Genomic DNA, 230,686 nt, shown 5'->3' on the forward strand with positions numbered 1-230,686 from the left:
TGAGGGCCGCGACATCTGGTACCACGACCTGGTCGACGATCAGCCGGACACCCACTCCTACGAACTGCACGACGCCGAGGATCCGCTGTTCATTATTTACACCTCCGGCACGACCGGTAAGCCCAAGGGCCTGGTGCACACCATGGCAGGTTACCTGGTGCAGACCGCGTACACTCACGCGCTGCTGTACGATCTGCTGCCGGATTACGTGGACGAGAACGGCGTGCTGCGCCCCGACGAGCTGTCCGCGGTCAACGACCCGCAGAAGGTTGAGTCCACCGTTCACTGGTGCACCGCCGACCTCGCCTGGGTGACCGCGCACACCTACGAAATTTACGGTCCGCTGGTTAACGGTGTCTCCGAGGTGATTTACGAGGGTACCCCGAACACCCCGCACTACGGCCGCCACTTCGAGGTCATCGAACGCTACGGCGTGACCAACTACTACACCGCCCCGACCCTGATCCGCTCGCTCATGGGTGCATTCCCGAACGGCCCGGAGCCCGGCAAGTACGACTTCTCGACCGTGCGTCTGCTCGGTTCGGTGGGTGAATCCATTAACCCGGAGGCGTGGCGTTGGCTGCGTCAGCACGTGGGCGGCGGCACCGCTGCGTTCATCGACACCTGGTGGCAGTCGGAGACCGGTTCGACCGTGTGCTCCCCGCGCCCGCACGACCCGGCGTTCGCGCCCGAGGGCACCTACCCGGAGGGCACCCCGCACTGCACTCCCCTGCCCGGTTGCGCTACCCGCGCCGTTCCCGGCGTGTCCACCCGCGTGGTCGATGAGCACGGCAACCCGGTCGAACCCGGCAAGCAGGGCTTCATCGTGGTCGATAAGATTGGCCCATCCATGGCTCGTACCGTGTGGCAGAACCCGCAGCGATACCTGGATTCCTACTGGCGTCACTACGGCGAGCGCGGTTGGTTCCTGGCCGGTGACGGCGCGAAGGAAGACGAAGAGGGTAATGTGTACATCCTCGGCCGTATTGATGACGTGATCAACATTTCGGGTCACCGCCTGTCCACGATTGAGATTGAGTCGGCTCTGGTGACTCACCCGGCTGTGGTTGAGGCTGGCGTCTGCCCCGTGGAGGATGAGCTGACCGGTCACCAGGCGGTCGCCTACGTGACGCTCACCGATGAGGGTAAGGTCCTGACTGAGGATGAGTTGAAGGCAGCGCTGACCGCGCACGTGCGTGAGCACATTGGCCCGATTGCTAAGCCGAAGGATGTTGTGGCGGTTGCCGATATCCCGAAGACTCGTTCGGGTAAGATTACTCGCCGTCTGCTCGGTGAGCTGTACCAGGGCCGTTCTTTGGGCGATGTTTCTTCGCTGCAGAATGAGGAGGCGCTGGGCCACATCGCGCAGGTGCTGGTGGATACCGGCCGCGTGGTCGAGGCTGTCTAGGCTCCGTAGCTGGCCTGAAAGTTGCATAGAGTAAAGGTGCGGATACCGAATGATGATTCGGTATCCGCACCTTTTGTTATGCCGTTTTATTGAGCTGACAAGGCTCTTTGTTGGCGTTGCGCCGCCTAGTCAGCCTACTTAATCAGGCCCAGCGAACGAGCGTGTTCGGCGGTAATGCCGCTCGGTTCAATGTGCTCGGGGCCCTTGTCCTTCTCGGGGTGCTCGGTCGCCTGGAAGCGGATCATCTTCACATCGTTTGCCGCGCCCAGGTTCGTGATCATGCCGTCACCGTTGAGGTCCACGGACACCGGCTCGGTGTCGATCTTGCCGTTGCCGTTGAAGTCAATCGGCTGGTTGGCGGGCTTGCCCTTGTACAGGAAGCCAGCCGCGCGGGGACCGAAGCCGCGCGCCTCGTACAGCTTCGCCTCGTTGAGCATGCGGTATTCGGCGGTGGAGTAGCCGAAGTAGCGGCTACCGTCAGCCATGGGCACGCCGGTGAGGGTGTACTGGTAGTTCATGACGCTGTAGTAGTTGGGCTTGTAGTTGATCTCGTCCCAGCCGCCGTGGCTCAGGGCGAGGTTGTGGCCGAGCTCGTGCACGAACACTGCCACGCGGATGTCGCTGCTTGCCTTGCCCCAGAAGTGCGGGCCGACGGTGACCATAAAGTTACGACCGCCGAAGTTAGCGATACCGGAGGAGTAGCTGTTGTCGTAGTAGTCGCCCCAGATCATGTAGTGGAAGGTGCCTTCGCGGGCGGGGTTGAACTTACCTTCGGTCGCCTTGATGCGGTGGAGCGCCTTGAATTCGCTGTCGAGTTCCTGGTAGCTGATTTCGTTGCCGCCGCCGAGGTTGTACTTGGCGCTGCGGGCGTCACCGGCGTCCAGGTGGATGTTCACGCCGTGGGTACCGTCGGGGTTGCGCAGGGGCAGGTCAGCGTAAATCTTGGTGATGCGGTCCAGTTCATCTTCGCTGGGCAGCAGGCCTGCCATGTAGTCCATCTCTACGAAGATGTCCTTGTGCTTGGGGTCTGCGCCCATTGCGGGGAAGTCGACGTCGATTTTGCCGTCGCCGTCGGCGTCGTAGCCCTTCATTTCCCAGGTGTTGGGGATGCCGTCGCCGTCGATGTCGGGGCTGTAGGCGTTTGCTGCGGGGGCTGCAATAGTGCCCAGGCAGAGCACTGCGAGGGAGGCAAGCGTGACGCGTGCGTTCTTCATAAATGCCATGTTGCGTTCCTTAAGTGTGTGGTGACCGATGGTGTTTCTGTGGAGTTTTCCGAGGAGGACGTTCTCCTCGGTTTCCATGATGCTCCCGTTTCACTCGCTAGGTGAGCTGGGTGCCGTAATGTTCATACCTTGAGGTAAAAGTTGAGATAATTTTGAAGATGAGCTGAATTACATTAGAGTATCAGTAATTCATATCACATGCATCACCGCATTCTTCACAACAAGAGAGATCCCATGACTTCTTCCTCGAACACCACTAACGGTCTGAACCGCCGCGCCCTCATCAAGGGTGCTGTGTGGAGCACCCCCGTCATCGCAACCGCAGCGGCAGTACCCGCCTACGCGGCATCCACCGATGCGCAGGAAACCCCGACCCTGAGGTTCGGTGTCTTCACCCAGGCGTTCAACTCGAACCCCTCCAACGACTTTGATACCCGCTACGGTCTGGACTCCTACACCGTGCAGGTACCCAACATCACCGCAACCTCCACCACCCCGCTGAGCGCCGGCGGCGGCACTTTCACCCCCGGTGGTAGCGTCGGTGCAGGCCTGTACGGTGGTGCGGGTCTGTGGATTTCCGCGCCCATTAACTCCAAGGGCGAGTTCCAGGGCAGCACCTGGCTGTACCCTCTGGCGCACCTGCAGGTGACCTTCGAGTTCACCTTCCCCACCGCCGAGGACGTCACCGCCCCGCTGCTGTGGGACGTCGATAACGACGTTGAGATCCCGGCACTCGCTAAGAGCGAGGGCGGCGCGAAGACCAACAACCCCGCCGTGGCTGCGTTCAACGGCATCGCATACACCGCGAAGTTCTACGAGCCGACCATCGAGGACAACGTCTGGACCGGCGTACTGGACATCCGCACCTCTGACTACCTGGAAGCCACCGCGAAGGACGGCGTGAGCTACGCACAGGTGCTGGCTTCGCTGGTTCCGGTGTACTTCACCGAGGTGACCTCCAGCTACACCCTGACCACCACCGCTCAGATCACCAGCGGTAACGTCGCAATGCAACTGACCGAGGGTGGCGAGTACACCTTCCAGGACCTGGCTGGTACGCGCGCTTCGGCGACCATCACCCGCTAAGGTACTGAGCCGCTAAAGGCACAAACATAAACATTGAGGGGCCCGGCATCCGCTATGGATGCCGGGCCCCTCGCCGTGTTTAAGGCTTAGCCTACCGGTCACCGCAGGTAGCCGCTAGAGGCTAGTCCTTCGCCGGAACCATGCCCTTGGAACGAGCCAGGTCAGCAGTCATTTCATTGTGATCAATCTCAGCCGAGAGGTGCTTCTCGGAACGGTACACGCCACCCTGCGCCTCGGTTCCCTCAGCCTGCAGCTTCAGGGTCTCCATATCGTTCGGGGCGGTCAGTTCGGTCAGCTGACCATCACCGTTCAGGTCAACCGACACCGGCTCGTCATCAATCTTGCCGTTGCCGTTGAAGTCGATACCCTCCCAGGCGGGCTTACGGAAGTACAGCCAGCCGTAGGCGTTGCGACCAAAGCCGGCACGCTCGTCCAGCTTGTTCTCGTCCAGGGTCTTGTAGGCGCGGGTCGAGTAGCTGAACTTCAGCTCACCGCTGGCGCGGCGCACACCGTAAATCTGATACATGTAGTTCATGACGCTCAGGTAGTTCGGCTTGTCGTTCACGTCATCGGTGCCACCGTGGCCCAGGCCGAGGTTGTGGCCCAGCTCGTGGATGAAGGTGCCCACGCGCACGTCAGAGGTTGCAGACTTGCCCCAGAAGCGCGGGCCGACGGTCACGACGAAGCCGCGGCCGCCCACGTAGCCCAGGCCGGAGGAACCGTACTCGTCGTAGGCGTCACCCCAAATCATGTAGTGGAAGACGCTTTCACGGTTGGGGTCCATGTTCTTGGAGCGGATTTCGGCCCACTTGGTCATGGTGTTGTCGAGCTGTTCGTGCGCCACCTCGTTGCCGCCGCCGAGGTTGTACTTGGCGCTGCGGGCGCTACCGGCATCCAGGTGAATGTTAATGCCGGTGGTGCCGTTGGGGTTGCGCACGGGAAGCTGCGCGAAGGACTCGGTGATGCGGTCGAGCTCATCCTCGCTGGCGAGCAGGCCCGGCATGTAGTCCATCTCGACGAAGATGTCCTTCTTCAGCGGGTTAGCGCCCATGCCGGGGTAGTCCACGTCTACCTTGCCGTCGCCGTCAGCGTCGTAGCCCTTCATTTCCCAGGTGTTGGGGATGCCGTCGCCGTCAATATCGGGGTTGTATGCGTTGGCGGCAGGTGCGGCTACAGTACCGAGCACCAGCAGAGCCGCCGAAGCGAGCGCGGTACGCACTACGCGAGTTGAGGTTAGAAAGGACATGGGAGCTCTCTTCGTGTCTTGACCGCGCGTTAGGTTGCTCCATCTGACGTTGCGTGCAGTGCATCTCTGCTGAGTAGAAGTATCAAACGGTTGCCAAGCCACGCGGTGCGGTGGTCATGCGTGTCGCTGTCTCCGGTGTGCAGCCGGTGTGCCGCAAGTGAGCACGGCATTTAAATGACAGCGGGTCACTGCCGAACCCTCCGGTGGAGGCAAAGGAACCGTTCATGGTTCCCTTCTGTTCGACTGTGACCTGCTTCATCATACACAGGGTGCATATAGCTTGTCCCGGTATTTGCACCATATCTCAGGTTTAAGCACCGATATGACGCCCACCCGACCCGGTCTGCCGTCTAGTTGCTGGTCTCTACCTCAGCCTTCTGTGCGGCGGCCTTCGCCGCGGGGGCCTTCGTCTCCGAGGTCTTCTCCGAGGTCTTCGTGGAGGCGTAGAACAGGCACACGACCGCACCCACAGCCGAAGCGACCAGGGGCAGCATCATGGAATCCGCCATTGCCGCTGCGTAGGGTTCACGCAGAATTTGCGGAAGCATGCCGCCTCCAGCACCACCGTGAGAGCTACCGCCCGCTGCCGCCGCCGGACCCAACGCGGACAGGTGCGAGGTAATTGCAGAAGCCATAATCGTGGTGATCGCAGCCGAACCGAGTACCGATGCCATCTGGCGGGTCTCGTTGTACACGCCCGAACCGGCACCGGCACGCTCAGGCGGCAGGTTACGGGTCGCAGACACCGACAGCGGACCCCAAATGCAGGCGTTCGCCGCACCCAAAATAATCATCGGGCCAACCATCAGCCACAGGTTGCCGTCAGCAACCATCGTCGGGCGGAGCAGAGCAAAACCAATAACCATCAACGTAAAGCCAATCACCGCAATCCACTTGGGGTCATAGCGGTTCAGACGCGCACCCACCACCGGCGCCAACGCACCCGAGGACAGAGCCAGCGGCGCAGTCATCAGCGCCGCCTCGGTCGGGTTCAGGCCCTCCACCTGCTGCAGGTACAGGGTCAGCGGGAACGCCATGCTGATAGCGACCACACCCATAGCGGCGATAGCCACATTCGACACGGAGAAGTTACGGTCACTGAACAGGCTCAACGGAACCAGCGGCTCGCGGCGATTCACCGCCTGCCAACCAATGAACAGCGCCAGCACCATAATGCCGGCAATAATCAGACCCCACACGCTCACCGCAATACCGGTACCCATGAACGAATCAGTGATGGTGCCCCAATCGTAGGTGGCACCTTCCTGGATGCCGAAAACCAGCAGGAACAGACCAATCGCCGAAAGCACCACACCCAACCAGTCGAAGCTGTGCTTCTTCTGCTCGAACACTGGCACATTACGCCACGCCAGGAACAAACCAATCAGGCCGACCGGAATGTTGATGAAGAAAATCCAGCCCCAGCTGAGGGCATCCACCAGCACGCCACCCAGAATCGGTCCGACCAGCGCGGCAATACCAGCGGTCGCACCCCAAATGCTCATGGCGACACCGCGCGCATTCGGCGGGAACATCAGCGTAATCAGAGACATGGTCTGCGGGGTCATCAGCGATGCGCCCAGGCCCTGCACCACGCGAGCAGCGATGAGCGACTCAACATCCGCCGCCAGACCACACCACAGGGAAGCAAGCGTAAAAATACCCATACCGATCATGTACAGGTTCTTCTGACCGAAGCGGTCACCCATACGACCGGTAATGAGCAGCGGCACAGCGTACGCCAGCAGGTAGGCGCTCGTCACCCACATGCCCTCCGAGAGGGACGCCTCCAAATCCCGCAGCATGTGCGGCAGGGCGATGGTGACAATATTGCCGTCCACCAGGATCATGAAGAAGCCAACAACCAGGGACCAGAGAGCAGGCCAGGGCTTGTAGGGTGTCTTCGCCGGGTTACCGACAAGAGGCGCTTTTTTAGGGCGTGAACTCAATGATCCTCCATAGGATGGGTTGTATGCGGGTAGATGTCTGCGTGGTCAGCATTGCCGCTTAGTGAATGCCCCTAATGTTACTCCTTTTCAGAGCGTGGCTTCGGTTGCTCTACCCATATTCAACTCTCCACGGCACGTGCGCGCGGCAACCAAGCAACAGGCACCCCGCACCCTCTAGACTGAAGCTATAGAAACTGTCAGAGCGCCACCACCGGCACTCACCCCCACCAGACCACCCTCAACGAGATGACCCCGGGAGGACCCATGGGTTTCTTTGATTTCTTCACCGACCGCACCCCGGCAGAACCCGCCGAAATCCGCCTCGTCGCTCTCGTAAGCGGCAAAGTGCAGGGTGTCGGTTTCCGCTGGTGGTGCGCCGGAACCGCCAAGCCCATGGGCCTGACCGGCTACGCCGAAAACCTCGACGACGGGCGCGTAAAAGTCGTTGCAGAAGGTACCGCCGCCTCCTGCGCTCGCCTGGTGGATGTGCTACGCGGTGACGACACCGCCGGGCGCGTGGATGAGGTGCTCGTCGAATGGGAGGAGCCGAGCGGCTCGTTCCGCGGCTTCGGCATCAGGTAGTTGCTGCGGGTTCCCGCTCAACCCCGTGCACGTTACATCCAGAGCGCAGTTTAGTTAGCCCAGAGCGCCGCGAATTGCGCGCGGGTCATATCGGCACGGCGCACCCGATGCTGCACCGGGTGACCGTTCTCGTCGGGGCGGCCGGAGTTCGGGTCAATATCGTCATAGATGCCGGTGAAACCCGCTTTAACCGCCACTCGTTCGGATGCCTCGTTACCCGCCAGGGCGGTCCAGCGGACGGTCTCAAGACCCAGCCCGAGCGGGTCGAAAGCGTAGCCGAGGACGGCTTGCAACGCCTCGGTCATGTAACCCTTTCCGCGCGCCTTCGGGGCGGCGTAATAGCCCAGTTCGGCGCGAGTTCCAGGGCTTTCCGGGGTGCCGTCAGTCAGGCGCAATTCAATGGTCCCAGCAAACACGCCGGAGGCGTCAATCGCCCAGCGTTGAATCTGCCCGGCCGCAATCTGGCGGGCAGTGGTGAGCAGGTAGTCCTCGGCGTCGGCGCGCGTGTAGTTCAAGGGAATGCGGGTGAATCGGAGGATTTCTTCGTCGCGGCAGGATTCGACGATGTCGGGGATATCCGCCTCGCGCAGGTGGCGTAGGGTGAGGCGTTCGGTAATGAGTTCGGGCTGGTTAGGCTCTGCATATTCGCTGTGTTCTATGAAGCCACTGTGTTCGGGGGTCATGATTCGAGCTTAACCCCTGGGGTTTGTAGGTGAGGATTTGCGCATGGAGATTTACACGGGGAAATTGGCACGTTGAATAGCTTTTTGAACACCCCGGAATATTCGGTGATGCAAATCATAGTTAAACCTTCAGGTTTTAATTCAACACCGCTTGATTATTATGAATTATTCATAATAGAATGGTTACCAAGCCCGCCCAGTGGGCACAACTAGAACAAGCGCCGCGCAACGAATCCGCGCGGCACAAAGCAGAAAGAAGAACACCATGGCAGTTCTGACCATCGGCGACCAGTTCCCCGCATACGAGCTCACCGGCGTTGTCCCCGGTAAGCTGGCTGACATCGAAGCAACCAAGCCCGAAGACTACTTCACCACCGTCTCCTCCGAGGGTCTGGACGAAGACACCTGGCGCGTCGTCTTCTTCTGGCCGAAGGACTTCACCTTCGTCTGCCCCACCGAGATTGCAGCATTCGGCAAGCTCGCTGACGAGTTCGAGGCACGCGACTGCCAGGTTATCGGTGTTTCCGTTGACAACGAGTACACCCACTACGCATGGCGCCGCTCCCACGAAGAGCTCGTGGACCTGCCCATCGTCATGGCATCCGACCTCAAGCGTGAGCTGACCAGCGCACTGGGCATCCTGAACAAGGACGGCGTTGCAGACCGCGCAACCTTCATCATCGACCCCCACAACACCATCCAGTCGGTCTCCATTACCGCTGACTCCGTCGGCCGTAACACCGACGAGGTGCTCCGCCAGCTGGACGCACTGCAGTCCGACGAGCTGTGCGCATGCAACTGGAAGAAGGGTGCAGCAACCATCGACGCATTCAAGGAGATGAAGTAATCCATGAGCATCGATAACCTGCGTTCGGCTCTGCCTTCCTACGCGAAGGACATGAACCTCAACCTGTCCTCTCTGCCCCGCATCACCTCCCTGACCGAGCAGCAGCTCTGGGGCGCAATCCTCGCAACCGCAGCAGCAACCAAGGTTGACTCTGTTGTTGTTGAGATTGCTGCAGAGGCTAAGGAGCACCTGAGCGACACCGCTTACGAGGCTGCTCTGGGTGCTGCATCCATCATGGGCATGAACAACATCTTCTACCGCACCCGCGGCTTCCTGAACGGTGCATACGATGACCAGCGCGCAAACCTGCGCATGCAGATCATCGGCAAGAACGGTGGCATTGAGAAGCTGGACTTCGAGATGTACGCACTGGCAGTGTCCGCAGTCAACGGCTGCTCCCACTGCGTTGAGGCTCACGAGCACACCCTGCGTGAAGAGGGCGCAACCAAGGAGCAGGTCAACGACCTGATCCGCATTGCTGCAACCCTCGGTGGCGTAGCACAGGGTATTCAGCTGGCTGAGGCACTGGGCTAAACCCACTCAGCATTAGAGCACACACAGAAGCGGCGCATTCACCCCATCACGGGTCGGATGCGCCGCTTCCTTTATGCACAGATTATGCCCTGCAGTAGCTAAAAACGCGTTGGACGGCTTTCCTAGCTCCCTCGATTTGGCGCTATACAATGCCTGTATGCGGTACTGTATTTTGGACTCCACCAGCCCTCTTCCCAGCGTAGAAGAACTTACTGAGCTTTACGATTCTGTGGGCTGGAGTGCCTATACCAAAACACCCGAACGTCTCATCCCGATGCTGGAAGGCTCACGGTATCTCTACACAGCACGAGAGGTGACACCACAAGGAACGGGACGGCTCATCGGGCTAGTCCGCGCCGTCGGGGACGGACAATCTATCGCCTACATTCAGGACCTTCTGGTACATCCGCACGCCCAGCGTCAGGGCGTTGGCTCTGCGCTTCTAAAGCGTGTCATTGATGACTTTGACCGAGAAGACATTCGACAGCGACTCATTACTACCGACGTCGCTAGTGAACAGGCCGTTGCGCTCTACAAATGCTACGGTTACGCCCCCGTAGAGGCCGCAGGATGCATCACCCTTGCATGCTATCGATGAGGCAATATCTCATACGGCTCGACTCGTTCAAGTATGCGTTAGAGTTTGAAACAAAGCGGCGCATCCACCCCATCACGGGTCGGATGCGCCGCTTTGTTTTAGCTGCTTTTGTTTCAGCTGGTCGATGAGTCCGCTCGCAGGGCGGCGTCCCAGCCGTTCGCCAGGCGCGTCGCCGCGGCCACCAGAGCCGCCAAATCCTCGGCGTACACCGGGGTCGAGCGCACGCCCGCGCACCAGTCAATCGTGCCCAAACCCAGCCAGGGCTTACCGGGGAAGAACTCGCGCCGCAGCGCCACGCGGCGCTTACCCAGGACGCGACGACCCGGCACGTACCCACCGCGGCTGACGAACAGCGTCTCGCGGCCCTCGGACTCCACCAGCGCCTCCAGGGCCCTCAGCGCAGGAACCCAGCTTGGCTCCCCCACGCTCACCAGGTCAGCCAGTTCGGGATACTCGCTCTCGTGCTCCGCCACGCTCACGCCCAGGATATACTGGTAGCGCACCTGCCCGAGCTCCTGCGGTAGGCCGCGGTCAGCGGTCTGAATCGTACCGCACAGGTGCCGAACGACCGGCTCACCTTCGGCGTTCACGCCGGCCAGGGGCTCGCCGTCCCGGTAGATTGCGGGGCCGCCCAGGTAGAGCCCCGCCGCGCCGGTACCCGTGATGTTGGGGCGCACCGACCAGCCGGGAAGCGCCTCCTCCAGGCGGGGCACCACGCCCCGCAGGATTTCGAAAACTTCGTCACGCGATACCGTCACGGCGGCTCCTTTCACCTTACATTCCTTCTTGCACCATACACATGCGGCCCGGACCGAGTCCGGGCCACACGCCTCTAATATTCGTCTAGACCCAGCTTAGCGAGCGCTCCGCTTACGGGAGGGTAGCCACACCATGAGCGCCGACAGCGCCGCACCGGCAAACATCATGATCGCCATAGATTCCACCGCGTTCACAGGGCTCAACGCCAGCAACAGCGATGAAATAATACCGCTACCGTACTGGAAGGACCCAGCGCAAAAACAATCATGACAGAGCATTGGGGGTGGAGATTCACTCATTCTACGCCCATCTTTTAGCGCGCCCACAAGCTTCTCCGTTGCGTCTCAGAGCTCGTCATGAGCACCTTTCAACTAGGAGCAGAGGTGGCGGCGGGTCTACAATAAATCGGTGCCATTTCAGGTACGCGCACAGGCAGACAGAGCCGGATGCGGTGATAACGTCGTCACCCGACCCGCCCACCGTGCGCGCCTTCCCTATCGGCACCCACCCAGACATGCATCACGTACGCAGGAGAACGCCCATGCACGAGTTCTTTGACCCGGATCAGGTATTCCGCATCGTCGACATTGCCGCCGTTGTCGCTAACGGCCTGCTCGGCGGTGCCGTGGCGCGCGCCTTCCGGTTCGACATCGTGGGCTTCCTGCTACTCGCGGTCGCCTGCGGCATGGGCGGCGGCATGATCCGTGACATCCTGCTCAACTCGGGGCTGCCGGTGGCACTCACCGACGGCGGCTACTGGGTGGGCGCTATCGGCTCGTCAATTCTGGCGTACAGCCTCGATTTGAGTGCCCGCTGGGCGACCCGAACCATGCTGGTTATCGACTTTATTGGTATGGGATGTTGGGCTGCTACCGGCACCATTAAATCCATGAACTTGGGCCTGCACTGGCTGCCCGCTATCGCGCTGGGTGTGACCACCGCGGTCGGCGGCGGTGTTATCCGTGACATTATGGTCAACCGCATTCCGGCGATTTTTGGCGGCAACTCCCTGTACGCAACGGTCGCGTTTGTGGGTGCTTCTGAGACTGCCCTGGTAACCGGTTTGTTCCACCGCCCCAACCTGGCGATGGCGCTGTCGATTCTCCTGTGCCTGGTGTTTGGTCTGCTCTCCCACGCAAAGAATTGGCAGCTGCCGACCACTCCGGCTGAGCTTCGTGTGCCTCGCCCGCGCCTCTTCAATTTTGGTAAGCAGGAGGACCGCACCGTCGCTAATGAGGGTTGGGCACCCGGTGCTCCGCTCACTGAGCAGTTTGAGGTGATTACTACTGAGCAGCTGGAGGAGTACCGCCGCTCTAAGGGGCTTTCAGAGTAAAAACCAATATATGTTGAATATAGAATATGGGCTGGTTTCCGCTTGTCAGATGATTATCTGACCGGCAGAAACCAGCCCATATTTACTATGTGCAGTATACCTAAATCGTGTACTCGGTGCTGTCGTACACGGTCAAGAACTTACGGATACGCTCATCATTCGAGGCGAAGAAGCCGGTCGGCTCACCGTTATAACGCAGGGTACCGTTCTCCAGGAACACAATACGGTCCGCAACCTTCTTTGCAAACGCCATATTGTGCGTCACGATGACCAGGGAGCGACCCTCCTTCGCCAGCTGCATGAGCACGCGAATCACCTCCGCCTCCAGCTCAGGATCCAGCGCACTCGTCGGCTCATCAAAAAGCAGGTAGGCCGGTTCCAGCGCCAGGGCGCGGGCAATCGCCACACGCTGCTGCTGGCCACCAGAGAGAGCGTCCGGGTAGGAATCCACCTTGTCGGCAAGACCCACCTTCGCCAGCAGCTCGCGGGCACGCTCCTGCGCCTGCTGAGCGTTCAGGGTGCCGTTGAGAGTCGGGGCGAGCGCCACGTTCTTCAACGCCGTGTAGTTCGGGAACAGGTTGAACTGCTGGAACACCATCGCCGAGCGGGAGCGAATATCACGCACCTGCGCGTCGGTGAGCTTCTGGCTGTAATCCACCTGCGCGTCGTCAATGGTGAGCGTGCCGGACTGCGGGGTTTCCAGCAGGTTCAGGCAGCGCAACAGAGTGGACTTACCGCTACCGGAGGGGCCCAGAATCACCGTGGTCTCACCGTCAGGGATGTCCAGGCTAATGTTCTTGAGCACCTGCGTCTCACCGAAGCTCTTCGACAGGGAATCAACGCTAAGCATTGTTGCTCCTCACGTAACGGTTGCTGTACTTCTCCAGCGCCGACTGCGCGGCGGTCAGCAGAGTGAAAATCACCAGGTAAATGATGGCGACCTCGGAGTACATTGCCAGCGGCTCAAAGGTACGCGACGCAATCTGCTTACCGGTCTGGAACAGGTCAACCATCGAAATGACCGACACCAGCGAGGTGCCCTTAATCAGGTCAATAAAGTTGTTGCCCAGGTTCGGCAGAGCAATACGCACCGCCTGCGGAATGACCACGTGGCGCAGGGTCTGCATGCGGGTGAAATTCAGGGTTGCCGCCGCCTCAAACTGGCCACGCGGAATAGCCGCCACCGCGGAACGGAACGTTTCCGCCACGTACGCGCCCGTGTGCAGGCTCATCGTGATGATCGCGGCACTCCACACGTCCAGGGCGATACCGACCTTCGGCAGGCCGTAGAAGACGATGAACAGCTGAACCAGCAGCGGGGTGCCACGGAAAACCCAAATGTACACCCACGCCAGCCAGTTCACCGGCGCGAAGCGGCTCGTGCGCGCGCCAGCAGAGACAATGCCCACCAGCAGTGCCACCGCGAAAGAAATCAGCGACAGCGGAATAGTCACTGTCAGGGTCGAGCCCAGCAGCTGAGGTAGGGACTCAGCCCAAAGATTCAGGTAGCGTTCCATGAACGGAACTCAGCTCCTTTAGAAAGTATTAGTTCTTCGGTGAGAGGTCTTCGCCCACGTACTTCTCGTAAATCGCCTTGATGTCACCGTTCTGCAGGTGCTTCTTCAGCGACTCGTCGATAGCGTTACGCAGGGCGTCCTGGCCCTTAGCCATCAGGATGGAGGAGTTGCTGCCGGTGCCCAGGTCACCGGAGAGCAGGCGCAGGTTAGCGTCCGGGTGCTCCTTGAAGTACTCAGCGAAGGATACGGAGTCGTTCGCGGTCATCTCTGCACGACCCGAGAGGACCTGCTCGATAGCCTCATCAAAACCGGAAACAACCACGATCGAGGCGCCCTTCGCCTCCACCATCTTGCGGAAGTTCGAAGTCTCAGACTGCGCCGAAGAGTGGCCGGAAATCTCGCTCACGTTCTGCAGGGAAGAATCCTTCTTCACGGCAACCTTCGGCTCGGAGTACAGGTAGGGTACGGAGAAGTCGTACTTCTGCTTACGCTCGTCGGTTGCAGACACGTTGTTGATGACGATGTCGTAGCGGTCAGCGTCCACACCGGCAATCAGCGAATCCCAGGGGGTCTCAACAAATTCTGCGGTGACACCCAGGTCCTTAGCGACCAGGTCGGCGATTTCCTTCTCGAAACCGACCAGGGTGCCGTTCGAGTCGTGGAAGGAGAAGGGGCGGTAGGTGCCCTCCAGGCCCACACGGATCTTGCCGGCAGACTTGATAGCCTCCAGCTTGTTGGTGCTGGATGCGGTGCTGCTGCTGGACGAGCCGCACGCTGCGAGCAGTGCAGCCAGGCCGGTGAAGGCGGTGCCTGCGAGGACGGTGCGACGGTTAATCATTGCGGACATGTTGTTCTTCTTTCGTGTGCTGGTCGATGCTCTTCTAGTTGCGGGTTGTCACCCTGAGGTAACCCGGGGGCATCATGCGGTGTGCCCCTCTCTGCGGGTGCAACGCTGGCTATCCTACAGCTATTCCTGACGGGAAAGAATTCAACGTAACATTCCGTCATATTCTCTCATCGGTGCAGGATAAGCCACGGAGACATCAACCACGACGCAATTTCAGAAGTCCTGGCGGGTGAGCCCTTTCCGGGCCCCTTCCGAGCCTTTCACGAAAGCTTAGGAGGTGGGGCTCAAGTCCTCGCTCATATGCTTCTCGAAAATTGCTTTGAAGTCGCCGTTGCCCAGGTGCTTCTTGATGGAGGCGTCAATCGCATCCTTAAGCGCGGTCTGGTTCTTGGGCAGCAGAACGGCGACGTTGGTGCCGGGGCCGACCTCACCCTCCAGCAGGCGCAGGTTGGCGTCCGGGTGCTCCTTGAAGTACTCGGCGAAGGACACGGAGTCGTTGGCGGTCAGCTCGGCGCGGCCGGTGAGCACCTGCTCGATGGCCTCGTCGAAGCCGGTGACTTCGATGATGGTGGCGCCGCGTTCCTCCACGAGCTTGCGGTAGTTGCTGGTGGCGCTCTGGGCGGCGCTATGGCCGGAGATTTCGGAGGCGTTCTTTAGGCTCGAGTCCTTCTTCACGCCCACGCGGGCACGGGAGTGCGCGTAGGGCACGGAGAAATCGTACTTCTTCTTACGTTCCTCGGTGGGTGCCACGTTGTTGAGCACGATGTCGTAGCGGCCCGCGTCCACGCCGGCAATCAGCGAGTCCCAGGGGGTTTCGATGTACTCGGCGGTCACGCCCAGGTCCTTGGCGAGGGTCTCGGCGATGTCGTACTCAAAACCGGCGAGCTTACCGGAGGCGTCGTGGTAGGTGTAGGGGCGGTAGGTACCCTCCACGCCGATGCGGATTTTGCCTGCGGACTTGATGGACTCCAGCAGGTTGGAGGAGCTCTGTGCGGAGCCTGCGCTGGAGCCGTTACCGCCGGAGCAGGCGGCGAGCAGGCCGGTGGTTCCGGCGAGGGCCGCGCCCAGTAGCAGGGAGCGTCGGTTCAGCACGGCGGAGGTGTTGAGAACGGTCATTCTTGGTTCCTTAATCTACGTTGATGCGTGGTGTGAAAGTTGAAATCTGCGGTATGGACCGGCGACGTTCGCCATCGGTATGAACCGGCGGCACGAACCTAGCCGGCGAAGGCGGCCTTCAGACCAATCTCCAGGGCCGCGGTGAGGTCCTGGACATCCTCAATGCCGATTGCCAGGCGCACGAGGCGGTCATCCACGCCGAACTCATCGCGATGCTCCTGTGCGTAAGCCCCGTGCGTGGTGTGCGCGGGCAGGCTCACGAGCGATTCGATACCGCCCAGGCTCACGGCGTTAACGAAAATGGGCAGGGCGCGGGCGAAGGCCTGTGCATCCCCTCCCTCCGCAAGTAGCAGCGAGAATACGGAACCAATACCGCGGGCTTGGCGTGACTGAATCTCGGCCTGCTCCTCGGAAGAGCTACCGGGGTAGAAAATCTGCTCAACCTCGGGGCGGGCGGATAGAAAATCGATGAGCTCGCGGGCGTTCTGCTGCTGGCGTTCCAGGCGCAGAGCCAGGGTTTTCACATCCTGCAGCAGACGGTAGGAGTCAATCGGGGGCAGTAGGGCTCCGCTGACAAGCTGGCCGCGGTGCAGCTGAACCGCAAGATCGGAATCGTTCGTGGCGGCCACACCGGCGAGTAGATCCGCGTGACCGGCAAGGAACTTAGTGGCAGATTGCACGGTGATGTCCGCGCCAAGCTCCAGGGGACGCTGCAGGTAGGGGGTCATGAAGGTGTTGTCCACGATCAGCAGGGCTCCGTGGCGGTGCGCCAGCTCCGCAATAGCGGCAATGTCGGTGACCTGCAGGGTGGGGTTCGTGGGGGTCTCCAAGAAGACGGCCTTCACATCGGGGGTGAAGTCATCATCGGAGAGAACCGAAAAATCACTGATGAAGCGGGTCTTCACGGCGCGCTTGGGCAGCTCAGTCGTAGCAAAACGGTAGGTTCCGCCGTAGGAGGGCATGCCCAGCAGCAGGGTATCGCCCGCCTCCAGAACGCCGAGGGCTGCGGCGGTAGCGGCCATACCGGAAGGGTACGCGTAAGCGTGCGCGGCACCTTCGAGCGCGGCGAGGGTCGCCTGCAGGTCGTCACGTGTGGGGTTGGCGCCGCGCTGGTACATGTAGGTGGTGTCCTCACCGGCGGTACCGAAGGTGCTAGCCAGGTAAACCGGCGGCACGGAGGCATCGTAGCGGGCATCGTGCACAGCGTGAATTGTGCGGGTGGTAAAACCGGTCGGTTCGAGCTGGTTCTGCTGGCTCATGGTGGTTCTCTTCCGTTCGGGCTACCCCGAAGGGTGGCGTAGCTGGTATTCGTCGTGTATCCGAGATTTACCCTACCCGCATTTTTTATGCCGTTCTAACCCCGCGTCACGGGGGTTAATATGTTCACGCAACGTCATATAAAAATGCAGTGAGGGTGCACAAAATACCCGAATCAAAAACATTCTTTTACATTGAAAGAAATACGTTAATCCGGGTATTTTGAGTAATTATTATGGGTGACATTACACCGCGTATTTGGGGCACCTCGAATCACGCGATACGGTCGTGCGGTGCCTCATGTTCAGGGACTATGCCTGATGCGCCAGGGCTGCGGTCAGGCCGCGCTCCAAATCCTCGATAATGTCCTCAATCTCCTCGATGCCGATGGCCAGGCGGATGAGGTTGTCGCTCACGCCGTATTCGTCGCGGTGCGCCTGCGTGTAGGCGGCCTGCACCATGAGCGCGGGACGAACCACCAGCGACTCGATACCGCCCAGGCTCACCGCGTGGGTGAAAATCTTCAGGGCTTCGAGGAAGGCGGGCAGGTCTGCGCCGTCCACCAGCTCCATGGAGATGAGCGCGCCCAGGCCGTTCGCCTGGCGGGCGTGCACCTGCGCCTCATACTCGCTGTGCGAACCCGCGTAGAGCACGCGCTTCACGGCGGGGTGCGCCTCCAGGTAGTTGATGACCTCGATGGTGTTCTTCTGTTGCTGGGTCAGGCGCAGCTTGAGGGTCTTGACCTCCTGCAGCAGGCGGTAGGAGTCAGTGGGCGAAAGCATTGCGCCGGTAATCATCTGCAGGTGCCAGAGGCGCTCGGCGAGCGCGTCATCGTTGGTTGCGGCGACGCCTCCGAGTAGGTCGGCGTGGCCGCCCAGGTACTTGGTGGCGGACTGCACGCTGATGTCTGCGCCCAGGTCGAGGGGCTTCTGCAGTAGCGGAGTCATAAAGGTATTGTCGACAACCACGATTGCGCCGTTGCGGTGCGCGATTTCGGCGATGGCGGCGATGTCGCTCACGCGCAGCAGCGGGTTGGAGGGGCTTTCCAGGAAAACCATGGTCACATTATCTGCGAAGTCCTCGTCGGTGAGGGCCGTGAAGTCGCCGATGAAGCGGGTCTTGACGCCGCGGGCGGGCAGCTCAATGGTTGCGAAGCGGTAGGTGCCGCCGTAGGAGGGCATGCCCAGCAGCAGGGTTTCGCCTTCCTTGAGGATGCCGAGGGCGGCAGCGGTGGCGCCCATTCCAGAGGGGTAGGCGAAGGCGTGCTTGGCGCCTTCGAGGGTTGCGAGCGTGGTTTCGAGGGCCGCGCGGGTGGGGTTGCCGCCGCGCTGGTAGTCGTAGGGGCCTTCGGTGCCGTCACAGGGCTGGGCGTAGGTGGTGGTCGTGTAGATCGGAGGCAGGATGGAGCCGTACGGGTTGTCGCGGTCCGTGGTGTGAATTGCCTTCGTCGTGAATCCGGTCATGCTGTCCTCGGCTAAGGTTGGGCATTGAATGCGGGGATAAATACACTGCTAGCTTAGGGCTCTTTTGGGGTACTGACTAGTTTTTTCTTTTCTGTGACCGAGTGACTTTTTATGACCGAAAAACGGCGTTATATTTCGACATTTTAGACATATATTTCGTCATATTTCGCGTGAAAAGGCCCGGCGGTCGGTACGCGTGTGTGCTGTGTACCGGCCGCCGGGCTCCACACTAGGATACCGGTTCAGCACCCCAGAACATAGAGGTAAGGTTTACCTCAAAGCTAAACCGCCCTCCACAAGGGGCGATGCTGCGCCCTCAATCTCGCCCACAACGCACCGAATGCTCTGCTGGGCACTACATTAGGCGCTATATCGGGCATAAATAGAAGGAGGGGCGTACCCGGGAATCACCCCGGGTACGCCCCCCTCTCTTAGTCCCATAAGAACACCGGCACCATAATGTGAGACACCTGCAGAACTGTAGCCGTTTTTAGAAGATTTTCTGCGAACCTACGCCAACGCAGTAGCTCTCATTCTGCTCCACTAAAGCTTTTATCGCTTTCCATGCCTCCCTCTGACGACGGGTGTTTCCCTGCAAAAGAGCAACGTTAGCGAAGCTAACCAACATACCTTTCGGGTCCGCCTCGCGGAGATCCTTAGCAAAAATTTTAGGCTTTGCAGAAGTATCAGTCGTTGGCATCATCCAGAGGCGAGAACCATGAGCTACACGGTTTCTTAGAGTGGTCAGAGACTTAAGACGACCCTCAAAGTGCTTATGGTTCACCCCCATATACTCTGCGGTCTTTTTGTAGAGCAGCAACTTTTCAGCTTCCCCAGACTCAGCGGAGGTTTCTGAAGCATAACTTTGGACCACTGCGTGGGAGAGAAGTCCCAAAGAAAATGAATCAACAACAGCCCACAGGGGAAGCTCTTTCTGCATCATCTCTCGAAGCGCCTCAACATCTTCCCAGTCTTCCAAGCTTTCAGAGGGATTTTTAGAGGAACTTTTAGCGCAAGATTTCCACCACTCCTCAATACGCTCACGAACATACGGTTCACGGTATCGCAGGATATGCCGCATCATATCTTTAATGAGCGCATCTACTGGCCTGTCCTGATTCATGCAGATATATGCATCCGGGTTGAGATACTCATGAGGACCACGATAAGTGCAAAATACGTCCACCCATGCAGCTCGAATCGCCTGTTCGCTCTGCCTCATGTATCCGTACAAGAGAGAAGAGACCGCCACATCCATACGCACAATATCTAAAACATCTGAGATGTCTGGCTTCTTAGGCAGAAATCCCTCGTTCTTGTATTTGCTGTAATTACGAAAATATCCCAGAAGGTAGTGGAAATTAGAACATGCCAGCATGTCTCGGTCATCATCGCTCAGAGTCGTTCCCTGAGGAAAATACCCCTTGGCAATAAGGTATTTCCTCTGGTCTTCCAGTGAAGGCAGAAACACGCTTGATTCCTTGGGCAAAACCACTACTCTCCTTACTTCGGTTCGCCGTAGAACCGAACATAAAAAAGGACCCCCTCGAGATGCGCTTAGGTAAACCCAGAGGCGGAGGGGGGACTGTTACTACAACAATAACATTGGAGCTACGCGCTCTCAAGGAATCTGGGCGTTTTCCCTGATTACCTTATGCTTGCTTATCTCACTGTGCCAACATCATAGGCTGTGTCAGCATCAATAGAAGGAGGGGCACACCCGGGAATCACCCCGGGTACGCCCCCCTCTTTCAAACACTCACAAGTTCAAACGCTCACAAGCGCCTAATTTTTGTAATTACAAGCTACAGCGGCTTATACAGCACAGGCTGCTTACTTCGACAGCACCTGACGCTTCGAAGAAATCACGCCCGTATTGAAACCAGCCAGGTGCAGGCCACCGTGGAAACGCGCATGCTCAATCTTCACGCACTTATCCATCACCACGTTCAGGCCGGCAGCCTCACCAATCGCGGCTGCTTCCTCGTTCCAGGAGCCCAGCTGCATCCACACGGTCTTCGCGCCCAGATCCACAGCCTCCTGAACCACGCCCGGCAGGTCCTCATTACGGCGGAAAATCTCCACCAGATCCGGGACCTCCGGCAGGTCCTGCAGCGACGGGTACACCGGCTGACCCAGCACAAGCTTGCCCTTCGCAGCCAGAATCGGGTTCACAAAGTACAGCTTGTACGGCGACGCCGACTGCAGGTACGTCGCCACAAAGTACGAAGCACGCGAAATCTTATCACTCATACCCACAATCGCGATGGTGCGGGTGTTACGCAGAATGTTCAGACGCTCAGGGGCGGAAGGACCCACCCAGGTACGCTTCTCAGTCATTACTTTTCCTCCTGAGTGGTAGTAGGCAGGGAGCAGGATGCGCCAGCAGCAGCCTCAGCGGCGGCAGCGTCCTCGGCGGCAGCGTCCTCGGCGGCCTTAGCGGCGGCAACCGCCTCCTCAGCCTCCACAATCTTGTCTGCGCTGGACTCGCCCACACGCTCACCGGCGTGGTTCAGACCGGTCGCGTAGGTCAGCGCCTGGTCCAGGTCCCAAATAATGTCTTCAACGTCTTCCAGACCCACCGAAATACGGATCAGGTCCTCGCCAACACCACCAGCGGCCAGCTGCTCAGCGGTCAGCTGCTGGTGCGTGGTCGAACCCGGGTGCAGCACCAGGGTACGGGAGTCACCAATGTTCGCCAGGTGGCTTGCCAGCTGCAGCGCACCAATGAACTCGCCACCGACCAGGCGGCCGGACGCCTTCTCGGTGCCCTTGACACCGAAGGAGAACACGGAACCGACACCCAGCGGCAGCAGCTTCTTCGCGCGCTCGTGGTGCGGGTGGTCTTCCAGGCCAGCGTAGTTCACGTAGGCGATACGCTGATCCTCAACCAGCCAGGCGACAACCTGCTTAGCATTCGCCAGGTGCGCGTCCATGCGCTGCGGCAGGGTCTCAACACCCTGCAGCAGGTTGAACGCAGCCTGCGGGCTCAGCGACGGGCCGAAGTCACGCAGCTGCTCAGAACGCAGCTTGGTCAGGAAGCCGTACTCACCGAAGTTACCCCACCAGGACACACCGTTGTAGGAGGGAACCGGCTCGGTCATGGACGGGAAGTTGCCGTTACCCCAGTTGAAGCGACCGGACTCGACGACGATACCGCCGAGGGTGGTGCCGTGACCGCCCAGGAACTTGGTGACCGAGTGGATAACGATGTCCGCACCGTGTTCGAGGGGACGGATCAGGTAGGGGGTGGACAGGGTTGCGTCCACGACCAGGGGGATACCCGCCTCGTGTGCGACCTCTGCGAGGCCTTCCAGATCGGCAACCTCACCGGAGGGGTTCGCCACAATCTCGGTGTAAATCGCCTTGGTGTTCTCGGTCAGCGCCGCCTTGTAGTCGGCGGGATCGGTGCCGGGCACGAAGGTGGTCTCAATGCCGAAGCGGCGCAGGGACACGTCCAGCTGGGTGACGGTGCCGCCGTACAGCTGCGAAGAAGCAACAATGTGGTCGCCCTGCTGGCACAGAGCCGCGAAGGTGATGAATTCGGCAGCCATGCCGGAGGCGGTCGCTACCGCACCGATACCGCCTTCGAGGGAGGCGATGCGCTCCTCCAGCGCGGCGACGGTCGGGTTGGACAGGCGCGAGTAAATGTTGCCGTACTTCTGCAGGGAGAAGAGGTTCGCGGCGTCGTCAGCGTCTTTGAAGACGAAGGAGGTGGTCTGGTAGATGGGGACTGCGCGGGCACCGTGCTCAGCGTCGGGGGTGCCGCCCGCGTGTAGTGCGCGGGTGCGGAAGCCGAAAGTGTGTTCAGCCATTGGTTTGCTCCTGGTGTATCTGCCCGCCTGTGTGCGGGGAGTCGATAGTGGCTCGACTTTATACTGTGCCACCGGCGGCGGGGTGCACCAAGTGCGGGTACCTATATGTCGTTTATTGCGGATTATGACGGGGCATCATATCAGCCGTCATAGCAGAAGTTGTTATGACGGCTGATATGATGCACGGTCGAATAGACCGATAGAAATACCCGGTTTTAGCCTGCAAATCCGGGGTTTTTAAGATTCAAAGAATGATGAAGATACCGCATCATATCAACATCATCGCAGGATTATAACAACATCATGACAGAAATTGTTATGATGTTGTTATGACGTTGCTATGACGTTCACCAAGAAGTAGCCAACGGGAGCATGCATGGAAACCAACACCGCCGAACTCATCGAAAACCTACGCCGCAGTCAGGCTGAAAACGGACAGGTAGAAGTCAAAGCTGCAGCTGGCGGATTCCCCAAATCCGTTCTTGAAACCGTTAGCGCCTTCGCCAACGGCGACGGTGGCACCATTCTTCTCGGCCTCACCGACCCGGCAGAAGGTCTACAGTCGATTGAAGGTTTCAACGCGCAGGCAGTCCATGACGCATCCGTTGAGGCAATCCGTTCCAAGATCACGCCTCGACCCCCGGTAGACATTCACATTGAGGCGGTAGATATTGAGGCGGCAGAGGGCCAGCACCGTATCGTGCGCATCGATGTTCTCCCCGGCGACCCGACGCAGAAGCCCTACTACATCGAAGCACACGGCATGTATAACGGCTCCTACCAGCGTGTTGGAGAGGCCGATATTCGCCTGACTAAGTACGAGATTGACCGCCTCCTAGAGAACCGCAGTCAGCCCCGCTATGACGAGGAGCTGATTAGTGAGGCAAGCTTCAAAGACCTCTCCCCCACCCTTGTGAGCGCCTATGTCGCTCGCCTGCGCGAGGAGCAGCCTCGTGTTTTTGCGGCGCTTTCTGACCGTGAGGTTCTTCTGCAGGCACGCATTCTACGCATCGATTCTGAGGGCCGAGAAGTGCCCACTCTTGGAGCGCTTCTCGCCATGGGTTCATACCCGCAGGCATTCTTCCCGCAGCTGATGATGAGCGTTGTTGTTCTTCCCGGTGAAGAGCTTGGTGAGGTTACTGAGGACGGTCGACGTTTCCTCGACAATCACAGCTGTACCGGGCCTATCCCCTCCATGCTGGATGAAGCTATGGGCGTTCTGGTTCGCAATATGCGCAAAACGTCCACGATGGAGGGCCTCAACAGCAGCGGTATCGGGCGGGTTGAGCGCTACGAGTATCCACTGGAGGCTATCCGCGAGCTCCTGGTCAACGCTCTCATGCACCGCGACTACTCCCCTGGTGCGCGCGGCTCGCAGGTGCAGGTTGAGCTCTACACCAACCGCCTGGTGGTGCGTAGCCCGGGTGGTATTTACGGTGCTGTAACTATCCGAGATTTCGGTCAGCCCGGCGTTTCTTCAACCCGCAATAGCTACTTGGCAAGCATTCTGACTGACCTGCCCGACCCTGGGACAGGGCGGTTGATTGCAGAGAATAGGGCTTCCGGTATTCCCACGGTTCTGCGCGCGCTGAAGGATGCGGGTCTGCCCGCTCCCCAGTTTGCTGACCGTCTACTCTATGTGCAGGTCACTCTGATGCAGCCCCCGCAGGGTGTGTCTTCTAGGGAACAGAAGACCGCGCACGAGGATAAGACTCAGCAAGCAACCCATTCCGAAGGCAAACGTTCAGCCGACACCGCCGAACCGGCGGGGGCCGACGCGTCGCTTGACGGCCTCAGCGAACGCCAGGCCGGCATTGTGCGCGGCCTGCGTGCACAGGGCGAGGCGGTTTCCGCGGCGTTTATCCAGGAGCATTGGGGTCGGGGCGCTTCACGTACTTCCATTACGAATGACCTGCGCGATCTTATGGATGCGAAGCTGATTGTCCCGACGGCTCCGCCGCGTAGTAAGAACCGTAAGTATCGCGCTGTTTAGAAGTGCCCGAATAAAAGGTATATAAAAGGGGAGGGAAATAGAGCAGATATTCTCTATTCCCCTCCCCTGGTGTGCAGCTAGCCGAGTCAGTATCTAACCGAGGCGGCGTTGAAGGCAACCCCGGCTTAGCGGCAGGGCTTTAGCCGCAGGACCACTCAAAGACGACGTTGGTGAAGTCGCGGGCGGCAAGCGCCTCCGGGGTAATCAGCCAGTTCGCCGAACCGGCATCACCCCACATGATCTCAATCTCCTCGTCTTCGTTCTCCTCATTCTCCGATTCAGAGACGATAGTCAGCAGGTTCACCGTGTGGCCGCGCAGCTCCTTGAACTCTTCACGCGGGTCATTCTGCACGAAGAACGGGTATCCGCCCACATGGGAGTACTCTTCCTCCGACTCAAAAGGCTCCGTCAGCTCGTAGAGGGCTTCGCGGCGTGCCTGGTTCTTGTACGGGTTCTCGTGCGCTTCGGGCAATTTCTCGTCCGGGTAGATTTCATCCCACTTCGCACCAAAAACATCGTAGTAGTCGTAGCCGGAGGCGGTCACACCCTGCTCGCGCACCTCAAAGGTCATGCCGTATTCAATTTCGAGCGGGCCGCTCTCACAGTCGAAACCGCCAATGGGCCAGCCGCCCTCGTCCCAGTCCACGTTGGGGAACGGAGCATCCGGGTTCGGCTCACCCAGAGTCTCGTAGTAGATAACGCGGAAGTTCTTCTGCGAGGTTGGGTTCTCATAATCAAAACCCCACAAGCATTCTTCGTCGTTCGGGTCCATCCAGAACTGCAGCAGACCGGTGGCGGGGTAGAAATCGTTCTCGGGCAGCTCAGCGCAGTTAATCTGCGCAATCATGCCCAGCGGCTCACCCTTCTCGTTGGTCGGCGCAGACTCCCCGGCAGGCAGGTAGGGGCGGCCACCAAACTTGGAGGCAGTCTGCGGCAAAGGTTCGGCGGGAACGAAGGGCTTCAGCGCGATAGCCTTCTTGCGGGCGCCTTCCTGGTTGAGCAGGTCGATAACGTGCTTCGCCTGCTTCTCGATGTCCTTGAACGGCTTGTTGTCGAGCATCTTAGATTCTCCTCATTGATGATGTGAAAGTAGTACGGTGCCTAGCTGCAAGCCCACTCAAAGACGACCTGCGAGAAATCGCGGGCGGCAAGCGCCTCCGGGGTAATCAGCCAGTTCGCTGCACCGGCATCACCCCACATCACGTACACGCCCTCATCAGCGTCCTCGCCCCACTCCGACTCGATGGTCAGCAGGTTCACCGTGTGGTCGCGCAGCTCCTCGAACTCGTCGCGCGGGTCGTCCTGCACAAACGAAGGGTAGCCGCCGATATGCGAGTAATCCCTCTCCTCCGATTCGAAGGGCTCCAGCAGGTTGTAGGAGGCGTTATCGCGTGCGTTCGGTTCCTCGGGAAGCTTCTGGTCCGGGTACATTTCGTCCCAGGCGTCAGCGAACTGGTCGTAGATTTCGAAGCCGCCGTCCAGGAAGCCCTGCTCCCAGGTCTCGAAGGCGAGGGCGTACTCGGTGGTCGCCTCGGAAACGCCCTCGCCCTCGGGGCCCAGAGGCCAGCCGTAATCACCCCAGTCAACGGTCGGGAGGGGAGTCGAGAACGGCGCATCCGGATTCGGCTCACCCAGAGTCTCGTAGTAGACGACGCGGTGATTCTTCTGCGAGAGCGGGTTCTCGTAGTCGTAACCCCACATGCATTCTTCGTCGTTGGGGTTAATCCAGAACTGCAGCAGACCGGTCGCCGGGTAAATGTCATTCTCGGGCAGGTCAGCACAGTTAATCTGCGCGATCATGCCCAGCGGCTCACCCTTCTCGTTGGTCGGCGCAGACTCCCCGGCGGGCAGGTACGGACGGCCACCAAACTTGGAGGCGGTCTGCGGCAGCGGCGCCTCGGGGCGGGTCACTTTGAGGCGGATTGCTTGCTTGCGGGCGCCACGATCGTTGAGTGCGTCGATGACGCGGCGTACCTGCGCCAGGGTCTCTTCGGAGGGCTTATTCTTCGGCATTACGTGCTCGTTTCGTCGGTGAATTAATCGGTGTGGAAGGTTCGGTGTGTCAGGCGCGGGCAACGGTACCGCTGCGCCTTCTACCCCCATTAGACCCTATTTCGGGCGGGCGTGCACCGATTCCGGTCACGAGTGCATCCAGTGGGTAAAAAAGCAGGTACACAGCACGCAGAAAACAAGTGCGTGCGCACAGAAAGCCCCGCCTTCTCACCCTCATGCGCGGGCATGAGAGGCAAGAATGCGGGGCTTCCCAGTCATTCTCAGTGGAACTCAGTGGTTCTCAGCGATTCTCTACATGAGACAATGAAAGACCTAAAGCGCCTTCTCGATGGTCTCCAGAACACCAAGCGCGGCAGCCGGGCCAGCGTTCAGGAAGAACATGTCAGAATCCACGCTGTGCGCGTGCTTCTCGGTGACAGCCTTGAGGGTGCTCCACAGTGCCTCACCGGTCAGCTTGGACTCGTCGCCGCCCTGCACACCGTAGAACAGGTAGTCGCCGTCAGCCTGGTCAAGCTGCTCGGAGCTCAAGTCGATGGAGGTCTTCTCAACCTGCGCAGCTGCGGGACGTGCCAGGGACGCATCCGCGCAGATGGAGCCCACGAACGAGGACTTCGCGAAGATGCGGGTGCGGTCAGCGGAAGCGTACAGGAAGGAGAAGGTCTTCTCGCTACCAGCCTTCTGACCGACCGACTTCGCCTTGGAGGTGTACTCCTCCATGAGCTTCTCAGCCTTCTCGGTGGTGCCCAGCGCGGCGGCAATCAGCAGGAAGTCCTGCTTCCAGTTGATGCCGGTGCCCTCGGTGACCACGGTCGGCGCAATCTTGGCGAGGGACTCGTACAGCTCGTCCTTCTTGTTGGTGTTGTTGATGAGGATCAGGTCGGGCTTGAGGTTTGCGATGGCTTCAAGGTCCGGGTCGGTGCGCTTGCCGACCTTGGCGATCTTGGCGAGCTCGGCGGACTTATTGGAGAACTTGGTCTTCAGGTAGGCGGGGACCAGGTCGGCGTCACCGGCGGTTGCTGCGCCAACAGGCACGACGCCAAGGGAGAGCACGCCGTCGAGCTGACCGGTGGAGAGAATCACGACCTTGGAGGGGGCGGATTTGATGGTGGTTTCACCGCGGAAGTGCTTGACGGTGCGGGGGAATTCGCCGTCAACGGTGGTGGTGCCCATGCCGGAGGGCAGGGCGGAGGGTGCAACCTTCTTACCGGTCGCCGAAGCGGACGCGGAGGAGGAAGAGCCGGAAGTGTTGGAGGAGCCGCAAGCCGCCAGGGCGAGGGCGCCGAAGGAACCGAGTGCGAGTGCGCCGAAGGAGCGGCGGGTGATCTTGTTCGTCATATTTGCCATTTTATTAGGATAACCTCATATATGCATATGCGATACTTAATAATCATCTATTGATACGTTAAGCATCCTCCGCCCGCCCGGGAGCGCACCGCTCCCCCACCACCTCCAAGGCATATGACCCAACAGACCACCACTTCTTCCGGCCCCGCCGTCAGCGAAGCTTCCCTGGCGAAAATTCGTGCCCTCTCTGCTTCTTCGGACGCCCTATCTGGCGCCTCCTCGGGCGGTCAGGGAGGCAAGTCCATCTCGCGTCTGGCGGTTGCGCTCATTATTGGCGGCGTTCTGCTGGTGCTGCTTTGCGCCCTGTCGTTTGCGGTGGGTTCGCGCATGTTCCCCCTGGATCGCTCCATTGACGGTTTCCTCCACCCGGAGGCGAACACTATTGAGTCGAAGCTGATTTGGGCGAAGCGTGCCCCGCGTACCGCCGCGGCGTTGCTGGTGGGTGCCGCGTTGGCGGTGTCGGGTGTGCTCATGCAGGCGTTGAGCCGTAACCCGCTGGCTGAGCCGGGTCTGCTGGGTGTGAACTCGGGTGCTGCCGCCTCCGTAGTGGTGGGTGTGGGCGTTTTTGGGGTGTCCTCCCCGTTCGTTCAGCTGTGGCTGGCGCTACTGGGTTCAGGTCTGGCGGCGGCGCTGGTGTTCGTCATGGGTCTGGTGGATTCTAAGCCGAACCTGGATTCGACGGCGCGTCTGGTACTCACGGGTGTGGCGGTGAACGCCTGCCTGGGCACGATTACCGGCATTATCACGATGTTTAATTCGAGGGCTTTTGACTCGCACCGTTTCTGGGTGGTGGGTTCGCTCGAGAACCGCACCTTTGAGCAGGTGCTCTCGGCGCTGCCCTTTGTGGCGTTGGGTCTGGTGCTGTCGTTCATGCTGATTGGTCCCCTGCGCGCCCTGGCGCTCGGTGAGGATGCGGCAGCCGGCCTGGGCGTGCCGGTGACGCTGGTGCGTGGCGCGACGATTATTGCGATTATGGCGCTGTGTGGTGCGGCGACCGCAATTGCGGGTCCGATTGGTTTTGTGGGTCTGGTCGTGCCGCATGTGGTGCGTCTGCTGGTGGGTTCCGATATTGCGCGCGTGCTGCCGCTGTCGCTGGTGTACGGCCCGGTGTTGGTGCTTGCCTCCGATATTTTGGGTCGCGTTCTGGTCATGCCCAGTGAGCTTGAGGTGGGTATTGTGACCGCATTTATTGGTGCCCCGGTGCTGATGGTTCTGGTGCTGCGTTTGAGTGCCGGTGCGCGCGGTGCGAAGAAGAGCCGCATGGGTTCGAAGGCGCAGGCGCACGAGGAGGCGGGCCCGGCTCACGTGTCGGAGCACGGCGCGCATCGTGCTCACCGCCCTGTTCTGCGTGGTTCGGCTGGTTCGGCTGGTTCATCTGGCTCGGCTGGCGTATCTGGTTCGTAGGTCCCGGTTTCTGAGAGGTTTTATTGTGAGCGTTATGTCTCGTTCTGTAGCCGGTTCTGTGCGTATTCCGGGGCGTTACCGCACCCCTATTCCGCGTACCCTGATGGTGGTGGCGGTGCTTATGGTGGCGGCGGCCGCCTCCCTAGTGTTTGGTAGTTATCAGATGAGCCCTGATCAGGTGTTTCGCCTGATTTTTCAGGGTGAGGGCACGGAGATTGAGCGTCAGCTGGTGTTGAATCAGCGTCTGCCGCGTATGCTTGCCGCCGTGGTGGTGGGTGCAGCTTTGGGCTTGTCGGGCGCTATTTTTCAGTCGGTTTCGCGTAATGCTCTGGGTTCGCCGGATATTATCGGTTTCACGGTGGGTTCGGCGACCGGTGCCCTGTCGGTGGTGCTGATTGGGTCGTTGAGTTCTACCGGTGTTGGTATGGGCATGGGCGCTATTATTGGCGGTTTTGCGACGGCGGCTGTGGTGATGCTTCTGGCGGGTGCGCGCGGTGGCGCGACGATGGGTCAGAAGATGGTGCTGATTGGTATTGCGGTGAGTGCAATGCTCAGTTCGGTGAATGATTACCTGATTACGCGCGGTGATTTGGAGAAGGCGGAGGCGGCGAAGACCTGGCAGCACGGTTCACTGAATGCTCTGTCGTGGAACCAGATGTCGGTTCAGGCAGTGCTGCTGCTGGTGGCTATTCCGCTGGTTCTGTTGTTGACTCGCCGGCTGCGCACACTGGAGCTCGGTGACGATTTGGCGGCGGGTTTGGGTCTGCCGGTGAAGAGGACCGTGAACCTGCTGGTGGCAGCTGCCGTGCTTCTGGTGGCTGTGGCAATTTCTGTTGCGGGTCCGATTGGTTTCTTGGCTCTGGTTGCCCCGCAGATTGCGCGCCGCCTGTGGAATACTCCGGGTACGGCGATGTGGCATTCGGCGCTGTCGGGTTCGGTGATTTTGGTGCTGGCTGATTTTGTGTCGGCTCGTGCGTTGGCGCCATTCCAGATTCCGGTGGGCTTGGTGACGGGCGCGTTGGGTGGCGCGTACATGCTGTGGCTACTGTACCGTCAGCGCTAGTTGCGCCGCTTGATTCGGTATGAGTGACCGGGTGTTCCCCACTTGTGGGGGGCGCCCGGTTTTCTGTATTTCACGGGGTTTCGCGGGGTTTTACGGGTGGTTTCAGATTTTTTCAGAATTTTCCCAGTTTTACCCCGGGGTAGATTAAAAACTGCTTATCGTGTCAGGGGTCGCTCATAGAGTGTAGGTGTTGGAAGGGACGATCCTTCCGACCGGGCACGCCGTCTCCTGCGGTGTTGCCGCTAGGTTGATTCAGCATCTACGGAAGGAACGGTCATGGAAAACACCACTCACGAGAGCCAGTACGCAAACGCAGAGATTTCCTGCACCGCAGATGAGCAACTGTGCCGTGATGCAGAGTTCAACCTGCTGATGCAGGCGGGCACCATCGTTCGTATGGAGCGTTTCAACGTGGATGAGCTCCGCGGCGTTCTGGAGCAGCTGGTGGCTGACGGTTCGTGCTTCCGCACCGCGCCGGCATCCTCGACTATGGGCCGCGTGATGCGTCACCTGACTCAGGGCGCTTCCGGTTACGAGGCGAACCTGGCTGAGCTGCGTGCGGCGGCACAGAACGCTCTGCTCTTCGTGTTCCCCCTGGAGAAGGACCTGGAGATGTGCCTGCGCTTTGAGCGTGTGCAGGGTACCGGTCTGGCGTTGACTCGCCTGGGCGTGAGCCCGGTCAATGGTGACCTGTGGACTCAGCACTGGGCGATGCGCGCGCTGGAGTGCACCGGCGGCGTGTTTGCGGTGGAGTCCGCTCCGGGTGCCTGCAATTTTGAGCTGCGCCGCGAGATGTTCTACGCGATGCTGTCGCTAGTTGAGCTGTCGACTTTGGGTCTGTCGGCTGAGCCGGAGGACTTCTACATGTTTGCCGATTCGGAGGCTGTGTGTAAGAAGTTCAAGCGTGAGCGTCGTGATTGCCGCCGCGCAATGCGTGCCCAGTACGACCGTGCCGCATAAGGTATATCGTGTATGCCTTATGCGGCATACGCGCATATCAGAGCCATTTATTCTTCTTGAAGAACCAGTAGAGGAGCAGACAGGAACCCACCATGAGCAGCAGCGCGGCGGGGTAGCCGAACTCCCATTTGAGTTCGGGCATGACCTCAAAGTTCATGCCGTAGACGGAGCCAACGATGGTGGGCACCATGAGTAGCGCCGCGTAGGCAGAGATTTTCTTGGTGTCGTCGTTCTGCTGCTGACCGAGCAGGGTGTCGTGCACGCGCAGGGCGTTCTCTAGGGAGCTGCGAAGGTCCTCGAGGCGTTCTTTTGTGTGCACCACGTGGTCGAGCACGTTGCGGAATTGCCGGGCGAGCTCGACCGCTTCTTCGTTCTTTTCTTCGTCGGATGCGTCCGGGTAGGGTGAGGGGTCGAGCGCGCCGGTGCGTATGCCTTCGATGATGCGGCCGATCATGGATTCGAGGGGGCGGCAGGCACGCTGGAAGTCGATGACCTGGTTGAGCAGTTCGTAGATGCGCTGGGCGAGGGAGTTGGCCTCTTGCCGCTCGCTGGGAGAGAAGAGGATGTCTTCGATTTCGTCGTTGTCGTTTTCGAGTCCGTCGAGCACGGGCGCGTACCCGTCGACGGTGCTGTCGAGGATGCGGTGCAGCAGTCGGGCGGGGGATGCGTCGGGGGTGGCGTAGAGCAGGTTGAACTGGTCGTTGATGCGCTGGTTGCTGCGTTGTTCGTCGCGGACGAGTGCGAGGGTGTAGCGGGGGCCGGTGAAGAGGTGCAGTTCGCTCAGGCGCACTTCTTCTTCTTTGTCGAGGTAGATGGCGGGGCGGACGACGGTGAAGAGGGAGTCGCCGTATCGTTCTAGTTTGGCGCGCTGGTGGCCTCGTCCGGCGTCTTCGATAGCGAGTTCGTGCAGGTTGAAGGTTTCTTGTAGCCTGTGCAGTTCGTGGATGCCGGTGTTGGCGTATCCGAGGGCTACGGCAGTGTTGGGTTGCTGGTAGGCGTTGAGAGTTTCTTCTTCGGGTGCGCCTACGCGGATGCGGTCGCCGCTGGGGTAGATGGCTCCGGTAATGTAGGTCATCGTTGTACTCCTCTGAACGCTTTGGCGCCACGTGTGCGAGGCGCTCTTTCCAGCATACGGCACGCGCCCCGCCCGGTCACATGCACCGCGCGCACCCGGCATACAAAAAGCCCCCGGCGGGCACCTGTAAGGTACCCTCCGGGGGCTTTCACGTATCTAGCTATTGAGCTTAGTCTTCGTTGATGAGGTCGCGAACCACAATGGTCTGGTCGCGGTCCGGGCCCACACCAATCGCGGAGATACGGCAGCCGGAAATCTCTTCCAGCTTCAGCACGTACTTACGGGCGTTCTCAGGCAGCTCATCCAGGCTCTTCGCATCCGAAATGTTCTCGGTCCAGCCGTCGTAGTACTCGAAAATCGGCTTAGCGTGGTGGAACTCGGTCTGAGTCATCGGCATCTCGTCGTGGCGCACACCGTCAACGTCATAAGCCACGCAGACCGGAATCTTATCCAGGCCGGTCAGAACGTCCAGCTTGGTGATGAACAGGTCGGTGAAGCCGTTGATGCGCACAGCCTGACGCGCCAGCACGGCGTCGTACCAGCCGCAACGACGCGGACGGCCAGTGTTCACGCCGAACTCGCCGCCGGTGGTGCGCAGAAACTCGCCCATCTCATCGAACAGCTCGGTCGGGAAGGGGCCAGCACCCACGCGGGTGGTGTACGCCTTCTGAATACCAATCACGCGGGAGATGCGGGTCGGGCCCACACCCGAACCGACGCATGCGCCGCCGGAGGTCGGGTTGGAGGAGGTCACGAACGGGTAGGTGCCGTGGTCAACGTCCAGGAAGGTTGCCTGGCCGCCCTCCATCAGCAGGGTCTTACCCTCATCCAGTGCCTTGTTCAGCAGCTGGGTGGTGTCCACAATCATCGGCTTCAGACGCTCAGCATACGACATGAAGTACTCGACGATCTCGTCGACCTCAACATGGCGGCGGTTGTAGACCTTCACCAGCAGTTCGTTCTTCTGACGCAGCGCGCCTTCAACCTTCTGACGCAGGATCGACTCGTCCAGGATGTCCTGAACACGCACGCCGAGGCGGCCCACCTTATCCATGTAGGCGGGGCCGATACCGCGGCCGGTGGTGCCGATAGCGCGCTTGCCGAGGAAACGCTCGGTCACCTTGTCCATGGTCTGGTGGTAGGGTGCGACCAGGTGTGCGTTAGCGGAAATCTTCAGGCGGGAGGTGTCAGCGCCGCGGGCCTCAAGGCCGTCAATCTCAGCGAACAGAGCCTCAGGGTTAACAACCACGCCGTTACCAATCACGGGGACGGCGTTATCGCTCAGAATACCCGCGGGCAGCAGCTTCAGCTCAAACTTCTGGCCGTTCACCACCACGGTGTGACCGGCGTTGTTACCGCCGTTGGGCTTGACCACGTAGTCTACGCGGGGGCCGAGCAGGTCGGTTGCCTTACCCTTACCCTCATCGCCCCACTGGGCGCCCACAATCACGACAGCTGACATTTTTGTGCTCCTTGAAAGCCTTGAAGATACGCACCGGATTTCACGGCGCGGCGGCGACCTACCGCCTCATGATCCTGGTAGGCACACCTCTTCTAATGATACCGTGCCCGCCCCTTTAAGTCCCGTGTGACGAGTCAATAGGCGTGCCGGGTACGGCGCCGGTGAGCCTCACCGGGCACGGCGACGCCCCCATCCGATATTCGGACGGGGGCGCTACCGGTATGAGCTGATGAAGACTACTTGATGATCTCGATGAAGGTCATCGGGTAGGTGTACTGCTCACCGCGGTTTGCGGCCAGAGCAGCCAGGCTGTGGAAGATAACCATCAGGATAGCCACAACCAGCGGGACAACCCACAGGATGATGCCCAGGATGCCGAAGGTCAGAATAATCAGCAGCCAGGAAGCCATGCTGATGACCCACAGGGAGAAGTTGAAGTTGAACGCGCGGCGGGATGCTTCCTTAGTGAAACCGTAACCGGGCTTGTCCTTGTAGATGAACCACATGACCAGCGGCGCGAGAATACTTGCGGAGGCGAAGGACAGCAGAGACAGAATTGCAGAAGCCAGGTGCGCGAGCATCGCCATGTTCTGGTCGTCCTTGGAGGAGACTACGTAACCGTTGGGCTGCTGACCCGGCGCCTGCGAGTAGGAGGGTGCCTGCTGGGAGTACTGGTTGTACTGTTCAGGGTTCGGGTTCTGGGACATCGTTCTTTTCCTTAATCTATCGATGAGTGGATACAGCTAATTGTTGAGGTGCGGCTAATCATTGAGGCGCGACGGCAGGCTAACTTGCCGTTTTCGGCGGGTGCCCGCCTCGCTCTGCCAGGTCGCAGCGCTCGTGATGGTTTCACCCTATCAAGGCAAGGTAAATGGAATATTAACCCTCGCCGGATAACAGGCGAAGAAACCCGAATATGACAAGAAAAAGACGCCCTGCCCCTCCACACGGTGTTACGTGCGTGGAGGGGCATGGCGTTATACGGTGTGGATTGGCCGAGGTTAGTCCTGTTTCTCTACACCGGGTGAGCCAGGATGCGCGGCGGGCTTATGTAGCGCGGCAGGCTCGCGCTGCGCTGCAGGCTCATGCTGTGCTGCAGGCTCATGCTGTGCTGCAGACTCGCGTAGCTTTGCGCGTTCCTGCCTTTTCAGCGCCTCATACTCATCGAAAAAACCCTGTTTCTTCGTGTATCCGTTGATGCCCGTGTAGTCGTCCGGCAGACGGTTGTACACCAGGTAGTACCAGAATTCGGCATGTGTCGTCTTTGTTTTCTGGATGAGTTCCCTCAGCCGGTTCTTATGCTTCACCGCCTGAACAATACCTACAATCCACAGGATTGGCACCACAAAAAATGAGCCGAGACCGATAGTGATGAAGAAGAGCAGCATCGACATGCCGGCGCTACTATCGAACATACTCACCAAAGGAACCAGCACAAACGGGTTCAGTATCAGTAGGACAATAAGCACGGTCTTCCAGAAGGTGCGCTGACTTTCGATCTCTTCAATGTTGGAGCCAGCCAACGGATTATTGATGGGGACGTAGCCCACCGGTTGCAGCTCGGCTGCTCGTGAAGTGGGGTTCTCCTCAATCTTGACCGGGTTCAGGTGGGTAGCGCACGCCTGCATGGGCGCGGAGGATTCAAGCGAGCGGTCCAGCAGGCGCATTTCGATAAGTTCCGAGTCGGGGATGCCGAAGAAAGGCTCCGGGATGACCGGCAGAATAGCGCCCGGTTGCAGACCGAGCTGTTCCAGCCGAACGTACTCGCCGTAGGCGTGCGTTGCCTGATTCTGCATAGCCTGAGCCTGCTCTTGCTGAGGCTGTTCAGTGGAGGCGAGTGCTACCGGGTGGTTCGCCTCCTCGTCCTTGTGAGATCCGTGAGTATCTTCTGAGGTGTCTTCCGGCTCTTCGATATTGTCGGTGTCGCCGGTGTCCTCGGCGTCGTGAGAGTCTTCGGGTTCGTCTTCTGAGTCCTTCCGCGCGGAGTCGTAACGCTTAGGGGAACCCGGGTAGACGTATTCATAATCCGGGTCGGGGTGCTCTAGCTCTTCGTCATCGGATTCTTCATATGGCTCAGCGTCTTCCGTTGTCGACGGCTGCTGGTCCATGAGTAGCAGCATGTATTCCGGGACGGACTGCTCGGTGTCCCAGAGGGGCTGGTACGCCTCTTCCTTCTTTGCAGTTTCCCTCTTTGCGGCTTCATTCTTTGCGGTTTCTATCTTTTCAGTGGGGCGGTCTGTCATGGTCGTCTCCTTCGCTCACCAGACATACTCCTGGTGGCACCACCGTACCAGCGTGCGCTGGGCGCTCCCTTGAAACCTGCCGAATGAACTCTGAGAAAAACCCCCGGACAAGCACTAACACTGAAGTGTTAACACCGCCGGGGGTTCAGCGCTACCGGAGTCCAAGGACTCACAGGAAGTCGACTATGATCCTTCCTCCGAGTGTGGAGCAGGACTTGAGGTAGGACTCGGAGCGTTCGGCGGCGCAGGAGTGGGAGCCGCCACAGAGGACATCGAAGACGTTGCCCCCAGGATTTCCTGCATTTCCTCGGCGTTCTTGGGCAGACGGTCGTACACCAGATAGAACCAGAACGACCCAAGCGGCATAGCCTCCCACTTCAGTGCCCGGTACTTTCGGCTAACTCGGACTAGCGCAAAAAACAGTGCCCCACCCCACAAGAACATGGGAAGACCCATCGTCAGCAGAGAAAGCATCAAGAAGTAGTAGAAGACATACCCACCGATCTGAGGGTCCCCTGTAACGGTAGCCAACAGAAGATAAGTCAGGGGATTAAACACCACACCCACGAAGAAGAGGGCAATGAGCTCAGGCCAGGCCTTCTTCCACAGGTCTGATCCGCGCACCTTGCCCGCAAGTGGGGTTGCTGAGATATACCCGATAGGTCGCGGAGTACCGACTACTTTCTCATCCATCCAGGCAGGAAAAGCGGTCGGCACCTGCCGGTGTGCAGATGCGCCAGCATCCGTGCCCATGGGGGACATGCGGCGCATCGTAGGGCCCGGGCGACCGTACAGCGGTCGGTTCAGCACCGGGTGCCCTGTCGCCGACGGGAAAAAGTTTGCAGCCTGCGCAGAGGGTGCGGGAGCAGAAACCGACAGAGCGGGCGCTGCTGAATCGGGCACTGTCGGGGCGGGTGCAACCGTATCGGCAGGCGCGGATGCAGAACGAGCCTTCTGTATCGCCAAGACCTCCTTCACCGGCTCAGGAATCTCCCCGGTCGGCGCGGCAACCGGCGTCCCGTGAAGCAACAAAGCCGAGTAATCGGGGGCGGGCTGATCCGTATCCCACAGGGGCTGATACTCGCCATTACTCTTCTCGGACGGGTTCTGAGGGTTTTTCGGTGCTTCGCTATGCTCCGCCACGGCAACCTCCTCCAATGCTTGTCTGCTGTTACGTGTCTGTTGTGTTGCTAAAGTGTGTGTTCAGTACACGGGGGCTCATCTGCTTAAGCCTCGTCCGATTCGTTAAGCCGCACAAGGCTCAGAATCCACGCCATACACCAGATGATGCCGGGGATCCCCATGAGCCCTGCGCTCACCTGATTCACCGTCACAAAGAGAGCTGCGACGAGTGACCCAGCCCCGAACAGGCCCGCAATGGAGAGAATCGCCGCCGCAATATACGGATTCAGGACGGAAACGGCAAAGAACAAAAGCCGCGCATTCCCCTTCTGAGACGAAGTGGGCAGGGGGCCAGGGTCCATCACCGGTTGGTCGATGCCATCATCTTGCTGAGGCGAAGCGTCGCCCTCCTGGTTTGTTTCAGAGGGCGGGGCACACTCGTACACCAGCCGGAACGTGAGTTTCTCCTCGGCCTTACGCCTCCAGATGAGCTGCACCATCACACCTAAGAAATTGATGAGAGCCCACAGGGAGAAAATGAACAGTACCAGCGGAAGAATACCGATGCTTAGTATCAAAAATCCTAGGGATGCCACAAAAAGAGATTCCAGGGTTTCTTCGCCCAGAATAGGACCTGCCAGTATATAGGCGAAAGGATCCGCCACGATAGCCAACGCTAGGTACGCCAGCGCCTCCACCACGCGTCTGCCTGTGTCCGGCTTGCGGTCAGGAACCGGCACGGGGCTGTAGCCGACCAGCTCACCGCCGTGTTCCTCCGGCGATTCTCCATTGGGGAGAGTTCCCTGAACATCGTCCGTGTGGATGCACATCAGACCCGGATCGGGACGACCGTAAATAACCTGCGGTGCCACCTTCAAAACACGCTGACGAGGGGAAACGGGCTGATTATCGAGGGGCTGGTTCTTATCGTCGGTCATGATTCCTCCTCATCATCAGTGCCATACAGCAATGTCGCAGGCGAACTACCGTCGAGCGGGGTGCACTCATATACCAGTCGGAATTGAAAATCCTGCTGAATCTTGTGCTGTCGAACGAGTAGACGTATCGACTTGGCGGCTTCTTTAAGAGCTTTCAGAAACTTCACCAAGACGACACACAGGAAGCAGATTCCTGCAATATGCACAAGCAAAATCAGCGAAGGAAAATAAAAGAAGGGTATCAATAAGAAGATGAACATTTCTTCCATAGCCACGCTCCCTCCCCCGAAATTCAGCCTAATAAAACCCAGGCGGAACAATATCGGGCTCGCCAGCACGAAAAAGAGAGCTGCCCAGAGCACCACCCGCAGCAGCGGACCCAACACGTACCAGGTGAAGCCGCTCCAATCAGTGAAGAAGCTCTTCGGGTTGAAGGTTTCGCGGGGCTTCTCCATGGGGGCGTAGCCTACCACCTCGCCAATCTGCCAGGCGGATGAGCTGTACTCGGTGAGGATGCCCTCTACCTCTCCCCTATGGATGCATTCCAACCTCGGGCCGGGGTGGCCGTAAATAACCTGGGGCGACATCAGCAAAACAGATTCCTCAGTGGAAACGCGTCGCTTGACCATGGTTCGACCCTCCATATCCCAGCATTTTTGATAGATGTTCAATAGATAGTTTTACGGTAACAATCGAACCTGAAAAGAAGCTGAATCCGAGTGCAAATGAAAAGCGTGAAAAAGAAAAGGGCCGAACATGTCCACAATTTGATGCATGTAAAGGTAATAAACGCTTCACAAGCCATTTTGGGGTGTATCCTAGTTCACATCTAGTGTGTTCAAGTTCATCTAGAACCCACCAGAAAAAACACACCAGCCTCCCCCAACACTGTGGGAGCCAAGCAAAGGAGCACCGTGCAACACACCGCCTCCCCAAACCCCCGCGGCCGGTCGCACCGACGCCGAATCGGCAGCGGGCTACTCACCCTCAGCATGGCGCTGAGCCCCCTCGCAGCGCTGGGCACCACCGCCCACGCCGCAGAAGACCCCGACGCCGTCAAGCAGGTACTCAGCGAAAGCATGAAGAACGCCAGCGGCACCGTCACCGCCTTCGTCCGCTTCAAGGGTAAGGGCGCCTTTGAACAGACCCAGCCCGCAGGCGTACTCGCTGGCACGCAGGCACCCGTCAACCGGAGCTCGCAGGTGCAGGCCATCGCCTCCCAGGTGCAGAGCCAGGCACAGCAGGTCAGCAGCCAGTCCGGCGCACAGGTCCTCTACACCACCCACAACGCGGTACGCGGCGTGGCAGTGCGCGGTGACGCCGAGTCCATCAAGGCACTCGCCAACCGCTCCGACGTAGAGAAAATCTCACCCATCCTGCCCAAGTACCGCCAGAACGCGGGCGCCGCCATTGACGCAGGCTCCCTCGCCACCTGGACCGGCACCACCAACCCTGCCGGCGCGGGCGGATACACCGGCAAGGGCGTGAAGATCGCCGTCATCGACTCCGGTATCGACTACACCCACACCGACTTCGGCGGTAGCGGCAAGCTCGAAGACTACGAGAAGGCATCCAAGCTCACCGAGCTGCCCTCCGCAGACTCCGGCCTGATTAACCGCACCAAGGTTGCTGGCGGCTACGACCTCGTTGGTGATGCCTACGACGGCACCAACACCGCAACCCCCGACGGCAACCCGCTCGACTGCACCACCGGCGGCCACGGCACCCACGTGGCGGGCACCGCGGCAGGCTACGGCGTGAACGCCGACGGCAGCACCTTCACCGGCGACTACAGCAAGCTCACCGCAGAGCAGCTCAAGACTATGAAGATCGGCCCCGGTGTTGCCCCCGAGGCTGAAATCTACGCCTTCCGCGTCTTCGGTTGCAGCGGCAGCACCAACGTCGTTATCGAGGCGCTCGACCGCACCCTTGACCCCAACGGTGACGGCGACTTCTCCGACCGCGCGAACGTGGTCAACATGTCCCTCGGCGGCGAATTCTCCCCGCAGGACGACCCCGAAGCCTACGCCGTTGACGCGCTCACCCGCGCCGGCGTGCTCTCCGTGATCTCCGCGGGTAACGCCAACGACTACAGCCTGCGCGGCGACACCTACTCCAACTCGGGTCACCCTGCCACCGCATCCAGCGCAATCACCGTGGCTAACGCCTACGGCTCCACCCGCGCCGTCGATGCGGCAGAGCTGACCGACCCCACCACCGGCACCACCCGCAAGGTACGCGGCGACTACAGCGTCTCCTACCCCTGGGCACAGGCAGGTAGCAAGGAATTCACCGGTGAAGTCACCGCAATCTCCGAGAACAACCGCTACGCCTGCAACGCCCTCAGCGCTACTGAAGCGGCAGCTGTAAAGGGCAAGTGGGTGCTCATCGACTGGGCTGAAGCTAACGGTGACCTCACCTGCGGCTCCAAGGTGCGCTTCGACAACCTGGAGGCAGCAGGCGCCAAGGGCGTACTGCTTGCAGGCCATGACGAAGAGCCCGGCCTGGGTATTGCCGGTAACGACACCCTGCCCGGTTTCCGCCTGGCAGCATCCGCCGCTAAGGACCTGCGCGCACAAATCACCGCAGCAGAAGCGGCAGGCAAGCCCCTGACCGTGCGCCTCGGCAACGACCTGAAGTCCTCCCTGCGCGTGGACACCGACAAGCTGGATCAGCTGAACCCCATGAGTGCCCGCGGCTTCCACGGCAGCTACGGCTACACCAAGCCCGACATTGTGGCACCCGGCTCGTACATCACCTCCGCGGCGGTTGCGACCGGTAGCAACTCCGTGACCTTCAGCGGCACCTCCATGGCGGCACCCTACGTGACCGGCTCCGCCGCCCTGGTCATGCAGAGCCACCCGACCTACACCCCCGCACAGGTCAAGTCCGCCCTCATGAACACCGCCACCCACGATGTGCGCACCGAATCCGGTGCCGCATACGCGGTGGACCGCGTGGGCGCTGGACGAGTCGACACCCTCGCTGCCGTGCAGTCGAAGTCCCTCGTCTACAACGCCGACAAGAGCGGTACCGTGTCCCTGAGCTTCGGCGTGCTCGAGTACGCACCGGATGCTGGCGTTCAGACCCTCACCCGCGAGGTGACCGTCGAGAACACCGATTCCGTGGCGCATACCTACGCACTGTCCTACGCTGAAAGCACTAATATTCCCGGCGTGGAATATTCCTTCCCTTCCTCGGTCACCCTCGCACCCGGTGAGACGAAGAAGTTCGAACTGAGCGTGCGCATCGACCCGTCCAAGCTGGAGAAGACCCGCGACGCGGCAATGGACGCAACCCAGAACGCAACTGACTACTACACCGGCAACGAAACCGTTCCCGCACAGTACCGTCAGTACATTGCGAGCGCATCCGGCCGACTCGTCCTCACTGAAGACGGCACCAAGGCACTGCGCCTGCCCATCCACGTGGCACCCAAGCCCGTGAGCACCATGCACGCTGCCGAAGACACTGTCACCTTCACCCAGAAGCCCTCTAGCGACGAGGCACAGAAGGCAGACACCGGCTGGACCAAGTCCCAGATTTCGCTGCGCGGCACTGAGGTCAACCAGGGCGGCTACCGCTCCCTGCTTGGTGCTTTCGAGTACGGTGCGAGCGTGGACCGTGTAGCTCCCACCTCGCTGTCGCTGAACAGCAACGTTAAGGCTAACCTGCAGTACGTTGGTGCTTCCTCGGATGCGCCCGCGCTGAAGGCTGCCGGCGGCAACGCCGATGACGGCACCCTGCGCTTCGGTATCTCCACCTGGGCGAACTGGGATGTTGTCTCCTACGAGAACACCTTCACCGTAGAAATCGACACCGACGGCAACAACCGTGCCGACTACAAGCTGGTCACCGACCGCGCTAAGGGCCTGGACTACCCGCTGGTTCGCCTCTACGGCTACAAGAACGGCAACCTCGTTGAGCTCGCCTACTACCCGCTCAACGGCGCCTGGGGTGATGTGGACACCAACATGATGGACACCAACACCCTCATCATGGGTGCGCCCCTCAAGGACCTGGGCCTGACTAGCGCAAACAACCCGGACATCCAGTACCGAGTCAGCGCAACCACCCAGTACGAGTGGGGTAACGTCAGCGAAACCGGCTGGATTAAGTACCGCCCCTTCAGCCCCAAGCTGTGGTTCAGCGGCGACTCCTCCGCCGTGGCTGGCCTCCACCCGGATGCCTCCACTACCACCCTGATGGCGCACCGCTCCGCTGACGCGATCCCCGCACTCGGCGAATCCGGCGCACCCGCTAAGGCACTGCTGCTGCACCTGCACAACGGCACCGGCGACCTCTCCGGCACCAACGGCGCCAAGGGCAACCGCGCCGAGGTACTGAACATCAAGGAGCAGCAGAGCGAGTACATCACTCCGTCCCGCTTCACCGATGTGAAGAACACCGACCAGTTCTACACCGAGATTTCTTGGTTGGCTCAGCGCGGCATCACCACCGGCTACCCGGACGGCACCTACCGCCCGCTGGAGTCCGTGGAACGTGGCGCAATGGCGGCGTTCTTCTACCGCATGCAGGGTTCCCCGCAGTTCACCGCCCCCTCCACTCCGAGCTTCAAGGATGTGCCCACCACGCACCCCTTCTACAAGGAGATTGAGTGGATGAAGGCTCAGGGCATCACCACCGGCTACTCGGACGGCACGTTCCGCCCCTCCGCACCGGTGAACCGTGACGCCATGGCTGCGTTCTTCTACCGTGCGGCAGGTTCCCCGCGCGTGGATCTGCCCGCGACCAGCCACTTCAGTGACGTGTCTACCGATAACCAGTTCTACCGTGAAATCACGTGGCTGGCTTCGAAGGGCATCAGCACCGGCTGGCCGGACGGCACCTACCGCCCGGTAACCCCCATTGCCCGCGATGCGATGGCGGCGTTCATCTACCGCTACACCGAGAAGGTTGCTAACCAGACCGGCCGCTAGACGGTAGTGAACCGTTAGCGAACAGTTCGGGTCCCCTCCTGCCCCCTGCATGGGGTGGGAGGGGCGCCCGGAACCGGCAGGCTCCAGGGCTTAAAATCCCGGGACCTCTCAAGTTTTGGTGGCGGTTTCACCGGCGGACGCACTCACTCGTCGTCTGCCGGTGGGGCCGCCTCCGCACATCACCGATATACAACCACAGAGCACACAGCATTACCGAAAAACAGATAATCCGAAGGAGGATTCCATGACAACGCCTCATGCGCCACGCCGCAGAATGAAGGCTGTCGGTGCGACCGGTTTGAGTGCGGCTCTTGCCCTGACTCTCGGCGTTCCCGCCACTTTCTCTGCAGCTCACGCTCAGAGCCCCCAGCAGGTCGAAGGAAATACTGCGAGCGCATCCGGTAACGCTGCTTCGCGTATCAGCCCGGGTCTGCAGAAGGCTGAAGGCCAGATCACCGTGTACGTGCAGTTCAAGGGCAAGGGTGCGTATGAGCAGACCCAGTCCGCGGCTGTTCTGGCACGTAAGGAGGCGCCGGCGAACCGTCAGGCGCAGGTGCAGGCTATTGCAGCCCAGGTGCAGTCGCAGGCTCAGTCTGTGGCGGCTGCTTCTGGTTCGAAGCTGATGTACACCACGCATAATGCGATGCGTGGTGCGGCGATTACTGGTGACGCTGCGCAGATTCGCGCGTTGGCGGAGCGCCCGGATGTGGAGCGTATTTCGCCGATTATCGCGAAGGAGCGCATGAACTCCGGTAGCGAGATTGATACGAAGACTCTTGCTACGTGGACTCGTGAGAATACGGGGTACACGGGTAAGGGCGTGAAGATTGCGGTTGTTGACTCCGGTGTTGACTATACGCACGCTGATTTTGGTGGCCCGGGTACGGTGGATTCGTACCTGAAGGCTAAGGCGATGACGGAGCTTCCGTCCGCTGATTCGGGTCTGATTGATCGTAATAAGTTCATTGGCGGCATTGACCTGGTCGGTGATGACTACAATGCGTCGGTGGCTGAGAAGTCGACTCCGCAGCCGGATAATAACCCGCTGGATTGCCGCCCGGATGGTTTCGGTTCTGGCGGTCACGGCACGCACGTGGCGGGTACTGCCGCCGGTTATGGTGTGACGGCGAACGGTACGACTTACCGTGGCGATTACAAGAACCTGACGGAGGAGCAGCTGAAGGGCATGTCCATTGGCCCCGGTACTGCTCCTGAGGCTCAGATTTTGGCGATTCGCGTGTTCGGTTGCTACGGCAATTCGAGTGTTGTGATGAAGGCGCTTGATACCGTGATGGACCCGAATGGTGACGGTGATTTCTCTGACCGCGCCGACATTGTGAACCTGTCGCTCGGTGGCGAGTTCGCCCCGGCTGACGACCCTGAGTCGTACATGATTAATACGATGGCGCGCCAGGGTGTGTTCACTGTCGCCGCTGCCGGTAACGCCAATAACTACAACGGTGTGGGTGACACCTACTCTGATTCGGGTAGCCCCGCGAATGCGGCTGCCGCACTGTCGGTGGCGAACGCCTACGGTTCGACTCAGCCGATTGACCGTGTCCGCGTGACCACGAAGACTGGTTTGGAGTGGTTGCAGGGTGATTATTCGGTGAACTTCGATTATTCGAAGGCGACCGCTGATCAGCTGCGCGGCGAGGTTGTTGCCGCGCCGGAACGTAACCGTTACGCTTGCGAGGCGTTCACCGCTGAAGAGGCGAAGGCTCTGAAGGGTAAGTGGGTTTACTTCGACTGGGATAAGGACGATTTGTCGTTCCCGTGCGGTTCGAAGGTGCGTTTCGATAACGTTCAGGCTGCTGGCGGTGTTGGCGTGGTGATGGCCGGTAAGGCTGAGCGTTACACCATCGGCATTGGTGGTAATGCGACTATTCCGGGTCTGCGTCTGACTGCTTCTTCGACGAAGGACCTGGAGAAGGCTCTGGCTGCCGGTCCGGTGACCGTTGAGATGAACCTGGACTACAAGGCTTCGGGTCGTAGCTCCCACTCGCACGCTTTTGACCTGAATTCTTCGAGCGCTCGCGGTCAGCACGGTTCTGACGGCTTCATTAAGCCTGACCTTGCGGCGCCGGGTACTGAGATTGTCTCTGCCGCTGTGGGCATGGGTAATAAGGGTGTGTCCTTCACCGGCACCTCCATGGCAACCCCGCATGTTGCCGGTATTGCCGCCCTGGTGATGCAGGCGCATCAGGATTACAACCCGCAGATGATTAAGGCTGCGCTGATGAACGGCGCGTCCACCCCGATTAAGAATGAGCAGGGTGCGCAGTACGCGGTGGATCGTGTGGGTACGGGCATGGTGAATGCTCGCGCCGCCGTGGACGCGAAGGTTATCGCGTACGATGCGAAGACCCCCGAGCGTGTTTCGACCGCGTTTGGTGTGCTGGAGTACACCCCTGATTCGGGTATTCAGACTGTTCAGCGTGAAATCGTGCTGGACAACACCGATTCGCAGGCTCACACCTACACTCTGAACTACGAGGCAAGCACGACCATCCCGGGTGTGGAGTACTCCTACCCGCAGCAGGTGAGCGTGGGTGCCGGTGAGCGTAAGAACGTGACCGTGACCGTGCGTATTGACCCGTCCAAGCTGGAGAAGACCATGGACCCGGCGATGAGCGCCGACCAGGTTGCTCAGGACTGGACGAACGGTAAGACTCTGGCTGCTGGTAAGCGCCAGTACATTGCGAGCGCTTCGGGTCGCCTGATTTTCTCTGAGAATGGCCGCGAGGCAATCCGCCAGTCGATTCACGTGGCACCGAAGCCCGTCTCGAAGATGCGCGTTGATGCGTCCCGCATTGATTACAAGGGTATTGCCGATAAGGAGTCCACGGTGACTCTGCGCGGTACGACCCTGAACCAGGGCGGTTACCGTTCGCTGCTGGGTGCCTTTGAGCTGGGTGCGGTCAGTGACCGTATTCCGTCCGGTCAGCTGAAGCTGCCGTCGAACCAGGCTGTTGACCTGCAGTACGTGGGTGCCGCCTCGGACGCTCCGGCGTTGAAGGCTGCGGGCAAGAACCCGAACGATGGTTCTCTGTTCTTCGGTATTTCGACCTGGGGCACTTGGGACAGCATGCACTGGGGCCGTCAGGTACAGGTTCAGATTGATACGAACAACGACTCCGCCGCAGATTACGTTCTGGAAGTGACCCGCGAGAAGGGTCTGGACTACCCGCTGGTGAAGGTCTGGTCCATCTCCGGTAACGCATCCACCGTGGTGGCTCGCTACCCGCTGAACAACGCCTGGGGCGACACCGACATCAACATCATGGACACCAACACCATGATTCTGGGTGTGCCGCTGAAGGACCTGGGCCTGACCGCTGAGAAGGCCCAGACCATCAAGTACACGGTGCAGACCGACACCTGGTACAACGATGGCAACCCCTACGTGGACACCACCTCGGCTATCGAGTACTCCCCCTTCAACCCCGGTGTTTGGTTCACCGGTGAGGAGTCGGGCGTGCCCGGCCTGTTCGTGGACCGTGACGGCGGTCAGCTGACCGTTCACCGCAAGAACAACAACAAGGAGCGTCAGGCTCTGTTCCTGCACATGCACAACGCGACCGGTGACCTGAGCGGCCGTAAGACCGCTAACGGTGTTGCCGCTGGCGACCGTGCGCAGGTCGTGAAGGTGGCTCGTACCATCCATGATGCACGTTTCACCGACGTTCCGGCGGATAACCAGTTCTACCGTGAAATCACGTGGATTGCTGCCCGTCAGATTGACCGCGGCTACCAGGACGGCACCTTCCGCCCGCTGAACAACATGGACCGCGCAACCATGGCTGCGTACTTCTACCGTATGAGCGGCTCGCCGCAGTACACCGCACCGTCCACCCCGAGCTTCTCGGATGTTCCGCTCAACCACCCCTACTACAAGGAGATTGAGTGGATGAAGGCTCAGGGCATCACGACCGGCTGGCCCGATGGTACGTACCGCCCGGAAGGTTCGGTGAACCGTGACGCGATGGCGGCGTTCTTCTACCGTTACGCGGGTTCGCCCGAGTACACTGCCCCCGCGCAGGCTCGTTTCACGGACGTTCCGACCGACAAGCAGTTCTACCGCGAGATTTCGTGGCTGGCTGAGCAGGGCGTGACCACCGGTTGGCCCGATGGTTCGTTCCGTCCCGTGGAGCCGGTGCACCGCGACGCTATGGCGGCGTTCGTGTACCGCTACAGCACGGGTGTGCTGAAGGAAAGCCCTGAAATTTAGGGGCACAGAATCTAAAAAACCCTGAGATCTAGGGTTTGTAAGGTTCTACCGCTGTAGGTGCTACCTCAGCAGGTTCTACCGAGGGAGCCGTACCGTTGCAGTTGATCTGCGGCGGTGCGGCTCCCTTTTTTGTGGCCGGGTGCTTTCTATTAACGCGTAATGTTCCGTAATACGAGTCTGACTAGGTTATATAAAGAATCGTTGAGACAATGAATGAAGGTTTCTTCATGACCGGCATGAACCTTGACGTTCACGCCGCATGGACACGCCGCACGGACACACTGGAAACGCAGTGCAGACGCACCGTAGCACTCGCGGTACGGAACCCCCGGCGCACCGCTCTCCGAGCAGAACCCACGGCACTGAAATCCCGGTGAAGAAACCGCTAAGAAACACACCTTCAATAAAAGAATCAAGGAGCATTCAGTGGCAACCTTCCCTGAAGCTACCCCCGCGCGAGCAGCCCGGCACACACAGCCGGGCCGCCTCAAGCAGCTGGCACGCAGCTGCGGCGCACTCACCCTGGGGCTCACCCTCGGGCTGACCGCCCTGCCGTTCGGTACCGCCGCCTACGCGGCACCGGGCGTAGTACGCGGCGCAGACCGGGACGCACCCCACCATGACACCGGCACCGGCGAGAACACCAACGAAGTTCTCTCCCCCAGCCTGGACGGCGCCACCGGCGAACGCGCCGTGTTCGTCCGCTTTAAGGGTCAGGGCGCGTACGCCCAGACCCAGCCGGACGCGGTCCGCTCCCGCGCGCAGGCACCCGTCAACGCGCAGGCACAGGTGCAGGCGATTCGCGCCAGCGTGCAGCAGCAGGGCGCCTCCGCGGCGAAGGAATCCGGGGCGCAGGTCCTGTACACCACCCACAACACGATGCGCGGCGTGGCGCTCTACGGTAACGTCGAGCAGATTCGTGCGCTCGCAAACCGCGACGATGTGGAACGCATCAGCATCATTGAGGACATGGCACCGCAGAACAGCGGCACCCTCCTCGATACGGACACGCTCTCCGTGTGGGCAAAGAGCCCGGCGAACCCCGCCTCCACCGGTTACACCGGCAAAGGCGTGAAGATTGTCGTGCTCGATACCGGTATCGACTACACTCACGCCGATTTGGGTGGCCCCGGCACCCAGGAGGCCTTCGAGAAGGCGAAGGCATCCGACACGATTCCCGAGGGCAGCTACGATCCGAAGAAGTTCCTCGGCGGCTACGACCTGGTCGGTGACGACTACAACTCCGCTAAGAAGGAAACCTCCACCCCGCACCCGGACGCTAACCCGCTCGACTGCGGCGGCCACGGCAGCCACGTGGCGGGCACCGCGGCAGGCTACGGCGTGAACGCGGACGGTTCGACCTTCCACGGCGACTACTCCAAGCTCACCGAAGAGCAGCTTAAGGACATGAAAATTGGCCCCGGCTCCGCACCGGACGCCCAGCTGATTGGTCTGCGCATCTTCGGTTGTAAGGGCACCACCGCGTTCGTCCCCAAGGGCCTGGACCGCGTGCTCGACCCCAACGACGACGGCGACTTCTCGGACCGCGCCGACATCGCAAACCTGTCACTCGGCAACGAGTTCGGCGTGTTCGATGAGACCGTGAACTACGCGGTCGGCTCCCTCTACCGTGAGGGCATCCTCTCCGTGGTTGCAGCGGGTAACGCCAACAACTACAACGCCGTGGGCGACACCTACTCCAACTCGGGTGGCCCCGGCACCAGCGCCTACGGCCTGACCGTGGCGAACTCCATCGGCTCAACCCAGCTGGTGGACCGCGTGAAGATTCTCGCCCCCGCGAACGAGGCGGACACCTACGGCGACTACTCGGTGAACTTCGACTACTCGAAGGCGACCGAGGAGCAGCTGCGCGGCACGGTGGTGCGTGCCGCCTCCCGCAACCGCTACGGCTGTGAAGCATTCACCGAAGAGGAAGCCGCCGCCCTGAAGGGCAAGTGGGCTCTCATCGACTGGGCGGACGCTGACGGCTCCGCACCGTGCGGTTCGAAGGTGCGCTTCGACAACCTGCAGGCGGCGGGCGCAACCGGCGTGGTGCTCACCTCGAACACTGAGGTCGGTGACACCGCTATCGGCGGTAACTCCTCCATTCCGGGCGTGCGCCTGGCAAAGAGCCAGGTGGAACGCCTTTCCGCGCAGATTGATTCGGGTGAGCTGACCCTGCAGCTCGGCGAGAACCTGCGCGACTCGATTCGCGTGCCCAACGGCAAGCTGGATCAGGCGAACACCTCCACCGCGCGTGGTCTGCACGGTTCGCACGGCATCACCAAGCCGGACGTTGCGGCACCGGGCACGAATATTTCCTCCATCGAGGTTGGTAGCGGTACCGGTTCGAGCGTGAAGACCGGTACGTCCATGTCCACGCCCTTTGTTGCCGGTGTTGCGGCGCTGATTATGCAGGCGCACCCGGAGTACGGTCCGCGCATGCTTAAGACCGTCATCATGAACACCGCCGACCACCACATGCAGGACGCCTGGGGTAACCCCTACGCGGTGGACCGTGTGGGTACCGGCCGCATTAACACGCGTGCGGCGGTGGCTGACCGCGTCATGCTGTTCAACGCGGCACGCCCCGAACAGGTTTCTGACACTTTCGGCGTGCTCGAGTACACCCCGAACGCCGGCGTGCAGACCCTGCAGCACCGCGTGAGCGTCGAGAACACCGACTCGGTGGCGCACACCTACACCCTGAACTATGAGGGCAGCACGAGCATCCCGGGTGTGGAGTTCTCCTACCCGCAGTCCGTGTCTGTGGGCGCCGGTCAGAAGGCAACGTTCACCGTGACCGTGCGCATTGACCCGTCGAAGCTGGAAAAGACCCGCGACCCGTCCATGTACCCGAACCAGGATTCGGTGAACTACTCGACCGGTACGGTGACCATTTCGGGCGCCCGCCAGTACATTGCGAGCGCTTCGGGCCGCCTGATTCTGACCGATGCTGACTCCTCGGCTGCGGTGAAGACCCTGCGCATGCCCCTGCACGTGGCACCGAAGCCTGTCTCCGCGATGCGTGTGGCTGGCTCCGATATCGCCTTCGATGCGGAGGGTTCCGGCGCGACCGAGCAGCCCCTGACCCTGCAGGGTACCGCAGTGGATCAGGGCGGTTACCGCTCCCTGCTGGGTGCCTTTGAGCTGGGCGCTTCGAGCCCGCGCATCCCGACCGCGAAGCTGGGTGTGGGTTCGGATTCCCGCATGGACCTGCAGTACGTGGGTGCCGCCTCGAACGTGGCGGAGTTGAAGGCAGCCGGTGCGGACACCTCCGACGCGCGCCTGTCCTTCGGTATTTCCACCTGGGGTAACTGGCAGGAGGTGACCCCGCGCGGCACCTACTACGTGTTCGTTGATACCAATAAGGACGGCACGAGCGATTACCGTCTGCAGACGGTGCGTGAGAAGGGCCTGGACTACCCGCTGGTGAAGGTTTCTAAGCGCAGCAACGGCAAGTGGGTGGCGATCGAGAACGCTCTGTACCCGCTGAACGGCACCTGGGGTGATACGGACACCAACATCATGGATTCGAACACCCTGGTGATGACTGTTCCGCTGAGCGTTCTGGGTCTGGACCCGAACGCCGAGTCCACTGAGATTTCGTACTCGGTGACCACTTCTAGTGCGTTCTCCGCTACGACCGTGGTTGATACGACTGATTCGGTGGCGTTCAACTATGCGACGCCGAAGCTGTGGTTCAGCGGCGATTCGGCGGGCGTGCCGAACCTGTTCGTGGATGCGCCGGAGACTCAGCTGGTGGCGCACCGTAACGGCGACGCAAAGAACGTTTCTGCCCTGTTCCTGCACATGCACAACGCGACCGGCGACCTGTCCGGTACGAACGGTGCGGCGGGTGAGCGTGCGCAGGTTCTGCGTGTCTCGTCGAACTCTGAGGATACCGCCGCGAGCGCACACTTCAAGGATGTTCCGGCGGATTACCCGTTCGTGAATGACATTAACTGGCTGGCTCAGCGTCGTATTACGACCGGCTACCCGGACGGCACGTTCCGCCCGAATGGTTCGGTGGAGCGTGGTGCGATGGCGGCGTTCTTCTACCGTATGGCGGGTTCACCGCAGTTCACTGCACCGAGCACTCCGAGCTTTAAGGATGTGCCGCGTGATCACCCGTTCTATAAGGAGATTGAGTGGATGCGCGCCCGCGGTATTACGACCGGCTGGTCGGATGGTACGTTCCGCCCGAATGCTGCGGTGAACCGTGACGCTATGGCGGCGTTCTTCTACCGTTTTGCGGGTTCGCCGGCGTATTCGGCTCCTGCGGTGTCGCCGTTTAGCGACGTGTCGGCCGGTAGCCAGTTCTATCGTGAGATTTCGTGGCTGGCTGAGCAGCGTATTACGACGGGTTGGGCTGATGGTTCGTTCCGTCCGGTTCAGCCGATTGAGCGTGGCGCGATGGCGGCGTTCTTGCACCGCTATAACGTGCGTGTGCTGAATAACCGCTAGTCGGATGCGGATGTGAGGGCCGTGTCGGAGTGGAGTTTTCTGCCCCGGCACGGCCTTTTCTGTGGGCTGTTATGTCTGCGGCGTAGACTTAACTTATGCGTGAGTTACAGGTTCAGAACGGCGAGGATGAGACGCTGTCAGCTATCCAGGATGCCCTCAATCAGGAGGAGCTTCTGAACGCGGCGGCGGACTTCGTTGATCGCTATGAGAGCGTCTTTGAAAATCTAAGCCACTGATATTCCTTCGAAAGAAATACCCCGGTAAACACCACAAGTCCTTAAAACCCACATAAACCCAAGTAATTTTTATGAAAATATTTCATAAAAACCACAGAAAAGCACAAAATCAAACATATTTCAATGTAGTGCAATATGTGATATTTTCAACAGTATTTTTCCGGGATTAATCCACTCCAAATCTGCTAATCTATGAAACACAACACACCGTTAATTTTTCGATTTATTATTAGGAGGAAATTATGTCTAATATTTTTTCCAATCTTCGCTGGGGCATCTTGCCCTTGGTTACTGGATCTCCCGAGGCAATTCTGGCAGGTGTGGGCTATGCAGGTCTTCGATGCATTATGGGGCGTTGATACTCATGGCAAAAAATAAAGAAGCCCTCTACGACGAGCTTGTTGACATACAGAACAAGATTGATCACCACCCAATGATTTCTGGGCCTCACGCCGAAGCTAGTAGCCTTGTTGAAATCATGAAAGAACAGGGTTATTCACATGAAGAGATTGAAAAATCCCTCAAAGACCAAGGACTTCCAAGTATTGTCGATATTGGCAAAAATACTATTAGCGGGATGTTTAGCCTTTGGTGGCTTAACTATAAAAAGAATAATATAGAAGCATCAATTGAAAAAATTATCCGCAAGGAAGGTCGTCGAAAAAATTAATATACCTAAATTAATTTAATTCTATTAAGCATATAATTTATTTTTGATACCAGTTTCCGTTCTAGCTAAATACCCCCGGGGGATGCTGTACGCATCTGCCGGGGGTATTTGCTTGCCTCACCCTGCCCGAGGTGGGCTAGTTAGCGCGGGCGGGTCTGAACGCACCGTGTGGAACACTACCTCGCCTCCCTCGGCGGTTCACCGCACGGGCTATAAGGTGGAGCGTACACTTAAGTCATGCGTGAATTACAGGCACAGATCATCCGTGAAATGGGCGTCAAGCCCAACATGACCGAAGAGCAGGCACGCGAAGAAGTGGAGCGCCGCATCCAGTTCATCTGCGACTACCTGGAAGCCACCGGAAGCCGCGGCCTGGTACTGGGCATCAGCGGCGGCATCGACTCCACCCTGGCAGGTCGCCTCTGCCAGCTGGCGGTGGACCGCCTCAACGAGCGCGGCCGCACCACCGAGTTCGTGGCGGTGCGCCTGCCCTACCGTGTGCAGCACGACGAAGAGGACGCGCAGGAGGCGCTACGTTTCATCCAGCCCACCCGCTCCCTGACCTTCAACATTGCCGAAGCCGTGGACGGTTTCGACAGCGCCTACACTGCCGCGACCGGCAAGCAGATCAGCGACTTCAACAAGGGCAACGTGAAGGCGCGCGCCCGCATGATCGCCCAGTACGCGATTGCTGGCGACCCCGGCTACCTGGTGGTCGGCACCGACCACGCGGCGGAGTCCATTACCGGCTTCTTCACGAAGTTCGGTGATGGCGGCGCGGACCTGCTGCCGCTGTACGGCCTGAATAAGCGCCAGAACCAGCTGTTGCTGCGTGTTTTGGGTGCGTCTGAGCGTCTGTGGGCTAAGCCGCCGACTGCTGACCTGCTGGACGGCGTGCCCGGCCGTACCGATGAGGATGAGCTGGGTCTGACCTACCCGCAGATTGACGACTACCTGGAGGGTAAGGAAATCGACGAGGCGGCGGCGGAGAAGCTGGAGCAGATTTACCTGCGTAGCCGCCACAAGCGCACTACCCCGGTGACGATTTTTGATTCGTGGTGGAAAAACTAGGCGGAAGAACTAGCGCCTCCACTAGCGTAGAAACCAACGCAAAAGCCCCAGCTCCTTTGATGGAGCCGGGGCTTTTGCTATGTTTTTGCAGACCGAGGATTATGCCTTCTGTTCGGGCTGTGCAGCGGTAGCCTGGGCAGCCTGGGCATCAGATTCCTCAGAACCTTCAGCTTCTACCTCAGGCTCAGCCGGGGGTACCTTCGCACCGCCCGTGGCGAGGAACAGCACCAGACCCAACGCGCAGGCGAGCACCTGGGTGAAGGGGAACGCCCAGGTCAGGCCCTTAAAGCCGAACCACATGTTGCCGAAGTACACGGCGGGGAAGAACAGCAGCGCAATGCCGAGGGTCATCAGCATTGCCGGGCCGCCCTTACCGGCCGCCTGGAACCAGGACACAAACACGATGCTGACCGCGTTGAACACGGCGGCGAGCATGAGCGCGACCATGACCTCTTCACCGGTGGAGACCAGGCGCTCATCACCAACCACGGCGAGCAGTTCGCGGCGGAAAATCAGCACCGGAATGGTGATGGCCGCGGAGGTAATAACCGACAGGATCGTTGCGGTGCGCAGCGCCTGCTTCACGCGGGCGCCGTTGCGGGCACCGTACGCGTAGGCGTACAGCGGGATACCGCCCATGCACAGGCCCATACACAGCATTTCGGGCACCATGTTCAGGCGCATTGCCAGGCCAAACGCCGCCACGGTGTCATCACCGTAGGAGGCGGCGAGGTTGTTCAGCAGCAGGGCGGCGAAGATCAGGTTCAGGCTCTGAATGAGCTCAGCGGCACCGACCGCAACCACGGGCTTAATGATGGCGGGGTCGAGGGAGAAGTCGCGGATGTTCGCGGAGAAGTTCTCGCTCTGACGCATCAGGAACAGCAGGTAGTACAGCATGGACGCGCCGTTAGCCAGTAGCATCGCCCAGCCGGAACCGGCAATACCCATGCCCATGATGGCAATGAACAGCACGTCGAAGATGCAGGTGACGACGGTGCCGACAATAATGCCGTACATGGACTGCTTGGCGTAGCCCTCGGAACGGACCAGCTGTTCGAGGGTGAACATGCCAATGGCGAGGGGCGCTCCGAGGAACATGAGGTGCACGTAGATGCGGGTCGGCTCGTAGGAGCCGCCGGAGGCGCCCATGATGCCGGTAATCGGGTCGGCAAGGATGAAGCCGATAATGGCGGCGATAGTGCCTACACCGAGTGCCGAGTAGAGCGCGAAGGAGGTGACGCGGTGGATTTCGTGGGCGGGCTGGCCCTCACCGAGCTTGCGGGAGGCGAGGGTGGAGGCGCCCAGACCGAACAGGCCCGCGATTGCCATGATGACGCCGAAGACGGGCACGCCGTAGCCGGTGGCGGCGAGCTCTTCGACGCTGCCGTAGTGGCCGACGAAGTAGGAGTTCACCACGTTGTAGATGCTGGTGATGGCAAGGCCAAGCGCCATGGGCACGCCGAGGGAGAGGAGCGCCTTGAGGATGGGGGCGTCTTTGAGCAGGTAGATGTTCTGCGGGTCTTCGCTTGCGCCGTGCGGGCCGTGGGGTCCGTGTCCTGCGGCGGATGCAGTGTTGTTGGGTGCGCCGTTTTTGGGCGCGGTGTTTTCAGTCTGGTGGGACGTCATAGGTTCCTTGGTCTGCGTGGTCCGGTCACTTGTGTGCGTCAGATAGACGGCTGATGTCCGCGAGTGTGCGGGTGCCGGGGTGCCCGAAGTGTCTTGCTCGTTCCCTGCGCCGTTGAGGCTTCCGCGTGGGGGTGAGTGCGGGCGTAACTTTTATATTTTACCGATGTTCAGCGCGGGTGGGTAGATGCTCATCGTGAGCAAAACCTGTTGTTGCACGGGGTGCACAGACGCGGTGGCACCATAAAACAGCGAGGCGCCCCTCCCCCGCTGTTCGGGGTGGGACGCCTCGCCTCATACATATTGCGCATATCGCACGTAAGAGCGTGAACTATTCGAGCTCAATCGGGCCGAGCACGCGCATCACCTCAATGTCCAGGCGTTCCTGGATTTGGTGCAGTATGTTCGTGTCGATTCTGCCTTCGTCGCGCAGACGCTTGAGAACGTCGCGCTGAACTTCGAGCACGCCCAGGCGCAGTTCCTTTTCCTTTTCGTTCGCTTCGAGCACCTTCAGCACGTTCTCGGGGGTGTCCTCGCCGTGTATGTGCAGGGTGTGCAGGTTGCGGTACATACTCATGTGGAACATGTGCTCTTCCGCGATGCGGTCGATGACTTCCTGCGGGGCGTTGATGCGTCCACCGATTTCCTGGATGGAGTCGAAGGACTCAGCAATCATGGTGCGGATCGCTTCGTTCTTCTCTTCTTCTTCTCTGTTGTCGACCGGCAGGTTCGCCCAGCGAATCACGGCGGGCAGCAGCATGCCCTGCACGACCATGGAGCACAGCACCACACCGGACACCACGAAGATTACGAAGTCGCGGTATTCAACACTCGCCGGGATGGACAGCGCCACCGCCAGGGACACGCCGCCGCGCAGACCCGCCACAGTGGAGAGGACGCGGCCGCGGTGAGTGTCACGCATGGTGCGCTGCTTTTTACGGCGGTCCAGAAGATGAACCATGAAAATGTAGATTTGCAGGAATACGTAGCGGATGACTACGCAGGCAATCCAGACAACCAGCACAACGAGCAGGCCGTAGCTCCAGGTGGTGCCGTAGAGGTTAATGGCGACACCCATACGTTCCACGGCGGTGGGCAGCTGCACACCGACCATGACGAACAGCACGGCGTTCATGACGAAGGTGACGAACGCCCAGATGGGCAGACTGTAGGTGCGGTTCTGCGGGCGGATAGTTTCCGGGCTGTAGTAGGTGAGGAAGAACGCCGCAACCACGACAGCAACCACGCCGGAGCCCTTCATATCGGGGAAAGGCTCGATCTTCTCCGCAAGCAGGAATGCGATGAAGGGCACGGTCAGCACGAAGCAGCTGAACCACATCGGGTTGTCGATGTGGGCACGAATCTTGTTGGCTACCCAGCCGACCGCCAGACCGACCAGAATACCGATGAGGAAGGAGAAGAAGAACATGCCGCTGGAGTGGCCGAGGGACAGTCCCTGACCGGCGGCTACCTGCAGCGCGAGGGTCAACAGCACGAGGGTCGTGCCGTCGTTGATGAGCGCCTCAGCCTTGAGGGTGGTGATGGAGGACTTGGGCAGTTTACCGTTGAGGGTTGCGACAGCGACGGCGTCGGTGGGTGCGAGCGCCACACCGATGAGCAGTGCCGCACCCCAGGCGCTCACGCCGGTGAGCTCGTGCAGAATCCCGGCGACGCCGAAGGCGGTCACAATGACCAGCAGGGTTCCGGTGAGGATAATGCCGCCGATGCGGTTGCGCGCTTCACGCCATGAGGTGTTGCGGGCTTCCCAGAAGAGCATGACGGGCAGGAAGATTTCGAGGATGACGTGCGAGGGCAGGCCAATACTCTGAACTTCGTGCAGTTCGTGGGCGGGCATAATGCCGATAGCCAGGCCAATGAAAATCAGCACGATGGCGGGGGTGATCCGCGTTTTGTGTGCGATTGCGCTGCCTACGAGGACAGCGAGGGATAGTGCGATAACGACTTCGAGCATGCTGTTCCTTTGCTTGGGCGCAGGGGTACTACGCTCGGGTGCTGATATGAGTGCCCCGGCTCAGTTCCTGGTGCGCTACACGGTCTGTGAATGTGTTGATGTGCCCTGCGAGCTCTTGTTCGAGGTGGCGTTCACGCCGCTGGTGAGCGCCTACCCGCGGTGCCCGTGCGCAGGGTTCTACCGGGTTAAAGAATATACCTGCGGTTTTATCCCCTGCGCTCGCCGGCGGGTCTGCTCAGTCCACGAACTGCCCTACTCTGACCGCTTTTCATGACGTTTTGTGTCATTCTGACGTGAACTTCGGGTCGTACTGTGTCAGAGAACAGAAATTCCGCCTCCATGAGTGCGCGCGAACACTCAGAACGTGAGAAGATAAGGTCATGACTGATAACAACACCGTAACCGGCAGCCCGCTTGTTAAGCGCGGCCTTGCCGACATGCTCAAGGGCGGCGTCATCATGGACGTCGTCACCCCCGAACAGGCTAAGATCGCTGAAGATGCTGGCGCTGTTGCCGTCATGGCTCTCGAGCGCGTTCCCGCGGATATTCGTGCGCAGGGCGGCGTGGCTCGTATGTCTGACCCGGACATGATTGAGGGCATCATTGATGCCGTTTCGATCCCGGTCATGGCGAAGGCACGCATCGGCCACTTCGTTGAGGCTCAGATTCTGGAGACCCTGAAGGTCGACTACATTGACGAGTCCGAGGTTCTTTCCCCCGCTGACTACGTGAACCACATTGATAAGCACCAGTTCAAGGTTCCGTTCGTGTGTGGTGCTACCAACCTGGGTGAGGCGCTGCGCCGCATCACCGAGGGTGCCGCTATGATCCGCTCGAAGGGCGAGGCTGGTACCGGTGACGTCTCTGAGGCGACCAAGCACATCCGCACCATTAAGCGTCAGATTGCTGAGCTGCAGGGCCTGTACAACACCATGCCTGATGAGCTGTACGTGAAGGCTAAGGAACTGGCTGCACCGTACGAGCTGGTTCGTGAGGTTGCTCAGACCGGCAAGCTGCCCGTGGTCATGTTCACCGCTGGTGGTGTGGCTACCCCCGCTGACGCTGCAATGATGATGCAGCTCGGTGCTGACGGCGTGTTCGTTGGTTCCGGTATCTTCAAGTCGGGCGACCCGGTTGCTCGTGCGAAGGCTATTGTGAAGGCTACCGCTTTCTACAATGACCCGGAGAAGGTTGCTGAGGCTTCTCGCGGCCTGGGTGAGGCTATGGTCGGCATTAACGTTGCTGACATTCCGGCACCGCACCGCCTGGCGGAGCGCGGCTGGTAATTCGTGCGCGCACCCCGCATTCGGGGTGAGTGTTTGATGAGGAGGTGGGGTTCGCTGAGGCGGGTCCCACCCTCCTTGTGTTTGTTGTGTTTGTTGTTTTGTGAAGGGAGCGGTGATGGTTGAGAAGGTTCAGCCTACCGGTGTTTTGCCGGGTGAGGGTTTGACGGTTGGTGTTTTGGCGTTGCAGGGCGGCGTGCGTGAGCACGCATTGATGCTGGAGTCCCTGGGTGCGCAGGTGCGTTGGGTGCGTACCGGTGAGCAGCTTGAGGGCCTGGATGCGCTGGTTCTGCCCGGTGGTGAGTCGTCGACGATTGACCGTTTGACCCGTATTTTTGGTGTGCGTGAGCCGCTGATTGAGGCGATTTCTTCGGGTCTGCCGACTCTGGGTACGTGCGCTGGTCTGATTATGCTGTCGAAGCGTATTGATGATCCGGCGCCGGGTCAGCAGTCGCTGGGTGTTTTGGATGTTTCGGTGGGTCGTAACGCTTTTGGTTCGCAGGTTGATTCTGCGGAGGTGCGCCTGCCGTGGCTGACTCCTGCCGGTGATGAGGTGGTTATTGATACGGCGTTTATTCGTGCGCCGATTGTGACCGGCACCGGTGAGGGGGTGCAGGTGACGGCTCGTCATGAGGGGAAGATTGTGGGTGTGCGTTCGGGCAACCTGATCGGTATTTCTTTCCACCCGGAGGTTACGGGCGATACGACCGTGCATGAGGAGCTGCTGGCTCTGGCACGCGAGGTGAAGGGCGAGTAGCCCCTCCCCCCCCCCCCAAAAAAATAAGCCCGTTGAGGACCGTTTAAAGAGTTGTGGCGGTGACCGTTGTTCGGTCACCGCCACAACTATTTTTGAGGGAGCTTATGCGTGAGTGGGTTTATGGGCGGGCGCTACTGGGGGTTTGGGGCTGGGTCTTCCACTGCTGGTAGGCGCTCGTGGCGAGGAAACGTGCACGGTTTGCGTCGCTGCGCGTCTTGATGTCTGCGGGGGCTACCTCGTACCACTTTTCGTAGAGACGAATAATCATCTCGGGGTAGGCGGCTTCTTCCAGGTCTGCGCGGTGGGGGATGAATTCGTTGCGGTCCTTGATGTCTCGGTACTCGCTACCTGCGAAGGGGTCGGTGACTCCGGTGCTGGGGTGGGCGTTGTAGGCATCGATGTTTTGAACGTATTCGGGGAGGGTGCTGCGCCCTGCTTTGAGTGCTGCGTGGCATTTGCTGTCGATTTCGCTGGGCTCGATGATGTGGGCGCCGTCTGCGAGGATGTTCCGGTACTGGATGTACGCGGGGTATTGTTCATCGGTGCGCGGGACGGGCTTGGCGGCTTCTGCTGATGCGGCAGCTTCAGCAGAGTATGAGGAGCAGCTGACGCTTGGCGTGGTGCTTGCCGTTGCTGAGGCGCTCGCCGTGGAGGGCGAGGAGGTGCTGCTTGCCGCGGTGTTCGCACCACCGCAGGCGGCAAGGAGCAGGGGCAGGATTGAGAGAGCGGCACCGTATCGCAGTGCGCTATAGCGGGAGTTGGGGGTCCTAGAATTCAGGGCCATAATGTCACCTCATTGTGGGCTGGAGCATACCGAGTTGACCCTCACTATACGGGCAATTTTGATATATGGTCAAGAGAAAAATATGTTTATTTTTTAAAATCCAACATCTCGAAAGAAAATCAAAAAACAAGCATGTTTAACGTCTTGACCTGCGTAAACACGGAGACTATCGGGCTCTTGAGGTAGGTACAGCGCCAAGACACCAGCATCAGATATTGTTATTTGCCCGATCATCAGCAGAAGCCAACATGCCCAAAGGAGCACGATCAGAGTGCCCATCATGGAACCTCGAACTCCGTAAGAGCCTGCACCTCGACGGCCCAAAGCTTCTACAGGAGATAGTAGATAAGTCCCCTAACGTATTCCCAGAGCAGTACCGAGATGACGCACTGCGCAACGAATGCGGCTATAGCTGCGGCGGTTGGCACCCAATAGCTCCGCTTAGAACATGCAATAAAAACTGCTATAAAAATAACGCATGAGACAATATCGGGACCCAAGAGAATGAATGCCTGTAAATCATATGGCCACAATATTCCATGCATATATTCTGTAGGGACTTTACATGAACTTAAGATATTGCCTTTTAAAATTCCATAAGTCCCATACATTTTAAAAACTAAATATAGCGAGGCAATCCAAAAAATTCCTATACGAAGCTTGATACCCAACCATATACTAAAAATCTGCCACAAGCCAGCTAATACAACTCCCACCACAAAGAAGGGTATATAGTCGAAATAGCTACCTTGCCACCCATCACATGGCGAGACAAATCCATTGAACTCTGTATACAGGCTAGTTGGGAAAATATAGAAAAATTGCAATACAATGAGAAATAAGATATACAAAATTATTTTCTCATTTACGGCGAACATCTTATATGTAGAATTCATGATGCCATTTCCTTTCAGTAGCATAAAAAGCTAGTAGCGGAACACCGAACGCATAGCCTCAATGTTGTTTTTCTTATCCACTAAGCCCAAAAGCCAATACTGGGATGAGTAGGCGACCCGCAAAGCCTCCGCACTCTTACCCCATCTACCGCATATTTAAGCAGGTCAACACCTTAAGACTACTGGGTAGCATACCTTGCGTCTAGAGTGTTGGTTTTAAAAATGAGATGGTATTTTCCATTGACCGCATATCAAATATTGGGGTATGTTTAGACGCAATATATCGTTCCATCCCTCTTGTGAGGTGGTCCCATGACCCAGACCCCTGTTTTTCTTTCGTTCCGTTCTCTTTCGTTTCGTTCCGGCGGTCTACGACGCGGTGCCGCGTTGGCGATTCTTCCCTTGCTGCTTGCCTCCTGCGGTAGCTCCACCAGCACGGCATCAAACACTCCCGCACCCTCGAACACGACCGTGACTTCCTCCCCGTCAGCAACAAGTGCCACCGGGTCCGCCTCCTCTTCCGCGGCGAAGAAGAGCTCCACCCCCTGCCTTGAACCTGACGAAGCCGCGAAAGCTGAAACCCTCAAGCAGCAGGAAGCCATCAGCGCCGACCGCGGAACAGCGCTCCCCTCCTACGTCTCTGCGCGGCATGTTGTGCGCAACCAGGCGAACTTCCCCACCCGCGCCGAAGCTGAATCAGCGGGAGCCGAGTGCCTGGCACTGTACGAGAAGAACAAGACCGATCACGCCTACGCCGCGGCATGGGTGCGCGCTATCGATGACAATAACGTGGCAAGCGGAAAGGTAGCCTCCGGCCCGCGCGCTGACATCCAGAGCGCAGACCCCTACAAGGCAAGCAACTACGTCGATATTCGAGAGGGTAAGGAGTACTTCCCGACCCGACAGGAGCTGCTCGCGGCAAACTACCCTGAGAACTACATTGTTGCTTTTGAGTTGTGGGCACAGCAGGCACCCGCCGATGTGAAGCAGAAGAGCGACGCGAACCGTGCGGCCGCTCAGGATACTCGCTGGTCTGAGGTGGTAACCCTGCCCAGCCCCGACAACCCTGTCTAATCGAACCCCGTCTAATCTGAGTCTGTCTCATCTTAAAAATAGTTGTGGCGGTGACCGAACAACGGTCACCGCCACAACTGTTATAGGGTGCAGGTTAGGGTAGGAGCGCCAACCCAAACTCAATAATGATTAGCGCGACAGCACACGCGAAGAGTACCCCACGCGGCACATTGAACTTCTGCCAGAGATCATACAGCTGGCTGGGAATCAACCAAATAACGCACGCCCGAAAGGCAAGCGTCGTCAGGGGGCCACCCCACTGAATAATCATCAGGGCAAGAGCAAAACTCAGGCTGAGCATATCCAGGATGCGCCGGTGCTTTCGCACTTGCTCCCTCTCCTTCTGATAGCCAGGGTTGTTTAGCAACCTTGGTGGTGCTTTTTTCAGCTGACCCACAATGACCAAAACCACTAGCAGGAACACAGAAATATCGAAGAACATGGGAACCGCCTTTCAAATTGGGGTTCGCTCGCTACGCCGGTTACGAGCTGATGGCGCACCATTATTGGTGAAAATTTCTCAAAAACAAGTAATGTGCAACACGCATATTACGTATTGTGGGTTACTTTACAGCAAACATGAACCCTATTCAAGAGGTAAACACTCCCCCCCCCCCCGAAAAATTTTGAAAAATTTTTTAAAAGATATGGGCGCCGGGAACCTTAGGTTCCCGGCGCCCACTCCCCAGCTGCTCATACCTCAGCGGGGTTCAATTTAGAGGCGGAAGAAGCCTTCCACCGCGCGAGTCATGTACGCCATATCGTCCACATGGCACATCTCGCGCATCGAATGCATCGACAGCAAACCAATGCCCACATCCACCGTGCGCATACCCAGACGGGTCGCCGTAATCGGGCCAATCGTCGAACCACACGGCATATTGTTATTCGACACGAACTCCTGATACGGCACACCAGCCTTCGCGCACGCCGCCGCAAACACGCCAGCACCCACCGAATCCGTTGCGTAACGCTGGTTCGCGTTAATCTTCAGCAGCGGGCCACCACCGGGCAGCGGCTGCACGGTCGGGTCGTGGTGACCCTGATAGTTCGGGTGCACCAGGTGACCGGCATCAGCCGACAGGCAGAACGACGCCGCCACCGAACGGCGGTACTCCTCCGTGCTCTCACCGCGCGCAGCGGACAGGCGCACCAGAATATCCTCCAGGAACGGGCCAGCCGCACCACTACGCGACTCAGAGCCAAGCTCCTCGTGGTCGAAAGCCGCAAGCATCACAGTCTCGGTGGCGTGCTCGTCCGCGTTATCTGCAACGTAACGCTCCAGCGCGGTCAAACCAGCATGCACCGAAGACAGGTTATCCAGGCGACCGGAAGCGAACAGCTCCTGATCCGCACCAAAACGGCGCGGCGGCTGCGAATCAGCGAACAGCAGGTCGTAACCCACAATGCTCTGCGGGTCGACCGGCTCACCGTCAATCACGTGCTTCGCCATGTAGCCGAGCACGTCGTTCTCCGCCGGATCCACACCCCACACGGGGTACATGTTGAACTGCTTGTCCAGCACCAGTTCGTTGCGCTTGTGGTCCAGGTGCGGCGCCAGCTGCGGGATGCGCGCAATCGGGCCGGTGCACACCAGACGGTCCTTCAACTCCCCGCCCTCAAGGACGGTGAGGCGGCCCGCCACGCACAGTTCGCGGTCCAGGAAAGAGTTCAGCAGTGCACCGCCGTAGTTCTCAACAGCGATCTGGTGCCAGCCCTTCGTGGTGATGGAGGAGGAGGGCTTGACCTTCAGGGAGGGCGAGTCGGTGTGCGCACCCAGCACGCGGTAGCCGCTTGCCTTCTGCGCCTTCGCGCCGCCAGCCCAGGCGATAATCGCGCCATCGCGAACGACGAAGTGGCGGCCGGTTGCCACCTGCGGACCCCATGCTTCGGTCTCTACGAGCTCGGTAAAGCCTGCTGCTTGCAGGCGGCGCGCTACCGTGCGCGCGGCAAGGTACGAGACCGGCGAATCCGCCACGAATGCAGCGAGGTCTTCAATATTCTTTACAGCATCAACAGTCATGGTTTAACCCTACCTTTTCTTGGGTGTTGACGGGGTGACCCGGGCCGATAATCCACGCGGTGTGGAGTATGAGCCCTGGTGAGGCTCGCATGGAGCGGGACAGGCGGGTTGGGGTAGCCGAGCTAGCCCAGCCCACCGCACCCTTTAGTTATCAACCTTGATCGGTTGTGTTTCACGTGAAACCACGCCACGGCGAGCGCGTGCGTTGAAGATCAGGCAGGCGAGCACCACGTACAGGCCTTCCAGTGCGATACCCTGTAGCGCATCCACGGGGGTCACACCCTCGGAGGCGAAGGGATCCATGCCAGCCACCATGGACAGCAGCATCAGGATCACGTTATTTGCCACGTGCAGGCTGATGGAGGCTTCCAGGCCGCCGGTGTACCAGCAGAGGAAACCAGCATAAATACCCATCGCAAGAATCGTGCTCTGACCCCAGGGGTCGTAGGCGTGGGAGAGCATGAACAGCACTGCGGGTAGCACAATCGGCAACCAGGGGGTGCGGACCCAGCGGCCAAGCATCTGCATCATGAACCCGCGGTAGGCGAGCTCTTCGGCGTAGCACTGGACGGGCACGAGGAGCAGCATCATCGCCACATAAACCCAAAATTCAACCTGTGGAGGTTGAAAATAGCGGTATTCGGGCAGGCTCGCACCGCTCACCGCCAACGCTACGGCGTAGTAGATGCCGTAAACCGCAAAGCTCAAACCCAGATACGGAAGCAGCAGCGAGCGGCGCAGGCGGCCCGCCACCGAATGAATCAGACCCCAGGGCTTAGGGCCCACAACCAGGCGCGCAATAAAGAGCGAAGGCACAATGGCGATGAGGGAGAGGAAGGTCAGCGCGAACAGCGCCGGGTGTTCCATAATGACGGCGCGGTTCGTAGCTACATCCTGGAGGGAAACTCCCGAACCCCTAACTGCCATAAACAGGGCAACTGAAATCATCAGGTTGAGGCCAATAAATACGGCGACGCCGAGCAGACCTTCCAGCAGGGGTGAGAACCAGCGGGATTTCGGGTCGGCGTGGGAGAGACGGTGGTAGGCAAGACCGGCAGGCGCAGTCGCAGTCGCGGGGGTTCCGGCGACTACCTGCGGGGGTGCGGGGGGCGGTGTCGTGTTCATTCTTTAATCCTAGCCTCAGCCTTTACTCCTAGTCTCAGCGGGTTCGGTGGTGACCGGGCATGCGGAAACCTTCAAGTACTGATTGATACGGAATGTTTCAAAACCATTGAAAAAGCCGTGAATACGGTCAAAAACCCACCATTCACGGGGTTCATTTTCTGAACCTATGCCATAATTTGTAGCGATAATACGCTCATATACATAGTCGCTGATGACCGCTCTTCCGGGGTGTTTTTTCAGCACCAGAAAGGCTGCTTTCTTATGGCACTCGTCTTCAATCCGCCGCCCAACTGGCCCGCTCCTCCTGCCGGATGGGCCCCCACTCCTACGTGGCGTCCTGACCCCGCGTGGGGTCCCGTTCCTGAAGGTTGGCAGCTGTGGGTCGAAGAGCCCGAGCCTGAACCCATTCAGGTTGAAGAGGCCACTATTGAGCCGCTGATTCCCGAGGAGCCCGCTGCTGAGGTGGCTCCCGCTGAACAGGTTGCTGAGCAGGTTGTTGAGGCGCCCACGGCTGAATCTGTTGAGGCTGAGCAGCCCGCCGAGGTTGCGGCACCGCTGACCGTTGAGGACGTTGACCTGGAGCAGCTCGCCGCTGAGCTCGAAGGTGAGCAGATCGTCGAGGTCCCGGAGGTGGCAGCACCCCAGGCTGAGGCATCCCCCATTGAGGCATCCCACGCTGAGGCGCAGCAAGTAGAGGCACCCGCAGCTGAGTCCGCTGAGGAGTCCTCCGAGCCCAAGCCGATGCGTCACCTGACTCAGGTTCCGCTGACCGGCACCACTCTGCCCGAGCAGGTTCTCGCGTCCCAGTCTTCCGCAGAAGAGCCTGTAGTTGCTGAGCCCGCCGCTGAGGCTGTTGAAGCTCCCGTAGCGCCGGTTGTCGAGCCTGTTGTTTCTGAGCCTGTTGTTGCTGAGCAGGCTGCTTCCGAGCAGCACGTTGTTGAGGCTCCCGTTGCTGAGCCGGTAGTTTCCGAGCCCGCAGTTGCAGAGCCCGCTGTCGTTGAGCCCGCAGTTGAGCCCGTCGCCGAGGTTGCTCCCGAGGCACCGGCGGCTGCTGAACCGGTCGCTGAGGCTCCCGTTGCTGAAGCCCCCGTTGCTGAGGTTCCCGCCTCCACCGAAGGGGCTCCGCACACCATCGAGAGCTCCCCGCTCGTTGAGTTCCACACTCCGGAAACCGAGCGCACCGTCAACCTGTCCGAGCGTACCGTGAACCTCTCTGAACAGCCCGGTCAGAACGTGCAGGGCGGCCAGAACGCACAGTTCATTCCGGCGGGTCAGGCACCGAACGGCTTCCAGCCGAACCAGGCTGATGGTTTCCAGGGCCAGAACTTCCAGGGTGGCCAGTACCAGGGTCAGGGCTTCCAGAGCGACCAGAACGCGCAGGGCGGTCAGAACGTCCAGGGCGGTCAGTACCAGAACAACCCCTACCAGGGTCAGCCGTACAACGCTCAGCAGCCCTACGCGGGCCAGGTGTCCGATCAGGACCAGGCAACCGTGGCGCTGAGCAACCCCTACGTCACCGAGCCCGCAGATCAGGGCGAGGACGGCTCCGAGAAGAAGGGCCTGTTCTCGGGCACCAAGATTTGGGGTGTTATCGGTGGTGCGCTGGCTCTGCTGATTGTTCTCATCCTGGCGATTGTCATGCTGATTCCGCGTGGCGGCTCGACCCCCACCTCCGGTTCTTCCGAGTCTGCGAGCGCGGCGGCTACTTCCGCTGAGGCGTCCTCCGCGGCGGCAGCATCCTCTGAGGCTTCTTCCGCAGCACCCGCATCTGAGAGCGCGGCAGCGGCTTCGGCTTCTTCGGCAGCACCGGTCGCTGCTGCTGAAGCGAAGATGCCCGAGGGTGAGTTCAAGGAATACAAGAAGACCGTCACCGACAACAAGGACACCATCGAGATTGAGAAGATCAAGGGCGATGTGTCCGCAGGCCTGCTCTACTACGAGTTCAAGCCCGCAGACGGTGTGGTTAACGCCTTCATCTCCAGCCGTGATGAGAAGGGCAACAGCAGCGCAGGTGTGAGCGTTATCGACTCGACCCGCGACGGCAAGGAGCTCAAGGGCACCGCATGGATCGACGCGAGCGGCCACTCCACCCCCACCCGCAAGCTGGACCTGACCGGTAAGGGCGAATGGACCATCCGCGTCTACGATGCAGACTCCGCACCCAACTACAAGAAGGGTGAGAAGTTCCAGAGCACCATGAACCACTACGCTTTCACCTACGAAGGCACCGAGGCGACCATGGAGTTCCAGACCAGCGGCCCGACCACCCGCGGCTTCAGCGTTCTGAACGCGACTAAGAACGACCCGTTCTTCTCCTCGACCCTGTCGCCGGTGAAGAGCAGCATTCAGTGGGTTCAGAGCAACAAGAGCTACCTGCAGGTTCGTACCGACTCCAACGTTACCTGGAGCATCGGCACTAACTAGCGGCTTGGCTGACTAGGTCAGCAGGCCGAGCATAGAAGTATCCCCCGCATCCGAAGAGGTGCGGGGGATACTTTTATGCCGGAATATTTTTATGCCCGGAGACTATGCTCTGAGGCTGTCCGGCGGGCTTACGCCCCTGCTGGAGGCGCCCGCCGCCATGAATGAGCAGCCACCGCAAGCGGGTAGCAACCTTGAGCGAGCAACCGCCGTGAGCGGGGGGCTTCTTTAGCGGGAATACTTCGCCTCCGCCAGTTCGGCGCCTGCGGCACGTGCCGCACGTCCCACCAACTGACGATTCGCCAGGTACACGAAGAACGTCACCAAAATAAACAGGTACATCAACTGGTACGGCATGGTGCCCGCCATCAGGCCCAGGGAGCCTTCGGGCACCATCAGAATCTGATCCGAGCTGAAGTGCGGGGCGAACGCCAGCACAATCCAGAACGGCGAAATGTACATGCCCACCAGCGCCGCAGTCGCCAAAACAACAGCCAGCGTGAAAACAAAGGAGCTGACCCGCTGGTACATGAGCGGGAAGATCTCCATAACCACGGCGGCGAGCATCAGCGGGTACCAGGTGTTGTGGTGCGACCAGCTAATCGGCGAAATCTGCAGCATCATGAACGCGGTCAGCGCCAGCTGCGCCATGAGCGCGCGGGCACGAATCAGCGGAACCAGCAGAACCGCGGTGACCAGCACAATCAGCAGGGTCAACGCCACCTGCACCACGGACAGGGCGGTCGCCGTCAGGTGATGCTGCAGGCCCGCGTGGGTCAGCGTACCCATAATCGACACGTTATCGAAGTAGCTGAACCAACCCACACGCGAAGTATCACGCAACGCGTGGAACCAGAACGTCAGCGACTCCTCACGAATCACCAGGAAGCCGATACCCACGGTCGCGGCGAAGCTCGCACCCAGGGTCGCAATGCCCTTCCAGTCCTTACGCATGAGCAGCAGCAGACCGAACGCGAGCGGGGTCAGCTTAATACCCGCCGCAATACCCAGCAGCACACCGCGCGGAACGCGGGTTGCCGGGCGCATAAAATCGGCAAGAATCAGCGCCAAAATGATGGCATTAATCTGCCCAAAATGTGTGGTCAAACGCCACGGGCCGCACATCCAAATCAGCGCCGCAATCAGCGACACCATACCCCAATGACCCAGGTGCTTCTGCAACGGCAAACGCCACGAACGGCTCCGCGCGTAGGAGTACAGCAGGTACGCGCACCAGTAGCTGAGCGCGCAAATAATGGCGGTAATCAGCAGCATGCTCTGCGGTTCGGTGAGGAACGCGAGCGGGTAGAAGAGCAGCGCCGCAAACGGCGGGTACGTGAACGGCAGGCCGCGCGTGCTGAAGGTGTACAGCTGGTAGCCGTCCGGGCCATCCGCGAGGGAGACAGCACCCAGGCGGTACACGTAAATATCGTCAGCCGCCGCGTGCGTCACGTAGTCAAAGGCGTAGAGGGCAACCAGGATGAACAGCAGGTGCGCCCAGAGAGCGCCGCTACGCATGCCGGGGATGCGGTCAAAGAAGCCGCGACGCGCAGGTTGTGCGGGCTCTGCGGCGGTTTCCTTGGCGGGTTCTACAGTTTCCGCCGCGGGTTCAGTAGCGGGCTCTGCGGTGGGGGGCACGCTTTCTACAGCGCTCTCAACAGCCGGTTCCGCAACCGGTGCAGTAGTAGAGCCAGGCGAAGCCCACGGGATTATAGGCGCGGCCGCCTCGGTCTTCACCGCGTTCGTAGCGGAGTTCTTGTCAGTATTCTTCACAGGGGTCTTTTCTAGCTCCTTTTCGCGGCTCACGCGGTTGCCTCACGAGAAGCAGCGGCACGCACAGACGCGGCGCTCTCGGTCACCAGGGCGCGAGCACCCCACCAGCCCAGGGGCGCATCGCTACGCACGGAACCGTACTGCACGGGCTCAACCTTCGCGCCACGCACCGGCGCGCTCAGCGAGGCTACCGCCCAGAACATGACCGTAGCCCACAAGGCAAAGGAGGGAAAACCACCAATAGCTACGCCGGGCGCCCATAGGAATTCCAAGCCATTCATATCTAGCTGGGTGATACCGCCAATAATACGCGGCGAAATATACAGGCCTACCCCGGCTACCCACGCCAGCAGGCAGGCAATTTTTCTCGCCGCGGAGGGAAGATGCACCATAAAGGTGGGGAATGCATCCAGGATAAGGGCTGCCAGCAGTAGCGGCAGAAGAACATTGTGGTGCGACCAGCTAATCGGCGAAAGTGCCACCATAAGAGTGCCGGTCACGGCCACCTGTGCAAGGGTTTTGCCGCGGCGTTCAAGCTGGTAGAGCAACACGGCAACCAGGGCAATGCTGAGCGCGGCTAGGGCGTAGAAGCCGAGCTTGAGGGCTGTGCCCTTCAGACCGAAGTGCATGAGCCAACCCTGAATGGAAATATTATCCACAAAGTTAATGTCGCCCACGCGGGAGGAGTCAGAGATTGCTGAGAACCAGAATTGGGGAGCCTCATTCGGCAAAAGGATAAAACCGACCGCAATTGTGGCCAGGAAGGTGGCGCCCAGAGCCGCGATGCCCTTCCAGTCGCGGCGCACCAGCAGGATAAGGCCGAAGACCAGCGGAGTAAGCTTTAAGCCACCCGCAATACCGACGAGCACACCGCGCGGCACGCGGGTTGCCGGACGCACAAAATCGGCAAGAATCAGCGCCATAATGAGCGGATTAATCTGCATGAGGTGAAAAGTACGTCGCCACGGGCCGCACAGCATCACCACGATGGTCAAGGCAGCGATAGTTCCGGTACGGCCGAGGCGACCCTGCAGGGGTAACGCACGATCGGAAGTCTGGGCATAGTTATAGATAGTGGCCGAAAGCCACCAAGCGGCGGCCGTGGTTCCCAGCACCATAATGGCTTTGCCTACCTCAAGCGGCAGGAACGCAAAGGGCAGGAAGACGAGAGCCGCAAACGGTGGATAGGTAAAGGGGAGCTTCAACACCCCAATTTCAATAAATACTGGCGCGTATAGATCCTTGGTAAACCCTTCATTGTCGAAGATGGTCATGGCACCCATGCGGTAGATGGAAAAGTCCAGGCCGCCGAAGGGGGCAATAAGGATTTCAAAGAAGTAACCGCACACCACCATGAGGATGAGTGCCACAATAGCGATTTTTCCCCAGATGGGGGTGGTGGAGTCAGTCCTTGTCACGAGGTGCTTGTCCTTACCTTGGTGCCGGCGGATGCGCGCGTAGGGTGGGCGGGCATCTGATTTTGGAATCCTAATAGTTTATCGCGCCCATCTGTGAAGGGTGCATTGGGGAGAAGATTCACAGGGGGAGATTCGCAGGGTAAGAATCACTCGAGCGCGCAAGCACAACTATCACGATATGAGCCGCCTTCATATGCACGTAATGTCTTCAAAATTGGTACTACCGGGGCAATATAATGGGCTTGTTGGCACTCCGCCTATCCTAGCGCAGGGCCCACCCCAACGCAGGGGCAAGCGATGCCACCCCGCACACCGACGTCCACAAACAACCAGCAGTGAAAGCAGTGATCACGTGAGTGAACATCTCGGCACCCCACCCGAAGGCGAGAACACGAACGGCAAGCCCGCAAGCGTCTCCGGAGGCGGCTCCTCCGGACTGAGCATTGGCGCGCGTCCGGCTGATGCACCCGGCGCGAACCTCACCCCCGAAGAGGTTGCACGCCGCGCATCCGGTCGCGGTACGTGGCATCGTCGCGCCTCCAAGCCTGTCTCGCACTGGATGTTTGTGCTTATCGGCGTGCTTCTGCTGCATAAGTTCATTCCCAATAGCGGCTGGCTGCTGGTGCACATTGTCACCCTCGGCCTGATTACGAACTCGATTCTGATTTGGTCGCAGCACTTCACCGAAGCGCTCATGAAGATCAAAATCCCTGACGAACACCGCGGAACTCAGGTGCGCCGTATCTTCATCCTGAACGCCGGTATTCTCGTGCTCATGGTCGGCATGATCGGTCAGCTGAGCGTGCCCGGCCTCTACGCCGCCACGGTGGTTGGTGCGCTCATTGTGGGCACCATGGTCGCTTGGCATGCCCTGTACCTGCTCAAGCAGGTGCGTCAGGCTCTGCCGTCGCGGTTCGGTGTGACGATTCGCTTCTACATTATGGCGGCGCTCATGCTGCCCCTCGGTGCGGCGTTTGGCGCGATGATTGCCTACCCGAACCTGAAGGGCACCCTACATTCGCAGTTCCTGCTCGCGCACGAGGTCGTGAACGTGCTCGGCTTCGTCGGTATTACCGTGGTGGGTACGCTGGTGACCTTCTGGCCGACCATGCTGCGCACGAAGATGGTTGATAAGGCGCTCACCCACAGTCTGCGCGCCCTGTACCTGATGTGTGGCGGCTTGGTGTTAACCCTTGTCGGCGCAATATTTGGGATGCGTCCGCTCGCTGCCGCCGGCCTGGTCGTCTACCTGCTCGCTCTGCTCATTGTCGCCTGGGTGATGGTGCGTACCCTGCGCACCAAGCGCCCGACCGAGTACCCGCCGATGAGCGTCGGTATGGGCTTCCTCTGGCTGATTGTTGGCGTGGCGACCACCGCCTACATGGTGGCAACCACCCCGTTCGCCGTCATGGATATTCGTGCGGTCACCCCCATCTTCGTGGTGGGCTTCCTGCTGCAGGTGCTGCTGGGTGCGATGAGCTACCTGCTGCCTCAGCTGATGGGTGGCGGCCCGGCGGTGGTGCGCGCCTCCAATAAGGAGTTCAGCCGTTTTGCTGCCGGTCGCGTGACCGCCGTGAACCTGGCGCTCATTATTTTCATGCTGCCCAGCTCCATGGTGGGTCAGTCCATTAAGATGGCGGTCGCTATTGTGGGCGCGCTGGCGTTGGCGGCGTTCATTCCGCTGATGGTGCGTGGCGTGAAGGTTTCGGTGAGCACCCGCAAGGCAATCTTCGAGGCGCGCGCCCGCGGCGAGAAGCCCGTCTTCGACCAGGAGGCGCTGACCCCCGCACCCATCCCGCACGCCAAGCAGAGCTTCCAGGCGGCACTCGCGGTTGCTATGGCATTCCTGCTGGGCTTCGCCGTGAACCCGTCCGCGTTGAACCTGCCGTCGGTTTCTTCGTCGGGTTCCGTGGCTGCGACCGGTCAGACCACCACCGTGCAGGTGAAGGCGACCAGCAACTACCGTTTCACCCCCGCCGAGGTGGAGGTGCCCGCCGGTAACCGCCTGGTCGTTGAAGTTACCAACGACGATCAGGGCATGACCCACGACCTGACCTTCGACAACGGCGCGACCACCGGCGTTATCAACCCCGGCGAAACGAAAACCGTTGATGCCGGCGTCATTACCGCCGACCAGGAAGGCTACTGCTCCGTGGCGGGTCACCGCTCCCTGGGCATGGTGTTCAAGGTGAAGGCGACCGGCGCCTCCGCAAACCAGGTGGCGCAGGGTGGCCACAACCACGGTTCTGCGGGCGGCCACAACCATGCTGCATCGGGTAGCACGCCGACCCTTATGACCGTTGCGAACAGCAGGATTGACATGTCCGCAGCGCCCGGCAGCGGCTACAAGTACCGCGACCCGAACATCCCGGCACCGAACACCGCCGAGCGGGTGAACGGCAAGACCGTCCGCAAGGTCACCCTGGAAGTTGAGGAAGTTGACCGCGAGGTGGCGCCCGGCGTGACCGTTCACATGTGGACGTTCAACGGGCAGAACATGGCACCGATTCTGCGTGGCAAGGTCGGCGACATTTTTGAAATTACACTCGTCAATAACGGCACGATGGGCCACTCGCTGGACTTCCACGCGGGCATGGTCTCCCCCGATAACACGATGAAGACCATCGCCCCCGGTGAGCGTCTCGTCTACCGTTTTGAGGCGAAGGCCGCCGGTATCTGGCTGTACCACTGCGGTACCGCCCCGCTGAGCCTGCACATGACCCAGGGTATGTACGGTGCGGTCATCATTGACCCTGCCGGCCTTGACCCGGTCGATCACGAGTACGTGATGGTTCAGGGCGAGGCGTACCTGCACGACACCGGAAAGACCGCCTCCGACGGCAACAAGCTGGCGGAGAACTCGCCGGAGCTGATCGCGGCGGGCACCCCCACGCTGACCATGTTCAACGGCCACGCAACCCAGTACAAGGCGAAGCCGCTGCAGGTGAAGAAGGGTGAGCGTATTCGTGTTTGGGTGATGGCTGCTGGCCCGAACCACGGCACGAGCTTCCACGTGGTCGGTTCGCAGTTCGATACGGTCTACAAGGAGGGCGGCTACCTGATGCGCCGCGGTGTGGATGCGTTCGGTAGCCGTGACGGCCACAGCCAGGCACTGGATCTGGCGCCTGCTCAGGGTGGCTTCGTGGAGATGCAGTTCCTGGAGTCTGGCACGTACACGTTCGTGAATCACTCCTTCTCGGAGATGGAGCGCGGTGCCGCCGGTAAGATCGTGGTGACTGATCGCTAATAGTAGCTGCCCGCTAAACACTCACGCTGGGCGCTTCTAGCGCCCCGTGAGATGTTGACCCCGCCCGGTGCATCCTGTGAATGAATGCGCCGGGCGGGGTCTTTCTACACCCAGCCGGAGCCCCGGCAAACTATGCTTTTAGCCTCATGGGCGAACTTTTCTTAGCCAGGAGCGGGCATGGTGCGCTAGTCTATAGGAATGGCAGATTGCACTTCGGGCGCCCCTTCCGAGCGTAATGCTACGAGCGCCTCCAACCACATTTCCGTTTCGGCGGATCAACAAGTTTCTCCTCGGCAGCGTAAGCCTTTTCCGGTACGCATTCTTGCCGGGGCTCTTGCACATTGGCAGATTATTGCCTCTGCGGTTCTTTTGGGTGGCGGTGTTGCCGGCCTGGCAGCCACCTATGACGACTATTGCGGCATGACGGAGCTTTCGTATGCTCCGGCGGCTCTCCGCTCCGATTTTGAGGAGGGCTCTAAGGTCGCGGGTTTCCGTCCCGGCGTGTTGGCGGCGCAGATTGAGACTGAGAGCCACTGGCGTGTGGGCGTTGTATCCCACCAGGGCGCTAAGGGTATTGCACAGTTCACCGATGATGCGTGGAGCGGCGGGCACTACAGCTTCGGCAACGGCGGTAATGTTCTGAACCCGCACGATGCGATTGCGGCGCAGGCACGCTACCTGGCTGAGTTGCGTACTCGTTTGGCAAAGTACGCTTCCAATGAGGATGAGCTGCAGGATGTGGTTCTCGCCGGTTATAACGCGGGTCCGGGTTCTGTGGAGAAGTACGGCGGTGTTCCCCCGTACGAGGAGACTCAGAATTATGTGAAGACGATTCGCGAGCTGGCGAATTCGAAGTACAAGCTGACTTGCTCCCCCGAGTACCAGTTCAAGCAGGCGAAGTTGAGCTTCGTGAATGGTGTGACTCCGGCGATGGCTGGCGTTCATGCGGATGGTACGGCACTGTCCCCGGAGGAGTCGGCATCGGCTGCCGCTGAGGCATCTGCTTCGGCTTCTGCGAGTGCTTCGGCTCGTGCGTCTGCGAGCGGTTCTGCGGGTTCTTCGGTGAAGCCTTCGGCGACGAGTTCCAGCCGCTAGATTCAGCTTTTTGGATAACCCACTAGGCTATATAGCCGCTAGAGAATATAGCCCTCTAGGGAATATTCCGTTTTATCTATAGTGGGCGGCTGATACCTGCCACCACTCCCCTACTATTCACTCTCATATTTACTCTTAACAGCGCGAGGCGCCGACCCCCATTCTCGGGGTTCGGCGCCTCGCGCTTTATACGACTGGAGCGTGCCTAGTTGAAGATGGCGCGCACGACCGAGTAACCGGAGACCGGGTACACGGCGTTCACGGTTGCGGGCTTCTCGCTCTCGTCCGCGATCTCGATCGACTCGGTGCCGCGCAGCAGCTCCTCAAGCAGGATGCGCAGCTCCAGGCGCGCCAGGGGCGCGCCGGGGCAGACGTGGATGCCGTCGCCGTACACGAGGTTGCGGGACTGGTCGCGGTGCGGGTTGTAGGTGAGGGCGTCTTCGAAGGCGTCCTCGTCGCGGTTGGCACTTGCCCAGTTGATGGTCACGCGGGAGCCAGCGGGCAGGGTGCGGCCGCCGAGTTCGGTGTCCTGCGTGGTGATGCGGCGGTTAGTGACGAGGGTGTCTTCGAGTCGCATGATTTCTTCGACGGCGAGGGCGATTTCGCTACGGTCGTCGAGTGCGTTGCCGTCGGCGAGGGAGGCACGCAGGCGGTCCTGCTCGGCGCGGTTGCGTGCCAGGAAGTTCACGAACACACCCACGGTTGCGGAGACGGTGGACAGCTCGCCCACGGTCCAGTTACGGATGAGGCTGACGATTTCTTCGTCGGTCATGGTGCGGGGCTCTTCGCCGGGCAGCTGCACGGTGTCGGTGAGCAGTTCGGCGGTGACATCCTTGGGGTTGCCTGCGGCGGCGTCCTCACGGCGTTCGTCGAGCAGCTGGCGGATGTAACCGTCGAATTCGAGGGCTACCTTGGCGATTTCTTCGCGGTCGCGGCGCAGGGTGGCGACGCGGTTCTTTTCGATCCATTCGGTGAGCGGCTGCTCGAGGCATGCGGGCCAGCCCATGAAGGCATTCTGCACGCGCATTGCGTATGCCTGGCCGAAGCCCTGCATAACGTCTACTTCTTCGCCACGGGGCAGTTCTGCGATGAGGGCCTTCACGGCATCGCGGATGACGGGTGCGAACTTTTCGAGGCGTTCGGGGGTGAAGTACTTGTCGTTGACGGCGCGGAAGGTGGTGTGTTCGGGTGCGTCCATGCCGTTGGGGACGGCGATGTGGCGGGTGGAGACGACGTTAGAGTAGATTTCGGGGTGGTCGAGTACGTGCTGTACGTCGGCGTTTTTGAAGACGGAGTAGCCCATGAATTCGTCGTGGGCGACGGGGCAGCGGCGGCGCATTGCGTCGTAGGCGGCTACCTGGTCTTTCTGCACTTCTTCGCTTCGGAGGTCCCAGTCGTTGTGTACGTTCTCAGTCATTGTTCACCCGTGTTCGTTATAGAAGTTGTGGCGTGCTGGGTGCGGGCGTCCGGACGATGCTTACGGGCAGGGTCGGGCGTGCATTTCAGCACGTGAAGCCATTAGTTATTATTTGACCGTATCACTTTAGGGGTGGTGGCGCAGGGTAGGGGTTCCTTGCTTCTCATTCAACGAACGACTTCGGGTGAGACGAGGAGCGGATCAGGGGCCGCACAAGGCGGGACGCACGAGGCGGGCAGCGCCTCCACTGGGGAGAGGCCGCCCGCCTCACTCTATGCAGCATTTCAGCGCGAGGGGCTAGTTTTTAAGGAATTTCTCTTCGTTTGTAATAACGAAGTATGAGGGGTATTCGCGCCCGTTCAGAAGAGCGTTGTAGTGCGGTATTTTCTGGGTTTTGATGAGTTCACCGGACTCAACGGAATAGGCTTGAATATAGGTTTCTCCTTGCAGCTCGTACATGGCGTAGAGGTTCTTCTCGGTCCAGTAATATGTAGAGACTTCCTTTACTCCTTCTGGGATTTTGAGGCTGAATCGTACAGTGTTGTGGGCGGTATCAATATTGGTTGAGATGATTCGCCCGTCGTGATGGACCCACCAGATGTCGTCCCCGTATGCGTGTATTGCATACGGTGCACCTGAAGGAACATTTTTTCCATGTACACGTTTGCTCGCTTCACCGGTAATTTGGCGTTCTGTATGCTCGCCTGTTTGCACATTAATTACTTCGAGCATGGATCCGTCAATATCTTTTAAATCTGCATATTGGTAGTCGGTAATGCTTTGCGGGTAAGTATCATGGATTTTCACAATTCTATTTCCTGCACACACAATGTAGGAACCTTCCATTGTGTTACTTTCGAGACTCTTCGAGAACATTTTTTCATTTGAAGGGTTCGGGTACACACGGGTAAGGTATGTGGGGTTCCTTGGGTGTAGGTATTGGTTATCTGTTCCTTCGTAATTGCTGATTTTGTCGTAGCCCCATATGCTGCCGTCGGCGCACTGAGCTGTGAAGAGTAAATTATTTTTAATTCTCTCTTCCCTCACCTCACCATCTTTTACAATTGTCACAAGGAATACGTAATCACCATTTCCATCCCCTCCGTAATTATCTATAGCTACAATAGTGCTATCGTCTGCAACGTACACATCTTCACTGTAATCATTTTTTGTTTTCTTTGGGTATGTGTGCAATTTATCGGAGAGAGTGAATAGTGAATTTGTATCTGTGAAATACAGGTTTTTATCTTTGTATACAATTGGCGAGTTTCGGACCCCAACATTTTTGATTCTTGACCATTTTTGGGTTTCTGAGTTGTAGAATGCTACGCCTCCTCCAGCATGCGGCAGGTATCTTGAGTCGCCTGCAATGGATATGGCGACGCTGCTTTCGTCGAGGGCTTTGCGTGGGTCGTTTGTTACTGGGATGGTCGCACTACAGCCTGACAGGAGGAGGGCGCCGATAAGTCCCAGACGCAGGCTTCCTGAAAGACGGGATGTAGTCATTGCTACCACCTCGTTTCGTAGTGATGCACCCAGTGTGACTTCTGGATGTCTGACGGGTACACACCGGGGCCACCGTTAGAGTCGAGGTCCACGTTAGGGTCCGTGCTCTTATAGGCAGCCCAAACTAGCTGCGAGCAGTTATAGGAATTGGCATGTAGGGCGTTCATGACACCCTCCTTTCAGCGGGTCACTTCGTGGCATCCCCGCTATCGGTCCTATGTCTTCATCGATACATAACACCGGAAACTGTCTAACTCAGCAGGCCATACATTAGATATTATTTCTGACCAGGTGAGTTTATAGTGTTCCGTACCTCATTCTATCGTTAAGAGGGTCCGCGATGCAGGAAAAACGCAAGGCGGGCGGCGCCTCCACCAGGGAGGGGCCGCCCGCCTCATGCATACCTAAAGAACCGCCGGGCTTAGCGCCCGCGTGCGGAGGGGTAGATGCTACCGTCCATCACACCGCGCTCCACCTGCTCCAGGCTCACGCCGCGAGTCTCCGGCAGGTTGCGGAACATCAGCAGCGCAATGACCACGTTCACCACGGCAAAGCCGATGAAGGAGCCTGTCAGACCGACCGCACCCAGAATCACGGGGAACGCCAACGACAGCACACCGTTCATCATCCAGCCGCTAAACGCCGAAATACCCATACCCGCCGCACGCACACGCAGCGGGAACAGCTCGCTCATAATCACCCACGTCGACACGTTCAGGCAGGTCTGCATCGCGCCCACAAAACAGACGATGAGCACCAGCAGAATCCAGGGGCGCGCCGCGTTATCGGCGGGTAGCAGCATGGATGCACCCGCAATCAGCACGTGGAAAAACGCGGTTGAACCATAGCCGGTAATGACCATGACGCGGCGCGGCACACGCTCCATCAGACGCAGCGACAGGATGGAGCCGAGCACCGCGATCGTACCCGGCGCAATGTTCGCGATGAGCGCCGCGGATTCGCTGAAACCGGCTTCCTTGAGCACCTTAATGCCGTAGTACATGATCGAGTTGATGCCGGTCAGCTGCTGGCCCGCGCCAACCAGAATACCGACGAGCAGGATGCGCACAAACCAGCCGCGCACGCCCGCACTTTCCTTAGCTGCCGCGTTGTTCTGGGAGGTTGCCGCCTCCGCCTGCAGGGTGCGCTCAATGTCGGCAATCTCAGCCTCGGCACGCTCGGTGGAGCGGATGCGCTTCATAACCTCCAGCGCCTGCTCACGCTTGCCGACGCGCAGCAGCCAGCGCGGCGATTCGGGCACACGCAGCATGCCGACGAACAGGCCGATGGCGGGCAGGGTGCAGATGGCGAACATCCAGCGCCACACGCCGTCGTGCTCACCCCATACGTTGCCGATGAGGGCGTTCACGATGAACGCGGCAAGCTGACCGCCCACAACCATGAGTTCGTTGCGGCCGGAGAGGGAGCCGCGAATTTCGTAGGGTGCGAGCTCTGCGAGGAATACGGGTACCACGGCGGAGGCGCCACCGACCGCCAGGCCGAGCAGGGTTCGTCCGGTGATGAGCACGGCGACGTTGGGTGCGAAGACGCAGGTCAGGGCGCCAATGAAGAAGATGGTGGACAGCCCAATGATGGTGGTTCGGCGGCCGTACCGGTCGGAGATACGACCGCAGGTGAGCGCGCCAATAGCCGCCGCGAAGGCGAGCGATCCGGTGACCCAGCCTTGGGCGGTGGAGTCCATGCCGAGTTCGCGGCTCATGGGTTCGAGCGCGCCGTTAATCACTCCGGTGTCGTAGCCGAAGAGCAGACCGCCGAAGGTGGCGATGAGTGCAATGATGCCGAGGTATTGGCTGTGCTTCCCGGTGCCCAGCGGGGGCAGGGTGGAGGCGGTGCTCTGTGCGCTCATGGTGTCCTTTGATGCCGAGGGGGTAGGTGAGATTACACCGACATTGGTGGTTCTTCAGCACTGTCAGTGGGCTAGGTGAGGTGCGTCAGGTTAGACGCACCTCACCTAATCCTAGCGAAAACATTCGGCGGGTGATATTTATTTCTCACCGCGGACATTTTTCAGCGTATTTTACAGCCGCCAGTTACGACCGGTTGAGTGCCCCTTTGAGAGGGAGCCCGAGTTTAGAACAGCGCGATCTTCTCGGGTGCCGGGAAGATGGCGTCCAGGGCGGCGAGGTCCTCAGCGTCGAAGCGCAGGCAGGCGGCCTGTGCGTTGGCGCGTACCTGTTCGGAGCTGGTCGCACCGGCAATGACGGAGGTGACCGGCGACTGCTGTGCGAGCCAGGAGAACGCCGCCTGCACCTCGGTGATGCCGCGTTCGGTGCAGAAGCTGTGGAAGGCTTCGAGCTGGTCCCAGTTGGCGGCGTCGAGCACGTTCTTCTTGGAGTGGGACAGGCGCGAACCGGCGGGAATATTGTCGCGGCGGTACTTGCCGGTCAGCAGGCCGTTAGCGAGCGGGAAGTACGGCAGCACACCCATGCCGAAGTGTCGTGCGGCGGGCAGGATTTCGAGTTCTGCGCGGCGGTCGAGCAGGTTGTAGTGGTTTTCTGCGGCGATGAACCGTTCGGTGCCGAGTTCGTGGGCGCAGTGTTCGGCGTGGGCGAGCTGCCAGCCGGAGAAGTTGGAGTGGCCCAGGTAGCGGACTTTGCCGTCGCGTACGAGCTGGTCGAGGGTGCTGAGAGTCTCTTCGATGGGGGTGTTCGGGTCGGGGCTGTGGTAGAAGTACAGGTCGATGTAGTCGGTGCCGAGGCGGCGGAGGGACCCTTCGACGGCGCGCATAATGTAGCGGCGGGATCCGCGGGCGTTGCGGTCGTTGCCGTTGAGGTCACCGACGGGCAGACCGAATTTGGTGACGATGGTCAGTTCGTCGCGGTCGAGGCCGAGCTGGGTGAGGGCGGTGCCGAACATGGTTTCTGAGAGGCCGGGTTCGGCGCCGTAGAGGTCGGCGATGTCGAAGAAGCTGATGCCGGCATCGACTGCGGCGGCGATGACTTCGTTGGTGCCTTCTTGGGTTCGGGTGGGGGTACCGGGGCGGCCGAGGTTGTTGCAACCGATGCCGATGCTGGGTACGACGAGGCCGGAGTTGCCGAGCCTGCGGTAGACGGGAGATTCAATGCGTTCCATGCTTTTAACTCTACGTTGTGTGGGTATGTTGCGAGGTTATTTCCCTTCCAGTTGGGAGGCGAAGAGCTTCCTGAAGCGTGATGTAGGGTCGGTCGTTAGGTCCCGGTAGGTTCCTTGCTCCACCACACACCCACCATCCAACACCACCACAGAATCAACACCACGCAACGTCCACGCACGATGAGACACCAACACCACCAAACGCCCCACAGCAGCCACCTTCAACCGAGCAAAAATCTCCTCCTCAGTCTCAGCATCCACAGCACTAGTCGGCTCATCCAAAACCCACACCGGCGCATCCCGAAGAACCACACGCGCCAACGCCAAACGCTGCCACTGACCACCCGAAAGACCAACACCACCAAACGACTCACCCAACTGAGCATCCAAACCCCCCTCAAGACCACGCACAAAATCATCAGCACAAGCCACCGACAAAGCCGACCACAAATCAGCATCACCAAGACGCTCAACCGCCTCCTGCGACAAACCCAGAAGAAGATTTTCACGCACAGTCAGTTCATAACGGCCGTAGTCTTGACTCACCACACCCACATTCGCCAGCAAATCATCAGGCGATATGTCCTGTACCGACTTACCTCCAATGAGGATGTCTCCGTTGGAGGGCTTCAGCATACCCATAAGTGCATTTACTAGGGTTGTCTTTCCTGATCCACTGGGCCCGACAATACCAATCATCTGCCCGGGACCAAAAGTGAGATTGATGTTTTTAAGAGCTAAAGAATCAGCTTTTGGATACTGGATAGCAAGATTCCTAATGGAAACGCTGGAGATTTCGGGGTAGATATCGGCAATCGGATTTTTCTGCCCGGGTTGTGCGCTAGAAATAAACTTTCGATATATATCAATGGCGTTTGACCCCGCTGCCATCGAGCTAAGGTCGCTTCCCATCGAGCCAAGCGAGACTATAGCCGAGGTAATACCTATAACAGCTCCAGCAAGAACACCGGGAGCCGGCGACGAGGTGGCTAGAAGAATAAGGGCTAAAGCTAGCAATGCAGCGCTTATAAAACCAACAATTGTATATATTCTGAGGATGTAACGAGCTAGGCCAATTTCCTCCTCACCAGATTTTTTCCGTTCTTGATTAGCGCGATGCGCAAAGAATGAACGAGCGTTAAGAATTGCAAGCTCACGAGCAGTAGTTATTTGTGCAATCTGGTTAGTGCTATGCCATGCGTTGTAGCTATATGAATATATTTTTTCCATTGCCTCAGCATTTTTACTCGAATAGAGATGTGACATCAAGGCAACAGGAATCATGCCTGCAAGCATGCAGAGTGAAGCATATACATTGATCTTTCCTACGGAATAACTAAGGGCTCCCGTCGAAAAAATGATGAATATCAGAGCACCCATAGTAGAAACTTGAGACCCTAGGCTCCCCCCTGTCACAGCATCATGAGCTGCCCTTGATGAGCGAGCATAATCACCACTCGCGATTTCCTGAGAAGAACAAGTCGCCAAACGAGAAGATACGTTCTGAATACCTGTACTTGACATTCGAGAATTTAGAATCATACGCAGAGAATCTGATGCTTGTCCCAGGGCAATGTATCCTGCCAGCACAAAACTAACCCCCAGGGCTAGTGGGAGCACCTCATCCTGGCTCTGGCCCAAATGCTCAACAAGCCTAGTGACAGCCTCCATCTGCAAAGCGGGGAATAGCGATAGGCACACAACAGACGCTAGATAGGAGACGGTCCATACGGGGTGATTTCTGAAAGCATAAACCACGGACCAAACAGTATTAGCCATAATCTTACGCATCTTTATAGTCCCTTTCAGTAGAAGTTTTGCGCCCTGCAGAATCTTCAGAGATCTGATTTTTGAAAATTTCCATAAACTTTCCCTCTGCCTTCAGCAGCTCCCGGTAGGTTCCTTGCTCCACCACACACCCACCATCCAACACCACCACAGAATCAACACCACGCAACGTCCACGCACGATGAGACACCAACACCACCAAACGCCCCACAGCAGCCACCTTCAACCGAGCAAAAATCTCCTCCTCAGTCTCAGCATCCACAGCACTAGTCGGCTCATCCAAAACCCACACCGGCGCATCCCGAAGAACCACACGCGCCAACGCCAAACGCTGCCACTGACCACCCGAAAGACCAACACCACCAAACGACTCACCCAACTGAGCATCCAAACCCCCCTCAAGACCACGCACAAAATCATCAGCACAAGCCACCGACAAAGCCGACCACAAATCAGCATCACCAAGACGCTCAACCGCCTCCTGCGACAAACCCAGAAGAAGATTTTCACGCACAGTCAGTTCATAACGGCCGTAGTCTTGACTCACCAAACCAACATTTGCCAACATGTTGTATTTACTCTCAGAAGAAGCACCTTTATACGTTATGCTCCCCTGGGCAATTGGTGTAATTCCAAGAATTGCATTTATTAGTGTTGTTTTTCCCGCGCCCGAGGCACCAACTACTGCAATCATTTGATTATTCATCAGCTCAAGATTAATATCTTTAAGCGCAAAAGACGACACGCCCTCATACTGAACGGATACATCTTTGCATATAATTTTTGAAATATTTTCATGGTTAGGGTTAGAAGTTTTTATCTCAGAAGCATGGTCGTAAGTATCAGAGTCGCACACCCTTCGGAATTGCTGAACAGATAATGCTCCATTAATAATCTGACCAAATGAATATCCCACCTCTTGGGTCGCGGCAACACAGGCAATGATTCCAATCAGCGATCCGGCCACATACGATATATCGGCTCCTGAACCCACAAGGAAGTACAGGGACGCAAAAAGTAAGACAGAGCAGAGTAGCCCTGCAACTATGGAGATGATTCCTCTAACACTTTCAAGGCTCAATTCCCTACCGGCTGCCCGGCGTCGCCAGGACACTACGCGTTGCGAGAAAAATCGGGAGGCTCTCATGAGGTGAAGTTCTTGGGCGCGACTTTGAGCCATCAGATTGTCTAGATAGTAGTTCTCTACCCGATAGTCCTCGTACATTAGGGTGTATATAGCGTAATCACGTTTAGCGAGGATTACCATTGCAATAGATAGGGGTAGTGAACACAGTGCCGCAAAAATTGCTGCCACAATGCTGACGTTTGCAATATTAAAACAGAGGAGGAAAACCATCGCAAAGGAACTCACCAGTGTCATAACTGACATGGTGTGAACCTGCAATTCCTGTTTCGATATTGCCTCTCTAGCAGCACGTATATCTTCCTGCGATTTTGTGCTACCTATATCAGACAACGAAAATGTAGATAACCTGGTATTTAACATGCAGTGAACCCGATAGTTCATCTTTGATTTGAGGATAAGCATGTTACTTATTACCCAGCGTTGAGCAATGATATTAATTCCGACGACAAGAGCAAGAGCAATAATATAAATCCATGCTGCGCCACCATTTGAACCGCTCAAGGCTGATACTGTATTACCGATCAGCAGGGACTGGCTCAAGGGAATGCAGGCGATGATGGCTAGCGATAGGGCAGTGCTCACCAGGGTCGCGGGACAGGTTTTCCAGGCTAGGCGGAAGGACCAGAGTATAGAGGAAAATAGATTTTTCATTCTCACCACGCTCACAAAGTCGTATTGAACTCATCTTTGAGCCCTGAAACTCCTCGATGAGCGGACATCGAAACACTACCGGTGCCTCATTAGTTATTAGTTACCCTACCTCTCACTGAAAGATAAAACACACATATTCGCGCGTGTCCAAGAATATTAAGCAGACATATCTGTGATAGTGCCGGACACCCAAGAGTCAACCGACACCTCTACCGGCAACACTCCCCCAGCCCCCTTCGTCACAGTCGGTCATATTAAGTTCATATTTCGCCCCAATGTCATGTCCAGAAATATTAGGACATCAACCGCCGCACATCTTGCACGCCCTCGGGGACGGTGGGTAGAGTGAAGGCGTTATCTATCAAGAGCGACCGAGAGATCTGGCTCGTAGACGTCGCAGCAACCTCGCCAGTATCCCCACCGTCACGGTGCAGGGTACGGACAAGGTGCTCCCGCCAGGACCGATAGAGAAGAATACCCTTCGGCACCCCACGATGAGCCGTACCAGCAAACCGGTACAGCGCATCCTGCAGAAGAATTCACGCGCCTGCCGGTGCGTATCTATCGGGTGAACACGAAGGATGGTTATGACGACAGTTCACCCGGCTCTTTCTTTTGAGCTGTTCCCTCCGCGCTCACACGCGAGCTGCGAGTCGCTACTGCACACGATTGCGGAGCTTGAGGGCACCAACCCCGACTACGTGTCGGTCACCTACTCCGGTGACGCGAAGCGCCGCCAGAAGACCCTGGCGCTGCTCGACCACCTGGTACACGAAACCTCCCTCACCCCGCTGGCTCACCTGATTTGTGCAGGCCATTCGGTGCACGAGCTGGAGCGTGCAGTCCGCCTGATTCTGGGCCTGGGCGTGCGCGGCTTCCTGGCTCTTCGCGGTGACATTCAGGAGGGTCAGGTTTCTGAACTTCCTTTCGCCCGCTACCTGGTGGAACTCATTCGCCGCGTTGAGCGTGAAGATTTCGCCCACCTGGCAGCTGGCAAGGTGTCTATTGGTGTGGCGGCATACCCGCAGAAGCACCCCGAGTCCGCATCCCTGCTGCAGGACATTGAGATTCTGCTGTCCAAGCAACGTGCCGGCGCGGACTTCGCGATCACTCAGGTGTTCTTTGAGGATGAACGCTACAGCGCCCTGGTCGATTCGGCACGCCTGGCAGGTGTGGACATCCCGATTATTCCGGGCATCATGCCGGTGACCTCGCTGAAGCGTCTGCGGAACCTCTGCCAGATGGCGGGCATGGCGGTCCCGACGGACCTCGCCTACGCCCTAGAGACCGCAACCAGTAGCGCTGAGCTTCACCGCATCGGTGTTGAGTACGCGTTGAACCAGTGCCGCACCGTGATGGATGCGGGCGCACCGGGTCTGCACTTCTTCACCTTCAACGAGCATGCGGCGGTTCTGGACGTTCTGGATCAGCTGGATTTGCCGCGGTACAGCAACCGTTTCTCTCAGCCGCTGAGCGAACTGGAATACGCCTAAACCCACCCATAACGCTCCTTATCGGATGCGTTTCCACTTTTCTCCCCCACAAATATTCCGGGAGTTACGACCCCCGTTTCACCGCCCACCGCTGGGTGGCGAAACACCGGAACTGACTCCCACATCTATCCCCAGTAAAGGAAAAATTACTATGTCGAACACCGCATTCCCCGCCGCAACCATTGTTGGTTACCCCCGCGTGGGCCGCTTCCGCGAACTGAAGAAGGCTCAGGAAGCTTTCTGGAAGGGCAAGGCAACCCTGCAGGAGCTGCAGGACACCGCCGCTGACGTGCAGCGCACCTACTTTGAGCGCGTGACCGCTGCGGGCCTGAAGGCTGATAACTACTCGATTCCTGCAACCTTCTCCTACTACGACCAGGTGCTCGACGTTGTTCGCCTGTTCACCCTGGTTCCCGAGCGTCTGGCTGAGGCTAAGGACGGCCGCGGCCTGCTGGATCTGCCCGGCTACTTCGCACTGGCGCGCGGTACCGAGACCCTGCCTCCGCTGGAGATGACTAAGTGGTTCGACACCAACTACCACTACCTGGTGCCCGAGATTGGTGCCGGCACCGAGATTAAGCTGAACCTTGAGGCTATTGACGAGCAGCTCGAGGTCGCAAAGCAGGCTGGCGTGAAGGTCCGCCCGCAGATTGTTGGCCCGCTGACCCTGCTGCTGGGCGCTAAGGCTGAGCAGGGTTCCGCTGAGGACTTCTCCCCCGTCGACCGTCTGGACGAGTTCGTTGCCGCATACGCTCAGGTCCTGGAGCAGCTGGCTGAGCGCGGTGTTGAGTGGGTTCAGCTGGATGAGCCGGGCCTGACCGTGGACCGTGCCGACAACGCGAAGGTCGCTGAGCTTGCTGAGCGCACCTACCGTGCCCTGGCTGCCGGCGAGAAGCGCCCGCAGATTCTGGTGACCAGCCCCTACGGTTCCCTGCGTGAGAACCTGCCGGCACTGCTGGGTACCGGTGTTGAGGCTCTGCACCTTGACCTGGTGCACGGCGTGTACTCGAAGGCTGAGCTGGAGTCCGTTTCTGCCGCTGGTGTGCACCTGGTTGCCGGTGTTGTGAACGGCCGCAACGTGTGGCGTGCCGATGTTCGTGCGGCTCTGAAGACTCTGGAGGCTCTGCCCGGCGCATCCGAGGGTGCCGTGTCGGTTTCCTCCTCGACCTCCCTGCAGCACGTGCCGCACGACCTGGCTCTGGAAGACCCGGCTGAGGTTCCCGTGGACGGCCTGGCATTCGCTGACCAGAAGGTCGCTGAGATTGCTCTGCTGGCTCGCGGCCTGGCTGAGGGTGAGGCCGCTGTTGAGCCCGAGCTGAAGGCTGCTGATGAGGCGCTGGCTCGCTTCGCCGCTGACCCGCGTAAGCACAACGACGAGATTCGTGCCCGCGCCGCAGCTGTGGCTCCCGAGGACTTCGACCGCCCGACCATTGATGTTCGCCGTGCGGCTCAGGCTGACCTGAACCTGCCGAAGCTGCCGACCACCACCATCGGTTCCTTCCCGCAGACCGCTGAGATTCGCCGCCACCGTGCGGAGGCTCGTGCGGGCAAGATTTCCGCTGAGGAGCTGAACGGTTTCCTGCGTGACGAGATCGCCTCGGTCATCAAGCTGCAGGAGGAGCTGGACCTGGACGTGCTGGTTCACGGTGAGGCTGAGCGTAACGACATGGTTCAGTACTTCGCTGAGAACTTCGACGGCTTCGCAACCACCCGCCACGGCTGGGTTCAGTCCTACGGTTCGCGTTGCACCCGCCCCTCGATCCTGTTCGGTGATGTGAAGCGTCACGGTGAGGGTCTGCGCGGTGAGGCGTTCACCGTTCCGTGGAGCTCCCACGCACAGTCGCTGAGCGAGAAGCCGGTCAAGGGCATGCTCACCGGCCCGGTGACGATTCTGGCGTGGTCCTTCGTGCGTGACGACCAGCCGCGCCGCGAGACCGCTAACCAGGTGGCTCTGGCTCTTGCCGACGAGATTGCCGACCTGGAAGAGGCAGGTATCCGCATCATTCAGGTGGACGAGCCGGCTCTGCGTGAGCTGCTGCCCCTGCGCCGCGATGAGCAGCCGCAGTACCTGGACTGGTCGGTGAACTCCTTCCGCCTGGCAACCAGCGGTGTTAAGGATTCCACTCAGATTCACACCCACCTGTGCTACTCGGAGTTCAACGAGATTATCGACTCGATTAACGCTCTGAACGCTGATGTGACCAGCATTGAGGCGGCTCGTTCGCACATGGAGCTGCTGGCTGACATTCCGGAGAGCTTCGTTTCCGGTCTGGGCCCGGGCGTGTGGGACATCCACTCCCCGCGTGTTCCTTCTCAGGAGGAGATTGAGTCCCTACTGAAGGCTGCGATTGGTTACGGCACCATTGCTGACCTGTGGGTGAACCCGGACTGTGGTCTGAAGACTCGTGATTACGAGGAGACCAAGCAGTCTCTGCGTCACCTGGTGGATGCCACCAAGGCGATCCGCGCGTCCCTCTAGGAGGCGCCTATTGGTTCCGCTGCCTGCTGCGGGTTGACCGGATGATGGTTTGCTCGCGGTAACCTGCGGCAGGTGGCGGCTGTTCGGCTTCGTGCCGGTATGCGTACCGACTGTATGCCGAGCTTTTGGGGATAGATAACGGGCCCGCCCGCACGGATTCTTCTGCACCGTGCGGGCGGGCTTCCCTGTGCAGTTTTTGGGTTGAGCAGGTGGGTGCCTGCGGGGTGTTTATGGAGAACCGATTTAGCGGTATTCAAGTGGTTCTCTTTTTGAACTTAGGGTATAAATAACTCTAAATTTAGTTGTGGTCTGACCAAAACATGCATTTGCTCAACAAAGAAAGTATTTATATTCGTTGCGCTATGCGGGGCAATGTTGTCCAGTAGATAGATGCGCATCACACGGATTACGCACTTCCCTGTAATTCCGGGGTAAAACAAGCATTTATAGAATAATCACTCTGAATATTCGTTCACCCCCGTGAACAATCCAATGAAAACATGCCCAGTAGATTAGCATTTTTATAAGACCCCACTTATAGAATGCCAAATATGACTACTACCACTTCATCAAAGAAGAAGAAGGGTTCTGTACCCCGCTGGCTCGCCATTCCGGCACCCAAGCCTCAGCTCAGCGAAGCAGAAGTTAATGCGAAGTACCCGCGCATGCGACTACAGGTCTTCATGGGTATTTTCATCGGTTACGCAACCTTCTACCTGATTCGTAACAACGTCCCACTGGTCACCCCGATTCTGACCAAGGAACTGGGCTTCAGCAACGCCGCAATCGGTGCACTGTCCACGGCGCTGCTGCTGGCTTACGGCTTCAGTAAGTTCTTCACCGCAATGATTTCTGACCGCTCCAACGCGCGTCTCTTCTTGCCGATTGGTCTGGTACTTTCGGGTGTTGCAAACATCCTGCTGGCAATGACCGGTTACATGGGTGAAGGCGCGGGTGCGACGGGCTACGCTGCCGCTATCGCCTCCATCATGGCGACCATCATGGTTTTCAACGGTATCTTCCAGGGCATGGGTTGGCCGCCCTCCGGTCGTGTGCTCGTGAACTGGTTCTCCACCAGCGAGCGCGGCACGAAGGTTTCCTGGTGGAACACCGCCCACAACGTTGGTGGTGCGCTGTCCGGTCTGCTGGTTGCGTGGGGCTTCTCCATGTTCGGCAAGACCTGGGAAGTTGCTTTCTGGTTCCCCGCTGTTATCAGCTTCGTGCTCGCATTTGTGGCGTGGCTGCTGATTCGTGATAACCCCGAGGCGGAGGGCCTGCCCACCGTTGACGTGTACCGCAACGACCCGCACAAGGTTGAGTCCACCGCTGAGGATCGTGCAGAGTCCACGTGGACCACCATCCGTAAGCACGTGCTGACCAACTCGACCATGGTGTACCTGGCTCTGGCGAACGTGTTCGTGTACACCCTGCGTTACGGCGTGCTGGTGTGGGCGCCGAAGTACCTGCACGATGTGCGTCATGCTTCCCTTGAGGGTGGTATTGCGGGCTTCTCGATTCTGGAGCTTGCCGGTATTGGCGGCACCGTCCTGTGCGGTTACGTTTCTGACCGCATGTTCAAGGGTCGCCGCTCCCCCGCGGGTATCCTGTTCCTGGTTGCGACCGTCGGCGCGATTCTGCTGTACTGGCTGCCCTCTTCGGATGCGCCGCTGTGGATTGCGTACGTTGCGTTGGCTCTGATTGGTGGCCTGATTTACGGCCCGGTCATGCTGATTGGCCTGCAGGCTATTGACCTGTCGCCTTCGCATGTTGCGGGTACCGCTGCGGGCTTCACCGGCCTGTTCGGTTACGCGCTGGGTGCAACTCTGGCTTCTGCCGGTATCGGCATTATTGTTGACCACTGGGGCTGGAGCACCGCGTTTGTCTTCATGATTGTGTGCTCGGGTCTGGCGGTTCTGTTCCTGTGGCTGGTCAACGGTGCTGAGAAGCGTCTGATGGCTGAGCGTGCAGAGAAGCTGGCGGCGAAGGCTCAGGCTTAAGCGAATAGTGCTTCTTTGTTCCTGAACTAGTGGTTCGGGGGTAGATGTGAACCCGCCTGTACGGTTGTGTGACCGTGCGGGCGGGTTTTCTGCATCCTGGAGGGGCTACCGCCTTCTCTGCCACCCAAATAGCCCGCTGAGGAGCACCCAAATGCCTCTGATGAGCACCTGTACCGGTGAGCCACCATCCGGCGCCGCGCCGGGCATCCTGTGGCTTGCGGGCGTAAGAACATAGAATGGAACCATGACTACTAACTCTGGAATCACTAAAGAATGGGTGGATGAAACCGTCAAGCCGGGCGACGATTTCTTCCGCCACGTCAACGGTAAGTGGCTTGCTACCCACGAAATCCCGGCGGACCGCCCCAAGGACGGCGGCCTGTACACCCTCCGCGATAACGCAGAGAAGCACGTGCGTGAGCTGGTGGAGAAGATTGCGAAGGAGCAGCCGGAGTCCCGTATTGGCGCGCTGTACAACTCCTTCATGGACGTTGAGAAGATTGAGGCGGACGGCCTGGAGCCGCTGCTGAAGGAAATCGCCCCGATCCTGAACTCGGCAACCCCCTCCCACCTGGCTGTGACCCTGGCGTTGCTGTCTCGTGCGGGTCTGCCGCAGCTGTTCGCCTGGTACACCAGCAATGACCCGAAGGATCCGAAGAATTACACGTTCTTCCTGTACCAGTCGGGTCTGGGTCTGCCGGATGAATCCTACTACCGTGAAGAGAAGCACGAGCAGGCGTGCGCGGCGTATGTTGAGCATATTGCCCGCATGTTTGAGCTGACCGGTCTGGCTGAGGGCTTTGGCCTGACCCCGGAGCAGGCGGCTCAGCTGGTGTTCACTCACGAGTCTGAGCTGGCTCGCCTGCACTGGAACGTTGTGGAGAACCGTGACGCTGAGGCGACCTACAACCCGTACCAGGCGACCGAGCTGGACGAGAAGTTCCCCGGCTTCCCGTTCTCCCAGTGGTTGCTGGCTCTCGGCGCCGACCCGGAGACCCTGGGTCAGGTTATTGTGGCTCAGCCGTCCTTCTTTGAGGGTGCGGCTAAGCTGTTCACCTCCATCCCGCTGATGAGCTGGAAGCTGTGGGCTGTGTGGACTGTTCTGCGTTCGCGTGCGCCGTTCATGTACGACGAGCTGGTTCAGGAGAGCTTCAACTTCTACGGCAAGACCCTCTCCGGTACTCAGCAGATTCGTGAGCGCTGGAAGCGCGGCGTGGGTGCTGTTGAGAAGGCTCTGGGTGAGGAGATTGGCCAGGAGTACGTGGCTGTGCACTTCCCTCCCTCGCACAAGGAGAAGATGCTGGTTCTGGTCGGCAACCTCCTGGAGGCCTACCGCGAGTCCATCGAGTCGCTGGACTGGATGACTGAGGCAACCCGCGAGAAGGCGCTGGAGAAGCTGTCGAAGTTCGTCACCAAGATCGGTTACCCCGATAAGTGGCGTGACTTCTCCGCACTGGAGCTGGTGCCCGGTGACCTGTTCGAGAACCTGCGCCGTACCGGTGCGTTTGATGCTGACTGGCTGATTGCCCGTAAGGGTCAGCCGGTGGATAAGTCGGAGTGGCTGATGACTCCGCAGACCGTGAACGCGTACTACATGCCGCCGGCGAATGAGATTGTATTCCCGGCAGCGATTCTGCAGCCGCCGTACTTCAACCCGGATGCTGACGATGCGGCGAACTACGGCAACATCGGCATGATTATTGGCCACGAGATTGGTCACGGTTTTGACGATCAGGGTTCCCGCTACGACGGTGACGGCAAGCTGGAGAGCTGGTGGACTGAGGAGGATTACGCGAAGTTCAAGGAGCGTACCGCAGCACTGGTGGAGCAGTACAACGCGTACGTTCCGGTGGGTCTGGACCCGAAGTTCCACGTGAACGGTGAGCTGACTCTGGGTGAGAACATTGGTGATTTGTCCGGCATGTCGATTGCGTTGAAGGCGTACCGCCTGGCGTTGAAGAAGCAGGGCATTGAGTCGCTGGATGACGCACCGGTGATTGACGGTATGACCGGTATTCAGCGTTTCTTCTTCTCGAATGCGCGCGGCTGGTGCACGAAGTCCCGCCCGCAGCATGCTGAGGTGATGATTTCGGTGGATCCGCATTCGCCGGATGAGTTCCGTGTGAACGGTGTGGTGCGCAATATTGATGAGTTCTATGAGGCATTTGATGTCTCTGAGGGCGATGCACTGTACCTGGCTCCGGAGGAGCGCGTGCGCATCTGGTAGCGCCCCGATAAGGGTATATGCTTTATCGCGTATATAAGTGAGGCGCCCGCCTCGTGGTTTCTAGCCACGCGGCGGGCGCCTTTTAGTTGTAGAAGCTACACGCTTCTAGACTGAAGCTTTTAGGACGCAGAAGCCGATGCCGAAGCTACTGCAGAAGCCGAGGACGAAGAGGACGAAGCACGCATACCCGTCAGCTTCCACGCGCCGTTCTCATACACGCCGTGCAGGGTGCGCTCCACCTCGTCCTTACGATCCGATTCAGAGGGAGCTTCCTGCACACGGTCCTTGCTTGCAATGAACTCACCGGGATCCATGGTCAGGCGGATACCCCAGTTGTAGGTGTCACCGTCACGTTCGGGCTGCGCGGAAAGCATGGTGATGGTGACGGACGCGTCGTGCATCCAGGCTTCACCCTTAATCAGCTTCTCGCCAAGAGTGCCACTTGCCGGCTCAATCATGCTCTTCAGCTCGGACTTGTCGAGCGCGCATTCACGCAGCGGTTCGGTCTTACCGGTGCGCATGTAGTATTCCATGGCTGCGCCGAAGAAGGCGATGGACTGGTACAGGCCCTCCACGCTGTTCTCGTTAGCGACAGCGGGCTTGACCGGTACGGGGGCGTTCTTGGAGGGTTCGGTGCGGGTTGCGGGCTGGTAGTCGGAAGGCTTAGAGGTGTAACCGTCCAGGACTGCAACGCCGGAGTAGTTGGTGCGTGCGGTCTTGGACGCAGTTGCGGAAGCAGATGCGCTACCAGATGCAGTTGCAGAGCCGCTGGCTGCCTGGGGCTGAGCGCCGCATGCTGCCAGGAGGGTCGCACCACCGGTTGCTGCGAGCAGGCCGAGGGCGGATCGGCGGGTTACGTTCTTCATGGGTTCTCTCTATCTGTGGTGTATTTTCCGCACCGCGGTGCGGGTGATGCCTGGGCATCTAACGGGAAGACGGCACTACACAGGATGTAGTGCCGTCTTCCAGTATATGTTTTTACAGCTGTATTTCTTTAGCCGCCGTAATAGTAGTAGTGGCTGTAGGAGCTGCCGTAGTAGTCGCTGATGACGATGCGGCCGCGGCGGCCGTAACGGTTGGAGTAGTAGCCGTTATAGGGGGTACGGCGCACGGTCGGGCGGTAGGTGGTTGCCTGCGCGGGGGTGAGCAGTGCACCGAGGGCAGTTGCTGCGCCTGCGCCTGCGGCGGCGAGTGCTGCGCGGCGGGTGAGGCGTGCGGGCTTCTTGGTGGCCATGATGTGCCTTTCAGGGTCGGTGTTTCTGTGAAGTGACATGGTGCGTGCACGGCATGCGGCTGTGCATTGACCATTTCTTATTGTAAACCTCAACGTTAATGTTTTTGCGCGCAGAGTGCACCTTCTAGTTGAGGGTTAGGGTGTGGGTGCTGGTCGGCGTTTTTTCGGCAGAAAAATTGCGGAAATATTGGTTGAGAAACACACCGGGCACGCGCTCAATACGGGCTGAATCGCGGGCTACATGTCTACTTCGGCGAGGCCAGTGATTTCCTTGTCCTTAATGTGCGGGATGGTGGAGCCCCAGTTCATCCACGCCTTAACCTGGGCGGCTTCTTCGGGGTTGTTCATGTCTGGCCAGCGGTCGTATTCCATCTTGAATCGGGTCATTGCGAGGAGGGGGTAGCCCTCATAGATGGGCCCGAAACGCGCAATGCGCTTACCCGATTTCGTGTCGAAGGAGACGGAGTCTGAAATTTCACTGTCGGAACTCTGCGTATACGTGACCTTATCGATCGCGTTGAGCGGGTAGAAGGTTTTATTGTCGTGCCCGTTGTCCTCTTCGAATCCTTCCGGCGAGATTTTAGTGTAAGAACCAGCGGTTTCGTTAAAGACATATAGAAGAAAACACGTGAAGAGGAAAGCTCCGACATCATATAGAAAATGGAATCCTATATCGCCCAGCAGATGCACCATAAACATCAGAGCAGGGGTCATGGGAAGCGCGACGGCAAGCACAATTATTTCGGAGCGGTCGCTTCGAGTAATGTAAATGTTTTTGGTGTACAGCTTCTTGTCTCGGCGTCGGTTGATTTCGTAGACAATGATGGACCGGACCATCTTGTACATCTGTAGGACATTTACTACGCCCCAGAGGGCAATCATGGTGTAGTTCATCATCATGGTGGTCAACTACCCTTTCTATCTATCGGTGACCTGCAGCTTTCCAGCAACGGTGCGGAGAGTGCAGGTTCGTTCTCAGAGTAGCCGAGGAAATCGGGTGGTTAGGCACGGATTCGGACAATCTGCGAAGTGGTTGCCGAGTCTTCATCTGACCCTTGCACACAGTTAACCTTCTGGTCAGATACCGTGCGATAGGCTAAGAATGTGCCCGTCACCACTGAGGCAGGCACGATTCACCAACCACCACACAAGGACGTACATACCATGGGCACAACCGAAGTAAGCCGCAAAGCACACAAGGCAACGAAAGCCTAGAAACCCAGCACAGAATAACAGCCCGCAGCCCAGAAAGAAGGTGAAGAGCAGTGAAAAAGAACTCCCCGAGGAAAAAGAACGTTTCAAAGAAAAGGAACGCCTCGAAGAACAAGAGTTACTCAGAGGCAAATTACATTACCGAAACTGGGGCTACGAAGAAGACCAATAAAAAGAGATACACCAAGAAAAAGAAGAATAAAGTCGACTTCAAAGAGTATCTTCGCAAAAAAGCAAAAGATGCATGGGGTGCACGCGACATCATCATATTCGTGGCAGTCATGCTAGGGTTCCTTGCGTCCTTACATTTCATGACCAACTACAACCCGGGCAATGAATCCGCTATCTGCACTGTCACCTCCGTCGAAATCATTGAGCATGAGGACCCCTACTGGACCTCCGGTGAATTCGAAACGGAAGAGTGCGGAATCATCACATCGAGCAAATCCCCTGATGGTATACCCATTCGCAAATACCTCCAGAACTTTGAGACGGGCAAGAAATACAGGGCGTACAAGTCCTTCGATACCCGTAACGATGAATTCGACTTCAGCGTCCTCCGCTTTGAAGAGATCAAAGAGTAACCCCACCCCCGCAGAAAGGATCCCACCGTGAGCTTTATCGGCGAATTTATTATCGACTTTATTGGAGAGGCCATCGCGTCCTCACCAACCCTGCAGCGAGTGCTCCTGTGGATTCTTTTCTCCATATCCATTCTTCTCATGTTTGTCCCCGTCGTGACGGGTGAATACGCGTGGAGCATCCTGGCTATCTCCATGATGCTGTTTTCCGTCGTGATGATTGACGGCACGTATGAGCACGGTGTGCACGATGCAAAGAACGGCGGTGCGTACCATTACTTTCTGCTGACGGTGGGCACGCTCTGCGTTGCCGCGATTGTTCTGCTCGCTGCTCTCTCCCTGGCGGGTGTCCCGCCGGTTGCTTTCACCCCGCAGGTGGACGGCATCAATTTTGCGCCCTGGTATGTGGCGGCGTCTGCGCTGGTTCTGCTGCTGTTCTTCTACAATGCCGCGCAGCCGAGCGACGAGATCCCTAACCTGCGCCGTATGGAGCGCATCAACCGGTATGTGCGTGCGGTGGTGCTGGGTGTGAGCGCCCTGATGGTGCTCTTCTGCCTGGTTATTCCGGTGGTTTCGTTCGCCGCTGCCGGTTATGAGCCTGTGGGTGTTTCGGTGGTGCTGTGCCTGGTGCCGGTTTTCCTGATTTTTGTGCGCCGCGCCCTGTTCAAGCTGTGGGCGTCGACCTTTGAGGAGGGTACTGCCGGGTATGGTGTGTTGCGTGGCTTCTGCGTCGCTCTGGTGGGTTTGGGCGGATGTTTGGCGGCGGTTCGTCTTGCCGCTGATGTTGTGCAGTACGGTAGCGGGTTGTCGCTGGTGTACGTGGTGCCGGTGATCGCCTCGTACCTGCTGGTGAAGAAGTACGTGACCGTGGGTATCGCAATCCCTGAGAAGGAAGAGGACGAAGAGGCAATCGGCACTGAAATCAGCGGAGGTAACTAGAGCCCATGCGCATTTTCCTGATTATTATCTGGGGCGTTATGGCCTTTATCTCGGTAACCGGGACGCTCTACATCATTATCAACTATGAGATTCAACGCTGGAAGGATATGGAGCGCCGCCGCCAAGGCGCGTACATCCGACGAGTTAATCAGGCAGAGGCTCTCCTAGCAATATTTACCCCTGGATTTCCGTGCCTCTATCTCTTTGCTTATCTTACAGACGAGGGGTCTCCAGGTGCCTTTTATGAATTCCTTGGGATATTTCTGTCAATCGGGTTCATGATGTATGCCTGGTATGTGCACGTTGCCTACGTGAAGATTTCCCCTGAAGGTGTTGAGCAGCGCATGTGGTCGGCACGTACGACCGTCTATCCCTTCAATGCTATTGACGGCATTGAATACTATGAGGCAACCTCTACAGACGACCAGGATCTTGTGTCTTTCTACAGTAAATCCGGAAAACTAATTGCCGCCTTCTGCCCGATTATTCACAAAAATTATCGTCTGATGGCGATTGTGCGGTTCAGGATTGAGAACGAGCGCTGGCCTGATATGGATAATCCGAGTGATATTGCTCGGGTGGATGCTCTAGATAGTGGCCCTGATACAGTCCCGTATTTCAGGGAAAAGGAGAAAGTCACCGGCCTCGCCGACGTCGACATGTAGCACCGCATAGAGAAAGCCCCTGGGCTGAGAGCTTATCTCTCAACCCAAGGGCTTTCTGCATGCCAGCGGCTACTCACCTGAGCGTCACCCGCCGGCGAATGGTCGCCCAGTCTTCACCCGAGCCTTGCACCGAGTTAACTTTTTAGCCACCTAACCCATAGACCATCAAAGTGCTCGACATTTCAACTTGTCAGAGCTTTCAAGCACATAGAGTATCCTTGGGAAGGGTACGCCACCTGCCGGTGGTGCGCTTCCGGATATTCACCAACCACATACGAAATGAGGACTTTCATGTCTGAAAACACCCCGCAGCCGGCTGCACCGCAGCAGCCGCAGTTCACCCAGCAGGCACCCGCCGCACAGCCTGCATACGGCGCACCCGTCGAGGCACCGAAAAAGAAGTGGGCGGCAGTAACCGCGCTAGTCCTGGGCATTATCTCCGCCCTGACCGGCATTTTTGTGATCGGTTCGTTCCTGACCATCCCGACCATCATTTTCGCTGTGATTGCGCTGGTCATGGTTAAGAACGGCACCGGCGCTGGTAAGGGCATGGCGATTACTGCTCTCGTGCTGGTTCTGGTGGCATATATTGCTACATTTGCTTTCTTCCAGATTCGTGCCGCGAACCTTGAAAAGTCTAACCGAGAGGCTCGTGAGGTCATTCAGAAGTGCGAGAACCACGAGCCCGGCTACTACATCATTGAGAAGGACGGTAAGCGTTACTGCAACGCTGGCGGCTGGGTCTACGAGATGGATAAGTAAACCGGCTTATTTGGTTCCATGATTAGCCGTCGCTGATGGAGGGGCGTTCGTTCACGCGGCAGTCGCCGCACCTGCGAGCGCCCCTCAACCGTATCTCCCGTGGGTGCTTCAGCATCTGGCGGCGAGTATGCCCCGGAACACCTGCAGCGCATCCTTGATGCGCACTCCACTACCATTACCAACTCCTACCCGATTGAAGGAGCGAATAGCTAAATGATGTCTCAAGAATCTGCTATTACCTTTTGGGGCGTATGCTCCATCATCACGACTATTTTCACGATTTTTACCCTTGCCGCTTACATCATCAATCGACGCCGCGACGAGAAGAAGAAGCGTGAAGGCATCTACATTAGTCGTCTGCGAGCGCTACTGGTGTACGTTATTGTCTTTATCCCGGGCTTCCCGATTATCCGCTATTTTTTGTCGCTCAATGGCCCCGAGACTAACCCCTATGCGGAGGGTATTTACATCTTCATGACTGCTTTCCTCTTGTTCTACCTGTGGCATGTCAACGCCACATACATGAAGATTTCTTCTGAGGGTATTAATATGCACACCCCCGTTCGCGGGTCGAGGATCTGCCCTATCGGCGCGATTGATAGCGTTGTTTATAGTGAGTCGAAGGATGAAGATACCCCAAGCCGGATGTGGTTCCTCTCTAAGTCGCGTGCACGTATTAACCCGTTGAACCCGAATTATGATGAGTACTATCTCTTGGTCATGACCCGATTCAGGATTAAGTATGGTCGCTGGCCTGACCTGGATAACCCGGCTGACGTAGACAAGGTGAACGAGCTGGATAACCGTTATGAAGTCATTCCGTACTTCATGAATAATCAAGAGATTTCGGGTCTTGCTGACGTCGATATGTAGCCCCCGGTTTGTGGGCTGAAAGCTCCCGGGGATGCGCGGCTCACCCCCACGCTGCCCCGGGGCTTTCGGGGCTTCTACGCCCCGCACAGTACCCTAAGAACTCGGTACCCTCAGAACGTAGGCGCCGCCGCCGCCTAGCCCAGACGGGCCGCGTGCTCTTCCTATTCACCAACCACACGAAACGAGAACCCACCATGCGCACTTTCCTGATTATTATCTGGGGGATCTTCGCTCTGTTCACAACAGTTGCGACATTCTACGTCATCATCAATTACGAAGTGCAGCGCTGGAAAGATAAAAAGCGGCGGCGCGAGGGTATTTATATTCGACGAGTTAATCAGGGCGAAGCTCTCATTATGATATTTACCCCCGCCTTCCCCTGTCTTTCGTTTGTAGCCCACATATACGGTCCCGATTCATTAGATATAGGGACTGAAATATTGGTCTTATCACTTTCGGTTATGTTCCTTTCTTTCTTGCGTTATGTGCATGTCGCCTATGTGAAGCTTTCTCCTGAAGGTATCGAGCAGCGTGTCTGGTCAGCTAACCGAAAGGTCTACCCGATAGGTGCGATTGATAGCGTTACCTACTACAAGACCGTGGATGTTGAAGACCAGGATATGGTGGGTTTTTACACGAAGTCGGGTAAGCAGATTGCTGCTTTTGGTCCGATGACTCATAACAATTACCGGCTTTTGGCGATTGTGCGTTTTAGGATTGAGAACGAGCGTTGGCCTGATATGGATAATCCGGATGATGTGGCGCAGGTAGATTTCTTGGATTGTGCCTCGAGGACGATTCGTTATTTTGAGGATTTGGGGAAGGTTGCTGGTCTTGCCGACGTTGACATGTAACCCGCTCGATAAGCGCCGACTACCCCCTACATCCGAAGAGCCACAACCGGCGCGAACACCACCAACACCGCGAAAGAGGAGCACGCATCATGCACACCTTTTTCCTTCTGCTCTGGGGCACCTGCACCCTCGCATCAATCATCGGCGCCATCACTATCATCGTTCTGCACGATAGGCACCTGCGTCAGGACATGAAGCTACGCGACGAAGGCATCTACATTACACGTGTACCTCGCCGTGAAGCCCTCATAAGCCTTCTCATACCCATACTCCCGGCAGGTTTCTTCGCGTTCTACCTCTACACGCAGGCAGAGCTCGGTATCCTCTTCAACATTCTGATATTCATCCTGCTGCTGGTCTTCCTCTACCACCTTCTGCACGTTCACCTGGTGTACACAAAAATCACGCCCGACACTGTGGAGCAGAAGCTCTCACCGTTCGCTACCGTGACCCCCTACCCGATTAGGGCTATCGACCAGGTTTTCTACTTCCAAGGTACGGCGGAGGCGGAGGATTGGGATGGGGAAGCGACTGACAAAGCCACCTTCTACACCAAGAAAGGCAAGGAAATCGCCAAGCTTGACCCCGTTGGCAAGAACCACCGTCTGCTGGCAATCGTACGGTTCAGACTCGAGTTCGACCGCTGGCCCGATATGAGGAACCCGCAAGATCTGGCGTGGGTTGATACGTGGGATAACCTCGAGTGGACCCGACCCCTGTTCAGGAAGCTGTACAGAAGACGCAACAAAATCACCGGCCTAGCGGATATCAAGATGTAGCGCCGTATACAGAAAGCCCCCGCGGCCGAGAGTTACCCTCTCAGCCGCGGGGGCTTTATCGTATCAGCGTATCCTCACGCGGCGAGCGTTAGGAGGCGCGGCGGCGGGAACGCAGCACCATCACAGTGCCAGCACCCAACACCAGAGCGCCACCCACAGCCACAGACACCGCACCAAAACCAGTGCGGGCAAGGCCGCCCTGCTGGGAGCTAGCGCCACCCGACGCAGCAGACACACCAGACTGACCCAGGGAGCCGCCACCAGCGCCACCACCGGAGATACCACCCGGGTACACGCCGCCAGCAGAACCATCAGCCGAACCGTCAGTCGAACCCTGCGTGTTCACGTCACCGGCAACGCCGGAAGCACCGGCCTGACCGGAGCCACCCTGCGCGGTACCAGACTGTGCGGAGCCGGGCTGCTTAGCGCCAGCGGTACCGCCCGGGGTTGCCGAATCCACACGGCGCACACCACTAAAGTCGTCCGATGCAGCGTTCGGGTCCTTCGGCACGGCAGTCTCAAACGAGCACGCATCCGACGCCTTCTTACCCACAGCAACCGCAAGCTGCTGCACCGGGCTGTTCACCTCAGTACCATCAGCCAAGGTCGCGGAATAGTGCACGTCAAACATGTACTGGCCGGGCTCAGAGAACACCCAGTTCGCGTGCGCGTGCGTCGCGTAATCAATGTCGATCGTGGTCTTGCCGGTCGTCGAATCCAGCAGCACATCCGCACCGTTCAGCGACTCGGTGAACATACCGAAGCGTGCACCCTCAGGCATGACCTTCGGAACCACGTGCAGGCGCACGGGGCCGCGCAGCTGCGAGTAGTCGATGTCCTGCGTGTTGTAGCCGGGCCAAGGCAGGCCGCTCTGCTGGGTCTGCGGCAGGCCGTAGAAGGCGGTGCCGACCGGGCCCATGAAGTTCAGCTTCTCATCAGCCATGCGTTCGGTGCGTACACGGCGGGCGTTCTCGCTGACGGTCCACACGACCGAATCAAGCGGGCGCACGGTCGAATCAGCGTCAATGATGCCGCTGTCGTCACGCAGACCCACGGACAGCTGGCGATCCTTCAGGGTCGCCTGGATGTCCAGGTGGCCGTGCGAAATCTTGGTGCGGCCGTCAATCTTGCCGGGCACGCACTGGTTGCCGGGGGTTCCGGGGGTGGACGGCTCAGCAGAAGGTGCCGGGGCGCTCGGGGTCGGGTTGGCCGGTGCAGGGCTGGAGGGTGCCGGGGCAGGTACGCTCGGCTCTGCGGAGGCGGTGGGCACCGCAGGCACGGTCGGAACCTCGCTGGGGGATACCGACGGAGCGTTGCTGGGCTCAGCGGTCGGCTCTGCGCTGGGAGCCTCGCTCGGCTCAGCGGAAGGAGCTTCAGTCGGCGCGACGGTAGGCTCAGCGGAGGGTGCCGGGTCCACCGGGGCAGGCTTCGGTGCATCGCCAATGGGTGCGCTGTCCGGTGCCAGCGCGCCGTGTGCGGTGTACTTGGTGCCCGGCTCGTACTTCGCCGCGACCTCGGTGGTGGAGGCGGAAGCGTTCATATCCGGGTGGGTCAGCATCTTCACGCGCAGAGCGGTGCCCTTGTAGAAGGACTCGTCACGGAAGGTAAAGCGAGCCACACCGTCCTCGATGGAGCCTTCCAAATCGAGGTAGGGGTAGACCGGGTCATCCTGGGCGTAGAAGCCGCCGCGCAGGAAGCCGCGCACCTTCGGGTCCTTGAAGCGGACCTCAACGGTGCTGAAGCCGTTGCCGTTCGGGGTGACGGTCACGTCGTAGTCCATGCTGGTCGGCGTGTACTGCTGGGTGCTGAGTACGGTGTTCGCCTGATCCGGGATTTCTTCGGGCCAGGTACCGTTGCCGTCGTCGCTGTACACGCTCTCAGCCTTGCCGGGCTCGTAGGTGAGCTTGTGCGAGATCCAGCGGGACGCCTCGGCGCTATTCGCGTCGGAGGTGTCGGGGGTGAAGACCGCCTGCAGCTGGGAGCCTTCGCTACCGAGCATTTCAGACCAGGTGGCGGTACCGTTCACGACCGGCAGGTCGGTCAGGAAGTAGCCGTTGTTGTACAGGGTCAGGGTGCCCTTGAGGTTCTTGTTTGCGGCGGTGAAGGTGATGTCGCTGAGCTTGTCGTCGGCATCCTTGTTCTTTGCCGGGTCGGCGTCCAGGCGGTGCGGTGCCACGGACAGCATGTACTTTGCAGCGTCCAGGTCACCGACGGGTGCCGCGTTGTAGCGGTCAACGGTGGGCACGGCGGTGGGGGTGCCGTCACCGAGCACGGGCTGCATGCCGCCAACCTGCCAGACCAGCTTCGACGGCTTGGAGCTGATGATGCGGCCGTCGGTGGAGCGCGCCACGGTGCGGTAGGTGACCACGTAGCGGCCGGGGCGGGTGAAGGTCGTGGTGTTGTGGGTGTGGCTACCCTTGTCGAGCAGCCAGGAGTGCCAGCCGGTCGAACTGCTGGAGAGCATGCGGTACACGTCGGCGGGCGCGTCATCCGGGTTGTAGCGGAAGAGCTCCATGCGGCCAGGACCCTCAACGGAGAGGATGTCGGTAGCGAACACTCCGTCACGGAAACGCTCGGTTGGTACCTTCGTGGATGCGCCCAGACCCGCCCAGATGGGGTCCTGGTTGCCGTAGGTCAGGTGCGGTGCCATGTAGAGGGTCTGGCCGGGTTCGCCGAGGAACGCCAGGGAGGGCGATTCGCCCAGGGTCATGGTGTACTGCGACTTGCCGTCCCTGGTGCTGTAGCCCTTGCCGACCCAGTTGACGGTCTTATCCAGTTCGTAGGTGTCTGCGCCGGTCTTGTAGGGGTTCGCCTCGTTCATGAGGACGAAGGTGCCGTTCTGCTCGTCCCAGTATGCCTTGGGGGCGTCGACGTGACCCTTGGTGGTGACGATTTTGCCGTCATCGGGGCCTGCTGCGGCGGGCAGGGAGGGGGCAGCACCAGCGAGCGCGAGCAGTGCTGCGGCGGAGAGGAATGCGGCGGCGCGGCGGAGGGCGGGCTTGCCGCCGGGGATGAAGAGCGTGGGGGTGTGTGTGGTGACCCGACGCTGGGTCTGCTTCTGAGAGCTCATGACAACCTTTCTCATTTTTCTACCCTCTAGGGTAGCTCTTTTGCAAATAATTGTCATTTTGAACCTAAGTGAGTATAGTGATTCTCAGAAATACGTGTGCGCAGAGGCGCGCCCAAAAACGCACACCACGCACATCCACAAAGAGAAAAACACGGCAGAGCACACCCCGGACGCAAGGGAGAAACCGGCAACAGGTCGCCGGATCTAATACCGGGCCCAGCACTGGGCCCAGCACCGGGCAAACCCCGAAAGCATCGGGCAGTGTGCCTGTCAACGAGCAGTCATCCAAGGAGCCACCATGCAAGGACGCACCAAACCCCTGAGCCTACTCAGCGCAACCACCCTCGGATGCACCCTCGCACTCGGGGCGCCCCTCGCCCTCCCCCAGGTCGGCACCTTCACCGCCGCACAGGCGCAGGAAAACCAGGCAAGTGCCCAGGCAGGTACCGAGTCGCGCAGCTACGTCAACTACGAAGGCGACTACGTCATCGCGGGCGTACACACCGAAATGCTCAACGCATTCCTCGACGGCAACCAGTTCACCCTCGCCACCCTCGCAGACACCGGCCCCGGCCAGCAGGGACGATTCAACCCCGCCCGCACCGTCTTCCACCTGCCCGACGTCGAGGACGCACACACCAACGTCGTAGCAGGCTACGACTACATTGCCCCCGAAGGCACCGACATCTTCTACATTCCCTCCACCCGCACCCGCGGCCTGCTCTACCCCGGCCTCGGTGCGGAAGGAATCCGCCCCGGCGCGCTCAAGGACAACATCATCAACCTTGAACTCGTACGCAGCAGCGTACCCGAAGGCGGCCGCGCCGAAGTCTTCACCGAATCCGGCCGCGACAACCCGCGCGTCTTCAGCACCAACGACAAGCTCGCACCGCACACCATTACCTCTGGCGGTCACGAGCACCTCAGCTGGGCATTCACCCGCAAGGGTATCTACCAGCTGACCTTCCGCGCCACCGCAACCCTTGCCGACGGCACCCCGGTCAGCTCCGAGGCGACCTACACCATCGCTGTGGGCACCGACGCTGAGGAGGGCTTCAAGCTCCTGAACGCGCAGAACGCTGCGAAGGAAGCAGCAAAGGAAAGCACGAGCGAAGCGACCGAAACCCCCGAGGCGACCTCCACCGCAACCGAGAGTGCCACCGGCACCCCCGGCGCATCTGCTTCCGCTTCTGCCTCCGCAAGTGCTGAGGTAAGTGCATCGGCGGAGGCGAGCGCATCCACCGGCATTCGCCGCGTGGATGGATCCGTGAACGGCCAGAACGCCGCGCAGGTGACCGACCCGAACGGCGCGAAGGCGGCGGCGAATGGTGAGCAGGCATCCCAGGGCGGATCCGGTGTTACCGCTATCAGCGGCACCGACAACACCAATAACGGCTCCAACAAGGGCGAAAGCAAGGACGGCAATTCCCGCAGCAGCGTGAAGGGCTCCAACGCCCAGAATGTCAGCGCACCCAGCAACGGCGGCGGCATTACCGGCAGCGGTGTGCTATCTTCCGGTCTGCCCGGTAGCCTGAACCAGCAGTGCATCGCCACCGAGGTTCCCGCCGAAGACGCCAAGAACTCCAAGGATTCCAAGGACGCTCAGAAGGACAACAAGCAGAGCAACCAGGCAGCCCAGGCACCGACCAGCATCCCCACCCTCGCCGTGGTCAACACCGCCGAGCACAGCGGCCGTGAAGAAGTCACCCACGGCCACTTTGACGTGGGCCCGATCCTCAACGGCGGCACCCTCACCAGTAGCGTGAAGGACGACCGCACCAGCCCCGCCCGCCACGTCTCCCCCGGCGCCCTCGAGTTCGTGCTCAATGATGCCGCGAAGCTCAACCTGCCCGCAGGCATGGAGAATATCGCCCCGGCGGGCACCCCCGTACACATGATTGGTGCAACCCAGCAGCAGGGCGTGCCCTGGCTCGGCTGGAGCACCCAGGACCCCGAACTGCTCAAGCAGCTCGACGGCCCCGTCACCATGAGCCTCAACGGTTTTGAGGGCCCCGGCACCATGTCCACCTTCCTCTCCGGTAACTTCGGTTCCGCCGGTCAGAAGGTCTTCGATTCGCGTAGCGGCGGTTCCTTCCAGGTGCCCGCGAACACCCACCAGCACAGCAACTGGGTGTTCACCGCCGAGGGTCGCTACACCGTGACTATCGGCTGGACGGCACGCCTGAAGAACGGCCAGCAGGTCAGCAGTGAATCGGTTCTGCACTTCACCGTCGGCAACCCCGATAACGCCCCGGCAAGCAACAACGCGCAGGGTGCGGCGGGCACCAAGCAGGGCGGCGGCAACAACGCTAACGGCGCTAACGGTGCTACCGGTGGCGAGAAGAGCACCGCTAAGAACCCCGTCAACGGCTCCGTAGACGAAGCCACCGGCGTCGTCACCAAGCCCGACGGATCCAAGGTGCGTATCGTTGGCAAGACCGCCTCCGGTGAGGATTGCGCCCTGACCAGCCAGGAACTCGCGAACGCCCAGAAGGCAGCCGCCGCAGGTAAGCTGCCGAACACCGGTGTGGTCATCGACCCGTTCATGGTCAGCACCTCCATTCTGGCGCTGGCACTCGGTGCCATGATTCTGCGTTCGGCACGCCGAAAGGGCCGCAGCGGTGACACCGCATAGCGAGCATACCGGCAACCGCGCACAAGCATATAGTCGGCGTACCGCCCTCACCCTCGCCTCCCGTATCGCGGTGGGTGCGGGGGTGGGGGCTGGCGCCTTTGCACTGAGCGGATGCGCCAGCACCGTGAACACTTCCTCTGACCGGATGCGCGTGGTCGCCACGACCCCGATTCTGGCTGATTTGGCGCAGCAGATTGCCGGGGAGCGCGCCAGCGTGCACTCTCTGGTGCCTGCCGGTGCTGACCCGCACTCGTATGAGCCCAGCCTGCGCGATATCCGCGATGTCGCCTACGCCCGTTGTGCCCTGACGAACGGTCTGCTGCTGGAGCAGCGTAAGCTCAGCAAAATGGTTGAGGCGAACCTGCCCGCCGGGGTTGTGTCCGTGGCGGTTGCGGAGAAGATTGAGCAGTACGGCGGCAAGCTCGAAGCCATTGTTGAGGATGCCTCCCTGGACTCCATCTGGCTGGGTTTGCGTGTTGAAGAGGGCGGGCAGAACGAGTCTGCCCCCACCGACTCTTCGGATGCAGGCATGCGCTTTGAGGTGCAGAGCGTGCGGGCGCGCACCTCTACGGATTCGTCGAATGCGCAGTTGGCGGCGTTCATTACGCAGACCTTCGGCGCGGTGGAGATGCTGTGCGATTCGCATGCGCGCGGCGTGAACCTCACCCGTGAGGGGGACACCGCGATCCGTACCGGCGATATGGGTTCGCTAGAGCTTCCGTTGCAGGCGCATACGCACCTGTCGTGGGCGTTTAGTGATGCCGGCGAGTACGCGATTGAGCTGAGCGCCACCGCAGTCAATGCGCCGGAGTCGGTGCGTTCTTCGCGCGGCACCCTGTACTGCGCGGTCGGTCGTGACCCGCAGGAGCTGGTGAACCGTCTGGCGAAGGAACAGAACGTTTCCGCCTCGGACATCAAGGTTCTTTCGGCAGGTCACGCCGATATTACGGCACGCACCGGTGACGGCAGGCTCGTGCTCCGCGCGGATTCCTCCCAGGGTGCCGTGGAGTACGAACTGAACCGCACCGTGGTCGCGGTCCCATCCCGCACTCTGCAGGAGGTGCCCGCCGGCGGTAGCTACCGTTTCCTGCGTTCGGGTGCTTCGGAGCATCGCGGTCAGGTGTACCTGCTGGCGCAGGCTGTTTTAGGCAAGCATGTGCACGGCGAAATCGACCCGCACATTTGGCATTCGGTGCCGAACGCGAAGGCGAGCGTACAGGTCATTCGCGACGCACTCACCTCCGCCGATCCGGCGGGTGCGAGCGAGTACGCAACCCGCACTGAGCAGGTAATGAAGGAGCTTGACGCCCTGGACGCTCAGCTACGTCAGGTGTACGGAGCCCTGCCGGAGTCGGCACGCAACCTGGTCACCACGCACGACGGCTACCGCTACCTGGCGAGCACCTACGGGCTGCACATTGCCGGTTTTGTGAGTGCTAGTGCCAGTGGCGAGCCGAGTATTCAGCAGCGTCAGCGTTTGCGTCGCACGGTCGAGGATTTGAAGGTCCCAGCGATTTATCTGGATAAGTCCACGGCGATGCGCTCACCGGTTCTCACGGAGCTGGCTCGGGAGGCTCAGGTGCGTACCGGGGTGCTCTATTCGGACACGCTGGATGCGCAGGCTCCTCACTACGCGCAGATGATGTTGGCGAATGCTCACACGATTGCGCTGTGCTCTGGTTCTAACTCCAGCACTGAATCTTCGGGCGCTAGCTGCTCGGAGGCGAGCACCTCGTAACCCGGTTTCTAAGCTCCCCACAAGCTCATATAGCCGTATCAGCATATAGACAATCTTTCACACACCGTTTCGGTCATGATCCAAGGAAGTCCTCATGATGAACTCAACCACCCCCTCCCGCTCCTTGCGTAGCCGTGCCCTGCCCGCCCTGGCTCTGGGTGCCAGCCTGATGCTTGCACCCCTGGGCGTGGCACACGCGGAAACCACCCCGGCAACCGCCGAGAGCGCCTCGGCTCAGCCGGGCGACAGCAACCTGAGCCGCGGCGAGCGCGCCCTCACCCAGACCCTGTCGGCGGAGCAGCCGGTCGCATCCGGCCGCACCGAAATTTCCGCCGGTCACGTGGATATGGGCCCTCGTTTCAACAACGGCAAGTTCGAGCTCATGCTCCACGACGACCACGGTGAAACCCCCGTCTGGCGCAGCCTGGACGAGGTCATCTACCGCGGTAGCGACCAGGCGATCCTTGAGGTGCCGAACGACCCGCGCTACTCCTTCGTGGGTGCGCCCGCCGGTTCTAAGGTGTACGTGATTCCGCAGACCGAAGCTAAGGGCGTGATTTGGCCGGGTTGGAACACTCAGGATCCGCAGCTGGTGTCCAAGCTGAACCGCGGCGTGAACCTGACCCTGGAGCAGGTGAGCGGCCCCGGCACGTTCAGCCTGTACCTGGAGAACGGCAACTTCTCGGCGCCGCAGGTGCTGTGGTCCTCGACCAAGAATGAGCCGCAGAAGCTGTGGGTGGAGAAGAACACTCACACCCACGCGAACTGGGTGTTCACCGCCCCCGGCGAGTACCTGCTGAAGGTCACCGCGAGCGCTGAGCTCTCTGATGGTTCGACCGTGTCTGATACCCGCTACCTGAAGTTTGCGGTGGGCGATTCTGCGAGCGCCGATGCCCTGTACGCGATGGAGGCGCAGGCTCGCGGTTCGGGTTCGGCTTCTTCCGATGCTTCGTCGAGCTCCGCTTCTCAGGCCGCCGGCACCCAGGCGTCCGGTACTTCTTCTGCCGCCGCTACGAGCGACAAGGGTGGTTTCCGTGCTGAGTTCACGATTTCGACTTCTATTGTTATCGGCGTTCTAGCTGTCATTGCGGTGGGCGCCTTCCTTTCGTTCCGTCGCCGCTCCTCCGCGCAGCGTGAGGCTCTGGATGAAGTACGCGGTGACCGTTCGTGAACGCGTCGGTAACAGCGGGCACTGAGCCCGTTCTAGAGATTTCAAACCTGTACGCCGGCTACGCGCGCCGCTCCATCCTCAAGGATCTGTCCCTGACCCTGGAGCGCGGCGAGTTTACGGGTCTGATTGGCGCTAATGGTGCTGGTAAGACCACGCTGCTGCGCACTATTTTGGGTCTGATTCGCCCGGCGTCCGGTCAGGTTCGTGTGTTGGGTGAGTCGCCGCGTGTGGCGCGTGCGCATATTGGTTATGTGCCGCAGAAGCACCAGTTCCAGTGGGATTTTCCGCTGACCGTCAAGGATACGGTGATGACCGGTCGCGTGCGTGAGATTGGGTTCTTCCGCCGCCCGGCAAAGAAGGACTGGGTGCAGGTTTTTTCGGCGATGGAACGCACCGATGTTCTACACCTGCAGGACGCTTCCATTGCGGAGCTTTCCGGCGGTCAGCGTCAGAGGGTTCTTTTGGCGCGTGCTTTGGCGGCGAACCCCTCCCTGCTGCTGTTGGATGAGCCGTTTACGGGCGTGGATGCGCCAACTCAGACCACTTTGACTCGCCTGTACCGTGAGTTGGCGTCGGAGGGCATCACGATTCTGATGTCTACGCATGACATGCTGGCGGCGCGCGAGTCCTGCTCGCGCCTGTGCGGCGTGCGCGGCAATATTCACCTGGATGGTCCGGCGGACTCCTTTAGCCTGGAGCAGCTGCATACGTGGTTGCACGGTCACGATATTGAGGAGGCGCAGGGCCACGCCCGCACGGGCTTCACCTGTGCCGGTGGTGCGTTGGATGAGTACGGCCACGAGCTGACTGATTCCTGCGCTTCTGGCTCTTCCCTCTCCCCCGCTGATACTTCTACTTCCACCGGGGGTGCCCGTTGATTACTCCTATCGATTTTCTTGCCGACCTGTTCAACCCGTCGCTGGCGTTCCTTCCGCGCGCCCTGGCGGCTGTGCTGCTCGCGTCGGTGGTTACCGGTGTGGTGGGCTGCCACGTGCTGATGCGCGGCATGGTCTTCATTGGCGATGCGGTGGCGCACTCGGTGTTCCCGGGTCTTGCAGTGGCGTTCGTGCTGGGCGGCAACCTGGTGATGGGCGGCCTGACCGCGGGCGTGGTGACGGCTATTCTGGTGGCTATTTTTAGCCAGAATCAGCGGCTACGCGAGGATTCCGTGATCGGTATTTTCTTCGCGGCGTCCTTTGCGTTGGGTATTGTGATTATTTCGTTGGCGCCGGGCTATTCAGGGTCGGTGCAGGATTTCTTGTTCGGCTCGATTGTGGGTGTTTCGAATGAGGACATTACCCAGGCGGCGATCATGGGTGCCGTTATTCTGCTGGTGTTGTGGCTGTTCCACCGCCAGATTGTGACGGTCAGCCTGGACCGTGAGAGTGCCCGCGCGATGGGTCTGCCGGTGCTTGCCCTGGATATTGTGCTGTACGTTCTGGTGACCATTTCTGTGGTGCTGGGTCTGCAAACCCTCGGTAACGTGCTGGTGTTGGCGCTTCTGGTGATTCCGGCGTCGGCTGCCCGGTTGGCGTGCCGCCGACTGGGGTCGATGATGGTGTTCTCACCGGTGTTTGGCGGTACCTGCTCGATTGTTGGCCTGTACCTGTCGTGGGCGTTTAACCTGCCGACCGGTGGCACGATTGTGCTGTCGATGGTGGCGGCTTTTGTGCTGGTGTGGGCGGTGACGGCGGTTCGTTCGCGAGCGCGTGCCCAGCTGAAGAGCTAAGCTGCTGAGCTCCGAACTCAACCCCCGCTCAACCCAACTTTTCTCGACTAAACGCACGAGGCGCATCCCTGTTTTGGGGGTGCGCCTCGTGCGTTTTTACAAGTCTTAAGCACCCAAAATGAACCATGTTCATGTTTAAAGAACTAAAAGATACACTCCGCGTAATAAAAGCGCTTAATTCAACACGTCGGGTTTAATGAAAATACAACCTATCAAATATTTCTTATGGGTTGATACATGTAGTGATAAAGCAGTCACTGCACCCTCATCAGAGCTTCAATGAAGGAGTCACCATGAAGGCATATGTGTACCACGGCCCCGACCAGAAGGGCGCCTGGGAGGAAGTCCCGAACCCCACCATTCTTGAGCCCACGGACGTTATCGCCCGTGTCGACACCACCACCATTTGCGGTACTGACCTGCACATCCTGAAAGGCGACTGCCCCGAGGTGGACCACGGACGCATCCTCGGCCACGAGGCTGTCGGTACCATTACCGAGGTTGGCTCCGCGGTGACTGACCTGAAGGTCGGCGACCGCATCATCATCCCCGCCGTGACCAGCTGCGGTAAGTGCTCCTACTGTAAGGCGAACCAGCCTTCGCACTGCCAGACCGTTGGTGGTGTCGGCTGGATTTTCGGTTACATGATTGACGGCACCCAGGCAGAGTACGTGCGTGTTCCCTACGCAGAGACCTCGGTTCACCTGGTTCCGGAGGGCCTGACCGATGAGGACGTCCTCTTCCTCACCGACGCACTGCCCACCGGCTTCGAGATCGGTATTCTGAACGGCAACACCAAGCCCGGCGACACCGTCGCTGTCGTGGGTGCAGGCCCCGTGGGTCTGGGTGCGATTATGACCGCTAACCTCTGCGGTGCTGGCCGCGTCATCACCATCGACTTCGACGAGAACCGTATGAACAAGGCACTGGAGCTGGGCGCAACCGATAAGGTCAACGCGGGCGACCCGGACTTCATCGAGAAGATTAAGGCTCTCTCCCCCGACGGCCTGGGCGTGGACGTGGCAATTGAGGCTGTGGGTGTTCCGCAGACCTTCGAGACCTGCACCAAGATTGTTCGCCCCTACGGCAACATCGCTAACGCTGGCGTGCACGGCAAGCCCGTTGAGCTGCCCCTGAACACCATGTGGATTTCAAACGTTCGCATCAACATGGGTCTGGTCAACTGCAACACCGTCGGTAACCTGCTGAACATGGTCCGCTCGGGTCGCCTGAACGCTAAGGCTATGGCAACCCACCGTTTCACCTTCGACCAGTTCGAGGAGGCCTACGACCTGTTCACCCACGCTGCTGAGCACAACGTGGTGAAGGTTGTTATCTCCCGCAACCCCGAGGTTGCGGCATAGACCGCGGTAGGCTCATATACCGCTCATACTGAAACCCCGAACGTTCGTTAGGGATTTCGGTGGGATGTCTTCATGACACTGCGAACATCCCCACGATTCGCCTCCGGGTGGGAGAGGGTAGGTCCCACCCGGAGCGCGAATCACCCCCCCCAGGGGCCAAGCTTCTAAGGCGTGATGCCTCCTCTGCCGGGTGCTCTGCCGACCCGCTGTAGCGGGTTCTTCTGCCAGGCAACCTCTACTGGCGGAGGGGCGCATCATTTGACTCTTCTTGGTCGGGCGGTACCTCCGATTCTGCTCCTCCTTGAAGGGAAAGGAAAAGGGTCGCACGCATATGATTCAATGGCGATTCGTAGGCTGCGACCCTCTTCTCATGCCCAGATTTTCTGTGCCCCGGGGATTTTCTATGCCCCGGATTTTTGGCGCCCCGGGCGGGCTATTTAGTTGTTGGGCTTCTCACCGGCGGCTTTATCATCGCCGCTCTTCTCATGACTATCGGCATCATGGGGGATGGGGTTGAACACCTCCGTGGGGTCGTCCGCGCCGGATGCGGCAGATACCCCAGATGCGAGGGAAGGTCCAGCGGCGCTTCCGGTGACGGGCTCGGTGGGTGCATCAGCTAGATCCCTGGCAGACATATCAGCAAGCATGTCAGTAGGATGATTGGCAGGTGCTTCAATGGGCACCTCCGCGACGATGGGTTCTTCCGAGACAGATTCTTCCGAAACGGGCACCTCTGATGCGGGTACTTCCGAAGCCTTCTGCGTGTCCTGACCCTGCGCCTCCTTGTCTTGAACATCCACAGGCTGCTCAGGAGCTACGCCGTGCGCAGAGTCCTTCCGCCCATCCTTCTGCTCATCCCTGTGCGCGTCCTTATGTTCGAGCGTATAGATGATGCGCGGTTCAAGACGCTCAAAACCAATCTTGGAGCGCACCCAGTTCACGGCACGGTCGATACGGTCCTCACCCTCGGTGGTTTCCACAACCCGGTAGTTACGCGGTAGCATCCCCGTGTCGCTGAGCACGCGCGGGTACTCGTCAATCTCCTGGATACCCGCCATGTACATATTTTCACGGAACTGGTGGGCGAACTCTTGCTGACCCAAGAACAGCTGGTCGGCGTAGGTTTTAGCCACCAGGCGCTCGCTGTAGGCGTGCTTCGAATCGCGGGCGCCCTTCTTGGAGCCGTAAATATCCCAGAAGTAGAAGTACACGTTGTTCGCGATAATCGCGGAGATAATGCGGTTCTGCAGGTACACGAGGGAACCCACCGCGCCGGCACCCACCAGTAGCAGAACCACCGCGATGGGCGGCAGGCTGTAGCTGGTCCAGTCCACCGGCTGACCGGTGAAGATACGCACCAGGTAGGCGATGGTTGCCACGATAATCGGCACGCCAATGAACACCACGGCGAGGGGCGTCCAAATGTACAGCAGCCCGCGCAGAATCAGGCGGTAGTAGCGGATTGAATCGCCAATGGGGAGGGGCGTAGGCTTCACGGAGGAGTGCGCACGCTTCATGAGCAGGCTGAACACGCGGTTGCTGTCGATGCCGACTTTACGCAACTTCGATTCGAGGGAGGCACGTTTGAGGAAGACCCGGTAGTTTTCCAGAATGACGCGCTGGTCGGAGGTGAGGCTCTCCGGGTCGGGGAGCGCGCTGATGTCCATACCGGCTTCGGTGAGGAGCTTACTCCACAGCTCCAGGCGTGCCAGTTCGGAGGGTTTTGCCGCCGCCTGCGCCTGGTAGTTCTTGTAGGAGATGAAGATGGTGCTGGCACCGATGAGTAGCGTAATAAAGGGGGCTACCCAGTCTTTGAGTCCCATGGTGGCGTTCCTCCTTGAGTGCGTGGAGCCGCTGGTTCCTCGGCCTTTTTCGGGGTGTCTTTTTCGGGCGTGAGCCCACTATTTTTACCGTACCACCGGCACCTGTGCTGAACCTTTAAATGCGCAGGTGGGTGCGTAAGAATAAGCCCCACCTCCCAATGCTACGGTAGCGTCAGGAGGCGGGGCTTACGTACCCGAATTAGTGCAGGGTTAGTAGGCTGGGTTAGTGTTCTGCGGGCTTCATTTCGCGCGGTGCCTTGCGGATCATGAGGTGGCTGATAACAGCCATAACGCCCATGAGCACGGCGCTGAACGCGGAGCTAACCACCACGCCGGAGTCGAAGGCGGCGAATGCGGAGGAGAGCAGCTGGTTTGCCTGCTCGCCACCCACATGGTGTGCGACCGTCACGGCACCGCCGAGGGTTTCGTGAGCGTGGTCGGCAAGGGTCTCATCCAGACCGGCGGGCATGACGATGTTTGCGCGGTAGATGGCGGTGAGCATACCGCCAATGATGACGGTGCCGAGCACCGCACCCATCTCGTAGGAGGTCTCAGAAATCGCGGATGCCGCACCCGCCTTACGCGGCGGCACGCTGGAGAGCATCAGGTCGTTCGAAATGGTCTGCGCAATACCGATACCGGTACCGAGCACGATGAAGATCAGGATAATAACCAGGTCGTTATGCGCACCCAGGAAGGCGAGCACCGCGAACGCGGCAGCGTTGAGTGCCAGACCGAAGGACACCACCTGCGCCGGGTGGAAGTGCACCGCCACGCGCGCAATCACCAGACCGGCGATAATGGTCGCCAGGGTACCGGGAATCAGCAGCATACCGGCGTACATGGGCGGCAGACCGGAGACCAACTGCAGGTGCTGAGAGGCGAAGTAGATGAAGCCGACGTCCACCATCATGGAGATGAGGTTTGCAGTAATCGCACCGGTGAATACGGTGTTGCGGAAGAGGCGCACATCCAGCATGGGCTGAATATCGTTCTTCTCGCGGTTGAGCTGACGCAGCACGAACAGGACGATGAGGCACAGACCGGCAAGGATGGTGCTAATTGCCACCGCGTCGAAACCGGTTTCGGAGGTGTGAGTCAGACCGAAGGTAATGCCGGTCATGCCGGTCATAATCAGCAGGATGCTCAGCGGATCCACCGGGCTGGGGTTCGGGTCCTTCGACTCGGGCACCAGGATCGGAGCAAGAATCAGCAGCGGAATCAGAATCGGCACAGCAAGCAGGAACACCGAACCCCACTCGAAGTGCTCCAGCAGGAAACCACCCACAATCGGACCCAGCGCCGCACCGGCGGAGAAGCCCGAAGCCCACACGGCAATAGCGATGCGGCGCTCGGTCGCATCCACAAAGATATTGCGAATAATCGACAGGGTTGCCGGCATGAGCATGGCACCAAAAATACCGAGCAGGGCACGGGCAACCACGAGCATCAGCGCGGAGGGCGCGAATGCCGCGAGCGCAGAAATCGCCGCGAAGCCGGTCGAACCGATGAGCAGCAGCTTACGGCGGCCAATACGGTCACCGATAGCGCCCATGGGCACGAGCAGGGCGGAGAGCACCAGGGGGTAGGAGTCAACGATCCACAGCTGCTCCGCGGAGGAGGGGCTCAGCGCCTTAGCGATTGCGGGCACCGCGAAGGCGAGCACCGTGTTGTCGATGGAGACCAGGAGCACCGGGAGCATGAGCACGCCGAGTGCCGCCCAGCGCTTGGTCTTCTGGTTGGGGGCGTGAAGGGGCAGAGCCGTGGTGTGCGGATTGTGATTCGTCATGGGTTGTTTTCGTGCGTCTATGGGGTTTCGGCTGATACGGCGGACGTGGCGGCATCAGCTCGGCCTATCTTTTGGACTGGGGCTTTTAGTGTGGTTTCGGGGCTTGCCCGGAGGTTTTAGGGGTTCGGGTGGGTCCACAAACGAAGATTAACTATACCAACTGGACGGTATAGTTTCAAGCGGTTAGACTGGTAACCATGACCACCCCCAACCACCGAAAACAGCGCGCCAACAACTCCCGCGAACACATCCTCGACACCTACGTCGACCTGCTGATTCGCTCGGGAGAACGCGCCGCAACCCTCGACGCCGTCGCCACCGCCGCCAAGGTTTCCAAGGGCGGGCTACTCTACCACTTCTCCTCCAAGAAGGCACTACTTGAGGCGCTCGCAGAACGCACCCTCGCCCTGGCTGAAGAGGACTTCGCGGCCATGGAGCAGGCACCCGAGGGGGCAAGCGCCTACTACATCAATTCCTCCACGCCCGATAATTCGCCATTCGACCGCTCCCTGATCGCCCTGAGTCGCTTGGCGCAGAGCAATAACGAGCTTGCCCAACAGACCATGGCACGCGTACAGGACGGCTGGCATGCGCTCGTCCTCGCGGAGATCGGTGACGAGCAGATTGCCCGCGCCGTACTGCTTCTGGGTGACGGCATGTACTACAACGCGGCGTTCGGAGGCGACTCCGCCAACCCGCAGAGGGCAGCCGCCATCACGGCAGACCGTGCGGCGCTGGAACGCGCCCTGCAGGTTCTCAAAGCGGCGGCTCACTAAAACCGCAAAAGCCACTCGAGACAGCGGTTAAAGCCACACGCTAAAACCGCTGCCTCACACCGTATTCTTCAGCGCCGGCGAGCGCCCAGGGCATAAACTGGGAGGGTACGTATCTACCCTTCCATCAAGGAGTTCCAATGATTTTCATTGCTGTAAAGTTCCCCGTCAAGCCCGAATACGCTGACCAGTGGATCGAGAAGACCCACGCTTTCACCGAGGCAACCCGCGCCGAGGAAGGCAATAAGTTCTTTGAGTGGTCCCGTAGCGTTGAGGACCCGAACGAGTTCGTTCTGCTCGAGGCTTTCAACGACGACGCAGCTGGCCCGCACGTCAACTCTGACCACTTCCAGCAGGCAATGAAGGACATGCGTCCGCTGCTGACCGCAACCCCGAAGATTATTTCTCGCCTGATTGACGGCGACGACTGGGACGCAATGGGCGAGCTGCAGATCGACTAGTCTGCACCCCCGGCATGCACCCTAAAATTACATAGTTAGACGTTGCATAAGTAGACGCTGGAGCACCCCTCCTCTCTGCCGTTTGAGCAGTGTGGAGGGGCGCTTTGCGTGTCCGGTACCTGAACTTTTTCCCCTTGACACGACGCGGTTGATACCGGTTTTCGGGTCGGCGGGTGCCTTGCGTGCATTTTTACCCTATTAACCCCTTAAAATGGGTAGGGTATGCACACCTATCGATACCCATTCGCACAGGAGGCCTGAATGAGCATCGCAGCCCAGCCTCTTCCCGGCGCAGTTGCCGTCGAAGAGCACCACGACGTGGACCACACCTCTGTATCCCTCGCTGTTTCGACCGTGATTCTAGCTTTGCGTCCCAAGGACAACGAAACCCACCCGACCCTGTGGCTGCCGCTGGTTCGCCGCCTCCGCGAGCCCTATAAGGGCCAGTGGGCACTTCCTGGCGGCCCGCTCAACCCGAATCTTTCCCTCGAAGAGGCAGCAGCTTCGACGCTGAAGCGTGCAACCAACCTGCAGCCCGGCTACCTGGAGCAGCTCTACGCATTCGGTGACGTTCTGCGCACCCCCGAGGCGCGTGCCGCCCGCGTTGTTGGCGAGCCCGACCCGGTACCCGGTGCTGATCACGAGCGCGTGGTTTCCGTGGTGTACTGGGCGTCGATTCCCGCCACCGAAGTTGCAAACACCCGCGTGCACGAGAACATCCGCTGGTTCCCGGTGGATGAGCTGCCCGAACTCGCCTTCGACCACAATGAAATCATTGAGTACGCACTCTACCGCCTGCAGAACAAGGTCGAGTACTCGCGTATTGCGCACTCTTTCCTGGGTGAGGAGTTCACCCTGGCGCAGCTGCGTGAGGTGTACGAGGCGATTCTGGGTCGCACCCTGGATCCGGCGAACTTCCGCCGCCAGATTGCGGCGTCGAAGTCGATTATTGACACCGGCCGCCGTGTGGAGGGCACCCGCCACCGCCCGCCGCGCCTGTACCGTTACAACGACGCTCAGGCGTACGCGGATGCGGGCCCGCTGGGCATGTACCGTGAGCGCCACGAGGCGTAATAGCTTTTATTGTCGGGCATGAGCCGCGTTTTACGCGCGCAGATTTAATGCCTAAAGGAGGGGCGGCACCGAATGGTGTCGCCTCTCTTTTTGTGTTCGCTAGTGCCCTCTAGTGCTCTCTAGGGAGTATCAGTGCTTATCAGAAGGTTTTATAGGAGGGTACTTGACCCGCCGCTCACATAGTTCCTATGCTGGATTCATCAGCTCTCTATCCGTGTTGCCCCGCCGCGGGGGTAACCTAATGAGCTGATCGCATTGTTGAACCGAAGCCACCCAAGGCGCGACCGGGGTGCCCTTCGGAATCTAGGAGGCATCAAAGAAATGACCCACCGAGCATAAGCCCGGACCTCACAGAATTTTCGTGCACTCACACAGGATTTTTGTGCGCTCACGCAGCGGTTTTATAGGCGCAGCTCTACAGGCACAGCCTCACAGGCACAGCCATATAGTCACCTTTTTCTGCGTATTTCTGTCAGCACGCATACACCCGGGCATAGGTTTATTCACCGTTACGCTCGGGTTTTTTCGCGCCCTTTTTTGGGGCACTCCCCTCCATCTTTCCCCTTTGTCACGCTACACAGTCGGTAGGATGAGCACCGCCGACTCTGGCGACTGAGGGTACCCGAGCATCCATGACTCGCGTCTATATTCAAGGAGCTCGTATGACACACGTACTTCAGCCGCAGGCGACCTTTCCCCGTTCCGCTTCTTCCCGCGATGCCCGTTCACACGCCCATGCGGCGGCGCACGTTAGCATCGCCCACCTGCACTTTGCGCACCCGAGCCAGCCTCCGCTTTTTGCGGATCTTTCGGCGGTGTTTTCGGCGCCTCTGACCGGACTCATTGGCGACAATGGTTGCGGAAAAACAACCCTCATGAGGTTGATTTTGGGTGAATTGACCCCGGAATCCGGGTCTGTGACCACACCGGAGCGCATGGCGTATCTACCTCAAGATTTGGGTCTGGACCGGGAACAGACCCTCGCCGAGCTCTGCGGAATCTCCGAGATTCTGCGGGCGCTACAGGCGGTAGAATCCGGCGAATACTCCCCCGAACTCTACGAGGCTATCGGTGACAACTGGGATGTTGAGGAGCGAACCCTCACCATCCTGACAGCCTACGGGTTCACCCCGGCGGTGCTGGTAGACCGCGATAGCCCGGAGGCTGTTCGGGCACTCTTTGCTCGCGATATGCGCAGCTTCTCCGGGGGTGAGGCGGTCATTGCTGCGCTTGCCGCACTCATAACCTCCGAACCCGAATTCATCCTGCTGGATGAGCCGACCAACAACCTGGACTCCGTGGCGAAGGCGCAGCTCTTCACCGCGCTGGAGGCGCTGCCCTGCCCGGCGCTGATTATCAGCCACGACCGTGACCTACTGGAGCGCATGCACGTGATTGCGGAGCTTTACGCCGACCACCAGGGGCTGGGATATCTACGCCTCTTCGAAGGTAACTACAGCACATACCGGCAAGCATTGGAGACCGAACAGCAGGCCGCTCAGCGGCGCGTGACCGAGGCGAAGAATGAGGCGCGTAAGGCTGTGCGTGAGCGCGCCGAGAACCAGATTAAGCTCGATCGCAACGCCCGCCGAGGCCGCGAATTTGAACGGTCAAAGCGGAAACCTGGCATGGCTATGGGCCTGGATAAAAATAGTTCAGAGCGCTCTGCCGGAAAACTTCACACAGCCCACGAAAGCATGGTGGCGGATGCACGTGCAGCAGTTGGAGAAGCCCAAAAGAGCCTGCGCGTGCAGGAGAAAATCTATGCCGAACTGAGCCAGCAACCCCTACCCGCGGGACGCAAGGTGCTGGAGTTGCACAGGGCTGACTCTCACCGGGTTTCACGTGAAATATCTACGGTTCAGCAACCGGCCGGGGTTGATTCTCCACATTTGCCGCCCAATACTACGGGCGGTAAATCTCAGAGGGAAACCCCGACCGAGCACCCCGAACATCTGATTCTCAGCGGGCCCGAACACCTGCGCATCACCGGCGCAAACGGCAGCGGCAAAACCACCCTCCTTAAAGCCATTGCCCACTCCGGCGACCCGGGCTACCTCTCCCCCGTGCAGCCCGCCTACCGCGTTGAGTACTGCATCGAGGGAGCGTACGTTCCTCAGCGCATTAGTCTCGACCCGCGACTAACCCTCCTGCAGTGCGTACAACAGGCAAACCCTGGGGTGAGCGAGCAACGCCTGCGCGATCAGCTGGCACGTTTACTTTTCCGTCGCGAGAGCGTGCACCGCAAGACCGGCGACCTTTCCGGCGGTGAGCGCTTCCGCGCCGCAGTGGCGCAGGTGCTTCTGGCTGATCCGGTACCGCAGTTGCTCATGCTGGATGAACCGACGAACAACCTCGATATTTCTTCAGTGGATTGGCTAGTGCAGGCGCTCAATGCGTATACCGGCGCGCTCATCGTCGTGAGCCACGACGAGGATTTTTGCCACCGCATCCGCATTGACCGCACACTCAACCTTTCAACAAAAACTCTCGGGAAGGAACCATTCGGGGAATCAGCACGCTGAATCTTCTCCTACATGGGAAGGTGTTTGACTCAGCGCCCAGTCAGTTCCTATGCTGGAGTCCTCAGCTCTCTTCCGACGCTGCCCCATCGTGGGGGTAGTTACGGAGTTGAACGTATCGTTTGACCGAAGCCACCCAAGGCGCGACCGGGGCGGTATTCGGAATCTAGGAGGCATCAAAGAAATGACCCACCGAGCATAAGCCCGGACCTCACAGAATTTTTTCGTGCGCTCACGCAGCAGCTTTATAGGCACAGCTCTATAGTCGCTTTATCCTGCCTATTTCTGTCAGCACGCACGCACCCGGGCACAGGTACATCCACCGTTACGCTCGGGTTTCTTCATGCCTTCACACCTCATGTGCACTGGCCGGAATCCGAGCACCTACTCGAAGGAACTCGGCCCATGTCACGCCACATTACACTCGACCATATTTCGTACGCGCACCCGACCCAACCTCCGCTTTTTGCGGATCTATCGGCAGTATTTTCGGCGCCTCTGACCGGCCTCATTGGCGACAATGGTTGCGGAAAAACAACCCTCATGAGGTTGATTTTGGGTGATTTAACCCCGGATTCTGGCTCTTTGGCGGTCCCGGAGCAGATGGCGTATCTACCCCAGGATTTGGGCCTGGGTCGGGAGCAGACCCTTGCCGAGCTCTGTGGGATTGCCGAGACTCTACAGGCCCTGCAGGCGGTGGAATCCGGTGAGTACTCCCCCGAACTCTACGAGGTCATCGGGGATAATTGGGACGTTGAGGAGCGTACCCTAGCTACTTTGGCAACCTACGGGTTTACCCCGGCAACACTGGTTGATCGTGATAATCCGGAGGCTATCCGATCTCTCTTTACTCGCGATATGCGCAGCTTCTCCGGTGGCGAGGCGGTCATTGCGGCACTTGCCTCGCTCATGGTTTCCGATCCCGAGTTCATTCTGCTCGACGAGCCGACCAACAATCTGGATTCCTCGGCGAAGGCTCAGCTCTTCACCGCACTGGAGGCACTGCCCTGCCCGGCGCTCATTATTAGCCACGACCGCGACCTGCTGGAGCGTGTGAACGTGATTGCGGAGCTTCACGCGGACCGTCAGGGGCTGGCTCATCTGCGTCTCTTCGAGGGTAACTACAGCACCTATCGGCAGGCACTGGACACCGAACAGCAGGCCGCTCAGCGGCGCGTGACCGAGGCGAAGAATGAGGTGCGCTCGGCGCATCGTGAGTGGGTGCAGGCTCAGGAGATTATCTCGAGGAACATGTCCCGCGTGTGGAAGGATGATCAGCCGGACACAATTCTTGCCCTCGCCAAGGATGCCTCGCGGCAGGCGGCGGCGAAGCTTCGAGTTCTGCGCGTGGGCAAGCAGGAGCAGGCTCAAGAGGCGTACCAGAACGCTCAGGATCAGGTGCGCATCCAGGAGAAAATTTATGCCGAACTGAGCCAGCAACCCCTACCCGCGGGACGTAAGGTGTTGGAACTGAGCAGGGTTGATTCCAGCCAGGTTTCACGTGAAACATTTACCGTTCAGCAACCTGCAAAGGTTGATTCTCTGCATTTTTCACCCGCTGAGGCGAATAACGAGAGTCAGCAGGGAACCCCGGCGGAGCGCCCCGAACATCTGATTCTCAGCGGCCCCGAGCATCTGCGTATTACCGGTGCGAACGGTAGCGGCAAGACCACCCTCCTTGAGGCAATTGCCCACGCAGGCGATGCGGACTACCGCTCCCCCGTGCAGCCCGCCTACCGCGTCGACTATTGCATCAAGGGAGCGTATATTCCGCAGCGCATCGCCCTTGACCCGGAGCTGACTCTCCTGCAGAGCGTGCAGCGAGCTAACCCCGGCGTGAGCGAACAGCATCTTCGGGACCAGTTGGCGCGGCTACTTTTCCGTCGCGAGAGCGTGCACCGCAAGACCGGCGACCTTTCCGGCGGTGAGCGTTTCCGCGCAGCGGTGGCGCAGGTGCTTCTGGCTGATCCGGTACCGCAGCTGCTCATGCTGGATGAGCCGACGAACAACCTCGATATTTCTTCAGTGGATTGGTTGGTGCAGGCGCTCGAGGCCTATACCGGCGCGCTCATCGTCGTGAGCCATGACGAGGACTTCTGCCGCCGCATCCGTATTGACCGCACGCTGGCGCTCTAGGGTTCGCCTGCGCCTACTTCAGGCGCAATAAACGGGTGCCCGGCACCTCCGAACATGGAGGCGCCGGGCACCCGTTTTGGTTATCTCATCGCGGCCACTTCACCGCGCTGACAAAACCTTAGATTAGAGGACCAGGCCCTTGGTCTGGGACACTGCGCGCTCGAAGCGAGCCTGAACGTCAGCCCAGTTCACAATGTTCCAGAATGCCTTGACGTACTCGCCCTTGACGTTCTGGTAGTCCAGATAGAATGCGTGCTCCCACATGTCCAGCTGCAGAACGGGGATCAGTGCAACGGAGATGTTGCCCTGCTGATCGTAAAGCTGCTCGATGATGAGGCGCTTGCCAACGGTGTCCCATGCGAGGATTGCCCAGCCGGAGCCCTGAATGGTCAGTGCAACGTTGGTGAAGTGCTCGCGGAACTTATCGAAGGAGCCAAAGAACTCGTCGATTGCTGCTGCCAGCTCGCCGGTGGGCTTGTCGCCGCCCTCGGGGGACAGGTTGTTCCAGAAGATGGAGTGGTTGGTGTGGCCACCCAGGTTGAACGCCAGATCCTTGGAGAGCTTGGAGACGTTGCCGTATGCACCGTTCTCACGTGCCTCTTCGAGCTGCTCGAGAGCTGCGTTAGCGCCTGCAACGTATGCTGCGTGGTGCTTGTCGTGGTGCAGCTCCATGATCTTTGCGGAGATGTGGGGCTCGAGCGCCGCGTAGTCGTAGGGGAGCTCGGGGAGGGTGTACTTTTCAGCCATGATGATGCCTTTCATTAGAATGCTTGGCCTGTATTAAAGATTACCAGCGTAGCGTTTACTTTACCTTTCATGAATTGGGGAGCGTCACATGTGCGCACCAATCCGTGCGGGCCTGTGGATTTTAGGCGGAAACTTTTCCCCACACCCGTGGATAACCCTGTGTATCAACAGGCTTTTCAGGATCGGTGCTCTCTTCTGCCTTGAAATAACAGGGTATGCACTCATGTGAATAACAGTGCTGTAAGTTCTCCACACTGTGGATAACTACTGTGGATAACACCCCATTTTGGGGATGTGCGGGGGATAAGCCGCGGAATTTTCGCCCTCATTCGGGGCGTTTTTCCTTCTACTAGCCAAAATATTGGGCGCCGGCAGGGACGCCGAGCCCCCTTACACGCCGCTTAGCGCCGGAGGCGGTGGATTAAGTGCACAGGGTTATCCACAGGTGTGGAAACTCTGGCGTTCCGCGGATTTAAAGGTGAAAAGCTCTTCTGTTTAAGAACTGACCCTCGGTTTTAACGGCTGTGAAAGCCTGTAATTACAAGAATTTTTCTACTGAGCTCTTAAATTGCATCCGTGGCGAGCCTCGGCTCCGCTCCACCAAATCACATGCGTGTAAGTTCTCCACACTGTGGATAAACCCTGTGGATAACGCTCCCGACACGATACGGCGCAGCAATGCGGCGCAACAATACCGCAGGTACACAGCGCAACCACGCAACACGACCACACCATGCAGCCCCGCCGTACAACCGCGCTGTGCAGTCTCGCCGTGTAGCTACACCGTGTAATCACACAGCGCAGGTGTTTGCGCCTCCTCGTACGCCCCCCCCCCGGCTCGTACAAGGCTCACCGGCGCTGATATGAGAGCAAAGAAAAAGAGCACCCGATCATTGGATGCTCTTAGAGAGTGAGTTGATAGAAATTTCAGTTAAAAAGATACGGTACGGAATGCAGCCCAACCACGAACTGCACCCGCACCGCACATCCGTCGGTAGAAATACGAGTTACTCGTACACCGACGACAATCACCGATAAATAGAGAGTCGAACCTATCGAAGCGAGCTTCCGGTCTCGCCTCGGAGGCTTCCTTCGACCCCGTTATGTAATTAGTGTACACGGTTTCATTACGGTTGCAAAGCCAAAACCGAGATTTTTTTAAAATTTTTGTTATCGTTTTGTTATTTTTCACTCCTGGCAACCTTTGTGCACCCCTCAGAATTTTCATCCACACCCCTAAAAACCTTGATATTCCGCGGAATTTGGCTCGATGTGCGAATGTGCTTCCTGGTATGTTCTCATCTATACTTGTACCGGAAATCTTTTTAAACATGTTGTGCATCACATACTTATCCAAGGTTTTTGCACTCACTGCGTATAAAAAGACGGCCCTAGTACCCTCCAAAAAATTAGCACCAAAGTGTCAATCATTACTTGACCGTACCAATTTCGGGTCACCTCGTAAGACCTTTCGCTACAATGGGTGCCGACACACCGCATCTCCCCTTAAAAAGGGAGCTCCATATCCGATAAAAGAGGAACCAATCCCGTGCCCACACCAACCACGCCTGCGCAGCGGCCTGACAATACCGCACACAGCGAATCCGTCCAGTGGCTTTCGCCGCAGGAGCGAGAAGGCTGGCTCTTTATCAGCTCCATCATTTTCAGCCTTACCCGCAAGCTGGAAAACCAGCTGCAGACCGAAGCCGGCATTAGCTTCGTTGAATACATGGTGCTCGCGATGCTCTCCGAGTCTAGGGATCATTCCCTCACCATGACCGAGCTGGCAATTACCACCAACACCCTACCTGCACGTCTCTCCCGCGTCGTGGCACGCCTTGAGAAGAGCGGATACGTCCGCCGTTCCCTCAGCGCCGAAGACCGCCGAGTCAGCATCTGTCACCTGCTCCCCGCAGGCGAGCAGAAGGTGCAGGAGGTCGCACCCGGCCACGTGAACGAAGTACGCCGCCAGATTTTCGACCACCTCACGACCGAGCAGGTTGAGCACCTCGCAGAAATCGGCGAGGCAGTCCTGGGCAACACCCCCTCAAACGTCATCTCCATTGATGCACTCAAGCGCGGGGACTACCCCGTACAATAACCTCCTCCACCCCGGGTGAGAGTTGAGAGAATCAGAGATAAGGCACATTCCCCGCCGGGAACGTGCCTTATCTCTTTAATAGATTTCTTTAAACAGCCTCTTGCAGTCGCGAGCGCTACGGCACGGGTGAACCCAAAACTGCCTCAAGTAGCCCCAGCTACCGCCACATGCGAAGAATTTTAAAAAAATTTTTACAGCTCGAGGACCACTCAGGAACGCCGGATGAACGGCTGTCGAGCACATGCCGCCTCGTGTAAGTGTGTGGGAGGTTGAGGTATCCAGTGCCTCCCTCAACCGCGAAATCTCAAGGAAACACACACAATACCACCCATCCCAAAGGTTGTATTCAGGTCACCCACACTAAGGGTAGTGGTGACAATATGTCAGGGATACCTCATCTGCCTCACCGATTAGCCTTTTCTCTCTGTACATGACGCACCCCACCCCTTACGATAAATATCAACAGGTTGCACCGCGCCATCCGGCACCCAAAAGCAACCACCATATAAGGAGAAACCATATGTCTAAGTCTTTCTACGACCTTCTGAACGAGCAGATCGGCCACGAGTTCGCTGCATCCCACCAGTACCTGTCCATGGCTATCTGGCTCGACGGTGAGGACCTGCCCCAGCTGGCTAAGTTCTTCTACCGCCAGTCCCTCGAAGAGCGCGAGCACGCACTCATGATGGTTCAGTACAAGCTGGACCGCGGCCACAAGGTCGAGATTCCCTCCGTTCCCGCCGTCAAGAACGACTTCGAGAACGTTCAGGAAATCGTTGACATGTCCCTGGCACAGGAGAAGGTTGTCACCGGTCAGATCGAGGCACTGTTCTCCGCAGCACGCGCTGAGAACTACGCACTGGGCGAGCAGTTCATCCTCTGGTTCCTGAAGGAACAGGTTGAGGAAGTTGCAACCATGGAGACCCTGGTGACCGTCGTAAAGCGCGCAAACGGCAACCTCTTCGACCTGGAGAACTACGTTGCACGCGAGCTGGCACACGACCACGGTCAGGAGTCCGGCGCACCCGCTATCGCAGGCGCATAATCTCCCATTTGCGCGACTAGAGCACTAGTCGACCACGCAGAATACCTGCAGAAATATTAAACGTTCCGCCCTCACCGCACCACGCGGCGAGGGCGGAACGTTTATGTATATAAACCACGAAAAACCATTGCAACGCACCGTCCAGGAGCTAAAAGCCGCCAGCGGGTACTCGAATACTCATACAGTGCGGAGTAAACTTAAAAGCCTTAGATGCCGCAGAATACCGCGGCAGAAAGAGGAGAGAATGACTCACACCAACCCAGATACCCTCAGCCGCGGCTCGTATAGCAACTCACGCCGCGTAGCCGATATTCTGCGTGCAGAATCCGTCGGCGGTACCGTGCTGTTGATTGCGACGGTGCTGGCAGTAGTACTCGCCAACACCCCCGCCTCCACCCTCTACTTTGGTCTGCGAGACACCGTGGTCGGCCCGGTTATCCCCGGCTTCAACCACCTACAGATGAGCGTCGGTACCTGGGCAGCAGACGGTCTGCTCGTCGTTTTCTTCTTCCTCACCGGTCTGGAGCTGAAGAAGGAATTCGTGATCGGTGACCTCAAGTCGCCGTCCACCGCTATTGTGCCGATTGCGGCTGCTTTCGGCGGCGTTGCGGTGCCCGCAATTATCTACACGGCGCTGAACTTCACCAGCCCCACCGCTCTGCACGGTTGGGCTATCCCCACCGCAACCGATATTGCGTTTGCGGTGTCTGTTCTCGCCGCAGTGGGCACTTTCCTCCCCTCGGCGATGCGTGTCTTCCTGCTGACCCTGGCTGTGGTCGACGACCTGATTGCAATCTGCATTATCGCGATTTTCTACACCAATAACTTCCACGGCGAGTACCTGCTCTTCGCGCTCATCCCCCTCGCCCTTTTCGCGTTCATCGCCTACCGCGGTGAGACCATGCTGCACCTGAAGCCGCTGGCTGCCTGGTTGCTGCTTCTGCCCCTGGGTATTATCACCTGGGCGCTCTTCCTTGAGTCCGGTATTCACGCCACCATTTCTGGTGTGGTTCTGGGCTTCCTAGTGCCCGTGAAGATGTCCGCTCGCTCTGAGGCGGCGCAGGCTGAACACGGTCTTGCGGAGGTGCTGGAGCACCGCTTCCGCCCCCTCTCTACCGGCATCTGCGTGCCGATTTTCGCGTTCTTCAGCGCGGGTGTGGCTGTGGGCGGTTTTGAAGGCCTCGGACGCGCCCTCACCGACTCCGTGGCGGTCGGCATTATGGTCGCGCTGGTTGCCGGCAAGACCCTCGGTATTTTCGGTACCACCTGGCTCGTCACCCGCTTCAAGAACGCTAACCTCGACCCGGACATCGCCTGGATTGACGTGGTCGGTCTGGCTGCAACCGGTGGTATCGGTTTCACCGTGTCCCTGCTGGTGGCTGAGCTGTCCTTCCCGCACGGCTCGGCACACACCGAGGACGCAAAGATTGCGATTCTCGTCGGCTCTGTTCTGGCTGCCATTGTGGGTGCGGCTATCCTGTCTCGCCGCAATAAGCACTACCGTGCCCTGGCTGAGAAGGAAAGCGTGGATGCTGACGACAACGGCATCCCTGACGTCTTCGAAGGCACCTACCGTGACCCGATGGCTGAGTCAAACCAGAACTCCTAAGGTCTAGCACCTTCCCGACACCCCAATGACCCGCTGGATTATGATGTCTCACCGCACTACCTCACGTCGCCGTACCGCACGAGCAGGGCAGGTGCCCGCGCCTCCCTCAAGGTATGCAGAGATATCAGCACGCGTGGTCATTGGGGTGTATTCTTTTGCGGCGCTGCTGACCACGTTTGCGTGGATTATCTCTCCTCTGCGGCGCGGCCGTGGCTTCACCTGGTGGGAAGTCACCGCTGACCTGCTGAATATTCCCTCCACGCATACTCTGCCCAGCGCCATTACGATGATTGTGATGGTGTCCGGGCTGATTGTGCGTAAGCGCGCTGCCCTCATTGCCGCCATTGTTTTTCAGGTACTTGGTGTACTGATTGCAACCCATAGCGCCTTCACACTGGCGTTCCCCGCGGGGCTTATGCCGAAGGACCGTATTTTCTCCTCAACGGTCGATACGCTCTCCATTGTGTTTGCGTGTGCGCTGGTGCCTTTCCTTTTTTCGATTCGTTCGGCGTTCCCGGCGCGTATTGGTCGCCTCTCGTGGGTGGGTGCGGCTGCTACGGCGGCTGGCGGTATTCTGCTGACTACCCTGGTGCCCTGGTACCTCTGCCGTATTGGTGTGTGGGAGCCGTTGCGTTCCATCACCCCGTGGGAGCTACTCATGCACGGTATGGGTATTGAGCGTACTCATCCCGGTGTTTGGTCTGCCGATGTGGTGGCTTTCTTGGCGTCTTTTGGTTACGGTGCTTCGCTGGTTGTGGCGCTGTACCTGTTGGCGCGCGGTTACCGTGCCCCGGATGCGTGGACCGGTGAGAAGGAGCTAAAGATCCGCGCTCTGCTGCAGCAGTACGGTGCCAATGATTCGCTCTCCTATTTTGCGACGCGTCGCGATAAGCAGGTGATTTTCTCTCCGGATCAGAGGGCTGCGATTACGTACCGTTCGGTGGGTTCGGTGTGTTTGGCGTCGAGCGACCCGGTGGGTGACCCTGATTCGTGGGATGCCGCGATTGAGCAGTGGATGCTGCAGGCGCGTAGCTATGGTTGGGTTCCTGCGGCGCTGAGCGTGAGTGAGGCGGGTGCTCGCGCCTATAACCGTGCGGGCCTGTCGATTATTCAGATGGGTGAGGAGGCGGTCCTTGAGGCGGACCGTTTCACGCTCAATGACACATCGATGCTGCCGGTGCGTCAGGCGGTTCAGCGTGTGCGCCGCGGCGGGTACACGGTGCAGATGCGTCGCTTTGCGGAGCTGGATGAGCAGCAGCGTCAGCAGGTTGCGGAGAATATTTCTGCGTGGCGTCATGGGCGTGTGGAGCGCGGTTTTTCGATGGCTCTGAATCGTGTGAATGATCCGGCGGATTCTTCGTCTGTTCTGGTGTCGGCTCATGATGAGGCAGGCCGGATGGTGGCTCTGCTGTCATTCGTCCCCTGGGGTCCTACCGGCCTGTCGTTGGACGTTATGCGCCGCTCCCCCGAGGCACCTAATGGTGTGGTGGAGTTTATGGTGGCGTCACTGATGGAGCAGGCGGCGACGCTGGGTGTGCGTCGGGTGTCGCTGAATTTTGCGATGTTCGGCCATATTTTTGAGGCTGCTGATCAGGTGGGTGCGTCGGCGTGGAACCGTTTCGCGTCCCGCTCTTTGGGTATGTTGGATCGTTTTCTGCAGTTGCGCCGTCTGTATCGTTTCAATCTGAAGTTTGCCCCGCTGTGGGTTCCTCGTTATTTGGCGACTGAGCCGACGTTGGCGATGGTGAATGTTGTGTTTGCTGCGGGTATGGCGGAGGGTTTCTTGCCGAATCTGTCGGCGCGCCGTTTGCAGGATCAGGAGCAGCGTCTTTCTGCTGATGAGTTGGTGGCTCTTCAGCAGATGCAGCTTGCTGCCGTGGAAGAGCTTCCTGAGGTGTCGCGTAGCGATCAGACTCAGCATCGTCTGCGCCATCTGGAGGCGTTGCGTGCGGCGGGTATGGAGCCGTATCCGCTGGGTGGTTCTTTGGGTAGTGCTAGCGCCCCTGTGTTGGGTGTCAAGGATGCTCTGCGTATATTCTCTTCTGAAAATATTCCAGATTCAGAATTTATGGTTTCGGGGCGTATTCGCGCGCTTCGCAACCACGGTGGAGTCCTTTTTGTAACCCTTATTGAAGATGGCAAGACCTTGCAGGTCGTCATGGAGCGCGGCCTGGTGGGCGAGCGCCTGCTGAGCCTCGCCTCCCGCAACCTGGATACCGGCGACATCATCACCGTGCAGGGCAACTACGGGGCGAGCCGCAACGGCACCCCATCGCTGATTGCCTCCACCTGGCACATGGCGTCGAAGAGTCTGCACCCCATCCCCTTCGACTCCTTTACCGACCCGGAGGCGCGTCTGCGGCGCCGTTCCACGGACCTGTTGGTGCATCCGAATCAGATGCAGAATCTGCGTCTGCGCACCGCGGTCATTAAGGCGTTGCGTGCCCGACTGGATGCGGAGGGTTTCCTCGAGGTGGAGACCCCGATTCTGCATACGGTGCACGGTGGCGCGAGCGCGCGTCCGTTCCGCACGTATATCAACGCCTATGGCGAGGATTTGACGCTGCGTATTGCGCCGGAGCTGTACCTGAAGCGTCTGGTGGTGGGCGGTAGCGGTCCGGTGTATGAGCTGGGTCGTGATTTCCGTAATGAGGGTGCTGATGCGACCCATAATCCGGAGTTTACGGTGCTTGAGGCGTATCGTCCGTATGCGGATTATGTGCAGATGCGCGAGTTGACGGAGCGCCTGATTAAGGATGCCGCGCAGGCGGTGTTTGGTTCGGTGTCTTTGCCGCTGGGGCATAAGGCGTCGAGTGAGCGCACGGTGTCTGATGTATCGGGTCCGTGGCGTGTGGTGTCGGTGTGTGATGCCCTGTCGGAGGCGCTGGGTCGCCGCGTGGATGTGCAGACGGATTTTGAGGAGTTGCTGGCTCTGGCGCAGCAGCACGGTGTGCGTGTCCATGAGGGTATGGGCCCGGGAGCTATCGTTGAGGAGCTGTACGGTGAGCTGGTTGAGGCGCATACGGTGGAGCCGACGTTCTATACGGATTTCCCGGCGGAGACGAGTCCGCTTGCGGCGCCGCATCGTAGTGTTCCGGGTTTGGCAGAGCGCTGGGATTTGGTGATCAATGGCATGGAGATGGGCTGTGCGTATTCCGAGTTGGCGGATCCGTTGGTGCAGCGTGAGCGTCTGACGGAGCAGTCGTTGAAGGCGGCTTCGGGCGACCTGGAGGCGATGGAGGTGGATGAGGATTTCCTGTACGCCTTGGAGACGGGCATGCCGCCGACGGGTGGTTTGGGTCTGGGTGTGGACCGTTTGGTGATGCTGTTGACTCAGACGCAGATTCGTGGGGTGTTGTCGTTCCCGTTCGTGAAGCCTGAGCGTTCATAACCCAACCCGATACCCCCGCTATTCGCTATGCCCGGTGCGAGGTTTTGTGCCTTGTGCCGGGCTTCTCGCGCCCCGCCCCGCTAGTGTTGGTGGAACCCGTACGGGATCTTATATTTACTCTGCCCGTATATTAAGTATTCGTTACATTTTGCGTTGCGCCCCTTTTTAAGTTGTCTAGCGGGGGTTGCACCCGACACAATGGGGTGACTAATCATACGGAGCATATACCCCTCCGTTACGCGGCGTGAGTCCGCATCACCCAGCAATGTAGCCCCCACCTCGTCCGTCTTCCGGGTTTGAGAGTGAGGGCCTTTTTGCTTTCAAGATTGGAGTACCGAGTGGATTTTCTTCTGAATATCATCGGGGACATTAATACGCAGACTGCGGGACTGACTTCCACCGTGGATGCTGTGCAGAACTGGATGTGGAGTAATTTCCTCTACTACGCTCTGATTGCGGCTGGTCTGTACATTACGATTCGTACTCGCGGCGTGCAGTGGCGTTCCATTAAGGAAATGGTTCGTGTCCTGGGTGACCCGGTTGCTCGTGAGGCTGACGGCAAGAAGAGTATTTCTTCGTTCCGTGCGTTTACTGTGTCGGCGGCTTCTCGTGTGGGTACCGGTACTGTTGCGGGTGTTGCTTTGGCTATTGCTATGGGCGGCCCGGGGGCTGTGTTCTGGATGTGGGTTATTGCTGCTGTTGGTGCGGCTTCTGCTTTCGCGGAGTCCCTTCTGGGTCAGTTGTACAAGGAGCGCGGTAAGGATTCCTACATTGGTGGCCCGGCGTACTACATGAAGCGCGGCCTGAATGCTCCGTGGATGGGTTACATCTTTGTGGCATTCATTGTGGTCACTTATGCGTTTGTGTTTGTGGCGGTTCAGACGAATGCTGTGGTGGATGCTGCGGCGAACTCGTTCAACATTGATGTTTCGGGTACTAACTCGATGGGCTTCCGCATCACTATTGGTCTGATTATGGTGGCGCTGACTGCGGCTATTATTTTCGGTGGTATTCGCGCGATTTCTTCGGTGACTGAGTGGCTGGTGCCGATTATGGCGGTGCTGTATCTGCTGTTGGGTCTGCTGGTTGTTCTGCTGAACATCTCTGAGGTTCCGAATATGCTGCTGATGATTTTCCAGGGTGCTTTCGGCATTAAGGAGTTCGTGACTGGCGGTACCATGGGTGCCGTGATTTGGGGTATGAAGCGTGGCCTGCTGACTAACGAGGCGGGTATGGGTACTGCTCCGAACGCTGGTGCGACCGCTACTATTTCTCACCCGGCTAAGCAGGGTTACGTGCAGACTCTGGGTGTTTACTTTGACACGATGATGGCGTGTACTGTGACCGCGTTTATTGTTCTGCTGTCGAATCCGACCTATGGTGATCGTTCGCGCGGTGCGTCGCTGACTCAGTCGGCTTTGGCGATGCAGCTGGGTGACTGGGCGGTTCACTTCCTGACTATCGCTATTTTCATGTTTGCGTTCTCGACTGTGATTGGTAACTACTACTACGGCGAGTCGAACATGCGTTTCGTGACTGAGCGTAAGCTGCCGATGACTATTTTCCGTGCGCTGGTTCTGGTGTTCGTGTTCTTCGGCGCGATTTCTTCGCTGGATCTGGTATGGACTACCGCGGATATGTTGAATGCCGGCATGGTGATTGTGAACTTGACGGCGGTTCTGTTGATGACTCCGCAGGTTGTTGCGGTGTTGAAGAACTATGAGGCTCAGCGTAAGGCTGGTTTGGAGCCGATTTTCAAGGCTTCGGATATGCCTGAGTTGAAGAATCTTGCGGCGTGGGATGGTACCGATGCGGTGACTACCCGTGAGTTCTGGGCTGAGTATGATGCGAAGGCTGCTGAGCGTCGTGCTGCGAAGAAGGCTAAGAAGGTTAGCCGCTAGTTTGTGAGCCTTGTATAGGCTTTTGTGGAGGGTCCGTCCTGCTGTGTGTGGGGCGGGCCCTTTTACGCGCCGGGGGTGCCTGTGAGGAGGTTCCTGCAGCCTGTATGTTCTTGCGGGGTCTGTATGCTTAGGGAGGATGTTAGGAGGGCTTATGGATTGGAATGCTGTACTGGAGCTGGTGGTCACGGTTGTGTTTCTGGCTGGTATTGCGTTGGCGCTACTGTGCTTGGTGACGATTCATCGGAATCCGTATTTTTCTGAGGTGCAGAAGTTGAAGTGGCTTCTGCTGGTGTTGTGCCTGCCGTATGTGGGTCCGGTGACGTGGTTGTTGCGTGCGCGTTTGGAGTGTATTGACCGGGAACGGGCTGAGCACGAGCGTACGGCGCGGGGTTCCGCGACTGCTTCCAGTGCGACTGCATCCGGTGCGATTTCTTCCGATGCGGCGGCTTCCGGTGGAGTGTCCGATAGCGCCTCGGAGGCTCTTCCTGAACCCTCCACCACCTCCAAGTAACGAAGGTCACACATTCTCGATTGGACAGCACTGCATGCAGTCCGTATAGTTTTATGTGTTGCCTGCGGTGATACACCGTAAGACACATGCGCGAGTGGCGGAATAGGCAGACGCGCACGGTTCAGGTCCGTGTGCCCGTGAGGGCGTGGGGGTTCAACTCCCCCCTCGCGCACCAACGATCCCCGGTTCGAAAGAACCGGGGATTTTTTCATATCCATAACCATTTCCCCGCTAAATGACGGGGTTCCAGAGCGATGGCGAGTGCATCACCTAAAATAGAATCGGGTGTGTTCATTCACAGGACACACAGCTAACGCACAGACACGCTCGTTAAACTGAGCCTTTCGGATAAAGACCGTTTGCGCGGTCTGTTGCTCGGAATGGTCGTTGAGAAGGAGGCGGCATGAAGTTTTTCGACAAGCTGGGCAAGCTGGAGCAAGGCATCGGTCGCACTGTCGGCCTTTCCAAGGGCTTCGGCACCTTTGCGAAGGCGGATGTTGCTAACCGCGTCCGCATCATGATGGATGACGAGTCCTACGTGGACGGCAGTGGCCGCACTATGGCTCCTAATGTCTATACTCTCCGTTTTGCGCCGGTTGATTTCCCCCGCGTACGCGAGTGGGGCAACCCGTTCGCTGTTGAGCTGTGCGATTTGGCGATTTCGCACGCCCGCGCGCAGGGTTACACCCTGATTGGTGCGGTTCGCGTGACGTTCAACGTTCTTGATTCTCTCTCTGAGGGCGAGTTTGAGGTTGTTGCAACCTTCGAGCCGTTCTCTGTGCCGGAGGCTCCGGCGTCCCCGGCGTCTCTGCGCGGTGCTACTAACTATGCGCCGGTGCGTCCGCCGCGTGAGTCTTCTTTGCCGACCCGCATTACGAAGCCTGCAGCCCAGCCGGCCCCTCCTGTTCAGCCTGCGCCTCAGCAGGCTCCTGCACCTCGCTTGAACATGCCGGTACCGTCCCCTGCGGCGGGTGCTCCCCGTTTCTTCTTGGAGATTGAGGGTCGCATGCACCCGGTGGATCGTCTGCCGTTTGTGTTGGGTCGCGGTTCTGATGCTGATTTTCGCCTGGATGATAAGGGTGTTTCTCGCCGTCATCTGCAGCTTTCGATGCAGGGTGGTGCGGTGGTCGCCTCCGATATGGGTTCTACTAATGGCACGCTGATTAATGGGGTGCCTTTGCGTGCGCCCGTGGTGCTGGCGAACGGTTCGCTGCTTCGCATGGGTAATACCCGCATCATTTTCCATAGTTCGACCGGAGGTGCCCGTTAATGGCGTCCGAACTGACTGTTACTATCCTTCGTTACGCTTTTCTGGCGCTCATCTGGTTCTTTGTTTTCCTGGTGGTTTCGGCTGCTCGCCGTGACCTTGGTTTGGGTAAGAACTATCGTACTGCACCGGTTGATGCGGTTCCGGAAGCTACCCATATTGCGCCTCCGCCGACTCGCCCTTCGCAGCTTGTGATTACTGCGGGTGCGCAGGCTGGCGCCATGATGCAGCTGGGTGATCACCCGATTACTATTGGCCGCGCTAATGACATTGAGGTGTCTCTGCAGGATGATTACGCCTCGGGCCGTCATGCGCGCCTGTTCCCTCAGGGTTCCCGTTGGTTCCTGGAGGATTTGAATTCTACTAATGGTACGTTCGTCAATGGCGAGCGTCTGACTCGTGCGACCCCGATTGAGCCCGGTGATGATTTCCGCGTTGGCGGTACCACCATGCAGTTGAGGGGCTAGTGTATGAAGATTGCTTTTCGTTTTGAGGCCCGCTCTGATACGGGTCTGAAACGCTCGAAGAATGATGACTCCGGCTACGGTGGTCGTTTCCTTGCTGTCGTTGCTGACGGCATGGGCGGTCACGTGGGCGGCGATGTCGCGTCGGCTACGACGGTTCTGAATCTGACTCCGCTTGATCACCCCGATTTTGAGGATGGTGCCGGCGGTGTCTATCTGGCTGATGAGATTCAGAGTGCGAACCTGATTATTAATGAGCTGGCGGCGAATGATCCGCAGTTGGCGGGTATGGGTACGACCTGTACTGCCCTGCTGATTGATGGTGATTGCATTGAGTTCGCCCATATTGGCGACTCGCGTGCGTATCGTCTGCGTCCGGGCGCTGATGGCGAGTTTGAGCAGATTTCTACTGACCACACGTTTGTGCAGCGTCTGCTCAATGAGGGTCGTATTACCCCGCAGGAGGCGGAGAACCACCCGCATAAGAACGTGATTATGCGTGTTCTGGGTGATGTTGACGCCTCCCCCGAGCTGGAGTTGAAGACTCTGGACGCTATTCCCGGCGAGCGCTGGGTGCTCTCTTCGGACGGTTTGGATGCTGTGGTGTCCCTGGCGGAGATTGAGCAGGTGATGCGTTCTACCGATGACCTGTCTGAGATTGCTGACACTCTGATTGCGATGACGTTGGAGCGTGGCGCGCCGGATAACGTGACGGTTGTGTCCCTACAGGTGATTGACCGTGAGGTTCTGCCGGTGGATGAGCCGGTGGGTCCTTCGAGCCTGCCTGAATCCGCTCTGCCTGATTCGATTGTGGCGGAGCAGGAGGTCAGCACGAATACTCAGAAGCTTCCCGAGGTTGCTGCCACGGCTGAGGCTGCTGAGGCTATTTTGGGTGCGCACCGTGATGAGGACTCTGAGGAGTCTCGTCGTCGGTCGTTGCGCCGTTTCCGTCGTGCTCGTGACTTCTCTGGAACCCTGTTGCATAGCGGTTCTGGGGCGGTGCGTCACCATATCGGTACGTACGATAACGCCGTGGATGCGGCTCTTACGAACGCTGCGATTTTGCGTAGTGAGTTGGGTTCCCGCCCGCATCAGCTGGTTGGTGCCGCTTCGGTGGCTACTGAGACCGGTATGATTCCGGCGGTGACTTCTCGTACCCTGGAGCACCGTGCGACGGTGGCTCAGCGTGTGCCTTTGAAGGTTGAGTCTGATGAGGCGGCCCTGCCGGCTGAGCTGGAGGAGCTGATCGCTGAGGATACTGCGGAGCGTTCGCGTCCGCGGTCGTGGTCGATTCGCCTGTTCATTGCTCTGCTGGTTGCCGCTGTTTTGACGCTGGGTGCGTGGACCGGTCTGCGCTATGTGGAGCGTAGCTACTACGTGGGTGAGAGTGACGGCACGGTTGCGGTGTACAACGGTATTCCGCATGCCTTGGGCCCGATTCGTCTTTCTCACGTGGTGGAGAATACCGATATTTCTACGAGTGAGCTGAACGATCATACTCGTTCCCTGTTGCGTAATGCGATTACGGCGAAGGACCTGGATGATGCGCATCAGATTGTGTCTCGTTTGAAGACTCAGGCGGATCAGACGCGTGAGAAGGCTGAGCAGGCTGCTGCTTCAGCGTCGGCTTCCGCTTCTGCGTCTGCGTCGCCGTCTGCTTCTGCAGTTCCGAGCACCGATCCGGCTTCCGCGACTCCTGTAGCATCTGAACAGGCTGCCGCACCTGCGGCAGAGGGCGGTGAGAACAATGGCTAAGCTCTCGTTCCGCCGTGAGTCGGATGCACCTCGTGCACGCCGTTTCACGGAGCTTTTCCTGCTGGTTTTGGCGGTGGGGATCAGCTCCTTCGGCATGTACCTGATTGATCCGGAGCATGCTTTTGATACCTCGAAGAGCCAGTGGCTGCCGTGCACGGTGGTGCTGGGCGCCGGTGCTCTTCTGATTCACTTGGTCATGCAGTTCCGTGCCCGTTACGCTGATCCGTTTATTCTGCCGCTGGTGGTGGCTCTGAACGGTATTGGTTTGACCATGATTTATCGTTTGGATCCGCAGATTGCGGCTCCGGTGGGTGATGGTCAGCTGATGTGGACCGGCGTGTCTATGGTGCTGTGCGCGATTATTGTGTTCGTGCTCAGGGATTACCGTCTACTGCGTAAGGTCACGTACACCTCCCTGGTGCTGTCGATGATTCTGCTCATCATGCCGCTGGTTCCGGGTCTGGGTATGGAGCTCAATGGTGCTCGTATTTGGATTCATATCGGTAACCGCACGTTCCAGCCGGGTGAGGTCGCGAAGATTACTCTGGCGATTTTCTTCGCCGGCTATTTGGCGACCCACCGCGACCTGATTCTGGTGGCTGGACGCCGCATCGGTCCTATCAATCTGCCGCGTCTGCGTGATTTGGCGCCGGTGTTTTTGGCGTGGATTGTGAGCCTGGGTGTTCTGGTGTTCCAGAAGGACCTTGGTTCGGCGATCATGTTCTTTGGCCTGTTCATGGCGATGCTGTACCTGTCGACCGGTCGTATTTCGTGGCTGGTGGTTGCGGGTGTCGGTATGGCTGTGGGTGGCTATTTCGCGTACCACTATGTCTCGCACGTGCATGCCCGTATTTATGCGTGGGTGCATGCTTTTGATCCGGAGGTTTACCAGGCGTCTCCTGGTGGTTCGGGTCAGATTCTGCAGGGCGTTTTCGGTCTGGCTTACGGCGGTCTTTTTGGCCGCGGTTGGGGTCAGGGCCGCGCGAACCTCGTCCCGTACGCTAATTCGGATATGATCATTTCCTCGTTGGGTGAGGAACTGGGCCTGGTGGGTCTGGGTGCCATCCTGATGATGTTCATGCTCCTGGTTTCGCGCGGTTACCGTGCGGCGTTGGGTACTCGTGATGGTTTCGGCAAGCTGCTGGCTGCCGGCCTGTCTACGGTCATGGTTCTGCAGCTGTTCGTGGTGATTGGCGGCGTAACTCGATTGATTCCGCTGACCGGTCTGACGACTCCTTTCATGTCTGCCGGTGGCTCCTCGTTGGTGGCTAACTGGATTATTGTGGCGCTGTGGTTGTCTATTTCTCATAGTGCCCGCGCACCTCACCTGGTGGCTGGTTATGATGCTCCGCAGGGTATTGACCATGCGGACACTAGCTACGAGCCGGAGGGTGCTACTAGCGTTCTGGCGCGCATTACGGCTAAGGATTCTGGAGGTGAGAAGAATGGATAGGGCTATTCGCCGCATGTGGATGTCTGCCGCGTGCGTGTTTGTCCTGCTGATGGGTACCCTCAGCTATATTCAGTTCTTCGATTCGAAGACGCTGATGAATAATCAGTGGAATTCTCGAGCGCTCTACGACAACTACGGTTCGGCACGTGGTTCGATTGTGGTTGACGGTACGGAGATTGCTTCGTCGGTGAAGTCCGATGATGAGTACAACTACCAGCGTGTGTATAACCACCCGCTCAAGTATGCGGCTCTGACGGGTTATTTCTCCACGATTTATGGCGCGACCGGTTTGGAAGCTGCTATGGATAAGGAGCTTGCTGGCACGAGTGATAGCCAGTTCTACGACCGTGTGGCACAGCTGTTCAGTGGTTCTTCCGCGCAGGGCGCTAGCGTGGAGCTGACGATCAATTCGAAGCTTCAGGATATTGCCTACAACGCGCTGCAGGGCCGTAAGGGTGCTGTGGTGGCGTTGAACCCGAAGACCGGTGAGATTCTGGCGATGGCTTCTTCGCCGTCCTATGATCCGAATCTTCTGTCGTCTCATACGAGCTCTTCGGTTTTGGCGAATTACCAGGCGCTGACTTCTGATGAGGACAGCCCCCTGTTTAACCGTGCGATTGCGGGTAACACCTATTCGCCGGGTTCGACCTTCAAGATTATTGATGCGGTGGCGGCGCTGGAGTCCGGCAAATACAACGCATCTTCGGTCATTCCGAACCCCGCGCAGTTGCCGCTGCCGGGTACGAACATTAGCCTGCCGAACTATACGGGCGGTCAGTGTGGCACCCGTACTCAGGCGACGATTGAGTGGGCTTTGGCTCAGTCCTGCAATACGCCTTTTGCGCAGATTGCGATGGATTTGGGTCAGGAGCGTATCGCGAAGACCGCTGAGAATTTTGGTTACGGCCAGGATTTGAAGATTCCTTTGACGGTTTCTAAGTCGTCTTTCCCGTCGAATCTGACCCAGAGCCAGCTTGCTCAGTCGGCAATTGGCCAGTACGACGTGAAGACCACTCCGTTGCAGGTGGCGATGACTTCTGCGGCGATTGCAAATGGCGGCGTGCAGATGAAGCCGAACCTGATTCGTTCGGTGAAGACCAGCAACCTGAGCACTTTGCAGGAGTTCTCTCCTGAGAAGCTGCGTACGTCCACTAGCCCTGAAATTGCTAACCAGGTCAAGCAGTGGATGGTGAACGCGGTTGATAATGGTATTGCACGTAATGCTGGTGTCTCCGGTGTGAAGGTGGCGGGTAAGACCGGTACCGCGGAGACCACGGCAGGTTTGAATAATTCTTGGTTTACCGGTTTCGCGCCGGCTGATGATCCTCAGATTGCGATTGCTGTGGTTTATGAGGATATTGACGTGGCGACCGGTGCCCAGTTGGCAACCAGTACTAGTAAGCAACTCTTTGAGGCGGTGTTGAACAAGTGAGGCCTGCGGCTGATATCACTTTGGGCGGGCGCTACACCCTAACTGAACGTATCGCGATTGGCGGTATGGGCGAGGTGTGGAAAGCTCGCGACAAGGTGCTTGGGCGCATCGTTGCGGTCAAGATCCTCAAGGAGGAGTACACCGGTGACCCGGGCTTCTTGGAGCGTTTCCGCGCTGAAGCCCGTAATACGGCGCTGTTGAACCACCCCGGCGTAGCGAATGTTTTCGACTACGGCGAGGAGGACAACTCCGCGTACCTGGTCATGGAGCTGGTGCCGGGCAATCCGCTCTCTAGCATCATTGAGCACGAGACTACCCTGCCTCCGGACCGTGTTCTGAACTTCATTGCTCAGACTGCTCGCGCGTTGGCTGCGGCTCATTCGCAGGGTCTGGTGCATCGTGACGTGAAGCCGGGTAACCTTATCATCACCCCGGATGATCGCGTGAAGGTGACTGATTTCGGTATTGCTCGTTTGGCTAATCAGGTGCCGTTGACGGCTACCGGCCAGGTGATGGGTACCGCCCAGTATTTGGCGCCGGAGCAGGCAACCGGTCAGGCGGCTACCGCGTCTTCGGATATGTACTCGTTGGGAATTATTGGTTATGAGTGCCTGGTGGGTCGTCGTCCGTTTACGGGTGAGTCGCAGATTGCGATTGCTTTGGCTCAGGTGAATGATCCGCCGCCGCCTCTTCCGGAGACCATTCCGGCTGCTGCTCGCGCGCTGATTATGTGCTTGTTGGCTAAGGACCCGGCTCAGCGTCCTAAGGATGCGACCGCTCTGGCGTCTGCTGTAGATGCGATTCGTCGCCGCGATCTGAAGGCTGCGGTGAAGGCTGTTCCTTCTTTGGCTCAGTTCTTGGCTGAGGAGAACGCTGACGACGCGACTGTTGCGATGACCGCGATGGATGTTGCGGCGGAGCCGATTAGTGCTTCTGCTACTCCGCGTTTTGGTTCTGGTGGTCGTTTCTCGCCGGAGCCGACGACGGCACCGATTCCTCGCACTAGTGAGCAGACGATGCGTCCTGTGTCGGGCCGTGTGAAGTCTACTCCTGCTCCTGCGGCGAAGCGCGGCCCGAACGTGTGGATGTGGGTTGCTCTGCTTCTGGCTATCGTGCTGATTGCTGGCGGTATTTGGACGGTCCTCTCCTCTAATAATGGTGGCGGTTCGACTGATTCGGTTCCGAGCGCTTCTTCGTCTGCTGTTCCGACGAACACGGGTACCGTTTCTACGGTGGAGCCGACTGAGTCTGCTTCTGCTCGTGCCGCAAAGCAGAAGGTGACCGTCAACGCGATTAACTATGAGGGTCGAGAGCTGCAGGATGCGGTGAACGAGCTGAAGAACCTTGGCTTGTCACCCAAGACTGAGGGCGTTGAGTCGACTCAGCCGGAGAACACGGTGATTTCGGTTTCTCCGACGGGTACTTTGGAGCAGGGTAATAGCGTGACTGTTCGCTATTCGACCGGTCCGAAGTCGGTGACTTTGCCGTCGAACCTTGAGGGTAAGAACGTTGATGAGGCGTCGAAGGCTGTTGCCGCTCTGGGTGTGAATGTTTCTCTGCATTATGAGAATTCGGACACTGCGGCCCCCGGTACGGTGCTTCGTACTACTCCCTCATCTGGCACCAAGGTCACGGTTGGTAGTAATGTAGACATGTATGTGGCCTCTTCCAGTTCGGGTAGGGGATCAAGTGCAAGTACTTCCGCTTCACGGTCTGCGTCGGCTTCTGCTTCCGCATCGGCGCGATAGCCCCTACGTTTTGATTTAGTTTTAGTCTTAGTAATCCAGGAGAACTTATGGACCTGTCGGTTCCCGACACGGTTGATAACCGTTACAAGGTACTCGAGGTAATCGGTACCGGTGCGATGGCAACCGTTTATGCTGCTGAGGATACTCGCCTCGGCCGCAAGGTTGCGCTTAAGATTCTGCGCCCGGAGCAGGCCCAGGACGATACGTTCCGCGCACGCTTTAAGCGTGAGGCGGAGGCTGTGGCGTCTCTGAACAATCCTGCGATTGTTGCTGTCTATGACACCGGTTCGTATAACCCCTCGCAGGATGGTGAGGAGTCTTCTTCGGAAGAGGGCACCGCTATTCCTTATATTGTGATGGAGTACGTGGAGGGTCATACTCTGCGTTCCATTCTGTCTCGTGGCGGCCATCTGCCGGTCCGTGATGCTTTGGGTTATTCCGAGCAGCTGCTGAGTGCTTTGCAGTACAGCCACTCGATGGGCATTATTCACCGCGACATTAAGCCGGCGAATATTATGGTGCTGGAGCGTACCAGCGAGGACATTGCTAAGGGTCAGCCGGGCCAGATTAAGGTCATGGATTTCGGTATTTCCCGTGCCATTGAGGAAGCTGGCGAGGCGCTGACCAAGGCTAACGTGGTGATGGGTAGCGCACGCTACATGTCCCCGGAGCAGGTGAGCGGCAAGGATGTTGACGCCCGTAGTGACCTGTACTCTGCTGCGTGCGTGATTTACGAGATGATTGCTGGTCGTTCTCCGTTTGACGCTGAGTCGAATGTTGACCTGGCGGCTAAGCACCTCTCTGACGCTCCTGAGCCTCCGAGCAAGTTCACCCCGCTTGAGGTTCCGGCGGGTCTGGATGCTGTGATTCTGAAGGGTCTGGCGAAGAACCCGGATGAGCGTTATCAGAGTGCTGCTGAGTTCGCTCAGGCTTTGGTGTCGGTTGTTCGCCCGGGTGAAGAGACCGTAGTTCAGGATGCAGCGATGACTACTGCGTTTGTACCTTCGGCGACTACCGCTTCCTTGGGTGAGGATTACGCTCCGTACACCACCTCGATTACTGAGGCTTCGGTGGAGGACGGCGGCCTCAACGGCTTCTTCGAGTACGAAGACGATGAGGAACTGTACGACGATGAGGAGTACGCGGAGTACGATGAGTCTTCGCCGCGTAAGCGTGCGTGGGTTCGTTTCCTCGTGGGTACTCTGATTGCGGCTCTGCTGGTTTTCAGTGTCGGCTCGGTTCTGTACTACCAGAACAAGCTCAATGAGGTTCCGCAGGTTCCGGTTCCGGCTGTGGTGAATGTTTCCCGTGATGATGCCGATAACCAGCTGCGTAACCGAGGCTTCGTGGTGGAGTACCGCACGGCTTACTCTGACAACATCAAGAAGGGCGACGTTATCAGCGTTGACCCGGGTGTCGGTTCAAAGGTTAATAAGGGTTCGACTGTGACCGTGACTGTTTCTAGCGGTCCGGAGAAGGTCAAGTTGCCGGATAACCTGCAGGGTCAGAGTGAGGCGTATGTCCGTAACGCTCTGAAGGATCTTGGTCTGGTGGATGGCCGCGTCTCCACTGTGGAGAGCGCTTCTATTCCTGCGGGTATGGTTGTGGAGCTGTCCCCTGAGAAGGGCTCGACCGATGATAAGGGTGCTCAGACCGTTGAGGCTGGTAGCACCGTGAACATCGTCCTGTCCTCCGGTAAGGTGAAGGTCCCCTCGCTGGTGGGTCTGACCAAGGATCAGGCAATTGCTGCTCTGACTGCTCAGGATGTTCTGCTGAACACCAACATTGAGACCGTTCAGACTAATGAGCGTCCTGCGGGCACTGTGCTTTCGCAGAGCTCTGCGGCGGGTACTCTGGTGGCTCAGAACAGCACTGTGACGATTCGTGTGGCTGCTACTCCGACTCAGACGACCACGCCGACTACTGCGGCTACTCAGCCGGCGGCGTCGACCGGTAACCAGAATTCTGCTGCAACCACTAACCAGCAGCGTTCTACCGCTACCCAGCCGACTACTGCGGCTACTCAGCCTGCGGCAGCGAATAACCAGCAGCGTTCTACCGCTACCGCTACTCCGGCACCGGCTGCGTCCACTGCTGCGGGTACCCGTACGATTCAGGGTACTAACACGAATGCCAATGCGAACAACGCAAATAATGCTAACGCTAATGCCCGCTAAGGGGTTCTAGCGGCTAGTAAAAGGGGCGGCACCCCACACCAAACGGTGTGGGGTGCCGCCCCTTTTTGTGTACCTGGGTTCGGGTTGGGAAGTGTGCGGGGATAGAGTTATCGCCTCCAGTTTCCCTGTAGCGTGTCTGCTACGGGGCTTCTGGAGGCGATATAAGCCGTTGAGGGCGTCTAAGGCTAAAGATACTAAGCCATGAGGGGTGAGAGGCTCTTAGCGCGCTCTGCGGCTCCCTGCAGGCCGGTTTCTTCGAGCCAGTTGCCGAGCATGAGGTATCCGCTTTCGGTCAGGACCGATTCGGGGTGGAACTGCACGCCGTGCATGGGGGCTTCGCGGTGGCGTAGACCCATAATGATGCCGCTGTCGGTGGTGGAGGTGGTTTCCAGGACCTCGGGCATGGTTTCGGGTACGACTGCCAGCGAGTGGTAGCGGGTCGCGGTGAAGGGGCAGGGTACGTCTTTGAACACGGAGACGTTCTCGTGCACGAGGCGGGAGGTCTTGCCGTGCATAAGTTCGGGGGCATGGGTGACGGTGCCGCCGAATGCCTCCGCGATGGCCTGGTGGCCGAGGCATACGCCCAGTAGCGGCTTCTTCGCTTCGGCTGCCCAGCGGATGGTGTCAATGATGACGCCTGCTTCTGCGGGGGCGCCGGGGCCCGGGGAGACGAGCACACCGTCGTGTTCTTCGGCGAGCTTAATGACGGTTTCGAGGTCGTATTCGTCGTTACGGATGACGGTGGTTTCAGCGCCGAGCTGCTGGATGTAGCCGACGAGGGTGAAGACGAAGCTGTCGTAGTTGTCAATGACAAGGATGCGGGTCATGGCAGGTCCTTAGCGCTAATGGTTGATGGTGACGTTCAGGTTGAAGGGGCCGTACTCTGCGAAGTGGGGGAAGACGAATTCCATGAGCAGGTAGACTACGGCGAGTATCAGCACAATGGCGATGATGATGCGAACCCACAGGGGGCCGGGGAGATGGCGGAAAATCCATGCGTACATCTGCTTTTCCTCTCTGCTTTAGGACTTTGCGACGGAGGCGGCAATTTCTGCGGGTGCTCCGGCTGCTGCGGGCCGCCAGGATTCGAGGCGGGCGTGGACGATGTATCGTTCGGTGTCGCCGTAGCGCGGGTGGCAGGTGGTGAGCGTCAGGAGGCGCTCGGTGGGTGCTACGCCGGGCTGTCCGGGGACGGGTTCGATGACTTCTACCTGGTCGGGTTGCACGATTTCGTGGCTGTAGACGGTGTAGGTGTAGTAGCCGTCTTTGGTTCGCACGTAGATGTGGTCGCCTTCGGTGAGCAGGTCGATGTCGTTGAGGACTTTACCTCGGGTTTGGCGGTGGCCTGCGAGGGAGAAGTTGCCGACCTGTCCGGGCATGGCAGTCCCGTCGTAGTGGCCGAGTCCGAGGGAGTCGAGCACATCGGAGCTGGTGCCCTGGGTTGCGGGGCGCTGGTAGTCGGATCCGAACTTGGGGATGTAGACGACGCCGAAGACTTCACCGTGGCCGGGTTCACTCAGACCGGCGGGAGGGGTGTTGGGATCCCAGTCGGGGAGGGGTTCGGCGGGGTTGGAGTCGAATTCCTGGACGAGGGTGCTGACGGCTTGGGATTGGGTGCGGTCGGCGTCGATGTTGGTCCACCAGAGCTGCCATGCGACGAAGAGCAGGAGCAGCAGGCCGATGGTGATAAGGAGTTCGCCTGTAATCTGGATGACCCAGTGCAGCACGGTGCGGGGGCGGCGCTCTGCGGTGGGTGCCGTTCCTTGACTCATGCGTTCTCCTTTGTCCTTTGGGTTGTGTATGTTCTTGGGCGCCGGGTGGCGTTCCTTATCTTCCAACGCACGGAGAAGGTGAAATCATCCCGTAAGTCTGCAAAGATAGGTGTGAACATATATTTTTAGGTTACCCATACAACAATAAGCGGAGGAAGTATGTCGACCAACTCGGCTAAGGCATCGTCCAAGAAGAAGTCTCAGAAGTCTGCTAAGTCTGAGGTGGAGGATGCGAGCGAGCTGCGTCTGCGTGAGATTGCTCGTGAGATGGAGAGCGGCACGCAGCTGAAGGAGCAGACTCCGTTGTGGTACCGCGTGATTATGTTCTCGCTGTTGGCGGTGGGCATTCTGTGGATTATTGTTTTCTACATTACGCAGGGTCTGTTCCCGATTCCTGATTTGGGTATGTGGAATGTGAGTATTGGTGTGGGCGCCATGATGGTGAGCATGCTGATGATGACTCGCTGGCGTTAGAGTTTAGGCGTTATGACTTAGGCGTTAGAGCTTATGGAGAGGCGGCCGTCCCGTGTGGGGTGGCCGCCTCTCTATATGTTTGGAAGTACCGGGGTTTAGGGAGCCTCTACGGTATTTTTCTGGCCTGAAACGCTGTCCGGAAGATCGCGGTCATGGCGACCATGATGAGCAGTTCGGTGAGGGTTTGGGTGAGTACGGTAGCGCCCATGAGCTTTGCTTCGGGGTTCCCGTTGTGTGCCAGGCGTTGTGCACAGAGCGATACGACGGGGTAGATGATGAGGGCGTTGCGGGTGACGGCGCTGAAGGTTACGGAGATACGTTCTGTTCGGCTCATGGCTCTACTCAGGAACCATGCGGCGACTCCTGCGAGGATGGCGTAGGTGAGGTAGAGTCCGGCGAGTCGGGGAATGAGCTGCGTTTCGTTCAGTACTGCCGGGGTGTAGGCGGAGCACATGAGCGCAAGGAGCAGGCACATGAGGGGAATCATTGCGGTATCGCTCATACTGCGTACGCGTTCGTAGGTTTGTTGGCGTTGCGGTGAGCGGGTTGACCAGCGTTGCGTGAGGTAGGCGGCTACTAGGGGTACGATGAGCGGTGTGAGGCTGAGGTAGCTTTCAGCGGGGAGAGGGAATATTTCTCCCACTACCCTCGTATCTAATATTCGTATACATGCATATATACTAGTCCAAACAGGAATAGAAATGATTTGGGCGGCAAGCAGATAGGGTGTTGCCGCTAGTAAACCTCGATATTCCCCTCCGGCAATACGTGTAAAAACCACAACGTAATCCACGCATGGAGCCAGCAAAACAATCACTGCAGCTAGAGCAACGGGGCCACCCTCAGGGATAAAGAGGGAGACCAGAGGCGCAACTAGAATTGAGGTTCCAAGGGTGGCCGCCAGCACGACCGCACAAGTGAGCCTCTTATACTGACCGACCCTCATGCCGGTGAGAGGCATGAGGGCGAAGTTGGTCCACAGTAGCGCGCCAAGCACATAAGGCACGAGCTGTTCAGAGGCATGACTCCATCCGCTCAAACCCGCGCAGGCAACTCCCACAATCATGGAGCCGAGGTAGAGAGCCACCTGGTGGCGTTCCATAAAGCTCACGGACGTCGTCCTCTTTTAGTAGATTAGGTCGCCTCGTGCCGCTTCGTGGACGCGGCGGGTTACGGTCTCCATGACGGGCGAGTTGATGTTCCAGCGCTGCCAGTAGAGGGGAAATTCTACGGGGGTGGCGGCGAGCTTCACGAGGTGCCCGCTTTCGAGTTCTTCGGCGCATTGTGCCTCGGGAATGAGGCCCCAGGCAATACCGGAGCTGACGGCACGCGCATAGTCCGGGGATGAGGGAATGTAGATGGTGGGGCTTTGGATGAAGGTTTCTTCAGCCTCCAGACCTACCTCTTTTTCAATGAGGGCTCGCGCTATATCCTGCACAAAGTCTTTACGGTCATATTCGACGACGGGGGCACGATTGAGCTCTTCGTGGCTCATGGTTTTAGGCCAGCCGGGCAGGTATCGCTGCACGTAGTCGGGTGTGGCAACGCACCAGTAGCGTGCCACGCCGAGGGTTTCGACGGAGCAACCGGGGATTTTTTCCGGCTTGGAGGTGATGACTGCCATGACTTCTCCGGATCGAAGCATGGCGGAGGAGTGGAATTCGCCTTCTCGTCGCAGGTCGCAGAAGATGCTGTCTTCGCGACTGAGGGTCCCTACGGCGTCGAGGAACCAGGTGGCGAGTGAGTCGGCGTTGACGGCAACGGAGACGCTCTGGAAGCCGCCGGCGCCCATGAGTTCGCGTTCCATTTCTTGTTGCAGGAATTCGCTCTGTCGGGCGATGCGTAGCACGCTTTGTCCGGCATCGGTGGGGGTGACGGGGTTGCTTCGGCGCAGCAGGACCTTTCCGGCAATCTGTTCCATGGCTTTGATGCGCTGGGAGATGGCGGAGGGGCTCACCCGCAGAATATCTGCTGCCGCGTCGAAGGTGCCGTATTCGATGACGGTGGCGAAGGTGGTGAGCTGGTCGGTACTGAAACGTGTCATAAGAATATCTTACGCAGTGTGAAAATATTTAGATAGATTTAGGGTCCTTTTTCCCGTATTCTCGTCTCTGGCGCTTCACACCTCAGCTAACGCAGGCTTTATCCCTGCGTCGTATGCTTTTGCCTGGCAAGCTGGTACTAGAAGGAGCCACCACCCGCAATATCTGCAAAGCCCGTACCGTTTGGTCCACATAGAAAGTTTCACAATGTCCACCTCCCTGTCCCTGCTGTTTCTGGGCGCTACCACCACGATTTCTTTGGTGGCAGCTATTGGTGCCCAGGGAACTTTTGTGCTGCGTCAGGGTATTTTGGGTCGGCATATTACCCCGATTATTATTTTCTGCATTCTGTCGGATGCTCTGATGATTGGCTTGGGTGTTGTGGGTCTGGGCGCTCTGTTGGATGCGGCACCGTGGTTTATTGAGGTGTTCCGTTATGTGGGTGCGGCGTTTTTGGCGTGGTTTGGTTTTGAGGCTGGCCGCCACGTGTTTACTCCGCACTCCATCGTGGTTGATGATGCGGAGGGTGATTCTCAGTCGTTGAGGGCGGCGCTACTGACCACGGCGGCGGTGACCTATTTGAATCCGCTGGCATGGTTGGATACGACTATTCTTTTGGGTTCGCTGGCGAATGCTCAGGGTGATCCTGGCCGTTGGTGGTACTACCTGGGTTGCTGTTGCGGTAGCCTGATCTGGTTTTTGATGCTGGGGTATGGTTCGCGTCTGTTGCGTCCGCTCTTTGCGCGCCCTTCAGCGTGGCGTGTTTTGGATGGTGCGACGGCTCTTCTGATGGCGTATCTGGTGTTCAACCTGCTGACGATGAACCTGTCTACCCACTAGCTTTTACCACCCTGACCCGACTCTTTATGCTTTGTCAGGCTCTTTTTCGGTGCTCTTCTCCTCTTCGAGGGGTATGAGCACTTCGTTTTTGGGCATGGTGAGCAGACCCAGGTAGATATCGCGAATAATCAGGATGTGCTTGATTCGCTCAATCATGGGCTTGAGGAAGCTTCGGGCGTACTTTTCGTCGCTACTGGTGGTTGCGACGAAGCTGAGCCCGGAGAACACGGCAACGATCATGGACACCTTGATGACGACGGCGTTGATATTGGTGTATACACCGAGGATTTTGAGGTGTTCGGGTTTGACGGTCATCCAAGATTCGATGGTGGTATCACTGATGGCGATGGATGAGAACCCCATGAAGAATCCGAAGACGAGCAGCATGAAGAAGATCGCCTGAATAATCTGCCCAATCATGGGGATGATGATGAGGTTGCTCCAGGGCGCGACTTTGAGGGGTCGGTGTTCGAGGATTTTCTTCTCTTCAACCCACTCTTGAGCGGTGTTCCAGATTCCGCCTTCGAGGGCTGCGGCATGCTCATAGTCGTTCTCGGTAAAGCGTGCGATGTCATCGCCCCTGTAGCGCCCCAGCAGGCGCGCTGTACGCTCCAGGGAGGTTGTGACGACCACGAACACGGCGAGTAGCCCCATGAGGCCCAGAACCGCCCAGGTGCGTGGGAAGCTGAGTCCGTTGGCGAGCTTCCAGAGGTCTGCGTTCACGAAGATGAAGAGCACGGACACCATGAGTACGGGCAGTACTTTCGCGATCATAGGCGGTAGGGAGGCGAGCTGGTGGATGGCGTGCTTGAGGGACCAGCCGAGTACTGTATCTACGCCTAGGAAGATGGCGAGGTAGATTCCGATAACGATGAGCGGGAAGGCTTTGCCACCGTCGTAGACGAAGTCGAGGCCATCGAGACTGCTGGTTTCGAAGACACCGGTGGTGAAGAGCACGCCGGCAAAAAGTACGGTGAGAATACCCGTGGTGATTTGAACCCACTGCGGGGTGCGAACCATGAGTTTGTGGGCAAGAGTAATGAACACGCCAGAGATGACCGGCATCACGAGGAAGATACCACCGAGAACGAGCAAAGGTAGCACTTCATCGCTGAGTGCAGTGTTGGTGGTGAGGGCTTTGACGTAGTCCGAGAGGGAACCATTTGCGTCATCAACTATGAAAATAAGGAGATCGCGCAGGAAGATATAGCAGATGTGCATGATGCCAGCCCACAGGATCCATGGCACGGAGCGTGGGAACGCGTCGAGAGCACGTTGACGTGCAGGAATGATGAGGGGCGCACCCTGTTTACGGAACCAGCTATTGCTCTGCTTCAGCATGTCAGCCTTGCTATAGTGCAGGGGTTCTTCTCCCGATGCAGAGGTCTTCTTGTGAAGGCGCGCCCAGCGAGGGCGTGCAGGGCTCTGCTGCGGGGTGTTCTGGTCCTGTGTGCTCATGACATACCACTCTACAGGGTTGAGAATCCTCTTTTACCCGCGAGCCTCTATAGTTCTTCTCGCTGGAGTTCAGCTCCAATAAAGCGGCTGTAGGCGCCCATGAGTAGCACAGCTACTTCTTCCTGTTCATCGTAGATGCCCAGCTCTTCGTCCTCACGACTCGTGTAGGTGCCGCTACTGATTTCGAGCAGGGATAACGGTCCTTCTGCGGTCTCCGGGGCTAGAGCGTCCAGGATGAAGCTCAGGCTTTCTTCTGATTCTTCAGATACGCCCAGGAAGCGCCCCAGGTGTGTACCCGGGTAGGGTGCGATGGTGAGGACGTCTTCGTTCTCGCATTGGATAATGCGTGCCACAGGAATAATGTCTCCGTCTGCGGTCTCTTCGAGCAGTAGCTCGGTGGAGAGGTCAATATGGCTCTCTTCGCTCTGTAGGAGCTGCCTGGGCCACCAGAGGTGAATGTATTCGGTCAGTGCTGCCCAGGCTTCGTGAGGCTCCAGTGTGCTCTCTACGTAGAGGGCTACCGTTCGTTCTACACCGTTGTGTTGATGCTGCTGATCGACTGGCTCTGGTGCGTGGGAAAACATCGGGTACTGCATGGTTCTACTCTATCCCAGTGTGTCTGTGGAGAGCATTCTTCCTTGTATGCAAAGCTCTAGACAAGGGCCTGAGGGCACAAAAAAAGGGGCAGACCCAAACGGGTCTGCCCCTTTCTATCTTTAGCTGTTAAAGCAAAAGAGCCCGCGTAAGCGGGCTCTTTTTATTGCCTATTGGATTGTTATCCAAAAACCATACAGTGAACGCAAACAACAATTCTCGAAAAAGTAAGCCTTCGGCCTATTAGTACCAGTCAACTCCACGAGTCTTCAGTCCCCGCTTCCATACCCGGCCTATCAACCTCATCATCTATAAGGAGCCTCACACACCAAAGTGCCAGGAAATCTCATCTCGAAACAGGCTTCCCGCTTAGATGCTTTCAGCGGTTATCCCTCCCGAACGTAGCCAATCAGCCATGCACCTGGCGGTACAACTGACATACCAGAGGTTCGTCCGTCCCGGTCCTCTCGTACTAAGGACAGCCTTTCTCAAATTTCCAACGCGCGCAGCGGATAGGGACCGAACTGTCTCACGACGTTCTGAACCCAGCTCGCGTACCGCTTTAATGGGCGAACAGCCCAACCCTTGGGACCGACTCCAGCCCCAGGATGCGACGAGCCGACATCGAGGTGCCAAACCATGCCGTCGATATGGACTCTTGGGCAAGATCAGCCTGTTATCCCCGAGGTACCTTTTATCCGTTGAGCGACGGCCGTTCCACAACGTACCGCCGGATCACTAGTCCCGACTTTCGTCCCTGCTCGACCTGCCAGTCTCACAGTCAAGCTCCCTTGTGCACTTACACTCAACACCTGATTGCCAACCAGGCTGAGGGAACCTTTGGGCGCCTCCGTTACACTTTAGGAGGCAACCGCCCCAGTTAAACTACCCATCAGGCACTGTCCCTGAACCAGATCATGGCCCGAAGTTAGACATCCAGATTGACCAGAGTGGTATTTCAACAACGACTCCACACAAACTAGCGTCCATGCTTCACAGTCTCCCACCTATCCTACACAAGCCAAACCAAACACCAATACCAAACTATAGTAAAGGTCACGGGGTCTTTCCGTCCTGCTGCGCGAAACGAGCATCTTTACTCGTACTGCAATTTCGCCGAGTTCATGGTTGAGACAGTAGGGAAGTCGTTACTCCATTCGTGCAGGTCGGAACTTACCCGACAAGGAATTTCGCTACCTTAGGATGGTTATAGTTACCACCGCCGTTTACTGGGGCTTAAATTCTCAGCTTCGCCCAAAAAGGGCTAACCAATCCTCTTAACCTTCCAGCACCGGGCAGGAGTCAGTCCGTATACATCGTCTTACGACTTCGCACGGACCTGTGTTTTTGATAAACAGTCGCTTCCCCCTGGTCTCTGCGACCCATACACGCTCCAGGCAGCAAGTGCCCATCACGCTCAAGGTCCCCCTTCTCCCGAAGTTACGGGGGCATTTTGCCGAGTTCCTTAACCATGATTCTCTCGATCGCCTTAGTATTCTCTACCTGATCACCTGTGTCGGTTTAGGGTACGGGCGGCTAAAACCTCACGCCGATGCTTTTCTCGGCAGCATAGGATCACCAAATCCCCCAAAAACGGGGTCCCATCACGTCTCAGGCACACAGCCGGCGCATTTAACAACCGACAACCCTACACGCTTAGACCACGACAACCATCGCGTGGCTTGGCTACCTTCCTGCGTCACACCTGTTAACACGTTTACCTCCAAAGATCGGGTCCCACAACCCACACAACACACAAACAAAAGCCTGCACATCATGCTTCGCATGGTTAGCATCACAATATCAGTATGGGCGGTTTTTCACCGGTACGGGAATATCAACCCGTTATCCATCGACTACGCCTGTCGGCCTCGCCTTAGGCCCCGACTAACCCAGGGCAGATTAACTTGACCCTGGAACCCTTGATCATCCGGCGGATGAGTTTCTCACTCATCTTTCGCTACTCATGCCTGCATTCTCACTCGCATAGCCTCCACCACTGGTTTACACCGCAGCTTCACCGGCCACACGACGCTCCCCTACCCAACAATCCAAAAAGATCATTGCCACAACTTCGGCGGTGTACTTGAGCCCCGCTACATTATCGGCGCAGAATCACTTGACCAGTGAGCTGTTACGCACTCTTTCAAGGATGGCTGCTTCTAAGCCAACCTCCTGGTTGTCTAAGCAACTCCACATCCTTTCCCACTTAGCACACGCTTAGGGGCCTTAGTTGGTGGTCTGGGCTGTTTCCCTCTCGACAATGAAGCTTATCCCCCACTGTCTCACTGCTACGCTCTCACTTACCGGCATTCGGAGTTTAGCTGACGTCAGTAACCCGTGAAGGCCCATCGGCCATCCAGTAGCTCTACCTCCGGCAAGAAACACGTAACGCTGCACCTAAATGCATTTCGGGGAGAACCAGCTATCACAGAGTTTGATTGGCCTTTCACCCCTATCCACAGCTCATCCCCTCCATTTTCAACTGAAGTGGGTTCGGTCCTCCACGACGTCTTACCGTCGCTTCAACCTGGCCATGGATAGATCACTCCGCTTCGGGTCTAGGTCATGCCACTCAAACGCCCTATTCAGACTCGCTTTCGCTACGGATACCCCACACGGGTTAACCTCGCGACATAACACTAACTCGCAGGCTCATTCTTCAAAAGGCACGCTGTCACCCCAAAAGGCTCCAACGGCTTGTAAGCACACGGTTTCAGGTACTATTTCACTCCCCTCCCGGGGTACTTTTCACCATTCCCTCACGGTACTGATTCACTATCGGTCATTAAGAAGTATTTAGACTTACCAGGTGGTCCTGGCAGATTCACACGAGATTCCACGAGCCCCGTGCTACTCGGGTGGCCACACCACGGACAGAACAATTTCGATTACGGGACTCTCACCCTCTACGGCCGACCATTCCAAGTCGTTCACCTACCATCCTGAACATCATGCCGGCAGCCAGTTAGAACTGCCACTGTGACTCCCACAACCCCCATGATGCAACGCCTAACCGCTATCACACACCACAGGTTTAGTCTCTTCCGCTTTCGCTCGCCACTACTCACAGAATCATTACTTTATTTTCTCTTCCTGCGGGTACTGAGATGTTTCACTTCCCCGCGTTCCCCCCAACCAGCCTATACATTCAGCTGGCGGTAACTCACCATGAAGATGAGCCAGGTTTCCCCATTCGGAAATCCTCGGATCACAGCCCAGTTATCGGCTCCCCGAGGCTTATCGCAGATTCACACGTCCTTCATCGGCTCTTAATGCCAAGGCATCCACCGTGTGCCCTTAATAACTTACACACAATCAAGAAAAATAAGAATCTAAAATCAACAATCAAACCAACACAAAGTCAGTTCAACGCAAATTCCAGAAGATGCTCGCGTCCACTATATAGTTCTCAAACAACAACCCACAACACAACAACAACACAAAAGAACACTTTTGCATCATCACCATGCCAGGCAAACAAAGGAACAACACATGCGTGTTACCCCAAAACCCAACAATGCGCCTCATCCAACCCAAAACCAACATTCCACCCATGAGCAAAACCACCCACCCGACACTCGCGGGTAGCATGGCCAACTAAATGTGCTCCTTAGAAAGGAGGTGATCCAGCCGCACCTTCCGGTACGGCTACCTTGTTACGACTTAGTCCCAATCGCCAATCCCACCTTAGACGGCTCCCTCCCAAAAGGGTTAGGCCACCGGCTTTGGGTGTTACCAACTTTCGTGACTTGACGGGCGGTGTGTACAAGGCCCGGGAACGTATTCACCGCAGCGTTGCTGATCTGCGATTACTAGCGACTCCGACTTCATGGGGTCGAGTTGCAGACCCCAATCCGAACTGAGACCGGCTTTTAGGGATTAGCTCCACCTCACAGTATCGCAACCCTCTGTACCGGCCATTGTAGCATGCGTGAAGCCCAAGACATAAGGGGCATGATGATTTGACGTCATCCCCACCTTCCTCCGAGTTGACCCCGGCAGTCTCCTATGAGTCCCCACCATAACGTGCTGGCAACATAGAACGAGGGTTGCGCTCGTTGCGGGACTTAACCCAACATCTCACGACACGAGCTGACGACAACCATGCACCACCTGTATACCAGCCCCGAAGGGAAACACCATCTCTGATGCGGTCCAGTATATGTCAAGCCTTGGTAAGGTTCTTCGCGTTGCATCGAATTAATCCGCATGCTCCGCCGCTTGTGCGGGCCCCCGTCAATTTCTTTGAGTTTTAGCCTTGCGGCCGTACTCCCCAGGCGGGGCACTTAATGCGTTAGCTACGGCGCGGAAAACGTGGAATGTCCCCCACACCTAGTGCCCAACGTTTACGGCATGGACTACCAGGGTATCTAATCCTGTTCGCTCCCCATGCTTTCGCTTCTCAGCGTCAGTTACAGCCCAGAGACCTGCCTTCGCCATCGGTGTTCCTCCTGATATCTGCGCATTCCACCGCTACACCAGGAATTCCAGTCTCCCCTACTGCACTCTAGTCTGCCCGTACCCACTGCAATACACGGGGTTAAGCCCCGGCCTTTCACAGCAGACGCGACAAACCGCCTACAAGCTCTTTACGCCCAATAATTCCGGACAACGCTCGCGCCCTACGTATTACCGCGGCTGCTGGCACGTAGTTAGCCGGCGCTTTCTCTGCAGGTACCGTCAATCTCTCTTCTTCCCTGCTAACAGAGGTTTACAACCCGAAGGCCGTCATCCCTCACGCGGCGTCGCTGCATCAGGCTTGCGCCCATTGTGCAATATTCCCCACTGCTGCCTCCCGTAGGAGTCTGGGCCGTGTCTCAGTCCCAGTGTGGCCGGTCACCCTCTCAGGCCGGCTACCCGTCGTCGCCTTGGTGAGCCGTTACCTCACCAACAAGCTGATAGGCCGTGAGCCCATCTATAACCACTACATAACGCTTTCCACCAACACCCCATGCGGAGATTGGTCGTATCCGGTATTAGACCCAGTTTCCCAGGCTTATCCCAGAGTTAAAGGTAGGTTACTCACGTATTACTCACCCGTTCGCCACTAATCCACCTAGCAAGCTAGGCTTCATCGTTCGACTTGCATGTGTTAAGCACGCCGCCAGCGTTCGTCCTGAGCCAGAATCAAACTCTCCGTTGAAAAAATAGAAAAGCTTGATAATCTGATCTCAAACAGCGAATCACACACGGGGGTGCGTGACTCAAGCTGACTAAATTTGAAACCATTTGATGATTATCAAATATCAATAAATATTTGGTATTAGTTTCAGTTTCCATCACCATTCGGTGATTTTATTGAACAAAGCACACTATTGAGTTCTCAAGCAACACACCGATTCAACACCTCAACCCCTTCATTCGAAGAAAGTCTTACCGTTGAACGGTCATTCATGTTATTTCGTTTATTACCGCATTCCCGCGGCAACTCAATCAACTATACCAGCGTTTTGTTTGCCATGCAAATCCGTTTTCCGTGATTCGCACCACAAAGTTTCTTTCCTAAACCCCTCCAGCATCACCAACCGGCAACCCGGATTTCCTTCAAGCAAGAAACCAAAACACTATACAATTGAAAGTCATTCAACCGCCTCTGACTAGGAGAAACACCGAAGAAAACTCTTCGTTTTTTCCTCCTCGCCGCGGCGACTCATACAACTATACAGATGCCGAAATGGGTCTGCAACCCGAAAATGGGTGAAGTAGACCACAAATAAGGCTTTGAAAGGGTCTCAAACACCCTCACAAACACCAAAACACCTAGTCAGGGCGTTTTATGGGTGCTAGAAAATCTTTAAAAAACTTCCAAAAAACCTCATAAACACAGAAGAAACCACTCAAACCCTCGCAGAATGCCCTCCTGAGCCCCCTCTGCAGCCCCTATCCCTATGCCCTGCACTGGACACCCATACCTGTAGATACAAAAAAGCCCCTCCCCTTCCATCCTGCAAGGAATAGAAGAAGAGGGGTACAGCCACAAAGTGCTGAAGCTTTAGTACTGGGGAGGCGCCTCATTCGCCATATTGTTGAAGCGCGAGTACTTACCGCTAAACGCCAACGGGATAGTACGAGTTGGACCACCACGGTGCTTCGCAATAATCATGTCCGCCTCACCCACACGTTCACTATCCGGGTTATACATATCCTCACGATGCAACAGAATCACCATATCCGCATCCTGCTCAATAGAACCCGACTCACGCAGATCCGAAACCATTGGACGCTTATCAGTACGCTGCTCCGAACCACGGTTCAACTGAGACAGCGCAATCACCGGAACATCCAGCTCCTTGGCCAACAGCTTCAGGCTACGAGAGAACTCCGAAACCTCCTGCTGACGCGACTCAACCTTCTTACCCGAACTCATCAGCTGCAGGTAGTCCAGCACCACAAGCTTCAAATCATTACGCTGCTTGAGGCGACGGCACTTCGCACGAATCTCCATCAGAGTCATATTCGGCGAATCATCAATAAAGAGAGGAGCAGAATCAATACGCCCCTGCAGAGTCGCTAGGTTCGTCCAGCCCTCAGTATCCAGGTCACCCTTCTTCAGACGACCCATCGAAATCTTGCCCTCCGCAGAGAGAATACGCATCGCCAACTCAGTACGACTCATCTCCAGCGAGAAAAACACAGTCGTCATCTGATGATGAATAGCCGCAGAACGAGCAATATCAAGAGCCAAAGTCGACTTACCCACACCCGGACGAGCCGCAATAACAATCATCTGGCCACCGTGCAAACCACCGGTCAACTCATCAAACTCAATAAAGTCAGTCGGCACACCGTACACGCCATCGGGGCGGTTCGAGTTCGCATCAATCTCATTGATGGTCTCCTCCAACGCCTCAGAGAAAGACACATAATCTTCCTTCGCGTTACCGTCAGTCACCGCATAAATCTCAGCCTGCGCCTGATCCACCAAAGTATCGACCTCAGTCTCATTGGCGTAACCCAGCTGAGCGATCTTCGTACCCGCCTCAATCAGGCGGCGCATAATCGCGTGCTCCTTAACAATCTCAGCGTAATACTGAGCGTTAGCAGCAGTCGGAACCGACGCAATCAGCGTATGAATATAGGCCGCGCCGCCCACACGAGCCAGCTCGCCGCGCTTCTTCAGCTCATCAGCAACCGTAATCGCATCCGCAGGGCTACCGTGACCGTACAGAGAAAGAATCGCCTCATAAATCGTCTCGTGCGCCGGCTTATAGAAATCAGACGCACGCAGGCTCTCAACCACATCCGCAATAGCGTCCTTCGACAGCAGCATGCCACCGAGCACCGACTGCTCAGCCACATCATCATGAGGCATAGTGCGGGAACCATAATCAATGGCAGTTTCAGACATGCTTATCCTCGCGTTTCAATCCGATATCTACGACGTTCCAGAAACAATTTCTGCAGAACTCCTATGCTAGTTTCTCACGAAGGCACACGCGAAACACATACACGCCTAACGGGGAGCGCGCAGATAATCCTCAATCTTCTCAACGGCGAGCGCCGCGCCATCCATAGTGCGCATTGCCTCGCCCAGCTGCCGCGCCCTAGCACGCATACCCTCATCGCTGAGCAGACGGTCCAGAATATCGCGCACATTGCCGCGGCGCACATCATTCTTCGTAAAGCGCAGGGCGTTACCGTGGCGCACGCACTCCTCAATATTCCAGCTCTGCTCCGCCTGCATCGCAATACCGGCAAACGGCACACCCGCCAGGCACGCCGTCTGTACCGTCCCCTCACCGCCGTGGGTTATCGAGGCATCAATATGGCCGGCGAGCAGATGCGCTGGAATAGTCCCGGGAACAGTCCCGGCGAAATGGATATTGCTGCCCAGCATGCTGGTATCCGAGAGCTGCACCCCGCCGCCGACCAGCACATCCACCGGAGCGGCTGACAACTGCTGCAGCACCTGCACCAAAATATCTGCAGAGCCAGATGAGCCCATTCCCACGTAAATCAGTGGCCGCTCCCTGGGCTCGCGAACAATCTGCGGCAGCTCACCGGGCGCACGGTAATAAATAGGACCCACACTAACATCGGGTTCTACCAAAGAATCCCCGCGCAGCTGCGTAAACAGAGAACAGATAAGATTCACATCGGCGCTGAGCATATCCACAGTACGGCGAGGAAGCCTAAGCCCATGCTCACGTGCCACACGGGTGAAAGAAGCCGGCTTATACGACAACACCCGCGCCACCGCACGCAACCACCCCGGTGCCGCAAGCTCGCCGCCTACAGGCTTCTTCGAAAAATACGTCGACGAGTAAGCGTACGGGCGCGCATAGAAAATAGGGATACCCGCAATACGCGCAGACAGCAGCATCGTCAGATTAGAACCAATCACCACAGCATCCGCATTAAAGTCACGAATAGCCGCGAGCTCAGCGTTGACCCGCCGACGCACCATATCGGTCGTGAAAGGATGCCGCAGTCCCCTACCCTGATCCAGCGCCATAATCTGCTCCACCTCAGCATCGCTCATGATCGGCTCGCGAAGATGCACAGGAAGCCCGGCGCTTTCCAGCAGTCCTATGTACTTAGGGGAGTACACGTGGAACAAGACCGTATGACCTCGCTCCCGAGCCATACGCGCTATCTCAATGCAGCGCGTGGTTTCACCCATATTGAAGCTTTCGGGAGAGAAAAGAATACGGCTCATAACAAACTCCGGCAGGCGCACACATGACTGAGCCGATTCTATGGCTCATAACCTCACCAGTGTAAAACGGAGCCCCAGTATTCCCTCGGATAGAGAGGAATACTGGGGCTCCGTTTCGCTGTATAAGCTTTGCGGTGTGATTCTGTCTTACTTCTTACGCAGAATCAGGCCGATAGCGCCAATGTGGTCCGCGTGGCGGCGGAACACACCGCGCATACCCAGCACACGCTCACGAATCTGCGGCTTACGCGCCAGATTGAACGCAATCTTCGCAACGCCAGCGGCACCCTCATCAGCCAGCAGACGCTTCGGTTCCAGCAGCGCCATATCGGTCTGGTACACATCCAGCACCTCAAAGCCAGCCTCTTCCGCCAGAGCAGTCCACTCGGCAACAGTCAGCGGACGGGCATTCACGCGGATAGTGCGCGCCAAATCCTTCTGAATCTCTTCCTTCAGCTCGGGGCGCAGATAATCGGGAACCAGCGACATCTCGTGAATAGCGTAGTAGCCGCCCGGACGCAGCAGGCGAGCCGCCTCACGCATAATCTCCAGCTTGTGCTTATCGGTCTGCATAGTCAGCATCGCCTCGCCCACCACGGCGTCGTAGCTTTCCGAGGGCAGACCGGTCTCCTGAGCGCTAGCGTTCACCACACGGTAGTTCGGCTTAGTCGATGCACCGATACGCTCGGTCACGATTTCAGCAGCCTTGGGGTCAAGATCCACACCGGTGTAGCTCTTGGGGGAACGCTTCACAATCTCCAGGGCGGTAATACCCAGGCCCGGCGCAAACTCCACGACGTCAATGTCGCCGCCCAGAGCACGAGCCAGCAGCCAGTTGGTGGTCTCGCGGCCGCCGGGGCGCAGAACCTTCTTGCCCAGCTGAGCCAGTAGCCAGTGACCTGCCGCCTTGTCGGCGGGGCGGTCGGTACCGGGAACGGAAGGGGTCTTAGACACGGAAGACAACTCCTCAATACTTGTATTTAATATGCAAAATTTATCTTCCCTAATTCTAGACCCGCCACCCCAAGAAAGGAAATATGACGTTATATAGAAGTGTGGTTGCCCTTTGTTACAGCATGCCGCAACATCACTACAGCCACCCTTGCTGCACGCCCTAGAGATTAAACAGAAACTGGAGCTGGACCTCTCGATCCAACCCCAGTCTCATCACACACACATACATACGAAAATCAGAGCCACTTCCGCAAGGAAAGTCCAACTTTCTGATGGCCCTCTCGAACCATCTATATAAAGTATTACGCGTAAACCTTTATTCCCTGTAGGTTAAAGCTGTAAGAAAGCTGGGAATAGATTTTTCCTCAAACTCGGGGAGAAAATCAGGGTGTAGCATCCCGGACCTCACACGGAAACTACAAGTCGCTTTAAAAGAAGAAAGGCAAGGCGCTTTTGCCTTGCCATCCTTCTTTCGCTAGCGGGCGACCCCGCTACACGAAACACACACATTCACATCGCAGTCCTCTCGAACCAACACTTATAGTAAACACCCCCAACCTTATGGGAGGATTGAATTTCGCTGGAAACAAGCTGGGAGAAAACCAACAGAACCCTGAGAGCTTTGATATTGTGCAGTTTGTGGACTCGAAACCGGGCTAATAAGCCGCCATATACAGCCCCAGCAGCACCAACGGGTTAGCCACTACAGAAATAACCACCAGGCAAATATTAGCCACACGATACTGGCGGAACTTCACCAGACCCACCAGTGCGCACACCAGCGCAATACTGGATGCAAGGCCGCCAACAATCAGCAAAAGAAGTAGAAGAGCGGTCGCGACATTAGCGTCCGCAAATGGGATAACCGCTAGAGCGCACAGCAGCAAATTGACACACTCCAACGCCACACCCGTGAACAGAAGCTGGGCACTAGAAGACAAACGTGAAAAAGATCGAGCCATGTACACCAGTCTACGGGGTCTACCAGACTACAGGGTCTACCCGTCTACGGTGCACACAGAGAATGTCGAATGTGCAGACCGGATTGGAATACCAGCAAAAGCCTCGAGGTACTTCCTATATAGAGGTGCATAAAGACAGTCCATCAAAAATCCCCTGAATAAGGGCGGCCGGATAAGGACGGAATGTCTATGCAACCGGCGCGATAACGAGAAAAACCGCGATGTTTCACGTGAAACATCGCGGTTTTCTGCACCTACAACGCACCCCGAGGAGCGCCCCAAAGGGTAAAGCAAACGGGGTGCCCCTCGCTAAGAGGGACACCCCGTCCGACACTCAACGCCGCAGCATCAAAGCAACAGCGTCAAATATCTAAAAATCTACTTACGCAGCAGCAACGACGTCCAGGACAACGTTAGCAACAACGTCAGCGTGCAGGCGGACAGTCACCTTGTACTCACCGGTGCGCTTGATAGCGGAACCCAGGTGGATGGTGCGCTTGTCAACGGAGCCAATGCCAGCAGCCTCAATAGCCTCAGCAATAGCCTCAGCCTTGACGGTACCGAACAGGCGGCCGTCAGCGCCAGCCTTGTGTGCAACGACAACCGGCTTAGCAGCCAGAGCCGCAGCAATTGCCTGAGCCTCTTCCAGAGAAGCCTTAGCACGAGCCGCACGAGCGGCGCGGATGGACTCAACCTGCTTCTCGCCACCCTGGGTCCAGGTCACGGCGAAGCCGCGGGGCAGCAGGTAGTTACGTGCGTAACCGTCCTTAACGGTGACAACATCGCCAGCTGCACCGAGGCCGGAAACTTCCTGAGTCAGAATGATCTTAGCCATGTTACTGTCTCTCCTTCTCTTTAGCGGCCAGCGCCGGAGTAGGGCAGCAGTGCAACTTCGCGGGCGTTCTTAATAGCCTGAGCGATCTTGCGCTGCTCCTGAACGGTCACGCCAGTCACGCGGCGAGCGCGGATCTTGCCGCGGTCGGAGATGAACTTGCGCAGAAGTGCGACGTCCTTGTAGTCGATAACGGTGACGTCAGCAGCCTTGAGGGGGTTCTGCTTGGGTTTGGGCTTACGGATTTCAGCCTTAGCCATCGTGGTGCTCCTTAGAGTTGGGAGCCCGCGGCGGATAACCGCGGGATGGATTGATAAATTACTATTCGGAAAACGAAACCGGCTTAGAACGGAGGTTCGTCATCGGCGCCGCTACCCCAGTCATAGTTACCACCAGACTGAGAACTCCACGGATCAGCAGCAGGAGCTGCGGGGGCCGCCGGAGCAGCCGGAGCGGAGTAGCCAGACTGGCCAGAGTAACCATTACCCTGAGCAGCAGCAAAATTGTTCTGCTGAGGAGCGGAGAAACCGCCCTGAGCAGCAGCGTTGTACCCAGCGCCACCGCCAAAGCCACCCTGCGCACCGCCACCGAAGTTATTACCTCCGGCAGAACGCTGTGCGCGAGTCACCTGAGCAGTAGCAAAACGCAGAGTCGGGCCGATCTCCTCGACCTCAAGCTCAAACGAAGTACGACGCTCGCCTTCCTTGGTCTCGTACGAGCGAGACTTCAGACGGCCCTGCGCGATAACCTGAGTACCCTTCTTCAGGGTCTCTGCAACATTCTCAGCGTAACCACGCCACACCGACGCACGCAGGAACAGGGTCTCCCCATCCTCCCACTGGTTCGTCTGGCGGTTAAAAGTACGCGGAGTCGATGCGATCGTGAAATTAGCAACCGCCGCACCCGCAGGGGTGTAACGAAGCTCCGGATCGCCAGTCAGATTACCAATAACGGTAATAACGGTATCGCCTGCCATTTGATGCCTCCTCGATAAGAGTTACAAGTATGTTGAATCCAGTACAGCGCAACCCCCTGACATTTTTAGGGGGTCAGCCGACCGGAAAGACCAACTACTTGCTGGAGATCTTCTGATCCTCCGGGCGGATGATCTTGGTACGCATGACGGACTCGTTCAGGTTCAGAACACGATCGAGCTCAGCTGCGGTCTCGGGGGTAGCGGTGAAGTTCACCACTGCGTAGATACCCTCAGACTTCTTCTGGATCTCGTATGCCAGGCGACGACGGCCCCAGATATCGACGTTGTCGATGGAACCACCCTCGTTGGTCACGATCTCGAGGAACTTGGACAGCGACGGCTCAACCGCACGGTCCTCAACCTCGGGGCTGAGGATAACCATCAGTTCATATGCACGCATGATTAAACCCCTCCTTTGGGCTAAACGGCTATGGGATTTCCATAGCAGGAGATTCATTGTGCCCTACACGTGAAACACACCGGGCGGGGAACACGCATAGATTTCTTAACAATACACGAGAAAAAGCAGATAGAACAGTACCGCACCGCGTGACCTCAACCATGCGATGCGGTACTGAAAACCGCAGAAGCTACGCCTGCTGACGCTGCTCCCACCACTGCACCAGACGAGCCTTCGCCTCCTCCTCAGGAAGCGAACCCTCATCCAGACGCACATTCAACAAGAACTTATACGCCTCACCCACCACCGGGCCCGGCGCAATACCAAGAATCTGCATAATCTGACCGCCATCCAGATCCGGACGAATCGCATCCAGCTCCTCCTGAGCAGCCAACTCAGCAATACGACGCTCCAAATCGTCATACGCCTCAGCCAGCGAGCGCGACAGACGACGATTACGAGTCGTCACATCAGAACGCGACACACGATGCAGACGCTCCAACTGGTCCCCCGCATCACGCACATAGCGGCGCACCGCAGAATCAGTCCAACCCGACTCGCGGTAACCATAGAACCGCATATGCAGCTCCACCAGACGAGCCACAGCCTTAATCGTGTCATTATCAAAACGCAGAGCACGCATACGCTTCTTCACCATCTTCGCGCCCACCACCTCATGGTGCAGGAACGAGACAGAGCCGTCCTTCTCAAACTTACGAGTCTTCGGCTTACCAATATCGTGCATCAACGCCGCAAAACGCAGAATAAAATCAGGAGCCGGGCACGGACCGTCCTCGTCCGTCTCCTTCTCCATCGCCTGCTCCATCACCTTCAACGAATGCGCATACACATCCTTATGGTGATGCGCAGGATCCATCTCCATACGCAACGCAGGAAGCTCCGGCAATACATAATCCGCCAGACCCGTATCCACCAGCAGGTTCAAACCCACCCGCGGATAATCAGCCTCAATCAGCTTCACCAACTCATCACGCACACGCTCAGCCGAAATAATCTCAATACGGCCAGCCATCTCACGCATCGCCTCGAAAACCTCCGGGGCAACCTCAAGATTAAAACGCGCAGCAAAACGAGCCGCACGCATCATACGCAGCGGATCCTCAGAAAAAGACTCCTCCGGCGAGCGCGGAGTACGCAAAACACCCGCACGCAAATCCTCAACGCCACCAAACAAGTCAACAACCTCACCACTGGGCAAAGCCGCCGCCATCGCATTAATCGTGAAATCACGACGCACCAAATCAGCGCTCAAATCCGTGCCGAACTCAACCGTCGGCTTACGCGAATCCGAAACATACACCTCAGCACGGTACGTGGTCACCTCATACACCACGCCATTCTTACGCGCACTAATCGTGCCGTACTCCTTACCGATATCCCACGTATGCTCACCCCACCCACGCAGAATCTGCTCGCTCTGCTCCGGAGTAGCATCCGTCGTCAAATCAAAATCGGTGAAGAGACCATCCTCAACCCGCAGATTATCGCGGACAATACCGCCCACCAAGTACAGCTCAAAACCCGCCGCACGGTACAGTTCTCCCAGCTCGGCGGCATCCGGGTACTTCGACACAACATCAATAATCAGCGACATAATCCTTTAATCGTGCCAGAAAAACCACCCATGCGCCCACCTCACACCCGCAACACCCCACCAAAGACAGCTATCTCACCCCAAACCGAGGCACAAAAACCTCAGCCTATCGGTTAAGGTAGAACCATGAGCATTCCCGTACCCCGCGCCCCCAAAACGCGCTTCACCGCGCCCGCGCGAGCGGTACCCGCCCCCGAAGAAGTCTCCGCAGGCGGGCTCATCATCGACTTCGACCGACCCGAACAGCTGCCCGTAGCCATCATCGCCCGCATCAACCGCAACGGACAACGCGAATGGTGCCTACCCAAAGGCCACATCGAACACGGCGAAACCACCGTCGAAGCCGCACAACGCGAAATCAGCGAAGAAACCGGAATCGCCGGCTACCCCGTAGCCTCCCTCGGCACCATCGCCTACTGGTTCACCTCCAACGGCACGCGCATCCACAAGACCGTGCACCACTACCTCTTCGCAGCAACCGGCGGCGAACTCAGCATCGACAACGACCCCGACCACGAAGCAATCGACGTCGCCTGGGTCCCCCTCGAAGAGCTCCCCACCCGCCTCTCATTCGCCAACGAGCAACACATAGCCCGCAGTGCGCGCGAATACATCACCACCCAGCTCTAAACACCCACCAAAGAGCCCCAAAACTAAAAGAAGCAATCACCCGCCGACACAGGAGAGACCTACGTGGCACGTAACGACGCCCGCTCAAGCGCAATCATGGCAGCAGGCACCCTCGTCTCGCGCATCCTCGGATTCGTCAAGACCATCCTGCTCACCGTAGCCATCGGCTCACTCTCAACCGTCGGCGACGTCTTCGAAACCGCCAACACCCTACCCAACCTCATCTATGTCCTCGTAGCAGGCGGCGTGTTCAACGCAGTCCTCGTACCGCAAATCATCAAGGCAGCCAAAGCACAAGACGGCGGCGCACGATACATCTCCAAACTCGTCACCCTCACCGTCACCGCAATCGGCCTCATCACCCTCATCACCGTCGCCTGCGCCTGGCCCATTATCAGCATCATGGGCTCAGGATGGAGCCCCGAACAACGACAGCTCGGCTTCATCTTCTCCCTCTGGTGCCTACCCCAAATCTTCTTCTACGGCCTCTACACCGTCATCGGACAGGTCCTCAACGCCAAAGACGCGTTCGGCGCCTACATGTGGTCGCCCGTACTCAACAACGTCATCACCATCCTGTCGCTGTTCCTGTTCATCTTCCTCTTCGGCGCACAGACCCCCAACCCCAACCCCATCCACACCGTAGCAAGCTGGACCAACGCACAAACCCTCGTGCTCGCAGGCTCCTCCACCTTCGGCGTCATCATGCAGGCACTCGTCCTGTTCATCCCCCTACGCAAGCTCGGTCTGCGCCTCAAGCCAGACTTCGCATGGCGAGGCATCGGCCTGCGCGCAGCCTCCAAGCTCGCCGCCTGGACCCTCGCCTCCGGCATCATCTCCAACCTCGCGTTCCTCTACATGACCAAGGTCGCCGCAGGCATCGTCGGTCAGCGCGAACACTACGCCGCCCTCGGCATCCAAATCCCCGGCCTGCAGGCACTCAACTACGCCTCCATGCTGTACATGCTCCCGCACGGCGTCATCGGCATCTCCATCGCCACCGTGCTCTTCAACCGCATGAGCGCCTCCGCCATCGCCGACGACAGCGACAGCGTCATCTACGCGCTCTCCCACGGCCTGCGCAACGCAGCCGTAGCCACCGTCTTCTGCATGGTCGCACTCATGGTACTCGCAGGCCCCATCGCCGTACTCTTCAGCGGTGGCGACCCCATCGCAGCAACCATCATCGCCAAGCTCATCGTCATCACCGCGCTCGGCACCCCCACCCTCACCATCAACTACCTCTACAGCCGCGTGCTCTACGCCCGCGAAGACGCACGCACCCCCTTCCGAATCCAGGTGTACTCCGCCATCATCATGGTCATCATGAGCTTCGCAGCATCCCTGCTCGACGCCCAGTACACCGTGTACATGCTCGCCTTCATCTACCCGGTGCACAACATCCTGATCCTGCTCATCAGCCACCACATGGTCCGCCGCCGCCTCGGCTACTACGGCCAGCGCGGCATCGTCAGCACCTACGCCCGCACCACCCTCGCCTCCCTCTTCGCCGGCGGCATTGCAGCCATTGCACTCTGGCTGCTCGGCGGCTACCAGCTCGACGGATTCGCCTGGGCATCCAAGCTCACCGCAATCATCACCCTCGCCGTATGCGGCACCGTCATGGGCCTGGCATACCTCGCCGGTATACAAATCTTCCGCGTCAAGGAAGCCAACGCACTACTGGCACCCCTCACCTCCAAACTTGAGCGTTTTGCCCGCCGCTAAAGCAGCACACAACGCCCAACCCGGGTAGCTGCCTGCACACCCACCGCACCCCACACCGGGGCCCGCAGAAGGCACAGGTAGCCACCCGGACGCCACAAACTATCACTCAGCCCCAGCATCCTTCAATGCCGGGTAGAATCTAATAGTCAGGGCCCGCCACATGGCAGGCACTATGAAACCACCTCGGGAGAACACGTTGTCGCAACAGATTCCGGTCGGATCGGTCCTCGGAGGCCGCTACGAAATCACCGCACACATCATCATTACGGCAGAATCCGACATGGTGCTTGAAGGCACCGACCAGATTCTCAACCGTAAGGTCTCGGTCGTCGTCGCATCGCCCAGCCGCAGCGCACTGCTGGAAGCAAACTCCCGCGCGCTCGCAACCAACGCACGCGGCAACATCCAAATCCTCGACCTGGGCATCACCCCCGAAGGTAGCCGCTACCTCGTCACCTCCCACACCCGCCCCGACACCCTGCTGGACACCCTGCTGGTCGAAAACCACGCACTCTCCAACGCAGAAGACGCGCTGGGCACCGAAATCTTCGGCGACTCCGAAAGCGGCAGCTCCCCCAACACCTACGAGAAGGTCTCCTCCTCCACCGCCAACCAGGAGAGCATCACCGCAGCTAAGAACTGGAACGCATCCGACGGCGCAGCCGTCACCGCATACTCCGAACCCACCAGCATCTACGAAGATGACGAAGACGAAGAAGACGGCAGCCGCGGCACCTGGGCAGTCGCCCTGGCAGCAGTCCTGCTGCTCGTCATCGTCGCAGGCGGTATCCTCACCTCCCTGGGTGCAATCGGCTCCAACCAGGCAGCCGCACCGCACACCCCCAAGTCTTCTATGTCGGCATCCGAATCGGCTGCGGCAAACGCCAGCGCATCGGCATCCCCGACCGCTAAGGCATCGAACGCACCGGCGAAGATCGCGTCCGTGGCTCGCTTCGTGCCTTCGAACCCCACGTTCATGAACGACATGGACACCCTCATCCCGAACCTGACCGACGGTAACGCCAACACCGCATGGATCAGCTACGGCTTCGGCACCGCCAACTACGCCGGCACCATCAAGGAATTCGGCCTGGCACTGAAGCTGCAGACCCCCACCGTCGTCTCCAAGCTGACCATTCAGCAGAACACCGGCACCGGCGGCTCCTTCACCGTCTACACCAACAGCTCTGCATCCCTGGACGGTGCGGTTGAGGTCGGCAAGGGCACCTTCGAAGGTAAGGATGCAGTCGTCACCCTGGACACCTCCAAGCAGAGCGTAGAAAAGGGCGCCTACGTGATCATCGTGGTCAACGAGCTGCCCCGCCTCTCCCTGCCGATTGGAGCTTGGAGTTACGGTCTGCGCATCAACGAAATCAAGGTGGACTAATCAACCCATAACGCGACGCCGACAGGGCGCTCGCACCACAGATACACCCCAGGTAAAAGGGCGGGGCTTCTGAACTCAACGGTTCGGAAGCCCCGCCCTTTTTGATGTCTATTTATGACTCTTTATGGCAGGGGCGCTACTCAAAGATTCACAGTGCGCGGAGTATCTGGATATAGGGTCCCCCAAGATGGAATAATCGAGGATAAAGCCCCGTTATAGGGGCAGAACGAACTACCTACAACGGAAAGACATATCCGATGACTGAGAATCTGGGAGGCCTCTTCGGAGGCTCCGCTCTGGGCAACCTGAACCTCGCGTCCGCGCCCACCACCAAAGCCTCACCGGCATCCGAGGTTGAGGCCGACGCAACCGTCCACAACGTCATTATTGTGGGCTCCGGCCCCGCCGGCTACACCGCCGCAATCTACGCGGCACGCGCCGAGCTGAAGCCCGTCCTCTTCGCCAGCTCCCTGGCACCCGGCGGCGCCCTCATGAACACCACCGAGGTGGAGAACTTCCCCGGCTTCATTCAGGGCATCCAGGGCCCCGAGCTGATGGAGAACATTGGCCAGCAGGCTGAGCGTTTCGGTGCAGACATCCGCTACCAGGATGTAGAAAAGGTCGAACTCACCGGCGACGTGAAGAAGGTCTATACCGCAGACGGCGCCGTTCACCTGGCGAAGACCGTCATCATGACCACCGGTTCTCAGGTCCGTAAGCTCAACATCGAGGGCGAAGATCGACTCTCCGGTTACGGCGTCTCCTGGTGCGCAACCTGCGATGGCTTCTTCTTCAAGGACAAGGAAATCGCAGTGGTCGGCGGTGGCGACTCCGCACTGGAGGAGGCACTGTTCCTGACGACCTTCGCTTCCAAGGTGTACCTGGTGCACCGCCGCGATTCTTTCCGCGCTTCGGAAATCATGCAGACCCGCGTTTTCAACAACCCGAAGATTGAGGTTGTCTGGGACTCCGCTGTCACCGCAGTTCACGGTGAGAGCAACCTCGAGTCGATTACCCTGACCAACACCAAGGACGGTTCTGAGCGTCAGCTGGCTGTTCAGGGCCTGTTCATCGCTATTGGATCCGACCCTCGCGTGGAGCTGGTACGTGATCAGCTGGAGATTACCGAGAACCACACCATCGCGGTTCAGGGTCGTTCCTCGAAGACTTCCGTTCCCGGCGTTTTTGCTGCCGGTGACGTGATTGACCCGACCTACCGCCAGGCAATTATTGCCGCTGGTTCCGGTGCTGTTGCCGCTCTGGACGCGCAGCACTACCTCGAAAACCTCTAAACTATTCGTATTACTCGCAGGGGAATCCACCCCGTGTCAGAAAGGAGCACTCCGTGAGCAGTGCACAGCAGGCAACTGATGCCACTTTTGACGAACTGGTTCTGAAGAACGACAAGCCCGTTATCGTGGACTTCTGGGCTGAATGGTGCGGCCCCTGCCGCATGGTTGGCCCCGTAATTGATGAGATTGCTGGCGAGTACGCCGGTCAGGTCGACGTGGTCAAGGTGGATGTTGAAGCAAATGGCGATACCGCCATGGAGTACGGCATTACCTCCATTCCCGCCATCTACCTTTTCAAGGGTGGCGAGGTCGTCAAGAAGACCGTAGGCGCTAAGACGAAGTCTGCTCTGCTGGCTGAGTTCTCCGAGCACCTGGGCTAATCTTTCGAGAAGCTAGAGAAAAACCCTCGGTGATGTTTCACGTGAAACATCACCGAGGGTTTTTGTATATGCAACTGGTTTCAGTTGCTAAATATTGTTTTAGGTGAAAATCTAGCCCGAGAAATCAGAATCCAAAACGCGGATAATACGGTTCAGATCCTCAACATTCGCAAACTCGATGGTCATCTTACCCTTGCGGGCACCCAGCGAAATCTTCACCGAAGTATCGAGCTTGTCAGCAAAAGCCTCCGCAATATAGTCCAGACGCTCACGGTGCTTCTGGGGCTGAGGAGCCTTACGTTCCTTCACCTCCGCAGCGCCGGATGCATGGTTCACCAGCTCCTCAGTCGCACGAACCGACAGACCCTCATTCACAATCTTCTGAGCGAGAGTCTCAATCTGAGCCTGATCAGTCAGAGCCAGTAGGGCACGAGCGTGACCAGCGGAGAGAATGCCCGCCGCAACGCGACGCTGTACCAGAGCCGGCAGCTTCAGCAGACGAATCGTGTTCGAAATCTGGGGGCGAGAACGACCAATACGCTTAGCCAACTGCTCCTGAGTAGTGTCGAACTCCTCCATGAGCTGCTGGTATGCCGCCGCCTCTTCAATGGGGTTCAGCTGGCTGCGGTGCAGGTTCTCCAGCAGGGCGTCACGGAGTAGGTCACCGTCTTCAGTCTCGCGAACAATCGCAGGGATGGTGCTCAGACCAGCCGCCTGGGTTGCGCGCCAGCGGCGCTCGCCCATGACCAGCTCATACTTTTCTGCACCGTTTTCGCGCGAGGGACGCACGACAATCGGCTGCAGAACGCCAATCTCACGTACCGAGTGGATGAGCTCTTCCATGTCCTGCTCATCAAAGTCGGTTCGGGGCTGCTTACGGTTCGGATGGATATCGTGAACGTTCAGCTCAGCAAACTGGGCACCGGGAACCGGAACCAGACCGCCCTGCTCTTCGGAGGCGGACTGCGGAGTAGAGACATCTTCACCAAAGAAGAAGTCCACCGGGCGGCGAGTCAGGGTGGTGTTGCGCAGTGCCGCACCCATGTCCACGCGGGACTTCTTCTTCGATGTTTCACGTGAAACATCCTGCGAGGAGGCGGGAGTTTCGACCTTCTCCTCTACCTTCTGAGCTTCAGCAGGCTTTTCCTGAGCGGGTGCAGCTTCGGCAGGCTTATCTTCTGCAGACTCGGCTTTAGCACTCTTGCGCTGCTTCTCCGGCTTAGCCTCGTGAGCCATTTCGAAGAGGCCGTCAGTCATCGGCTCTTCAATCGGAGCAGATACCTTCTTGGGTGCAGTCTTTACGTCAGCAATCTTTTCGGATGCCTTCGCCTCAGCATTACCAGAATTCTTCGTACTCTGAGGGATCAGTGCCCCCAGGCCACGACCCAAGCCGCGTCGCTTTTCAGCCATCGTTACTCCTTAGGGCTCCCGGACGAGCCCGCTCATTTTTTCTTCTTCATCTAGTGTAAACGAAATAAGCACTCGAAAGCAGGAGTGAAAACTGCACGGCGCATCATCCGAAATATTCCTGATAATTAATTTACCAAGGCTGTTTTCTAGGGTTTTACCCAGAAAAATATCGCATAAAATGAGCCCTTTTGAATCATTAATAGACAATTCAAAAGGGCTCATTTCAAAAGATTTAGACTATGCGGATCGGCGCGAGAGCTCCTGTGCCGCCTCGCGGTAGGCGCGAGCGCCGGTCGACGAAGAATCGTAGGTGATGACGGTCTGCTGATAGCTGGGGGCTTCAGAGATACGAACCGAGCGAGGAATCTTCACACTCAGAGTCTCCTCCGGGAAGTGCTCGCGCACCTCCTCAGCCACCTGGAACGCCAGGTTGGTGCGGGCATCGTACATGGTCAGCAGGATCGTGCTGATGCGCAGCTTAGAGTTCAGGTGCTTCTGAATCATCTGAATATTCTTCAGCAGCTGGCTCAGGCCTTCCAGAGCGTAGTACTCGCACTGGATCGGAATCAGAATCTCTTCTGCCGCGACGAAGGCATTGACGGTCAGCAGGCCGAGGCTCGGCGGGCAGTCGATGAAGACGTAGTCCAGGCGTTCCATGCTCTGCTTCTCACGCCACTCGGTGTAGTCCATCAGGGCGTTCTTGAGGCGAGTCTCGCGCGCCACCAGGGAGACCAGTTCAATCTCCGCGCCCGCAAGGTCAATATTGGCGGGGGCGCAGAACAGGCCGGGCATATCGGGGCATTCCTGAACAATTTCAGAAAGCGGCTTATCCTCAATCAGGACGTTGTAGACGCTGGGAACATCCACGCCGTGCTCAATACCCAGTGCGGTCGAGGCGTTACCCTGCGGGTCGTTATCAATCACCAGGACGTTGAGGCCTGCCTCCGCGAGCGCAGCTGCGAGGTTCACGGCGGTGCTGGTTTTACCCACGCCACCCTTCTGGTTCGACACGGTGAAGACACGCGTATGCACAGGCTTGGGGAGCAAATCTGCAACAGATTTCTGAGCTTGAGGAGTCATCGGGTGCCTTCCATATTCCGGGTGGTGTGTCTACGGTGATGCGTCTTCTGGTGCCTCGCGTGCGGCAATACTCTGCAGTATGTGCGCGCGAGGAGGATTCAGCCTCCACTCCCCCGCCGTTCACTCATACCAGCATGTTTCACGTGAAACATACTCCGTGAGGTATTGAAGCCTGCAGTGTTTCACGTGAAACATTGGTGCTGGCCGAGTGGTTTGTGAAGGGCTCAGGGCCCTTAGTGAACCGGCAAGCTTTGATGCGGAAGAGTCTAAGGTTTCAATCCTTCCTTAAGGGTACCCGGCATCAGGTCAATACTCCACGCGAGAGGTCATTCTATGTACTCTACGGATGCAATTGCTACGCACACCCGAACCGGCGCACAAAAAAATGGGCGGTACCGCCTAAGCTATGCATAGTCACTAGCTCGTTGCGGTACCGCCCACTCAAGACGAAACCTTTAGAGGCGAACTCGAACCACCGTCGTCGGCTCTTCCAGCAGATTACCGCCGGCGGTGAGAATCTCGGTCTCACGCGCACCGTAACGGTTCAGCTTCTTCTTCGCCTTAGTAATCTCCTCCGCGGCGCTACGACCCTTCAGAGCCAGCAGCTCACCGGTGCCGCGCAGGATCGGCAGAGTGATGTCCAGCAGGCCCACCAGAGCGGACACAGCGCGCGCAGTCACCACATCGGCCTCCACGGCACCCACAGCCTGCTCAGCACGCGAGCGCAGCACGGTCACGTTCTCCAGGCCCAGATCCTCAACAACCTCATTCAGCCAAATCACGCGGCGCTCCAGAGGCTCAATCAGGGTCAGCTTCAAGTCCGGGCGGGCAATCGCCAGGCACAGACCGGGCAGACCGGCGCCAGAGCCAACATCAGCCACCGATGCGTTCGGCGCAATGTACTCCTGCACCACGGCACAGTTCAGCACGTGGCGAGCCCACAGGCGCGGCACCTCACGCGGACCAATCAGACCACGCTCAATGCCGGTCGTCGCCAGGTGTTGCACGTAACGCTCCGCCAGGGGCAGACGCTCACCGAACACAGCCTCCGCCGCGGCGCGCTCACTCTCGTTGAGAGCAACCATCGAAGTCTCCATACTAGGCTCCTACCTCGGGAAGAGAGATCACCACGTGACGGCGGGGACCCTCGCCCTCAGACTCACTGTACAGGCCAGCAGCAGCCACCACATCGTGCACGACCTTACGCTCGTACGGGCTCAGCGGCTTCATGTGCTCATCACGACCAGTAGCGCGCACCTTCTCAATCGCCTCAGCAGCAATCTTCTCCAGCTGCTCACGACGCTCAGCACGGTAACCAGCGATGTCCAGAATCAGGCGGGAACGGGTGCCGTTACCAGCCAGGACAGAGAGGCGCACCAGCTCCTGCAGAGCCTCCAGAACCTCGCCGTGGCGACCAACCAGGTGGCGCAGCTCCTCATTGTCATCATCGTCATTGACGACCGACAGGTAGATGCGGTTATTGCGCACCTCAATATCAATGTCGCCGTCCATATCGACAATATCGAGGAGCTCCTCGAGGTAGTCAGCGGCAATATCGCCTTCCTCGTCGATGTCCTCAAAATCGTCTTCTTCGCCCTCAAGGGGCTCCTCTACCAGCTGCTCCTCAACGAGCTGCTCGTCCTCATATTCCATAGCTTCAGTCACAATAATCCTCGGGATGTTCGGAGGGGTGTCCTAGGGGTAAAAAGTATCTCATACACGGCGCCGGGCCCGCGCCACACATGGCGAGAACCCGGCCCGAATCACGGAAGAAAACTACTTCTTTCCGTTCTGCTTATTGCGTTGCTGCTTCTGGCGCTTCTTGCTGACCGGCTGCTGACGCTGACCCGCAGCGGCACGCTCACGAGCCTCCTGCAGATCCTTCTCGTGCTGCTCACGGGTCTTACCAATCGGAGGCAGGCCCTTCTCCGCGCGGCGAGCGTTCAGCTCACGCTCCGCCTGAGAACCGGGGGTCGGGTTATTGCGGATAACCCACCACTGCTGACCCAACGACCAGAGGTTCGACACGGTCCAGTAGTACATAACACCCAGCGGGAAGTTAATACCGGAAACCGCGAAGATGATCGGGAAGATGTACATGATCATCTGCTGCTGACGGAACATCGGAGAGTTCAGAGCCGCCTCCGACATGTTCTTCACACTCAGCTGCTTCTGAATGTAGAACTGGGTCGCACTCATCAGAACGATCATGATGACCGCCTGAACAACAGTCGCGGTAGCATCGCCAGCACCCGGGTGCAGCATGGTCGCGAACAGCTGAGCACCGAAAATCTGCGAGTCATTGAACTGATGCACCAGATCAGCCGGCAGCATGAGCACGCTCTCATTGCTCTGCGCTGCGGTGGGAACACCCATCAGCACCTGGTACAGACCGAAGAAGATCGGCATCTGAGCCAGAATCGGCAGGCAGGACGCGAAGGGGTTCGTACCGTGCTTACGGTACATTTCCATCTGCTCCTGAGCCATAGCCTGGCGGGAGAGCTGGTCCTTCTTGCCCTTGTACTTCTCCTGCAGCTTCGCCATATCGCCCTGCATCGCGGTCATACCGCGCATAGCCTTAATCTGCTTGACGAACAGCGGAATGGTCAGGGTACGCATCACCAGGGTCAGGAAGATAATGCACAGAACCCAAGTCATGCCGGAAGCCGGGTCCATGCCCAGCGAGGTGAAAAGAGTGTGGAACAGCCACAGGACCACGGAGACGATCCATTTAAACGGCCAAAGAATCAAATCAAAAATATTCACGCGGGAATACTCCTTAAGGACTCGGCTAAGTCATTGTGTGGGAGGCGCCGCCTACTCAGGGCGGGCGTCACCACCGGTGTGAGGGGTGTAAAGATGGGGGTGGTTGAGCAGAATAATTTTCGGTTCTGCTCCGGGAGCGAAAGTACGCTTCCCCGCCGGAACTGGGTCGATACCTCCGGTCGCCCAGGGAACACACCGCAGAATACGGCGCACCGTCAGGGAAAGCCCGCCCATCGCACCGTGGGTGGTCAGCGCCTCCAGGGCGTAGGCTGAGCAGGTCGGGTAGTAGCGGCACACGTCCCCGTAGAGGGGGGAGACGACCTTGCGGTAGGCCTTCATGCACGCAATCAGCAGGTTCTGGGGTAGAACGTAGAGTGCCTGCAGGAACGTTTCAGGCCTCACGAATTCGTTAGGTGCTAGCGCCAGCAGCTCGTCGGGGCCCAGAGTCTCGGCAGAAGCACTATAGGTGCCGCTGTGATGCGCGTGGAAGCGTTCTTCGCAGCGTTCACGCTGGGGACGGCTCACGGCTTCTCCTTGCTCTGAGGCAAATCGAGCTTAGCGAAAGCAGCATCAAGTGCCGATTCGTAGTCGCGACGCAGCTGCTCCCAGCTGGCGTTCGCGGAGGCGGGAAGCGCTCGCACCGCGATGGCGTAGCCTTCCGGATGCGCGGCGCAGGTGAACGCAGCAAGTTCACGCAACCGGCGCTTGACCAGATTGCGTGTGACTGCGTTGCCCACCGCCTTCGACACAATGAAACCTACCTGGGTTGTTTTTCCAGGATTTTTCGCCGTAGATACAACGATGTTCCGACGTCCTGTACGGATGCCGGAACGGAAGGCGTGGGAGAATTCTGCGCTGGTGCGCATACGGTGCCGTTGAGGCAGCACGTGTTCCCCTTTACGTAGTGTGGGAGATTCGGCTCGTGTGGCGAGCTGATCTCCGCGTGTATTTCACGCTTAATGATAGTTCGCCCGCCGATGCGTGTGCATCGGCGGGCGAACTATATGCCGTGATTAGGCCGAGAGCTTTGCGCGGCCCTTACCGCGGCGGTTCGACAGAATCGCGCGGCCTGCACGGGTACGCATACGCAGACGGAAGCCGTGCTTCTTAGCGCGACGGCGGTTGTTCGGCTGGAAAGTACGCTTGCTCATACTTTGTCTCCTTGATTTTTGCGGTTCGTGCCCTCACGGGGTATCGGAACCGTACGCTTCTTGGTGCACGGAGGTACCGCGACTATTCGCAGTAGGCGGTGCACACACAACAGCACAACTTTAGAAGAGTGGAGGGCGTAAATCAAGTTCTTAACGCTTTTTTCCGCGTGATTCCGGGCTCGTTTGTGGTGTGGAGGCGGTGATTGCGGCAGGTATACAGGGTGTGGAGACACCACTGCCTCAGAGGGGCATAAACCTGGGGATATTTACGGCGGCACGATATCCACCGCGGTGCATATCCCCCTAAAACTCCTGTCGCTTCTAAGTTATCCACACCCGCGCACCACCGGGATGTTCCACTAAATATCAAGGGAGAAGCTCTGTTGTGCACTTAAATCCACCGCTTATCCACTTCTGTAATTACAAGTTTTCCACCGTGTGGAAAACTCTTGTGGATAACTTTCTCCCCCTGTGTATTAAGCGGGTAGAATCTTAATGACCTCGCGGTGGTTTCCGGCATGATTTCTTTACTGCACCACCGCTTCACATCGAGTGAAAGTAAAGAATTCCATGACCGACTCCCTTCAGGCGCGCTGGGCGCATCTGCTCTCCATTCTTGCCGCCGATCCGGCGGTGACGGCACGTCAGCGCGGTTTCGTGAATCTTGCGCAGCCTCAGGGACTGATGGGTTCTTCTCGCCTCATCATTGAGGTGCCGAATAAGCTCACCCGTGCGGTCTTCGAGGAGCAGATTAGCGCTTCGTTCCGTGCGGCTCTGCACGAGGCCTTTGGTCCGTCGACCACCGCACTTTTCGATGTGAATGAGTCGATGATTCCGGTTGAACCTGCAAGTCAGGACGTTTTCCAGGGTGAGCGTGAGGTGCCTGTTGAGCACCAGCCCGCCCCTTCGGCAGCGGCGGCTTCTGTGCATCCCGAGGCACCCGCCGGCTCGCGTGCTTTTGAGTACTACACGGAGCCGCATCCGGGTCCTGACCACTACGAGGTGCCCGCGGATGAGCAGGTCACCCGCCCCTCCCTGCATGCCTTGGAGGTGGAGCGTGCCGGATTCCCCTCCGCGCAACAGTCCGCTCCGGCGGCTCCTGCTGCGGGTGCGCCGGCGCCTCGCGAATACCCGACGGCGCCCTCTTTCGTTCCGGATGCCCCGGCGGTACCGCAGGCTCAGCAGGTGCATCCGCATGAAGACCCGGAAAACGCGCCGACTTGGGATAGCTCTGCCCGACTGAACCCGAACTACACCTTCGACACCTTCGTGATTGGTCAGTCCAACCGCTTTGCGCACGCGAGCGCTTTCGCGGTGGCGGAGCAGCCCGGCATTGTCTATAACCCGCTGTTCATCTACGGCGGTTCGGGTCTGGGTAAGACCCACCTGCTGCACGCGATCGGCCACTACACCAAGTACCTGTACCCGAATTTGCGGGTGCGCTACGTGAATTCCGAGGAGTTCACGAATGACTTCATTAACTCGATTCGTGACGATGAGGGTTCGTCGTTCAAGCAGATTTACCGCAATGTTGACGTTCTTCTGATTGACGATATCCAGTTTTTGGCGGGTAAAGAGGCGACGATGGAGGAGTTCTTCCATACGTTTAACGCACTGTATAACCACCAGAAGCAGATCGTGATTACCTCTGATTTGCCGCCGAAGCAGCTGACCGGTTTTGCTGAGCGTATGCGTTCGCGTTTCGGTTCGGGTCTGAATGTGGATGTGCAGCCTCCGGAGCTGGAGACTCGTATCGCGATTCTGCGGAAGAAGGCTCAGAACGAGATTCTGCCGGTGCGCGATGACGTCATGGAATACATTGCTTCCCATGTCACGGCCAATATTCGCGAGTTGGAGGGTGCTCTGATTCGTGCGAGCGCTGCCGCCTCGATGAAGAAGCCGCCGGAGCCCATTACCCTGGCTGAGGCTGAGACTTATCTGAAGGATTTGCTCTCTGATACCGGTGGTGCGGAGATTACCTCGGCGCTGGTTTTGGCGACGGTAGCGAAGTATTTTGATGTGTCCATTGAGGATATGCAGTCGAAGTCTCGCACCCGTACGCTCACGAATGCGCGTCAGGTGGCGATGTATCTTCTGCGTGAGCTGACTGAGATGTCTCTGCCGCGTATTGGTAACGATTTGGGCGGCCGCGACCATACGACGGTGATGCACGCGGTGCGTAAGGTGAGCGCGCAGATGGCGGAGCGTCAGACGATTTTCAATCAGGTGACTGAGCTGACGAATTTGATTCGCCAGGAGCAGCGCGCCGCCGGCTAGATGTACTTTTCTCCCTGTCCCGTAGCTTATTTTGCGCCTTGACTAGGTGTTTTATAGGCTTCGGGGCGGGGATTTCCTGCTGGTTTCAAGGATTTTAGCGACTCGAAAAGGTGGATTTTCGGGGTGTGGATAAGCTGTGCTTTAACTCATGCGTTCGTGTGGACGTTAAGTGCATGAATATTCAAAAGGTGTGGAATCGAGGAAATGCATAAATATCCATTCACAATGCATCCTCAGCACCGGGTGGATTCTTCCACTTAATGTCCACAGGCTACTTCCGCGTCATTGCAGGCAAGGAAGGGGTTTTCCACCGTTTCCACAAGCGTTAACAATACTACTGTACTTAAAGAAAAAATCCTCCCCATAACAAGTAGTTCTGCTCGACAAACCGGGCCGGTTTAGATTTTTCTATGCTCCACTGCTGAAAACATAGATTTTTGCGGGTTGGGCTTGATAGCTGCACGCTATCTCCTAGGTTGGGTTTGGTGGTTGGGTTTACACAAGAAACCAACACCGGACCATCACCTAATTCGAACCTATTTTCGACCGGGTTCGTCGCATCTTCCGTCCATCTTTGTAATTACAAAAATACAGCGGCACTACATGCCTCATCTCACCCGATTTTTCGCTGCGGGAGCGACCTTCGAGTCTCTGTGTAATTACAAAATCCGGTAGGATGGATAGACGCGCGCGCGGAAGATTCACTGCGCATCAGAGCACGCGATATTTCCGGCTCTATCGTCCAAAGCTTTACGTGCGCCCACAAACTACTCTCTAATTCCGTGAAAGGCGCCTTCTCGATGAAATTCACCGTTGAACGCGATGTCCTTGCCGAAGCAGTCGGCTGGACGGCACGCTCACTTCCGCTGCGTCCCACCTCCCCCGTACTCAACGGTCTGCTGATTACCGCCTCCGCAGGTGAGGTCAGCATCGCAAGCTTCGATCACGAGACCAGCGCCCGTCAGGTCATTGCAGCCGATGTTGAAGCAGAAGGCGTTTGCCTGGTTCCCGGCAAGATCCTGGCAGAAATTTGCCGCTCTCTACCGAATGCACCTGTCGAGTTCACCGCGGATGAGTCTGTGATTCGTCTTCACTGCCGCTCCGCTAACTTCCAGCTAGCTGGCATGCCGGTCGTGGACTACCCCGAGCTTCCTGAGCTTCCCGAAATTTCCGGTACCGTGGACGGCGCCGAATTCGCTGAAGCCGTCAAGCAGGTTCAGATTGCGGTCTCCAAGGATGAGACCCTGCCGCTGCTGACCGGTATCCGCGTAGAAATCAATGGCGACACCATGACCCTGCTCGCCACCGACCGCTACCGCCTGGCAATGCGCGAAATCAAGTGGAACCCGGTCAACCCCGACGTTCAGGCGGCTGTGCTGCTGAAGGCTAAAACCGTCTCCGAGGTCGGTAGCACCCTCTCCGGATCCGGTGAACTGTCTATCGCTCTGCCCGCCGCTGGCGAGCTAGTCGGCTTTGCTGCTGGCGCCCGCCGCACCACCAGCGTTCTGATGGACGGCGACTACCCCAACATCCGTGCGCTGTTCCCCGAGCAGACCCCGATTCACGCGGTGGTTCGCACCTCCGACCTGGCTGAGGCTGCTCGCCGTATCTCCCTCGTGGCGGAGCGCAACACTCCCCTGCGTCTGAAGTTCACCCAGGGTTCGGTGGCTATTGATGCCGGCCGCGGTGATGAGGCTCAGGCGTCCGAGACTCTGCAGGCGCACCTGTCCGGTGATGACATCACCGTTGCGTACAACCCCGCCTACCTCTCGGATGGCTTGAAGGTTTTCGGTACCGAGTTCGTTCGTTTCTCCTTCACCGATGCGCCGAAGCCCGCCGTGATTTCCGGTCAGGACGAGCCTCTGGCCGAGGATGACCGCAACTACCGTTACCTGCTGATGCCGGTTCGCCTGCCGTCGAATTAGTAGCTCACCGCCCCGCGCGCCTCCCAAAGCTCTGTCCAGGGAAGTCCGCGGGGCTGTGCTTTCTGGCCGCCTGTGCCCATCCCCCAACCGAACCGTACGAAAGGAGCTTCCGGTGTATATCGACCATATTTCGTTGTTGGATTACCGCACCTACGCTCTGCTGAGCCTGCCTCTTTCGGCGGGAGTTACGGTGTTTCTGGGTTCGAACGGCGTGGGGAAAACCAATATTGTTGAGGCGATTGACTATGCGGCGTCGCTGTCTTCGCATCGCGTGAGCCATGACGGGCCGCTGGTGCGGATGGGGGCTTCGCGCGCCTATATTCGCACCCGTACGGTGCGCGGTTCGCAGCAGACGGTAACCGAGTTTGAGATTGCTCCGGGGCAGAGTAACCGGGTGCGCATTAATCGTGCCGCGCCGGTGCGTGCCAAGGAGGCACTGGGTATTGCCCGCACGGTCTTGTTCTCCCCGGAAGACCTTCAGTTGGTGAAGGGGGACCCGGCGGGTCGTCGTCGTTTTGTGGATGAGCTGGCTATTTCTTTGCGTCCGGTGGTCGCTGGCTACCGTAGCGAGTATGAGCGGATTTTGCGGCAGCGTAATTCGCTGCTGAAATCCATGCAGCGTAAGGCGCGGGATGAGAACGCGTTGAGCACGCTCTCGGTGTGGGAGGAGCAGCTGTCGACTCTGGGCGCTCAGCTGCTTTCTGCGCGTTTTCGTCTGCTGCAGCGTTTTTTGCCGCAGCTTCGCCGCGCCTACGCGGGGCTGACGGACGGCTCTAAAGAGGTCGGTTTCAACTATGAGTCGACTGTTTTTTCGAGCATGGGTGAGCGCTCGATTGAGCATGCGGCGCTGATGCGCATTGAGGACCTCAAGGAGGCTTTGATGCGTGGTTTTGCGGAGCGTCGACGTGATGAGATTGAGCGTGGCGTGACCCTGGTGGGTCCGCACCGTGAGGATATTACTCTGCTGCTCGGTGGCATGCCGGTGAAGCATTTTGCCTCGCACGGCGAGAGCTGGTCTTTTGCGCTGGCACTGAAGTTGGCGTCCTGGTTTGTGCATGTTGAGGATGATTCCTCGGTGGGTTCTTCGCCGATTCTGATTCTTGATGATGTGTTCGCGGAGCTTGATTCTGCGCGCCGCCACCGTCTGGGTGCGATGGTTGCTGATGCGGAGCAGGTGCTGATTACTTGCGCGGTGCTTAGCGATATTCCGGAGGAGTTGGGTGACTACCGCCTGGTGTCGGTGACGGCGGGGCACGCCGAGTATGTACAGCCTGCCGCTGACCCTGCCACCGACCTTGTCGCTGACCCTGCGGGGCAGCCGAGCTCGACCGGTTCTGTGCTCGCGGAGGGTGACGGCGATGAGTAACCCCGCCCGCCCCCAAAACCATGTTTCACGTGAAACATTCGATGAATTCACGGAATCGCAGTTTGAGGACCCTCACAACCCGCGCGAGGTTGATGGAGTAGGCGAGTTCTACCGTGACGAGGTGGACGCCCCCTCCGCCCTGCTGACCCGCATGCGAGTGGCGGCTCAAGAGCGCGGCGAGGCGCCCCTGAACGCCTTCTCGGCGAATAAAATCATGCGTGATTTTGGTGCGGTCATGTCCGGCACCGCCTCGAAGAATAAATCGCGGCGAGCGCAGGGGTGGGACCCCCGCGTCATGGGTGGCTATAGCGGTCCCGGAGAGAGCTCTCGCGACCCTAAGCCCCTCGGCGGCATCGTCAGTGCTCTGATTCGTTCTCGCGGCTGGAAAGAGCCCGTGGCAGTCTCTAGCGTGTTGGCTCGCTGGGCTGAGCTAGTGGGTCCTGAAATCGCGGCGCACACCCGCCCGATCAGCTTCGAAAACTCCATTGTTGAAGTCCAGTGCGACTCCACCGCCTGGACGACTCAGCTGCGCCTGATGCACGGGCACCTGATCGAGCTATTCCGCCGCGAACTGGGTGAAGGTGTCGTAGCTCAGGTTCGCGTGCTGGGCCCGAATAATGGACGCTGGAATCAGCGAGGCTATCGGCGCGCGGCCGGCATGCGCGGTGTGCGCGACACCTACGGGTAGGTGTGGCGCGTCAGGGTCGGCAGAAACCTAAGATTCGGGGTGCGTTGCATAAAACGTGCCCCTTTTCTGCACCTCATGAAAGCTTCAGAATCGCCGGCAAACCCCACGAGGCTGTGAACCGTACCCCCTACCTCAAGAGGGGGTTGAGGCACTCTAAACCGCCTTTGCGGGCTTTTGAGCGGGTGACAGCTCTCAAAAAGCTCAATAAATGACGCCCGTAAATGGTTTTATGCTCTCTTGCTCGGTAAAATAAAAGAGACAATGCGTAAAGTGTGCCCACCTATGGGCGCCACCGGCTACGCGGGTTGTACAGGCACTTTCTTGTGCCCTCTGCGAGGCGTTCTTGGCTACCCGTAACTTTTCTTCGCCGGTTGCATCATCTACTCAAGGAGTTCTGCCTCGTGGCATCTGAACAGAATGCATCTGAACAGCAGCATGAATACGGTGCATCCGATATTACCGTGCTGGAAGGTCTGGAAGCGGTTCGCAAGCGCCCCGGCATGTACATTGGCTCGACCACTGAGCGCGGTCTGCACCACCTGGTCTACGAGGTCGTAGATAACTCGGTTGACGAAGCGCTCGCCGGTTATGCCTCCAAGATTGACGTGACCATTCAGGCTGATGGTGGTGTTCGCGTAGAGGACGACGGCCGCGGTATTCCTGTGGATGAGCACCCCACTGAGCACAAGTCCACCGTTGAGGTCGTCATGACCGTGCTGCACGCTGGCGGTAAGTTCGGTGGCGGCGGCTACTCGGTCTCCGGTGGTCTGCACGGTGTGGGTATCTCCGTGGTGAATGCGCTGTCGACCCGCGTGATTACCGAGGTGCACCGTCAGGGTTACGCATGGCATATTTCCTTCTCTAACGGTGGTGTGCCGGATGGTCCCCTGCGCAAGGGTGAGCCCTCCGATAAGACCGGTACGATTCAGACGTTCTACCCGGATCCGGAGATTTTCGAGACCGTCGAGTTCGACTTTGAGACTCTGCGTGCGCGTTTCCAGCAGATGGCGTTCCTGAACAAGGGCCTGACCATCACCCTGACCGATGAGCGCGAGAAGTTCGTCGGTGACGAGGTTACCGAAGAGGGCGAGAAGAACGTCCTTAATCGCGTGCGCGCGAACGCTGAGGGTTTCACGACTGTCACCTACCGTTACGATAACGGCCTGTTCGACTACGTGCACTTCCTCAACGCGGGCGCGAAGACCATCGTGAACGAGGAGATTGTCTCCTTCGAATCCGAAGACACCGACCGCAACATGAGCTTGGAAGTTGCGATGCAGTGGACCGGCGCGTACAAGGAGTCCGTCTACTCGTACGCGAACACGATTAACACCCACGAGGGTGGTACTCACGAAGAGGGTTTCCGTGCCGCTCTGACCTCGCTGGTGAACCGTTATGCGCGTGAGAACAAGCTGCTGCGCGATAAGGACGATAACCTCACCGGTGAAGACGTGCGTGAGGGCCTGACCGCGGTCATTTCGATTAAGATTTCCGAGCCGCAGTTCGAGGGTCAGACCAAGACCAAGCTGGGTAACTCGGAGGCTAAGTCCTTCACCCAGCGTGAGGTGAACGATCACCTTAGCGACTGGTTCGGTCGTAACCCCGCGGTGGCGAAGGATATTGTGCGCCGCGCAATCACCGCCGCTCAGGCGCGTATTGCAGCCCGTAAGGCACGCGAGACGACCCGCCGTAAGGGCCTGCTGGAGACCAGCTCCATGCCCGGTAAGCTCAAGGACTGCTCCTCGAAGGATCCGTCAATCTCTGAGATTTACCTGGTGGAGGGTGACTCCGCGGGTGGTTCGGCTGTTCAGGGACGCGACCCGAACACTCAGGCTATTCTGCCGCTGCGCGGTAAGATCCTGAACGTTGAGCGCGCTCGCCTGGACCGTGCCCTGTCCAATGCTGAAATTCAGGCGATGATTACCGCTTTCGGTACCGGCATTGGTGATGACTTCGATATTGAGAAGGCACGCTACCACAAGATCGTTCTGATGGCGGATGCGGACGTCGATGGCCAGCACATTACGACCCTGCTGCTGACCCTGCTCTTCCGCTTTATGCGTCCGCTGATTGAGGCGGGTTACGTGTACCTGGCTCAGCCGCCGCTGTACCGCATCAAGTGGTCGAACGCTCCGCACGACTACGTGTACTCGGATGCTGAGCGTGATGAGGCTCTGGCTCGTGGCGCGGCGAAGAACCTGCGCCTGCCCAAGGACAACGGCATTCAGCGTTACAAGGGTCTGGGCGAGATGGACTACACCGAGCTGTGGGACACCACCATGGACCCGGCTCGCCGCACTCTGCTGCAGGTGAAGATGGAAGACGCCGCTGCGGCTGACCAGATCTTCTCTGTTCTGATGGGTGAGGACGTTGAGGCTCGCCGTGAGTTTATCCAGCAGAACGCAAAGGACATCAGGTTCTTGGATATCTAATCCATAGGATCACATGCCTTGTGGGGAATATGTAATAGTGGCTATATAGCTCTATGAAACATAAACAAATGAGAAAGTTATGAGCGAAGAACACCAGAATGAGACCACTGAGGTTGACGTCGTCAGCAATGGTGGTGCCGAAAGTGTAGACCAGCACGGCCACATTGAACAGGTGGACCTGCAGACCGAAATGCAGCGTTCCTACCTGGACTACGCAATGGCCGTTATTATTGGCCGCGCCCTGCCGGATGTACGTGACGGCCTCAAGCCCGTACACCGCCGCGTGATCTACGCGATGTACGATGGCGGCTACCGCCCGGACCGATCCTTCAACAAGTGCGCCCGCGTGGTTGGCGACGTGATGGGTCAGTTCCACCCCCACGGTGATAGCGCTATCTACGACACTCTGGTGCGTCTGATTCAGAGCTGGATCATGCGTTACCCGCTGGCACTGGGTCAGGGTAACTTCGGTTCTCCCGGTAACGATGGTGCTGCGGCGCCTCGATACACCGAGACCAAGATGGCCCCCATTGCCCTTGAGATGGTGCGTGACATCAACGAAGACACCGTTGATTTCCAGCCCAACTACGACGGCAAGTCCCTGGAGCCGACCGTGCTGCCCGCGCGCATCCCGAACCTGCTGGTCAATGGTTCTTCGGGTATTGCTGTGGGTATGGCGACCAATATTCCGCCGCATAACCTGCGTGAGGTTGCCGAGGGTGTGGAGTGGTTCCTGAAGAACCCGCACGCCACCAACGAGGAGTTGCTGAATGCGCTGATGGCGCGCATTAAGGGCCCCGACTTCCCCACCGGTGCGCAGATTCTGGGCACCAAGGGTATTGAAGATGCGTACCGCACCGGCCGCGGCTCCATCACGATGCGCGCGGTGGTCAACGTGGAGGAAATCCACGGTCGTACCTGCCTGGTGGTCACCGAGCTGCCGTACCAGGCGAACCCGGATAACCTGGCGATTAAGATTGCTGAGCTCATCAAGGACGGTAAGGTCACCGGCATCGCGGATCTGCGCGATGAGACTTCGGGTCGTACCGGCCAGCGTCTGGTGATTGTGCTCAAGCGTGATGCTTCCCCGAAGGTTGTGCTGAACAACCTGTACAAGCACACCCAGCTGCAGGAGAATTTCTCCGCGAATATGCTCGCCATTGTTGATGGTGTGCCGCGTACCCTGTCCCTGGATGCGTTTGTGCGTCACTGGGTGGATCACCAGATGGACGTTATCGTTCGTCGTACCCGTTACCGTCTGCGTCAGGCGGAGGAAGAGGCGCACATCCTGCGTGGCCTGCTGAAGGCTTTGGACGCTCTGGATGAGGTTATTGCCCTGATTCGCCGCTCCCCCACCGCTGATGAGGCGCGTAGCGGCCTGATGGAGTTCTTGCAGATTGATGAGGCTCAGGCTCAGGCAATTTTGAACATGCAGCTGCGTCGTTTGGCCGCTCTGGAGCGTCAGAAGATTCAGGATCGCCACGATGAGCTGATGCGCATGATCGCTGAGTACAACGCGATTATTGCTTCGGAGACTCGCCAGCGCGAGATTATCTCCGAGGAGCTGGGCGAGATCGTGAACCGCTATGGCGACGACCGTCGCACCCAGATTATGTACGGCTACAACGGCGACATGTCCATGGAAGACCTCATCCCCGAGGAAGAGGTCGTGGTCACGATTACTCGCGGCGGCTACATTAAGCGCACCCGCAGTGATCAGTACCGTAGCCAGCACCGCGGCGGTAAGGGCATTAAGGGTGCCTCGCTGCGCGGTGATGACGTGGTGGAGCACTTCTTTGTGACCACTACGCACAGCTGGATTCTGTTCTTCACGAACCTGGGTCGCGTGTACCGTGCGAAGGGTTATGAGCTGCAGGAAGCCGGTCGTGACGCGAAGGGTCAGCATATTGCGAACCTGCTGGAGTTCCAGGGCGGTGAGCATATTGCTCAGGTCATGGAGCTGAAGAGCTACGAGGATGCTGAGTACCTGGTGCTTGCTACTCGCGGCGGCATGGTGAAGAAGAGCCGCCTGAGCGATTACGATACGAACCGTACTGCCGGCCTGATTGCGATTAACCTGCGTGAGGGCGATGAGGTTGTTTCGGCGTTCACCGTTTCGGATAAGGACGATATTCTGCTGGTGTCGCGTAACGGTATGTCGTTGCGCTTCCACGCTGATGATGCGTCGCTGCGCCCGATGGGTCGCTCCACTTCCGGTGTGACCGGTATGAAGTTCCGTGAGGGCGACGAGCTGATTTCTGCGAATGTGGTCACTGAGGGCTCCTTCGTCTTCGTGGTCACTGAGGGTGGTTACGCGAAGCGTACGAGCGTGGATGAGTACCGCGTGCAGGGTCGTAACGGTTTTGGCATTAAGGTTGCTAAGCTAGTTGAGGATCGCGGCGCCCTGGTGAGTGGCCTCATTGTGGATGAAGAGGACGAGGTGCTGGTGGTTATGGCCAGCGGTAAGGTCGTTCGCTCGAATGTGAATGAGGTTCCTGCGAAAGGACGCGATACTATGGGTGTTATCTTTGCAAAGCCCGGTAAGGGCGATTCTATTATTGGTGTTGCGCGCAACCAGGATCGTCAGCTGGATGATAGCGACGATGAAACCACTGAGAACACCGAGGCTTCGGAGTCTTCTGAGGCGCCCGGTACGGACAACGAGGGTGAAGCGGCAGCTGCCGATCTCACCGCTACTGGAGGTAACTAATGAGCAGCACTCCCGCGAGCTCCTCTCCTGCGTCGGCACAGCGTTCGGCGGCAGCTGGCGCATCCAAGTCTTCGGGTGCGGCTAAGGCTGGCGCGCGTCGCCCGGCTCAGGCCCGTTCGGGCCAGGCTCGTCCTGGCGGTACCGCTAAGCGTCCTGCCGGCAAGCGCCCTGTAAACGCTAAGCGTCCGACCGGTTCGCGCCGTCAGTTGGTGCGTCCGGCGCCGCGTTCGAAGATTCGTCGCGCGCGTCTGGTGGTTCAGAAGGTTGATACGTGGTCGGTGGCTAAGCTGATCTTCCTGCTGTCTATTGCTCTGGGCATTGTGACTGTGGTGGCTTCGGTGATTCTGTGGCTGTTCCTGCAGGCTTCTGGCGCGTTTGCCGGTGTGAACCAGCTGATTAGCTCTTTGGGTACCGGTTCGACCACTGTGGATATTTCGCAGATGATTTCGCTGGGTCAGGTTGCTTTGGTGACTACTATTTTTGCTGTGGTCAACACTGTGGTCTTTACTCTGCTGGGTATGATTGGCGCGATTCTGTACAACCTGGCTGCGAAGCTGGTTGGTGGCGTGACCTTGACTCTGAGCGATGAGTCCTAGTTTGTAGCTTTTTGAGCTTTGTGTGCGGGCGGCACTGTCTCCGATGGAGGCGGTGCCACCCGTTCTGCATGCTCTTGCTCTGTGTGCCCGGTATGCCCGGAAACCCCTGACAATAAAATGTGATGCAGAACATGCTTTTTCGATTTGGTGTTACCTTCAAACACCTGTATAGTTATATCTCGTTCTACGGAAGAAATTCCGCAGAAGGAGGGCGTATAGCTCAGACGGTTAGAGCGCTTCGCTGATAACGAAGAGGTCCCAAGTTCGATTCTTGGTACGCCCACTCCACACTATGAAAGGCAATAATGAAGAAATTATTGATTCTTGCTGTTCTTTCGTGTGTCACTGTGATGGTCTTGAAAAAGTACCAGAGCAATGAGGTCGTAAAGGCTTGGAAAAATAACTAAACAGTGGTTTCCGCTGAGACGGGGGCGTGGCGCAATTGGTAGCGCATCTGCTTTGCAAGCAGAGGGTTAGGGGTTCGAGTCCCCTCGCCTCCACTTTCCGGTGATTATAGCAAGAGGGAAACGCCTGGTTCCATTCCGAACCCAGAAGCTAAGACTCTTCGCGCCGATGGTACTGCACTTTTGTGGGTGTGGGAGAGTAGGTCATCGCCGGTTTATTTTTGAAAAAGACCCCGTATCGAAAGATGCGGGGTCTTTTGTTGTATCTGCTGCCGTGATGCGGTGGATTTAGCATGGCTGCCTCATGATAAAGCCCCCGCGCCGTAAAAACCCACAGGGGCATCCTGCGTGGGTGGTTTAGTGCCCCAAATGAGGTCTGAATAATAAAGGTGTGTCACAAAAAGAAACCTGGGAGGTTCCTGAAAGTGAACACTTGGTGAACACACTTTAGCCTCTTGATGGATATAATCGACCCTCTCTCCCGCGCTCTCGCATAAGCCACATAAACCAACTTAAACATTCTGATGGGTGCACCCTTTTTTCCGCGGAATATCGGGAGTTTTACCCCTAAAATATGGGCTCTGTAATAAAACCCTCACGAAAACCCGCTCAATACTGTGGGTTTATCTGTTATTTCGTGTTAATTCGGAATACTTTAGATTTCACGAAAACCGACAGATAATTTTCTTGTGACTACAGAACTCATTATTCTCGTGATCGTGGTGCTTACCGCGCTCGCCTTCGACTTTACGAATGGCTTCCACGACACCGGTAATGCAATGGCAACCTCCATCGCGACCGGTGCGCTGAAGCCTAAGACTGCCGTGGCGCTGTCTGCGTCCCTGAACCTCGTTGGCGCCTTCCTCTCTGTTGAAGTGGCGCGTTCGGTCGGTAGCGGCATCGTGAACCTGGATCGTATCGATGTAACAACGGACGGGCCGGCACTGATGCTCATCGTTTTTACCGGCCTGGTTGGCGGCATCCTCTGGAACGTTTTGACCTGGCTTCTGGGTCTTCCCTCCTCCTCGTCGCACGCTCTGTTTGGTGGCCTGATTGGTTCGGCTATTGTCGCGATCGGCTTTGATGGCGTGCAGTGGATGGGTGTTCTGTCCAAGATTATTGTTCCTGCGGTCCTCTCCCCCGTCATTGCGGCTATTGTGGCGGCAACCGGCACCTGGCTGGTCTACCGCATTGCTGCTCCGGTGGCTGACGACCGTAAGCATGGTGGTTTCCGCAAGGGACAGGTTGCGACCGCATCCCTGATGTCTCTGGCGCACGGTACCAACGACGCGCAGAAGACCATGGGCGTGATCTTCCTGGCTCTGGTTGCTTCGGGCACCCTGAGCAACGATGACGCAATCCCCTTCTGGGTGAAGGCTAGCTGTGCGCTCGCGATTGCTCTGGGTACTTACCTGGGCGGTTGGCGCATTATCCGCACCCTCGGTAAGGGCATCGTTGAGGTGGACACCCCGCAGGGTGTTGCTGCTGATGGTGCATCCGCCGCGATTATTCTGACCTCCTCCCACTTCGGTATGGCACTGTCCACCACTCACGTGGCATCCGGTTCGATTCTGGGTAGTGGTCTGGGCCGTAAGGGTGCTGAGGTTCGCTGGTCTGTTGCTGGCCGCATGGTGGTTGCTTGGCTGATTACCCTGCCGGCTGCCGCGATTGTGGGTGCTCTGACCTGGCTGATTGGTCACGGCCTGAACGCTCTGACCGGCACCCAGTTTGTCGGCGAAATGACCGTGTTCGCTCTGCTGGTGATCTTCTGCTTCCTGATGTGGCGTCACTCCCAGAAGGACAACATTGACGCTTCGAACGTGACTGGCGACTGGGATGAAAAGGAAGGCGCTGCAGTCACCAGCGCTGACGCATCCGCAGAAGCCCAGACCCTTGCTACTGAGAAGGCAGGTCCGTAGCCGTGGAATATCTGATGGACATTGTGAACAAGGTTATTCCGGTGCTGATTGCCGGTCTGTTCTTTGGTGCGGGCCTTCCGGCGCTGTATGCGTTCGGTCTGCGTCTGCTGGCTGGTCGTACCGAGTACACTGCGGACGGCAAGCTCGTTGAAATTGAGCCTCCGGGAACGGTGGCGAAGATTGCCGCGTCCTGCATTTTTGCTATTATCGTAGCAATCGTAATCATCGGTATTCTCTGGGTCGCTAAGGACTTTATCGACCACACTTTCGGCTGGAATATCTTCGGCGTAACCGGTGGAGGCCACTAATCCCGTGAACACTAAATTGCATATGATGACTGCTTTGAAGGAGGGGCTCGATGCCTGATAAGAGCATAATCTCTCGAGTAATCGACTGGCTGAGCGTCGGGTATCCCAAGGATGTTCCGGTGCAGGACCGCGCGGCTGTGATGGCTATTTTGAAGATGCGTCTGACCGATGAGCAGCTGCAGGAAGTTGTTCGCCAGCTCATGCAGTCTCGTGCTGCTCGTGGCGAGGCGTATGTGAGTGACCAGCGCATTAACGAGTACATTCGTCGAGTGGTGGATCATACTCCCACCCCGCAGGATATTGACCGCGTCGCTAAGATTCTTGGCGCGCACGGCTTCCTGATCGCGGAGAACCACGTGAACGAGGACGCCGAGCCTACGGCTGGTGGCACCGAGTACGTGACCTACGATGATCCGACGACCGGTGAGATTCGTATCGCCGAGTTGGCTGCTGAGTCGGCTAATATTCCGGCTCCGAACGCTACTGCTGCGCAGGACGACTAAATAGCCTGCGGTGAGAGTTGAGAACTCTCATGAAGCTTGTGACCTATGGGGTGGACTGAAGTCCACCCCATAGGTTTTCTTTATGCCCTTCGAATGCTGCGCCGCGGGTTGTCAGCTCACCCATAGGTGCGGGCGGTATCCTAGAGAGACTCACTCCCTCAAACTAATGGCGGGCTTTGTGCTCGCCCTAAAACTGGAGAATCTGTGTCTTCTTCACCTACTCCTGAACCCGAAAACTCTCACCTTACGTCCACTCAAGAACCCTCTCAAGGCGTTTCTGAGGCGGCACCCGTCGCCGCTGAGGACCCTGTTGCTGAGGATTCTGCCGCTGAGGATTCTGTTGCTCAGACCCCCTCTACCCGTGTCGATGCCGCTAAAGAGGCCATCGTGGGGCAGATGCGCCGCCTCGTGGTGCCCCGCCGTTCCCTGCTTCTGACCGGTGGCGTGGTTGCTGCCGCCGGGGTGCTTGCCGCGATGCCGCAGATTGCCGCCACTGGCGTGTTGGGTGAGGACGCGGCGGTGGTGGTTTCTACGGAGAAGCTGCTGGCGCGCCGTGAGCGTCTGGTGCGCGAGAATATCGATACCCGCTACCTGAAGATTGAGTCGCTGGGGCGTGTTTATGCGGGTCAGGGGCGTCGTGAGCAGGATCTGCGTCTGGTGGGTTCTTTCTCCCTCACGGAGGCGGCACAGGCCGATTTGGCGGCGGCAGCTACGGCGCTGACGAATCTGTCCGTTTATGGCTCTTTGCATCGGCTGAGCGTCACCTACGGTGGCGTGGACTCGGCGAATGACCCGCAGAACGTTGCTAACACCGCTACGGATGTGCCGGTGAGCCCGCTACGCGTCAATGAATCGGCGACCCTGAAGGAAGAACAGTGGTTGAAGGTGCTGACCGCTAACGCGGCGTTGGGTACCACCGCGAGCTATGCGCAGGTGGGCCTGTTGGCCGATGAGTTGCGTCTGAACGCCGTTGTGATTGATGAGAACTATGAGTCCCTGCTGAAGCGCTTCCGTACTCTGGCTGAGCTGGATCTGAAGAATGAGCAGGTGCAGCAGATTCACCTGAATATTCAGTTGGCTCCGGAGAAGGCGCTGAACCTACCCTCGGGCGCGCAGTCGAAGGTTTCGGTGAGTGTTGCGGAGTCTTCGCGTGTGGCAACGGTTGCTGATGTGCTGTCGAAGGCTGCCACAAGGAAGGAGCTGAATACCCTGGCCTCGTTCTCGCTGGTGTGGAATGCCCGTGAAAAGTACCCCTCGGCGAGCCAGTGGGATGCGTTCAAGCTGGGCTTCAAGGCGCCGGAATCGAAGGAAGAGTCCGCGAAGGAGGCGCAACGCACCGCGGTTCGTAAGTATCTGCAGGAAGTGAGTGGCCCCCTGCAGGCTCTGACGAAGCGTGAGGCGACGGTTCCGGGCGAGGTTATTTCCTGAAACCTCCCTAAAACCCTCAGTGGTGTGACGGGTCTAACTCAAAAAATGCGCCTGAGGATTTGGTGAAGGCGTAAAAGGTGTTATAGACTAGTAAAGCACCGCGGGGGCGTGGCGCAATTGGTAGCGCATCTGCTTTGCAAGCAGAGGGTTAGGGGTTCGAGTCCCCTCGCCTCCACTTTCCGGTGATTATAGCAAGAGGGAAACGCCTGGCTCCATTCCGAACCCAGAAGCTAAGACTCTTCGCGCCGATGGTACTGCACTTTTGTGGGTGTGGGAGAGTAGGTCATCGCCGGTTTATTTTTGAACCGAGAACCCCATGTCGAAAGACATGGGGTTCTTTGTATATCTGGGATATATATCCGGGTATGTCCGGGAAATACCAGGGGCATATGCACGGAGGCCGGTATATGCACGGGCAGATTCAGCGCTCTATCTGCAGCGCCTCCTCTCCCCGCTGATTCCCTCCGAAAAAGACAAACAATAGCCGCCCGCCTAAGTTTTACTCTGGCGGGCGGCTATCTCTCTCATCGTCTCTGATCGGGCGCTTCCTCACGCCGTTAGCGGCGCCTCAGAGAGCTATTTAGAACGCTTCAGAGAAGAAGATACGGGAACGCTTATGCGTTCTTCCAGGGGTCCTCCACGGGACGAGCTGCGTTGTAGGCTGCGGCGCCTGCAACACCCAGAGCAACCAGCAGGCCCAGGAATGCCAGGCCCTTACGGGGGCGCTTGCCGCCGTTACGCTCAATACGAGCCAGTTCCTTCTCAGCGGCGCGAACGGTCTTCGCGGTAGCCTTACGAGCCTTCTTCAGCGCCTTCTTGTTGCCGGTCAGCTTCTCAGCGAACATCTCAGCGGTCTTGCCTTCCAGCGCGGACTCAACGGCAGCCAGAGAAGAGACAACAGCCTGAGCCTTAGCAGCCTTGCGTGCCTTGCGCTTCTTGCAGCAGAACATGGGGTGACCTCCATCGGTTGAAATGCGCCAGCAGCCAGAAAACGCCGCCGCGCGCGTAGTGTTCACCTCCCAGGATATTCAATTCCCGCCCAAAAAGCCCGCCCAACGGTGCGCCCGGGGCGAAAAAACATGTTAGATGGCGAATGAGCGCCGCCCCGTGCCACAATAGAGCCATGACTAATGCAACTGCTAAGGCAACTATCCACACTAACTACGGTGACATCGTCGTCGATCTCTTCGGCAACCACGCACCGCTGACTGTTGAAAACTTCATCGGCCTGGCTGACGGCTCCCGTCAGTGGAAGCACCCCCGCACCGGTGAAATCATGAACACCCCCCTGTACAAGGACGTCGTGTTCCACCGCATCATCAAGGACTTCATGATTCAGGGTGGCGACCCCCTGGGCATGGGCGTTGGTGGCCCCGGCTACCAGTTCAAGGACGAGATTCACCCCGAGCTCTCCTTCTCCAAGCCCTACCTGCTGGCAATGGCTAACGCAGGCCCCGGCACCAACGGTTCTCAGTTCTTCATCACCACCGTTGAGACCCCCTGGCTGAACGGCCGCCACACCATCTTCGGTGAGGTTACCGACGAGGCATCCAAGAAGGTTGTCGACGCAATTGAGAGCGTTGAGACCGGCTTCCAGGACCGCCCGGTCAAGGACGTTGTCATCTCCTCGATCGACATCGAAAAGCTCTAATAAACCCCATCAGAAGGCTCATACGAGCATTCTGCTGAAGGTGTTGAGAAAACACGTATAGTTCAGGGGCCCGCCAGGATTCTTCCGGTGGGCCCCTGCGCTTATATGCCCACGTACACCACCTTCGGACGAACCGGTACACAACTCTTGGAGGTTCAGTGGAGAACTTTCCCAACTACGCAGGCTACGGGCAGACCCCTACCGTCTGCGTCAACCACCCCAACCGCGTTAGCTACGCCCAGTGCAAGCGCTGCAGCCGCACCGTCTGCGGCGAATGTCAGGTGGCGCTGGACGTGGGTATGGTCTGCCCCGATTGCTACCGTGAACTCACGGGCGGCAGCTCGAAAGCACAGGGCTCGAAGGCGCGAGGCTCGTTCCTGGCTCGACACTGGCACATTACGTACACGCTCATTCTGATGAACGTCGCGATGTACGGTCTGCAACAAATCATTCCCAACGAATGGGTGGTTAGGCACGGCAACATCTGGTGGCCCTACGTCCAGCACGGCGAGTACTACCGCGTCATCAGCTACGGTTTTCTGCACATGCAGCATGACCCGATGCACCTGGTGTGGAACATGATTAACCTCTTCATCTATGGCGTGTCCCTCGAACGCATGATGGGGCGCTGGAAGTTCCTTGTGGTGTACCTGGGCTCTATCGTCTTTGGAGCCTTCGGCGTGTACGTGCTGGCTCCTGGAACGAGCGTGGTGGGTGCCTCCGGTGGTCTATTCGGCCTCATGGGCTCGTTCTTGACCCTGCTAATCATTAGGAAGCAGAAGGACACCGCACGAGTGTTCGTCATGATTACTGCCCCGAACATCATCTATAGCATTATGACCCCGTCGAATATCTCCCACGCATGCCACGCGGGTGGTTTTGTCGGTGGCGTGCTGCTGACTCTGCTGTTCGTCCCGCTTGTGGATAAGCCCGAGCCTCCTCAGCAGCAGAGCCCGCAGCAGTGGCAAAACGGCAGGTACTAAGCCTGAAAACACGTGGAAAATCTTCGGAAAATCCGGCACAAAAATCTTTGGAGGGTCAGTGGAGAACTTTCCCAACTACATGAGGTACGGGCAGAGCCCCACGGTCTGCGTTAACCACCCCGACCGGGTCAGCTATACCCGGTGCGGACGCTGCAACCGCACCGTCTGCGGTGAATGTCAGACGGCTCTGGATGCGGGCGTGGTCTGCCCCGACTGCTACAGCGAGCTCAACGGGGGTGCATCGAGACCGAAGCGTTCCTTCATCGCCCGTCACTGGCATATTACGTACACGCTCATCCTGATTAATGTCGTGGTGTACGGCCTGCAGCTGATCATTCCGTTCCGCTGGGTACACAATCTCGGCATGATGTCTGGTCCCCGTGTTCACCACGGCGAGTACTACCGCCTCATCACGCACGGGTTTGTGCACTCGCAAACTGACCCGATGCACCTGGTGTGGAACATGATTTACCTCTTCATCTTCGGTGTGTCCCTCGAACGCATGATGGGGCGGTGGAAGTTCCTCTTTGTATATATGGCGGCTACCGTGGGTGCCGGCTGCAGTGTGTACCTCTTCACCTACTACCGTGGTGCCGTGGGCGCATCAGGCGGTGTGTACGGCCTCTACGGCGCGTTCTTCGTCCTTCTGCTTCTTCGGAAGCAGAAGGATACTGCACGCCTCTTTATTCTGCTCATGGGTATTGACGTTGTGCAGAGCCTCTTCCACCCGAATATTTCTCACGCGGGACACTTTGGCGGCTTTGTCGGTGGCGCACTAGCAACCCTGCTGATTATCCCGTTCGTGAAGAAGCCCGAGTCCTCAAATCCGCCGCCGCAGAGCCCGCAGCGGTGGTTCAAAGGCCGCTTTTGAGCCTGAAAATCCGCGGAAATCCGCCGCAGAGAGAGGTTATCCACAGAGGTTTTCCACACTGTGCATAACTACATTCGTGTAATTCCAAGAGTGTGAGTACATGTTAAAAACCTGTGGATACAGGCTAAAGTGACCGAATTACACGGGGTGAATTACACGAGTGTAAGAGTTTTCCCCAGATTTCTCCACAGATGTGGAAAACCTTAAATACCAGGGTGTGTGTAATTACAAAAAATTCCGGTGCTACGCACCGGATCCACCAAAAAGTGCCCGGAAGGATTAACCTTCCGGGCACTTTCACATATCGAGCCCCTCACGGGGCGAAGAAGCAGCGGGTGCGAGCCTAGTTCGCCTGAGCCTCCGCCTCCTCAACCTCCTCGGGGGTGAGCTCCACGCCGGTGTACAGGCGGAACTGCTCAGCAGCTTGCAGAGCAATCACCTCACCGCCGTGAATAACTTCCTTACTCGCCGCGCGAGCCGCACGAATCAGCGGAGTCTCAACGGGCATCGCCACCACGTCAAAGACTACCTGCGCCTCAGCAATAGCCTCCTGCGGGTAGGACAGCTCTTCGCTCTCCTCACCGCCAGCCATGCCAATCGGGGTCACGTTCACCAGAATCGGCGCTCGCAGGTTGCCCACCTCCGGTGCCCAGGCGTACTCGTAACGCTCAGCCAGCGCACGACCGGTCTCCTCGTTGCGGGCAATAATCATGCCCTGCGAGAAGCCTGCGTCAAAGAACGCGCCAGCCACAGCAGCCGCCATGCCGCCCGAACCGCGCAGCAGGAACGGCAGCGACGGATCCACGTTATGCGAACGCAGCAGGGAAGCCACCGCAATCACATCCGTGTTGTACGCCTTCAAGAAGCCGTCAGTGTTCACAATCGTGTTCACCGCACCAATGACCGCAGCCGAGTGGTCCATGTCGTCCATCAGCGGGATAACAGCCTGCTTGAACGGCATAGACACCGAGCAGCCGCGAATACCCAGCGCGCGCACGCCGGCGATAGCACCCTCAATATCGGTGGTGGTCATCGCCTTGTACAGGTAATCCAGACCGTGCTTCTCGTACAGGTAATTATGGAACTTAATACCGTGATTCGACGGGCGACCAGACAGAGAAATGCAGACCGTCGTATCGCGGTTCAGTGCCGGGCGAGCCATTTTAAGCCTCGCCGCCAGAGTTGAGAGTGTTCTCAATCAGCTTCTTTACCTTGTTGCGGCTCACCAGGTCAGCGACCACAAAGTGAGTGTCGCCGGTGTCCACGGTGGGAACGGTTGCGTTGCCGTCGTTGAGGGACTTCACGTGCGCCTCAGCCTGCGGATCCTCCCAAATGTTGACCCAGGTAGCGTGGTCGCCCAGCTCGCCCAGCTTAGAATCCAGAGCCTCGCAGTAGGGGCAGCCGGGGCGCCAATAAATGACGACGCCACCATCCTTCATGACCTCGCGTGCCTTCTGCTGATCGGACTGCTGACGTTCAAACATGTGGTTCCTCCATAGACGGGGTGCTCCGCGGTCCTCGGGAGGCACTGAAGCCTGCCTGAGGGCGTAGCTCAATAGGTTGACATATCAAGCATAGCCGAGGGCGCAGGCGTGGGGGAGAGATCCTCATAGGACGAACGTCTGCGCATTAACGGCATACGCCCCACATCAAGGTTGCCGGACCAATGATGCGGGGCGTATACAGTTCGCGAGAAAGCGCGAGCACTTGTGCTGAGTAAGAGTAAAAGAAGAGTGAAAACAGGCTACCTGGCGGTAGCCGAAGCTGAGCAATATGCCGAGTGAGTCGGTGAATGAAAGAACCCAGGCGGGGCAGAATGCCCCATTATTCGAGAGAGATGTTGAGTGAAAGCCTGTAATACAAGCCCAGAGGAATGGCTCCCTACCCCATGAGGAGGCGAGGTAAGGCGCCAAACCAAAGGAGGCTATCGCCTTACTTGCCGAACTTCTCGGTCAGCTTGGAGACGTTGTCGGTCACGACCTCTTCAACCTTGGCAACGTGCTCGTCGGTGACGACCTCCTTGCCAGCCTTCTCGTTGATGACTTCCTGAGCCTTGTCGAGGCCCTGCTCAACGGTGCCCTTGATATCGAAGCCCACGGGGCCTCCTTTCTGCGCTTTCGCGCTCTAAAGCCTCACCGTGCGGTGAGGGGGTCTGCCCGGGGCGGGCAGAAAACTGGAGTGTGATGCTTTGGTGGACGAAACCTGCAAGCTGGGCTTGTATGTGACGGTCGAACCCAGTGTAGATGCCATCTATGTGCCGGACGATGTGCATCAAAACTTTACAGCTCACGGATTGCGTCCGTCGATAAGTGTACATACCCGCGGGGGTAAGAAAAACCACCCTCAAAAAACGTGGCGCCACTTTTGATCAACGACCAAAAAATTATGGCTTATCAGCGCGTTATTACGGGGGATCGGTGGAGGAAATTTGCAGAAACTCGCAGGAAACTTCCAGCTATGAATATTGTTCAAAACCCCGAAAAAACGCCCGCATGACACCCCGCCAATTTATGGACGATTTATGACAGACCTCAGCGCCCCACCCTAAAACACCGGAATATCCGTAGGATCAGCGCCCGCAGCCCAATCATGAGACGCCGCAAAACCAGCAACCATCGGCAAAAAACGAGGCGCCGCATAGCCGCGCACAGCATACGCAGTTGCCACCGCATCCGCGGCACCCTCCAGACGGGAGGTCGGAATCAGCGCCATCACCGCGCCACCAAAACCGCCACCCACAATACGGGCACCCAGCGCGCCCTGATCCAGGCACACCTGCACCGCAACATCAATCTCAGGGCGAGAAACACGCAACTCATCACGCATCGACACAAACGACTCCGTGAAAATACGGCCCGCCTTCTCAAACGCCGCGAAACCAAGCTCATCAGCATGCTGCAGCAGATAGCTCGCACGACCCACCAGAGTCATGTCGTGGAACGCATGACGCACCCAACCGCGCGGGAACGAACACGGACGACCCGCATCCTCCAGAGCATCCAGGGCGCGATTCACCGAAGAATCCACCAAATCAGCACGCCACGCCTTCGCCGCGCGCGCATCCATACCCGCACAGGACAAATCCTCCGGCAAAGCATCACGCAAAAAACGCAGGCCCAAAGCCTCAGCGCACGCCTCAGACGCCGCACGACGAGCCGCAAAACCGCCATCCGTCAGCTCATGCGGAGTGTTCGTATCAATCACCAAAAAACTCAGGCCGTGCTGGGCAATATCCACCGCAACCGGCTCAATCGAAAAATCACGGAAATCAACCACCAGCGCCTGCTCCGGATGCGAACGCAACGACGCCGTCTGATCCAGACCACCCGTCTGCGCGCCAGCCACCTTATTCTCAGCCGTAATACACACCTGAGCCAGACGCGCACGCAACGCATCACTATCAGCCGGGGTAGCATCCGCATCCGGGCAATCCTTACGCACCGGGCACGAAAGCTCCAACAGCGCCAACGCCGTCGAACACTCCAACGCCGCCGAAGAGGACAAGCCGCCACCCACCGGAACACGAGAATTAATCAGCAGGTCAGCGCCAAACTCATCGGGCAGCATAATATCCCTGCCGCCCTCCTGATTCATCGCCCACGCAACACCCGCCACATAGGTGAACCAGCCCTTCAAATGACCCGGCTGAATATCGCGAATCACAACCGTGCGCTCATCGCCGGGCATCTGCAAAGAAGCCGCACGCAATACACCATCACGACGCAACGCACCCGCCACATAGGTGCGGTACGGCAGCGGCATCGGCAGGCACGAGCCACCCAAAAAATCGATGTACTCGCCCAAAAGATTCAGACGCCCAGGCGCCGACCACACGCCATCCGGCTCATAACCATACGCGGTAATAAACTCCTCACGCACACGCGCAATCTCCGCGCTATGGTCCGGAAGAGCCGCCCACTGGGCGGTAGCGGTCATCGACATGGAACACCTCTGATAAAGCCCAACAGGGCACTAAGACATAAACGACACCCCACCCGCACCCGGATACACTCCGGATGCGAGCACGTGTCACCTCTAGACTAAAGCAGAAAACCAGCGAACATCGACTCAGCCGCCAAACCGCACCGGTATCGGCACGCGACAGGGCGGCCAACGCACGCAAAAGCCCCGCACCCCCACAAGAGGGGCACGGGGCACCATACACAATTAATAAACCAAAAGAAGAGCCAAGCGATTACGCATCCTGTGTATAAGGCTCCTGCACCACCATCATCGAATCAATCGCAGACAGCAGATCCTGACGGTAACGGTTAAACGCATTCTCAATCAGGGGAACATCGCCGCTCGCCACAGCCTCCTGCGGAGAAATCAGTGGTAGAGTCTGATACTCCTCCACCAGGCTCAACGCAATATGAGTCAACAAACGAGCACGACGCAGCGCCTCCGCATGACCCAAACCAAGCGCCTGGAACTCATGAGCCATCGCCACCACAGGCTTCAACCCACGCGGGTGCAGAGTCAAGCTCAAACGCACCACCTCAGGGCACTCACGAATCGGGTACAGCAGAGAGAACAAAAGATCACCGCGGCGAATCATCGAAGCACGAATAGCCTCCGGATTTGCCTCAGCCTCCTCAGACATCGACTTCGGGGCACGAGCCAGAATGTAATCCGCCAACAGAATCAGAAGCTGCTGCTTATTCTTCACGTGGTAGTACAGGGCGCCGGGAGCCACGTGAAGCTCCTGAGCAAGTCGGCGCATGGAAAGGTCCGCCAAACCGTAGGTCGCCAAGACCTCGTAGGCGGTATCTAGAATCTTTTCACGGGAAAGTACCACCCTTTCATTTTAGGGTGTTCAAATCTGTAACGTGAGCAAGATGCACCCCGCGGCAAACAAAAACCCCACAAATACGCGGAACAAACCCAAAAACCAATGTTGATTCTCACTCACCCGGAGCGAACGCTTCGCGTTTCACGGGCAGAATTACCACCAAAACACTCCAGCACACGCAGAAATAGGCGGCCGCCCACGCTCTCGGCATAAAATCACGTCATAAACCGCTCAAAACCGCCAAGACAGGCAAACCTCGCGGGCGCACGCCCCAAAATCAGGTGTTTAATATTCGGTATGAGCAATGCATTTTCTGAACTAATCGAGCGCGCCACTGCAGGCGAAGGCCTCAACCGCGAAGAAATCCACACCCTCCTCGTGGACGGTGAAGGCCAGGACTTCGCCCTCATCGAGGCAGCCTCCGTTGTGCGCCGTAATGAATTCCGCAACATGATTGCGATCCACACCGAAGATGAAGCACTCGCCGACGCGCTGGGCACCCGCTCCATCGCCGTGGACTCCTACGATGTGCTGGACATCTCCCGCGACATCGACTCCGAAGAACTCGCGGCAACCATCGAACGTATCGCAGAATCCTCCGCAATCGGCGTGACCGTACTGCTGCCCGAAAATGCAGTGCCCATGATGCTCATGCGCGTACTGTCCATCCTGCGCCTGGCAGCACCCGCCAAGGTCATTCACCTGCCCGAAGGCTACGAACAGTCCCTGCGCTCGCTGACCTCCCTCGCAATGCACGTGGTTAGCGCCATCACCATTACCGACGACATTGAGCAGTGGCCCATGGTCAACGAGGTGCTCAAGGCACTGCGCCACGGCGGCATCGTCATCTCCGGCACCGGTGGACGCGACGCCCTCGCGGGTTACCTGCGCTACCTCTCCGACCTCGGCGTGGACCTCATGGGTCACCGTGATGCACGCGGCTCCGCCTGCGGCTCGGTCGATGGTGGCGGCTGTGGCTGCGGTTCGGGTGGCTGCGGCAGCCACGAAGAGTCGGCACCTTCCGCCGGTGGTTGCGGCTGCGGCTCGGGCGGATGCGGTTCCTCCGCTGAAGCTCCGGCTGAGTCTCACGGCCACTCCCACGGTGGCGGCGGTTGCTGCGGCGGCCACGACGAACCGAAGGAAGAAAAGGGTGGCTGCTGTGGCGGCCACGACGAGCCCGAGCCGGTCGTAGAGGAAGCCCCCGCAGGTGGTTGTGGCTGTGGTGCTGGCGGTTGCGGCTCCAAGTAGCCCGCTAGGGTAGTGACTGCCTCAAACTTTATATTCCAAATATAGAATTTTCCCCTGAATAACCTACTGAAAAGCAAGGATATTCAGGGGAAAGCTCTATATTCCACACTGGGCATTAGGCTTAGAGGTAAACAACACCATAATAAACGCTACAGAGCCCCCATATCCCGAAAGCGGTATGCGCCGCTCCGGTAGAGTAGAAAGACGTAGCCGACTAATCGTGGCCGCACGAAAGGAACAACACCGGACTAATGCTTTACCTCTCCGTTATCGTCATAATCCTGATTGCGACCGTGTTCATGGTCAGCGTCGGTGACCGACTCAACCTCCCCTGGCCGGTCATGATGACCCTGCTCGGCACCGCCGCGCTCTTCATCCCCAACCGACCGGATCTTACTATCGACAGCGACATCATCCTGCCGATCTTCCTTCCGCCGCTACTGTGGGCCATCGGCGTTAAATTCTCCTGGGGCACCCTGCGCCGCCGCTGGAGATCCGTACTGCTCTACTCGGTCCTTCTCACCACCGTCTCCGCCCTGGCAATTGCCAGCGCAGCCATGTGGTGGGTCCCCGGTATGACCATCGCCGTCGCCCTTGCCGTCGGTGCCGCCGTCTCCCCGCCCGACCCCGTCGCCGTGGAAGCAGTCGCTGAGCCCGTCGGCATCCCCCGCCGCCTCATCGGCACCCTGCAGACCGAAGGTAGCTTCAACGACGCTATCGCAATCGTTCTCTTCCACGCCGCAATCCACTCCATGACCAGCGGCCACCACATCGAGCCGCTCTCGGTCGCCAAGGACTTCGTGCTCGGCTCGATCCTCGCGGTCATTATTGGTTACATCTTCGGCTGGCTTGGCGGCTACGTTCGCCAGCGTGCCCACGACGTGGTCACCAGCAACGCCGTGACCCTCATGATCCCCTTCGGCGCCTACCTCGCTGCTGAAAGCGTGCACGCCTCCGGCGTTATTGCCGTGGTCATCGGCGCTATCCAGTTCACCAGCACCAAATACATGGCGGCACTCGAAGCGGAAGAACGCCTCTCCTCCACCTCCTTCTGGCAGATTATTGAGCTGCTCATGACCGGTGTCGCTTTCGGCCTCATCGGCCTGCAGGCAAGTAGTATCATCGCCACCGCCGACCCCTCCCGTATCGCAAGCCTCTTCGCTGACGGTGCCCTGGTCGCACTGGTCGCCATCCTGGTGCGCCTCATCTGGTTCACCATCGTCTGGCTGGCAGGACGCAAGAACCCCATCCACGAGGGTGCACCCGAAAGCTTTGCTGAAGTTATCGTTATGACCTGGTCCGGCATGCGAGGCCTCGTGACACTGATTCTTGCCCTGTCCATCCCCGTGGTCAACGGCACCGAACAGGTACGCCAGGACGCCATCGTCATGATGCTCTCCGTACTCTTCTTCACCCTCGTGCTGCCCGGCCTGACCCTGCCCCTGCTCGTGAAGGTCCTTGGCGTGCAGGCTAACCATGAAGAAGAAACCGCCGTACCCGAGCTGCTCCAAATTGCGCAGGACGCCGCCCTTGAAGCGCTACAGGCTGAAGCGAAGGCAACCACCGACCCGGAAACCTACGCTCGCGTGAAGGAAATGTGCTCCGCCATTACCCGCCGAGACGAAATTAGTGAGGCACTGCCCGAAGAATACAAGCAGTACATGGAGAAACTTAAGGACAAGAGGAACGACTTTGTACGCCTGCGCGACGCCGCCCTCGCCGCCGCGCAGAATGAGGTCATTGCGGCGCAGGACCGCTACGACTCCCACGATGTGACCCGCGTGGTGCGTAAGCTGGACATCCTGGCGCAGGCTGAAAGCATCCGCTCCTCCGGCATGTTCATTCTGCCCGCCATGACCGCCGGCGCGGTCGCCATGGAACGCTACAACCTCTGGAAGAAGCACCAGGGCACCCTGAGCACCCGCGCAATCCCCGTGGTGGAGAACGCGCCCGCCTCGCCCCTGGTCACCAACGAGGTAACCCCCAAGTCCTAGCCGGTACGCCCGTGCGCGAACACTACGTTTCTGCCCCTGCCTACGCCACCGAGATAAGCCATCTGGTCTTTAGCTCACAGGCGATAGACAGGGGCAGAAGCAGATTAAGCCTCAACTATCACCTAAAATGAGACAGGAAACGTAGTGAACGTACGTTAGCTCTCTCAAACTCACGAACACATTGAAAGTAGACATGGACTTCAAGACTCTCTCGCCTGCGTACCTGACCTCCCTCGGCGTAATTTTTTGCGGCGCGCTCTTGATTGGAACCTCCAACCCCTGGCTCCTGTGGCTCGGCTGGATCCTTCTCATCCTTGCGTTGGGCCTGAACGTCCTCGCCTTTGTGCTGTCCGTGGGTAAGGCGAAGGGTGACCCGACCCCCGCACTGGTGACCAACCTGGACGGTTTCGAATCCTCCGTGGAGAACCGTATCCGCGAGCGCGCAGAGCACCGCCGCGAAGAACGAGAAGCCGCTGAGCATGAGGCAGTTGAGCACGATGCTGCGGCGCAGGTTGATCAGGAAGTAGCTCCCGCTGAGGCAGCTGAGACCGTTGAGGCGACCGCGCCCGCTGAAACTGCAGAGGTCCGCGAGGAAGAGCCCACCGAATCTCAGCCGATTGTTGATCGTGCCCCCGGCCGTATGAGCGTTCTGCCCTCGCGTCCCCGTTCGGGTCGTACCCCCAAGCCCCGCTCCAACGCACGCTAGGTAGGTCGGTAGTGAATACGAAGTTTTTGCTTTCCCCGGCGTACCTGGTTTCTGTTGCCCTGATGCTTTCCGGCGCGGTGCTTTCCGGTGGTCGGTTCATGCTGATCGGCTGGATTCTGTGCATTGTGGGTGTCTGCCTGAATGCCATGACTCTGGTGGTGTTGACGAACCGCGAGCAGCTGTACACTCTTGACGCGAAGGCTGCCCGAGGCACCCGCCGCGGCTTTGATGACCGCCCCGCTGTGGTGCAGCGCCTGGACGCTACTGCTACTGACGACGCTGCGGCTACTGATGACGCAGGCGAAGAATCTGCGGAGTCTGTCGAGGAAGCCGCTGAAGCACCTACGCAGAAGACCAACTAGGGTGTAACCCCCTAAGACGTAAAGACCGTAACCGCCCCCGCCGAATTGGGAGTGGTTACGGTCTTTTGTGCTGTGCCTAACCGTTGTATTGTGCCTAAACATTCAGCTCAATCAACGCTCGTCGAATACTGTTTGGGGAAATGCGAGCGAGCGCAGCTGGGTCTTTAGCGCTGAGTACCCAGCTTCTGTGCCGCGAAGTCCGCGTACTCCTGCACGTGCGCGCGAGCCTGCCTGGTCAGCGCCTTATTCTCACCCAGGATGCGCGCCGACTGCGCCGCCATCAGCTCCAGGTACTGGCGGTCGCGGGTCTTCTTCCACGCGGTGCGTGCCGCCTCCAGCTCCGCAAAATCATTGAGTGCCTGACGCTGCATCGTGTAGCGGACCCACATGAGCACCAGAATCAGCACCAGCGGAATGAGGCACGCCCAGCTCTGCCACAGCCCGTACAGTGCCGCCGCAATGGCACCCAAAACAATCAGCACCGGGGAAATCGAGACGATGGGGGAATCCGGGCGGCTCTTCTGGTTCTTCACGAGCGATTCACGCGCCATAGCGCGGAAGGTGTCAGAGAAGCTGGACGGGTCGTAAGAGCGGACAGAATCGGCCTGGGAGCTCTTGCTCTTGGGAAGCTGGTTCTTATTGGGCTGAGAAGCGGAAGAGCACATAGAAACCTCACGGGGAGTATCGGTCACAGGGAGTAACGGGAAAGTGGGTGTTTCACGTGAAACGGGGGAGTAGGCGGCAAGTACGCGCGAGAGAAGCGGCGAGTGCGCGCAAGCGGATGGCAGGCTCAGCGCTCGCCTAGCCGCCGCCTCGGGAGCTTCTACAGAGCTTCTACAGGGAAGCCTCAATAAACTCGTACGCCTTATCCACGCAATCGGTGGTGACAGCCTTAACCTCATCGGGGGAGTAGCTGAAAGACGCCGAACGGTCGGCGTAGCGGTGCATGTCGATATCGTTCCACGAGTCCCCAATCGTATGCACCTCATAGGAGCTACCCGGATGCTCCGCCTGCAGGTACTCCACCAGGTGCTGCAGACCGGTGCCCTTCGTGCAGGCGGGCGGCACAATATCCAGGAAATCCTGGTTCTTATGGCAGTCCACCGAGTCACCAAAACGCTCCAGAATCCAGGCGTACGCCGCCTCGCGGACCTGCGCATCCGGAATCCACAGGGGCACACCCACGTACTCGTGGTTCTGCAGGTCATCAGCCGGCAGGGGAGTGAACTCCGGCAGAATATTCGTCGAGGAGCCCACCCTATCGCAGAGGCTGTAATCGTTATCCAGGGTGGTCGCGAACAGCGCCACGCCGTCCACGGTGCTGAAATGCTCGTAGCAGGCCTGCACAACACTCACCGGAAGAGGCTGATGGTAAATCACCCGGTACTGCCGGTCGGTAATCACCGCACCCGTGTACAGCACGTGATAATCGAAACGGATAGCGGTTGGGTTCAGTGCCAGCTGCGTAGCAAAAATGCTCTTACCCGTGCACGAGACCGCCAGGTTACCCTCCGCCTGCCAGTGGGTAATCGCCCGCTCAGTGGCAGGCTCCACGGCACGGTTAAACAGGATCGTGCCGTCAAGATCGAAAGCCATCAACTTGGTCATAGAAACTCCTTCACAGGGAGGGGGCGCGCCAATAGTTCGCACACACCGCACCCTGCATAAAACCTGCATAAAAATTAGGGATGCGGCCGGTACCTCTCAGTGTACCGACCGCATCCCCGCCACTTGAGATTACAGCCCCTGAACCTCACACCTTCACTAAAGTGTGAAGGGGCTTATCCATGAATTCTTAGAGAGCCAGGAAGCCCAGGTAAGAACCGAGGATGCCCACGGCAAACAGGGCGAAAATCAACCAGATAGCGTTGACCTTCTTTTTCAGCAGCCACATGCACAGGAAGCACAGACCCAGCGATGCAAGGCCCGGCAGCAGGTCGTTCAGCACGGACTGAACGGTCACATCCACCATCGCGCCAGCCTGGTTCTTATAGCTGGTCAGCGGCAACGGAATGTTCACGCTCGTCCAGCGGTACACCAGCGCACCCATCACGAACAGACCCATCACGGACGCACCCTGAGTAATCTTCTGCAGGGTGTTACCGCCCGCCTCAGTCACAATCTGGGTACCCTTCTCGTAACCGTACTTGAAGCCGTACCAGCGGGTCGCCCAGCGAATCGCAGTCAGGCCGAAGAAGAACAGCAGCGGGCCCAGAATATTACCGGTCACCGCCAGGGACGCACCCAGAGCAGCCAGCACAATACGTGCGGTACCCCAGAAAATCGGGTCGCCCACACCAGCCAGCGGGCCCATCAGACCCACCTTCACGTTGGTGATAGCGGCCTCGTCAATGTCCTTACCGGCTGCCTTCTCACGCTCCATCGCAGCGGTCACACCCATAATCGAGGATGCAACCCACGGCTGGGTATTGAAGAACTCCAGGTGACGGGTCAGCGCCTCCGCCTGGTCTTCCTTCTTGGTGTAGAAGCGCTTAATAGCCGGAATCATGGAAACCGCGAAACCAATGGACTGCATACGCTCAAAGTTGAACGAACCAAGCAGGAAAGTGGAGCGGATGTAGGTTTCGACCTTATCGCGCTGGGTGAGCTCGGGAACTTCAACGAGCTCGACGTTCTTGTTCTCAGTCATGATGATGCTCCTTACTCGAGCTCGTTATCGAGGTCGTTTGCTGCGGCTGCCGGTGCTACGGCGGGTGCCTCGCTCTTATGGAAGAGCGGGTTCAGCTGGGTGTACAGCAGACCCAGGCAAGCGCCCACAATACCGATAGCAACCAGGTTGAACTGTGCCTGACCGGACAGGGTTGCGACGAGGTCCTTCGCGCCTTCGGTGCCAGCAATCGAAATCGACTGGGTTGCCGGGATAGCGGCAGCGGCAATGAAACCGAGGAAGAAGAAAGGCATGAGAGCCTTCGAACGCATCATGTTAATGACCATTGCGAAACCGACCACGGTAATCATGCCACCGGCAATACGCAGACCGATGGTCACCTGTTCCGGAATCATGCCCAGCAGGCGGGTCAGCTCTTCGGAGCTAATCAGAGCCACAATAGCGGTTGGGATAGCAACGCGCAGACCCTGCAGAGCCATACCGCTGAGGTGCATCAGCTCAATACCGCGGAAGTTCGCCGTCTTCGCGAAATTATCCGCCTGATGCTGGAAGAACACCGTAATGGTACGAACGAAAATGGTCAGAACCTGACCCGCTGCAGCCAGCGGCACAGCAATAGCAATACCGGTGGTGATGTCCTGGTGACCCTGAATCACAACAATAGCGGAGATGGTGGACGCCAGAGCCGAGTCGGGAGCCATAGCGGCACCAACATTCATCCAGCCCAGGGCGATGAGCTCCAGTGCGCCACCGAGCATAATGCCGGTAGTCGGGTCACCCAGCGCAAAACCCATCAGGGTACAAGCAACCAGGGGGCGGTGGAACTGACGCTCGTCCACCACGGATGCGACGCCCGCAATGAACGCCACGAGAACAACGAGAATAAACGTCAGGGCGCTCATGCGTCCAGGCCTTTCTGCTTGAGGATCTTTTCCAAATCAACCGGGGAGTGGTTGGGCAGCTGCTGCACCGTCAGCTTCACACCGCGCCTAATGAGTTCGCGGTAGGCTTCCAGGTGCTCCTCGGAGGCGTACACTGCGTCCGAAAGCTGAATCATGCCGGTCTTGAAGGTGACGCCACCAACGTTCACTTCGTTGATCTTGACGCCTTCGTCGAGCAGTCGCACCACGTCAACGGGGGATTCTACGACGAACATGGTCTTCATGCCGGTGTACTTGGGGTTGTTGTACACGCGGCCCGCCTTAGCGATGTCCAGGACGTTGGTCTTCACGCTGGTCGGCGCGACCTGCAGCAGCAGGGACTTGCGCAGCTGATCGTGTGCCGCATTATCGGACGCCGCGATGAAGGTCTGCGGTGCGATAAAGGGAACCCAGGTGCCTGCCACCTGACCGTGAATCAGGCGGGAGTCGATGCGGGTGAAGATAGCGTCCATGGTGCCGCCGGGAACCTGCTGAGCAGCCGGAACCTCGACCGCCTTGGTCTCTGCGGGCTTCGCCTCGGCAGGCTTGGCGGCTACGGGCTGGTTCGCCTCCTGGAAGGAGCGAATACCCTTAGTGCCAGCCTTGTGTGCCTTGGCGACCAGGGACTTGAGGGTTGCGTTCTTACGGCCTGCGCCGGAGATGACCTCAATAAGCATCGGTACGTTGACACCGGAGACGACGTCGACGCCCTCGCGGGTGGCTGCGAACTGCGCACCGGCGTTGTAGGGGCTACCGCCGAAGAGGTCAACCAGCAGCAGGGTTTCTTCTGCTTCGGACGCCTCAACGATACGGGTGTACTCTTCGACGAGATCTTCGGGGCCCTGACCCGGCAGGAACGTGACCGGGTGGACGTTTTCGAAGTTACCGAGGATCATGCCGGCGGTCTTCAGCAGAGCCGGAGCCGACTCGCCGTGTGCCGCCACAATGATAGTGACCATAGTGGTCCTCTCGTGTTCGTGACATGGTGTGTAGTGGCCCCGTGAGGAGCCTCATAATTCTCAGATAGTAACACGTATATTGTGTGTTTTGTGGGTTTTTTCTGGTTATGCACACTTTAGGTTCTGGCGACATTTTTTCAAGTGTTGGAATATGGGTTTTTGATGCCAAAACACGTATTTATTGCCAGGGTGTAAAAAATTTAAACAGAATACCGAAAAAGGTTGCCCACACGAAGGGTGAGGCGTTATTTTCGCGAAAAATCGGGAGTGTTGACATCTTACACGTGGGCTGACGGGGTGCTTGATGTGGAATATCTGGATTGCAAGGGTGTAAGAAAATGATTTACAGGGAAAATGCCGAATAAAAAATGGGCGCACGAATCAAAAGATGTGGGATTTATAAAAAACCCACATTTATCTGTGGTCTGTCCATAGAATGGTATTTCTGGAGGGTAATTCTGGAATGCGCCGCCATGAACCGTCATTTAAAAATTTAAATCGACGCGCTAACGCGCGAAAGAAACCCGGGGCATAGAAAAACAGGGCACAGAAAAAGCGACCGAGAAACCCCCGGTCGCTTCCTGCCGAACATGCGCTACGCGTTAATGCCCCACATATCCCGGGCCAGACGCGCAATATGAATCGTCAAATACGTCAACTCATCACGAGTCAGGCTCTGCTTCAACTGCATCTGCAGCACCAACAAAACCTTCTGTGCGCACGCGTAGGCGCGTGGTGCATCCGCACGAAGAGCCGCCAACAAACTTGGCTGCGACACCTCATCATCCTCGGCGTGATTCGCGGAGGCGCGGCTCGCCCGCACAAACAGGTACCGTAGATGCGTCACAAAACGTGCCGCACTCATTGAATCCGGGTCGATTTTCCGCTCGTAGCTCGCCTCAATAATTTCAAAAACCTGCGCGAAAACCTCAGTCATGCGGAATGCCTGAGACATATCCGCCGTCGCAAATTGCGCGTTGACCAGGTGCAACGCCAAAGGAATAGCCTCATTCGGGTCCAGCTCAACCTGCAGGCGCTCGCGAACCATCTGCAAAACCGTGCGGCCGTACTCCACCTCGCGCGGGTAGAGAACAGTCACCTCCGGGGCGAGCGGATACTCCACCCGTACCCCATCACGTGCACGAACCACCGCATAGTGCAGGTGATCAGCCAGCGGAAGAATAAACGAGTTCGACAGCTCCAGCGCACCCTCGGCGCGCACCTTCGACTCCAGAAGAGTGGCAATCGACAGAATCTCCGCCGGAATCTCAGACAGAGTCATGCTCAGACGCTCACCCGACATGCCCTGCTCCGGCACAAAGGTCTGCTCCACCGCAGACGGGTCAATCAGCTGACCCTTACGCTTACCAAAAGCAATGCCGCGACCAATCATCACGGACTCCTTGCCGTGATGATCCACCGTGAGGACAACATTATTGTTATAAATACGGCTAATGCGCATGTGTCCTCCTCTGCGGGTGTCGGGGCGCCTGTGTCGGGGTGGCACACTGAAACGATAAAAGGTGATTGAGTATCGCCTAAGCTAGTACAAATTCTACCGAAAGTTTGAAGCCGCCATGAAGGGTTAACGCGCAAATCCGGGGTAAAGCTGTGCCCCAGCTGTGATGCGGGCAAGCATTCCATAAGTTTGCGGCTGAAAACCGGCTCCCGCCCCACCGAGCACCCTAAATCGCGATACTCTTAATCACATGAGCAGCAAAGCAACCGAAATCGCAAAGAACCTTCCCGCCCTAGAGCACCCGGACGGTAGCCCCATCCGCGCCCTCGTTGTTGATGACGAGGAGATGCTCAAAGAACTCGTCAGCATGGGTCTGAAAATGATCGGCTGGGAGGTGCAGTCCGCAGGCGACGGCCCCTCCGCGCTCGCGATTGCCCGCGATTGGCGCCCCGATGTGCTCGTGCTGGACATTATGATGCCCGGCTTCGACGGCCTGGAGCTGCTCTCCCGTATCCGCAAGTTCTACCCCGAGGTTCCCTGCCTCTTCCTGACCGCTAAGGACTCGGTCGATAACCGTATCGAGGGCCTTGCCGCCGGTGCGGATGACTACGTGACCAAGCCCTTCTCGATGGAAGAAGTCATGATTCGCCTGCACCGCCTGGTGCAGCGCTCCGGCGTTGCCGCCATTGACGACGCTGAGCTGGTCGTCGGCGATCTGGTGCTGAATCAGGACACCCGCGAGGTGACCCGCGGTGGCGAGCAGATTAACCTCACCGCAACCCAGTTCGACCTGCTGCGCTACCTCATGGAGAACGCGAAGCGCGTGGTCTCCAAGAGTCAGATTCTCGATAATGTCTGGAACTACGATTTTGGTGGTCAGGCAAATATTGTGGAGCTGTACATCTCGTACCTGCGTAAGAAGATTGACGTGGGCCGCGAACCGATGATTCACACCGTGCGCGGTGCTGGTTACGTGCTACGTCCCGCCGTCTAAGTTTATTCTCTGCTCTTCATATGGCGCGGTATAACACCCGGTTATACCGCGCCATATCAGTTATATTCCGTATTTCGAATATAGAAAGAAAGGATGCTCGTGGGCTCCTACTCACCCGGTGAACCCGCCTCCCCGGATAACGAAGCAACCCGCCCCCTGCGCGCGGGTGCCCCCGCACGAGACGGTGCCGCGCCCTCCCCGGGGGACTTCTTCGTGCGCCTACGCGCCGCCTGGAAGAGCATGAGGAACCCCGAGGCATCCCCCGAAGAACTCGGGTACGTACCCCACCTGCGTTCGCGCCTTATCGCCATCCTCGTGGTAGCCCTCGGCATTGCCTGCCTCATCATTGGTCTGTCCACCTACGTGACCCTGCAGAACTCCCTCTACCAGCAGGCGCAAAGCGACCTCAAAGAAACCAGCCACCGCGTAGTGCAGCCGACCTCCCGAGACGGCAAGCGAGAAGAAGTGGACTGCAGTGACCTGCAGAAGAGTAACTCCCTCTTTGCGCCCGGTCAGGCTTCCGGCACCATCATCACCTGTGTGGAATCCGAGGGTGCCGTAGAAATCGCCAGTAAGCTCGCGAAGGATGGCACCGTGCAGAGTCTCTCCGCCAACGACCAGGTAACCCTCGGAACCATGGCGCTGAACGCCACCAAAGAAGAAGTTCGAGAGGTCAAACTGGAATCCGGCCTGTACCTCGTGAAAATCACCCCGAAGGCTAATAGCAGCGCCGACGCCCAGGTGGTCGGTATTCCGCTCGCCAACGTACAGCAGACCCTCACTATCTTTGTGATTGTGGTGTCCCTCGGCTCCATCGCCGTGATGGTCGGTGCCGGCGTGGCGGGCTCTTACATTATTCGCGGCACCATGAAGCCCCTGGAGCGAGTCTCCGCCGTGGCAACCGATGTGGCGCACCTGGACCTGGAGGAGCACACCATCTCCTCGGCGGTGCGCGTTGAGCCGCGAGATTCCGACCCGCGCACCGAAGTGGGTGCCGTGGGCTACGCCCTCAATCAGCTGCTCGATAATGTGAACTCTGCCCTCGAAGTGCGTGAACGCACCGAACACCAGATTCGCGCCTTCATTGCGGATGCCTCCCACGAGCTGCGCACGCCCCTTGCCGCCATTAAGGGCTATTCCGATATGCTCCGCTGGACCGAGCCGCTCAGTGAGTCCGGTCAGTCCTCCCTGGCGCGTATCGACTCGCAGACCGAGCGCATGTCGCGCCTCGTGGAGGACCTGCTGACCCTTGCCCGCCTGGATGAGGGTCGTGAACCCAAGTTTGAGCTCGTCGACCTGACTGAGCTGGTGCTTGAATGTACCTCCGACATGCAGGCGGCGGCGCGCACCCACGAATGGCACCTGAGCCTGCCCGACGAGCCGGTTGAGGTTGTGGCGGATCGTTCCCAGATTCAGCGCGTGATTCTGAACCTGCTCTCGAATGCCCGCAAGCACACCGATGAAGGTACGCGCGTGACTGCGGGCCTGGCCGTGGATGCTGCGCGCCGCGAGGCTGTGGTGACCGTGACCGATAGCGGCCCGGGCATTGCCCCGGACTTCTTGCCGAAGATTTTTGACCGCTTCACCCGCGCCGATAAGGCACGTTCCGGTTCGGATGGAACCACCGGTCTGGGTCTGGCGATTGTGCAGGCGATTGTGCAGGCGCACGGCGGTTCGATTCAGGTGCAGAGTCAGCCGGGTCATACGGTCTTTACGGTGCGTCTGCCTTTGGAGGCGGCGCGCGCCTAATGCGCTTGCGCGGTGGCTCACTCGGTGGTTCGCCGAGCTGGTAGTTGGGTGAGTGTCCTGGGTAAGTGTTTGAGGGGGCGGGGTGCGTTGTGCACTCCGCCCCTTTGGTTTGCATTTTGGGCGTGATAGCACTCTGACGTGCTAAAACACTAAATTGCTTGTTGAGTAAACATTAAATCTGCACTTCAAGTTTATTACCCTGAGTGCAAATATGTGGTGAATCTAACCCTCAAATGGTTACCCCCTGTGAAACATTGCGCGTATTGTAAAAAACATGGCAAATCTTGTTGAATCCCCCGCAAACATCACGGACAAGCGTTCCGCCCGCAAGGCTGAGAACCGCATCGCAATCGTTGAGGCAGCAGAATCCCTCATCCTCGAGGGCGGCTACGGCGCCCTCAATGCAGAAGCACTCGCAGAACGCGCAGGCGTCTCCCGCCGCACTATCTTCAACCACTTCGCCTCCGTAGACGACGTACTGGTCACCCGCATGAACCAGTACTTCAACCGCATCTTCGAAGAATGCGACTTCACCATCTCCGGTGAAAACGCAAGCATGGAAGCCGAAATGCTCTCCATCGCCCGCAAGGTCTTCATGAGCAACACCCTCGAAGAGTACATCGCACCCTTCGCACACCTGCTCTACGCCCTCGAAATGGACAGCCCCGCGAAGTTCGAAGAATACTCGCACGTCATCCTCGAGCGCACCTACGACATCTTCCTCGAACAGTACCTCGCGGCATACCCCGACCTGCCCTACCTGCGCGTGGCAGTCTTCGCCTCCAACCTCTCCGAAACCATCGGTGAAGGCGTCTACTACTACCTCACCCGCGCCGAAGAAATGACGGCCAAGGTCGCAGCGGAAGCCCCCGAAGGTACCCACCCCGAAGCACTCGCCATTGAAGCAATGCGCCAGTGCGTCCTCGAAGCACTCGACTACCTGGGCCGTCTGGTCCAGGGCGAATTCGCAAGCTAAGCCCCATAGCGTCACCGCTCCAACACTCTCGCTTCGGGCACCTCACCTGCAGGTGCCCGGGGCGGGGTGTTTTTTGCCCAAAAACAGGCAGTAGCGTTCGTCACGCAGGGCAAAACTACAGGGCAAACACCAAACGTACCCAACCAACACGCTGCCCCCTCCCAGATGGAGGACGGCATGAAGCAGATTGCCGACAATGAGAAGAAGCTCGACGACTCACAGGCGCAGATTAGTGCAGGTCAGGAGCAGCTGGACGACGCGCAGGCACAGCTGAAGGACGGCTACGCCCAGGCGGAGGCGGCAGGCTCACCCTCCGCCATGATCGAGCAGCTCGACGCTCAGCAGGCGCAGCTGACCGAGTAGCAGAATGCCCTCAATCAGCAGCGTGAGACCCTGGCTGAGAGCCAGAAGCAGGTTGATGCGGGCCGCGCAGAAATCTCCTCGAAGAAGGACGAGCTGGCTGAGGGTAAGAAGAAGCTGGATGAGCAGCGCAACCAGCTGCAGAAGACCGAGAATGAGCTGCTGGCGCAGCGTGAGCAATTGGAGCGCCAGTAGAAGCTCTACGATTTCGCCTCCGGCTACCGTATGGTCTCTGAGAATCAGTCCACGGCGATTGCGACGGTGAAACTGAGTGAGAAGATGAGCGAGAAGATTCAGCATGAGCGCGAGTCTGCCGCTACTGACTCGGGTAACAAACTCGGGTAAGGGTAAAGTATTTAGTGTGCGCTACGGCGCTCTCTAAAGACTTATGCGATGTGAAAGGGCAGGTGCACGGTGATGAGGAACCTCGCGAGTATCCAACAGCGGATAGGAGCCGTTCTGAGCCGTGTGCCTGCCCCTTTTCTTGTCTTTTTGGGTGGCGGTACGGGTGCGCTGTGCCGCGTGTACACTCCCGGCGGCGTGCTGGTGGCGAACCTACTGGGCTCGTTCACGTTGGGCCTATTGACGGTGCTGTGGAATGCTTACGCGCGCCGTGATGGTGAGGAGCGGATTCATTCGATCCGCCTGCTTTTTGGTGCCGGCATGATGGGTGGCTACACGACGTATTCGTCGATTGCGGCGGTTTTGGCGCAGACGATTTTTCTGCCGTACACGGTGCACGAAGGGTACATGGCGCTTGCTCTTCTGGTGTTGCTCGTGGGTGGTTTGGTTGCCGCCGCAGCGGGCATGCTGACGGGTCGTTTTGTGGCGTCCCGCCTGGCGCCTGCTCGTGATGGTGAGGAGGGCCGCTAATGTTTTTTGCTCTGATGGTTTTCCTCTGCGGCGGTTTGGGTGCGATGACCCGCTTCTTCGTGGATAAGGCGATGTCGCCTCGCCTGCGTACGGAGTCGTCGATTATTAGCCCGGTGTTCGTCATTAATCTGGTGGGTTCGTTCCTGTACGGGCTGCTGATTATGCCGGTGTCTAATCCTCGCGCGTTGGGGGTTCACTATAACGCTACGGAAGAGGTGGCGTTCTGGTGCACGGTGATTACGACCGGTCTGCTGGGTGGTTTTACGACGTTCTCAACCGCCATGGTGGAGGCGCTGACCGCCCGCTCCGAGGGTAAGACGGTGAAGTTCCTGATGCTGTGGCTGGTGCAGGTGCTTGGTGCGATGGTGGCTGCGATTGTGGGTGCACTCTTGTTTGTGTTGCTGTTTGGTCGGTATATTGCGCCGGTGTTCCCGCCGGATGTTCTGTACTGACGGCACCGGCTGCGGTGGTTCTTGTGGCGTGCCTGGGTGCGTGTACAGCTTTTTCACAGTTTTGCTTATGGTGAGCCATAGGGCGGTCTTTTACACTGGTGGTGAACGATATGCGGCGGGCATGACCAGGAACCCGCTATATACCACCAAGAATATATGTTAGAACAGGCATATATTCAGGTGGAGTTCATATAACTCACTCTCACGACCCAAGGAACACACAGCATGCAGGAACTGCTCAGTAAACACATGATTGGCACTTTCGCCATCGAGATTGCGGCACTCACAATCGCGCTCTCCATCATCGGATTTATTGGTATGCGCCTGCGTACCAAGAAGACCGGTCGAGCGCACAGCATCCGCCAGTACCTGCTGACCGCCTCCTTCGCGTTGTTCCTTGCTTCGATTCTTTCTTTGACGCTGACTCCGATTGGTAGCGCAAATAGCGTCACGAACCCTGAGCTGTACTACCCGCGTTTCTATGTGGGTTGGAGTTGGCAGCAGGCGTGGGATCTGACTGCCGGCATGGGTCTGCGTCGCTTCGCAACCACCGTGTATGCGCAGCTCTTCTTCAATGTTGCCATGTTTATCCCCCTGGGCTTCTTTACTGCGGGCTGCTTGCGCTGGGGTCTGCGCGCCACGGCGCTGAGCGGCTTCGCGCTGTCGAGCTTCATTGAGTTGAGCCAGTTGACCGGTAACTGGGGTCTGGCGGGTTTCACTTACCGCACCTTCGATGTGGATGACATCGTGAATAACACTGCCGGCGCGGTCCTCGGTGCGGTCTGCATTTGGGTGGTGCGCGCGATTCAGAAGCGCCGCGCGGCTAAGCGTGACCGGGTGCTGGCAATGGCTACCGCCGCAGCGTAGTAGATTCCTGGATTAGCAGACGTTTTCATAACATGATTGATATAATTCATGTTATGAAAACGTCTGCTCCCAGCCTCCTTCCCATCTTGCGTAGTGACCTGCAGGGTGAAGTGATGGCATTGCTGTTCTCTCACCCTGAGCGGCAGTACACGGTGTCTCAGATTGCTGATGCAACAAGCGCCTCATTGCCGACTGTTTCCCGAGAAGTGAATCGTCTCAATCAATCTGGTCTAGTGACTGTCCAGAACGTTGGTAAGGCCCGCATGGTGCAAGCCAAGGTTGATAATCCGGTGGGCCAGGCGATGCGTCAGCTGATTTTGGTAACTTATGGTCCTGTTCCGGTGCTCCGGGATACTTTGCAGAGTGTTTCCAATATTGAGGGTGCCGCTATTTATGGCTCGTGGGCTAGCCGTCGTTCTGGAGTGGCTGGGCACGTGCCGAACGATATTGATGTGCTGGTTGTTGGTTCTCCTTCACGTCAGAAGCTATATGAGGCTATTGATGATGCTGAGCAGAAGCTTGGCTATGAGGTGAACGTGAAGCGGTTATCTCCTGAGGCTTGGAACTCGCAGGATGGCTTCGTACAGACTGTGCGGTCACGTCCTATGGAGGTTCTCTTTGGGCAGCTGGAGGTGAATGATGTCCACGCTGAAGCCTAATGCCCCAACCCCTGGTCCCTGGACTGTTGGCCGGGAGCGCATTCTTGAGCTGATTGATGCCGGTGAATTGGAACGGGTTGCTGTAAATCGTGAGCATGCTCAAGGCTTGTTGTTGCGTGCTCGCCGGCATCTAAAGACGGCGCATCGGCTGGTAGTTGATGATCCGGAAGGTGCCTATACGCTTCTCTATGATGCTTCGAGGTTGGCGATGACTGCAGTTTTGGCGGTGCAGGGCCTGCGTCCGACTACCAGGGGAGGTCATATTGTGGTGGGTGATGCTTTGCGTGCTCAGAGAGGCCCTCATGATGCGGTGGGTAAGCTGTATTCTCGTTTGCGCCGAACGCGCCACGAGGTTGAGTACCCCGGTTTGGATTATGAGCCTATAGCTGTGGAGGAAGCTGAAGAGGCTTTGGAAGACGCAGAGTATATCGTTCAGGAGATGACTCTTTTTGTTCCTAAGCTGGGACCTTTTTAAGGCGCACTTCTCATCATCACCTCCGAAGCTTCTTCCGTGAGGTCGACGCAACGAACCCCTCATTTTCATAACCTGACTCGTGTTGTGCAGGTTATGAAAATGAGGGGTTCGCTGTTTTAGATGAAACCCTATACAGGGAAGTTCCCAAACGGGAAGACTACTCGTCGGTCACCCGGTTCACGACGCGGGTGCTGCGGTTGCCCTTCACTTCTTCGGGCAGCAGGATCGGCATGGAACCGGTCGGCGTGTAGGTTGCCGCGCGTGCCGCCGCGGTAGCGTGGGTGTCCTCAAACTCGGGAATGACCTCGGAGCTGGGTGCGCGGTACAGGTGGCTATTAGCCCACCACGCGAAGAGCAGAACCACAACCGCCAGGGCACTGGAAACGAACAGCCACGGGCTGAGCTGACCCTCGTAGTAGAGTTTGAAGAACGCGCCGCCCATGAAACCGCCGGCAATCGGGCCGCAGATTGGAACCCACGCGTAGAACCAGCGCGAAGTGCCCTTATCGTGGATGGGCAGCAGGGCGTGCATGAGGCGCGGACCGAAGTCACGGGCGGGGTTCAGTGCGTAGCCGGTCTGACCACCCAGACCGATGACGAGCACGGCGACCATGAACCCGAAGGCGAGGGGCTTGAGCACGTCGTTGAGGTTGAGAGAGAGTTCTACACCGCCACTGATGGACGGCTTGAAGTTCACACCGGTGTACAGTGCCGAGAAGACCAGCATGAACGTGCCGATCATTTCGGAGAGGGTGTTGGTGAAGTAGTTGTGAATAGCGGGCACGGTGCCGAAAACGCCGAGCTTAATTTTCTTGTCGGCGGTTGCTTTCCAGTGCGGCAGGTAGTTGAGGTAGACCAGCCCGGCACCGACCATTGCACCGAGGACCTGGGCGATGATGTAGCCGGGGACTTTCTCCCAGGGGAACTCGCCGTAGGCTGCCAGGCCGATGGACACGGCGGGGTTGAGGTGGCCGCCGGAGTATGCGTGGGAGGCGTAGACACCGAATGTGACGGCGAAACCCCATCCGAAGGCGATGGTGAAGAAGTTGTCGCCGTGGCCTTTGGATCGGCGAAGTTCGACGTTGGCGATGACGCCGCAGCCGATGGTGCACATGATGAGCGTACCGAAGAATTCGGCGAGGTAGGGGCTGATGGTGTACACGGGGTGTCCTTCAGGTAGTGAACTGCGGGGTGGTGCAGTGCCGAGCGTGAGGGAGGTGTGGTTTTGTGTGGATTATGCCGCCTGGGTGGCGTGTTTACCCTTTGGCATCTATGGAACCTTGAATCCCCTAGAAGGGCAATACTTTGGTGTTATTTCACCCTTAGACATAAGCGGTTTTTCGGGTTTTTCGTTTAAAAATAAATGTGGAAAATGAGGGGAAAATCGGGCATAGTCCACACCTTGGACTCGTTCTCTCAACTCGCGGTTGAACCCGTGGGTAAATTCACGGATAAACCCGCAGATCAATCAACACGTGAACCCCGCCTACACCACCTTCCATCAGTACAGAAATGCCCGGGCACCTCGTATGGGGTACCGGGCAGATTCTATGGTTTCTAGACTCTAAGGTTTCTAAGTTATAGCGGTTTCTAGGCGGCTCCTGCGTGCCGCTGCGCGTGGGCTGTTACGCGGCTACTTGGCTGCTACTCGGCCGCTACTTCGCGCTCGCCCAGTCGAGAATCGCCTCGAAGAAGCGCTCGCATTCGCTCAGCTGCTCCAGCTCAATCCATTCGTTCGGAGTGTGCGCCTGGGCAATATCGCCGGGGCCGCAGATGATGCTCTGCACGCCGGCGCGCTGGAACTGGCCCGCCTCGGTGCCGTAGGTGACTTTCTGCGGTGCGTCGTCGTTGCCCAGCCACTCGTGCGCCAGGTGAATGAGCGGCGCGCCATCGGCGGTACCCAGACCCGGCACGGCGGCGAGCAGTTCGTGCTTCACGCCCACGCGGGAAGTGAGGCTACCGGGCTCCGCGCCGGTCAGCTTTTCGGCGCGTGCGGCGCGCGCCTGCAGATCGGGCAGAATCACCTCCGAAAGCTCACGGTCAATGCGCTCCACGAAGGACTCGGTGGTCACCTGCGGCAGGGTGCGCACATCGTACTCCACGACCGCCTGCTCGGCGACGATGTTGTACTGCAGGCCGCCGGTTGCCAGGTTCACGCTACCGGTGGAGTGGGGAATGATGAACGACTCGTCGAACGGGCCTTCTTCTTCCCACTGGTCCGCCATGTCGGTGAAGAAGGTGATGAATTCGCCGGCTGCGGCGACTGCATTCACGCCGTGGGTTGCCAGGGAACCGTGCTTGGGCACGCCGGTGAAGGTGACGCGGCCGCGGTGCGCACCCTTGTGCGCGGAGATAATGCGCATGCTGGAAGGCTCACCAACAATCGCGTAGTCGGGGGCGAGGTCGCGCGCCACGAACTCCTCAATGAGGGAGGGTGCACCGACGCAACCGATTTCTTCATCGTAGGAGAACGCGAAGTGCAGGGGAGTGCGCAGCTTCGCCTCGGCAACGCGCGGCAGCAGCCAGAGCGCGACGGCGAGGAAGCCCTTCATGTCGCAGACACCGCGGCCGTAGGCGCGGGTACCCTCCACGCGCAGGGTGAACGGGTCGGCGTCCCACGCCTGGCCGGCAACGGGCACGACGTCCGTGTGGCCGGAGAGGATGAGGCCGCCGCGGGTGGTGCCGTCCGCTGCGGGGATGGTGACGAGCAGGTTAGCGCGGGTGCCGTCCTCGTTGTAGGTGCGCACGCCGCTGTAGCCGTAGCGGGCGAACTCGGTTTCGAGCAGTTCAATGAGTTCGAGGTTGGAGTTGCCGGAGATGGTGGGAATCGCGATGAGCTTTTCGAGCCAGGGGAGGGATGCGGGCTGGGTGGTCTGAGCCGTCATAACTATTCCTTCTGCGTTGTAATGCTGTGCGCTGTCATGTGCCGCGTGCGCTTGTTATGTTCAGGGTACGCCGCGGGGCGGTATTCGTCGCCTCATGGTCGTCGAATACCGCCCCGTGACCCCTGCGCGGGGTTAGATGCTGTAGTTGTTCACGTTGGAGTGGTCGCCCAGCGCGTGGAAGTTACGCGAGTGGTAGACCAGCGGGGTGCCTTCGCAGTCGTTGCGGATGAACTCTTCAACCTGCGCGGTGAAGACGAGTGCGGGGCCGGCCTCAACGCGGCTGAGCGGGGTTGCGCGCAGTACGCGGCGCACGCCGTGGACGAGGGGCTCGCCGGTGTGGACGAATTCCCAGGTGCTGGGGTCGTCGAAGCGGGGGTAGTCGTGGGTTGCGAAGTTCTTCGCGAGGGTCACATTCTCAGCGTCGAGCATGTGCACGAGGAAGGAGGACGCAGCCGCGATCTTTGCTGCGGAGCCGCTGTTTGCCTTGAGGGAGAAGGCGATGATGGGCGGTTCTGCGGCGACGGAGGTCAGCGAGGAGGCGGTGAAACCTGCGGGTGCGCCGTTTTCGTCGGTTGCGGTGATGATGGCGACGCCTGCGGGCTGGTGGCCGAAGGCGAGCTTGAACTGCTCGGAGGTGTCGGCGAGGGGTGCCTGTGCTGCAATGGTTTCGGTCATGATCGACCCTTTCTTCTGCGGCTGCGTTTGAGGGTTCGTCCTGGGGTGTATGCTCTGGGCGACCCTTTAGTTAAGGGGAGATATGTTTCAGAGTAAAGCTAATGGGTGCTGAACACCTTATTTATTGCCCTATGTTTCTTAGGTATACCTTTCATGACGCGGGGCGTGAAATATTACGTCATATTCTTTGTCTGTTGGGGGCGTCGAAGATGCACTCCGCCGGTTGCCCCGCATCTGCCCCGCTTCTGGGTCTGAGTAGCGGGTTGTGGGTGCTACGCCTCTCTTCTGCGGGGGTTTCGCGGGGGTGAAGAGGGCTCTGGGGTATCCTTGCTAGGTACTCAAAAGCGTTCCGCGCCCCGTATTTGAGGGGTTTTCGGTGCGTGAACTGTGGGGAGAAGAGGGTTAATGAGCTGGTTGGCAACTATTCCGCTGCTGCTTTTTGCGGTCGTGTTGGCTTTTGGCCCGGGCTATGCGATGGGCTGGGCGTTGCGTGTTCCTGCGCGTCTGCGCGTTTTTTATGCGCCGCTGCTGACTTTTGCCCTGGTGGCTGTCTCGGCGATTGTGTTGGGTAAGACCGGCATTCCGTGGAGCCTGATTTCTTTTGTGCCGGTCGCTGCCGTGATGGTGGCTGCCGCCGCGGGTGTGATGCACCTGGTGGGCCGCCGCTGGTCCTCTGCCGTACCTGATGCCTCTAACGAGGCGGCAGAGAACTGGGCGGGTAACACTGTGCCCCTCGCTTGGCCCATTATCGGCGCGGTGCTGGGTGGTTTCTTGACCCTGCACGCAACCCAGCATATGGTCTTTGGCCCCGAGGCGTTCTCGCAGACCCTCGATAACTCATTCCATATGAACGCGATCCGCTGGATTCAGGAGCACGGAGACGCCTCCAGCCTGACCATGGGCGCGGTTGCCGCCGCGAATCAGGAACCTACTTTTTATCCTGCGGGCTGGCACGACTTCGTGTACCTGATTTACAGCACGACCGGCACGAGCATCGCTACGGCAACCATTGTCATGATTCTGCTGGCGGCGGGCATTATCTGGCCCTGCTCCCTGGTGGCAATGTGCTTGAGCATTCCGCATCTGCGCCCCCTGCAGGCGCTCGCTATTCCGGCGCTGACCTGCGGTTTCTTTGCGTTCCCCGGTCTGCTGCTGTTCTGGGGTGTGCTCTTCCCGAACCTTCTTGGTTACGCCCTACTGCCCGCGTTCGTGGCGCTGCTGCTGCACATGATTCAGCTCATGGTGCGCCGCGAGTATTCCTTCGTGCTGTCCCTGTCGCTGACGATTCTGGTGGGCCTGGGCGGTTTGGCTCTAGTGCATCCGAACGCCGTGGTTTCTGCCGCCGTGTTTGCGGTGCCTATGCTCCTGGGTGGCGTGGTGCAGGTGTTGCGCTCACGCGGCGCGTCCACGCGTGAGCGTCTGGTGGGTACCGGCGTGCTGGTGGCGCTCATCGCCGGATGCGTCAGTATCTGGTTGACGTTGCGTCCGAGCGAGGAAGCCAGCGACCTGTGGACTGCCATCATGAGCGAGGGCGAGGCGGTCTACCAGTTCCTGTTCCTGGGCCTGGAGAACGCAAACCCGCTGGGCGGTAATTTTGCTCCCGCATATCTGCTGGGTTTCTTGGCGCTGTGGGGTGTTGGTTACCTGCTGTACAAGCGCCGTAACCTGTGGCTGATTGGCAGCTGGATGCTCGTCGGCTACATGTGGATTGTTGCGGCTTCGGTGCCGCGCGGTGACTTCCGCCTGCTGATGGTTGCTCCCTGGTACACCGACCACTTCCGCCTGGCGGCTCTGGTGGTGTTCCCCGCAGTGCTTCTTGCCGGTATCGGTCTGGGTGGCGCCGTGGAGGGCCTCTTCGTGCGCATCATGCATGCTATTCCGCGTGAGAAGCACGCGAAGGTTGCCCCGGTGATGATGGGTGCCTCCATGGTGCTGGTGCTCGCGGTTGCGGGCCTGTCTTCCCGTACCCAGGCAATGCACGACGCAACCTTGCAGGTGGCGAACAGGTATCAGGTGACCCCGACCTCCGACATCCTGAACCAGGATGAGATGAACGTCATTAACGAGATCCAGAAGATCGTTCCCAAGGGCGACGTCATTGCGAACAACCCCTGGGACGGTAGCGCCTACATTTACGCGCTGGCTGACCGTCACCTGACCAGCTACCACTTCGAGTTCCAGACCTCCCCGAAGTATGAGCCAATCCTGAAGGATTTGAAGGATGCCCGCACGAACCCGGAAGTCTGCCGCGTTGTGAACGAGTACAACGTCCACTGGTACGTGCACTTGGAGAACCAGGGCAACTTCGGTCCCTCCCAGCAGAAGAACTATGACGGCATGGTTGCTGCTATCGGTACGGACGTTCTGACCCCGGTGTACTCTTCGGGTCCGATGACTCTGTACCGCATTAGCGCCTGCGATAAATAATGCGATAACTAAACGGTGTCTCAGTGCTCCTACAGGGGTGAACGCATCTGCAGAAATTCGTGCACTGGTCTGCATTCTGGCGCTAAATCTGAGATACTGCGGAACCACTGATATGATGAAAGCCGGTATGTCCACTAGGGCATACCGGCTTTCACACGCACGGTAAGACACATTTGTTAGGAGGGGTAGCTGCCCTATGGGTTCTCCCACATCGCCTCTTACCCCCCGCACGTATCCTCGTACGCTGGTGATTATGCCCGCATGGAACGAGGAAGAAGCACTGCCCGGCACTATTACTGAGCTGCAGGAGACGGTGCCTTTCGTGGACCTGGTGGTGGTCAATGACGGCTCCACCGACAACACCTCCGCTGTGGCTCGTGAGGCGGGTGCTTTTGTGATTGACCTGCCCTACAACATGGGTGTGGGCGCCGCCATGCGTACCGGCTACAAGTACGCGCAGCGCATGGGTTACGACTACGCCATGCAGGTGGATTCGGACGGTCAGCACCACCCCGAGAGCATCCCCTCGCTTATTGAGGCGGTGGAGGATTACGACATCGTGGTTGGTTCCCGCTTTGCCGATGGTGCGGTGGACTACGAGGTGTCGGGTCCGCGTAAGTGGGCGATGAGTCTGCTGTCGTTCCTGTTTACCCGCGCGGCGGGTACCCCGTTCACGGATGTGACCAGCGGTTTTAAGATTGCTAGCCGCCGTGGTATCGACTTCTACTGCCGCAACCTGCCCGCCGAATACCTGGGTGACACGATCGACATCACCGCCATGGCGATTAGCAACGGTTTGCGGGTGCGTCAGGTTCCGGTGCATATGCGTGAACGCCAGGGAGGTACTCCCTCCTCCGGTCCGCTGAAGTCTGCTGTCTATCTGGTTCGTTCACTGTTTGCCTACGGCATTTCGGTGAGCCGCCGCCCCGAGGAGAAGTAGCCGTGAGCGCCAGTGTTTTCTTCTTGATTCTTGCCATTCTGGTTTGCACTTTCGTGGTGATTCAGGTGCGTCACCAGCGCATGAAGGAGCGGTACGCCGCCCTGTGGCTGATTATTGGTGCCATCATCATTGTGTTGGGTGCTTTCCCGACTCTTCTGAACGGTGTGGCGGACTTTGTGGGCGTCGCCCTGCCGGTGAATCTGCTGTTCCTGCTGTCGATTCTGCTGCTGATGGGTGTGAGTATTCACCTGACCCTGGAGCTGTCGCGCCTGTCGGAGAAGACCCGCATCCTGGCTGAGGAAGTCGCCATTTTGAAGGCGCTTCAGGAGCAGCCGGAGGGCGCCGCCGGTGCGAAGAAGCGTAACCAGCAGGATTCTTAAAAGCTTTACTGTCGAGACTTTCCATTTTTGTGAGTTGGAGTAATACCTCATGACCGTTGATATTCTGTTCCCCTACTACGGCGACGTCGCCATGATGAAGCAGGCTGTGCTGTCTGTGGTCGGTCAGACCAACCCGGACTGGCGCCTGATTGTTGTCGATGACGGCTACCCGGACGACTCGATTCCCGGCTGGTTCGAGTCGCTGAAGGACGAGCGCATCACCTACATGCGTAATGAAACCAACCTGGGTGCGAACGCGAATTACCGCAAGTGCTTGACCTTCGTGGAGAACGAGCTGGTCACCGTCATGGGTGCTGACGACGTCATGCTCCCCAACTACGTGCAGTGGCTTGTGGATGCGGCGGCTAAGCACCCCGAGGCGTCTATCTTCCAGCCCGGCGTGGTCGTGATTGATGAGAATAACGGCCTGTCGAACACCCTGGTGGAGCAGACTAAGGCGTTCTACCGCCCCAAGGGTGAGGCTGTTCTGCAGGGTGAGGAGCTGGCTACCTCCCTGCTGCGCGGCGCGTGGTTCTACTTCCCGTCCCTGGGCTGGCGTAAGGACGCTATCGTGGGCACCGGCTTCCGCGAGGGCCTGAACGTTATCCAGGACATGGCGCTGATCCTCGACATTACGATGCGCGGCGGCTCCCTGTACTACGACCCGCAGGTCGCGTTCATGTACCGCCGCCACGGTGGTTCTGACTCGTCCTGGCGTGCCCTGGAGGGTACCCGTTTTGAGGAGGAGCGCCGCTACTACAACACCATGGTTGAAGAGATGACTGCCTTGGGTTGGACGAAGGCTGCTCGTGTGGCTCGTATTCGCTTCTCCTCGCGTGCTCACGCGCTAACTCTGCTGCCGAAGGCGGCTCTGGCGAAGAAGTGGCAGGGTGTTAAGAACCTTGCCGAGCACGTCGTAAAGTAAAGACTTCAATCTAATAGGTGCGACCAGCAGAGAACGGAGATAGCGTGGAATCATCGGCAGAGTCCCAGCCGAAGAAAATGACTCGTGGTCATTCAATGGCAATTTTGGGATCGTCCGGTTTAGCTGCACTATCTTCTTTGGGAATTACCGTTATTGTGAAACGGTTTCTGGAGGGCGAAAGCCTGACGGAGTTCCTTCTCTTCTGGTCGCTTCTTTTTGCCCTCTACGGCGTGGTGGTAGGTATCCAGCAGGAAGCTACCCGCGCTGTGGGCACTGCACGCCGCGATGGTAAAACTGGTGCGCGTATTGCCCCCGTGGGTGCTCTGGTGGGCCTTATTGTGGGCGGTCTGACCTTAGCGACGAGCCCTCTGTGGGCTTCTGCCCAGATTCCCTTGAGCGGGTTTAGCGGTGTGCTTCTTCTGAGTTTTGGTGTGGCTCTCTACGCTATGCACATGACTCTCTACGGTGCGGCTGCTGGCCAGGAAAGCTGGTACCTCTTCGCGAGTGTGTCGGGGTTCGACGCTATTTGGCGTATCGTAGCTATCTGCGCGGTCGGTCTGGTCTCTGCACATCTCATCGGTCTTGAAGCCGCAGCGGTTTCTCCGGTGCTTCTGTGGCTGCTGATGGTGCTTCTGCTTCCAGAAGCTCGGCGAGTTTTTAGCTCTCGTGCGGATGTTTCCGCGGGTCGTCTGCTGTATAACTACACGCTGTCGATGGGGTCGTCCACCGCTAACGCGGTTCTTATGATGGGCTTGCCGCTTCTGCTGAACGTTAGCATCGATTCAAACGACCCGCTACAGCAGGTTATTTTGGCGGTTCTGATTCTGGCGATTTCGATTACGCGCTCGCCGATTATGATTCCTTTGCAGGCTTTTCAGGGTGTAGCGGTGTCTGCTTTCTTGAAGCAGCAGAACCACCCGTTGCGTGCTTTTGCGAAGCCTGCTGGTGCGCTGTTGGGTGTGGGTCTTGTGGGCGCTGCGGCGGCTTATGTGCTGGGGCCGTGGCTGTTTGGTCTGCTTTATCCGCCGAAGCCTTCAGAGGTTGAAGCGTACGCTCAGGTGGTGACTTCTCCGGTGCTTGCGCTTCTGGTGTTTGCTTCTGCTTTCCTGGCGCTTCTGGTGCTGTCGGGGTCGCTGGTGATTGCGTTGAATATGCACCGTTCGTATGTGGCTGGTTGGGTGCTGGCGGCTGTGGTTGCTTGTGTGGTGGCGGTGTCGCCGTTGCCTCTTCTGACTCGCACTCTTCTTGCCCTGTATGCGGGGCCGATGCTTGGCCTGCTAGTACATGTGGTTGCGATGGTGTGGCATGCGCGTTCTGCGTCGAGTAGCGGCAACGCTGAGATGGAGAGTATTTAATAAATAAATGATGAGGGGTTGAGCAGATATTATGCTCAACCCCTCATTTTTTATTGCTCATGAACTGGCTGCTGCTGGAGGCGTCCGCCCGCTATTACTACTTCACACTCTGGGAACTTAGGTTAACCTATGGAAAACGCGCGGGGTGCTCCCTACACTGGAAGGGCACATTGACAAACCGCGCGGGCCGCCCACACCGCGACCCCGCCCCTCCCAACGGGTACACCACCGAAGGAGCCACCCATGAGCCGACGCACCGACGCGCCCGCCCGATCACCACGACGAGCCGCCCTCGCCAGCTGGATAGGCTCCGCCCTCGAATACTACGACTTCGCCGTCTACGGCACCGCCGCCGCAATCGTGCTCAACCGCATCTTCTTCCCCGAAGACACCCCCGCCATCGGCATCCTCAAATCCATGGTGGTTGTGGGCGTCGCCTACGTTGTGCGCCCCTTCGGCGCCATGATCGTTGGCCCCCTCGGAGACCGCTACGGCCGCCGATTCGTCCTCATGCTCACGCTCTTCCTGATGGGTGCCGCCACCTTCGCGATCGGCTGCCTGCCGACCTACAGCGAGGCGGGCATTATCGC

184 protein-coding genes, 4 tRNA genes, 4 rRNA genes and 1 riboswitch (2 of these 193 cut by a window edge) are annotated in these 230,686 nt (G+C 58.4%); of the genes, 104 read left to right on the top strand and 88 right to left on the bottom strand.

Annotation, left to right across the window (positions count from 1 at the left end; all coding sequences use genetic code 11):
* Nucleotides 1–1,408, top strand: the 3' portion of a protein-coding gene (locus ACP3RB_RS07415; protein WP_426698926.1) for an AMP-binding protein. The gene continues 716 nt to the left of window position 1, outside the view; only the last 1,408 of its 2,124 coding nucleotides appear in the window; the start codon falls outside the window, past its left edge; its stop codon occupies nucleotides 1,406–1,408.
* A 134-nt stretch (nucleotides 1,409–1,542) separates the two neighbouring features.
* Here the strand turns inward: ACP3RB_RS07415 and ACP3RB_RS07420 are convergent, their stop codons facing one another.
* Nucleotides 1,543–2,631: a C4-dicarboxylate ABC transporter substrate-binding protein gene (locus ACP3RB_RS07420; RefSeq protein ID WP_426698927.1), complete on the bottom strand. Its 1,089-nt coding sequence runs from the start codon at nucleotides 2,629–2,631 to the stop codon at nucleotides 1,543–1,545.
* Between the two features lie 234 nt (nucleotides 2,632–2,865).
* On the opposite strand from ACP3RB_RS07420, the gene ACP3RB_RS07425 reads away from it, so the two are divergent.
* Nucleotides 2,866–3,717, top strand: a complete 852-nt coding sequence (locus ACP3RB_RS07425; protein WP_426698928.1) for a transcriptional initiation protein Tat — start codon at nucleotides 2,866–2,868, stop codon at nucleotides 3,715–3,717.
* Nucleotides 3,718–3,838: 121 nt separating this feature from the next.
* Here ACP3RB_RS07425 and ACP3RB_RS07430 read toward each other — a convergent pair whose 3' ends face one another.
* Complete coding sequence (locus ACP3RB_RS07430; RefSeq protein ID WP_426698929.1) at nucleotides 3,839–4,963, bottom strand: zinc-dependent metalloprotease family protein; 1,125 nt, start codon at nucleotides 4,961–4,963, stop codon at nucleotides 3,839–3,841.
* A 350-nt stretch (nucleotides 4,964–5,313) separates the two neighbouring features.
* Complete coding sequence (locus ACP3RB_RS07435; protein WP_426698930.1) at nucleotides 5,314–6,912, bottom strand: DHA2 family efflux MFS transporter permease subunit; 1,599 nt, start codon at nucleotides 6,910–6,912, stop codon at nucleotides 5,314–5,316.
* Between the two features lie 264 nt (nucleotides 6,913–7,176).
* Between ACP3RB_RS07435 and ACP3RB_RS07440 the strand changes: the two genes are divergently transcribed.
* Nucleotides 7,177–7,494: an acylphosphatase gene (locus ACP3RB_RS07440; RefSeq protein WP_424827121.1), complete on the top strand. Its 318-nt coding sequence runs from the start codon at nucleotides 7,177–7,179 to the stop codon at nucleotides 7,492–7,494.
* A gap of 50 nt (nucleotides 7,495–7,544) precedes the next feature.
* Here the strand turns inward: ACP3RB_RS07440 and ACP3RB_RS07445 are convergent, their stop codons facing one another.
* Nucleotides 7,545–8,177 (bottom strand): GNAT family N-acetyltransferase, encoded by a 633-nt coding sequence (locus tag ACP3RB_RS07445; RefSeq protein ID WP_311452406.1) that lies wholly within the window; start codon nucleotides 8,175–8,177, stop codon nucleotides 7,545–7,547.
* A 265-nt stretch (nucleotides 8,178–8,442) separates the two neighbouring features.
* Here ACP3RB_RS07445 and ACP3RB_RS07450 point away from each other — a divergent pair, with 265 nt between their 5' ends.
* The 3 genes from ACP3RB_RS07450 (at nucleotide 8,443) to ACP3RB_RS07460 (ending at nucleotide 10,156) form a co-directional block, all read left to right on the top strand.
* The gene (locus ACP3RB_RS07450; protein ID WP_049354428.1) at nucleotides 8,443–9,024 is read left to right on the top strand and encodes a peroxiredoxin; all 582 of its coding nucleotides are present in this window, start codon (nucleotides 8,443–8,445) and stop codon (nucleotides 9,022–9,024) included.
* A 3-nt stretch (nucleotides 9,025–9,027) separates the two neighbouring features.
* Nucleotides 9,028–9,558 carry a carboxymuconolactone decarboxylase family protein gene (locus tag ACP3RB_RS07455; RefSeq protein ID WP_426698931.1) on the top strand — a complete coding sequence of 177 codons (531 nt, stop codon included), beginning with the start codon at nucleotides 9,028–9,030 and terminating at the stop codon, nucleotides 9,556–9,558.
* 274 nt (nucleotides 9,559–9,832) lie between these two features.
* Nucleotides 9,833–10,156 (top strand): GNAT family N-acetyltransferase, encoded by a 324-nt coding sequence (locus ACP3RB_RS07460; RefSeq protein ID WP_426699573.1) that lies wholly within the window; start codon nucleotides 9,833–9,835, stop codon nucleotides 10,154–10,156.
* Nucleotides 10,157–10,269: 113 nt separating this feature from the next.
* Here ACP3RB_RS07460 and ACP3RB_RS07465 read toward each other — a convergent pair whose 3' ends face one another.
* Nucleotides 10,270–10,914 carry an L-alanine-DL-glutamate epimerase gene (locus tag ACP3RB_RS07465; protein WP_426698932.1) on the bottom strand — a complete coding sequence of 215 codons (645 nt, stop codon included), beginning with the start codon at nucleotides 10,912–10,914 and terminating at the stop codon, nucleotides 10,270–10,272.
* 96 nt (nucleotides 10,915–11,010) lie between these two features.
* Nucleotides 11,011–11,214: a hypothetical protein gene (locus ACP3RB_RS07470; protein WP_426698933.1), complete on the bottom strand. Its 204-nt coding sequence runs from the start codon at nucleotides 11,212–11,214 to the stop codon at nucleotides 11,011–11,013.
* Between the two features lie 242 nt (nucleotides 11,215–11,456).
* Here ACP3RB_RS07470 and ACP3RB_RS07475 point away from each other — a divergent pair, with 242 nt between their 5' ends.
* The gene (locus ACP3RB_RS07475) at nucleotides 11,457–12,248 is read left to right on the top strand and encodes a trimeric intracellular cation channel family protein (RefSeq protein WP_426698934.1); all 792 of its coding nucleotides are present in this window, start codon (nucleotides 11,457–11,459) and stop codon (nucleotides 12,246–12,248) included.
* A gap of 100 nt (nucleotides 12,249–12,348) precedes the next feature.
* Here ACP3RB_RS07475 and ACP3RB_RS07480 read toward each other — a convergent pair whose 3' ends face one another.
* The 9 genes from ACP3RB_RS07480 to ACP3RB_RS07520 form a co-directional block, all read right to left on the bottom strand.
* Nucleotides 12,349–13,098, bottom strand: a complete 750-nt coding sequence (locus ACP3RB_RS07480; protein WP_426698935.1) for an amino acid ABC transporter ATP-binding protein — start codon at nucleotides 13,096–13,098, stop codon at nucleotides 12,349–12,351.
* On the bottom strand, nucleotides 13,091–13,765 hold the full coding sequence (locus tag ACP3RB_RS07485) for an amino acid ABC transporter permease (RefSeq protein WP_426698936.1): 675 nt from the start codon (nucleotides 13,763–13,765) through the stop codon (nucleotides 13,091–13,093). Before ACP3RB_RS07485 ends, ACP3RB_RS07480 begins: the two co-directional genes overlap by 8 nt.
* A 28-nt stretch (nucleotides 13,766–13,793) precedes the next feature.
* Nucleotides 13,794–14,612 carry a transporter substrate-binding domain-containing protein gene (locus ACP3RB_RS07490; protein WP_314644949.1) on the bottom strand — a complete coding sequence of 273 codons (819 nt, stop codon included), beginning with the start codon at nucleotides 14,610–14,612 and terminating at the stop codon, nucleotides 13,794–13,796.
* A 270-nt stretch (nucleotides 14,613–14,882) separates the two neighbouring features.
* The gene (locus ACP3RB_RS07495) at nucleotides 14,883–15,728 is read right to left on the bottom strand and encodes a transporter substrate-binding domain-containing protein (RefSeq protein WP_426698937.1); all 846 of its coding nucleotides are present in this window, start codon (nucleotides 15,726–15,728) and stop codon (nucleotides 14,883–14,885) included.
* A 98-nt stretch (nucleotides 15,729–15,826) separates the two neighbouring features.
* Nucleotides 15,827–16,987, bottom strand: coding sequence for a trans-sulfuration enzyme family protein (locus ACP3RB_RS07500; RefSeq protein WP_426698938.1), 1,161 nt, complete (start codon nucleotides 16,985–16,987; stop codon nucleotides 15,827–15,829).
* A gap of 309 nt (nucleotides 16,988–17,296) precedes the next feature.
* Nucleotides 17,297–18,448 carry a trans-sulfuration enzyme family protein gene (locus ACP3RB_RS07505; RefSeq protein WP_049346545.1) on the bottom strand — a complete coding sequence of 384 codons (1,152 nt, stop codon included), beginning with the start codon at nucleotides 18,446–18,448 and terminating at the stop codon, nucleotides 17,297–17,299.
* Nucleotides 18,449–18,938: 490 nt separating this feature from the next.
* Complete coding sequence (locus tag ACP3RB_RS07510) at nucleotides 18,939–19,943, bottom strand: Abi family protein (RefSeq protein ID WP_426698939.1); 1,005 nt, start codon at nucleotides 19,941–19,943, stop codon at nucleotides 18,939–18,941.
* Between the two features lie 338 nt (nucleotides 19,944–20,281).
* The gene (locus tag ACP3RB_RS07515; RefSeq protein WP_012904274.1) at nucleotides 20,282–20,788 is read right to left on the bottom strand and encodes a CoA-binding protein; all 507 of its coding nucleotides are present in this window, start codon (nucleotides 20,786–20,788) and stop codon (nucleotides 20,282–20,284) included.
* Entirely contained in the window at nucleotides 20,788–22,263 is a 1,476-nt protein-coding gene (locus tag ACP3RB_RS07520) for an O-acetylhomoserine aminocarboxypropyltransferase/cysteine synthase family protein (RefSeq protein WP_308561514.1), read from the bottom strand. The genes ACP3RB_RS07515 and ACP3RB_RS07520 overlap by 1 nt, the downstream gene beginning before the upstream one ends.
* Before the next feature lie 376 nt (nucleotides 22,264–22,639).
* On the opposite strand from ACP3RB_RS07520, the gene ACP3RB_RS07525 reads away from it, so the two are divergent.
* The gene (locus tag ACP3RB_RS07525) at nucleotides 22,640–24,256 is read left to right on the top strand and encodes an ATP-binding protein (RefSeq protein WP_426698940.1); all 1,617 of its coding nucleotides are present in this window, start codon (nucleotides 22,640–22,642) and stop codon (nucleotides 24,254–24,256) included.
* Nucleotides 24,257–24,395: 139 nt separating this feature from the next.
* Here the strand turns inward: ACP3RB_RS07525 and ACP3RB_RS07530 are convergent, their stop codons facing one another.
* The 3 genes from ACP3RB_RS07530 to ACP3RB_RS07540 all read right to left on the bottom strand — a co-directional run bounded on the left by ACP3RB_RS07530 (nucleotide 24,396) and on the right by ACP3RB_RS07540 (nucleotide 27,604).
* Nucleotides 24,396–25,316 carry a YwqG family protein gene (locus ACP3RB_RS07530; RefSeq protein ID WP_426698941.1) on the bottom strand — a complete coding sequence of 307 codons (921 nt, stop codon included), beginning with the start codon at nucleotides 25,314–25,316 and terminating at the stop codon, nucleotides 24,396–24,398.
* 41 nt (nucleotides 25,317–25,357) lie between these two features.
* On the bottom strand, nucleotides 25,358–26,269 hold the full coding sequence (locus ACP3RB_RS07535) for a YwqG family protein (RefSeq protein ID WP_426698942.1): 912 nt from the start codon (nucleotides 26,267–26,269) through the stop codon (nucleotides 25,358–25,360).
* A gap of 312 nt (nucleotides 26,270–26,581) precedes the next feature.
* Nucleotides 26,582–27,604, bottom strand: a complete 1,023-nt coding sequence (locus tag ACP3RB_RS07540) for an ABC transporter substrate-binding protein (RefSeq protein WP_426698943.1) — start codon at nucleotides 27,602–27,604, stop codon at nucleotides 26,582–26,584.
* A gap of 123 nt (nucleotides 27,605–27,727) precedes the next feature.
* Here ACP3RB_RS07540 and ACP3RB_RS07545 point away from each other — a divergent pair, with 123 nt between their 5' ends.
* The 3 genes from ACP3RB_RS07545 (at nucleotide 27,728) to ACP3RB_RS07555 (ending at nucleotide 31,040) form a co-directional block, all read left to right on the top strand.
* Complete coding sequence (locus ACP3RB_RS07545) at nucleotides 27,728–29,017, top strand: FecCD family ABC transporter permease (RefSeq protein ID WP_426698944.1); 1,290 nt, start codon at nucleotides 27,728–27,730, stop codon at nucleotides 29,015–29,017.
* A gap of 34 nt (nucleotides 29,018–29,051) precedes the next feature.
* Nucleotides 29,052–30,080, top strand: a complete 1,029-nt coding sequence (locus ACP3RB_RS07550) for a FecCD family ABC transporter permease (protein WP_426699574.1) — start codon at nucleotides 29,052–29,054, stop codon at nucleotides 30,078–30,080.
* A 276-nt stretch (nucleotides 30,081–30,356) separates the two neighbouring features.
* On the top strand, nucleotides 30,357–31,040 hold the full coding sequence (locus tag ACP3RB_RS07555) for an integrase (RefSeq protein WP_314644965.1): 684 nt from the start codon (nucleotides 30,357–30,359) through the stop codon (nucleotides 31,038–31,040).
* Between the two features lie 37 nt (nucleotides 31,041–31,077).
* Here the strand turns inward: ACP3RB_RS07555 and ACP3RB_RS07560 are convergent, their stop codons facing one another.
* From ACP3RB_RS07560 to ACP3RB_RS07590, 7 genes are all read right to left on the bottom strand, one after another.
* Entirely contained in the window at nucleotides 31,078–32,115 is a 1,038-nt protein-coding gene (locus tag ACP3RB_RS07560) for a magnesium and cobalt transport protein CorA (protein WP_304191083.1), read from the bottom strand.
* Nucleotides 32,116–32,284: 169 nt separating this feature from the next.
* Nucleotides 32,285–33,577: an adenylosuccinate synthase gene (locus ACP3RB_RS07565; RefSeq protein ID WP_049338292.1), complete on the bottom strand. Its 1,293-nt coding sequence runs from the start codon at nucleotides 33,575–33,577 to the stop codon at nucleotides 32,285–32,287.
* 236 nt (nucleotides 33,578–33,813) lie between these two features.
* Nucleotides 33,814–34,284 (bottom strand): DUF4870 domain-containing protein, encoded by a 471-nt coding sequence (locus ACP3RB_RS07570; protein WP_308562829.1) that lies wholly within the window; start codon nucleotides 34,282–34,284, stop codon nucleotides 33,814–33,816.
* A 294-nt stretch (nucleotides 34,285–34,578) separates the two neighbouring features.
* Nucleotides 34,579–35,820, bottom strand: a complete 1,242-nt coding sequence (locus ACP3RB_RS07575; protein WP_314604938.1) for a pyruvate ferredoxin oxidoreductase — start codon at nucleotides 35,818–35,820, stop codon at nucleotides 34,579–34,581.
* A 183-nt stretch (nucleotides 35,821–36,003) separates the two neighbouring features.
* Nucleotides 36,004–36,963 (bottom strand): magnesium transporter, encoded by a 960-nt coding sequence (locus ACP3RB_RS07580; RefSeq protein WP_314604937.1) that lies wholly within the window; start codon nucleotides 36,961–36,963, stop codon nucleotides 36,004–36,006.
* 83 nt (nucleotides 36,964–37,046) lie between these two features.
* Nucleotides 37,047–37,880, bottom strand: a complete 834-nt coding sequence (locus ACP3RB_RS07585) for a type VI secretion protein (RefSeq protein WP_426698945.1) — start codon at nucleotides 37,878–37,880, stop codon at nucleotides 37,047–37,049.
* A complete protein-coding gene (locus ACP3RB_RS07590) occupies nucleotides 37,877–38,509 on the bottom strand; it encodes a hypothetical protein (RefSeq protein ID WP_426698946.1) in 633 nt (210 codons plus the stop codon). The genes ACP3RB_RS07585 and ACP3RB_RS07590 overlap by 4 nt, the downstream gene beginning before the upstream one ends.
* A 363-nt stretch (nucleotides 38,510–38,872) precedes the next feature.
* On the opposite strand from ACP3RB_RS07590, the gene ACP3RB_RS07595 reads away from it, so the two are divergent.
* From ACP3RB_RS07595 to nadE, 6 genes are all read left to right on the top strand, one after another.
* Nucleotides 38,873–42,820 (top strand): S8 family serine peptidase, encoded by a 3,948-nt coding sequence (locus ACP3RB_RS07595; RefSeq protein ID WP_426699575.1) that lies wholly within the window; start codon nucleotides 38,873–38,875, stop codon nucleotides 42,818–42,820.
* A gap of 244 nt (nucleotides 42,821–43,064) precedes the next feature.
* On the top strand, nucleotides 43,065–47,051 hold the full coding sequence (locus tag ACP3RB_RS07600; protein ID WP_426698947.1) for a S8 family serine peptidase: 3,987 nt from the start codon (nucleotides 43,065–43,067) through the stop codon (nucleotides 47,049–47,051).
* Between the two features lie 426 nt (nucleotides 47,052–47,477).
* Nucleotides 47,478–51,518 carry a S8 family serine peptidase gene (locus tag ACP3RB_RS07605; RefSeq protein WP_426698948.1) on the top strand — a complete coding sequence of 1,347 codons (4,041 nt, stop codon included), beginning with the start codon at nucleotides 47,478–47,480 and terminating at the stop codon, nucleotides 51,516–51,518.
* A gap of 95 nt (nucleotides 51,519–51,613) precedes the next feature.
* Nucleotides 51,614–51,754: a hypothetical protein gene (locus ACP3RB_RS07610; protein ID WP_160311327.1), complete on the top strand. Its 141-nt coding sequence runs from the start codon at nucleotides 51,614–51,616 to the stop codon at nucleotides 51,752–51,754.
* 364 nt (nucleotides 51,755–52,118) lie between these two features.
* Nucleotides 52,119–52,424: a recombinase gene (locus ACP3RB_RS07615; RefSeq protein WP_426698949.1), complete on the top strand. Its 306-nt coding sequence runs from the start codon at nucleotides 52,119–52,121 to the stop codon at nucleotides 52,422–52,424.
* 237 nt (nucleotides 52,425–52,661) lie between these two features.
* Complete coding sequence (gene nadE, locus ACP3RB_RS07620) at nucleotides 52,662–53,495, top strand: ammonia-dependent NAD(+) synthetase (RefSeq protein ID WP_426698950.1); 834 nt, start codon at nucleotides 52,662–52,664, stop codon at nucleotides 53,493–53,495.
* 99 nt (nucleotides 53,496–53,594) lie between these two features.
* Here the strand turns inward: nadE and ACP3RB_RS07625 are convergent, their stop codons facing one another.
* Nucleotides 53,595–55,121, bottom strand: a complete 1,527-nt coding sequence (locus ACP3RB_RS07625) for an MATE family efflux transporter (RefSeq protein ID WP_426698951.1) — start codon at nucleotides 55,119–55,121, stop codon at nucleotides 53,595–53,597.
* 328 nt (nucleotides 55,122–55,449) lie between these two features.
* Nucleotides 55,450–57,090, bottom strand: a complete 1,641-nt coding sequence (locus tag ACP3RB_RS07630; RefSeq protein WP_426698952.1) for a Na+/H+ antiporter — start codon at nucleotides 57,088–57,090, stop codon at nucleotides 55,450–55,452.
* A gap of 380 nt (nucleotides 57,091–57,470) precedes the next feature.
* Here ACP3RB_RS07630 and pdxS point away from each other — a divergent pair, with 380 nt between their 5' ends.
* Nucleotides 57,471–58,376: a pyridoxal 5'-phosphate synthase lyase subunit PdxS gene (gene pdxS / locus ACP3RB_RS07635; RefSeq protein ID WP_005507298.1), complete on the top strand. Its 906-nt coding sequence runs from the start codon at nucleotides 57,471–57,473 to the stop codon at nucleotides 58,374–58,376.
* Between the two features lie 115 nt (nucleotides 58,377–58,491).
* Nucleotides 58,492–59,130: a pyridoxal 5'-phosphate synthase glutaminase subunit PdxT gene (gene pdxT / locus ACP3RB_RS07640; protein ID WP_426698953.1), complete on the top strand. Its 639-nt coding sequence runs from the start codon at nucleotides 58,492–58,494 to the stop codon at nucleotides 59,128–59,130.
* 118 nt (nucleotides 59,131–59,248) lie between these two features.
* Here the strand turns inward: pdxT and ACP3RB_RS07645 are convergent, their stop codons facing one another.
* Together ACP3RB_RS07645 and ACP3RB_RS07650 are read right to left on the bottom strand one after the other, a co-directional pair.
* Nucleotides 59,249–59,914 (bottom strand): hypothetical protein, encoded by a 666-nt coding sequence (locus tag ACP3RB_RS07645; protein ID WP_426698954.1) that lies wholly within the window; start codon nucleotides 59,912–59,914, stop codon nucleotides 59,249–59,251.
* A 329-nt stretch (nucleotides 59,915–60,243) separates the two neighbouring features.
* Nucleotides 60,244–60,810 (bottom strand): hypothetical protein, encoded by a 567-nt coding sequence (locus tag ACP3RB_RS07650; RefSeq protein WP_315429151.1) that lies wholly within the window; start codon nucleotides 60,808–60,810, stop codon nucleotides 60,244–60,246.
* Nucleotides 60,811–61,122: 312 nt separating this feature from the next.
* Here ACP3RB_RS07650 and ACP3RB_RS07655 point away from each other — a divergent pair, with 312 nt between their 5' ends.
* On the top strand, nucleotides 61,123–61,884 hold the full coding sequence (locus tag ACP3RB_RS07655; protein ID WP_426698955.1) for a hypothetical protein: 762 nt from the start codon (nucleotides 61,123–61,125) through the stop codon (nucleotides 61,882–61,884).
* Between the two features lie 94 nt (nucleotides 61,885–61,978).
* On the opposite strand, the gene ACP3RB_RS07660 is transcribed toward ACP3RB_RS07655, so the two are convergent.
* The 3 genes from ACP3RB_RS07660 to ACP3RB_RS07670 form a co-directional block, all read right to left on the bottom strand.
* Nucleotides 61,979–62,326: a hypothetical protein gene (locus ACP3RB_RS07660; protein WP_303965588.1), complete on the bottom strand. Its 348-nt coding sequence runs from the start codon at nucleotides 62,324–62,326 to the stop codon at nucleotides 61,979–61,981.
* A gap of 273 nt (nucleotides 62,327–62,599) precedes the next feature.
* On the bottom strand, nucleotides 62,600–63,907 hold the full coding sequence (locus tag ACP3RB_RS07665) for a M18 family aminopeptidase (protein ID WP_426698956.1): 1,308 nt from the start codon (nucleotides 63,905–63,907) through the stop codon (nucleotides 62,600–62,602).
* A 144-nt stretch (nucleotides 63,908–64,051) separates the two neighbouring features.
* Entirely contained in the window at nucleotides 64,052–65,032 is a 981-nt protein-coding gene (locus ACP3RB_RS07670; protein WP_426698957.1) for a CPBP family intramembrane glutamic endopeptidase, read from the bottom strand.
* 261 nt (nucleotides 65,033–65,293) lie between these two features.
* Here ACP3RB_RS07670 and ACP3RB_RS07675 point away from each other — a divergent pair, with 261 nt between their 5' ends.
* Nucleotides 65,294–67,456: a hypothetical protein gene (locus tag ACP3RB_RS07675; protein ID WP_426698958.1), complete on the top strand. Its 2,163-nt coding sequence runs from the start codon at nucleotides 65,294–65,296 to the stop codon at nucleotides 67,454–67,456.
* Between the two features lie 225 nt (nucleotides 67,457–67,681).
* On the opposite strand, the gene ACP3RB_RS07680 is transcribed toward ACP3RB_RS07675, so the two are convergent.
* Nucleotides 67,682–69,259 (bottom strand): glycosyltransferase 87 family protein, encoded by a 1,578-nt coding sequence (locus ACP3RB_RS07680; RefSeq protein ID WP_426698959.1) that lies wholly within the window; start codon nucleotides 69,257–69,259, stop codon nucleotides 67,682–67,684.
* Nucleotides 69,256–70,644, bottom strand: a complete 1,389-nt coding sequence (locus ACP3RB_RS07685) for a glycosyltransferase 87 family protein (protein WP_426698960.1) — start codon at nucleotides 70,642–70,644, stop codon at nucleotides 69,256–69,258. The genes ACP3RB_RS07680 and ACP3RB_RS07685 overlap by 4 nt, the downstream gene beginning before the upstream one ends.
* Nucleotides 70,645–70,996: 352 nt before the next feature.
* On the opposite strand from ACP3RB_RS07685, the gene ACP3RB_RS07690 reads away from it, so the two are divergent.
* Together ACP3RB_RS07690 and ACP3RB_RS07695 are read left to right on the top strand one after the other, a co-directional pair.
* Nucleotides 70,997–73,891, top strand: a complete 2,895-nt coding sequence (locus ACP3RB_RS07690; protein ID WP_426698961.1) for a multicopper oxidase domain-containing protein — start codon at nucleotides 70,997–70,999, stop codon at nucleotides 73,889–73,891.
* A 198-nt stretch (nucleotides 73,892–74,089) separates the two neighbouring features.
* Entirely contained in the window at nucleotides 74,090–74,986 is an 897-nt protein-coding gene (locus ACP3RB_RS07695) for a lytic transglycosylase domain-containing protein (RefSeq protein WP_426698962.1), read from the top strand.
* Nucleotides 74,987–75,191: 205 nt separating this feature from the next.
* Here ACP3RB_RS07695 and ACP3RB_RS07700 read toward each other — a convergent pair whose 3' ends face one another.
* The 6 genes from ACP3RB_RS07700 to ACP3RB_RS07725 all read right to left on the bottom strand — a co-directional run bounded on the left by ACP3RB_RS07700 (nucleotide 75,192) and on the right by ACP3RB_RS07725 (nucleotide 84,588).
* Nucleotides 75,192–76,403: a cytochrome P450 gene (locus tag ACP3RB_RS07700; RefSeq protein ID WP_049327433.1), complete on the bottom strand. Its 1,212-nt coding sequence runs from the start codon at nucleotides 76,401–76,403 to the stop codon at nucleotides 75,192–75,194.
* Nucleotides 76,404–76,700: 297 nt separating this feature from the next.
* Nucleotides 76,701–77,909, bottom strand: coding sequence for a hypothetical protein (locus ACP3RB_RS07705; protein ID WP_426698963.1), 1,209 nt, complete (start codon nucleotides 77,907–77,909; stop codon nucleotides 76,701–76,703).
* A gap of 421 nt (nucleotides 77,910–78,330) precedes the next feature.
* Nucleotides 78,331–79,776, bottom strand: a complete 1,446-nt coding sequence (locus ACP3RB_RS07710) for a sugar porter family MFS transporter (RefSeq protein WP_311448449.1) — start codon at nucleotides 79,774–79,776, stop codon at nucleotides 78,331–78,333.
* Between the two features lie 224 nt (nucleotides 79,777–80,000).
* Entirely contained in the window at nucleotides 80,001–81,002 is a 1,002-nt protein-coding gene (locus ACP3RB_RS07715; RefSeq protein ID WP_311448448.1) for an aldo/keto reductase, read from the bottom strand.
* A 36-nt stretch (nucleotides 81,003–81,038) separates the two neighbouring features.
* Entirely contained in the window at nucleotides 81,039–82,793 is a 1,755-nt protein-coding gene (locus ACP3RB_RS07720; protein WP_426698964.1) for an ABC transporter ATP-binding protein, read from the bottom strand.
* On the bottom strand, nucleotides 82,786–84,588 hold the full coding sequence (locus ACP3RB_RS07725; RefSeq protein WP_426698965.1) for an ABC transporter ATP-binding protein: 1,803 nt from the start codon (nucleotides 84,586–84,588) through the stop codon (nucleotides 82,786–82,788). Before ACP3RB_RS07725 ends, ACP3RB_RS07720 begins: the two co-directional genes overlap by 8 nt.
* A gap of 355 nt (nucleotides 84,589–84,943) precedes the next feature.
* Nucleotides 84,944–85,059, top strand: a riboswitch (SAM riboswitch).
* A 116-nt stretch (nucleotides 85,060–85,175) separates the two neighbouring features.
* Between ACP3RB_RS07725 and ACP3RB_RS07730 the strand changes: the two genes are divergently transcribed.
* The 4 genes from ACP3RB_RS07730 (at nucleotide 85,176) to ACP3RB_RS07745 (ending at nucleotide 92,784) form a co-directional block, all read left to right on the top strand.
* The gene (locus tag ACP3RB_RS07730; RefSeq protein ID WP_311446569.1) at nucleotides 85,176–86,081 is read left to right on the top strand and encodes a methylenetetrahydrofolate reductase; all 906 of its coding nucleotides are present in this window, start codon (nucleotides 85,176–85,178) and stop codon (nucleotides 86,079–86,081) included.
* Between the two features lie 151 nt (nucleotides 86,082–86,232).
* The gene (metE, locus tag ACP3RB_RS07735) at nucleotides 86,233–88,560 is read left to right on the top strand and encodes a 5-methyltetrahydropteroyltriglutamate--homocysteine S-methyltransferase (RefSeq protein ID WP_311452966.1); all 2,328 of its coding nucleotides are present in this window, start codon (nucleotides 86,233–86,235) and stop codon (nucleotides 88,558–88,560) included.
* 551 nt (nucleotides 88,561–89,111) lie between these two features.
* Entirely contained in the window at nucleotides 89,112–90,557 is a 1,446-nt protein-coding gene (locus ACP3RB_RS07740) for an MFS transporter (RefSeq protein WP_311452967.1), read from the top strand.
* Nucleotides 90,558–90,801: 244 nt separating this feature from the next.
* On the top strand, nucleotides 90,802–92,784 hold the full coding sequence (locus tag ACP3RB_RS07745; RefSeq protein WP_426698966.1) for a M13 family metallopeptidase: 1,983 nt from the start codon (nucleotides 90,802–90,804) through the stop codon (nucleotides 92,782–92,784).
* Nucleotides 92,785–92,903: 119 nt separating this feature from the next.
* On the opposite strand, the gene ACP3RB_RS07750 is transcribed toward ACP3RB_RS07745, so the two are convergent.
* The 3 genes from ACP3RB_RS07750 to ACP3RB_RS07760 form a co-directional block, all read right to left on the bottom strand.
* Complete coding sequence (locus ACP3RB_RS07750) at nucleotides 92,904–93,650, bottom strand: DUF6318 family protein (protein WP_311452969.1); 747 nt, start codon at nucleotides 93,648–93,650, stop codon at nucleotides 92,904–92,906.
* A gap of 128 nt (nucleotides 93,651–93,778) precedes the next feature.
* Complete coding sequence (locus ACP3RB_RS07755) at nucleotides 93,779–94,018, bottom strand: transcriptional initiation protein Tat (RefSeq protein ID WP_294631804.1); 240 nt, start codon at nucleotides 94,016–94,018, stop codon at nucleotides 93,779–93,781.
* A gap of 237 nt (nucleotides 94,019–94,255) precedes the next feature.
* Nucleotides 94,256–94,918: a hypothetical protein gene (locus ACP3RB_RS07760; protein WP_311452981.1), complete on the bottom strand. Its 663-nt coding sequence runs from the start codon at nucleotides 94,916–94,918 to the stop codon at nucleotides 94,256–94,258.
* Between the two features lie 365 nt (nucleotides 94,919–95,283).
* On the opposite strand from ACP3RB_RS07760, the gene ACP3RB_RS07765 reads away from it, so the two are divergent.
* From ACP3RB_RS07765 to ACP3RB_RS07795, 7 genes are all read left to right on the top strand, one after another.
* A complete protein-coding gene (locus tag ACP3RB_RS07765) occupies nucleotides 95,284–95,814 on the top strand; it encodes a hypothetical protein (RefSeq protein ID WP_426698967.1) in 531 nt (176 codons plus the stop codon).
* 27 nt (nucleotides 95,815–95,841) lie between these two features.
* The gene (locus ACP3RB_RS07770) at nucleotides 95,842–96,750 is read left to right on the top strand and encodes a hypothetical protein (protein WP_311452971.1); all 909 of its coding nucleotides are present in this window, start codon (nucleotides 95,842–95,844) and stop codon (nucleotides 96,748–96,750) included.
* A 5-nt stretch (nucleotides 96,751–96,755) separates the two neighbouring features.
* On the top strand, nucleotides 96,756–97,415 hold the full coding sequence (locus tag ACP3RB_RS07775) for a hypothetical protein (protein WP_426698968.1): 660 nt from the start codon (nucleotides 96,756–96,758) through the stop codon (nucleotides 97,413–97,415).
* A gap of 291 nt (nucleotides 97,416–97,706) precedes the next feature.
* Nucleotides 97,707–98,177: a DUF4190 domain-containing protein gene (locus tag ACP3RB_RS07780; RefSeq protein ID WP_426698969.1), complete on the top strand. Its 471-nt coding sequence runs from the start codon at nucleotides 97,707–97,709 to the stop codon at nucleotides 98,175–98,177.
* Between the two features lie 213 nt (nucleotides 98,178–98,390).
* Nucleotides 98,391–99,050 (top strand): hypothetical protein, encoded by a 660-nt coding sequence (locus ACP3RB_RS07785; RefSeq protein ID WP_426698970.1) that lies wholly within the window; start codon nucleotides 98,391–98,393, stop codon nucleotides 99,048–99,050.
* Nucleotides 99,051–99,244: 194 nt separating this feature from the next.
* Nucleotides 99,245–99,904, top strand: coding sequence for a hypothetical protein (locus ACP3RB_RS07790; protein ID WP_426698971.1), 660 nt, complete (start codon nucleotides 99,245–99,247; stop codon nucleotides 99,902–99,904).
* 89 nt (nucleotides 99,905–99,993) lie between these two features.
* Entirely contained in the window at nucleotides 99,994–100,683 is a 690-nt protein-coding gene (locus ACP3RB_RS07795; protein ID WP_426698972.1) for a hypothetical protein, read from the top strand.
* 88 nt (nucleotides 100,684–100,771) lie between these two features.
* Here the strand turns inward: ACP3RB_RS07795 and ACP3RB_RS07800 are convergent, their stop codons facing one another.
* On the bottom strand, nucleotides 100,772–103,753 hold the full coding sequence (locus tag ACP3RB_RS07800) for a choice-of-anchor M domain-containing protein (RefSeq protein WP_426698973.1): 2,982 nt from the start codon (nucleotides 103,751–103,753) through the stop codon (nucleotides 100,772–100,774).
* Between the two features lie 298 nt (nucleotides 103,754–104,051).
* Here ACP3RB_RS07800 and ACP3RB_RS07805 point away from each other — a divergent pair, with 298 nt between their 5' ends.
* From ACP3RB_RS07805 to ACP3RB_RS07830, 6 genes are all read left to right on the top strand, one after another.
* Nucleotides 104,052–106,388, top strand: coding sequence for a TIGR03773 family transporter-associated surface protein (locus ACP3RB_RS07805; protein WP_426698974.1), 2,337 nt, complete (start codon nucleotides 104,052–104,054; stop codon nucleotides 106,386–106,388).
* Complete coding sequence (locus ACP3RB_RS07810) at nucleotides 106,375–108,126, top strand: anchored repeat ABC transporter, substrate-binding protein (RefSeq protein ID WP_426698975.1); 1,752 nt, start codon at nucleotides 106,375–106,377, stop codon at nucleotides 108,124–108,126. The genes ACP3RB_RS07805 and ACP3RB_RS07810 overlap by 14 nt, the downstream gene beginning before the upstream one ends.
* Nucleotides 108,127–108,220: 94 nt before the next feature.
* Entirely contained in the window at nucleotides 108,221–109,297 is a 1,077-nt protein-coding gene (locus tag ACP3RB_RS07815; protein WP_426698976.1) for a TIGR03773 family transporter-associated surface protein, read from the top strand.
* Complete coding sequence (locus tag ACP3RB_RS07820) at nucleotides 109,294–110,175, top strand: metal ABC transporter ATP-binding protein (RefSeq protein ID WP_426698977.1); 882 nt, start codon at nucleotides 109,294–109,296, stop codon at nucleotides 110,173–110,175. Before ACP3RB_RS07815 ends, ACP3RB_RS07820 begins: the two co-directional genes overlap by 4 nt.
* Entirely contained in the window at nucleotides 110,172–111,026 is an 855-nt protein-coding gene (locus ACP3RB_RS07825; RefSeq protein WP_314075412.1) for an anchored repeat-type ABC transporter permease subunit, read from the top strand. Before ACP3RB_RS07820 ends, ACP3RB_RS07825 begins: the two co-directional genes overlap by 4 nt.
* 293 nt (nucleotides 111,027–111,319) lie before the next feature.
* A complete protein-coding gene (locus tag ACP3RB_RS07830) occupies nucleotides 111,320–112,390 on the top strand; it encodes an alcohol dehydrogenase catalytic domain-containing protein (RefSeq protein ID WP_219102010.1) in 1,071 nt (356 codons plus the stop codon).
* 437 nt (nucleotides 112,391–112,827) lie between these two features.
* On the opposite strand, the gene ACP3RB_RS07835 is transcribed toward ACP3RB_RS07830, so the two are convergent.
* Nucleotides 112,828–114,213, bottom strand: a complete 1,386-nt coding sequence (locus ACP3RB_RS07835; RefSeq protein WP_426698978.1) for a CoA-disulfide reductase — start codon at nucleotides 114,211–114,213, stop codon at nucleotides 112,828–112,830.
* A gap of 223 nt (nucleotides 114,214–114,436) precedes the next feature.
* Nucleotides 114,437–116,002, bottom strand: a complete 1,566-nt coding sequence (locus ACP3RB_RS07840) for an MFS transporter (RefSeq protein ID WP_426698979.1) — start codon at nucleotides 116,000–116,002, stop codon at nucleotides 114,437–114,439.
* 197 nt (nucleotides 116,003–116,199) lie between these two features.
* Here ACP3RB_RS07840 and ACP3RB_RS07845 point away from each other — a divergent pair, with 197 nt between their 5' ends.
* From ACP3RB_RS07845 to ACP3RB_RS07865, 5 genes are all read left to right on the top strand, one after another.
* Nucleotides 116,200–116,778 (top strand): TetR/AcrR family transcriptional regulator, encoded by a 579-nt coding sequence (locus ACP3RB_RS07845; protein WP_424827167.1) that lies wholly within the window; start codon nucleotides 116,200–116,202, stop codon nucleotides 116,776–116,778.
* A 137-nt stretch (nucleotides 116,779–116,915) separates the two neighbouring features.
* Nucleotides 116,916–117,236 (top strand): putative quinol monooxygenase, encoded by a 321-nt coding sequence (locus ACP3RB_RS07850; RefSeq protein ID WP_426698980.1) that lies wholly within the window; start codon nucleotides 116,916–116,918, stop codon nucleotides 117,234–117,236.
* 261 nt (nucleotides 117,237–117,497) lie between these two features.
* Nucleotides 117,498–118,310 carry an NUDIX hydrolase gene (locus ACP3RB_RS07855; RefSeq protein ID WP_315432430.1) on the top strand — a complete coding sequence of 271 codons (813 nt, stop codon included), beginning with the start codon at nucleotides 117,498–117,500 and terminating at the stop codon, nucleotides 118,308–118,310.
* A gap of 662 nt (nucleotides 118,311–118,972) precedes the next feature.
* Nucleotides 118,973–120,835, top strand: coding sequence for an ATP-binding cassette domain-containing protein (locus ACP3RB_RS07860; RefSeq protein ID WP_426698981.1), 1,863 nt, complete (start codon nucleotides 118,973–118,975; stop codon nucleotides 120,833–120,835).
* A 402-nt stretch (nucleotides 120,836–121,237) separates the two neighbouring features.
* Nucleotides 121,238–122,968: an ATP-binding cassette domain-containing protein gene (locus ACP3RB_RS07865; RefSeq protein ID WP_426698982.1), complete on the top strand. Its 1,731-nt coding sequence runs from the start codon at nucleotides 121,238–121,240 to the stop codon at nucleotides 122,966–122,968.
* Between the two features lie 123 nt (nucleotides 122,969–123,091).
* On the opposite strand, the gene ACP3RB_RS07870 is transcribed toward ACP3RB_RS07865, so the two are convergent.
* Complete coding sequence (locus ACP3RB_RS07870) at nucleotides 123,092–123,715, bottom strand: superoxide dismutase (RefSeq protein WP_005507370.1); 624 nt, start codon at nucleotides 123,713–123,715, stop codon at nucleotides 123,092–123,094.
* A gap of 1,549 nt (nucleotides 123,716–125,264) precedes the next feature.
* On the opposite strand from ACP3RB_RS07870, the gene ACP3RB_RS07875 reads away from it, so the two are divergent.
* The 14 genes from ACP3RB_RS07875 (at nucleotide 125,265) to pknB (ending at nucleotide 144,569) form a co-directional block, all read left to right on the top strand.
* Nucleotides 125,265–125,816, top strand: a complete 552-nt coding sequence (locus ACP3RB_RS07875) for a MarR family winged helix-turn-helix transcriptional regulator (RefSeq protein WP_303949615.1) — start codon at nucleotides 125,265–125,267, stop codon at nucleotides 125,814–125,816.
* Between the two features lie 520 nt (nucleotides 125,817–126,336).
* Nucleotides 126,337–126,861 (top strand): ferritin, encoded by a 525-nt coding sequence (locus ACP3RB_RS07880; protein WP_303949617.1) that lies wholly within the window; start codon nucleotides 126,337–126,339, stop codon nucleotides 126,859–126,861.
* A 244-nt stretch (nucleotides 126,862–127,105) separates the two neighbouring features.
* Nucleotides 127,106–128,470: a Na+/H+ antiporter NhaA gene (gene nhaA / locus ACP3RB_RS07885; protein WP_426698983.1), complete on the top strand. Its 1,365-nt coding sequence runs from the start codon at nucleotides 127,106–127,108 to the stop codon at nucleotides 128,468–128,470.
* Nucleotides 128,471–128,603: 133 nt separating this feature from the next.
* Nucleotides 128,604–131,861, top strand: coding sequence for a bifunctional lysylphosphatidylglycerol synthetase/lysine--tRNA ligase LysX (lysX, locus tag ACP3RB_RS07890; RefSeq protein WP_426698984.1), 3,258 nt, complete (start codon nucleotides 128,604–128,606; stop codon nucleotides 131,859–131,861).
* Between the two features lie 338 nt (nucleotides 131,862–132,199).
* Complete coding sequence (locus tag ACP3RB_RS07895) at nucleotides 132,200–133,762, top strand: alanine/glycine:cation symporter family protein (RefSeq protein WP_314604744.1); 1,563 nt, start codon at nucleotides 132,200–132,202, stop codon at nucleotides 133,760–133,762.
* Nucleotides 133,763–133,913: 151 nt separating this feature from the next.
* Nucleotides 133,914–134,273, top strand: a complete 360-nt coding sequence (locus ACP3RB_RS07900) for a PLDc N-terminal domain-containing protein (protein WP_314604743.1) — start codon at nucleotides 133,914–133,916, stop codon at nucleotides 134,271–134,273.
* An 88-nt stretch (nucleotides 134,274–134,361) separates the two neighbouring features.
* Nucleotides 134,362–134,448 (top strand) — tRNA-Leu (locus tag ACP3RB_RS07905).
* A gap of 228 nt (nucleotides 134,449–134,676) precedes the next feature.
* Complete coding sequence (locus ACP3RB_RS07910) at nucleotides 134,677–135,543, top strand: FhaA domain-containing protein (RefSeq protein ID WP_426698985.1); 867 nt, start codon at nucleotides 134,677–134,679, stop codon at nucleotides 135,541–135,543.
* Complete coding sequence (locus ACP3RB_RS07915; protein ID WP_426698986.1) at nucleotides 135,543–136,007, top strand: FHA domain-containing protein FhaB/FipA; 465 nt, start codon at nucleotides 135,543–135,545, stop codon at nucleotides 136,005–136,007. Before ACP3RB_RS07910 ends, ACP3RB_RS07915 begins: the two co-directional genes overlap by 1 nt.
* 3 nt (nucleotides 136,008–136,010) lie before the next feature.
* On the top strand, nucleotides 136,011–137,759 hold the full coding sequence (locus ACP3RB_RS07920; protein WP_426698987.1) for a PP2C family protein-serine/threonine phosphatase: 1,749 nt from the start codon (nucleotides 136,011–136,013) through the stop codon (nucleotides 137,757–137,759).
* The gene (locus tag ACP3RB_RS07925) at nucleotides 137,752–139,212 is read left to right on the top strand and encodes an FtsW/RodA/SpoVE family cell cycle protein (protein WP_060824088.1); all 1,461 of its coding nucleotides are present in this window, start codon (nucleotides 137,752–137,754) and stop codon (nucleotides 139,210–139,212) included. Before ACP3RB_RS07920 ends, ACP3RB_RS07925 begins: the two co-directional genes overlap by 8 nt.
* Nucleotides 139,205–140,644 carry a peptidoglycan D,D-transpeptidase FtsI family protein gene (locus ACP3RB_RS07930; RefSeq protein WP_426698988.1) on the top strand — a complete coding sequence of 480 codons (1,440 nt, stop codon included), beginning with the start codon at nucleotides 139,205–139,207 and terminating at the stop codon, nucleotides 140,642–140,644. The genes ACP3RB_RS07925 and ACP3RB_RS07930 overlap by 8 nt, the downstream gene beginning before the upstream one ends.
* Complete coding sequence (locus ACP3RB_RS07935) at nucleotides 140,641–142,392, top strand: protein kinase domain-containing protein (protein WP_304193463.1); 1,752 nt, start codon at nucleotides 140,641–140,643, stop codon at nucleotides 142,390–142,392. The genes ACP3RB_RS07930 and ACP3RB_RS07935 overlap by 4 nt, the downstream gene beginning before the upstream one ends.
* A gap of 47 nt (nucleotides 142,393–142,439) precedes the next feature.
* The gene (gene pknB, locus ACP3RB_RS07940) at nucleotides 142,440–144,569 is read left to right on the top strand and encodes a Stk1 family PASTA domain-containing Ser/Thr kinase (RefSeq protein WP_426698989.1); all 2,130 of its coding nucleotides are present in this window, start codon (nucleotides 142,440–142,442) and stop codon (nucleotides 144,567–144,569) included.
* 194 nt (nucleotides 144,570–144,763) lie between these two features.
* On the opposite strand, the gene ACP3RB_RS07945 is transcribed toward pknB, so the two are convergent.
* The 3 genes from ACP3RB_RS07945 to ACP3RB_RS07955 are packed head-to-tail and all read right to left on the bottom strand — an operon-like array spanning nucleotide 144,764 to nucleotide 146,341.
* Nucleotides 144,764–145,396: an aminodeoxychorismate/anthranilate synthase component II gene (locus ACP3RB_RS07945; RefSeq protein ID WP_424827157.1), complete on the bottom strand. Its 633-nt coding sequence runs from the start codon at nucleotides 145,394–145,396 to the stop codon at nucleotides 144,764–144,766.
* Nucleotides 145,397–145,411: 15 nt separating this feature from the next.
* Nucleotides 145,412–145,573: a hypothetical protein gene (locus ACP3RB_RS07950; protein WP_005507386.1), complete on the bottom strand. Its 162-nt coding sequence runs from the start codon at nucleotides 145,571–145,573 to the stop codon at nucleotides 145,412–145,414.
* A gap of 18 nt (nucleotides 145,574–145,591) precedes the next feature.
* Nucleotides 145,592–146,341, bottom strand: coding sequence for a class E sortase (locus tag ACP3RB_RS07955; RefSeq protein ID WP_424827156.1), 750 nt, complete (start codon nucleotides 146,339–146,341; stop codon nucleotides 145,592–145,594).
* Nucleotides 146,342–146,500: 159 nt separating this feature from the next.
* Between ACP3RB_RS07955 and ACP3RB_RS07960 the strand changes: the two genes are divergently transcribed.
* Complete coding sequence (locus ACP3RB_RS07960; RefSeq protein WP_060824093.1) at nucleotides 146,501–146,815, top strand: cell division protein CrgA; 315 nt, start codon at nucleotides 146,501–146,503, stop codon at nucleotides 146,813–146,815.
* Nucleotides 146,816–146,921: 106 nt separating this feature from the next.
* Here ACP3RB_RS07960 and ACP3RB_RS07965 read toward each other — a convergent pair whose 3' ends face one another.
* Together ACP3RB_RS07965 and ACP3RB_RS07970 are read right to left on the bottom strand one after the other, a co-directional pair.
* On the bottom strand, nucleotides 146,922–147,317 hold the full coding sequence (locus ACP3RB_RS07965) for a hypothetical protein (RefSeq protein WP_426698990.1): 396 nt from the start codon (nucleotides 147,315–147,317) through the stop codon (nucleotides 146,922–146,924).
* Between the two features lie 624 nt (nucleotides 147,318–147,941).
* Nucleotides 147,942–148,859 (bottom strand): LysR family transcriptional regulator ArgP, encoded by a 918-nt coding sequence (locus ACP3RB_RS07970; RefSeq protein ID WP_314729332.1) that lies wholly within the window; start codon nucleotides 148,857–148,859, stop codon nucleotides 147,942–147,944.
* Nucleotides 148,860–149,064: 205 nt separating this feature from the next.
* Here ACP3RB_RS07970 and ACP3RB_RS07975 point away from each other — a divergent pair, with 205 nt between their 5' ends.
* Nucleotides 149,065–149,697, top strand: coding sequence for a LysE/ArgO family amino acid transporter (locus ACP3RB_RS07975; protein ID WP_426698991.1), 633 nt, complete (start codon nucleotides 149,065–149,067; stop codon nucleotides 149,695–149,697).
* 24 nt (nucleotides 149,698–149,721) lie between these two features.
* Here ACP3RB_RS07975 and ACP3RB_RS07980 read toward each other — a convergent pair whose 3' ends face one another.
* The 13 genes from ACP3RB_RS07980 to ACP3RB_RS08040 form a co-directional block, all read right to left on the bottom strand.
* On the bottom strand, nucleotides 149,722–151,155 hold the full coding sequence (locus ACP3RB_RS07980; RefSeq protein WP_426698992.1) for a D-mannonate dehydratase: 1,434 nt from the start codon (nucleotides 151,153–151,155) through the stop codon (nucleotides 149,722–149,724).
* Nucleotides 151,156–151,202: 47 nt separating this feature from the next.
* Nucleotides 151,203–151,739 (bottom strand): GTPase, encoded by a 537-nt coding sequence (locus ACP3RB_RS07985; RefSeq protein WP_424824664.1) that lies wholly within the window; start codon nucleotides 151,737–151,739, stop codon nucleotides 151,203–151,205.
* Between the two features lie 233 nt (nucleotides 151,740–151,972).
* A 23S ribosomal RNA gene (locus ACP3RB_RS07990) occupies nucleotides 151,973–155,063 on the bottom strand.
* 303 nt (nucleotides 155,064–155,366) lie between these two features.
* Nucleotides 155,367–156,895 (bottom strand): 16S ribosomal RNA (locus tag ACP3RB_RS07995).
* A gap of 849 nt (nucleotides 156,896–157,744) precedes the next feature.
* A complete protein-coding gene (gene dnaB / locus ACP3RB_RS08000; RefSeq protein WP_060824099.1) occupies nucleotides 157,745–159,100 on the bottom strand; it encodes a replicative DNA helicase in 1,356 nt (451 codons plus the stop codon).
* A 105-nt stretch (nucleotides 159,101–159,205) separates the two neighbouring features.
* Complete coding sequence (locus ACP3RB_RS08005; RefSeq protein WP_426698993.1) at nucleotides 159,206–160,411, bottom strand: glycosyltransferase; 1,206 nt, start codon at nucleotides 160,409–160,411, stop codon at nucleotides 159,206–159,208.
* A gap of 147 nt (nucleotides 160,412–160,558) precedes the next feature.
* Complete coding sequence (locus ACP3RB_RS08010; protein ID WP_070819187.1) at nucleotides 160,559–161,365, bottom strand: class I SAM-dependent methyltransferase; 807 nt, start codon at nucleotides 161,363–161,365, stop codon at nucleotides 160,559–160,561.
* 656 nt (nucleotides 161,366–162,021) lie between these two features.
* On the bottom strand, nucleotides 162,022–162,327 hold the full coding sequence (locus ACP3RB_RS08015; protein WP_303978415.1) for a hypothetical protein: 306 nt from the start codon (nucleotides 162,325–162,327) through the stop codon (nucleotides 162,022–162,024).
* A 382-nt stretch (nucleotides 162,328–162,709) separates the two neighbouring features.
* Nucleotides 162,710–163,162 (bottom strand): 50S ribosomal protein L9, encoded by a 453-nt coding sequence (gene rplI, locus ACP3RB_RS08020; protein ID WP_294629730.1) that lies wholly within the window; start codon nucleotides 163,160–163,162, stop codon nucleotides 162,710–162,712.
* A 20-nt stretch (nucleotides 163,163–163,182) separates the two neighbouring features.
* Nucleotides 163,183–163,419, bottom strand: coding sequence for a 30S ribosomal protein S18 (gene rpsR, locus ACP3RB_RS08025; protein WP_004005948.1), 237 nt, complete (start codon nucleotides 163,417–163,419; stop codon nucleotides 163,183–163,185).
* Between the two features lie 83 nt (nucleotides 163,420–163,502).
* On the bottom strand, nucleotides 163,503–164,135 hold the full coding sequence (locus ACP3RB_RS08030; protein WP_005504055.1) for a single-stranded DNA-binding protein: 633 nt from the start codon (nucleotides 164,133–164,135) through the stop codon (nucleotides 163,503–163,505).
* Between the two features lie 94 nt (nucleotides 164,136–164,229).
* A complete protein-coding gene (gene rpsF / locus ACP3RB_RS08035; RefSeq protein ID WP_049332208.1) occupies nucleotides 164,230–164,535 on the bottom strand; it encodes a 30S ribosomal protein S6 in 306 nt (101 codons plus the stop codon).
* A gap of 190 nt (nucleotides 164,536–164,725) precedes the next feature.
* A complete protein-coding gene (locus ACP3RB_RS08040) occupies nucleotides 164,726–166,150 on the bottom strand; it encodes a CCA tRNA nucleotidyltransferase (protein WP_314608626.1) in 1,425 nt (474 codons plus the stop codon).
* A gap of 126 nt (nucleotides 166,151–166,276) precedes the next feature.
* Here ACP3RB_RS08040 and ACP3RB_RS08045 point away from each other — a divergent pair, with 126 nt between their 5' ends.
* From ACP3RB_RS08045 to trxA, 5 genes are all read left to right on the top strand, one after another.
* Entirely contained in the window at nucleotides 166,277–166,780 is a 504-nt protein-coding gene (locus ACP3RB_RS08045) for an NUDIX hydrolase (protein WP_314608627.1), read from the top strand.
* Between the two features lie 63 nt (nucleotides 166,781–166,843).
* A complete protein-coding gene (gene murJ, locus ACP3RB_RS08050; RefSeq protein ID WP_314608628.1) occupies nucleotides 166,844–168,508 on the top strand; it encodes a murein biosynthesis integral membrane protein MurJ in 1,665 nt (554 codons plus the stop codon).
* Between the two features lie 196 nt (nucleotides 168,509–168,704).
* Nucleotides 168,705–169,895 carry a serine/threonine protein kinase gene (locus ACP3RB_RS08055; RefSeq protein WP_426698994.1) on the top strand — a complete coding sequence of 397 codons (1,191 nt, stop codon included), beginning with the start codon at nucleotides 168,705–168,707 and terminating at the stop codon, nucleotides 169,893–169,895.
* A gap of 257 nt (nucleotides 169,896–170,152) precedes the next feature.
* Entirely contained in the window at nucleotides 170,153–171,187 is a 1,035-nt protein-coding gene (gene trxB, locus ACP3RB_RS08060; protein WP_426698995.1) for a thioredoxin-disulfide reductase, read from the top strand.
* Nucleotides 171,188–171,240: 53 nt separating this feature from the next.
* Nucleotides 171,241–171,567, top strand: coding sequence for a thioredoxin (gene trxA / locus ACP3RB_RS08065; RefSeq protein WP_315428438.1), 327 nt, complete (start codon nucleotides 171,241–171,243; stop codon nucleotides 171,565–171,567).
* A 111-nt stretch (nucleotides 171,568–171,678) separates the two neighbouring features.
* On the opposite strand, the gene ACP3RB_RS08070 is transcribed toward trxA, so the two are convergent.
* The 8 genes from ACP3RB_RS08070 to rpmH form a co-directional block, all read right to left on the bottom strand.
* On the bottom strand, nucleotides 171,679–172,977 hold the full coding sequence (locus tag ACP3RB_RS08070; RefSeq protein ID WP_424826954.1) for a ParB/RepB/Spo0J family partition protein: 1,299 nt from the start codon (nucleotides 172,975–172,977) through the stop codon (nucleotides 171,679–171,681).
* 237 nt (nucleotides 172,978–173,214) lie between these two features.
* On the bottom strand, nucleotides 173,215–174,057 hold the full coding sequence (locus tag ACP3RB_RS08075) for a ParA family protein (RefSeq protein ID WP_426698996.1): 843 nt from the start codon (nucleotides 174,055–174,057) through the stop codon (nucleotides 173,215–173,217).
* Nucleotides 174,058–174,512: 455 nt separating this feature from the next.
* A complete protein-coding gene (gene rsmG / locus ACP3RB_RS08080) occupies nucleotides 174,513–175,154 on the bottom strand; it encodes a 16S rRNA (guanine(527)-N(7))-methyltransferase RsmG (RefSeq protein ID WP_426698997.1) in 642 nt (213 codons plus the stop codon).
* A gap of 1 nt (nucleotide 175,155) precedes the next feature.
* Nucleotides 175,156–175,722: a protein jag gene (locus tag ACP3RB_RS08085; RefSeq protein WP_298593516.1), complete on the bottom strand. Its 567-nt coding sequence runs from the start codon at nucleotides 175,720–175,722 to the stop codon at nucleotides 175,156–175,158.
* A gap of 111 nt (nucleotides 175,723–175,833) precedes the next feature.
* Entirely contained in the window at nucleotides 175,834–176,823 is a 990-nt protein-coding gene (yidC, locus tag ACP3RB_RS08090) for a membrane protein insertase YidC (protein WP_314671821.1), read from the bottom strand.
* Between the two features lie 51 nt (nucleotides 176,824–176,874).
* A complete protein-coding gene (yidD, locus tag ACP3RB_RS08095; RefSeq protein ID WP_298593519.1) occupies nucleotides 176,875–177,348 on the bottom strand; it encodes a membrane protein insertion efficiency factor YidD in 474 nt (157 codons plus the stop codon).
* Entirely contained in the window at nucleotides 177,345–177,710 is a 366-nt protein-coding gene (rnpA, locus tag ACP3RB_RS08100) for a ribonuclease P protein component (protein WP_399527997.1), read from the bottom strand. The genes yidD and rnpA overlap by 4 nt, the downstream gene beginning before the upstream one ends.
* Before the next feature lie 126 nt (nucleotides 177,711–177,836).
* Entirely contained in the window at nucleotides 177,837–177,974 is a 138-nt protein-coding gene (gene rpmH / locus ACP3RB_RS08105) for a 50S ribosomal protein L34 (RefSeq protein WP_049332235.1), read from the bottom strand.
* 570 nt (nucleotides 177,975–178,544) lie between these two features.
* Here rpmH and dnaA point away from each other — a divergent pair.
* The 16 genes from dnaA (at nucleotide 178,545) to rrf (ACP3RB_RS08185) (ending at nucleotide 194,825) form a co-directional block, all read left to right on the top strand.
* Nucleotides 178,545–180,251 (top strand): chromosomal replication initiator protein DnaA, encoded by a 1,707-nt coding sequence (dnaA, locus tag ACP3RB_RS08110; protein WP_426698998.1) that lies wholly within the window; start codon nucleotides 178,545–178,547, stop codon nucleotides 180,249–180,251.
* 800 nt (nucleotides 180,252–181,051) lie between these two features.
* Nucleotides 181,052–182,176 (top strand): DNA polymerase III subunit beta, encoded by a 1,125-nt coding sequence (gene dnaN / locus ACP3RB_RS08115; protein WP_426698999.1) that lies wholly within the window; start codon nucleotides 181,052–181,054, stop codon nucleotides 182,174–182,176.
* Nucleotides 182,177–182,288: 112 nt separating this feature from the next.
* On the top strand, nucleotides 182,289–183,542 hold the full coding sequence (recF, locus tag ACP3RB_RS08120) for a DNA replication/repair protein RecF (RefSeq protein WP_426699000.1): 1,254 nt from the start codon (nucleotides 182,289–182,291) through the stop codon (nucleotides 183,540–183,542).
* Nucleotides 183,535–184,230, top strand: a complete 696-nt coding sequence (locus ACP3RB_RS08125; RefSeq protein WP_426699001.1) for a DUF721 domain-containing protein — start codon at nucleotides 183,535–183,537, stop codon at nucleotides 184,228–184,230. Before recF ends, ACP3RB_RS08125 begins: the two co-directional genes overlap by 8 nt.
* A gap of 401 nt (nucleotides 184,231–184,631) precedes the next feature.
* Complete coding sequence (gyrB, locus tag ACP3RB_RS08130; protein WP_426699002.1) at nucleotides 184,632–186,662, top strand: DNA topoisomerase (ATP-hydrolyzing) subunit B; 2,031 nt, start codon at nucleotides 184,632–184,634, stop codon at nucleotides 186,660–186,662.
* 79 nt (nucleotides 186,663–186,741) lie between these two features.
* Nucleotides 186,742–189,372, top strand: coding sequence for a DNA gyrase subunit A (gene gyrA, locus ACP3RB_RS08135; RefSeq protein WP_426699003.1), 2,631 nt, complete (start codon nucleotides 186,742–186,744; stop codon nucleotides 189,370–189,372).
* Nucleotides 189,372–189,968 (top strand): DUF3566 domain-containing protein, encoded by a 597-nt coding sequence (locus tag ACP3RB_RS08140; protein WP_060824120.1) that lies wholly within the window; start codon nucleotides 189,372–189,374, stop codon nucleotides 189,966–189,968. The genes gyrA and ACP3RB_RS08140 overlap by 1 nt, the downstream gene beginning before the upstream one ends.
* Nucleotides 189,969–190,177: 209 nt before the next feature.
* Nucleotides 190,178–190,251 (top strand) — tRNA-Ile (locus tag ACP3RB_RS08145).
* Between the two features lie 144 nt (nucleotides 190,252–190,395).
* Nucleotides 190,396–190,468, top strand: a tRNA-Ala gene (locus ACP3RB_RS08150).
* Nucleotides 190,469–190,471: 3 nt separating this feature from the next.
* A 5S ribosomal RNA gene (gene rrf / locus ACP3RB_RS08155) occupies nucleotides 190,472–190,588 on the top strand.
* A 473-nt stretch (nucleotides 190,589–191,061) separates the two neighbouring features.
* Complete coding sequence (locus ACP3RB_RS08160) at nucleotides 191,062–192,291, top strand: anion permease (RefSeq protein WP_426699004.1); 1,230 nt, start codon at nucleotides 191,062–191,064, stop codon at nucleotides 192,289–192,291.
* 14 nt (nucleotides 192,292–192,305) lie between these two features.
* Entirely contained in the window at nucleotides 192,306–192,599 is a 294-nt protein-coding gene (locus tag ACP3RB_RS08165) for a hypothetical protein (RefSeq protein WP_070737430.1), read from the top strand.
* Nucleotides 192,600–192,649: 50 nt separating this feature from the next.
* Complete coding sequence (locus tag ACP3RB_RS08170; protein WP_070737427.1) at nucleotides 192,650–193,102, top strand: DUF3349 domain-containing protein; 453 nt, start codon at nucleotides 192,650–192,652, stop codon at nucleotides 193,100–193,102.
* Between the two features lie 204 nt (nucleotides 193,103–193,306).
* Nucleotides 193,307–194,530: an acetamidase gene (locus ACP3RB_RS08175; RefSeq protein WP_426699005.1), complete on the top strand. Its 1,224-nt coding sequence runs from the start codon at nucleotides 193,307–193,309 to the stop codon at nucleotides 194,528–194,530.
* 102 nt (nucleotides 194,531–194,632) lie between these two features.
* A tRNA-Ala gene (locus ACP3RB_RS08180) sits at nucleotides 194,633–194,705 on the top strand.
* A gap of 3 nt (nucleotides 194,706–194,708) precedes the next feature.
* Nucleotides 194,709–194,825, top strand: a 5S ribosomal RNA gene (gene rrf / locus ACP3RB_RS08185).
* Nucleotides 194,826–195,144: 319 nt separating this feature from the next.
* On the opposite strand, the gene ACP3RB_RS08190 is transcribed toward rrf (ACP3RB_RS08185), so the two are convergent.
* Nucleotides 195,145–195,480 carry a hypothetical protein gene (locus ACP3RB_RS08190; RefSeq protein WP_049345994.1) on the bottom strand — a complete coding sequence of 112 codons (336 nt, stop codon included), beginning with the start codon at nucleotides 195,478–195,480 and terminating at the stop codon, nucleotides 195,145–195,147.
* Between the two features lie 173 nt (nucleotides 195,481–195,653).
* Here ACP3RB_RS08190 and ACP3RB_RS08195 point away from each other — a divergent pair, with 173 nt between their 5' ends.
* From ACP3RB_RS08195 to ACP3RB_RS08205, 3 genes are all read left to right on the top strand, one after another.
* Complete coding sequence (locus ACP3RB_RS08195) at nucleotides 195,654–196,181, top strand: peptidylprolyl isomerase (protein ID WP_219100311.1); 528 nt, start codon at nucleotides 195,654–195,656, stop codon at nucleotides 196,179–196,181.
* A 158-nt stretch (nucleotides 196,182–196,339) separates the two neighbouring features.
* Nucleotides 196,340–197,164 carry a rhomboid family intramembrane serine protease gene (locus tag ACP3RB_RS08200; protein ID WP_426699006.1) on the top strand — a complete coding sequence of 275 codons (825 nt, stop codon included), beginning with the start codon at nucleotides 196,340–196,342 and terminating at the stop codon, nucleotides 197,162–197,164.
* 58 nt (nucleotides 197,165–197,222) lie between these two features.
* Complete coding sequence (locus ACP3RB_RS08205) at nucleotides 197,223–198,035, top strand: rhomboid family intramembrane serine protease (RefSeq protein ID WP_426699007.1); 813 nt, start codon at nucleotides 197,223–197,225, stop codon at nucleotides 198,033–198,035.
* A gap of 343 nt (nucleotides 198,036–198,378) precedes the next feature.
* On the opposite strand, the gene ACP3RB_RS08210 is transcribed toward ACP3RB_RS08205, so the two are convergent.
* The 5 genes from ACP3RB_RS08210 to ACP3RB_RS08230 all read right to left on the bottom strand — a co-directional run bounded on the left by ACP3RB_RS08210 (nucleotide 198,379) and on the right by ACP3RB_RS08230 (nucleotide 202,833).
* Nucleotides 198,379–199,197: a shikimate 5-dehydrogenase gene (locus ACP3RB_RS08210; RefSeq protein WP_311474463.1), complete on the bottom strand. Its 819-nt coding sequence runs from the start codon at nucleotides 199,195–199,197 to the stop codon at nucleotides 198,379–198,381.
* A 1-nt stretch (nucleotide 199,198) separates the two neighbouring features.
* Nucleotides 199,199–199,519: a glutaredoxin domain-containing protein gene (locus ACP3RB_RS08215; protein WP_049326839.1), complete on the bottom strand. Its 321-nt coding sequence runs from the start codon at nucleotides 199,517–199,519 to the stop codon at nucleotides 199,199–199,201.
* Between the two features lie 448 nt (nucleotides 199,520–199,967).
* Entirely contained in the window at nucleotides 199,968–200,132 is a 165-nt protein-coding gene (locus ACP3RB_RS08220) for a ribosome recycling factor (protein WP_070634683.1), read from the bottom strand.
* A gap of 447 nt (nucleotides 200,133–200,579) precedes the next feature.
* Nucleotides 200,580–201,977: a galactokinase gene (locus ACP3RB_RS08225; RefSeq protein WP_426699008.1), complete on the bottom strand. Its 1,398-nt coding sequence runs from the start codon at nucleotides 201,975–201,977 to the stop codon at nucleotides 200,580–200,582.
* A gap of 253 nt (nucleotides 201,978–202,230) precedes the next feature.
* Nucleotides 202,231–202,833, bottom strand: coding sequence for a TetR/AcrR family transcriptional regulator (locus ACP3RB_RS08230; RefSeq protein ID WP_426699009.1), 603 nt, complete (start codon nucleotides 202,831–202,833; stop codon nucleotides 202,231–202,233).
* A 291-nt stretch (nucleotides 202,834–203,124) separates the two neighbouring features.
* Between ACP3RB_RS08230 and ACP3RB_RS08235 the strand changes: the two genes are divergently transcribed.
* From ACP3RB_RS08235 to ACP3RB_RS08250, 4 genes are all read left to right on the top strand, one after another.
* A complete protein-coding gene (locus tag ACP3RB_RS08235) occupies nucleotides 203,125–204,075 on the top strand; it encodes a biotin synthase (RefSeq protein ID WP_426699010.1) in 951 nt (316 codons plus the stop codon).
* A 251-nt stretch (nucleotides 204,076–204,326) separates the two neighbouring features.
* Nucleotides 204,327–206,069 (top strand): cation:proton antiporter, encoded by a 1,743-nt coding sequence (locus ACP3RB_RS08240; protein ID WP_426699011.1) that lies wholly within the window; start codon nucleotides 204,327–204,329, stop codon nucleotides 206,067–206,069.
* A gap of 193 nt (nucleotides 206,070–206,262) precedes the next feature.
* Nucleotides 206,263–206,775, top strand: a complete 513-nt coding sequence (locus ACP3RB_RS08245) for a hypothetical protein (protein ID WP_049352259.1) — start codon at nucleotides 206,263–206,265, stop codon at nucleotides 206,773–206,775.
* Nucleotides 206,776–206,786: 11 nt separating this feature from the next.
* Complete coding sequence (locus tag ACP3RB_RS08250; RefSeq protein ID WP_426699012.1) at nucleotides 206,787–207,137, top strand: ATPase; 351 nt, start codon at nucleotides 206,787–206,789, stop codon at nucleotides 207,135–207,137.
* Nucleotides 207,138–207,301: 164 nt separating this feature from the next.
* Here ACP3RB_RS08250 and ACP3RB_RS08255 read toward each other — a convergent pair whose 3' ends face one another.
* The 6 genes from ACP3RB_RS08255 to ACP3RB_RS08280 form a co-directional block, all read right to left on the bottom strand.
* Complete coding sequence (locus ACP3RB_RS08255; RefSeq protein ID WP_315341194.1) at nucleotides 207,302–207,802, bottom strand: hypothetical protein; 501 nt, start codon at nucleotides 207,800–207,802, stop codon at nucleotides 207,302–207,304.
* A 169-nt stretch (nucleotides 207,803–207,971) separates the two neighbouring features.
* Entirely contained in the window at nucleotides 207,972–208,745 is a 774-nt protein-coding gene (locus tag ACP3RB_RS08260; RefSeq protein ID WP_426699013.1) for an HAD-IIB family hydrolase, read from the bottom strand.
* A 187-nt stretch (nucleotides 208,746–208,932) separates the two neighbouring features.
* Entirely contained in the window at nucleotides 208,933–209,787 is an 855-nt protein-coding gene (locus ACP3RB_RS08265; RefSeq protein WP_060824134.1) for a PTS system mannose/fructose/sorbose family transporter subunit IID, read from the bottom strand.
* 11 nt (nucleotides 209,788–209,798) lie between these two features.
* Nucleotides 209,799–210,668, bottom strand: a complete 870-nt coding sequence (locus ACP3RB_RS08270) for a PTS mannose/fructose/sorbose transporter subunit IIC (protein WP_424117718.1) — start codon at nucleotides 210,666–210,668, stop codon at nucleotides 209,799–209,801.
* The gene (locus ACP3RB_RS08275; RefSeq protein ID WP_426699014.1) at nucleotides 210,665–211,645 is read right to left on the bottom strand and encodes a mannose/fructose/sorbose PTS transporter subunit IIA; all 981 of its coding nucleotides are present in this window, start codon (nucleotides 211,643–211,645) and stop codon (nucleotides 210,665–210,667) included. The genes ACP3RB_RS08270 and ACP3RB_RS08275 overlap by 4 nt, the downstream gene beginning before the upstream one ends.
* 595 nt (nucleotides 211,646–212,240) lie before the next feature.
* A complete protein-coding gene (locus tag ACP3RB_RS08280; RefSeq protein ID WP_426699015.1) occupies nucleotides 212,241–213,107 on the bottom strand; it encodes a PRD domain-containing protein in 867 nt (288 codons plus the stop codon).
* 247 nt (nucleotides 213,108–213,354) lie between these two features.
* Here ACP3RB_RS08280 and ACP3RB_RS08285 point away from each other — a divergent pair, with 247 nt between their 5' ends.
* The 9 genes from ACP3RB_RS08285 to ACP3RB_RS08325 all read left to right on the top strand — a co-directional run bounded on the left by ACP3RB_RS08285 (nucleotide 213,355) and on the right by ACP3RB_RS08325 (nucleotide 220,509).
* Nucleotides 213,355–214,098, top strand: coding sequence for a response regulator transcription factor (locus ACP3RB_RS08285; RefSeq protein WP_005507990.1), 744 nt, complete (start codon nucleotides 213,355–213,357; stop codon nucleotides 214,096–214,098).
* A gap of 93 nt (nucleotides 214,099–214,191) precedes the next feature.
* On the top strand, nucleotides 214,192–215,847 hold the full coding sequence (locus ACP3RB_RS08290; protein ID WP_426699016.1) for a sensor histidine kinase: 1,656 nt from the start codon (nucleotides 214,192–214,194) through the stop codon (nucleotides 215,845–215,847).
* 274 nt (nucleotides 215,848–216,121) lie between these two features.
* Nucleotides 216,122–216,823 (top strand): TetR/AcrR family transcriptional regulator, encoded by a 702-nt coding sequence (locus ACP3RB_RS08295; RefSeq protein WP_060824138.1) that lies wholly within the window; start codon nucleotides 216,122–216,124, stop codon nucleotides 216,821–216,823.
* A 177-nt stretch (nucleotides 216,824–217,000) separates the two neighbouring features.
* Nucleotides 217,001–217,186, top strand: a complete 186-nt coding sequence (locus ACP3RB_RS08300) for a hypothetical protein (RefSeq protein ID WP_303978500.1) — start codon at nucleotides 217,001–217,003, stop codon at nucleotides 217,184–217,186.
* Nucleotides 217,187–217,651: 465 nt separating this feature from the next.
* A complete protein-coding gene (locus ACP3RB_RS08305; RefSeq protein ID WP_426699017.1) occupies nucleotides 217,652–218,056 on the top strand; it encodes a fluoride efflux transporter FluC in 405 nt (134 codons plus the stop codon).
* Entirely contained in the window at nucleotides 218,056–218,508 is a 453-nt protein-coding gene (locus ACP3RB_RS08310) for a fluoride efflux transporter FluC (protein WP_294629803.1), read from the top strand. The genes ACP3RB_RS08305 and ACP3RB_RS08310 overlap by 1 nt, the downstream gene beginning before the upstream one ends.
* Nucleotides 218,509–218,733: 225 nt before the next feature.
* The gene (locus ACP3RB_RS08315) at nucleotides 218,734–219,375 is read left to right on the top strand and encodes a VanZ family protein (protein WP_426699018.1); all 642 of its coding nucleotides are present in this window, start codon (nucleotides 218,734–218,736) and stop codon (nucleotides 219,373–219,375) included.
* 233 nt (nucleotides 219,376–219,608) lie between these two features.
* Nucleotides 219,609–220,034 carry a hypothetical protein gene (locus ACP3RB_RS08320; protein WP_314704704.1) on the top strand — a complete coding sequence of 142 codons (426 nt, stop codon included), beginning with the start codon at nucleotides 219,609–219,611 and terminating at the stop codon, nucleotides 220,032–220,034.
* Nucleotides 220,012–220,509 carry a HEPN domain-containing protein gene (locus ACP3RB_RS08325; protein ID WP_426699019.1) on the top strand — a complete coding sequence of 166 codons (498 nt, stop codon included), beginning with the start codon at nucleotides 220,012–220,014 and terminating at the stop codon, nucleotides 220,507–220,509. The genes ACP3RB_RS08320 and ACP3RB_RS08325 overlap by 23 nt, the downstream gene beginning before the upstream one ends.
* 157 nt (nucleotides 220,510–220,666) lie before the next feature.
* Here ACP3RB_RS08325 and ACP3RB_RS08330 read toward each other — a convergent pair whose 3' ends face one another.
* The 3 genes from ACP3RB_RS08330 to ACP3RB_RS08340 form a co-directional block, all read right to left on the bottom strand.
* On the bottom strand, nucleotides 220,667–221,671 hold the full coding sequence (locus ACP3RB_RS08330) for an MIP/aquaporin family protein (RefSeq protein ID WP_426699020.1): 1,005 nt from the start codon (nucleotides 221,669–221,671) through the stop codon (nucleotides 220,667–220,669).
* Nucleotides 221,672–222,164: 493 nt separating this feature from the next.
* Nucleotides 222,165–223,394 (bottom strand): acetylornithine deacetylase, encoded by a 1,230-nt coding sequence (gene argE, locus ACP3RB_RS08335; RefSeq protein ID WP_426699021.1) that lies wholly within the window; start codon nucleotides 223,392–223,394, stop codon nucleotides 222,165–222,167.
* Nucleotides 223,395–223,526: 132 nt separating this feature from the next.
* Complete coding sequence (locus ACP3RB_RS08340) at nucleotides 223,527–224,069, bottom strand: flavin reductase family protein (RefSeq protein WP_070507457.1); 543 nt, start codon at nucleotides 224,067–224,069, stop codon at nucleotides 223,527–223,529.
* A 405-nt stretch (nucleotides 224,070–224,474) separates the two neighbouring features.
* Between ACP3RB_RS08340 and ACP3RB_RS08345 the strand changes: the two genes are divergently transcribed.
* The 6 genes from ACP3RB_RS08345 to ACP3RB_RS08370 form a co-directional block, all read left to right on the top strand.
* Complete coding sequence (locus ACP3RB_RS08345; protein WP_426699022.1) at nucleotides 224,475–226,496, top strand: DUF6541 family protein; 2,022 nt, start codon at nucleotides 224,475–224,477, stop codon at nucleotides 226,494–226,496.
* Nucleotides 226,497–226,749: 253 nt separating this feature from the next.
* The gene (locus ACP3RB_RS08350) at nucleotides 226,750–227,436 is read left to right on the top strand and encodes a glycosyltransferase family 2 protein (protein WP_424826983.1); all 687 of its coding nucleotides are present in this window, start codon (nucleotides 226,750–226,752) and stop codon (nucleotides 227,434–227,436) included.
* Between the two features lie 2 nt (nucleotides 227,437–227,438).
* Nucleotides 227,439–227,816 (top strand): DUF2304 domain-containing protein, encoded by a 378-nt coding sequence (locus ACP3RB_RS08355; RefSeq protein WP_060824149.1) that lies wholly within the window; start codon nucleotides 227,439–227,441, stop codon nucleotides 227,814–227,816.
* A 49-nt stretch (nucleotides 227,817–227,865) separates the two neighbouring features.
* On the top strand, nucleotides 227,866–228,741 hold the full coding sequence (locus tag ACP3RB_RS08360; protein WP_049345952.1) for a glycosyltransferase family 2 protein: 876 nt from the start codon (nucleotides 227,866–227,868) through the stop codon (nucleotides 228,739–228,741).
* Nucleotides 228,742–228,896: 155 nt separating this feature from the next.
* Nucleotides 228,897–230,096, top strand: a complete 1,200-nt coding sequence (locus tag ACP3RB_RS08365) for a hypothetical protein (protein ID WP_426699023.1) — start codon at nucleotides 228,897–228,899, stop codon at nucleotides 230,094–230,096.
* Nucleotides 230,097–230,339: 243 nt separating this feature from the next.
* On the top strand, nucleotides 230,340–230,686 hold the 5' portion of the coding sequence (locus ACP3RB_RS08370) for an MFS transporter (protein ID WP_426699024.1). It continues 946 nt past the right edge of the window; 347 of the gene's 1,293 nt are visible here — the first part of the coding sequence; the start codon lies at nucleotides 230,340–230,342; its stop codon lies beyond the right edge, outside the window.

The organism is Rothia mucilaginosa (assembly GCF_049990865.1).
Classification (GTDB): Bacteria; Actinomycetota; Actinomycetes; order Actinomycetales; family Micrococcaceae; genus Rothia; species Rothia mucilaginosa_I.

What these genes read in the sequence shown, in the direction of transcription:
- ACP3RB_RS07660 (WP_303965588.1), bottom strand. Translation starts at nt 62,326, where the DNA reads ATGTTCTTCGATATTTCTGTGTTCCTGCTAGTGGTTTTGGTCATTGTG.
- ACP3RB_RS07700 (WP_049327433.1), bottom strand. Translation starts at nt 76,403, where the DNA reads ATGACTGAGAACGTACACAACGACTGGGACCTCCGAAGCGAAGAAGTG.
- ACP3RB_RS07710 (WP_311448449.1), bottom strand. Translation starts at nt 79,776, where the DNA reads ATGAGCGCACAGAGCACCGCCTCCACCCTGCCCCCGCTGGGCACCGGG.
- ACP3RB_RS07665 (WP_426698956.1), bottom strand. Translation starts at nt 63,907, where the DNA reads ATGACTGTTGATGCTGTAAAGAATATTGAAGACCTCGCTGCATTCGTG.
- ACP3RB_RS07625 (WP_426698951.1), bottom strand. Translation starts at nt 55,121, where the DNA reads ATGACGTCCCACCAGACTGAAAACACCGCGCCCAAAAACGGCGCACCC.
- ACP3RB_RS07645 (WP_426698954.1), bottom strand. Translation starts at nt 59,914, where the DNA reads ATGGCCCTGAATTCTAGGACCCCCAACTCCCGCTATAGCGCACTGCGA.
- ACP3RB_RS07725 (WP_426698965.1), bottom strand. Translation starts at nt 84,588, where the DNA reads ATGAAAAATCTATTTTCCTCTATACTCTGGTCCTTCCGCCTAGCCTGG.
- ACP3RB_RS07980 (WP_426698992.1), bottom strand. Translation starts at nt 151,155, where the DNA reads ATGAGCACACAGGACCAGAACACCCCGCAGCAGAGCCCTGCACGCCCT.
- ACP3RB_RS07730 (WP_311446569.1), top strand. Translation starts at nt 85,176, where the DNA reads ATGACGACAGTTCACCCGGCTCTTTCTTTTGAGCTGTTCCCTCCGCGC.
- ACP3RB_RS07790 (WP_426698971.1), top strand. Translation starts at nt 99,245, where the DNA reads ATGCGCACTTTCCTGATTATTATCTGGGGGATCTTCGCTCTGTTCACA.
- ACP3RB_RS07740 (WP_311452967.1), top strand. Translation starts at nt 89,112, where the DNA reads ATGACTACTACCACTTCATCAAAGAAGAAGAAGGGTTCTGTACCCCGC.
- ACP3RB_RS07670 (WP_426698957.1), bottom strand. Translation starts at nt 65,032, where the DNA reads ATGAACACGACACCGCCCCCCGCACCCCCGCAGGTAGTCGCCGGAACC.
- ACP3RB_RS07630 (WP_426698952.1), bottom strand. Translation starts at nt 57,090, where the DNA reads ATGCTCGAAGTCGTTATCGCACTATCCCTCGCTGTCCTCGTAGGCAGC.
- ACP3RB_RS08245 (WP_049352259.1), top strand. Translation starts at nt 206,263, where the DNA reads ATGGACTTCAAGACTCTCTCGCCTGCGTACCTGACCTCCCTCGGCGTA.
- ACP3RB_RS07785 (WP_426698970.1), top strand. Translation starts at nt 98,391, where the DNA reads ATGATGTCTCAAGAATCTGCTATTACCTTTTGGGGCGTATGCTCCATC.
- ACP3RB_RS07830 (WP_219102010.1), top strand. Translation starts at nt 111,320, where the DNA reads ATGAAGGCATATGTGTACCACGGCCCCGACCAGAAGGGCGCCTGGGAG.
- ACP3RB_RS07470 (WP_426698933.1), bottom strand. Translation starts at nt 11,214, where the DNA reads ATGAGTGAATCTCCACCCCCAATGCTCTGTCATGATTGTTTTTGCGCT.
- argE (WP_426699021.1), bottom strand. Translation starts at nt 223,394, where the DNA reads ATGACGGCTCAGACCACCCAGCCCGCATCCCTCCCCTGGCTCGAAAAG.
- ACP3RB_RS07550 (WP_426699574.1), top strand. Translation starts at nt 29,052, where the DNA reads ATGTCTCGTTCTGTAGCCGGTTCTGTGCGTATTCCGGGGCGTTACCGC.
- ACP3RB_RS07805 (WP_426698974.1), top strand. Translation starts at nt 104,052, where the DNA reads ATGCAAGGACGCACCAAACCCCTGAGCCTACTCAGCGCAACCACCCTC.
- rpsR (WP_004005948.1), bottom strand. Translation starts at nt 163,419, where the DNA reads ATGGCTAAGGCTGAAATCCGTAAGCCCAAACCCAAGCAGAACCCCCTC.
- trxB (WP_426698995.1), top strand. Translation starts at nt 170,153, where the DNA reads ATGACTGAGAATCTGGGAGGCCTCTTCGGAGGCTCCGCTCTGGGCAAC.
- ACP3RB_RS07515 (WP_012904274.1), bottom strand. Translation starts at nt 20,788, where the DNA reads ATGACTGAGAAGCGTACCTGGGTGGGTCCTTCCGCCCCTGAGCGTCTG.
- ACP3RB_RS07815 (WP_426698976.1), top strand. Translation starts at nt 108,221, where the DNA reads ATGATGAACTCAACCACCCCCTCCCGCTCCTTGCGTAGCCGTGCCCTG.
- ACP3RB_RS07850 (WP_426698980.1), top strand. Translation starts at nt 116,916, where the DNA reads ATGATTTTCATTGCTGTAAAGTTCCCCGTCAAGCCCGAATACGCTGAC.
- ACP3RB_RS08045 (WP_314608627.1), top strand. Translation starts at nt 166,277, where the DNA reads ATGAGCATTCCCGTACCCCGCGCCCCCAAAACGCGCTTCACCGCGCCC.
- ACP3RB_RS08290 (WP_426699016.1), top strand. Translation starts at nt 214,192, where the DNA reads ATGCTCGTGGGCTCCTACTCACCCGGTGAACCCGCCTCCCCGGATAAC.
- ACP3RB_RS07555 (WP_314644965.1), top strand. Translation starts at nt 30,357, where the DNA reads ATGGAAAACACCACTCACGAGAGCCAGTACGCAAACGCAGAGATTTCC.
- ACP3RB_RS07475 (WP_426698934.1), top strand. Translation starts at nt 11,457, where the DNA reads ATGCACGAGTTCTTTGACCCGGATCAGGTATTCCGCATCGTCGACATT.
- ACP3RB_RS07420 (WP_426698927.1), bottom strand. Translation starts at nt 2,631, where the DNA reads ATGGCATTTATGAAGAACGCACGCGTCACGCTTGCCTCCCTCGCAGTG.
- ACP3RB_RS07715 (WP_311448448.1), bottom strand. Translation starts at nt 81,002, where the DNA reads ATGGAACGCATTGAATCTCCCGTCTACCGCAGGCTCGGCAACTCCGGC.
- ACP3RB_RS08125 (WP_426699001.1), top strand. Translation starts at nt 183,535, where the DNA reads ATGAGTAACCCCGCCCGCCCCCAAAACCATGTTTCACGTGAAACATTC.
- nadE (WP_426698950.1), top strand. Translation starts at nt 52,662, where the DNA reads ATGCGTGAATTACAGGCACAGATCATCCGTGAAATGGGCGTCAAGCCC.
- ACP3RB_RS08300 (WP_303978500.1), top strand. Translation starts at nt 217,001, where the DNA reads ATGAAGCAGATTGCCGACAATGAGAAGAAGCTCGACGACTCACAGGCG.
- ACP3RB_RS07595 (WP_426699575.1), top strand. Translation starts at nt 38,873, where the DNA reads ATGGCGCTGAGCCCCCTCGCAGCGCTGGGCACCACCGCCCACGCCGCA.
- ACP3RB_RS07460 (WP_426699573.1), top strand. Translation starts at nt 9,833, where the DNA reads ATGCTGGAAGGCTCACGGTATCTCTACACAGCACGAGAGGTGACACCA.
- ACP3RB_RS07840 (WP_426698979.1), bottom strand. Translation starts at nt 116,002, where the DNA reads ATGACGAATCACAATCCGCACACCACGGCTCTGCCCCTTCACGCCCCC.
- ACP3RB_RS07915 (WP_426698986.1), top strand. Translation starts at nt 135,543, where the DNA reads ATGGCGTCCGAACTGACTGTTACTATCCTTCGTTACGCTTTTCTGGCG.
- ACP3RB_RS08295 (WP_060824138.1), top strand. Translation starts at nt 216,122, where the DNA reads ATGGCAAATCTTGTTGAATCCCCCGCAAACATCACGGACAAGCGTTCC.
- ACP3RB_RS07925 (WP_060824088.1), top strand. Translation starts at nt 137,752, where the DNA reads ATGGCTAAGCTCTCGTTCCGCCGTGAGTCGGATGCACCTCGTGCACGC.
- ACP3RB_RS07570 (WP_308562829.1), bottom strand. Translation starts at nt 34,284, where the DNA reads ATGTCCCAGAACCCGAACCCTGAACAGTACAACCAGTACTCCCAGCAG.
- ACP3RB_RS07845 (WP_424827167.1), top strand. Translation starts at nt 116,200, where the DNA reads ATGACCACCCCCAACCACCGAAAACAGCGCGCCAACAACTCCCGCGAA.
- pknB (WP_426698989.1), top strand. Translation starts at nt 142,440, where the DNA reads ATGGACCTGTCGGTTCCCGACACGGTTGATAACCGTTACAAGGTACTC.
- ACP3RB_RS07985 (WP_424824664.1), bottom strand. Translation starts at nt 151,739, where the DNA reads ATGTTTTCCCACGCACCAGAGCCAGTCGATCAGCAGCATCAACACAAC.
- ACP3RB_RS07775 (WP_426698968.1), top strand. Translation starts at nt 96,756, where the DNA reads ATGCGCATTTTCCTGATTATTATCTGGGGCGTTATGGCCTTTATCTCG.
- ACP3RB_RS07600 (WP_426698947.1), top strand. Translation starts at nt 43,065, where the DNA reads ATGACAACGCCTCATGCGCCACGCCGCAGAATGAAGGCTGTCGGTGCG.
- ACP3RB_RS07975 (WP_426698991.1), top strand. Translation starts at nt 149,065, where the DNA reads ATGTCCACCTCCCTGTCCCTGCTGTTTCTGGGCGCTACCACCACGATT.
- ACP3RB_RS08310 (WP_294629803.1), top strand. Translation starts at nt 218,056, where the DNA reads ATGTTTTTTGCTCTGATGGTTTTCCTCTGCGGCGGTTTGGGTGCGATG.
- ACP3RB_RS07610 (WP_160311327.1), top strand. Translation starts at nt 51,614, where the DNA reads ATGCGTGAGTTACAGGTTCAGAACGGCGAGGATGAGACGCTGTCAGCT.
- ACP3RB_RS08270 (WP_424117718.1), bottom strand. Translation starts at nt 210,668, where the DNA reads ATGAGCGCCCTGACGTTTATTCTCGTTGTTCTCGTGGCGTTCATTGCG.
- ACP3RB_RS08210 (WP_311474463.1), bottom strand. Translation starts at nt 199,197, where the DNA reads ATGGCTCGCCCGGCACTGAACCGCGATACGACGGTCTGCATTTCTCTG.
- ACP3RB_RS08240 (WP_426699011.1), top strand. Translation starts at nt 204,327, where the DNA reads ATGCTTTACCTCTCCGTTATCGTCATAATCCTGATTGCGACCGTGTTC.
- ACP3RB_RS08340 (WP_070507457.1), bottom strand. Translation starts at nt 224,069, where the DNA reads ATGACCGAAACCATTGCAGCACAGGCACCCCTCGCCGACACCTCCGAG.
- ACP3RB_RS07675 (WP_426698958.1), top strand. Translation starts at nt 65,294, where the DNA reads ATGGCACTCGTCTTCAATCCGCCGCCCAACTGGCCCGCTCCTCCTGCC.
- ACP3RB_RS07795 (WP_426698972.1), top strand. Translation starts at nt 99,994, where the DNA reads ATGCACACCTTTTTCCTTCTGCTCTGGGGCACCTGCACCCTCGCATCA.
- ACP3RB_RS08345 (WP_426699022.1), top strand. Translation starts at nt 224,475, where the DNA reads ATGAGCTGGTTGGCAACTATTCCGCTGCTGCTTTTTGCGGTCGTGTTG.
- ACP3RB_RS07720 (WP_426698964.1), bottom strand. Translation starts at nt 82,793, where the DNA reads ATGCGTAAGATTATGGCTAATACTGTTTGGTCCGTGGTTTATGCTTTC.
- ACP3RB_RS08275 (WP_426699014.1), bottom strand. Translation starts at nt 211,645, where the DNA reads ATGGTCACTATCATTGTGGCGGCACACGGCGAGTCGGCTCCGGCTCTG.
- ACP3RB_RS07955 (WP_424827156.1), bottom strand. Translation starts at nt 146,341, where the DNA reads ATGAGTCAAGGAACGGCACCCACCGCAGAGCGCCGCCCCCGCACCGTG.
- ACP3RB_RS07965 (WP_426698990.1), bottom strand. Translation starts at nt 147,317, where the DNA reads ATGAGCGATACCGCAATGATTCCCCTCATGTGCCTGCTCCTTGCGCTC.
- ACP3RB_RS07450 (WP_049354428.1), top strand. Translation starts at nt 8,443, where the DNA reads ATGGCAGTTCTGACCATCGGCGACCAGTTCCCCGCATACGAGCTCACC.
- ACP3RB_RS07930 (WP_426698988.1), top strand. Translation starts at nt 139,205, where the DNA reads ATGGATAGGGCTATTCGCCGCATGTGGATGTCTGCCGCGTGCGTGTTT.
- dnaB (WP_060824099.1), bottom strand. Translation starts at nt 159,100, where the DNA reads ATGTCTGAAACTGCCATTGATTATGGTTCCCGCACTATGCCTCATGAT.
- ACP3RB_RS07970 (WP_314729332.1), bottom strand. Translation starts at nt 148,859, where the DNA reads ATGACACGTTTCAGTACCGACCAGCTCACCACCTTCGCCACCGTCATC.
- ACP3RB_RS08350 (WP_424826983.1), top strand. Translation starts at nt 226,750, where the DNA reads ATGCCCGCATGGAACGAGGAAGAAGCACTGCCCGGCACTATTACTGAG.
- ACP3RB_RS07495 (WP_426698937.1), bottom strand. Translation starts at nt 15,728, where the DNA reads ATGACCGTTCTCAACACCTCCGCCGTGCTGAACCGACGCTCCCTGCTA.
- ACP3RB_RS07565 (WP_049338292.1), bottom strand. Translation starts at nt 33,577, where the DNA reads ATGTCAGCTGTCGTGATTGTGGGCGCCCAGTGGGGCGATGAGGGTAAG.
- ACP3RB_RS07440 (WP_424827121.1), top strand. Translation starts at nt 7,177, where the DNA reads ATGGGTTTCTTTGATTTCTTCACCGACCGCACCCCGGCAGAACCCGCC.
- ACP3RB_RS07480 (WP_426698935.1), bottom strand. Translation starts at nt 13,098, where the DNA reads ATGCTTAGCGTTGATTCCCTGTCGAAGAGCTTCGGTGAGACGCAGGTG.
- ACP3RB_RS07540 (WP_426698943.1), bottom strand. Translation starts at nt 27,604, where the DNA reads ATGACGAACAAGATCACCCGCCGCTCCTTCGGCGCACTCGCACTCGGT.
- ACP3RB_RS07695 (WP_426698962.1), top strand. Translation starts at nt 74,090, where the DNA reads ATGGCAGATTGCACTTCGGGCGCCCCTTCCGAGCGTAATGCTACGAGC.
- ACP3RB_RS08280 (WP_426699015.1), bottom strand. Translation starts at nt 213,107, where the DNA reads ATGCGCATTAGCCGTATTTATAACAATAATGTTGTCCTCACGGTGGAT.
- ACP3RB_RS07505 (WP_049346545.1), bottom strand. Translation starts at nt 18,448, where the DNA reads ATGACCGGATTCACGACGAAGGCAATTCACACCACGGACCGCGACAAC.
- ACP3RB_RS08265 (WP_060824134.1), bottom strand. Translation starts at nt 209,787, where the DNA reads ATGACTGAGAACAAGAACGTCGAGCTCGTTGAAGTTCCCGAGCTCACC.
- ACP3RB_RS08040 (WP_314608626.1), bottom strand. Translation starts at nt 166,150, where the DNA reads ATGTCGCTGATTATTGATGTTGTGTCGAAGTACCCGGATGCCGCCGAG.
- ACP3RB_RS08070 (WP_424826954.1), bottom strand. Translation starts at nt 172,977, where the DNA reads ATGGCTGAAAAGCGACGCGGCTTGGGTCGTGGCCTGGGGGCACTGATC.
- ACP3RB_RS07880 (WP_303949617.1), top strand. Translation starts at nt 126,337, where the DNA reads ATGTCTAAGTCTTTCTACGACCTTCTGAACGAGCAGATCGGCCACGAG.
- rsmG (WP_426698997.1), bottom strand. Translation starts at nt 175,154, where the DNA reads ATGGAGACTTCGATGGTTGCTCTCAACGAGAGTGAGCGCGCCGCGGCG.
- ACP3RB_RS07960 (WP_060824093.1), top strand. Translation starts at nt 146,501, where the DNA reads ATGTCGACCAACTCGGCTAAGGCATCGTCCAAGAAGAAGTCTCAGAAG.
- ACP3RB_RS07945 (WP_424827157.1), bottom strand. Translation starts at nt 145,396, where the DNA reads ATGACCCGCATCCTTGTCATTGACAACTACGACAGCTTCGTCTTCACC.
- ACP3RB_RS07780 (WP_426698969.1), top strand. Translation starts at nt 97,707, where the DNA reads ATGTCTGAAAACACCCCGCAGCCGGCTGCACCGCAGCAGCCGCAGTTC.
- ACP3RB_RS08030 (WP_005504055.1), bottom strand. Translation starts at nt 164,135, where the DNA reads ATGGCAGGCGATACCGTTATTACCGTTATTGGTAATCTGACTGGCGAT.
- dnaA (WP_426698998.1), top strand. Translation starts at nt 178,545, where the DNA reads ATGACCGACTCCCTTCAGGCGCGCTGGGCGCATCTGCTCTCCATTCTT.
- ACP3RB_RS08215 (WP_049326839.1), bottom strand. Translation starts at nt 199,519, where the DNA reads ATGTTTGAACGTCAGCAGTCCGATCAGCAGAAGGCACGCGAGGTCATG.
- ACP3RB_RS07445 (WP_311452406.1), bottom strand. Translation starts at nt 8,177, where the DNA reads ATGACCCCCGAACACAGTGGCTTCATAGAACACAGCGAATATGCAGAG.
- ACP3RB_RS07545 (WP_426698944.1), top strand. Translation starts at nt 27,728, where the DNA reads ATGACCCAACAGACCACCACTTCTTCCGGCCCCGCCGTCAGCGAAGCT.
- ACP3RB_RS07870 (WP_005507370.1), bottom strand. Translation starts at nt 123,715, where the DNA reads ATGGCTGAAAAGTACACCCTCCCCGAGCTCCCCTACGACTACGCGGCG.
- ACP3RB_RS07585 (WP_426698945.1), bottom strand. Translation starts at nt 37,880, where the DNA reads ATGACCGACGATAAGAACCAGCCCCTCGATAATCAGCCCGTTTCCCCT.
- ACP3RB_RS07430 (WP_426698929.1), bottom strand. Translation starts at nt 4,963, where the DNA reads ATGTCCTTTCTAACCTCAACTCGCGTAGTGCGTACCGCGCTCGCTTCG.
- ACP3RB_RS08140 (WP_060824120.1), top strand. Translation starts at nt 189,372, where the DNA reads ATGAGCAGCACTCCCGCGAGCTCCTCTCCTGCGTCGGCACAGCGTTCG.
- ACP3RB_RS08235 (WP_426699010.1), top strand. Translation starts at nt 203,125, where the DNA reads ATGAGCAATGCATTTTCTGAACTAATCGAGCGCGCCACTGCAGGCGAA.
- ACP3RB_RS07490 (WP_314644949.1), bottom strand. Translation starts at nt 14,612, where the DNA reads ATGTCCGCAATGATTAACCGTCGCACCGTCCTCGCAGGCACCGCCTTC.
- ACP3RB_RS08260 (WP_426699013.1), bottom strand. Translation starts at nt 208,745, where the DNA reads ATGACCAAGTTGATGGCTTTCGATCTTGACGGCACGATCCTGTTTAAC.
- rpsF (WP_049332208.1), bottom strand. Translation starts at nt 164,535, where the DNA reads ATGCGTGCATATGAACTGATGGTTATCCTCAGCCCCGAGGTTGAGGAC.
- ACP3RB_RS08195 (WP_219100311.1), top strand. Translation starts at nt 195,654, where the DNA reads ATGACTAATGCAACTGCTAAGGCAACTATCCACACTAACTACGGTGAC.
- ACP3RB_RS08190 (WP_049345994.1), bottom strand. Translation starts at nt 195,480, where the DNA reads ATGTTCTGCTGCAAGAAGCGCAAGGCACGCAAGGCTGCTAAGGCTCAG.
- ACP3RB_RS07855 (WP_315432430.1), top strand. Translation starts at nt 117,498, where the DNA reads ATGAGCATCGCAGCCCAGCCTCTTCCCGGCGCAGTTGCCGTCGAAGAG.
- nhaA (WP_426698983.1), top strand. Translation starts at nt 127,106, where the DNA reads ATGACTCACACCAACCCAGATACCCTCAGCCGCGGCTCGTATAGCAAC.
- ACP3RB_RS07760 (WP_311452981.1), bottom strand. Translation starts at nt 94,918, where the DNA reads ATGATGATGAACTACACCATGATTGCCCTCTGGGGCGTAGTAAATGTC.
- ACP3RB_RS08315 (WP_426699018.1), top strand. Translation starts at nt 218,734, where the DNA reads ATGCAGGAACTGCTCAGTAAACACATGATTGGCACTTTCGCCATCGAG.
- rpmH (WP_049332235.1), bottom strand. Translation starts at nt 177,974, where the DNA reads ATGAGCAAGCGTACTTTCCAGCCGAACAACCGCCGTCGCGCTAAGAAG.
- ACP3RB_RS07590 (WP_426698946.1), bottom strand. Translation starts at nt 38,509, where the DNA reads ATGGTCAAGCGACGCGTTTCCACTGAGGAATCTGTTTTGCTGATGTCG.
- ACP3RB_RS07500 (WP_426698938.1), bottom strand. Translation starts at nt 16,987, where the DNA reads ATGAGCCAGCAGAACCAGCTCGAACCGACCGGTTTTACCACCCGCACA.
- ACP3RB_RS07860 (WP_426698981.1), top strand. Translation starts at nt 118,973, where the DNA reads ATGACACACGTACTTCAGCCGCAGGCGACCTTTCCCCGTTCCGCTTCT.
- ACP3RB_RS08360 (WP_049345952.1), top strand. Translation starts at nt 227,866, where the DNA reads ATGACCGTTGATATTCTGTTCCCCTACTACGGCGACGTCGCCATGATG.
- ACP3RB_RS07920 (WP_426698987.1), top strand. Translation starts at nt 136,011, where the DNA reads ATGAAGATTGCTTTTCGTTTTGAGGCCCGCTCTGATACGGGTCTGAAA.
- ACP3RB_RS07535 (WP_426698942.1), bottom strand. Translation starts at nt 26,269, where the DNA reads ATGCCGAAGAATAAGCCCTCCGAAGAGACCCTGGCGCAGGTACGCCGC.
- pdxS (WP_005507298.1), top strand. Translation starts at nt 57,471, where the DNA reads ATGACTGATAACAACACCGTAACCGGCAGCCCGCTTGTTAAGCGCGGC.
- ACP3RB_RS07910 (WP_426698985.1), top strand. Translation starts at nt 134,677, where the DNA reads ATGAAGTTTTTCGACAAGCTGGGCAAGCTGGAGCAAGGCATCGGTCGC.
- ACP3RB_RS08225 (WP_426699008.1), bottom strand. Translation starts at nt 201,977, where the DNA reads ATGTCGATGACCGCTACCGCCCAGTGGGCGGCTCTTCCGGACCATAGC.
- ACP3RB_RS07615 (WP_426698949.1), top strand. Translation starts at nt 52,119, where the DNA reads ATGGCAAAAAATAAAGAAGCCCTCTACGACGAGCTTGTTGACATACAG.
- ACP3RB_RS07705 (WP_426698963.1), bottom strand. Translation starts at nt 77,909, where the DNA reads ATGACTACATCCCGTCTTTCAGGAAGCCTGCGTCTGGGACTTATCGGC.
- ACP3RB_RS07745 (WP_426698966.1), top strand. Translation starts at nt 90,802, where the DNA reads ATGACTACTAACTCTGGAATCACTAAAGAATGGGTGGATGAAACCGTC.
- dnaN (WP_426698999.1), top strand. Translation starts at nt 181,052, where the DNA reads ATGAAATTCACCGTTGAACGCGATGTCCTTGCCGAAGCAGTCGGCTGG.
- ACP3RB_RS08325 (WP_426699019.1), top strand. Translation starts at nt 220,012, where the DNA reads ATGATGTCCACGCTGAAGCCTAATGCCCCAACCCCTGGTCCCTGGACT.
- ACP3RB_RS08170 (WP_070737427.1), top strand. Translation starts at nt 192,650, where the DNA reads ATGCCTGATAAGAGCATAATCTCTCGAGTAATCGACTGGCTGAGCGTC.
- ACP3RB_RS07950 (WP_005507386.1), bottom strand. Translation starts at nt 145,573, where the DNA reads ATGTACGCATGGATTTTCCGCCATCTCCCCGGCCCCCTGTGGGTTCGC.
- ACP3RB_RS07865 (WP_426698982.1), top strand. Translation starts at nt 121,238, where the DNA reads ATGTCACGCCACATTACACTCGACCATATTTCGTACGCGCACCCGACC.
- ACP3RB_RS07485 (WP_426698936.1), bottom strand. Translation starts at nt 13,765, where the DNA reads ATGGAACGCTACCTGAATCTTTGGGCTGAGTCCCTACCTCAGCTGCTG.
- pdxT (WP_426698953.1), top strand. Translation starts at nt 58,492, where the DNA reads ATGGTTGAGAAGGTTCAGCCTACCGGTGTTTTGCCGGGTGAGGGTTTG.
- ACP3RB_RS07560 (WP_304191083.1), bottom strand. Translation starts at nt 32,115, where the DNA reads ATGACCTACATTACCGGAGCCATCTACCCCAGCGGCGACCGCATCCGC.
- rplI (WP_294629730.1), bottom strand. Translation starts at nt 163,162, where the DNA reads ATGGCTAAGATCATTCTGACTCAGGAAGTTTCCGGCCTCGGTGCAGCT.
- ACP3RB_RS07655 (WP_426698955.1), top strand. Translation starts at nt 61,123, where the DNA reads ATGACCCAGACCCCTGTTTTTCTTTCGTTCCGTTCTCTTTCGTTTCGT.
- ACP3RB_RS08015 (WP_303978415.1), bottom strand. Translation starts at nt 162,327, where the DNA reads ATGGCTCGATCTTTTTCACGTTTGTCTTCTAGTGCCCAGCTTCTGTTC.
- ACP3RB_RS07750 (WP_311452969.1), bottom strand. Translation starts at nt 93,650, where the DNA reads ATGAAGAACGTAACCCGCCGATCCGCCCTCGGCCTGCTCGCAGCAACC.
- ACP3RB_RS07455 (WP_426698931.1), top strand. Translation starts at nt 9,028, where the DNA reads ATGAGCATCGATAACCTGCGTTCGGCTCTGCCTTCCTACGCGAAGGAC.
- ACP3RB_RS08075 (WP_426698996.1), bottom strand. Translation starts at nt 174,057, where the DNA reads ATGACTCCTCAAGCTCAGAAATCTGTTGCAGATTTGCTCCCCAAGCCT.
- ACP3RB_RS07425 (WP_426698928.1), top strand. Translation starts at nt 2,866, where the DNA reads ATGACTTCTTCCTCGAACACCACTAACGGTCTGAACCGCCGCGCCCTC.
- ACP3RB_RS07900 (WP_314604743.1), top strand. Translation starts at nt 133,914, where the DNA reads ATGGATTGGAATGCTGTACTGGAGCTGGTGGTCACGGTTGTGTTTCTG.
- ACP3RB_RS08165 (WP_070737430.1), top strand. Translation starts at nt 192,306, where the DNA reads ATGGACATTGTGAACAAGGTTATTCCGGTGCTGATTGCCGGTCTGTTC.
- metE (WP_311452966.1), top strand. Translation starts at nt 86,233, where the DNA reads ATGTCGAACACCGCATTCCCCGCCGCAACCATTGTTGGTTACCCCCGC.
- ACP3RB_RS07525 (WP_426698940.1), top strand. Translation starts at nt 22,640, where the DNA reads ATGGAAACCAACACCGCCGAACTCATCGAAAACCTACGCCGCAGTCAG.
- ACP3RB_RS07575 (WP_314604938.1), bottom strand. Translation starts at nt 35,820, where the DNA reads ATGACAGACCGCCCCACTGAAAAGATAGAAACCGCAAAGAATGAAGCC.
- gyrA (WP_426699003.1), top strand. Translation starts at nt 186,742, where the DNA reads ATGAGCGAAGAACACCAGAATGAGACCACTGAGGTTGACGTCGTCAGC.
- ACP3RB_RS08285 (WP_005507990.1), top strand. Translation starts at nt 213,355, where the DNA reads ATGAGCAGCAAAGCAACCGAAATCGCAAAGAACCTTCCCGCCCTAGAG.
- ACP3RB_RS07835 (WP_426698978.1), bottom strand. Translation starts at nt 114,213, where the DNA reads ATGGGACTCAAAGACTGGGTAGCCCCCTTTATTACGCTACTCATCGGT.
- ACP3RB_RS07520 (WP_308561514.1), bottom strand. Translation starts at nt 22,263, where the DNA reads ATGGCTGAACACACTTTCGGCTTCCGCACCCGCGCACTACACGCGGGC.
- ACP3RB_RS07650 (WP_315429151.1), bottom strand. Translation starts at nt 60,810, where the DNA reads ATGAATTCTACATATAAGATGTTCGCCGTAAATGAGAAAATAATTTTG.
- ACP3RB_RS08255 (WP_315341194.1), bottom strand. Translation starts at nt 207,802, where the DNA reads ATGTGCTCTTCCGCTTCTCAGCCCAATAAGAACCAGCTTCCCAAGAGC.
- ACP3RB_RS07755 (WP_294631804.1), bottom strand. Translation starts at nt 94,018, where the DNA reads ATGGCCACCAAGAAGCCCGCACGCCTCACCCGCCGCGCAGCACTCGCC.
- ACP3RB_RS08005 (WP_426698993.1), bottom strand. Translation starts at nt 160,411, where the DNA reads ATGAGCCGTATTCTTTTCTCTCCCGAAAGCTTCAATATGGGTGAAACC.
- ACP3RB_RS07800 (WP_426698973.1), bottom strand. Translation starts at nt 103,753, where the DNA reads ATGAGCTCTCAGAAGCAGACCCAGCGTCGGGTCACCACACACACCCCC.
- ACP3RB_RS07530 (WP_426698941.1), bottom strand. Translation starts at nt 25,316, where the DNA reads ATGCTCGACAACAAGCCGTTCAAGGACATCGAGAAGCAGGCGAAGCAC.